Here is a 224,566-nt window from a genome sequence, read left to right as displayed (position 1 = left end):
GAGACAGGGCCCAGGGGCGTCCTCGACCAATCCATGGAACGCACCAGTGTGCCCATCTCGCCGCCCTCCGCGAGGCAGCTCTCCTGAGAGTCGGGGGCGCGAGGTGCGTGGGAGTCAGTCTTGGGCATTCCGGCTCTCGATGCGCGGGGGCAGTTCGGGCTTCTCGTGAGGCGCAGTGGTGCTCGCCCGGGCAGGCCCCACCGACGCCCAAGGCCACCCCCTGTGCTTTGGGGCAACCGGCAAGCCCGGGTCCGTTCTGTCACTCAACACTTTGACTTAACAGGGGCGCTCTTCCGAGGGGGGAACCGTTCGAAGTGTCAAACGTCCCAACGTCCGAACTCCGAGCGCCTGCCTTCCCTCTGGGGCTTCGGCCTGGAGGTGGGGGGCGAACAACCTCGGGCCTCGTCGGAGGAGGAGAGGCGGAGCCCAGCGGTGACGGCTGCCGGGCCCCTTCATCCACTCAACTCACGACGAGGGTGCTGCCTACTTTCCGCGTCCCGGCACCTTGCTGGACAGGTTGGGGAACACCTTGCGCCACTCCGGAATGTCGTCCTGGGGCGCTGGTGCCGTGGGGGCGCTGCTCGGCGCGGGCCGGGCACTTGGGGCGGGCGGCGGCACGGTCTGTCCCTTCGGGGTCGGGGTCCGGCCGCCCTTCCCCCTGACGACCTCCTGAACCTCCTCTACCCCAAAGAGGCGGTGGAGTGTGCCCGCGGAGCGGCCCAGCTCCTCCAGGGTCTCCCTCACGTCTCTCAGCTGGTCGATGCTCGTCTTCAGCCTTCGGTCCAGGTCAGAGGCTAGAGCAACCCCTTCAGCGTTCTTCATGAAATGATCTTCCTCTTGAAAATGCCGCCCATTGCTCCTGCGGCGCGCCTTCTGGCGTGATGCCCTCAACGTGCTTGTAAATCCGGGCGGGTGCAACAGTTCCGTGCGCCGGGGAGCCCCAGAGAAGGGGCATGCCACCACCGTGGCGGCCGGTGCGTTGCCTGCTCCTTTGGGGGTCCAATGGGGGTCCAAGGGGGGCGAGGACCTTCTCGACGATGAAGGGAGGTCCCGCTTCCTTGGTCTTGGCCATGGAGGCCCTGGGAGCGCTATCTTGGCGCCACTGATGTCTCCAGCCGCCCCCCGCGCTCCCGTGCCATTTGGCCAGTACAAGCTCCTCGATCGCCTCGCCGTGGGTGGAATGGCGGAGCTGTTCCTCGCCCAGCAGCCCGGCCCGGATGGCTTCGAGAAGCCCGTCGTCATCAAGCGGATCCGCCCGCACCTGTCCCGGCAGCCGGCCTTCGTGCGCATGTTCCTCAACGAGGCTCGGCTCGCCGCCCAGCTCAACCACCCCAACATCGTGCAGATCCACGACCTGGGGAAGGTGGGGGACAGCTACTACATCGGCATGGAGTACCTCTTCGGCCGGGACATGCGGCGGGTCGTCCCGAAGGCCGAGTCGCTGGGGATTCCCTTCCCCATGGTGTACGCGCTGAAGATCGCCTCGTCCGTGTGCGAGGGGCTCTACTACGCGCACCAGAAGGTGGACCTGTACGGCGCGCCGCTGAACATCGTCCACCGGGACGTGACGCCGGAGAACATCTTCGTGTGCTTCGACGGCACGGTGAAGGTGCTGGACTTCGGCATCGCCAAGGCGGCCAACCGGGCGGAGCAGACGCGCGCCGGAGAGCTGCGCGGCAAGCTCAGCTACCTCAGCCCCGAGCAGTGTCTGGGCAAGCCCCTGGACCACCGCAGTGACATCTTCTCGCTGGGCTCCGTCCTCTACGAGTGGCTCACCGGCTTCAAGCTCTTCACTGGCGAGTCGGATGTGGCCGTCATGCGCAGCATCGTGGATGGCAAGGTGTACGCGCCCTCGTACTTCCGAGCGGACATCCCCGAGCCGGTGGAGGCCATCCTCATGAAGGCCCTGGAGCGCGACCGCGACAAGCGCTACCCCACGGCCTGGCACTTCCAGCAGGACCTGGATCGCTTCCTCAACACGTACGAGTTCACCCCCTCCAACCTCCACCTCTCCAACTTCCTCAAGCAGCTCTTCCTCGACGAGCTGGAAGAGGAGCAGCAGCGCCTGCGGCCCCAGCAGACCCCGTTCTCCGCGCCCGCGCCCACCACGCAGCCGGAGCTGGAGTCCGTCCTCCCCGTGGAGGAGCCCTCGGGTGGCGAGCGCATCGTCGCGGTGCCTGTCACCGCCGCGCAGCTCGAGTCGCTGGAGGCCATGGCCCGTAAGCACGGCGTCCCGGTGGGCAAGATGGTCGGGGAGCTCCTCTCGGTCTGGCTCAAGTACCGCTGACATGCCCCGCCTGAAGCTGACCCTCGAATACGACGGCACCCAGTACGTGGGCTGGCAGGTCCAGCCCAATGGCGTCTCCATCCAGACCCGGCTCGTCCAGGCGCTGGAGCAGCTGCTCGGCGAGCGGGTGGACGTGGAGTCGGCCGGTCGCACGGACGCGGGCGTGCATGCCACCGGGCAGGTGGTGTGCTTCGACACGCAGCGCGTGCTGCCGCTCAAGGCGTACTGGATGGGGCTCAACCGCTTCCTCCCGGAGGACATCGCCGTCGTCCGCGCCGAGGAGGTGCCCCCCGAGTTCGACCCGCGCCGCTGGTCCCACGGCAAGCGCTACCGGTACCGGGTGAGCAACAAGCCCTCGCGCTCGCCCCTGCGCCGCTTCACCCACTGGGAGGTATTTGCCCCCCTGGACGTGGACGCACTGCGGCGTGGCGCCGCGCACCTGCTGGGCCGGCACGACTACTCCTCCTTCCGGGCCTCGGACTGCCAGGCTGCCCATGCGGTGCGCGAGGTGCGCCGGGTGGATGTCCAGGGCATCTCCGGCGACGAGCTCTCTGTCACCGTCGAGGGCACGGCCTTCCTCAAGCACATGGTGCGCAACCTCGTGGGCACCCTGGTGGAGGTGGGCAAGGGGCGCCGTCCCGACACCTGGGTGGCCGAGGTCCTCGCCGCTCGGGACCGCAAGCGCGCCGGCCCCACCGCCCCCGCCCATGGGCTCGTCCTGGAGGAGGTCTTCTATGGAGACGGCCCGCCTCCTCGCACCCCGGGCGGCACGGCGGACGGCGAAGACGCGGAGTGAGGACTCCCAGTGCGTGTTGGGGCCGCGCTTGCGCTAGGCTGCCGTTCCCGTGAGCACCCAGAAGATCTCCGCCCTCGAGCCGCTGCGCGTCCGCGTCCGCCGTATCCAGTTCACCGTGGGGCTCGGCTTCCTCGCGCTGGTGATTGGCACCGTGTTGACCGGGGCCCTCTCCATGCGGCTGAGCGGCCGTGTCGAGGCGCTGCCTTCCTGGGCCATTGATTTCTTCATCGCCCCGGTGCTGCGGAACCTCTGGGCGCTCGGCGTGCTGCCCGTGCTCTGCTACGGCGCCGCTCGCGTCATCGAGCTGCGGCCGTGGGCCACCGCGCTCGGGGCTGCGGCCACGGGCCTGTGCTTCACCCTCGCCATCGAGTTCACGAGCAACGGCATCGATGGGTGGCTGGAGAATGGCGGACTCTCCCTGGTGTTGGAGTGGGGGGTGATCGCCGCGGGCGTGTTCCTCAGCAAGCGGGCCGTGGTCCGGGGCCGGGCCGACGCGGTCAAGCAGGAGAAGCAGGCCCAGCAACAGGCCAGTGCACGCAAGGACGAGTACGCCGAGTTCCTCCAGGAAGCCGAGCGCGAGGGCGAGAAGATTGCTCAGCGCGAGGCCGCGAAGGCGGAGGAGCAGGGCGCTCCCGTGCAGTCTCTTCCTGTGCCGGAGCAGGCCGTGGCGCCGGACGCTCCCACTGGGGAGACGCCCGAGCAGAAGCCCCCGGGTGAGTCGAAGGCTCCCGCTGCCTGAGCGTGCCGCTCTGGTGCGGAGCGGCTGTTGATGCGTCACTCCATGGTGCGGCGCTGGGGGCTACAGCACTCAAGCACGGTCGCCATGGGGGCGGAGCTGAAGTGCCGAGAGGGGCTGGAGAGCAGCACTCAGCGCACCGGCACTTCGCGGATGTCTACCTCGTCCAGGTTCAAGCGCCGTACGGCCTCCACGAAGCGCTCGGTGGCGATGATGACGGTCTCGAAGTCGCTCAGCCGGAACAAGTCCGTGTGCGCAGGCAGTGACACCGCATCGAGAATGGGCTCCTCTGGGAAGGCGAAGTCGTCCCAGCCACATTTGGGACACGGAGGGCGCCGATCAGGTGGTGTGCACTCCAGATGCAGCCGGCCGTGAGGCAGGACTTCCAGTTCCAACAACTCGGGGTGGTTCTTCTGGCGGAAGCGCAGCTCCGTCCGGAATCCGAGCAGGCCGCGCACCCCCTCGGCCTGCAACCTGTCCAGCGCCTCGCGGTGTACCAGCGGCATCTCGACGTAATGGAAGAACAACGGGCTGAAGGTGCCGGTGGCGGTGCCCACCAGCGGGCCGAATTTCGTGCCAGGGAGCAACTGGCCTCCGGGTGGCACGAGGGGCCGCACCAACTCACGTAATCGCACGAACTCGTCGAAGGGTTCCGGCCGGGGCTTCTCGTACTCGCCGCGTTCTGCAAGAGCGGACAGGTCTATGCCTGGATACGCCGTCATCCCTCCAGCCCACGTGGCTTTACATTCAGGGCAGCGAAGCCCGGGCAGGCTGCCCCATTTGTGTCTGGCACTGAGGTTGCCGGTGTACTTGGAGTTTCTGGGTGCTCGGAGCCGATAGAACTTCGTCATCTCGTCACCTGCCCCCACGCGCATACGGAATGATGGGACCCGTCAGTTCGAATTGGAAGACGAGCTCTCCGGCGTGGCGGTAGATTGCTTCAGGTGATGCATTGGGCCGGGCATCCTTGAAATCCCTCCAGGCTTGATTCCACAGGCCCCCCTTGGGCCCTCTGCTGTGAATGCGGATGTGGACATGCTCGGGGATGAGGAGGGTGTATTGATGAATGTCGGGCACTCCGCGCGCCTGGAACCACTCCCTGAGTTCCTGGGCCTGGGGAAAGATGTGGTGCCGTGCCCAACGTCCCGGGGGTAGGGCGAGTTGCGGCGGCTTGGGGTCGAAGTGCCGGTTGAAACGGAAGGTGAGGACGGGCCTGGTGTTTCGCGGCCATCCAATGGGGCGGCTCCTCCATCCACGAGGCGTGGATGAGGCTCCTGGAATGTAGAGCGGCCCCCCGCCCCGGGACGCCAGCAACACCTCCTGGCCGGACACCACCTCGTGACAACGGAAGAAGCCGCACTCCTCTCCTTCTTCCTGGCACAGCAGGACGAGGCTGCGCTCGTCCTCACAGCCTTCCTCCCAGGACGCCACCACCTCAGGCTCGGCTGTTGGGCCATTCTCCTGGACAGCGGGGCTCGAAGTGGCACACGCGGCGAGGACGCCCACCAGCAGCAGGCAGAGTGTTCGTGGTGTTCGCATGGCCCCTGGAGTCTACCAGCGAGTTGCTGGATGGCTCCTGGGAAGGTGGACGACTCAGCCGTGGACCACGCGCTGCACGCCGCGGCGTAGCAGGAGGTCCGGCAGCTTGAAGCGATGATCTCCCTTCAGCACCAGCCGCTCTCCCTCCACCGTGCCTGTACAGGCCAGCGCGCGCTGCAAGGCCTGGAGCCATTCCTGCAACTCAGTCGCGGGCAGGCCCAGCCCCTCCACCACCGTCACTTCCTTGCCTGCGCGGTCTGTCTCGAGCCGCACCACCGTGCGCTCGGGGCCTCCCTGAGGCGGAGTGTCGGGGAAGTCCTCCCGGCGCAGCTGGGGCTTCGTGGAGGGGAGGGTGTCACGCAAGCCCTCGAGCCTGGCGAACGGGTTGTTGAAGCCCTTTGCCTTCGAGTCCTGCTGCTGGCCACTGGAGTGCTTGTCCTTCTGCTTCGTCATAGGCGTCCCCGCGGAGGGCATCACATCCGCGCCGATCGTGCTCCGTCCCCATGGGCTGTTCAACCTTAGGGGGTCCGAGTGTCTAGAGGGCGTATCCAATACGGTTTCGGAGTGTTCTGCGGGTCGCTGCTCCTGTCCTGGGGGTTCTTCCTGCTCTCCTTCTGCCGCAAGGCCCGCTTCTTCCATCCCTCCGGGGTGGTCTATTCGGCCATGGCCTGGCCTGCTTCCTCGCTCTCCTCCGTTGCGAGCGTGGAGGTAGCCGAGCGTCTATCAGGCGCCGCGCTGGTCCGCTTTTCCGGGGGCTTGTTCAAGCAGAAGGGCAAGCGCGTGAAGAGGGACTCGCTCGGGTTGGGCGTGCGCTTCTACGGTCAGCCCGGGCCATGCCAGACCAATGCTCGCGGTGGGCAGGACCTCTTCCTGGTGTCCTTCCATTCCTTCGCGGCGATTGCCCGCGACATCAAGGCGACCGATTGCGGCGACTACCTGGCCAATACCTACTGGTCCATTACTCCTTATGAGGTGGAGGGGCTCGGTCGTGTCTCGCTGCGCATCACCGCATCCGGCTCGGGGGAGGGGACGGCGCGTAACGAGAGGCTCGAGGACGCTGTGCGGGCAGGGGAGGTCAGTCTGCGGCTCGAGATGGCTCCCTGGGGGACGGACGACTACCAGCCGCTCGCCGAGCTCCGCCTCGACAGGCGGATGGACCTGGAGGACGAGCTGCGCCTCACACCGCGCGCTTCGGGGGGCGGGCTGCGTCCGACGGGCTTCCTTCAGGGTCTGCGCGTGGCTCCCTATGCTGCCAGCCATCTGGCCCGGCGGCTTCGCAGGGAGACCCCCAGGCGAGCCAGCACCCCGGACACTTGGATCTCCATCCCCGACCTGAGTGCGAATCGTCGTCGAGACGTGAACGCATCGGCGGACCTCTCCTCTGGGGGCAAGCGCCAAGAGAAGGTGTTGGCCTGAGAGACCGCTTCCAGCTCCCTGCCTGCTTCGTTGCCCGGTGCTTCCCGGGTCCATAGCTTTCCAAGGCGGGCAGGCAGGGCGCCGGAGAGGGTTCCGCCGAGGGGGGCGCGGGAGAGTGCCATGCAGGGTGGCGATGAGACGGGTGACAGACCCATCGGCTGGCCGCCGGCGGCGTCTCGGCCTGATGAGCTTCTGAGGAGTGATGAACGTCGTGTGGAGCCCGGTGATTCGGACCTGGACGACTCCTTCCTACGGGAAGTGGCGCATGTTCCTGTGCCGCTGCGCAGGCCGGTTCCTGGGGAGCGGCTGGGAGGCCAGGACGGCCACCGGTTCAAGCTCCTCGAGGAGCTGGGCGCGGGCGCCATGGGTTGGGTCCTGAGCGCCTGGGACGAGCAGCTCCGGCGAGAGGTGGCCCTCAAGTTCCTCGTGCCGCGTGAGGAGCTGGCGGGCCTGGCGCTGGTGGAAGCCCGGGCCATCGCTCGGCTCGATCACGAGAACATCGTCCGCATCTTCGACGTCGCCGAGTGGGTCGGCCGCCCCGATGAGCCGCGCATGCCCTTCCTGGTGATGGAGCGCTTGGAGGGCGAGTCCCTTGCCCAACTGATGCAGCGGGAGCGGCCCAGTCCCCGGCGCACGCTGGAGATCATGATGTCCGTGGCCGCGGGCCTGGCTCACGCCCACGAGCACCACATCGTCCACCGCGATCTCAAGCCGAGCAACGTCATCATCACCCGCAAAGGAGTGGTGAAGCTGCTCGACTTCGGGCTGGCGTACCTGCTCGAGCCCAACACCGCGCTGGCTCCGCGCCTGCCCATGGCGGGCACGCCTCCCTACATGGCGCCGGAGCAGTGGCGGGGCGAGGCGTTGGACGAGCGCACCGACATCTGGGCCGCGGGTGTGCTGCTCTACGAGATGCTCACCGGAGAGCTGCCGTACGCGAGCGAGAACCTGGAGGCGTTGCGGGTCCGCGTGCTGTCGCCCGAGCCCGTGCCCTTGTTGCGCGAGCGCCACCCGGAGCTGCCCTGGGAGCTGGAGTCGCTGCTGGCCGTGATGCTGGCCAAGGATCCCTCCCGGCGGTTGTTGTCCGCGGCCGAGCTGCAGGAAGAGCTGCGCGAGCTGGAGGAGCACCTGCGCCCGGGGCGCAAGCAGCCGCGGCACGTGGCACCCCAGCGGCGGCATGTGACGCTGGTGGCGTGCAAGCTGGAGGGGCTCGCCAGCCTCGCGGCGGGGATGGATGCCGAGGACTTTGGTGAGTGGGAAGCGGCCTTTCATCGTGGCTTCTCCAAGGTCATCCAGCAGCATGGTGGCTTCGTCACCCTGTGCATGGGCGACGAGGCGTTGGCGTGCTTCGGCTATCCGGTGGCGCGCGAGGGAGACTCGGAGCGCGCCGTGCACGCGGGCATGATGCTGCTGCCCTCCATTCGTGAGGCGCTCGAGGAGCGGCTGCCGCTGCAGGAGCGGCCGGAGTTGACGGTGCAGGTGGGCATCCACACCAGCCTGGTGATGCTGGATGATCTGCCCCAGGAGCTGCGCGGGCGTACGCCCGGCATCCAGGGCGAGGCACCGAAGGTGGCGGCGTGGCTGGCGCTCCAGGCTGGGCCCGACGAGGTGGTGCTCAGCCGTGAGGCCCATGTGCTGGTGCAGCGCGCCTTCGAGACGGAGTCGCTCGGTGCCCGCTCCTACGAGGGGGCGCGCAGCGTCCGGGTATATCGCTTGGTGAGCGCGCGCCAGACGGTGTCCCGGTTCGATCGAACGCTGGCCGTGGGCGGAGGGCTCACGCCGCTGGTGGGGCGAGAGCGGGAGGTGGAGAAGTTGCTCGCGCACTGGGAGCGGGCGTGGGCAGGGGAGGGCGGCTTCGTGTTGCTCTCGGGTGAGGCGGGGGTGGGCAAGTCTCGCCTCATCCAGGAGGTGCGCGGGCGGATCGACCGGGAGCAGGCGCTGACGTTGCGGTTGCAGTGCTGGTCCCAGTTCTCCACCAGCGCCTTCCATCCTCTCATCGAGGCGTTGCAGCGGCTGTGGCTCTCTCCAGAGCTCTCTCCGCAGGAGAACCTGCGCGTGCTGGAGGAGTGGTTGGCTCCCTGGGAGCTGAATCCCGTGCAGGTGCGCCTGCTGAGCTCGCTGCTGTCCCTGCCAGTGGAGGAGAACTCTCCGCACCTGCGGTTCACCCCGGAGCGGCAGATGGAGGAGCTGTTGGGCGCGCTGGGCACGCTGCTGCTGCGGGTGGCCGCGGTGCACCCCGTGCTCCTGGTGGTGGAGGATCTGCATTGGGCGGACCCCTCCACGCTGCGGCTGTTGGGTGCGCTGATGGAGCAGCTGGCCTCGGCGCGCGTCCTCGGCGTCCTCAGTGCCCGCCCCGAGTTCCGATCGCCCTGGCCCGTGCGGCCCGGATTCCACACGATCACGCTGGAGCGGATGCCCGCGGAGTGCACCGCGCGCCTGGTGAGGGAAGTAGCCCGGGGCCGGACGCTGCCCGAGTCGGTGATGGAGCAGCTGGTGGTGCGCACGGACGGCATTCCCCTCTTCGCCGAGGAGATGACGCGCATGCTGCTGGAAGGCGGGGCGGTGGCGTCCATTCCCGTCACCCTCCAGGAGCTGCTGCTGGCTCGATTGGACACGCTCCCGCGCCGTCAGAAGGAGCTGGCGTGGTGGTGCGCTGTGCTGGGCCGTGACTTCACGCGCGAGGTGCTCGTCACCGTGACAGGCCTGGGCGAGGCCGCGCTCCGCAGGGACCTGGCGGGACTGGTGTCGGCGGGGTTGCTGGAGCGCTCCGACGAGCCTTCCGGGCCCAGCTACCATTTCCGGCACGCACTCATCCAGGAGGCGGCGTACCAATCCCAGAGCCGCGGGTTGCGGCGCGAGCACCACCGGCGCATCGCGCTCGCCCTGGTGGCGGACTTCCCTGGCATGGTGGAGCACCGACCCGAGCTGCTCGCCCATCATTATACGGAGGCCGGGGAGCTGAAGCCGGCCATCCGTGCCTGGAAGCAGGCCGGCCTCCGCGCCAGCCTGCGCTACGCCAACCAGGAGGCCGTGAGCCACCTCACCCATGCGCTGAAGCTGCTGCGGAGCCTTCCGGACGCTGCGTCGCTCCTTCTCGATGAGCTGCAACTGCTCCTCGCGCTGGGCCTTCCGCTGGTGCAGGTACAGGGCTACCACTCGCCTGAGGTGGCCCGGCTGTATGAGCGCGTCCGGGAGCTCTTGCGAGAGCTGGGCGAGAGCCCGTCCCTGCTCGAGCTCTCCTATTGGGGCGTCTCCGCCTACTACTTCACCCAGATGAAGTTCCGGGAGGCGCATGAGCTCAACGAGCTGCTGGTGAACCTGGGCCGGCGCTACTCCAACCAGGAGCTGCTGGTGGTGGGGCACCGGTGGATGGCCTTGGACTACTTCACCTGGGGTGACATGCCCACGGCCCTTGCTCACATTGAACAGGCCCTGGCGCATTCCGAAGAGCCCACCCTCGAGCATCATCGAGCCCTCGCCTTGAAGCTGGTGGTGAACCCGCGCGCGACGGCCCTCGCCTTCAGCTCCGTCATCCATTCAGCGCTCGACGAGTTGGACGTGGCCCGGAGCCATGCCCACGAGGCGCTGGAGCTGGCCCGGAACCTGGGCCATCCCCATACGTGTGCCCTCGTGCTCACCTACGCGGCCGTTGGCGCGCAGATCCGCCGCGAGCCCCGGAGCGCCCTGGAGTGGGCCGAGCAGTGCGTCGCGCTGGCGAGCGAGCACCGCTTCCGGCTCTGGTTGTGGTGGTCCACGATTTTGAAGAGCTGGGCCCTGGCCGAGCTGGGGCAGGCCGAGGAGGGACTGGGGCTCATGCGCCGGGCGCTCGAGGAGTGGGAGCGCTCGGGCTTCGTGACCGGCACGCTGCACAACTCCGCCATGCTCGCGGACATCTACCTGACGCTGGGGCGGGCCGAGGAGGGACTGGCCGCCATCGAGCACGCGCTGACGCCCGAGAAGCTCCGCGCGGGGGAGACGAGCTTCGAGGCCTATGCTCACCTGGTGCGCGCCCAGCTCCTGGCCCTGAGGGGCCGAGCGCCGGAGGCCCGGGAGGAGTTCCTCCGCGTCCTGGAGATCGCTCACAAGCAGGGCGCCCGTATCTACGCGCGGCGCGTCCTGACGGAGTGGGGCCGGTGGCTCGAGCGGCCAGAGATGCAGCTCGACGAGTCGCTCCCGTATCCCTGAGAGCCGGTTTCCTCCAGACGGCTCCCATTCGGCTTCAGGTGAAGCGTCGATCTCGCCAGGGAGGCTCTTGGTGAGGACGCGGGCCTCATGGCCCGGTTACTGGTCATGGAGTGAACAGCCGGCGGAGATCGAGGCGGCTCCTGAGCGGGAATCACCTGGTTACAATGCGATATGGCGCTCGGCCGAGCGCCAGATAGGAAGGACGGAGAATGACCTTGGCCATGGCCCTGCCTACGCAAGAGAAGGGCCTCGGCTGGCGGCGCCACAGGACGGCGCTTCTCTTGCTCGTGTTTCTTGTCCCCGTGGCGCTGGCGGCCTGGTGGACCCTGAGGAGGATCGAGCTGCTCCACCGCCAGCACCTCCAGGATGCGCTGACAGCGGTGGTTGCCGTCTCTCACGAAGGGCTCCAGCTCTGGGCCGAGGACAAGAAGGCGGACGTCGCGTCCTGGGCCCAATCCGAGCACCTGCGCCAGGCCGTGGTGGCCCAACTGGAGGTCCCGCGGACAGCCGAGTCCCTGAAGTCCAGCCCGCCCACAGAGCGGATCCGGCGGCTTCTCCTCCCGTTGGTGCGACTCCATGAGTACTCCGGCTACGTCGTGCTTGCGCCGGACGGGACGGCGATCGCCTCGGACCTCGACGCCGCCATCGGGCTGAAGACGATGCTCATGCTCGACCCCGCCTTGGTCGAGGCGGCACTCAGGGGAGAGCCTCAGATCGGCTCCCCCCACCGTTCGATGATTCCCCTCCGCACTGTCACCGGGTCGCGCCAGGAGCAGCCGACCCAGTTCGTCGCGGCCCCCGTCCGCGGGAGCGAGGGCTCGGTCGTCGCGGTCCTGGTGTTCCGGTTGGCCCCCGAGCGGGACCTCACCCGGGTCGTCCAACTGGGCCGCTTCGGTCGAACCGGGGAGACCTACGCCTTCAACCGGCGCGCGCAGATGGTCACCAGCAGCCGCTTCGAGGACGAGATGCGGGCGGTGGGTCTGCTCCGCCCAGGCGAGAACTCCATCCTGAACATCGAGCTGCGCGATCCCGAGACCGACCTCACGGAGGGGGGGGGCCGACCCGGCCCAGGGCTCACCAGCCGCTCACGCTGATGGCCGACAGCGCGCTCTCCGGCGGTACCGGCAGCAACATCACAGGCTACCGCGACTATCGCGGAGTGCGGGTCGTGGGGGCGTGGAGCTGGGACGACAGCCTCGGGATGGGGCTGGCGACAGAGGTCGATACCGCGGAGGCTTTTCAACCCTTGCGCCACACCCAGGTACTGGTTCTCGGGCTGCTCGGGATTGTCGTCGGCGGTGCGCTGGTGCTGGCATGGTTCCTCGACCGTCGGGCCCAGGCGCTTCACGACGCGCTGACGCTGCGCGACGACTTTCTCACGCTGGCCTCTCATGAGCTGAAGACGCCCCTGACAGTGCTCCAGCTGACCACCCAACGCCTGGCGGCGGCTGTCACCAGGTCTGGGCAGAAGCTCTCTCTCGAGAAGCAGGAGGAGCTGATGGCCACCCTCCTTCACCACGTGCGGAGGCTGAACAAGCTGCTGGAGTCCATGTTCGACGTGGCACAGTTCCGGAATGAAGGACTCATGCTCCAGCTCGAGCCTGTCGTCCTCTCCGAGGTGGTGCAATCGGCGCTCCGACAGCTCCGGACGGAGATTGCCGAGAGCGGGTCGGAGATCACGATGACCGCCTCCGAGGATGTCACCGGCCTGTGGGACCGGGCCCGGATCGAGCAGGTGGTGGTGTGCCTGCTCTCCAACGCGCTCAAGTTTGGCGAGGGCAAGCCCGTCGAGGTGGTCCTCAAGCGAGGTGTCGCAACCATCCGGCTGTCCGTCCGGGACCACGGCATCGGGATCAAGCCGGAGGCCCAGGTGCTCATCTTCGAGCGGTTTGGCCACGCCGTGTCCTCGCGGCACTTCGGAGGCCTCGGACTCAGCCTCTTCCGGGTTCGGCGGATCGTCGAGGCCCACGGTGGCCAGCTCCGGGTCGAGAGTGCTCCCGGAGCCGGGGCGAAGTTCATCGTGGAGCTTCCCATCCGCCCACGCCGCGCCGGGGGCAGCACGGGGGGGCGGGCGCTCCATCAGCCGCAGTCACTCAAGGAGCCAGGTGAAGTCATGGAGAGCCGCGCCCCGAGACCGTCATGAGCTGATGTAGGGTAGGCCACCCACTGCCTTGGGCGTGAACATCCATGACCTCCACCACCGTGGCCTCGGCCCCCGCTGAATCCAGCGCGCTCCGCATCGCTGGATACCGGACCTTCCTCATCACGTTCATGTTGGCGATGATGGCCGACAACATCGAGCACGTGATCAGCTACTGGGTGGCGTTCCAGAAGTTCCGCTCGGCGGCGCTGGGTGGGTTCGCGGTGGTGTCCCACTGGCTGCCCTTCTTGGTGTTCTCGGTGCCGGTGGGCGCGCTCAATGACCGGTTCGATTCCCGGCGCCTCATCCAGGCCGGCATGGTGCTCTTCATCATTGCCTCCTTGGGGTGGGGGTACTTCTTCGTCACGGACTCCTTGCAGCTGTGGCACGCGATGGTCCTCCTCACGATCCACGGCTGCGCGGGTGTCCTTTGGGGCACCTCCAGCCAGATGTTGCTCTACGACATCGTGGGCCCGGGCCACCTGCCCAGCGCGGTGCGCCTGAACGCGACGGCCCGTTACCTCGGGGTCCTGGTGGGCCCCGGCGTGGGCAGCATCATCATGCAGACGCTCGGGCCTACCCGGGGCATCTTCGTCAACACGCTGTTCTATCTGCCCCTCGTGTTCTGGCTGGTGAGCGCACCCTTTGGCCGGCACTTTCGCGGGGCGACGGCGGGCGCCAAGCGGGCCGTCCGGGGCATCTCCGACATCGTCCAAACCATCCGCGACGTGCGCGGGATGCCCGTGGTTGGGGGCATGGTGTTGCTGGCGGGGGCGGCCTCCTTCTTCATCGGCAACAGCTACCATGCGCAGATGCCGGGCTTCGCCCATGATCTGGGCCATGGAGACCCTGGCATGGCCTATACGGTCCTGCTGGGAGCGGATGCGGCCGGTGCGCTGCTCGCGGGCATCCTGCTCGAGACGCGCGGGACCTGGCTGCCGACGGCGCCCTCTTCCGCGTTGAAGATTGCCTTCCTGTGGGGATGCTCGCTCTTCACGTTTTCGTTCATGAACTCGTATGCGGCGGCGATCTGCGTGCTGTTCCTGGCCGGGTTCCTCGAGCTCTCCTTCAGCAGCATGACCCAGGCGCTCGTGCAGCTGAACGCGCCGGACACCATCCGGGGCCGTGTCCTGGGGCTCTTCAGCATGTCGGCCTCTGGCCTGCGGGCGTTCAGCGGCGTGACCGTGGGGCTCCTGGGGAGCGTGACCAACACCCACGTGTCGCTCGCTCTGTCCGCCCTGGCCTTCGTGACGGTGGCCGGCCTGCTGCTTCTCCGCCGGCCCCCGCAGGATGCATAGGCGGTGGAGGCGTCATGACGGCTGACGGTCCCGGAACGCTCTGGGGGCCGCGCGGCACTGGCCGCGCACCTTGTCCGGAGTGGTGCCCGTCATCCTCCGGACACTCGCTCCATCTCCCCCGGGGTGGGCGCGTAGGCGCTCCCCTCGCGGGCTGTCGATTCCCGGGACCCGGGATGGGTCGGAGTGGAAAAACAAGAGCCCTGGAATTTCAGCAGAGGTCCGTGCCAGTCCCGCCTCTCGCCCGGAGGTCCCCGGAACGGATTGGGCGCACGAAACGGGTATACTCCAGGGCGCCATCAACCCGCCCGCCAAGATACCCCCGGAAGGGTTCCTCGCCGTGTGACCTCCAGCACCAAGCCTCAATGTCCATGCATCTCTCCATCACCAGCATAGGACTGCTCTCGTCTGTGGGGCACGATGCGACGACAGCCTGTGCCTCCATCCGGGCGGGCATCACCCGCCCCCGGGCGCTGTCCTACTTCCGGGTTCTCGACGAGGAAGCCCAGGACACTGTGCCGCTGATGGGGCATCCGCTGGAAGGTTTCGCCAACGGCTTCATCTGCTTGGCTTCTGGCTACGGGTCGCCCGGGCCTGCCTGGAAGATCTGCGATTCCATGGCGGTCTGCCCGGTCTGGAGGACGCCACCTTCTGGCGACGGACAGGCCTCGTGGTGGCGCTGCCCACCTGGGATGCCCAGAGGTATCAAGAAGTCCCCAGCCCCTGGCGCGGGAACGACATCATGGGAGCGCTCTTCCTGGAGCGGCTGAAGAGTGGGGCGCCCTGGTTCTTCGATCCGCACCACCTCAAGGTGCTCCACCGGGGACACGTGGGCTGCGCGGCGGCACTCGAACTCGCTCGGCAGTGGATTGACGGCGGTCTGGACCGCGTCGTGGTGCTCGCCATCGATTCCTACTTGGACCCCTTCACACTTGAGTGGCTGGAGCAGCGACGCCGGCTGAAGACAAGCGAGCGCCCGGTGGGGCTGATGCCCGGGGAGGCCGGTGCGGCGGTGCTGGTGGAGTCCCGAAGTTCGGCGGTGCGACGTGGAACGCGAGTACAGGCATGGATCCGCGCCGTCACTACGGGACAGGAGCCACGACACCTCTTCCAGGACAAGCCGAACTCGGGCGAGGCGTTGGCCACCGTCACGGCGGCTTGCCTCGACGCTGCGGCCTCGAACACACCCTTCCGTGGGGATGTTGTCGTGGACCTGAATGGTGAAGAATGGCGGGCGCGGGAGTGGGGAAATGCCCGGGTCAGGATTGCGCCGCGACTCGACGGCGCTTTGAAATGGGTCCTTCCCGCCGCTTCGATAGGGGACGTGGGCGCAGCCAGCGGTGCGGTTGGGCTGTGCGTGGCGATCCGCTCGCTGGTGCGCCGCTATGCAACGGGCCGTAGAGTGCTCGTCGTCTCCAGTTCGGAGTGGGGCGACGTGGGCGCCATCCTGGTCGCAGGAGAGGAGTAGTCATGCCAGACGCATCGGAAGAGCAACACCTCAAGGATGTAGCGGCGAAATTCCATGAAGGAACCGCGGACACATCCGTGGGCAAGTGCCTCAACCGCCATGTTTCCGTCTGGAAGGCCCACTCTTGCTCGCACCGCTGGCAGGCATGGCTTCACGCCACCGATGATAAAGCGCTGTACGACTGGCCGAAGTACAAGCGTTTCGCCGACAACAACCAGCAGATTCGCACCGACGCGAAGCCGAACTACACGACCAGCGACAAGTTTGGAAATAAAACGGTCTGGCCTGTCTACCCGGCCTTCTACAAGGAGTTCCTCGACGCGCCCAAGCCATACGAGTGGGACGTCGCGCAGTTCGGCAACTTCCGTCACAGCTGCGTGGTGCCCTATTACCACAACGCGCATCACATCGTGACCAACTCTGAGCTGCGCAACGCCATCAACCGGCTCACAGCGAAGTTCGAAGGGCGGGTGCCCGATGCCAACGCCTTCGTCCGTGGCGGGCTGCTGATGGTCGGCTACAACCTCAACCACAAAATCAACATGATCGTCGTCCCCATGGATAAGGCCATCGCGGACGAGCTTGGCCTGCCGCGTCACCTGAACGAGGTGACGGATCGCTCGCACCCCACCTACTCCCTGCAGATCAAGGACGAGTTGGAGGACATCATGAACGACTATGCCAAGACGCTGGAGGAGGTTGCCAACGCGGGCCTGGACCATGTGATGCCCAACTACTCGCTCTCCAAGGCAAAGCTGGAGGCGCTGTCGAAGAGCATCTACGCGAAGATCACCGCCAACGTTCGGCCCCCCGGATACGATGGCACCCTCAACACCGTGCTCGGCCCCCGCAAGAAGCCAGCAACGCCGCGCGTGCTCGGCAAGCGCAAGGCCACGTAAGGTTCTGGACTTCCGATGAATTACTTCCTGATTGAGACCCTGGGCGACACGAACGACAGCTCGCTCTGCCTGCTCGACAGCGAGCCTGAGGGCATGGGGCTGGAGAGCTACTACCTCGCCATAGGCAAGAGGGCTGCCCCGTTCTTTCCCGCGGATGCAAAGCTACACATGAGCGAGGAGTACCCGGGCCTGGATACCGGCTCGCTGATCGGCAACGTCAAACGCTTCCTCATCGTCGATGGGAAGACCCGGGAGATCTTCGCCCGCCTGTGCGAGGGGTTGGAGATCGAATACCTGCCTTTCACCCTCTACAATCACAAGGGCCGGGTGCACTCGCGCGACTACTGGTTCGTCAACCCCATCGGGACCTTCGACTGCTTGGATTTCGACGCGAGCCAGATCGAGTACCTCGGCCAGGACATCGTCCGGATCCACGAGCGCGTACTCTCACCCCGGAAGCTGAAGGGGGCACCAGATCTGTTCCGCATCGACAGGGACCCGCAGCGGTACGTCATAAGCGAGCGCATGGTGGATGCCCTGGAGGAATCGAACCCCACCAACATCCTGGTCACGGAGATACCGCAGTCTGGCCAGACCTGACCATCCAAGGGGAGAGCCTCCATGACCTCGAAGTTCCTCCCAGTGTTCGCGAAGAACGCCTTGATCGAAGCGCATCAGGGACTTCCCTCCCTGCTCGACGGCTCCGCGACAGAGGGAGACGTCCTTGGGGTATGCCGGTGCTTCCGTCGACGGGGCCTCTGCGAACTGCTGCTCGACGGCGCTCCCAACCGCCTCCACCGCTTCCTGGCCATGAGCGGCCAGACGTACCTGCATTTCCTCCAGCGCGCCACGCCTGCAACAAGGCACACCAGCAAGGCCGCTCCCTTCTTCGATGCGCTAGCGAGCATGGACTTCGACACCGCTCGCTACATGGCCCTGGCCGGCTCCGCGCCCTTCAACCCCAAGCGGGAGTACGAGGAAGACTTTCTCTACGTCCTGCGTCTCATGGACCTTGTTGCGGCAAGGGCGGGGGACCCATGCACTCGGGCTCGCCACGCAGCTCTCGCCGCGGAGACGGACGATGCACGGTGGAACCTCATCGAGGCACTTGAGCAGGGGGACTCGTAGCGGTTCAACGACGCCCTGGCCCGGATGCTCCAGGAGGAAGGGGCCCGGTGGCGCAGGCTCCAGGACAAAGGCGCCGCGCGCGACGAGGAGGCCGCCACCGAGGCGCATGTGTGTGTCGAGGGGCTGGCCCTGGCGTGGTTGGCTGGACAGCGCGGACTGAGGACACTGTCCGACTACCCGGCAGTCCCGTCTCTTGCCCGAGTCCCGTCCACGCGACGTCCGGACGCGGAGCTCTGGAAGGACCCGATGCGCTGGTAGGGGGGCACTTCCCGCAACGCGCCATTCTTCAGGCCAGTCTTGACCTCTCTGCTCCAGCTCAACTCGGGGTCGATGCCAACCTGGAGGAGGAGCGCTCAGGCACTAGCGCCAACAACAAGCGCATTCGGGAGAGCGTGCATAACGCCACCGCCTGCGTCTCCAACCGAACCCCGGGGCCCTCCCTTTGCTGGTCGCGCGAGTTGCCTCATGCTCCGCGAGGATGCGCTCGACGACCTGCTTCACCGAGACGCCGCCGCGCCGCACGATGACTCCCGCCCGTGGTACGAGCACACCGTCGCCATCGACTTCCACCGCCAGCACTCCGGCTTCGAGGGACTAGAACTCGCGTGTTCCCTCTCGTTCCATGGCGACATCGAAGGAATCTGCGAGAGCAGCGCGGGCGCATCGTCCAGCTTCAAGCCGGAGCTGTGATGGACGCGTGCGTAGCGCTCCCGCTTCGCCTCGGCCGCTAGGGGCTTGGCGTGGGAATGAGCGCTTGAGAGCCCCGGTGCTCATGGCACTCGGCGTCCCACCAGGCGCGTGAGGATGTCCTGGAACTCGTCGCGGCCGATGTCGAGGCGCTCGACGACGTACCCGTAGAGCATGGCCGTCGGTACGGAGCGGCCCCCTCGCTCGCGCTCCAGTTCGTGCAGCGTGTGGAGGATGATGCGCTCGGCTCGGGTGAGTCCGTCTCGTACGTCGGGGATGTAATCGTGTGGGTCGCGGCCAGCCACTTGCCTGCTCTCCTGTCCTCCGAGCCTACGTCAGCCCCCAGCCTTGAGCGCCTGCTCCTTTACCGGGCGGGGCTGGCCTGTCTTCCCTTGCTTCCGGGGTGGCCAATTCTCCACACCTCGGGTCAAAATGTGGGCGCACACAGGGAAGAGTGAATGGCGGACAGCCCGATCGACGACAGCATCTGCCCCGAGGAAGGCGCCGTACGCGAGGCCTTGGCGGGACGGTTTCCGGAGGCGGAGGTCGCGCGGGTGCTCGCGCATGCGGAGAAGTGCCCCTCGTGCGGCCTCCTGCTGGTGCGCAGTGGCACGTTCTCCTCCTCGGAGGACGTTCCCACCAACGTGGTGGCCTCGCCGACCCCGCTGGCTGAGAGCCCTCCCGAGGAGGTGCTCCCGCGCGGTGCCACGGTGGGCCGCTACATGGTGCTGGAGAAGCTGGGGTCCGGCGGCATGGGCGTGGTGTACGCCGCGTATGACCCCGAGCTGGATCGCAAGCTCGCCCTCAAGCTGCTCCACCCGGGGTCGGACCAGGTGGAGAAGAGCGGTGGTCAGGCCCGCCTCATGCGCGAGGCTCAGGCGCTGGCGCGTTTGTCTCACCCTCACGTCATCTCCATCTTCGACGTGGGGACCTGGGGCGAGCGCGTCTTCCTCGCCATGGAGCTGGTGGAGGGGCCCTCGCTGCGCGACTGGCTCAAGCAGGGGCCTCGCTCCTTGCGCGAGGTGGTGGAGGTCTTCACTGCCGCCGGACGGGGGCTCGCGGCCGCACACGCCGCGGGGCTGGTGCACCGCGACTTCAAGCCGGACAACGTGCTGCTGGGCAAGGACGGACGGGTGCGCGTGCTGGACTTCGGTCTGGCCCGGCAGACCTCGACCCCCCTGGAGCCCATGTCTCCGCCCGTCGAGATGCCCCTGCCCGAGCGGGGCAGCTCGCCGCTGGACACGCCCCTCACCCGGGTGGGCCTCGTCATCGGCACGCCGGCCTACATGGCGCCGGAGCTCTACAGCGGCGGCGTCCTCGACGCGCGCTCGGACCAGTTCAGCTACTGCGTGTCCCTCTACGAGGCTCTCTACGGGGAGCGGCCCCATGGCAGGACTCCAGGCCCGCCCTCCACCTGGCGCACCCCGGAGCCGCCTCGGGACGGACGAGTGCCCGCCAGCCTGCGGCGCCTCGTGCTGCGAGGGTTGGATCCCAAGCCCGAGCATCGCTTCCCCTCCATGGAGGCGCTCCTCGAGGCGCTCGGCCAGGCGCTGCCCATGCGCCAACGCTACTGGCTGGTGGCCGCCGGCAGTCTCCTCTTGCTCTCGCTGGGCGTGGGGCTGCCCCTTCAGCATCGGGCTCAGGCGGAGCAGCCCTGTCGGGGCGGGGCTCGCCGCTTGGAGGGGCTGTGGGACACCGCTCGCAAGGAGGCGCTCGGCCAGATCTTCCGCGCCACCGGCAGGCCCAACGCAGACGAGTCCTGGACGCGCACGGCACAGGTGCTGGACACCTACTCGCAGGACTGGGTGTCCATGCATGCCGAGGCTTGCGAGGCCACCCGTGTCCGGGGCGAGCAGTCCGACGAGGTGCTCTCTCTGCGCATGGCCTGTCTGGAGCGGCGGCTGCACGCGCTCCAGGCTCTTACTGAGGTGTACTCAATCGCCGACGCAGCCCTGGTGGACCAGGCCGCGAAGGCCGCCCACGCGCTGCCCCCGCTGAATGGGTGCGCCAATGTCGAGGCGCTGCGAGCCACCGTTCTCCCGCCGGAGGACCTGGCCACCCGGGAGAAGGTGGAGCAGCTCCGCTTCCGGTTCGCGGAGGCACGGGCTCTCTTTGACAGCGGCCAGTTCAAGCTCGCCCTGGAGCGCATCCGCACGCTCGCCGACGAGGCCGTGGCCTTGCGCTATCGCCCGCTGCAGGCCGAGGTGCTCGAGCTGCGCGGCGCCCTGGAGGAGAAGGCCGGGGACCTCACGGGCTCCGAGGCCACGCTCCGGCAGGCGGTATGGGCCGCGGAGGCCGGCCGCCATGACGAGGTCATCGCTTCAGCCTCGGCCCGCCTGGTGCGCTCGGGGATGCTCCAGACGGAGTTCGAGCAGGGCCGCGAGTGGGCCGAGCACACCCGCGCGGTGCTCGAGCGCATGGGTGGAGATGACCGCATCGAGGCCTTCGTCACCAACGCACTGGGGGCCATCCTCCTGCGCGAGGACAAGCCGGCGGAGTCCGAGGCGCACTTCCGCCAGGTGGTGGCCCTGCGCCAGAAGGTCTACTCGCCCGAGCACCCGGAGGTGGCGGCGGGCCTCAACAACCTGGGGGCAGTGCTCGTCAAGTCGGGGCGGCTGGACGAGGCGCGCAAGGAACTGGAACGGGCGCGAGACATCTACCAGAAGGCGCTCGGCCCCAATCACCCGGAGACGGGCAATGTGTTGCACAACCTGGGGCAGCTCGCGCTGAAAACCGCGGACGACGCGTCGGCCAGGACCTTCTACGAAGGGGCCCTCGCGGTGCGCGAGCTGGGGCTGGGTCGGGAGCACCCGGATGTGGCCATGACGATGGACTCGTTGGGGTCCACACACTGCAACCTGCGTGAGTACGCGCCGTGCCTCTCTATGTACGAGCGGGCCCTGGCCATCCGGAAGAAGGTCTTCGGGCCCGAGCACCCGGATGTCGCCAACAGCCTGGTGAGTGTGGGGACCGCCCTGAATGGGCTGGGCAGGAACGACGAGGCCCTGAACCACTTTCGGCAGGCGCTGCGCATGGTGGAGACCTTGCCGGAGCACAGCGCACCTGATCTCTTCTATCCCCTCCTGGGAATCGCGGAGACGCTGAAGGAGCAGGGCAAGCGCGCCGAGGCGCTGGCCCACTACCAGCGGGCGCTCGCCCTGGCGGAGAAGGAGCTGGGCAAGGACTCCAGCGAGAGTGGTTCCGCGCTGGAGGGACTGGCGGGCCTGTCCCGGGAGGCGGGGCAACACCGGCAGGCGTTGGAGCAATACCAGCGGGTCCTGGCCGCCTATGAGACCGAGGTTCCGCCGGGTCATCCGGATCTGTTCGAGCCGCTGGCCGGCATCGGCAGGTGCCAGCTGGCGTTGAACGCTCCGGCCCAGGCGGTGGCTCCGCTGGAGCGGGCAGTGGTGCTGGTGGGCTCCCCGCGCATTGCTCCGGAGACGGCGGCGGACGTCCGCTTCCTCCTGGCCCGGGCCCTCTGGGACTCGGGGACGGGCCGCGAGCGCGCGCGGGAGCTGGCCACCCGGGCGCAGGAGGTGCTCCTCCAGGCGCACAAGGCTTCCGAGGCGGCCCAGGTGACGGCCTGGCTGGAGTCCCACGGCGGCCGGTAGAGGAGGGCGGGGGGCTCTCCAGACGCCCGGTACGCCTGGCTGCCCTCCCTACGGGACTGCGGGATTGACAGCGCATCCGTTAAAACGGATATTGCGCCTGTCCGTTACGGCGGACATGGTTCCGCTATCGGAGAACCCACCCGTTATGAGCTCGGCAGCCGAAGTGATCAATCTCGATGAGTTCCGGAAGCGGCGTGAGTCCAGGCCTTCGTCGACTCGGTCGCCCGCCCCCATGAGCCTCTGGACGCCGGTGTGGGTGTGGGTCATGGTCTGGCCCACGTGAAATCGGTCCGGGAAAACACTCCTCCCACGGGGGAGGACACAGAAGAGACGGCCCCCGCCGTGAAGGCTCGGGGTCGGAAGAAGGAGCAGGGGGCCAAGAAGGCAGAGGCTCCCCCGCCCGAGGCCCCGTCCTCCGAGGAGCAGTGGGCCTACGAGGTGGCGCATGCGGATGCGTCGACGGACCTGGCGCCCATCGTCGGCCGGAACCTGCGCCGCCTGCGCACCCAGCGGGGCCTGTCCCTGGAGCGGCTCGCCAAGGCGTCCGGGGTGAGCCGGGCCATGCTCGGGCAGATCGAGCTGGGGCAGAGCGCGCCCACCATCAACGTCATCTGGAAGATTGCTCGGGCGCTGGGCATCCCGTTCTCGGCGCTGATCAGCACCACGGCCCAGAGCGGCACGCGGGTGATGCGGACGAACCAGTCCAAGCGGCTGGCCTCCCATGATGGGAGCTTCAGCTCGCGAGCGCTCTTCCCATTCGACGAGCCCCGGCGCGTGGAGTTCTACGAGCTGCGGCTGGCCGCGCACGCGGAGGAGCGGGCGGATGCGCACCCACCGGGGACGCTGGAGAACCTGGTGGTGACGGCGGGCACGGTGGAGATCGACCGGGGCGACGAGCACCACGTACTGGGCACGGGAGACGCCATCCTGTTCGAGGCGGACGTGGCGCACGTCTACCGCAACCCGGGCAACACGGAAGCGGTGATGTACCTGGTGATGACGTACGCGGAGACGGTCGGCTAGCGGCCCTGAGCTGAGTCCCAAGACACGAAGAGCCGGCGGGCCCCTGGGGCTCTCGCCGGCTCTCGTGCTTCAGGCCCTCGAGGGCCCGGGTGCTACTTCGCGGTGGCCATCATCATGGGCATGCCGTTGCACATCATCATCATCGGCATCCCCATGGCCATCATGGAGTTCATCGCGTCACAGCACTCCTTCATCATCTCCATCTGACCGGCGTCCATGGGCATCATCCGGCACATCATGCCGTCCTTGCCCATCTCACAGGTCATCTTGGCCATCATCGGCATGCGCATCATCATGGGCATCATCATGGGCATGCCGCCCATCATGGGGTTCATGCCCATCATGCCGCCCATCATGGGGTTCATGCCCATCATGGGCATCATGCCGCCCATCATCATGGGGTTCATGCCGCCCATCATCGGCATGGGCATCATGTTGCCGCCCATCATCATGGGGTTCATGCCGCCCATCATCATGGGGTTCATGCCGCCCATCATCATGGGGTTCATTCCGCCCATCATCATGGGGTTCATGCCCATCATGGGGTTCATTCCGGGCTGCATCGGCATGTTCATCTGGGAGGCAGGCGTCATGGTTTGTCCTCGTTCGGGTGTGACTGGGAGTGTTGCTTCGCGGCCGGGACACTAGAGAGAGGGGTCTCCATCGACAACGCGGTGAGGCTTTTTCATCCAGTGAAACGGAGGTGCCGCTCCAAGGGGCGGAGGAAGCGTGTCCGGCAGCGAGCAGTGCCCGGCACGGATGTGCACTCCCGGTCAGGAGCCTCCCCCCGAGAAGGCCGTCCCGGAAGTGCGCTAGAACGTGCTCCATGAGCGCAGATCCGCGAGAGGAGGGGCCGGGCTCCTTCCCACCCACGCGCTGGACCCTCATCCGGTCGGCACGGGCCTCGCCGGAGGCTCGCCGCGCGGCGCTCGAGTCGCTGCTGCGCACCTACTGGCGGCCGCTCTACGTCTTCATGCGCCGCCAGGGGTTGGATGCCGAGCCCGCGAGGGACGCAGTGCAGGACCTGCTCGTGCGGCTGCTGGAGCACGAATTCCTCGAGCGGCTGAGCCCAGAGAAGGGTCGGCTGCGGGGCTACCTGCTGACTGCCGCGCGTAACCACCTCGTTCACCGGCACGAGCGCGAGAGTGCCGCCCGGCGCGGAGGGGGGGCGGTGCCCATGCCGCTGGACTTCGAGCTGGCTGAGCGCATTGCCTCCGAGGACGCACAGGGCCCGGACGAGGCCTTCGAGCGGGAGTGGGCGGCGAGCGTCATGGAGCGGGCCCTGGAGCGGCTGAAGGCGGAGTTCGACAGCGGGGCGCGCAAAGGCCCCTTCGCCCTGGTGCTCCAGTTCTTCCGTCCCGGCGAGCCGCCGAGCTACCGGGAGGCGGCGGAGGCACATGGCATGTCGCTGCCGCAGCTCAAGACGTTCCTCCACCGGGCACGGGTGCGCTACCGCGAGCTGGTGCGCGAGGAGGTGGCGGACACGGTGGGCGGGCCCGAGGAGGCGGAGACCGAGCTGGCCGAGCTGCTCCGGGTGCTGAAGCGATGAGTGCGGAGGCGATGAGTGCCCGCTGCTCGCGCTGCGGGACGCCCGTGTCCGGAGGGCGCCTGTCGGTGTGCCCGGGCTGCCTGCTGGACGAGGGTGTGGAGGATCCAGGGCGTATCGGCTCGCTGGAGCTGGAGGAGGAGATCGGCCGGGGCGGCATGGGCCGTGTCTTCCGTGCGCGCCACGTGCGGTTGGATCGGCCGGTAGCGGTGAAGTTCCTCGTGGGGGAGGTGGCCTCCAGCCCCGAGGCACAGGCTCGCTTCGCCCGGGAGGCGCGGGCGCTGGCGCTGTTGGACCATCCGAACATTGTTAGGGTGCACGACTTCGGCGACGAGGAGGGTGAGCGCTTCCTGGTGATGGAGCTGGTGGAGGGCCGCTCTCTGGCGGAGCTGCTGCCCATGAGTCCAGCGGAGGCGGTGCGCGTGGCCCTCCAGGTATGTGATGCCCTGGCCTACGCGCACGCGCGCGGAGTGGTGCATCGAGACATCAAGCCCGCCAACGTTCTCGTAGCGGACGAGGGCAGGGTGAAGGTGACGGACTTTGGGATTGCCCGAATCGTGCGCCAGGAGGGACCGCGCGACACACTCACCGCCGCCCATGCCGTGGTGGGCACTCCCGAGTACATGGCCCCCGAGGCGCTCGCTGGCGCACCGCCCGACCCGCGCATGGACGTGTACGCGGTGGGCGTGCTGCTGCACGAGCTGGTGACGGGCCGGCCACCGGTGGTGGGGGCGCCCGCGCTGACCGGGGCGCTCGGGGCAGTGGTGCGGCGGGCGGTGGCGCTCGAACCTTCGCGGCGCTACGCCAGTGCGCAGGCACTGGGATTGGATCTGAGGCGGCTCGCGGATGGCTCGGAGGAGGCGGCCCTACCTCCGGACGAGGCCATCTGGCTGCGCGCGGTGGCGGTGCTGCAGGCGGTGGCGGCAGCCCTGGTCCTCTGGGCGCTCGTTGTGTCGGTGACGCCTCGAGTGGTGGCTCCGCATGAGTTGGATCCACTCACCATGCAACCTGCGGCCCGGCTGGCGGATGGCCGGTGGGTGACGCGCGCGCGCTTCGAGACAGGTCCGATATTGGGAGCGGTGGCGGGGCTCGCGGTGGCACTGGCAGCGTATGGGCTGTTGCGCAGGCACTGGCGCCACGAGGGATTGGACGCCCCCGCGCCGGAGGTGCCGCTGCGCGAGGTCCGGAGCTTCCTGGGAGCGGCGAGCGCCTGTTCGGGCCTGTTTGTTCTGAGCGTCGTGCTGAAGTGGGGGGCGGGTATTTCGATGCCCCCCTTCATGCCGCTGGTGGGAGGGCTGCTCGAACTGTCGGCGCTCTACCTGCTGTGTGTCTCCATCCTGGAGGCCTGGCGGCGCCAGCGCCCGCTCTCCCGCGAGCCAGTGCTGTGGGCGGGATTGGTCCTGATGCTCACGCCGCCGATGTGCGAGTTCGGCCTGTATCTGTGGCGCTGGCAGCCCTGAGTGGACCTGGCTGCGCTCCATTGTGCGGAGGGCTGGCTTGATGATGCACAGTGCATGGCGGCGGACGGTGGCGGTGGGGCTCGCGGTGCTGCTGGTGCAGGGATGCGCTGGCGTGCCGCACGAGGTGCGAAGCGGCTTCTCCCTGCCGGACCGCGCGTCATCTCCGGGCGATGCCACGTTCGTTTCTACCCAGTGGCGCACCGATGGCTCAGGTGAGGAGGGGCATGCGGAGGTTGAGGCACGTCAGGCCGAGGTGGCGTGGGCGCTGGCTCGGATGTGGGAAGTGGCCAGCGGGGAGGAGCAGATAGGCACGGTGCTGGTGTTCACCTTCTGGGTGGAGCGCGGTGCCTTCACGCTGCTGTCGCAGAGCCGTGGCGCGGCGAGAGGAGAGACGGGCCAGCCAGTGAGGGCAGAGTCCTTCATGCAAGGACTGCGAAGCCTGCTCACCATGCTCGCTGAGATGCGTACGGGAGCTCTGTCCTTCACGTTGCACCGGGAGCGGAGCCGCTGGAGATCAGACTACGAGGCCGCCTCCATGGAGGAGCCGGCGGAGGCGAGGAAGCATCCGGCGCGGCGCACGGGTGTCAGCGTTGGGACGCTCCTGGCCGTGCAGGCCATGACGAAGCAGGTGGTGCGTGTGCTCCAGGTTCCCGCAGGCGCTTCCGCGCGCATGACGGTGGAGCTTGCGCTGGAGGACGACCGGTTGATGGGCTGGAAGTCGGGGCCCTATCAAGCCGGGTCAGGTGGCAGGGGGCGCCCTGCGGACGCGCGGGCGGAGCAGGTCCTCACCCTGGCGGTGCTGCCCTTCACACGGGGGTTGGGCCCACGCACTGTGCGGCTGGAACTGTCCGGGACTCATGATGGGAAGAGCGCCACCTCGCATTGGAGGGTGGCGCGAGTGGAGACGTTGCGGCCGGAGCCAGCGGACGAGGCGGTGGAGGACGTGCTGCGCGAGTACCGCCTGCTGCACGCGGAAGTCTTCCACCGCTACCGCGAGGAGATGGTGGACTCGGTGCAGCTCGCGGGGGTCTTCACCCTGGAGCAGGTGGCCCTGTGCGTCATCGGGGGGCTGGTGGGCAAGGGCCTGCACCTGGCTTTCGAGGTGTTGGCGCCCACGGTGATGAGGGTGGTGACCCGGGGAGGCGTCGCGGGGATGCGCTGGTTGCGCACGCAACTCGTCCGGGCGGGGCGCAAGGACCAGGAGTTGTTGCGGCGGCTCTTCGCGAAGGTGGAGACGGAGGGCGTCGGCTCCCTCTCCGCAGCCGAGCGCAATGAGCTCACCGAGCTCCTGCGGCGCATGGAGCAGTCGCTCACCGTCAAGGTGGATCCCGATGCCAAGAGAAAACTTCGGGCCAAGGCCAAGAGTGATTTCTATAATGTCCTCCATCCTGATCTGAAACAATTGCTGAGGGACGCTGATGGGAACCAATACGATGTCCATCATCTCGTCCCCCTGGAGTATGCCCACCTCTTTCCCGAATTGGACATCAACGCAGCCGTCAATCTCAAAGCCCTGGGCAAGCCCGCTCACGAGGGTGTCAACAAGATGTGGAATCTCTTTCGAATAAAGGCCGGCGACTCGGCAAATCCCGAGCAGGTGAAGAAGATGGTGGCCATCACCGAGCAGCAGTTCGGGTGCTGGTTCAACAAGGTATATGAACCGGGCCAGTCAGACGCTCTGCTCGAAAAGGCTACGGCGGCGGCACTGAATGATGTTCGTGCTTTGGTCGCGAGGTGATGAGGAGAGACGCTGATGAAAGACCTTTCCATGCCCGGACTCGAGCGGCTGCTGGCGGCCTGCGAGAAGTACCCCGTCCAAGCCAAGACTCGAAAGCCCTGGGGAGGTGCGCCGACCCCGGGCTCGTTCCTGTTGGGCCGGTCCTTCGACCCGATGCTGGCCACCTTCTATTCACGGCTGGGCGGGCTCCTGCTCGATTCAGGTCTCTATGTCAATGCATGCGATGAGCAGGTGAATGGCATTCTCAAGGCGAATGAGCACGTTCAGCGGCACTGGCCCGAGCCGTTCCGGTCCCTCCTCGTTTTCGGAGGCCAGGAGGCGCTGTCCTATACCTACGCCACTGTCCCGAATCTGGCGGATGCGCAGGGATTTCAACCAGTCGTCGAGGTCGACCCCTACGAGGACATCTACGCGGTCCCTGTCGCCTCCAATGTGGACCGCTTCTTCGATGCCTACGCCCGCTACCTGGAGTTCATCTATGAGACTCCCGAGCTCAAGGACTGTCCCGATGCGAGGCCACTCTTCCCCAATGAAGTACCGGAGATCATCGCCACCGACCGGACGTTGATGAACATGCTGGTGGAAGGCCACTTCGACTTCCTAATGTTCCCGCCTGGGACTCAGGCCACATGTGCCAACGAGTACCTGCCGAAGTGGATCGCACAACTCAGGGCCGCGAGCACGTAAATGTGCGGGCGCCCCGCAACCGCGAAAATTCCTTCCGGTACTCCCTGATGGAAGGGGAGGGCGGCGCCAACCCACGAGGGGCACTGGAGCCCCGGGCGGCCGCACTCCCCGAGGGAGACGTGTCATGGATTCGACTGCGCTGGCGACCCCTGTACCCGAGTCGAGCACCTTCATGGTGGCGGCCTACCTGCTCTATCTGCTGGTGAGCATCGGGCTGACGGTGTGGGTGGCGAAGACGCTGCAACGCAACGGAGCGCACTTCCTGCACGACGCTTTCCTGGGCAAGGAGCGTCTGGCGGACTCGGTGAACCACCTGCTGGTGGTGGGCTTCTACCTGATGAACATCGGGTACGTGGCGCTGTCGCTGAAGGAGCACCGGACCATCTGGACGATGCAGGAGGTCATCGAACTGGTCTGCACCAAGGTGGGGTGGGTGATGGTGGTGCTCGGCGCCATGCACTTCTTCAACCTGTACGTCTTCAATCGCATCCGCCGCTCGGGCCAGGTGCGCCACCAGCCGCCGCCCGTGCTGCCGCGCGAGTTCACCCGGGTATCTCCGTCGCAGCAGACCCCTGTCTCCGAGGGAGTGTGAGGAGAGCCATGCGTGCCCTCAGCGTGCTGTATGACGAGACGTGTGGTTTCTGCGTGAGCTGTGCTCGGTGGTTGGGGGAGCAGCGCACGCTGGTGGGGCTCGAATGTCTTCCGGCGGGAAGCGAGGCGGCGGCGAGGCGCTTTCCCGCGCTGCGTCGCTCGGCCACCAAGGAGGAACTGGTCGTGGTGGACGACGAGGGGGGCGTCTACCGGGACACCCATGCGTGGCTGATGGTGCTCTGGGCGCTGGAGGACTACCGGGCCTGGGCCCAGCGCCTGTCCCGACCCGCGTTGATGCCACTCGCGCGCAACGCCTTCGAGCTGCTCTCCAGCAATCGCCGCAAGCTGTCCGGCTGGCTGCACCTGGAGGACGAGGTGGTGCGGCAGAACCTGGAGCGCGAGGCGGGACCTCCTGGTGCCCCGAAGTGCGCTCCGGAGGACGGAGCGTGCCGCCTGCCTCGCCTGGTGCGGTGCGAGTGGTGCGGCCGGCCCATGGCGGAGGGTCGCACCGCCTGTCCCCACTGTCTGGCGGATGTCGTCGGTGGGCTGGAGCCGGGCTGAACGTCAGTCCGAGTTCTCCCACAGGAAGAACACCCGCGGTGGAGTGCGAATCCCGAGCCTCGGGCCCATGGCGGTGAGAGCAAGGCCGGGAGGATGACCCCGGTACCCAGAGGCGAGATGAAGAACACGGGCTGCGTCTACCCGCCAGCACGGGGCGAGAGGCGGGAGAGGTCCGCGGCCGTGTCCACATCCTCACCACCGCCCGGGAGCGGCACCTCCACCACCCGCGAAGGATCCCGGACGATCACCTTGCGTGCTCCCTGGTCCGCTTCGAGGGCCTCCAGCTCGGGAAGGAGCGCGCGGGAGAACAGGGCGGGGACGCCTCGTGCTCCCTCGTAACCCGAGGCCACGATGGGCGCGTGTGTCTTCGCGAAGGTGTCCACCAGCGTCTTCAGGTGCGCGGAGTCGACCTGGAGCTGGTCGCACAGCAGCACCAGCACCGCGTCCACCTCGGGGAGCGCCCTCACGCCCACCCGCAGGGAGCGGCCCATTCCCACTTGCCACTCCGGATTGTCCACCGTCTGCACCGGCAATCCCGCGAGCTCCGCGGCCACTGCCTCGCCATGAGCTCCGAGCACCACCACCACCGGCTCACAGCCTGCGGCCACGGCGGCCTCGGCCGCGCGCCGCACCAGCGTCCGCCCTTCGTGGACGAGCAGCTGCTTGGGGCGCCCCAGCCGCGAAGAACCCCCCGCGGCCAGCACCACTGCGCCCACCCTCACGCGAGCTTCCGCGCCGCCGGCGAGGGCGCGTCCGCGTGGATGGGGGCCTGACGCTCACGCAGCTTGCCGCCGTTGCGCTGGGCCAGCACGGCCCGCAGCTCGGCCACGATGGAGAGCGCGACCTCCTCGGCTCCCTCGGCGCCTACGTCCAGCCCGATGGGGGCGTGCAGCTTGTCGAGCTGCGCGGGAGTCGGGGCAGGAGTCAGCTCCCCCAGCAGCCGATCCGTGCGCGAGCGGGGCCCCAGCACGCCCAGGTATCGCAGCGACGAGGGCACCAGCCGGGCGAGCAGCTCGCGATCCTGCGGCAGGCTGTGCGTCATCACCACCGCGAGCGTACGCGGGGAGAGGGGCACCGTGTCGAGGATGTCTCGGGCCTTCGTCGCCACCACGGCATGGGCCCGGGGAAAGCGTTGCCGCAACTGCTCCGCCGGCTTGTCCGCCACCACCGTGACGTGCCAGCCGAGGCTCGCGGCTTGGACCACCACCGGCGCCACATCGAAGCCGCCGCCGAAGAGCACCACCGGGGGCGGTGGATCCACCACCTCCACCAGCACCTCCGCGCCACCGCACGGGCCGCTCCAGGTACGTCCCGTCTCGAGCGCCTCGCCGGCCGCGGTCCGCACCGCGTCGCGCAGGGGCCCGGACAGGTTGCTGGCCTCTTCTCCGTCCTCGCGCAGCAGCAGCCGTGCGCCCACCTCACTACCCCGGTACACCGTGGCGAGCACCGCGCGCTGGGCGCGCTTCCGAGCCTCCTCGGCGAAGGCGAGCGCATCCACCGGCCCGGGCTCGCAGCGCTCGAGCAGGATGTCCACCACGCCGTTGCACCCGAGCGCGAAGGTCAGGCCGTCCTCGTCCTCGGCATTGTCGATGGTGGAGTCGTAGCGCAGCACATGGGGGCCTGCGGACGTCCAGAAGAAGGCCTTGCGAACGACGTCTCTCTCGAGGCACCCGCCGCTCACGCCACCGGCGAGCCGGCCCTCATCGGCCATCAGCATGCGCGCGCCGGGCCGCCGGTACGCCGAGCCAGACACGGCCACCACCGTTGCCAGCACGAGGGGCCCCCGCGCGCGGGCCCGGGCACGCAGGATGTCTTCCAGCTCCTTCACGGTGCGTCCTCTCCCACCGCTCCTGATCATCGCGGGAGCGAGGGTTGGCACTTTACCACCCGGACTTTCGTGGCGGAGGGACATCTGCGGCGGTGAGCAGCCTGGCGGGCATGGCCTGGGCTCCTGACCTGGCGGTGGGCTCCAGCGGCCTGCCGGGGCCCACCGTTTCAAGCTGGAGGCCCCGGGGCCTCACGTGGCGCCCGGGACCTCCTTCACTTCACTACCGGACCTGGATGGCGTCCGCGACGACCACGAAGCCCTCGGCGGCCCAGCGGCTCAGCTGCACCTTGTTCCAGCCGGCCGGGAAGCTCCACGTGCCGAGCGTGTTCCACGCGCCACCGCCCGTCTGCTGGTTCTTGGTCACCGTGGCGGTGCCGCCGGAGTGGGTGATGACGTAGGGCGCGGCCGCCGAGCGGTTGGTGCCCGCCGTCCACCGGGCGTCGATCGTCTTGGTGGCCGCCGCCGACAGGTAGAACCAGTACGTCGCCGGCTCGGAGACCGCCGCCGTCGAGGCGTACAGGTAGTTGGAGCCGTAGTAGCCCGCCGTTGAGGACGTGGCCGACCAGCTCCCCGTCAGCTCGATGTAGCCCTTGGAGGTATCGTTGGCGGTGTTGTCGTTGTCGATGATCAGGCCCGTCGGGGGCGGGGTGGTGCCGTCACCGCAGAACGACTTCACCTTGCTGATGTACGAGGACCACGGCCAGTTGGGACCCGGGTCGGTGCGGTTGTTGGGCTGCAGCCGGCCGTGCGCCACGATGTGGTAGCTGTCGCGCACGATGCCCTGGCTCTTGGTGATGTCGCACGTCAGCTTCGCCGAGGCGTCGATCTGCCCGGCCGGGAAGGACGTCTGGCTGGCGTAGCCGCCGTGCTCGATGCCCACCGAGAAGTTGTTCACCGACGAGCCGTTGAGGCCGCACATCACGTTGCCGTTGAGGCTGCAGCTATAGCTGGCCGCCACGTGCCAGGCGCGGTTGGCCTCGGTCACCAGCTGGGTGATTTCCGAGCCGCTCTCGTTCACCACGTAGTGCGCGCTGGCACCGGCCGACGAGTTGGTCAGCCAGCTCCAGCAGCCGGAGTAGCCACCCTCGCAGGTGTGGATGACGACCATGGAGATGTCCGTGCCCGCCGGACGCGCGTTGTAGTTGGGCGAGGCGCGCCAGATGGCGGGAGAGTAGTCCGCGCTCATCGTGTGCACGCTGGGCGAGGCGAACTTCGCCTGCACCTGGTTGGCCGGCAGCGACACGGCCAGCTCGCCCGCGGGCGTCTTGGCTACCGCGCCCTTGCGCATCACGTCGTACACGCCCTGGTGGATGTACTGGGCCTGCGCCTCAACGCGATCGATGCCGCTGTACTTCGCGGCGGCCGGGGCCCACGCGCCCACGTCCGCACGGTCCAGCTTCAGCTCGTCCGCGTACGCGGAGAGCAGCGCCGCGGCGGCCCGGATGTTGGCCTCGGGCTGGGTGCGCACTGCCTCCTCGGACACGCCAGCCAGGCGCGCGCCCTCGGAGACCTTCTCGCCGCGCAGGGCCATCAGGCCGTACGCCGCGGGAATGCCCTCGAACTCCACCTCGCCCTGCACATGCTCCCACCGGGTCTCGGTGTAGGAGATGCCCTTGAGCAGGTCCGCCGGGACGCCGAAGTCAGCGCCCGCCTTCGCGAAGGCGGCATCCAGCTGGTACGGGGTGCGATCGGCCTCGGCCTGCTCGGGGGTCCGCGAGTCCTCAACGGCGGCCGGGGTCTCGGTGGGCGCGGGCTCCTGGGGGCCACAGGCTGCCAGGGCGAGCGCGGCGGCCAGGGTGGCCAACGGCTTACGGATGGGGTTCATGCAGCACTCCTTGGGGGGAACGACGAGGGGTGAAGCACGGCGCCACCCCCTGCCAGGGGGGGCCGTGGCGGGCAGAATGCATATTATTGGCCTTCATAGGAAGACCCTTTTTTCATGAAAAATAAGATTTCAAGAGATAGGGTTTGGAAGTGGGCCCCCCTGGGCACCCGGCCGTACAGCCTCGCGGTGCTATTCGAAGAGGGACAGCTCGCTGAGGCTATCGATGTCGTAGTCGGTGGCGTTGGACGAGCCGGCGGTGCGCAGGCGCACCTGGCTCAGCGCAGTGGGGTGGCTCAGCGCCACCTCATAGTACGAGCGCACGCTCAGGCCCTCGCGCAGGTCGGCCAGCAGCACCCAGGTGGTGCCATCGGTGCTTCCCTCGAGGACCAGCTCGGACGTCAACCCCGCGAGGATGGTGAGGTTGCGTACCACGGCCTTGCGCAGCACCTTGGGCTGCGGCAGCTGGATGGCCACCGAGAGGGTGCCATTCGGGAGGGCCACCTTCGAGGAGAGGTCGCCATCCGTCAGCGCGCAGGTGCTGGGCGCCTCGGGGTAGATGCAGCTCGCGCCACGGCTGACCGGGACGCGGCTGCGCTTGGGCAGGGCCACCGGGTCTCCATCATGACGGATGGAGAAGGTGGTCTTGTCGAGCGTGACCTCGCGCCGGATGGAGACAGTGGCCTTGAGGTCCGCTGCGTCCTCGAGGAGGTCGTCATTGAGCGTCGCCGGCGAGCTCACATCGTTGCTCACCCAGACGTAGCCGTCCGACTTCGTGCGCACCGTGACGGAATGGGAGCCGCTGTTGCCCGCCTGCGAGGCCGTGAGGCCCTCATAGGTCACGCGCACGCCATCGGTGTCGGCCGCCACCATGGGCTTGCCGGTCCACTGCTGAAGGGGAGGAACCTGCACGGCCTTTGTCTGGATGATGAAGCTGGCGGCCCCGTAGTTCCCCGTCCCGGTCCCCGGAATCTTCAGCTCGAAGCAGCGCGCCAGATCGCCGGCCCGGGTATCCACTCCCAGCAACTCCTCCTTGAAGGCGCCATCGGTCCCCGTCTTCATCGACTTCCAATCCAGGCCGCCGAAGAGACTGAAGACGCAGCTCGAGTTCGCGCTGCGATTCATCATCAAGACCGTGTTCGCCAGGGGCTGGCCATCCTCCTTGAGCACCTTGCCGCTGAGCTGAATCTCCATCTCGGGGTCTATCTGGCTCTCCGTACAGCCGGAGAACACCACCGCCGCCGCGCACGTCACCGTCATCCAACGAGTCATCGACATGTCGTTCCTCCTGTTCCGGCGAAGGGGCCGGAGCTCACTCATGGCGGAGTTTGTCAGGAGGTGGATCCGATGGATCCACGAGGCGCCATGCCGCGGTGCGGCAGAGCACGGACTCAGGGGCGAGCCGTCAGTCGAGCCCTCGCTCGTTGTCGAAGCGGTTGCGGTCGATGCGCGTGAGGTACGGGTCCACCACGACGCTCACCGGCTTCTCGTCCAGGACGAGGGAGAGGGTGTTGAGGCCGCTGCGGAGCTCATGCCGCTGAATCGCGAGGACTCGCCCCTCACGGAAGAGGCCCACCTCGATGGGCTCGTGCAGCTCGACGGGGTCCTCGTTCCCTCTGCCGTCGGCATGGCTCTTGCCCGCGGCGATGCGCAGCGTCACCTCGTACCGGCCGTCCGCGCGCTGTCGCAGCTCAGCCGCTTCGGCTCGCAGGTCGTAGAGGGTGATGTCCTCGAGCCAATCGTGGAGGAGTGGATGGGTCTCCGTTGGCGAGACGGCACGCAGGTGCGCGAGCAGATCGCGGGTGGTGGCGCTGCCTCCCGGGCCGCCTTCTTCACGCAGGAGCTCGCGCAGAGCACGGTTCACCGTCTCCTCACCGAGGAGATTTCCCAGCGCGGACATCACCACCGCGCCCTTGCCGTAATACAGGTAGGGCTGCTTCCCCACCGTGGCGAGCGGTGCCTCCGCCAGCGTCTCGCCCGAGCGGCCCTCGAGGTAGCGGTCCAACTCGAAGGTGAGCGAGCGGCGCACGTACTCGCGGCCGTACATCGCCTCCAGCACCCTCAGCTCTGAGTACTTCGTCAGGGACTCCACGAGCGTCGAGGCTCCTGGGACGGTGGCGGGAGAGAGCTGATGTCCCCACCACTGGTGGGCGACCTCGTGCACGACCCGCCGCGATACGAGGTCGAGCCGCTGCGGATCCGTCGAGTCGGTGAGGACGCCGCGATCCTCGACGAAGGCGATCATGCCTGGCATCGCGAACGCACCGAAGTCCCAGTAGGTGGGAACTTCGACGATGCGCAGCGCCTCGTGCGGATACGGCCCGAAGTGCTGCTCCATGTAGTCGAGCGTCGCGGCCGCCGCCCGGAGCATTCGCTCGACGTTTGCGCGGTGGGTGGGGTGGTGGAAGACCTCGAGGGTGACGTCACCGTGCTGTAGCCGCTCGACCTGGTACCTCGCCGAGGCGAAGGCGAGGACGTTCGTCACCGGTGTCTCGGACCGGTAGTGGAAGTAGCGCCGGCCGTCCTCCTCCCACTGCCGCACCAACCGTCCGGGTGCCACAGCGAGCTGGTCCCCAGACGTCGAGACCGTTGCATCGAAGCGCACCCACTGGAGCGACTCGGGTTCCTCTCCGTGCGGCGAGTCCTCGAGCGGCGCCTGTTCTGGTAGCCCGCGCTTGCGCCGCTCTCGGGGGTCCTGCAACTCGTAGCTCCGGCGGTAGCCGATGCTCGGGAAGCTGCGAGGGCCGAAGACGTACGAGCCGTTCTCGACCACGGACATGTCGGGGTCTTCGTTGACGAAGCCCGGCTGGGAGAACTCGAGCTGGAAGTGGAGCTCCGTGCGCGCACCCGGGGCGAGTGGCGCGTCCAGGGCGAATGCGTACATGCCGAAGCGCTCGTCATGGGAAGCGAGCTTCGCTCCGGGAATCAAGAGGCTGTCCACCCGAGCCTCTCGCCGCACGGCGACGTGCACCCGGTCGATGGCCACCGCCGTCTCATTCACGAGCTCGTAGTGGCCGGACAGGCGGTAGCGCCGCTCCTCGGGGAACAGAGCGACCTCCAGCTTGATGCCGGAGAGGGCCGGCTGCGGGAGCGCTGAGAGCGGCTGATACGTCTTCTCGTAGTCCGCCTTCCAGTCGAACAGCTCCGTGATGGACTGCCGGGTATTCAGCACGTCGGTGTTGTAGAGGACCCAACCACCGCTGAGGGCGAGCACGGCGAGCAGTCCGCCGCTGAGTGCGCGGTGCGTTCGGGTCCAGCCGTTCAGCAGCGCGCGGAGCCGTTTCCCGGGCGTCGCACCGGTGCCGCGCCTCCACACCACCGAGGCTCCCAGTGCCAGCAGCAGACTGAAGGCGCACCAGTAGAGCATGTGCCAGTGGAACGGCGTGGCCAGGTGGCCGAAGCCATTCATGTCGGAGTGGACCACGGTGGGGGCCGTCAACAGCCAGCCGAGGTGGTGCTCGAGGCCGAGTGCGGCGCCTTTCAGCTTCATGAGCGCCGCGAGCAGTACCCCCCACAGCCCGGCGTATCTACTGGGGCTGAGCGCGTGCAGGAAGAGCGCGACAGCGGCGAACAGGAGGAGCGGTACCCCCTCGAAATAGAAGAGGGAGAGGTAGAGCCCAGGCTCGAATACCCGGTAGCCCCTCGCCACCTGCACGGCGAGGCCCACGACGATGCCGGAGGCGATGAGGCTGAGGATCAGCAGCGCCAGGGCGGTCCACTTGGCCGTCACGAGGGCTGTACTGGAGGCGGGGGTGGCCTCGAGCGTCTCGGCCAGCCGGAAGTGCCGCTCGCGCCAGGCGAGCTCCGTGCTGAAGTAGACCAGTACGATCAGCCCGAGGAGGGACAGGGGCTGGCCAAGCGTCGAGACGATCAGCCCGGTGGTGGGCAGTACGGCCGAGCCGTACTCGCCGCTCGTGACCTGAGAGACCAGCTCGGAGGCCGCGAGCGCCATCCACAGCAGTACGACCAGCACCACCGGGACGCGTCTAAAGAGTGCGCGGAGCTCGAGCCCTGCCGAGGACGCGTAGACGGCGAGCCATGAGCCGAGTGTGCCTGGGACCGTGGCTCGCGGCGTGCGGAGGGGGGCGTTCGTCACGGCTGGAGCGGACTCCGGCGCTCTCGGCTCGGGAGCCTTCCGAGATGCACTGGACCCCTTCAGGACGCGGAAGGAGAAGAGCCCGTAGGCGGCTGCCAGCAGCAGCGCGGCCGTACCGACTGTCGCGAGGCGATTGAGCAGGAACGCTCCGCTCAGGGAGACGAAGCGGGTGTTCTGCTCGACCATCGTCCAGTAGCGGGTCTGCTCGAAGAAGCCCGAGAGGCCGAACGGATCGAGCAGGGCGGCCACTGACAGCCCCTCGCTGCCGCCCGGGGTGGAAGCCGCCATGAGTGGCGAGTTCGTGAGCGCAGCCGTGACCAGGTAGAGGATGTAGACGGCCACCGCGCCGACGTAGCTGGCGAGCGTGCTGCGCGTGGAGGCGGCGATGGCGAACATCAGTGCCGCGGCGAAGAGCATGCTCGGCAGCACGAGCACGACGAGGGCCCAGAGATAGCTACCGAGGTTCACCGGAGCGGCCCGCGCGGCGTCCTGCCAGGGCATGAAGCTGGCGATGAGCATCCCCGCGACGGAGAAGCTGAAGGCGGTGGACGCGGCGAGGAACGAGCCCAGGAACCGCCCGCCCAGGAAGTCGAGCTTGCTGACGGGCGTGCAGTAGAGGAGCTGCTCCATCCGGTGCTCGGCGTCGCGCACGATCGCGCTCGCGGAGAACGGAGCCAGGGCGAAGACAGAGAGCAGAGAGAGAAAGCCCAGCGACTCCGCGACCAGCCAGGGCGAGTGGAACCGCACGCTGGCCGGGCCAAACCCTGTCGCGGTGAGCGCGAAGCCGAAGAAGAAGAAGCCCAGCGCGGCCGCGGCGAAGGTGAGTTGCCGGGTGTGATAGCGCCACTCGAAGGCGATGATGTTTCTCATCACGCCGCACGCTCCTGTTGCGGCTGGCCGGGGAGGGCGGAGAAGTAGACGTCCTCGAGGTCCGGTGTGACGCGCTCGAAGCCCGTGTCGGGGCAGGCGTCCGCCAGGACGTGAATGCGAGTCTTGCCGCCGTACAGGTGCGTCGAGATGACGGTGTGCGCGGCGCGGTGGTCCGCCACCGAGGTCTTCGGGATCGTCTTGCGCCAGACGCGCCCCTCGAGCTGCTCGACGAGCCGCTCGGGTTCGCCCTCGAGCAGGACCTGCCCACCGGCGAGAATGGCCATCTTCGAGCAGAGGTCTCGCACGTCCTCCACGATGTGCGTCGAGAGGATGACGACGACGCTCTCACCGACCTCGCTCAGCAGATTGTGGAAGCGGTTGCGCTCCTCCGGGTCGAGTCCCGCGGTGGGCTCGTCCACGATGAGCAGCCGTGGGCTTCCCAGCAGGGCCTGGGCGATGCCGAAGCGCTGCTTCATTCCACCAGAGAACGTGCTGACGTCCTTCTTGCGGACCTCGTAGAGATTGGTGAGCTGGAGGAGGGCGTCCACCTGCTCGGCCCGCTCGCCCCGATGGGTGAGGCCCTTGAGGACCGCGAGATGGTCCAGGAGCTGTACGGCTGGCACGCCGGGGTAGACGCCGAAGTCCTGCGGCAGGTAGCCGAGCTGGCGGCGCAGGCGCTGCGGTTCCGCGAGGATGTTGCACCCGTCGAAGAGGATCTCCCCCTCGTCTGGCTCCTGGAGGGTGGCCAGGGTGCGCATCAGGGTGGACTTGCCCGCCCCATTCGGACCGAGCAGCCCGAACAGGCCGTTTCCAATGCTCAGGCTCACGCTGTCGAGCGCCTTCACCCCGTTGGCATAGCGTTTCGACAACCGGGAGATGGTCAGCACGTGTTCGCTCCTTCCAGTGGACCTGGCGGTCGCCAGACGAGCGAGTGAGGCGGCGATTGCATGGCGCTCATTTCTCCCGCATCGTCCGGCCACCATGGCCGTGCCTCACGCCACCGTCGCCGAGCGCTCGTGGGACTCCCTGCGCTCGGGTTCCTCGGACTTCCTCTCCCTGCTCGATGCGCACCTGGGCGTGCGCATTCCCGGTTTCCTTCCGCCCGAGGAATGCGCCGCGCTCGCACGTCGCGTGTACGCGGGTCGGCCCTTCTGGATTTCCGACTTCGATGGCGTGCAGTTCTCCCTGGGCCGCGCCTGGTACACCCACCTCGAGCAGGATCGCGAAGAAGAGTACTTCGCCAACGCCCGCACCTCGGACGCGGTGGTGGAGCGGATGCTGCCGGGCCTACAAGGCCGTTTGTGTGAGGCCATCTCGACGCTGGTGGGGGCTCCCGCCGCCAAGCGCGAGGGCTGGTGCGGTCCCGGCGTCCACATCTTCCCGGCTGGCGAGTGGCTGTCCCACAACGGGGGCGACGTCCACTACGACAACGAGGGCCTCTCCGATGAACAGTGCGCCCGCCGCTCGCGTGCGCTCACCCTCGTGCTCATGCTCCAGCCTCCGGAATCCGGTGGGGCGCTTCGCTTGTGGGACGTCACCTTCGCGGGGACTGACGAGGTCTCCGAGCGTGAACGCCAGTCACCGCGCGCCGATGTGGATTACCGGGTGGGGGAGCTGCTCGTGCTCGACAGCTACCGGCTGCATCAGATCCAACCCTTCACCGGCACGCGCGATCGCATCTCGGCCACGGCGCACGCGGCCCTGGATGAATCGGGCTCGCGCTGGGAGGTCTGGTTCTAGGCGGTGAGCTGGCGCAGGTAGTGGAAGTTCTTGCCCGACAGGTCCTCCTTCGTGAGACCGCAGGCGGGGTCATCTCCCGGCAGCAGATACACGACGTCGGACTTCACGTGCAGGAAGTTGAGCAGCGCGGGGCCCTTGAGCAGGTGCTGGAAGGTGCCTCGCGTCCACAGCTTCGCCTCGGGAATGTCGCAGTGCTGGCCCAGCCGCTGGTCGCTCGTGCTTCCGTTCTGCAGCAGCAGCGCCAGGGTGCACGCGAGGTAGCGCGGAGTCCCATCCTCGGGGGCCGGCTGGCTCCGGGCCTCCTTGCCCTGCAGCCCGTCCACCCAGTCCTGGAAGTCCCTCGGCGCGCGTGAGGGGTCATCCCAGTAGTCCCACACGCCCATTTCGAAGCGGTTGACCTGCCGGCGCAGCACGCTGCAGATGCGGCCGTAGAAGTCGTGCATCTGCGCGTAGTTGGTGCGCTCGGGCGAGGAGCGGATGATTTTGTGCAGCTCCCGGTACGTGGGATCGTTCTCGCCCTGGAGCTCCATCACCAACTGCATCGAGAAGACGGAGTAGTTCATGCGCCGCTCCTTTCACCCGCCGGAGTAGGAGTAGCTCGAGGAGCGGCTCCACGAGCTGCGTGAGGAGAACGCCGGTCCGAGGATGGCGCGGCTGTTGCTCGACATCCGCATGGCCACCTTGCCGAAGCCGGAGGGGAAGGGCCGGAAGGCGCCAGTCGCACCGCGAGGGATGGCGGAGAACATCGTCGCCCGCCGTAGCGGCTCGTAGGCGTACCCGCCCGAGACATTGGATGGCAATCGCGCCAGGTCCTTCATGGAGAGGATGCCGGCGGAGGGACGTCCGTACACCATGTTGGGGCGCGTCACGGTGTGCACCCAGGGGTAGGCGATCCAGAAGGTGTCGTGCGACGTCCGCGACCCTCCGTAGTACCAGGAGCGGGCGCTCTTGGTGGTGCCCGCCGTGACCGGGCTCGTGGTCCCCGCGTCGGAGGTGCCCGCGGTGGCCAGGCTTGTGCCCGCGTCGGCCGGGGTGCCTCCGTCGGTGGCGGCCAGGGGCTGGGTCGTGGCCACGGTCGGCGTGGCGGTCTCGGTGGGGCCGGGCTGGAAGTCGCTCGCGGCCACCAGCTTCACGTCCAGGCCCGCGGTACGCCAGGCCACGAAGTCCTCGTTGAGATCGTCCAGCTCCTCCAACGGCGGCTTCCCGCCGGGGACGACGTACAGCACGTGCTTGACGCCCAGCTTGCGCAGCTGCTCAGCGGAAGGCATCCGAGCCATGTACCGGTTGTCGAACTCCTGCTGCCGGTCGGTGTAGGGCGCCAGCCGCTGGCGATCCAGCACGAACACCGGAGGCGCGGGGAGCGTGCGTTTTGGCGTGAGCTGCCGGAACGTGGGCTGGTAGTACGCCACTGCGGCCAGCGTGAGGTGCGCGGGGACCACGCCCACCGGGTGCGGCCAGTTGTCGAAGGTGAAGACGGGCTCGAAGCGCTCGGCCAGGGCCGCGGAGAAGGCGATCGACTCGGGGCCCGGCAAGTCCACCAGCACGGCCGTGGCGAGTGCTGCTTCCGGCTGCCCCGCGAAGAGGCTGGCCAGTGCCTGGCCCTGGTTGAACGCCGTGATCATCTCGGGCGTGTTGATGGGGCTCAGCGCGTTGACCAGCGAGCCGGAGGCGGAGACGGACTGGAAGAGCGTGGCCTGGGAGAAGGGCTTGAGCGCGTCCTGCTTCGGCGTCAGCTCGGTGGCGAGCGCAGTGAGCTCCTGGGGCTTGAGGGGGACGTTGGCCTGGCCCGAGAAGGTGAGCGAGTCGTCCGTGGCGCCGAAGTTCCACCCGCGCTCGCGTTGCATCTGCAGCGCGTCGTGGAACTCCAGGTACTCGTCCTCGCCTGCGGCGGCGAGCGCGATGCCTCCCACGGCCACCGCGCCGCCGAACACCGCGAGCGCCTGGAGGGCCTTGCGCCGGGAGACGGGGTCGCTCATCGCCGAGAGGCCCTCGTTCCACCACTGCGCGCCGATGAGGCCCGGTTGCCGGGTCATCACCTTGCGCTGGAAGGGGTTCGGGTCGGTCTGGCTGCTCATCGTCTCGTCTTCCTTCCCTTCACGGAGTGACCAGCACCGGAGTGCTCAGGGCGCGCGTGTCGGTGGCGCCGTGCTGCACGCGGGTGTAGAGGCCCGCGGCCTCGCCCGCGATCACATAGACGCCGTGGTTGATGGTCTCTCCGCCCGCGGTCTCCTCCGCGGCGAAGTAGCGCTGGGCCACCCAGCGGCCGGGCACCGCGTGCACCAGTGCTGCGTTCCACTCCTGCTGGGGCGTGAAGCGGCCCACCAGCACCTCGTCCCCCTCGGCGCCGTAGTCCGACTTGAGCACCCACGCTTCCCTGTCCCGCGCCAGCTCCTCGATGGGTAGCGTCTCCATCCGCACGGTGTAGGGGATATGAGCGCGGATGGTGGCCCGCGCGCGCGGGGAGAAGCACTCGTGCCGCTCCCACATGAAGGCCATGGTCCGCTTGTTCTGCGTGAGCACGGCGCCGAATGGGTTCACGACCACGCATCGGCCCTCCAGGCAAGCCTGGAGCACCACGGAGAGCGGGCCGGCCAGCGGCACCATGTCCTCGAAGGGCTCCTCGTCGTCCCAGACGGGGAGGCGCTCGCCCCACCAGTCCGTCTTGTAGTGGCGCAACAGCACGTCGCACGGCTCGCCGAAGAGGCGCACCCGACCGTCCGGACTCAAGGTGAGGTTGAAGGGCGAGCCCAGGTGCACCTTCCACCCGCGCGCTTCGAACCACTGGCGGTAGAGCCGCACCAGTCCCAGGTCCTCGGGCATCTCCGTGGGGTAGAGGATGCCCACCGAGAGCTGCTCGGGCGCGGGCACCAGCAGCCGGGCCGCCAGTGACTCCACCATCGAGCACATCCGCTCGCCCAGCGCCGTGTTGGGGTCCACCGTTCCCGGCCACGCGGGCTGCACCAGCGGATTGAGCAGCACGGCCTCCACCTCGCCAGTGGGCGTGTCGCTGTTGAGCTCGCACACCGCGAGCTGCCCGTCCTTGGTGAGAAAGACGTCTGCTCGCGCGAAGCCGTGCCAGAAGGGCTGCGAGGCCTGCCACATGAGCTTCTGGCCGGGCGTGAGGCCGAAGAACTCGTCCAGCACCTCGGGCGAGGCGGCGCACGCCAGCACCAGCTCATGGTAGGCCGCCGCCACGTTCTCGGCTGCACGGTAGAGCGCGGCCTGGCGCTCGCGGGGCATGAGCAGGGGCTCGGCACGGAAGCGCGGCGCGCCCTCCAGCCATGGGTCCGTGACGAGGCCCGTACGCACCAGCTGCTCGGCGAGCGCCTCGTAGGTGAGGGGCAGGGTGCTCATCCCAGACGCGTCACCAGGAAGGCGGCCGCCAGGTAGGAGACGGCCTCCAGCACGCCCATTCCCAGGTTGCGCTCAGCGGCGATGCCCTGATCCAACCGGCCGCCGCGCAGGGTGAATCGCGCGCCCAGCAGCAGCGTCTGCACGAAGAGCTGGCGCACCGGGTAGAGCGCCAGGGCGAACACGAGCGCCAGCGCGTAGCCGCGCAGCGAGGCCGCCCAGCCCACGAAGTTCCCCTCCACCGCGTGGCCGATGATGATGGAGAGCGCCACGGTGATGCCCGCGTAGCTGAGCGCCGCGGCCAGGTTCTCTCCGAGAATCTCCTCGGCGTCGTCGTAGGCGGTGAGGGTGCGGAAGAGCATCACGAACAGGTGCAGGGTGACCTGAGCAATCACCACGAAGACGAGCACTACGCCCAGCGTGCCCAGGTCCGTGCCGGACACGGAGCGCGACAGGAGGATGCCCGTGGCGAGGTAGTGCGCTCCGGCGGCCAGTCCGGCGGCGATGTTGCCGCGCTCGACCTCCGCTGCCAGCCGCGCGCGCAGCAGCACCCGCACGCCCAGGTGCCCGAAGACGACGAGCAGCACCAGCGCCGCGAGTCCGTAGGCGCTCACCCAGAGCACGTCGTGCATCAGACTCTCGCCCTGGACGCACCCGGCCACCACCGAGCCGGAGATCAGGAACAGGCCAAGCACCTGGCCCACCTGGACGAGCGCATGGGCCATGTGGCCCTCCTCCAGGTCCGAGCGAACGGTGTGCGCGGGCGACCACAGCCGCTGTCCGGCGCGCAGGAGCAGCAGGAGCACGACGGTGGTGATCGCACCAAAGGCGGGCAGGTAGAGGGGGCGGAGCTCCATGGGGACCGGGATGCTACCTCGACTCCCCCTGCAAGCACCTGGAACCACGGCCCCTGGCCGGAAGAGGGGCCTTCGAACCGCCGGCGCGTTTATCCCACCTCCCCGGAATTGCCGGAATCATGACGCACCTGCTGTCAGCTACCTCCCAGCGGTGCGGAACAGGGGCGGGGATGGGTTGCCGCGGTGCGGCATTGGACCCAGGTTGCGTGGACCACGGGGGGAGGTTCCACATGCAGCCGTACCGTCGTTTCCACTCGCAGTACCGAGAACGGTTGTCGCTCGCGGACGGGACGTGGGCGGAGCTGCGGATGGTCCGGCGCGAGGATGCGGCGCTGCTGCGAGAGGGCTTCGAGCGGCTCTCCTCGCGCTCGCGCTACCAGCGCTTCTTGTCGGCCAAGCCCCGGCTGACTGCCGAGGAGTTGAGCTACCTGACGAGCGTGGATGGGGAGCGGCACGTGGCCATCGGGGCGGTGACGTGGAGCCCGAGCGGCAAAGAGGTGGGGCTGGGAGTGGCCCGGTTCTTCCGCCAGGCCCACGCGCCCGAGGTCGCCGAGGTGGCCATCACCGTGGTGGACGACGCGCAGGGCAAGGGGCTCGGCCGCATCTTGATGGACAGGCTGGTGGAGGCCGCGCGCGAGCGGGGCGTGGAGCGCTTCGAGTTCCGGGTGCTGGCGGGCAACGTGCCCATGTACAAGCTCGTCCAGGCGCTCGCGCCGTGCGAGCCCGAGCAGGACGAGGAGGCGCTGTGCTTCAGCGTGCCGTTGGCGGCGCCCGTGCGCGGAGGCTCGGAGGTGCTGCGCTCGTTGCTGGCGTTGGCGGCCCAGGGGGCACTCACACTCATTGGGCCCACGTGCCGGTGGCGGGGCGTGTCCCGCGTACCGCCTCCCGAGGTGGCCTACGAGGAGGAGGCTCGCTCTCCTTGAGGCGCGTGGTCCCGCTGTAGCCGCTCGAAGAAGGCGGGCTCGAAGACTCCATCCACGCGCAGCGAGTAGCGGAAGAAGGGGGCGGCCTCGACGCCGTGGTAGTCGAAGTCGTTGAACCAGTATGCGTGGCCGTCCACGTGCGTCTTCTCCTGGCGCTCCTCGTCCCAGAGGTAGAGGCGCTTGTTGCCGCGAGGGCAGACGGTGATGAAGTGGTCGGGGGCCGTCTGGTCCTCGGGCTCGCCGTCGCGGTGGACGGTGCCGTGGTCGTTGGCGTTGAGCCCGAGCAGGGTGCAGCGGCCGAGCTCCCGGAAGGGAAGGGACTTCACGAAGGCCACGGTGCGAGGGAAGTAGAGGCGGGCCTCGCGGGTGAAGTCCTTGCCGGCGCTGGTGCTCTTCTCGCTCCAGTAGCCGCCGGGGATGAGCTCGTAGAAGACCTTCCAGGGGAAGTAGACGCCGTGCTTGAACTCGAGGAAGCGCATCTGCTCGCGGGTGAGCGGGTGGTCGCGCTCCTCGCCGAACTCGTACTCGTGGCGGCGCCGTGGGTCGAACGCACCGGCGTCGTTTCCGAGCGAGACGAAGGTGGCGAACTCCTTCTCGGAGAAGCCGCGGATGACCTGGCCGTAGTCGACGTAGGGGTCGTCCGCGAGCGAGGGCGGGACGATGCCCATGGCCTTGTGGCTGCCGCCGGTGTAGCTGGTGCCCACCTGGGCGAGCGCGTAGCAGATCTCGTCATCCAGCGAGGCGAGCTGCGCCAGCTCGAGGTAGGGCTCGAGGTTGATGAAGGGGCGGTCCCAGATGCCCACGAGTCCGCTGCGTGCTCCAGCCATTGCGTGTCCGTTCGACTCCGGGCCCGCGAAGGGCGGCCCTGTTCCGGGGCGCAGGATACGTCCTGGGGAGCGGGCCGGGAACGCGGGTTCGAGCGGGCCTGCCGCCCGGCGGACGAGCAGGCGCCATTTCTTCGTTCTTCGCATGGGCGCGGTAGGCTGGCCCGGGTCACCTCATGCCCTGGCTCGCCCTTGCTCTCTTCGTCATGATCGCCGTGCTGCTCCGGCAGCCGGTCATCGGTGCGCTGTTCGCACTGGCGGAGGAGTGCAGCTTCCACTGGGGCGCCTATCGCGGCACTCTCGGCCTCACCCGCGCCATCGGGTTGCTGGGGGCCGATGCATTTATGCGGCGCTCGCTGCTGCAACTCCGGGTGCATGCCCATGAGGCACTCGGGGAGACCGCGCGAGCCGTCGAGGGAGCGCGGCGGCTCGCGGACGAGGCCAGGGCCGTAGGGGACTGGAGCCTGGCCAACACGGCCATCAACACCTTCATCAACGCGGGCCTGTATCGGGAGGCGCTGGAGGTCGAGCGCGGGTGGGAGCCCCAGGAGGAACCCATCTCGGAAGAGTGGGGGCCCGACGAGCAGTCGGCCCTGGCGCGGTTCAACCTCTGTGAGGCGCACTACAACCTGGGTGACTGGGAGGCTGCCAGCGAGTGCCTCCGAGCCGTGGAGGAGGCTGCGGTCGACGAGCCCATGCTCCGGCAGGCGATCCCCATGCAACGGGCGTGGATCCAGGCGCACACCGGTCACGAGGCCGACGCGCTCGCGACCCTGGATCAGTTGAACCGCAAGGGTATTCCCCGTGTGTATTGGAGCGAGGTGGCCTTCACCCGGGCTGCGGTGCTGCTGGCAATGCGGCGGTACGACGAGGCAGCGAGTGAGGCGCGGGCGGGGTTGAAGTTCGCGCGCCGGGTGGCGAGCACGAGGAACGGGCTGTTCATGCTTGGGCGCATCGCCCTGGCGGAGGGGCGGTTGGAGGAGGCAGCGCGGCACTTCGAGGCCGGGGCCGCGCACCCGTACAAGGGGCAGGGCGGGGGAGCGCTGCTGGCGTGGGGCGATTGCCTGGAGAAGCTCGGTCGGGGTGAGCGCGCCAGGGAGGCGTGGAGGCTCGTGCTCGAGCGGGATCCCCAGAGCGCCGCGGCTCGGGAGGCGGGTTCGCGGCTGGGGGCCGCAGGATGACACGTATAAAGAGACTCTCAACGGAAGAGCTGATCGAGAGAATCAAAAGCCTTTCCACTGAGAGGTGGTCTGCGATTCATGCGGGCAGGCCGAAAGAGGCAAACCGCATGTTCGAGCTTCTGGTTGCAATCGAGAGGGAGTTGCGAGCCAGAGGTCTCGAAGCGCAACGTCAGTTATTGAAGCTGCTCGATGATCCAGACCCGGGGACCCGGTGCTGGGTTGCTGGCTCGGTGTTGGAGTTTGCACCAAGCGAGGGGGAGCGGGTGCTCACCGAAATCGCTAGAAGCGTTGATGGCCTGGTGGGATTCTCAGCGGAGAGAACGCTACAGGAATGGAAAGCGGGCACCTTCAAGCCCTTATGATGTCTTCCTAGCTCGGGAACTGAGCGTCAACGGCCCGGTTGAGAAATCTTTTGGGGTCCACCCAATCGCTACGGGAACACCAACCCGGGAATGGTGATGCTACGCGAGCCTTCATCCCGCAGCGTCAGCGTCAATTCACCAAGTACCTCGTACCGCAGTACGTCTACCTCCACGATGACCGAACCTTCGCTGCCGGGCGCAATGGGCTTCTCCTGCCGAAGCTTCATCCCCTTCAGCTCCTTGCCATGGGCGTCCACCAGCGAGCCACCAGCCACTATCCAGGGCTCCGGGCTCGAGTTCTTCAGTGACACCTCCGCCGCGATGCTCTTGTCAGAGCGGTAACCGAAGCCCCATTCGTAAGTGAGGACTCCTTCCGATGGAACGAGTTCCTTCTTCTTGAGGTCCCGCGCCTGGATGCCGAAATTGCTGATTATCTTGTTGGCGATCAGGTCCCGGAGTCCACCAGACTGCTTGAGTTTGGCCTGCAGTTGCTCGAATCGGGCCCGCGTCTGCTCGAGCTCATCGCGGAGTCGCTGGTTCGTCGCCAGCTCCTGGGCGAGTTCTTGCTGCAAGGATTCCCGGGGGCGCTGGTCGCGATACACCTCCACCTGGTGTGCCGCCTGTCCCGGGTAGGCGACCAGGGAGAAGGTGACACGCTGCTGGGTGGTTCCGTCTCCAAGGAGGACCGTGAGCCGGAGTCGCTCTCCCAGTACGAGATCCGGTGGAGGCAGGAGGCTGAGGGTGCTACGCCCTCGAGTCACCTCCAGGAAGCGGACCTCGTCTTGCAGGTCCACCTCCGTGCGCGTGTCGAAGACGAAGTTCGTCATGAGCCCCGGGCTGATGCAGATCTCCCGGGCTGTTGCCGCAGGAGCCAACGCGAGCTCGATGCGCTGCAACTCCTTGCACGCCGTGGTGGTGGGCGGCTGCATGAGGGGCGCGCCTTGAAGAGGCACGAGAACCAGGAGGGCGGAAGGGAGCAGCATGGACAGTCGTCTCTGGCACGGGGTTATTCGAAGCGCGGCACCGGCTGAACACTCATGATGTTGGAGACACGGGCCTTCTCGGACGTGCTGCCGGGCTCCATGGCAATTCCGAGTCCCTGCGTCGTCCTCACCTGCAGGCAGACCGGAACGATCTCACCATCAGGTAGGTGAGCCCGGGTGAAACGGCCATAGACATGCTCCTTTCCGAAAAACAGCTCGCCATCGATGCGGATCCGGCGCGGGAGATCCCCCCACTCTGGGAGGATCTCGGCAGTGACAGGTCCCTCCGAAACCAAGGCGTCAGGGTACTGGGTGTCGAAGGGCGGGATGATGATGCGGTCCGGTCTACCCGGGATGATGTTGAATCGCTTGCGGGTCGCCTCCGAGCCGGGCGGGCACTCTGCAGGCTCCGGAGGCTGACGCTGCTGCGGACCACTCACGCAGGCGGAACCGGCTACACAGCCGGCGGCAAGCAGGGCGCGGGTCGTCTTGGACTTCGTCATCGGGGGCTCCTCTCGGTTCGTCGCGGTGGCGACGGGCGCGGGGGTGGATGACTTCTCAGGTGCCGCGCCGTTGCCAACTTCTCCCGTCAACCGTGCTGACGCCATTTCTTGGCGAGGAGCGGCCTGCTGCGGTGGGGACGAGGGCGGAGACCCCGTGCGTTGGTTGAGAGGCAGCACCGTCGAGGGCTGCTGCTGCCACGAGGCGAACAGGGAGAGCACGCCGGGCACCACCAGCACGGCGGCGAGGGCGAGTCCGGCAGCCCACCACATCTTTGGGACCCGGCGTTCGGGCATCGCCGAGGCAGGGGCAGCTCGCTTGTCTCGTCTGGCTCCAGGAAACAGCGGTGTACGCCAGGAACTGTCCGCCTGGGTGCACAGCTCCAGCAGGTCCTCCGCGAGCGCCTTGGCATCCGGGTACCGGGCCTCGGCCTCCTTCTCCAGCATTCCCATGCACAGCTCGCTCAGGGCCAGGGGCACGCGCGGGTTGAGCTCATGCGGGGCCGGCGGTGTCTTCTCGAGGATGGCCCGATTCAGGTCCGGGCCGTTCCGGTCTCCGAAGGGAAGCGTGCGCGTCAACAGAATGTAGATGACGACGCCCAACGCCCACAGGTCGTCTCCCGGAGCGAAGGGGTAGGGTTCTCCCTCCCACTGGCGGGCGAAGCGCAACGCCTCGGGGCTGCGGTACTCAGCGGTGCCCGGTGGCAGTCGCAGGGTCAGACGAGGTGCACCCACCTTGATGCCCGCCGCGCCGAAGTCCACCAGCACGGGTTGTCCGTCCGCCTCGCGAACGACGATGTTGGCTTCCTTGATGTCCCGGTGCACCACGCCCGAGGCATGCACGTCCGCCAGGGTGAGCGCCAAGGGCAACAACACCCGCATCACCAGTTCGAGCGCGGAGGGATTCTCCTGTGTAACCCAGACGTCGAGCGTGCGGCCCTCGACGAGCGCCAGGGCGAGTACCAGGAAGCGCGGCTCTTCCTCTGGCCAGAGGCCATACCCGTGGAAGGTCACGACGTTGGGGTGCCGCACCAGGCGCAGTGCGGCCGCCTCCCGGTCTCCCCGCGGGTCGATGCGCATCAGCTTGATGGCGAAAGGCCGTCCGCACCGTCTCGCCCGGTACACGGTGCCGAAGCTGCCGGTGGCGAGCAGGCCCTCGACGATGAAGCCCGCCACTTCCGTACCCGGAGCGAGGTCCGGCCCGGGATGCTCACTCCATGCCTGCCGACTACTCTCGTGGAGCATCTCGCTACCTCCAAAAATCTCGGAGGTTACCAGGGAGATGACCTCGGGCCCCGGACGCAGCGGGTTGGGTACGGGGTGGAGAACCCAATTCTGAGGCTCGAAGAATTGCCCGCTACTGCTGCGGACCACGGACAGCAACAGGGAGGGGTTCCGTCCAGAGTTGACCAGTCCGTGTTGTGAGGAGTGACCCGCCAGTCTGGAGGCATCCCCCGCTTGGTACCCTCCACACCATAAGAGAGCAGGCGAGCAAGGCCGCACCGTATTGAGGGGAGCGCGCAATGAAGCCGGTAAGTCTGACGAAACTGACAGTTCTGCTGACGGCCATGGCAGTGGCCAGCGTCGGATGCTCCCACACGCAGCAACCAGAGCGAAAAGTCTACGTCATTTCCGAGGACGCGAGTGGAGTTGGCTCCCTGGTTGGGAGCGGGACTGGCGGCGCTGGCGCCGATGCCTACTGCAACGAACTGGAAAAACAGTGTTTCAAGAAGTGCTGGAGGCGGAAGCCTAAGGAGACGAGCATCAAGAAGCACTCTGAAAACCACCACAAACACTGCTCCAGTGAATGTCTCGAGGTGTTCAGGAAGTGCACCAAGGAGCAAGAGGAACTGGAGCGGCAAGAGTCACAGTCCCAGAGAAAGGAGCTTCATTTCCCGACCGTTGATGCTGCACTCGGCTGGCTCCGGGAGCATAAGGCCGAGGTGGCGATTGGAACAGTTGTCATCGTGGGAGGCATGGTTGCCGCCCCTTACGTCATTGCTATTGTGGGTAGCGCGTTGGTCCTGGCCCCGCTGTAAGCAGGCCGAAGGTTTGGTGATGTGATGGCAGATATTCCAGAGTTTGATTTAGAAGAAGTGATCTATTTTCTGAACCCCTTCATCGAGAATCATGCGGAAGGCTCGAAGGAGAGAAGGGCATTCGCTCTTGCTCAGATTGCGTTGCTCTACATTCGCGACCGTGTGAAGAGGGATGAGTTTGATAAATATTACAGATCGTGCTTTGCCATCCCATTCACAGTCGAGGTCGCTCATGAGTTCACGACGCGAGAAGAGGCGGATCAATGGCTTGCCAGCGGGAACGCCAAGGACTCCGAGCGTGTGAAGATCGCAGGCAAGGGCTTCATGGTCGTTGATGTATCAGGGAGGCTGCGCTTCATGATCGCCCCTCTTCCGGAGGAGTTGGAGACGGACGAATGGAAGGATGATTCCGAGTAGGAGATTCAGCACCCCCACTGGGCTTCGCCCAGCGCGCCTCGCGGGGGCCGCGCTTTTGGCAGTACCGGGCCCAAGAAGAGTCTGCGCCGCGAACTACGGCGTTTTTTCGAAGTGGGGGGCGGCCTGGAGACTCCCTCGCTCACTGTGGGGCGCCCTGGGCCACCCAGTCGATGATGAGCTGTTTCTGCGCGGCGGTGAGCGGAGTCCCTTTGGGCATGGGCGCTCCCGAGCAGGCGGGGCTGTTGTTGGTGGCGAGAATCTTGTCGATGAGAAAGCTCTGGTTGCGCAGCGGGCCGCAGGCCATCACCTGCAGACGCGAGGAGCAGCCGCTGCTGGGAACTCCGACGAGCTCTCCGTATGAGCGCCCAGCGGTGAGGTTGACGGGCGTGGACGGGCTGCTGTGGCAGCCCGCGTTCGCGCAGCTCGCGGTGAAGATTGGCTGGACGTCATTGGCCAGTGTGACGCTCTGGGTGGCCACGCCAAAGTAGGCCGGGGCGGAGGACCCGCCTCCTGGCGCTGGGTTGGTGATAACCACGGCGGCCGCGTTCCCCGAGGGCGCTGAGGCCACCAGCGAAGCGGGGATGGAGGCTCGCAGCTCACCTGTGCTGACGAAGGTCACCGTCACCGGGCTCCCGTTGAAGGTGGCACTTGCTCCCGCCACGAAGCCCGTGCCGCTCAGGGTCAGGGTGAAGCCCGCAGTCCCGGCCACCGTGCCACAAGGAGACAGCGAGGACACGGAGGGCAGGGGGTTGGGCGCAACGACGCTGAAATCGAGGCTGTTGCTCGCGCCTCCGCCCGGCGCGGGATTGGCCACCGTCACCGGGAAGCTGCCGGTGGTGCCAAGGTCCGAAGCGGGAATGGCGGCCGTTACCTCCGTCGGGCTCACGTAGGTGGTGCTCCGAGAGTTGCCATTGAAGGACAGCGTGGCTCCGGGCACGAAGCCCGTGCCGGTGGCCCGCAGGGTGAAGGCCACTCCACCGCGCTCTCCTTGTGAGGGAGATAGCGCGGTGAGCGTAGGCACCGGGTTGGCCTCGCGCACCTCCAGCATCAGCGTGTTGCTCGTCTCGCCATTGCTATTCCTCACCTGCACCGGGTAGTCGCCCGCGGGCGTGGCGGGCAGCGACACCGTGAGCTGTGTGGAGGCACAGGACGAGGGGGTATACGAGCTCCCATTGAAGAGGACGGTGGAGCGGCTGGCGGGTGGCGAGCAGACGTAGCCGGAGCCCGTCACGGTAAGTGAGAAGGCGGCACTGGCCACAACGCGCGCTGGGGCGAGCCCGGTGATGGAGGGGGCGCTCGAGTCGATGGCGGTGAGAGTGAGGCCATTGCTCGTGCCTCCGCCAGGAGCCGGGTTGCGCACGGTGATGGCGTAGCCACCGGGCGTGGCGAGGGTGGGAATCCGCCCCGTCAGCGTGGTGGGCCCTCCGTAGGTCGTCGTCACGTCGGACCCGTTGAACACCACCGTGGAGGCGGCGGTGAAGCCCGTGCCGGTGAGTGTCAGGGTAAAGGGAGCGCCGTTGGTGGCCACGCTGGAGGGGTTGAGGTTGCTCAAGGCAGGTGCCGGGTTTGTGACGAGAAACTCTTGCTCGCTGCTATCACCCCCGCCTGGGGGCGGGTTGCTCACCCGGAAGCGATGTGTGCCGCTCTCGGCGGTGATGGCGGCCGGCAGGAGCACCTCCAACTGGGAGGGGCTCACATAGGTGGGGGTGAGGGGCACTCCGTCGAAGGAGACCTGGCTGCTGGAGAGGAAGCCGCCACCGCCCAGCGTTACTCCTACCTCGCCCGTCCCCACCAGGACGGAGGAGGGCGTGAGCGAGTCCAGTTGCGGCCGCGGGTTGTCCGTGCCCCCATCTGTTGTTCCGCCTCCAGAGGGAGCAGGCGCTCCCGAGCAGATCCACCCGGCGACGTCGCGCAGCGCCGCCTCATCGAGGTAGGGCCCACCCTGGGGCATCCGCCCCGGCGAGTCTGGTAGCAGCTTCAAGTAGAAGTGGCTGTACTCGGGGCGGCCGGGCACCACGAGCCGGCGCATCGGCTGCCCGGTAGAGGTCCGATTGACGGTGGCCTGCCACATCTCCTGGGCGTCACGGAATGTCAGGCCCCCGAGGCCCTGCTCATGACAGGCCGTGATGCATCCCGTCGGCTGTTGCGCCGAGAAGTGTGTGGCGAAGACCTCATCCAAGGTGCGTGGGGCGACACCTTCGCACACAGGGCTTGCTGGCTCGGGGAGGACCTCGGCCTCGCGTTGCTCGGTGCAGCCAGCCATCAAGACGAGACACAGAAGGGTCGCTATCGGGGTGCTAGGCGTTGCGCGCATCTCCACTCCTGGGCTGGAGGGAAGACCCGCGAACATCCTTTCTGGCCACGTCCCTTTAGGGTCCGTTCTCAGGGCGCCAGGGTAGGTGGCGGCATGGGCTGATAGCGCAACGAGAGCCGGGCTGGAGTGCCCGCACTGTCGTAATACGAGAGCATTTGCAGCTTGAAGAACTGTCCGGTGCTGCTGCGGACCACGTACAGCAACTCCGCGCGCGGGCTCAGCCGGTGCGTGGAGAGATCGTAGTAGTACCAGCCGCCCTCGACTCCGCTGAACACCGGCTCCGAGGCGTCTTGCTGATAGCCCTCGGTCGGTGCCGACGCGAGGGAGTCCCAGCCCTGGTTCTTGAGCACCGCCACCCGCACCTCTCCCGTGGGGTTTCCGCCTCCACCGTTCATCGTGATGGTGTAGCGCTGGAAGGCCAGGTCCCATCCGTTGCTCTCGAAGGCCTCGTCGGTCTTCATCTCCCGGCCTTCGTCGATGTCGAAGAAGACCAGCGCGGACTTGTTCGTCGCGTCGATCAGCGCGTGGGAGCTCCCGCCCTCCTGGGGCGTCACCTCGACGAGGGGTCCGCTGTTCGTCTCGCCGTCGAACGGGTAGTCCGTGCGCAGGTCCGGGGCGCAGCCCGCCACCGCGAGCCCGAGGAGCAGTACCGTCTTGTGAATCCGCATCTGCATGTCGACCCTCACCCCAGCCCTCTCCCAGAGGGAGAGGGGGCTTTCCTCAGTACTCCCACTGGACTCCGCCCAGCACGCCTCGCGGGGGCCGCGGGTTGAATTGCTGGTCTCCTGCGTTGAGCAGGTTGTAGCTGTTGACGAAGACGTCGAACCCGCCTCGAAGCTTGTAGGTGACCGTGGCCTCGAGATCGAAATACGAAGGCGCCCACACCTCGCGCTCCTCGAGGCCAATGACATTGGCCATGCCGCCATCCGTGCCCAGGTAGTACGGCCGGCCACTCACCCACGAGCCCCGTACGGTGGCCTCCAGGTTCCACGGGCGGTACCTCGTGGACAGCTGTGCGTTGACGCGGTGCCGCGAGCGGGCCTCCAGCGGGCGATTGCGCGTCTGGTCCCTCGCATCCAGCAGCATGTACGCCAGGTCCAGGTACGTGGAGCGCATGGGCAGCCGGAAGCGTCCGTTGACCTCGATGCCCTGCGTGTAGGCCCTGGCCACGTTCTCGTAGCTGAAGGTCACCGGGTTGTCCGGGTCCGGCGTCCCTCCGGCGGTGATGTTGATGAGGTTGTTCAGCCGGGTGTGGAAACCGCTCGCGGAGAACACCCAACCGTCGATGGGGGGGCGCCAGTCCACGCCGACATTCACCGCCGTGGAGCGCTCGGCCGTGAGGTTGCGGTTGCCCGCGACGATGTAGCCGATGCCCTGGTTGGTGAAGCGCAGGTACATCTCCTGGAAGGACGGTGGGCGGAACCCGAGTCCCACCGAGGCGCGCACCGTCAGCGCCGGGATGGGGTCCAGCTTGAGTGCCAGCCGCGGCGAGGGGGCTCCGCCGAACTGCGAGTCCAGGTCGAAGCGGAAACCCGGTGCCACCTTCAGCTTCGGCCCCGAGCCGTCCGAGGACAGCGCCACATCCCACTCGTCCTGGAGGAATGCGCCGCCCCGGATGCGGCCTACCGGGCTCTCCTCGAGCCGTGCCGAGGTGAGCCGCTCGCCGAGCACCTCGAGGCCTCCGGTGAGCGCGTGGTTGCCCAAGCGGTGGTCCGCCTGGAAGACACCCTCGTAGAGCCGGTTGACGTTCTGCGAGTAGTCGTCGAGCGCCCGCGAGCCGCGCTGGTCCTGCAGGAGTTGGTCGCGGAACAGGCCGAAGTGTCCCCGGACGAGCAGCGAGGTCTCGTTGGGGAGCTGTTTCCTGCCGCCGAGCGACACATCGAACTGCTCCTGCCGCTGCCGCCGGTCGAGCACCGCGCCCGAGGGGTTGAGGTCGACCGCGTTCTCGTCTCGAAAGGTGTACTGGCTGCGCAGCCACAGGCGCGAGCGGTCATCCGCTGCGTAGGCGAGGGCCACGTCACCATCGATTCGGCGGATACCCGAGCCGCTCGTTGCCGCATCCGCGGGCGCCCAGTCATAGGGGTTGCGGGTGCGGTAGCCGCCGCCCACGCGCACCTCGAGGGGGCCCTGCTTCGTGCCCGCGTTCGCGCGGAAGTCGCCCTCCAGCAGCGTGCCGAACGTGCCCCGTGCCCCCAGCTCCAGCGGGCGCTGCACGTGCCGGGTGATGAGGTTCACCACGCCGCCAATGGCATCCGCGCCGTAGAGCGCCGCCGCGGGCCCTTTGACAATCTCCACGCGCTCCACGTCGCGCAGGCTGAAACGTCCGAGGTCCAGCGTGGTGCCCACTCGGCCGCTCACGCGCTCGCCGTCGACGAGGATGAGGACGTACTCGGGATCCAGGCCCTGCAGGCGCATGCCCGTACCCCGGAAGGTCTGTACCAGCTCCACGCCCGGGTGCTGTTGCAGGAGCTGGCCCAGGTCCCGGGCGCCCACCGCTTCAATCTGCTTGCGGGTGATGACCTCGGTGGCCACCACCACATCCTCGAGCTTGCGCTCGGAGCGCGAGGAGGTGACGACCGTCTGCTTGCGGCGGTCGACTTCCTCGGGCTCGGGTGGCGCCGGGGGCGGGGCAGGGGCGGGTTCGGAGATGACAGGCCCGGCGGCGTCGGGGCTGGGGGCGCCCACGCCGGGCTGCTGGGGGTCGATCGGCTGGCGCACCAAGAGGGCGGCCACCAGGGGGAGGAGCACGGGCCGACTCTCGGCCGGATGCTCCCGGTCGTCAATGGGCGCGCACCAGGCGGGTAGGCACGTGGAACGTGAAAGGGCCCCGGGTTGATGCCCGAGGCCCTCGATACCCTCACCCCGTCCCTCTCCCAGGGGGAGAGGGGAGGGTTACGCGGCTTTCGCCTGTCCCTTGCTGAAGGTGAGTCCGTCCTTGCCCGCGTCCACCAAAATGTGGTCCCCGGGCAGGAACTCGCCTCCCAACACCTTCAGCGCCAGCGGGTCCATCAGGTACTTCTGGATGGCTCGCTTCAGCGGCCGCGCTCCGTACGTTGGGTCGTAGCCGCGCTCGGACAGGAGATCCTCCGCCTTCTCCGTCAGCTCCATCGTCAGCCGCTTGTCGGCCAGCAGCTTCTGCAGTCTCACCACCTGCAGCTCGACGATCTGCCGGATGTCCTTCTTGCGCAGCGGCTCGAAGATGATGACCTCGTCCACGCGGTTGAGGAACTCCGGCCGGAAGTGCTGGCGCAGAATCCCCAGCACGTCCTCGCGCGTCGCCTCGTCCAGATCCTCCTTGCCCTGCATTCCCTCCTGCATCGCCTGCGAGCCGATGTTGCTCGTCATGATCAGCACCGTGTTCTTGAAGTCCACGGTCCTGCCCTGGCTGTCCGTCAGCCGGCCCTCGTCGAGAATCTGCAGCAGCATGTTGAAGACGTCCGGGTGGGCCTTCTCGATTTCATCGAACAGGACCACCGTGTACGGCCGGCGCCGCACCGCCTCGGTGAGCTGGCCGCCCTCTTCGTAGCCGACGTACCCCGGAGGCGCGCCCACCAGCCGGGCCACGGAGTGCTTCTCCATGTACTCGGACATGTCGATGCGCACCATCGCGCTGTCGTCATCGAAGAGGAACTCCGCCAGCGCCTTGGCCGTCTCCGTCTTTCCCACGCCCGTGGGGCCCAGGAAGATGAACGAGCCGATGGGCCGGTTTGGATCCTGCAACCCCGAGCGCGCCCGGCGCACCGCGTTGCTCACCGCCTCGATGGCGCTGCGCTGACCGATGACCCGCTTGGCCAGCCGGTCCTCCATGTGCACCAGCTTCTGGACCTCGCCCTCCATCAGCTTGGAGACGGGGATGCCCGTCCACTTGCCCACCACGGCGGCGATGTCCTCCGCGTCCACCTCCTCCTTGAGGAACTTGTGGTTCTTCTGCAGCTCGGCCAGCTTCGCGTTCTGCTGGGCGATCTCCTTCTCCAGGCCGGGGATGACGCCGTACTTGATCTCCGCCGCCTTGTTGAAGTCGCCCTGCCGCTCCACCGCCGCCTGATCGTTCTTCGCCTTCTCGAGCTTCTCCTTCTGCTCTCGGATGCCAGCAATGGCCTTCTTCTCCGCGTCCCAGTGTGCCTTCAGTCCAGTGAAGCGCTCGCTGAGCTCGGCCAGCTCCTTCTCGATCTTCCCCAGCCGCTCGATCGAGTGCGGATCCGTCTCCTTGCGCAGGCCCTCGCGCTCGATCTCCAGCTGGTTCATCTTCCGCCGGATGTCGTCGATCTCCGTCGGCATCGAGTCGATCTCGATGCGCAGGCGGCTGCACGCCTCGTCGACGAGGTCGATGGCCTTGTCCGGCAGGAAGCGGTCGGAGATGTAGCGGTTGGACAGGTTGGCCGCGGACACCAGCGCGGAGTCCTGGATGCGCACGCCGTGGTGCACCTCGTAGCGCTCCTTGAGGCCACGCAGGATGCTGATGGTGTCGTGCACGTTGGGCTCGCCCACCATCACCGGCTGGAAGCGCCGCTCCAGGGCCGCGTCCTTTTCAATGTGCTTGCGGTACTCGTCCAGCGTGGTGGCGCCGATGCAGTGCAGCTCGCCGCGCGCCAGCGCCGGCTTGAGCATGTTGCCCGCGTCCATCGAGCCCTCGGCCTTGCCCGCGCCCACCAGGGTGTGCATCTCGTCGATGAAGAGGATGATCTCCCCCGCGGCGTCCGCCACCTCCTTGAGCACCGCCTTGAGGCGCTCCTCGAACTCGCCGCGGAACTTGGCTCCCGCCACCATCGCGCCCAGGTCCAACGTCACCAGGCGCTTGTTCTTCAGCCCCTCGGGCACGTCCCCATCGACGATGCGCCGCGCCAGGCCCTCGACGATGGCCGTCTTGCCCACGCCCGGTTCACCGATGAGCACCGGATTGTTCTTCGTGCGCCGGCTGAGCACCTGGATGCAGCGGCGGATCTCCTCGTCCCGGCCGATGACGGGGTCCAACTTCCCGGCCCGCGCCGCGTCCGTCAGATCGCGCCCGTACTTCTCCAGCGCCTGGTAGGTGGACTCCGCGTCCTGGCTCGTCACCCGGCTGGAGCCGCGCACTTCCTTCAGGCTGGACTGGACGCGATCGCGCGTCACGCCCGAGGACTTCATCACCTCGCCCACCGCACCCTTGTCCTGGGTGAGCGCCAGCAGCAGGTGCTCGCTGGAGATGAAGTCGTCCTTGAGGCTCTTGGCCTCGTCCTCGGCCTTGTCGAAGGTTTTCAGCAGCCTCTGGCTGAGCATCGCGCTCTCGCCGCCCTGCATCCGTGGCAGCTTCTGGAGCGCCTCACCCAACCGGGAGGCGAACAGCTTCACGTCCACGCCGATCTTGCGCAGCAGGGGCTCGACGATGCCGTCCTTCTGTCCGAGCAGCGCGGTGGCGAGATGCTCCGGCTCGTAGCTCGGGTTGTCCGCCCGGCGGGCCAGAGACTGTCCTTCCTGAATGGCTTCCTGGGCCTTGACTGTGTACTTGTCGAGTCTCATGCCCCCCAACGTAAGGGTCGGGGGTGTCTTGGCAAGCACGCGCGGACCGCCCACATTTCACTTGTCGCGTGAGCCTGGATGCTTGGAGCCTCTACGAACTTCCAGGCTGTCCTGGAGTTGCCTTCCTGCCATCAGGCCGGGTATATGCGCGCCACCTTGGGGGGACTCCTCTGGAAGCGCACGGCGGCTATCTCATCAGAACTGAATCCCTAGGGGGCCTGAAGCTCTTGGAGCTGGCCCGGCGGGCGCTCGTCGAGGACGGCGCCCCGGCGGACTCCTGGTTGACGGTCTGCGTCTATCGTCGGCGCAAGGTCATCCGGCTGGCCCTGGACGGACCCCACAGCGCGGGGCGCCGGGGCTCGCACTGGTACAGCGAGCATCAAGCGTTCGCCCGGCTGCTGTCCAAGGAGGCGGGCATTACGGTCCACTCCTACGTGTATGACCCCCAGGAGTATGAGGAGGTCATGGCCTTTGGTGGAGGCCAGAACGTGGGCGGGGAGCGGCTCTCCTATGACGAGGTGGAGCTGCCCGAGTGTCTGGACGGGGAGTTCGACGACGAGGCCTTCGCGCGGATGCAGGAGCGCTGGCCGCTGGGCCACCTGGCATGGGTGTACGGGGTGGAGCGCGAGCTGCTGCTGCAGCTTCACCGCATGCAGGGGACACGGCTGGTGCTCAACGGCTCGGAGCCGGAGTCGGAGCGGCCTCTGGAGCACCTGCTGCGGGGCCACGCGGCGTGAAGCGGAGGGCCCGGCAGCGGGCCTTCAGTCCTCTTCTTCTACCGCCAGCTCGCCGTCCTGGGTGCTGATGGCCTGACGGACACCCTCGCTGCGGAAGTACTGGCCGAGCAGGGCGAAGGTGCCGGCGATGACGGCCGTCATCACCATGGTGAAGGCCGCGGCGAGCCCGGGCAGGGTCGCCTTGAGCTGGGCGGCGGCCTCGGCCTGCTGGAACATGGGCAGGGTGCTCAGGTGCTCGGCCATGACGGGGCCGATGCGGCGGGCCACCACGGCCCACTGCGCCCCATCAATGGTGCGCAGCAGGGCGGCGAGGATGGCGGAGCCGGCGATCACCCGGCGCATCCGTTCCAGGGGCAGCCCTCCGGGCCTGAGGAGCCGGCCGGAGGCCACGAAGGCGAAGGAGCACGCCACCGCGAGCGCTCCCAGCACCACGGAGCGGGAATCCCGCATGGGCTCGAGCGCGGCGATCTGCGCTTCGGAGATGTGCGCGGCGACGATCAGGTCCGGGTCCTTGGAGAAGCGCGTCAGGTTGCTGACTTCGTCGCGCAGCTCCCCCAGGTGGCCCAGCTCCAGGGTCTCCCGGAGGGCCGAGAAGCCCGTGAGGGCGGAGAGCACGAGGCACACCGCCGCCGCGAAGCGGATGCGCCGCGGCAGGAGCGGGGGGGTGGGGGAGACACGAGGATTCACCGCTTGCTTGCCTCCACGAAGCGGATGCGCAGGTCGGCCAGGAGGTTGTCGAAGAGCTGCTGCTCCTCCGGGGTGAGGTTGCCGCGCGTCTTGTCGTGCAGCATCCCCAGCAGATCCAGGCTCTGACGGGCGAGCACCAGATCCTTCTCGGCCTTGCCCGTCTCCGGGTTGGGCGCCTCACCCAGGTGGATGACGGCGCTGGAGGCCAGGCCGATGAGGAAGGTGCTGAAGGTGATGGCGGCCTCGGGCGCCTCACCCCGCATCACGAAAGTCTCTCCGCGCTTCTCCTCGCTCATGGCGTCACTCGTCCGACTCGGAGTCCTCGTCCTCGTCGCCCTCATCCTCGTCCTCGTCGTCGAAGTCCTCTTCGTCCTCGAGCTCGTCGTGCATGACCGTCTCCACGGGCACGCCCTTGTCGGCCACGTCCGGCAGGGACTCGATGTGGCGCTGGTACGCCTTCTCATCCACCGTGCCGGAGCGCAGGTAACGCTCGGCCGTACGCTTGTCGAGCTGCTTGGGGTCTGTCGGGGTGGCCATGGTCAACTCCTCGGAATCTCTTGGAAAAGGGCGCGCCACCTTATAGCAGGGCTACCCTCTGTCAACGCCGCTGAACCCCCACCCATCCGGAGCCGATGAACGCCCTCGTCCGTCCATCCCTTCCCCGAGGCCTCTATGTCCTCTGTGACGACACCCTGCGCCCCGAACTGTCACTGAGGGAGAAGGCGGCCGGTCTGCTCGCTGGAGGGGCGCGGGTGGTGCAACTGCGGATGAAGCGGACTCCGCTCCGGGAGGCGCTGGTGGCGGCGCGCGAGGTGGTGGCGGCCTGTCGGAGGGCGGGGGCGGTGTGTCTGGTGAACGACCGGGTGGACCTGGCCCTGCTGTCGGGCGCGCATGGGGTGCATGTGGGAGAGGAGGACCTGCCCGCCGAGGAGGCGAGGGCGCTGTTGGGCCCGGAGGGGCTGGTGGGGGTGACGGTGCGTGGCTTGGAGGATGCGCGCGCGGCCCTGGCGGCTGGGGCGGACTATGTAGGCCTGGGGCCGGTCTTTGGCACGACGACCAAGCAGGTGCCCGCGCCGGTGCTGGGGTTGGGGGGCTTCGCCGCGGTGGTGCGCGCGAGTCCTCTGCCGGTGGTGGGGATTGGCGGGGTGAAGCTGGAGAACATTGCCGACCTGGCCGCTACGGGAGCACACGGTGGAGCGGTGGCCTCGGACGCCCTGCTCGCCGAGGACATCGCCGAGCGTGTCCGGCGCCTCTCCGCTGCTTTTGACAGGGGCGCCCAGGGGGCTAGCCTCGTGGGCGGAGACGCATGAAACCTCATGGCCATGGCCAGGCACCGCGCCGGCCCAACATCGGCATCACCCCGGACTTCAGCGCCAGTCGGCCGGACTCGCAGTTCTCTTATTACGAGTTGAAGGTGCCCTACGCGGACGCGGTACTGCGCGCGGGGGGCCTGCCCTTCGTGTTGCCGTACTCGGACGAGCTGGCGTGTGTGGAAGCGTACCTGGATCGCATCTCCGGGCTGCTCGTCACGGGCGGGGCCTTCGACATTCCGCCCGAGGCCTACGGCGAGACGGCTCGCGAGGGGATGGGGCCGCTGAAGCTGTCGCGCACGGCCTTCGAGTCGGCGCTGATGCGTGGGGCGTTCAAGCGCAACATGCCGGTGCTGGGCATCTGCGGGGGCATGCAGCTGCTCAACGTGGTGCTGGGCGGCACGCTGCACCAGGACATCGGCCGCGAGGTGAAGGGCGCGCACGAGCATGAGCAGAAGCATGATCGGACGCATCCCCAGCACCCGGTGGAGGTGAAGGATGGGACGCTGTTGGCGGAGGCGCTCGGCAAGGGCCAGCTGATGGTGAACTCCACGCACCACCAGGCGGCGCAGCGGATTGGCGCGCAGGTGGTGGTGAGCGCGGTGTCGCCGGACGGAGTGGTGGAGGCCATCGAGTCCACCCAGTACGGCTTCGCGCTGGGCGTGCAGTGGCACCCGGAGCTGATGCTCAACACGGTGCCGATACACGTAGGCGTGTACCGGCTGTTCATCCAGAAGGCGCGCGAGCACCGGCGGTGAACGGGACGCCGCGCGTGCTGTTGTGCGCGGGCCATGAGCCCACGGGCCGCGCGGGACTGCTGGCGGATGTGACCGCGGTGCGGGCGCTCGGAGGAGCACCGGTGGCCGTTCCGTCCGCGCAGACGGCGCAGGGCCGGGCGACCTTCCTGTACCAGCCCACGCCGGCGCGGGTGCTGAAAGCCCAGGTGAAGGCAGCGCTCGAGCTAGGGCCGCTGCATGCGGTGAAACTGGGACAGGTGCCCGGGCCGGCGCTGCTGGCCGCGCTGCGCGAGGCGCTCGAGGGCGTGGACGCGTGGTGGGTGGTGGACCCGGTGGTGCGGACGTCGCGGGGCGAGCCGCTCTCGAAGCTGACGCGGCGGCACTACCTGGGCCTGGCGGGGCCGAAGGTGGCGCTCACGCCGAACCTGGACGAGGCGGCATGGCTGCTCGGCGGGGGCGAGGTGCGCACGGTGGAGGAGGCGCGCGAGGCCGGGCGGGTGCTAGTGGCTCACGGCTTTGGCGCGGTGCTGGTGAAGGGCGGGCATCGAGAGGCAGGAGCCGTGGACGTGCTGTGCCTGCCGGACCGGGACGTGCTGCTGGAGGGGGAGCGGCTGGAGCGCTCGCCCGAGCGTCGGGGAACGGGGTGCCGGTTGGCCTCTGCCTTCGCGGTGGAGTTGGGACGGGGCAAGACCCCGACAGCCGCCGCGCGCCGGGCGAAGTCCTACGTGACGCGCTACCTGCGCACCGGTCGGGACTGAACCGCCTCACCTTCCAGTGAGCCCGCTGAGGTCATTTCCCCTCTCCCCCTGGGAGAGAGGGACAGGGTGAGGGTACCCGTCTCCGTACTCCAACCCGAGCACCGGAGAGCCCCATCCGATTCCGGACATCCGTGCGAGCACTGTCAGACCGGTATGGGACACAGGAGGTCCCGAGCACGGAGAGGAGACATGGCCATCCAGAATGAGTACCGCCTGCGCGAGCTGCTCCAGATTCCGCCCGAGTCCCGGATACCCGATGACGACAGACCCGAGTATTGGGACGAGACCTTCATGCGCCTGGGGCGCGGTTACGGCTTCGACCCGGATGCGGGCGAGTACCCGGTCAACCATGGGCTCCTGGTGTTGGATCTCGCGAGGCTCGTCTCGCCGCTGCTGGACGGAGCGAGGTTCACGCAGGTGCTGCCTGGAGAGGAGGACGCGGAGGGCGAGGAGCGCGCGCTCTTGCCCGAGGACTCCGACAAGGAAGGGGGCGGAACGGACAGCCGGTACACGATGCGCCTGAGGCACGGAGGGCGGCGCTACAGCGTCACGTTCCACGACTACTCGGGCTTCTTCAACATCAACGCGGTGCTGGCCCTGCTCAACGCGGCGCTGGAGGCGACCGGCACGGACATGCGCTTCTTCGGCTTCGGGGACGTGGTCGTCGTGGGGCCGCTGCGAGGCGTGCAGCAGGCCATGCGCGAGGGCTTCATCCCCGGCTTCGACGGAGCGGGTGTCTTCGAGGACTGGGAGCTGGAGGAGATCGACGCCTGGAGCGAGTCCGGCGACACGCCCGAGTCCCTCGTGAGACAGCTCGAGAAGGGACGCAGGCGCGTGCGGGTGGCCTTCGTCGTCTGACGCCTACTCGACGCGCGCCCGGCTCTCGAAGCGCGTGTACTCGGCGAGGAACACCAGGTCGATGTCCCCGATGGGGCCGTTACGCTGCTTGGCGATGACGAGCTGCACGGGGATGGCCGAGCTGGTGCGGACCTCGCCGCCCTCACCCTCGGTCTGATCCTCGCGGTGGATGAACATCACCACGTCGGCGTCCTGCTCGATGGCGCCCGACTCGCGCAGGTCCGAGAGCATCGGCTTGCCGCCCTTGCGCTCCTCCACCTTACGGCTGAGCTGCGAGAGCGCGATGATGGGCACATTCAGCTCCTTGGCGAGCTGCTTGAGCGCGCGGGAGATCTCGGAGATTTCCAGCTGGCGGCTCTCCACCTTGCCCTTCTGGTGCATGAGCTGGAGGTAGTCGATGACGATCAGCGACAGCCGGGGATCCCTCTGCTTGAGCCGCCGGGCCTTGGCGCGCAGGTCGAACGGGGACAGGCCGCCCGAGTCGTCGATGTAGATGGGGGCGTTGTAGAGCTTGCCCGCCATCTCCTGGAACTTCTCCTCGTCATTCGGGGTGAGCCGGCCGCCGCGCAGCTTCTTCATGTCCACGCGCGCGCTCGAGGCCAGCAGACGCATCAGCAGCTGGTCCGCGGGCATTTCCAGGCTGAAGATGGCCGCCGCCCTGGGCTCATCCGCCAGGCCCACGTGCGTGGCGATGTTCATCGCGAAGGACGTCTTTCCCACGCCGGGGCGCGCCGCGAGGATGATGAGCTCGCCGCCATGCAGGCCCGTGAGCTGGTTGTCCAGGTCGACGTAGCCCGTGGACAGGCCGGTGATGCCTGTCGTCGCGGTCTTCAGCTTGTCCAGGAGGTCCAGCGTGTGCTCCATCAGCTCGCTGACGGGCCGCAGGTCTCCCACGCGCTTCTTTTCAGCCAGGAGGAAGACCTTGCGCTCGGCCTCATCCAGCAGGGCGTCCAGCTCGCCCGTTTCCTGGCTGGCCAGCTCCTGGATCTCCCGCCCCGCGCCCGCCAGCCGCCGCCGGATGGCCTGGTCCTTGACGATCTTCGCGTACTGCACGGCGTTGCCCGGCACGGGCACCACCTGATCCAGGCTCATCAGGTAGGCCGGGCCGCCCACCGCCGCCAGATGCCCGAGCACCTTCAGCTCCTCGGCCAGCGTCAGGTGGTCCACCTGCCGCGAGGAGCCGGACAGCTTGAGCATCGCCTCGAAGATTTGAGCGTGCGCTGGACTGGCGAAATCGTCCGGATGCACCACTTCCGCCAGGCTGTCGAGGAGCGAGTTGTCCGCGAGCACGGCGCCCAGCACCGCGCGCTCGGCGGCGAGGTCTTCGTGAGACCTGCGTCCGCCCGTCCGAATGTCGAGGATGTTGTCCATGGCTCCCGGCCAGTCTACTACAGGGATGTAGCGCAGCAGCCTGATCGCAGCCTCTGACATCTGGGCCTAGGGACCGGCTTCCTCCCGCAAATGAAAAGGCCGCCCGGGGGTTGACTCCCGGACGGCCCCTGACTTCACGAGCTCACAGCACGGGGACGGATACCCTCACCCCGACCCTCTCCCGGGGGGAGAGGGAGGGGAGCGGGGATCAGGCCTCCGGCGCGACCTCGACCTTGATCTTCGCCACCACGTCGCGGTGCAGCCGCAGCTCCACCTCGTACTGACCCGTGGCCTTGATGGGCTCGGGCAGGTGGATGAGACGGCGATCCACCGTCTGACCCTGGGCGGCGAGCGCCTCGGCGATGTCCAGCGCGGTGACCGAGCCGTACAGCTTGTCCTGCTCACCCACCTTGCGGCGGATGACGGCCTTGACCGAGCCGATCTTCTTGGCCTGCTCCTCGGCAGCGCCCTTCAGCTTGGCGTTGCGCGCCGAGATGACCGCGCGCTCGTGCTCGAGCTGACGCACGTTCTGCTCGGTGGCCAGCACCGCCATCTTGCGCGGCAGCAGGTAGTTACGGCCGAAGCCGTCCTTCACCGTCACGAGCTCACCGGACTTGCCCAGGTTCGCGACGTCCTCACGAAGAATGACCTTCATGTGATGTCTCCGTTGGTGCGGGGGGTCCGGCTATCAGCCGACCATCGCGTTGTAGGGAAGCAGCGCCAGACCGCGGGCGCGCTTGATGGCCGTGGCGATCTCGCGCTGGTGCTTGGCGCAGTTGCCGGAGATGCGGCGGGGGATGATCTTGCCGCGCTCCGTGACGAAGTACTTCAGGGTCGACTGATCCTTGAAGTCCACCTTGGCGTTCTTCTCGGCGCAGAAGCGGCAGACCTTCTTGCGGCCAAAGCCACGGCCACCACGCTTCTCGTCATCGCCACCGGCGCCACCGCCCCGGTCACCGCGATCCCTGTCACCACCGCGGTCCCTGTCGCCGCCGCGGGCAGCGTTCCTGTCATTGCCAATCATGAGTGTTCTCTCTTCTCTGGAATGGATCCGTAGAAGACGACCGCGGGGGCACTAGGCCTCCTCGGTGCCCTCCTCCTCGCCCTCGGAAGCCTCCTCGACGACCCCGGCACGCTCACCGGCCGCCGCGGCACCGGGACGCGTCTCCTCGACGTCGCCGGCCAGCTTCAGGTCCTCGAGCACCGGACGGCTCTCGGGATCCACCTCATCCGCCAGCTTCACGGACAGGTAGCGCGTCACCTCATCGAGGATGCGGAGGTTGCGCTCGATCTCGGCCACCAGCCTGGTGGTACCCAGGTAGCTGGCGTGCACGTAGATGGCGCGGGGCTGCTTGGCGATGGGGTACAGCGTCTTCTTCTTGCCCCACACCGTGAAGCGGAGGACCTTGCCTCCCTCACGGCTGACGATTCCACGGACGCGCTCCTTGAGCTTGTCCACGTTGTCGTCGGTGAGGTCAGGCTTGACCAGGAAGATGGTCTCGTACTCACGAAGCCGCGTGGCGGCCTGCGTCTCAGCCATGTTTCTCTCCCCTTGGGGTTGAGTGCCCCCCGGTTGCCCGAGGAGCGGGGAAACGGTCAGCCGGTCCAAGGGGGACCGTCCGCCGGGAACGGGAAAACCACGCGCCCGTCTCCCTCGCGTTTCGTCCCGGAGGCTCGCGCACCCGGGATGATGAAAAAGAACACCGCCGCCCTGCCCGTACTTCCGGCCAGCGGGGAAGGGGCCTTCTACGGGGGGCCAGACCCCGAGTCAAGGCGCCCGCTTGTTGTACCGGTTCATGGCCGTGGCCAGCCCGTCACGGACCCACGTCTCCGAGGCCTCCTCCGCCAGGGCGATCAGCTCGTCGAGCTGCCGGCGCTCCGCGTCGTCGAAATTGGACAGGACGTAGCCGGCCACCCGCTCCTTGGCGTTGGGGCCCTGCGGCTTGCCGATGCCGAAGCGCAGGCGGATGAAGCCGTCCGCCCCCAGGCTGGAGACGGTGCTCTTCAGCCCGTTGTGGCCCCCGCTGCCCCCGCCCACCTTGAGCTGCAGCCGCCCGAAGGGCATGTCCAGCTCGTCGTGGATGACGAGGATGTCCTCCACCGCCACCTTGTAGAAGCGCGCAGCCTCGGCCACCGAGCGGCCGGACAGGTTCATGTACGTCTGCGGCTCCAGGAAGAGGACCTTCTCGCCGCCCAGGGTGCCCTGGCCCACCCGGGCCTGGAACTTCTCCTGGTTGAGCTCGGCGCGGGCACGCGACAGCAGTGCCTCCACCACCATGAATCCAATGTTGTGACGGTGGCGCTCGTACTCGCGCCCGGGATTGCCCAGTCCACAGATGAGCTTCATGGCAGAGACTCCGAAAAACAGACGGGGCCAGCCCCTTCGGACTGACCCCGCGTGTACAGCAGGACGAAGAGACTACTTCTTCGCGCCGGCCGCGGGCTTGGCCGCCGCACCCGCCGCGGGCTTGGCCGCCGCGCCAGCCGCGGGCTTGGCCGCCGCCGCCGCAGGAGCCGCAGCAGCCGCCGCCGCGGGAGCCGCCTCGACCGCACCCTCGGGCGCGGCGATGACGGCGACGGTGTAGTTGACGTTCGACTTCACCACCACGCCCTCGGGCAGCTTCACCTCGTTGATGTGGATCGCCTGGGTAATCTTCAGCGCCGTCACGTCCACCTCGATCTTCTCGGGGATGGCGCGCGGCTTGGCGTAGACCTCGAGCTCACGGCGGAGCTGGGTGAGCAGACCACCCTCGGCCACGCCCTCGGCCTTGCCGGTGAGCACCAGCGGCACGTTCACCTTCACCTGCTCGTCCTCGCGAACGGCGATGAAGTCCACGTGGAGGATGTCGCGGGTGACCGGATCCCGCTGATAGTCCTTGAAGAGGACCTGCTGCTCAGCGCCCACGCCCTTGAGGGTGATGAGGGTGTTGAGCTTGTGCGGGGTGTTGATGGCCTGGCGCACGGCCTTCGGGTCGACGGCGATGCTCAGCGGCGACTTCAGGTGCTTGCCGTAGACAACGGCGGGCACCAGGCCCTGGCTGCGCAGACGGCGAGCGGCGCCCTTGCCGGAGCCCTCACGCGCCTTCACCTCGAGCGTGCTCTTGTCGATGGACATGGATTTCCTCGGTATGGGACTGCGATGTGACCGCGCTGGAGCCCTGGCGCCTCTGGCATCCCGCCCCCGTGGCAGGCCCCGAGACGGCGCCTTCCGAAAACGAAGGGCCAACGTGGTGTGGGTGCGACATGCCAGCGCGGACGGTCAGAGTCAAGCCGCCCGACGGGCAGGGGAGCGCTTCTCCGCCTAGACGAAGAGGGAGCTGAGCGAGTCCGCGCGGTGGATGCGCGCGATGGCCTCACCGAAGAGGCGCTCGGTGGTGATGACCTTCAGCTTGCCGCAGGCCTGGGCGGCGGGAGACAGGGCCACCGTGTCGGTGAAGACGGCCTCCTCCAGCACCGACTCCTGGATGCGCTGGATGGCGGGGCCGGAGAGGATGGGGTGGACGGCATAGGCCACCACCCGGCGAGCGCCCCGCTCCTTGAGGGCGGCGGCCGCCTGGGTGAGCGTCCCGGCGGTGTCCACCATGTCGTCCACCAGCACGGCGTCCTTGCCCTTCACGTCACCGATGAGGTTCATCACCTCGGAGGAGTTGGGCCGCGGCCGGCGCTTGTCGATGATGGCCAGACCGCAGTTGAGCCGCTTGGAGTAGGCGCGCGCCCGCTCCACGCCGCCCGCGTCCGGCGACACGATGACCAGGTCCTGCGTGTCGGGGAACTTCTTGCGCAGGTCATCCAGGAAGACCGGCGAGGCGTAGAGGTGATCCGAGGGGATGTTGAAGAAGCCCTGGATCTGCCCGGCGTGCATGTCCATGGACACCACGCGCGTGGCCCCGGCCACCTCCAGGAGGTCCGCCACCAGCTTGGCGGTGATGGGCGTGCGCGGCGCCACCTTCCGATCCTGCCGAGCGTACCCGTAGTAGGGGATGACGGCGTTGATGGAGCCGGCGCTCGCGCGCTTGAGCGCGTCGCAGATGATGAGCAGCTCCATCAGGTGATCATTCGCCGGCGGGCATGTGGACTGGACGATGAAGACGTCCGAACCGCGGACGTTCTCGCCGATCTCCACGTGGATCTCCCCGTCGGAGAAGCGGCCTACCGAGGCATTCCCCAGGGGACGTTTGAGATAGTCGCAGATGCGATGGGCCAGACCCGGGTTGGAGCTCCCGGTGAACACCTTGAAGTCGCGGGGCTGCTGCATGGGCGCGCTACTAGCGCGGCCCGTGGCGGAAGGGAAGCCCCTTCCATCGGCACCCCCGGACCGGTGCTCAGTCGTGGTCGCCAGCGGCAGCCAGGAAGGGGCTCGACACCCCGCCCCCTGTCTGCTGGTGCCGCTCGTATTCCAGCAGGATGGTCCGCTCCATCTGGTTGCGCGTGTCCGCGTTGAGCGGATGGGCAATGTCCTTGTACGTCCCATCCTTCCTGCGCTTGGCCGGCATGGCGATGAACAGGCCGGAAGCCCCGTGGATGACCTTCAAATCTCGGATCACGAAACAGTGATCCAGGGTGATGGTCACGTAGGCTTTCAGCTTATCCTCGTCAACCGGGTACACCTTGACGTCGGTGATGTTCATGGTCCCCCCACAGACCTGTTGGTACGAGCTAGGGGGGCAGCCTGAGACAGACCGGCCTAGGAAATCAAGCCTGTCGGGGCTTGTTGTGCGTCAACCGATGCCCCGGTGACACATGTGAGCCAGGAAGGCGAGGTGGTACACGTCGATGACGACGTAGAGCGCGGCTCCCGCTTGGATGGCCCGCTGGCTCAGCTGCATGGAGCGGTGCAGGCACAGCAGCGTCAGCCCCAGGCTCACGATGGTGACCTTGATGGCCATGAAGGCCAGGGGCGAGTGCTCGTAGGCCAGGCGCATCAGCGGATTCAGTTCCTCGGCCACTTCGAGCTGTAAAAAGGTGAGGGTGAAGAGCCCATCCAGCAGGTTGAGTATCAACAGAAGTACCGCCGCGGGCGTGATGTGGAAGGAAGCTCCCTCGATACCTGCCCAGCGTGTTGCCTGCGTCGTCGCCGCCACCCGGACCTCCCCGTTGGAATCCGGGCGAGGTTCTTCAAGATGCTTGCCAACGAGCGAGGGCCCGCAGAGGCCCGCGAGGGCTGAGGGGGTGGGGCAGGGGCGGGTTTTGAAAGTTGACGTTCCAGGAGGGGCGTGACAGAGGAGACCCGCGCTCCCGCACACCCCCCCGATCGAGTCCTCCACGTGCAACAATTCCCCAACGACATCGGGTGGATAGAGGTCATCTGTGGATCGATGTTCTCTGGCAAGACGGAGGAGTTGATCCGCCGCATCAAGCGCGCGGTCTACGGCAAGCAGGTCGTCCAGGTGTTCAAGCCCAAACTGGACAACCGCTATGACGAGACCCAGGTGGTCAGCCACTCGCAGCTGAAGTTGACCTCCATCCCGATTGAACGGGCTGAAGAAATTTTCCATCACCTCTCCCCCAAGACGCAGGTGGTGGGCATCGACGAGGTGCAGTTCTTCGGGTCCGAGGTGGTGGCGGTGTGTGAGGCCCTGGCCACTCGGGGCATTCGCGTGATCGTCGCGGGGCTGGACCAGGACTACCAGGGACGCCCCTTCGAGCCGATGCCGCAGCTGCTGGCCATCGCCGAGTACGTGACGAAGCAACTGGCCATCTGCGTGGTGTGTGGGAATCCCGCCAACCGCTCGCAGCGGCTGGTGGATAGTGGCGAGCGGGTGGTGGTGGGCGCCGCCGGGGCGTATGAGGCGCGCTGCCGCAAGTGCCACCGCGCCGAGCCCACCGAGGCCACGCCTCCGCAGACGCTCGATCTGTTCGAACACTGAAGCTCTGACTGAAGCCCCAGAGGTCCGGCCATGCGCGATACGCTCTACGCCAACGTCCCCTTCCAGTTGAGCGAGATGCCTCACCGGTATGGCCCCAACGTGCACCTGGTGGGCAATCCGTTCCTGCTCTCGCAGCTCGCGAAGCTGTGCAGCAAGGGCACCGTGCAGCCGGAGATCAACCGGCTGGTGGCGCTGCTCTACACGGACCTGGTGAAGATGGTCATCAACGCGGAGTTCCCGCGCAAGATGGTGGCCATGCCCACCCGGATGATCGACCACACGCCCCAGGGCATGTACCAGGGCGAGGTGATTGACCCGGCGGTGCGCGCGGTGACGGTGAACATCGCCCGCGCCGGCACGCTGCCCTCGCAGGTGACGTACGACTTGCTCAACACCACGGTGGATCCGGTGCTGGTGCGCCAGGATCACATCATCATGAGCCGGATGATCGACGCCAAGGAGACGGTGGTGGGGTCGAACATCGGCGGGGCGAAGATTGGCGGGGACATCGACGATGCCTTCGTCCTCTTCCCTGACCCGATGGGCGCCACCGGCGGCAGCCTGTGCACCGCGGTGTCCATGTACAAGGACAAGGTCCCCGGCACTCCCCGGAGAATCCTCAGCCTCAACCTGATCGTCACCCCCGAGTTCCTGCGGAGGATTTCCCGCGAGCATCCGGATGTGGTGGTGTATGCGCTGCGCCTGGACCGCGGGCTGTCACCTCCGGAGGTGTTCGGCACGGTGCCCGGCGAGCTGTGGGAGAAGGAGCGGGGGTTGGATGACCGGCAATACATCGTCCCCGGCGGCGGCGGCTTCGGGGAGATCATGAACAACGCGTACGTGTAGAGGTACCACCTTGGCTTTCTACGAGCAGGATGTCGGCGTTCATATCGACGAGCAGAAGCTCCAGGCGCGAGTGCGGGAGCTGGGCGCCCAGATTACCCGCGACTACCAGGGCAAGGATCTGACGCTCGTCTGCGTGCTCAAGGGCTCGGCGTTCTTCGCCATGGACCTGGCGCGCTACGTGGACCTGCCGCTGACGATCGAGTTCCTCGGGGTGTCCTCGTACCAGGGCGGCACCGAGACGACGGGCGAGGTGCGCATCACCACCGACGTGAGCAAGCCCATGGCGGGCAAGCACCTGCTCATCATCGAGGACATCATCGACACCGGGCTCACCATGAGCTTCCTGCTGGAGAACCTGAGGGCCCGGCACCCGGCGTCCCTGAAGGTGTGCTCGCTGCTGGAGAAGCCCGCTCGCGCCCGCACCCAGATTCCCATCGACTACAAGGGCTTCGTCATCGACGACGTCTTCGTGGTGGGCTACGGGCTCGACTACGCCGAGCGCTACCGCAACCTGCCTTTCATCGGCGTGATGAAGGGGAAGTAGTCACGGAGTGCGCTTCACTGGTCACCTCAGTGGTAGACGTCTACCACTGAGGCCCGTTGCGAGCCTCAAGCGCGCTTGGCTCGCGTACCTGCCGAGGCCTTCTTCGCCACTGTCTTCTTGGCGGGAGCCTTCTTCGCAGGGGTCTTCTTCGCGGCGGCTGGTGCGGACTTACGGGCCGGTGCGCTCCGGGCCTTGGCGGGCGCGGCCTTCGCCTTCTCTGCCTTCGGCGCTCCCGCACCACTGTCCATCTGCGCCACCAGCTTCTTGGGCGCCACCGCGCGGTAGCTCTCGTCGAGCCACTTGCGCAGCATGTCGAGCGGAGGCGTGTCGCGCGCACCGAAGTTGGCGGACACCCAGCCGCTCTTGCCCAGGCCGTACCCGGTCGGCTGCGCGAACGGCAGCATCAGCGCCGCGCCGTTCGACTGCGGCAGCTTCATGGACATCGACAGGCCCTCGCTCGTCAGCGTCAGGAAGACGAACGCCTTGCCCTTCACCTTGAGCGTCCGGTGCCCCCACGGGAACTCCTCGGTCACCTCGGGGTAGCCCATGCCCGCCTCGCGCAGGGCCAGCTCGAAGGGCTCGAGTCGCTTCATCTCGGGGGGAACCGGAGTCATCGTCATGGAGTGCGTCTCCTCGTGAGGCCCGCACGTATACCGCAGGCTGGCGTGCCTCTCTTACCGCTTCGGCTTCAGCAGCGTGAGCACCTGGGTGAACGTCCTGTCTCCGTTGGGCGTGGTGGTCAGCACCCCGCTCGCACCCTCGTAGGCACCTGTTCCACCGACGATCGGGATCAGGGACGTGCCCGTCTCGGCTTCCCGGCCCGCGACGGTGATGGTCCCGTCGGCCATCGTCAGCGTCCACTGGCATTCGCTGAACTGGCCGGGCAGCGTCCGGACGCAGTAGCCGCTGTTGCTTCCAATGTTCTCTTTCGCCTCGTTCAGCAGCGGCTGGTCGAACACGAACATGTCGCCCGGCGAGTCCCCCGGCGGACCCAGATCCACCGGCGTGGCGATGCCGCTGCGGGCATCAGCGATGGTGTTCAGGGTCCAGGCTTCCTCCGCGGGGGCGTTGTTGGCACAGCCCAGCACCTGTGCGGTGAGGGCGGTCATGAGCAGGGTCTTGCGCATCGTGTCTCTCCTTGGGGGGCTCATTCTGGAGCCAGCCCCGGCGCGCGCGTAGCACGGCTCGCATGGCGCGTCAGGGCAATTCCCTCAGTGCGCGGCCGAGTACCCAGGGCTAGCGATAGGGGAGGTGCTACTGGGGGCGCTGCTGCGTCTCGCTGTCGCTTGTCTGCACTCCCTGCTGCGGCGCCCCAGACGGCGGCGTGGCCTCGGGGCCCGGCTTTGGCGGTGCCGCCTGCTGGCCCTCGGGGGCCGGAGCGGGGGAGGGCGCCGGGGTGGAGCCGGACTCGGCCAGGTTGCCGTCCACCGCCCTCAGCGCCTTCTCCAGCGCCACGGCCGCCGGGCCTACCGTGGAGAGCATCTGGTTGGCCCGCTGCGTGTTGCGGTTTCGGCTCTCCGCCGCCAGCTTCAGCTGCGTCAGCGCCTCCGTCACGTCCCGCCGCGCCTCCTCCAGCTTCTGTCTCGCCTGGAAGAAGGCCACGTCCGCCTTCATCGTCTCCAGCGTGCGGCGCTGCTCCTCCGTCAGCCCGGAGAGAAGCTCCATGCGCCTCAGGTAGTAGAGGCCCTTGTCCAGCAGGGCCGGGTCGTCCGACTGCACCTTGGGCCGGGCCAGCCCCTCCAGCACCGGGAAGAGGGCCCGGTCCAGCTCGTCCCGCTCGGTGAACCGCTGCTCCATCAGGGATGAGACGTCCCGGCCTTCGAGGGGGAGGGGGGCGTAGGCATCCGCCAGCCGCGCGTCCCCAGGCCGGAAGGGCGCCGCCCCGGTGGGCAGCATCCGCCCCTTCATCACCAACAATTGCCCGTTTTCCTGGGCCAGGGTGAAGGTGCGGGCGTTGAGCTGCGAGAGCAGGAAGGCCACCGCCCCGCCCAGGCCCAGAATCAAGAGGGTAATGAGCAGCCGCGTGAAGGCGCTCGTGGCCCGGCGGCCGAAGCCCGGCCGGTTCTGCTGAGGGTTCATCATGGGATTCATGTCGCTTGCTCCCTGGACGTCCAGGCGGCGAGCCGATTTCCCGGCTCCACTGCTTTCCTTGGGCCAACCGTCTCCGGGGCTATACTCGCTCGGCCCAACTCATGCATCCCACATTCCGCCGCCTGGGGACCAGCGAGCTGTTGCCCCGGTACATCTTCGCGGAGAGCCTCTTCGCACGCCGTCGCGTGTTGGAGGTGGACGCGGTCGCCACCACCGGCGGCGAGAGCGCGCGCTTCCTCCTGGAGCGCGGCGCCCGCACTGTCGTGGCCTGTGACGCGGACCTGGCGGCGGTGGCGGCGGCCCAGAAGGCCCATGGCAGCGCCTCGTTGCGCTACCGCGCCAACATCTACGACGACCTCGAGCCCGGCAGCTTCGACCTGGTGCTGGTGGCGGACCTCGCCCCCTATGTGCGCGCTCCCACGTTGCTGGCCGAGCTGGCCCGACTCGTGGGCCGGCAGGGCTACCTCATTGGCGGTTTGCGCAACACGGCCGGGCTCGCCCTCTGGCAGCTCATGGATGTGGAGGAGGGGGTGCCTCCCACCTACGGGCAGCTGCTCGACGCGCTCTCCCCGCACTTCCCGAATGTGGAGGTGGCCACGCAGTCGCCGGTGCTGGGCTACCAGCTCGCCTTCGAGAAGGGTGATGGTCTCCAGGTGGATGGCTCCCTCATCCGGGGCAGCGAGGCCGCCTACTACGTGGTGATGGCCAGCTCCGAGCCCGCTCGCATCGTGGACCCCACCTGGGTGCAGTTGCCGCCTGAGCCGCTCGCCTTCACCCGCGGCAAGCTGGACGAGGTGGCCCAGCGAGCCAAGGGCTGGGAGGAGCGCACTGGGCGCCTCAAGGAGTCCGTCACCCGGCTGCGCGCGGAGCTGACCGACCGCGAGACCGAGGTGGTCCAGCTCAAACCGGCCTTGGAGCTCGCTCGCGACGAGGTGGCCCGGCTCACCGCGCAGCTGGAGCAGGCGCGCGGTACCCCAGAAACAATCCGCGAGCGTGACGAGCTGTCCTCCCGCCTGCGCCGCACCGAGCTGGAGCTGCAGGTGGCCCTGGAGCGCGTGAATGACGCGGACCGGCGTCTCGCCCAGCAGCGGTTGGAGCTGGAGGCCGCCGAGCGCTCCCGGAAGGAGGCGGATGTCCAGGTCCTGGGCGCTCAAGAGACGCTGCGGCTGGATCGCGCGCGCCGCGAGGAGCTGAACACCACCCTGGAGGAGTCGCGCGAGCGCCTCACCCAGGCCTACACCCAGCTGCGCGAGCTGCAGGACGAGCTGGCCAGTCTGCGCGTCGAGCGCGAGAAGGACAGGCTCTCGGCGGAGCGCGCGCGCGAGCAGTCCGAGGAGCTGCGGCGTCAGGTGGAGGCGGCCCGCGAGCGCGAGCTGCGTCTGGCCGAGCAATATTCGACCTCGCTCGCCGCGGTGGAGCTTCTCAAGTCGGATGTGGCCCGGGCCGAGCAGGCCCGTCAGGCGTCGGAGTCGCTGCTGCACTCGCGCGACGCGGACCTGGCTCGGCTGACGCGTGAGGTGGAGGACGGCTCCCGGCGCGTGTCGGCGGCGGAGGCGGCCCGGCGCGACGCGGAGGTGCGGCTGACGGCTCGCGAGGCCGAGTGGCGCGGGCTGGAGACAGAGCTCACGGCGGCACGCGCGGAGCTGGAGCGGCTCACGGCCGAGGTGGAGATCCGCTCGCGCGCTGAGGAGAACCTCCGGACGGCGGCGGCCCGGCTGGAGCAGGAGCTGCACGAGGCCCGTGGCCAGCTGGAGTCGTTGGAGGAGGAGCGAGTCCGCGCCGCGGCGGAGCTGGAGGAGACCATCGAGGAGGAGCGCCAGCGCGCGGAGACGCGGGTGGCGCAGGAGCGGGCCAGGACGGAGAAGGCCGAGGCCGACGCCGCCCGGGAGAAGGCCGCTCGCGAGGCCCAGACACAGCGTGCCGAGGGGCTCGAGAATCAGGTGCGGGTGGAGGCCGCCGCCCGGGAGGAGGCCGCGAGCGCCCTCGCCGAGCTGGAATCCCAGCGGCAGCAGTGGGCCGACGAGCGCGGGGCCCTCCGGCGGCGCGTGGTGGAAGTCGAGGCGACGCTCACGGAGCTGGAGCGCGTACGGGCCTCGGACGTGGAGTCGATTACCCGGCTCGATGTGGCGCTGAAGGCGACACAGGGCTCCATCACCGCGGAGCAGCTGGCGCGGGCGAAGGCCGACGAGGAGCGCGAGCAGGCCCTGGCCGAGCTCGAGCTGGAGCGGGACTCCAGGGCGCGGCTGGAGGAGGCCGTGGCCCAGGCCGAGGCCCGGCTGGAGGCGGAGCACCAGCGGCTCGAGGAGACGCGCGAGGCACTCCGGCAGCAGCGCGCCCAGGGGGATGAGGAGGGCTCCAGGCTCCAGGCTGGGCTCGAGGAAGAGCGCGAGCAGCGTGCCCGCGTGGAGGCGGCCCTGGCCGAGGTCCAGGCGGGGCTCGAGGCCGAGCGCGAGCGGAGCACCGGGTTCGAGTCCGAGCTGGCGGAAGTCCAGGCGGGGCTCGAGGCCGAGCGCGAGCGGAGCACCGGGCTCGAGTCCGAGCTGGAGGAAGTCCAGGCCGGGCTCGGAGAGGAGCGCCGGCAGCGGCTCGAGGTCGAAGAGGCCCTGGCGAAGGTCCAGGCGGGGTTCGTGGCCGAGCGCCAGCGGAGCATCGGGCTCGAGGCCGAGCTGGCGAAGGCTCGGGCTGGGCTCGAGACCGCGCAGCAGGCGCATGGCGCGTCGGAGGAGTCCACCGCGCGGGTGCTCGCCGACCTCGAGGCGGAGCGGCAGCGGCGGACCGGGGTGGAGGAGTCGCTCGCCACCGTCCGTACCGAGCTGGAGGGAGAGCGCGAGAAGCGGGCGAGGACCGAGGAGTCTCTGGAGGTCGCCTGGTCGCAGCTGGAGGAGGAGCGGCGGCAGCGCTCCGGCGCCGAGGTGTCGCTCGCGTCGGAGCGAGAGAAGGCCGAGGCACTCCTGGCCCAGGTCCGGGCGGAGCTTGAAGCGGAGCGGCAGGTTCGCGCCGAAGCGGAGCAGCAGGCCCGTGCCGAGGCGGAGTCCTGGCAGCGCACCCGCGAGGAGTCCGAGGCGGCCCTCGCGGAGACGCGGCGCGAGCTGGAGTCCGAGCGCTCCGGACGCGAGGCCCTGGCGCAGTCGCTGACCGAGGCTCGCGCGGACCTGGAGTCTGCCCGGGCGGGAGCGGACGAGCGCGAGCGGGCTCGGCTCGAGGCGCTGGAGGAGGCCCGGAAGGAGTCCGCGGCGCTGCGCGCGGAGCTGGAGACGGCCCGACGCGAGGGCTCGGAGCTGGACGCGTCCCTGGCGGAGCAGAAGCGGCTCGTCGAGGAGCTCCGGGCGAACCTGGAGTGGGAGCGCGGCACATCCGCCGAGGTGTCCGCCGCCGCCAAGGAGCGCGAGAAGGCCCTGCAAGAGGCGCTCGCGGAGGCTCGGACGCGCGAGGAGTCCATCGCCACCGAGAGAGACACTCGCAAGCGCGACGCGCTGGAGGTCCGGATGGAGCTGGAGGGCCTCCGGGACGACCTCGCTGCCGCCCGTGCCCAGACGCAGCAGGCTGGGATGGCGCTCCAGCAGGCGCACCAGGGGCTGCGGGACCGGGACATGCACATCGCGCACCTCCAGAAAGAGGTGTCCGAGATACAGGCCCGGCTCGCTGCGGAGCACGAGCAGATGGAGCTGGTCACCGTGCAGCTCGAGTCGGCGCGGCGCATCGCGGGCAAGGCGCCCTCGCTCGAGTCGGCCCTCCAGGAGGAGCGCGCGGCGCTCGGGGGCGCCCGGGACGAGCTGGAGAAGGTGCGCGCGGAGCTGGAGCTCACCCAGGACGCGCTGAAGACCCTTCGTTCCGGACTGGCCCGTTCCCAGGAGGAGAGCCAGGCGGAGCGGGAGCGGGTGGCCGAGGTGCAGCGCTCGGCGGGCGAGCTGGAGACGCGACTGGCGGAAGCCCGAGCCGAGCTGGAGGCCGCGAAGGCGAAGCAGACCGAGCTGGAGGCCGAGGCGGAGGAGGCCGGGCGGCAGGCTCGCGAGCGGGAGGCCGCCATCGAGGCGCAGCAGGCCGAGCTGAAGGCCGAGGTGGAGCGGCAGGCCCGGGAGCAGGAGGCCGCGGCCCATGCGAAACAGGCCGAGCTGGAGACTGCGGCTCAGGCGAAACAGGTCGAGCTGGAGGCGAAGCTGGCCGAGCTGGAGACCCAGGCGGGAGAGGCGGAGCGGCAGGCCCGGGAGCAGGAGGCCGCGGCCCAGGCGCAGCGGGCCGAGCTGGAGACGAAGCTGGCCGAGCTGGAGGCCAAGGCCGAGGAGGCGGAGCGGCGGGCTCGGGAGCGGGACAGCTCCGCGCAGGCCGTGCAGGAGCAGTTCGCGAAGCTCGAGATGGAGAAGGGCACGCTCATCTCCGAGCGCGAGCGGCTCAACTCGGACCTCACGGTGGCCCGTGCGGCGCGTATCCGGCTGGAGGGTCGGGTGACGGCGCTGGAAGCTGCCTCCGCCGAGGCGGTGAAGTTCCTCGACGTCGAGCGCACCGAAAAGGCGAGGGCGGCCGAGTCGCTGACGGCCCGCATCCAGATTCTGGAGACGGAGCGGACCGGGTTGCGGGAGCGCGTCGAGCAGCTCCAGGCTCGCAAGCCGGTGTCAGACTCCGAGGCCATTCTGGAGATGTCCGAGGAGCTGGAGCAGTTGCAGGGCGAGTTCGATGCCCTGAAGGTCACCCTGGCCGAGCGCGACGCGGCGCTGGCCGAGCACAAGCGGCGTCTGGAGGATCAGGAAGCTGAGCTGGCTTCCCTGAAGCGGTTGTCTGCCCGGAAGGGGGCCGACACCGTCCAGGACATCTACGCCCGTGCCAATGCAGAGCTGAACGCGGTGAAGAATGATTTGCTTCGTCGCCCGAAGGGGAGCACACCCGCTTCAGCACCCGCGTCCACCCCGAAACCCGAAGATCCAGGCTGAAGAGACACCACGACCATGAGCACTACGGCAGAGTTCTTCTTCAAGTACCACGGCCTCGGCAACGACTTCATCGTGCTGGACTGTCGGCAGAGTGGGACGGACGTCGACGCGAGGTTCGCGCAGTGGCTCTGCGATCGGCGCAGGGGCATTGGCGCGGACGGAGTGCTCAGCCTGCTGCCCTCGGACGTGGCCATGGCGCGCATGGTGGTGCACAACGCCGATGGCAGCATCGCGGAGATGTGCGGCAACGGCCTGCGCTGCGCGGTGAAGTACCTGGTGGACCACTCCGGCGAGAAGCCCGACCGAATCGAGGTGGAGACGGGAGCCGGGGTGCTCGCGTGTATGCCCGGGTACGGCGTGGACGGCGTGGCCGAGGTAGAGCTCTCCATGGGGCCCGCGCGGCTTGTGGCACCCAACCTGCCCTCGGGTGCTACCGGCCAGCCCTTCCTCGGCGAGCCTGTGCCCGGCCACTCGGAGCTGCGCGGCTATGCCGTCAACATGGGCAACCCCCACCTCGTCCTGCTCGACCAGCCTCTGGAGGACGCCGGTCGCCTGGGCCCGGTGCTGGAGCGGCACCCGGGCTTCCCGGAGCGCACCAACGTCGAGTTCGTCAAGGTGAACGAGGAGGGCCTGGCCGTGGTGGTGTGGGAGCGGGGCTGTGGCCTGACCGAGGCCTGCGGTACCGGGGCCTGTGCGGCGGCCGTGGCGGCGGTGCTTGCGCGGCGCCTCCCGGCGGATGCCTGGCTGCGTGTCACCCTGCCGGGCGGGGACCTGCACATCCGGGTGCCCTCGGACCTGTCGGACATCCGCCTCCGGGGGGCCGTGTCCTTCGTCTTCACGGGCGTTGTCCCGGATCTCCCGGGCCGGTAACCTCGCCCCTCCCCCCCTCCCGTCGAGTCCTCCGCCGTGGCTGGCCCCATCCTCGTCGTCGATGACGACAACTTCTTCCGGCAGCTCGCTTCCGACATGCTCTCCCGGAAGGGCTACCTCGTCGTTCCCGCGGCGAACGCCGCCCAGGCTCTGGAGGCGGTCAACCACGAGACCTTCGACCTGATCGTCACCGACGTGGTCATGCCGGAGATGGACGGCTTCGGTCTCACCGCGAAGCTGCGCGAGCGCGAGCCCGATCAGGAGATCATCCTCGTCACCCAGCGCACGGACGTGAAGGGCTCGGCCATGGCCCTGAGTGCTGGGGTGGCCGTGGTGCTCACCAAGCCCGTCGACGAGTCGGACCTGCTGCTCGCCGTGGAGCGGGCCATGGAGCGCGTCCAGCTGCGCCGTGAGCGCTCCCAGCTCCAGACCGAGAACCTGGAGTTCGCCCGCTACCAGAACCTCCACCAGCGCTGCTTGGAGCTGCTCTCCCAGCCGGACCTCGAGTGGCTCCAGGAGCGCGTGGCCGCCGAGCTCGCCGCCGTCTGCGATGCCCAGAGCGCCGCCCTGTGGGTCGCCGACGACCGGGGGCACCTCATCCTGCGCGCCTACCGGGGACTGCTGGACAAGCAGTTCCTCGCCGAGCGCATGAGCCCGGATGGGCCGCTCGGCAACCGCCTGCGCGAGGGCCTGCCGTGGATCGCCCGCGACGAGCGCTCGCCAGTCCTCTACGTCCCCTTCGTCACCGGCGGGGAGATCATGGGCCTGGCGCAGCTCTCGGACCCGGTTGCCGGCGACTTCCGCACCGAGCACGTGCGCTACGCCAAGATTCTGGGCGACTCGGCCGCGGTAGGCGTCAAGAACGGCCGCCGGATGCTGGCGCTGCAGCGGTTGGGTCTGCGCGACCGGGACACCGCCGCCTACAACCTCAGCTACTTCACCGACTACGCCTCCAAGGAAATCTACAAGGCGCGGCGCTACGGACGGACGTTCTCGCTGCTCACGTTCTCCGTGGACAACCTGCCCCTGGTGCGGATGCGCCTGGGCGTGCCGGACGCGAAGCTCGCGGTGCGCGGCATCATCAAGGCCTTCGGGCGCATCGTCCGGGACTCGGACGTCATCGCCAAGGCGAGCGAGCAGGAGTTCTACCTGCTGCTGCCGGAGACGGACTTCTTTGGGGCGATGATGTTCGTGCGCCGCGCCCTGGACGCGGTGCGTGCGGAGCCGGAGGCGCAGGAAGTGGAGTCGCGCCTGCCGCTGGCGCTGGTGGGCGGTGCGAGCACCTTCCCCAAGGACGGCGAGGACTTCGACGAGCTGGTGCACCGCTGCCGCAGGCGCATGGACGAGCGGCGCTGCTCGCTGCAGCGCAAGCTGATGCTGGACACGTTGCCCTTCTGGGACGAGGTGGACCTGCTGCTCGGCAATGCCTCCAGCCCCAAGCTGCCAGTGGAGGAGAACGCCGAGCCCTCGCGCCGCGGCAAGGTGTCCGATGCCCTCTTCGACGAGCTGCAGGCGGAGATCGCCCGCGAGCTGATGCGCGACCCCAGCTCGCGCGGGCTGCTGTACGTGGGCGGGCCGGAGATCCGCGCGGACCTGCCCATCGCGCAGGGGCTGGAGTCGGCCTCGCCCGAGATGGCCTCGCGCATCTACCTGCTGGGACGGCGAGGGGACCTGGACTCGCACCCGGCACTCACGCCCGTCTTCCTGGAGGGGGACGAGCGCATGGCCCGGCACGAGTTCATCCTCTGGATGTCGGAGACGGCCTCGTACGCGCTCATCCAGCGCCGGGGACTTGGCGCCACCTGGGGCTTTCACTCATCGGATACCGCGGTGGTGGATGGGCTCATCACCCGCTTGCAGGTCGAATACGACTTGCAGCCGTACTGACCCGGTAGGGAGCGACCATGGCCCAGGTTCGAAAGATCCTCATCGCCGATCCCGACCTCGAGTCGGTCCGCCCGCTCTCGCGCTCCTTGCGCACGCGCGGCTACCAGGTGCACTACGCGCCGGATGGCTCGCGCGCCCTGGAGGTGGCGGTGCTGCGCCATCCGGACCTCATCCTCTTCGATGAGGCGTGCCGGATGCTGGATGCGCGCACCTTCATCAACATCCTGCGCACCAACCCGCGCACGGACGACATCCCGGTGGTGGTCTCTACCGGCCAGTTCGAGGCGGACAAGCTGCGCGGCCTGCGCGATGGCTTTCTGCGCAAGCCCTTCAACATCGACGAGGTGCTCTCCCGCATCGAGCACGTCTTCCGCCGCAACGAGGCGGCGAAGGACCTCAAGAGCGAGGTGCAGGAGATTGAAGGCTCGCTCAGCCAGCTGAGCATCCCGGACCTGATGCAGATCCTCGGGATGAACAAGCGCAGCGGGAAGCTGACGCTGGAGCGGGGCAGCGAGCGCGGGGAGATCGTCGTGGTGGACGGCCGCCCGGTGAACGCACGCGTGGGCCGTGCCGAGGGCGAGAAGGCCCTCTTCCGGTTGCTGGTGTGGAGCGAGGGCTCCTTCACCTTCGCCCCGGGAAACACGGGCGGAAAGCCTCGCATCCAGCGCGCCGTGGACGACGCCCTGCTGGAGGCGATGCGCCAGGCGGACGAGGTGAACCGCCTGCTGCCGGGGTTGCCGGCGCGCAATGTCCGATTGGTGCTCGCGCCGGAGGCGGACCTGACGCAGGACCAGCACCCGGTGACGGCGCAGGTGGTGGAGTTGCTGCGTCAGCCGCGCGCGCTCGGCGAGGTGTTGGACCTGGCGCCGGCCACGGACCTGGAGGTGGTGGGCGTGCTGCACACGCTCCTCCAGAAGGGCGTGGCCCGCATGTCCGAGCCCGACCGGGACGAGGGCAGTGGTCCGCTGCTCGGGCCGGCGGAGGTGCACGCGCTGCGCGGGCGGATCCTCCGGGGCCGAGGCCCCGCGCGCGAGGCCACCGCCAAGGTCTTCGTGTGTGGCAGCGGACCAGCGGTGGCGCGGCGGCTGCTGTCCCAGTTGCCCGATATCGCGGCCGTGGCCGCCGAGCCCGCCGCGGTGAAGAGCGGCTTCGGGACGCTGGGCCGGTTGGACCTCAACGAGCTGCTGCACCTGGACTTCTGCGTGCTGCCTCCGGCGGAGGCGGCGAGGCCCTTGTGGCGGCCGTTCAGCTCGGGGGCGGTGGGAGCGCTGCTCTTCGATGCCTCGGAAGCGGCGGTGAAGCTGGCGCACTTCCTGGCATGGGACATCCGCATGCCGGTGGTGCTGGTGGGCCATCCAGTCCCGCCGGAGCTGCACGGGGCTCCCGCGGGCGCGGCGAGCGTGGGCGAGGACCTCACCGAGGCGCTGCGTAGCCTGCTCCTCCTGGCGCTCAACCCGGCGCCGACGCTGCCGGGTGTACCTCAGGCGCAGGTGCCGCGACTCAACGTCACCGCTGGTTAATCCCTTTCAGGTAAGTCCGTGAAGGAGTGTTCGCGGCAATCTCCCCTCCCCCCGGGAGAGGGAACATTCATCCTCTTCGGTCACTTTTTGACGGGGATTAGGAGGCGCTCTCATGAAGAAGCCCGACAGCAAGTGTCCTGGTTGCACCCAGGTCCTCCAGCCCTTCCTCGTGCCAACGCCCTCCGGCACCGAACTCGAGCTGCACCGCTGTACCCACTGCGGCGGTTTCTGGGGGGCAGGGGGCTGCATCCAGGACACCTTCGGCCCTTCGGCTCGGCACCAGCTCATCGGCGGCCTGACAGAGCGCAACTGCGTGGAGTGCCGGATCCTCATGACGCCCGCGCTGCTCCCCTCCGATATCTCCGTTGAGGTGTGCTCGGCGTGCCGAGGCATGTTCCTCGATGCCGGGGAGTTGGCGCGGCTCGGTGTCCGGGAGAACCAACGAGCCCCCGCGCAGTCCAGCCTCCCGAAGCTCGCGGACGCGCCACGCCGCGTTGCTCCGCCGCCGGTCCGTGCCTCGCCTCCGCCTCCTCCTCCGCTCCCCAAGAGTCCGCCCCCCAAGAGGGTGGCTGCCGAGGACCCCGAGCCGCGCGAGGCTCCTGCACCGTCCGAGGAACCCGAGTCGTTCTCCCTGGAGGTCGCGCCGCCCGTCGAGACCGCGGGCACCTTCAAGTGCATCGAGTGCGGCAAGCGCAAGCCGCTGAGAGAGGGGCAGGCGTTGCGGGATGGGCTGGCCTGTCGTGCCTGCATGAAGGCGCGCGTCGAGGGCAGCGACAACGAGGACTTCAGCCTGGGCAACCTCTTCCGCGGGCGGCCCAAGTCCTGAGCGGGCTTGAGGGCAACGCCCGTCTCAAGCCGTCTTGCTCGTGGACTCCTTGCCCGCGTTCTGGGCTGGCATCGAGGCCAGCAGCGAGCGCAGCCGCTGGAACTCGATGGGCTTGTCGATGCAGGGCATGCCCGTGTTGGCCAGGAAGGCGCGCGACTGGTCCGTGAAGGCTCCGCCCGTCATGAAGATGACCCGCCGGGCCTGATCCGGCGCCAGCCGCGACAGCTCCTCGTAGAACCGGGGACCGCTCATCTCCGGCATCATCAGGTCGCACAGGATGGCGTCGAAGCGCCGGCCCGAGGCCACCTGCGCCAGCGCCTCCCGGCCCTGGACGAGCACGAGCACATCACACTGGGACTGGAGCAACCGCTGGAGGGCTCGGCCGACGACCGCCTCGTCATCGAGGATCAGCACGCTCTGCTTCAGCAGCTTCTCCGGCATCGGCTGGGAGGGCTTCTTGGTGTCGCCGTGGGCCGTCTTCAGCCGGAGGTGGAACACGGTGCCCCGTCCCGGCTCGCTCTCCACCGTCATCTCCCCGCCCATCTCGTTGAGGGTGCGGCGGCAGATGGCCAGTCCCAGGCCCGTGCCCACCCCCACCGGCTTGGTGGTGAAGAAGGGCTCGAAGATTCGCTCGCGCAGCTCCGGAGGAATGCCCCGGCCGGTGTCGTGGAGCTCCACGCGGACGTGGCTGCTGCCCTCCTGGCGCGTCACCACGCGGATCTCATTCGTGGTGCTGTCGCCGTCGGGAATGGCATCGGCGGCATTGACGAGCAGATTGAGGAAGACCTGTCCGAGCGGTGCCTCGCTGCCGAGCACCGGGGAGATCGCCCCGTAGTCCTTGATGATGCGGGCGCGGTGGAAGATGTGGTTCCACGCCATCCGCAGCGACGAGTCGAGCACCCGGTGCACGTCCACCGGGCCGTGCTCTTTCTCGACCGGCCGGGAGAAGATCTTGATGTCGCGGACGATCTCCCGGATGCGCTCGGAGCACAGCAGGCAGTCGCGCAGCGCCTGCTCCTGCTCAGAGGAGACGGGTGTCGCTCCCTCCAGCGGGTGCAGCACGAAGTCCAGGTTGGCCATGAGCGAGGCCAAGGGGTTGTTGATCTCATGGGCCACGCTGGCGGCGAGCAGGCCCAGCGAGGCGAGCCGGTCCGACAACAGGAGCTGCTCCTGCATCTTCCGGCGCTCGGTCCGGAGCGCTGCCTCACGCAGCTCGCGGGCCACGGCGGGCCCCAGCCGGCTGAGCCGGTCCTTGAGGAGGAAGTCGTGGACGCCAGCCCTCATCGCCGCCACGGCGGTGTCCTCGCCAATCTGCCCGGAGACGATGATGAAGGGGACATCCAGCCCCCGCTGTTGGACGATCGCGAAGGCGGCCAGCGCATCGAAGCGCGGCAGCGCGTAGTCGGCGATGATGGCATCCCAGGGGCCCGAATCGAGTGCGCTCGCCAGAGCCTCGGCCGTCTCGACGCGCTGGTGCGTGACGTCGTAGCCGCTGCGCCGCAGCTCACGCAACACCATCAGGGCGTCGTCCTCGAAGTCCTCGATGAGCAGCAGGTGCAGCGGGGTTGCCATTACATACTCCGTCGCGGGGTGGGGAGCTCGTTGAGGACGAGCCAGTACATGCCCAGCTGCTTCACCGCCTCGAAGAAGGCGGTGACGTCCACTGGCTTGTGGACGAAGCTGTTGACGCCGAGCTGGTAGCCCTCCACCAAATCGCGCTCTTCCTTGGAGGAGGTGAGGATGACCACGGGCAGTGTCCGGGTCTGCTCATGGGCGCGGATGCGCCGCAGCACTTCCAGGCCATCAATGCGAGGCAGGTGCAGATCCAACAGGATGACCTGGGGCCGGATGTCAGGGTCCCGGTCCGAGTGGCGGCCCTGCCTGAAGAGGTAGTCGAGTGCCTCGGCCCCGTCCCGCACGACCACCACGGGGTTGTGGATGTTGCTCTTGCGGAACGCCCGGAGGGTCATCAGCTCGTCGTCAGCGTTGTCCTCGACGAGCAGGATGACGCGTTGATTCGGATCATACATGGGGGGTGCTCCTCAGGCGCTGCCAGTCGGGCGGGGGAGAGTGGAAGGAAGGGCGGTGGGCTCGTGGAGTGTGAAATAGAAGGTAGCGCCCTGTCCGACCTGGCCCTCGGCCCAGACGCGCCCCCCATGGCGCCGGATGATGCGTTGGACGGTGGCGAGCCCTACGCCATTCCCCTCGAACTCTTGCTGGGTGTGCAGCCGCTGGAAGACGCCAAAGAGCTTCTTCTGGTACGCCATGTCGAAGCCGGCCCCGTTGTCCTTCACGTAGTAGATGCGTCCGGTTCCATTGTCCGGGAGGGTGCCGAACTCGATCTCCGCCACCGACCGCTCGCGGGTGAACTTCCAGGAGTTGCCCATCAGGTTCTCCAGCACCAGGCGCAGGAGCTGGGAGTCCCCGCGGTCCACCAGGGCGTCCTGGAGCTGGAAGCGCGCGGCGCGCTCGGGCTGCCAACGCTGGAGCTGCTCGGAGACGGAGCGCGCGATGCCGGACAGGTTGACGTCTGTCTCCACGAACTCGGTGCGGTTGACGCGCGAGAGCGCGAGGATGCCGTCGATGAGCTCGGCCATGCGCTGCGAGGAGGCGCGGATGCGCTGCAGGTAGTCCAGACCGGTGGCATCCAGCTTGTCGGTGCAGTCCTCGGAGAGGGCGAGGGTGAAGTTGGAGATGCTGCGCAGCGGAGCGCGCAGGTCATGGGCCACCGAGTAGGCGAAGGCCTCCAGCTCGCGGTTGGAGAACTCGAGCTGGGCGGTGCGCTCGGCGATGCGGCGCTCCAGCTCCGCGTTGAGCTGGCGCACCTTCTCCTCGGCCTCGCGGCGCTGGGTGATGTCGGTGATCATCGCCATGGCGCCGATGTACTTGCCGGTCTCGTCGTGGAGGGGCCCGGTGGAGACCAGGGTCCAGATGAACGTCCCGTCCTTGCGCACCAGCCTGAAGTCGTTGAGGACGGCGGAGCGACCCCGGCGCCGATCCTCGACGTACTGATGCATGAGGGGGATGTCCTCCGGGCGGATGATGTCGAAGAGGGTCTTCTCCATCAGCTCCTCCACCGTGTAGCCGAGCATCTGGGCGAAGTAGCGGTTGACGTAGTTGGTGCGGCTGTTCTCGTCGACCGACCAGAGGCCCTCCTGCGCGGACTCCACGAGCTGCTCGAAGCGCTGCTCGGTGCGGCGCTGGCCGGCCTCGGCCTGACGTTGCTCGTGCGTGTCGCGCAGGCTGAGGGTGGCTCCCAGGAAGTTTCCCTGGCTGTCGCGCACCGGCCGGGCGATCGAGTGGACGTGCCGGCCCTCGGGGTGGGTGGCATTGCGCATGAAGAGGTCCTCTTCGGGAGCCTCCTCTCCATGGAGGGCACGGTAGATGGGCAGGCGCTCGGAGGGGCACCGCGTCTGCATGTCCGGGAGGAAGACGCCGTAGCGCTCGCTCCAGGCCTCCGGGGTGGAGTTGGTGAGTCCGATGCCGAGGATCTTCCGAGCCTGGTCGTTGAGGTAGAGCTGGTTGCCCTTGGCGTCGATGATGGCCAGGCCCTCGGCGGCGTTGTCGAGGATGGCGCGCAGCAAGGGATGGTGCTGAGGCTGGAAGAGGGTTTCGGCCAGCTCGTCAGGAGGGATGGTCGAGGTGGGCGTGGCGGTCATGGTGTTGGCCTGCTGCGGCCCCATGATCATAGCGACACCCTAGAGGAAGAGTCATCCGGCACACGGTGGATGAGCCAACCGGTTCGCCGAGTCTCAATTTCGCCATGAAACAACTGGCCAGGAGACCGCGTCTGGCACGATTTGGGGGATTCATCACCCCGCTAGAAGAGTCGTCCGCAGCGGGCCGCACCACGCGTCCGGGAGGCACTGGAAAGGCAGTTGAGGAGTGTGAGCGCACTCCGGGTACGGGGCGCTGGTGGCATTTTTTACCTGGCCCTCGCGCACGGCACGGGCCGGAGCCCCGGTCCTCCGGCTGAATCAGAGGTCTCCGGCGAGCGCGTCGCGCACACCCGGCAACTGGGCGAGCAGCTCCAGCTCGGCCGCCTTGAGGTGGGACACGCGGCGTCCGGAGATCCGCTCGAAGTGCAATTCGAGCCGGTGCTCGCCCTCGGCGTTGACGTGGCGGATGAGGCGGGCGCGCCGCCCCTCCTGCACGCAGGCGAGGATGTCCTGGTGGAGGCTCTTCAGCCGGCGAGACACTTTCAGCGCCATCCGACCCTCGGGGGTGTCGAACGTGTGGAAGTGCCGGTTGCGCGACAGGGGACGCGCTGGGTCATGGAGCCTCTCCACGAGGCGCCGAACGAATGGGTCCATCGACGCCGGAGGATAACATCCGCTACCCTGCATCTCAGCGATGCAATCGAAACTTCCCCGCCTGCTCTACGTCCTGCCGTTGATGTTTCCGCTTGCCTGCAAGGACCCGGATACACTCTCCGTCCAGACCCGGGAGCAAACCTTCCAGGCGAAGATGAACGAGGGCCAGGCCCTGCTGAGCAGCGGCGAGCCCGAACAGGCCGCGAGGGCCTTCGAGGCGGCCTCGGGGCTGATGCCCGACAACCCCGAGCCGTTGCTCCTGATAGCCGAGGCCCGGCGCCGGGAGGGGAACCAGGGGGCGTCCATCCTGGCCCTCAAGAGGGCCATGACCCTCAATCCGGGGCAGGCCCCGGAGATCAAACGGAAGCTCGCCGAGCGCCACGAGGAGGACGGGCGCACGCGCGACGCCATCAACGTGCTCCTGGAGCTGCGCGAGGCCGACGAGCTGAGGGATCTGGACGTCCTCCGGCTGGCCCGCCTGCAGACGCGCGAGGGTCAGCACAAGGCCGCCTTCCAGACACTGGAGCGCATCCAGCGCGACCGCCCGGACGACGTGGACGCCAAGGTGGTGGAGGCGGAGATCCTCCTGGCCAAGGGCGAGGAGGTGCTCGCCGGGAAGCTGATGGACCGGCTCCTGGAGGAGCAGCCGGGGCTCACGGCGGCGCGGCTGCTTCGTGCCAACTTCTTCCTCAGGAATGGCTATGCGGAGTACGCCGAGCAGGACCTGGCGTCGGTCCAGGGCGAGGAGGCCACGAAGCCGGAGTTCGTCACCCTGAAGGTGCGGGTGCTCACGAAGCTCGAGCGTCACGCGGACGCGGAGGCGGTGCTGGCCGCCGCAGTGGCCAAGTATCCGCAGAATGCGGACCTCATCGCCCGGCTCGCCGAGACGAGGTTGACCCAGGGGAACAAGGCCGGGGCCTTGACGGCGGTGGAGCAGGCGCTGAAGGCTCAGCCGGACTCCGCCCGCGCCCTCTACATTCGGGGCCGCGTGCACGAGGCCCAGGGCGACATGAAGCGCGCGAAGGAGGACTACGGCTTTGCCCTCCAGGAGAATGGCCGCCTGGTGCCCGCGCTCTCGCGGATGTGGCGGCTGCAGCGGGAGGCCGGCGAGAAGGAGGTGGCGATGGACCTGCTGGAGCGGCTCCATGGCCAGGGCGAGGCCTCGCTGGAGGAGAAGGTGGCGCTGGCCAGCCTGTACGCGGAGACGCGGCGGCGGCCCGAGCAGGGCCTGAAGCTCATCGCCGAGGCGCTCAAGCAGGACCCGGGTAATTTCGAGTACCAGGACATCCAGAAGGCGCTGAAGAAGGCGCTGCCCAAGAAGAAGCAGTCAGGGCCCATCATCATGCGTGGACGGCGCTGATGAGCGCGGTCATCCACTTCTACAGCGTCACCGACGAGTACGGAGAGTTCTCGAACTTCGCCCCCCATCCCATCAAGCTGGAGGGCAAGGTCTGGCCCACTTCGGAGCACTACTTCCAGGCCCAGAAGTTCGTGGGCACGCCGCATGAGGAGGCCATTCGCAAGGCGAGGACTCCCTTCATCGCGGCGGAGCTGGGGCGAGACCGGAGCAAGAAGCTGCGGCGCGACTGGGAGTCGGTGAAGGTGGCGGTGATGCGCGAGGCGCTGCGCGCGAAGTTCACGCAGCACCCGGAGCTGCGCGAGCTGCTGCTCTCCACGGGCGAGGCGAAGCTGGTGGAGCACACCGAGAACGACGACTACTGGGGAGATGGCGGAGACGGCCGCGGGAAGAACATGCTGGGCCGCCTCCTCATGGAGCTGCGCGAGGCGCTTCGCAAGGAGTAGGGCTGCGCCAGCGGCTACGCGGGTGGGCGCTGTCCCCAGACGCCGAAGATGGTGGGCCCGTAGAACCAGGCGTTCGGATCCCTCAGGCTCGCGGAGTACTGGTCGAACTGCTCGCGCGTGAGCAGCCGCATCTTCTCCGCGTAGGGCCAGTGCTGCTCTCCCGTGAGCCGATGGAACTCGGCGGTGGGCGTCCCCCCGGAGAAGAAGAGCATCTCGCCCTCGGCGTTGACGTTCCGCAGCCCCAGCCGCTGGAAGGTGCGCGGCAGCGTCCGGGCCCAGTCCACGGCCGTGCCGGCGGCGCGCACCATGGCATGCATGATCTCCACCACTTGGAGAAAGGGCCCCGTGTCGTTCTGGAAGAGCGAGAAGGTCTCCAGCTCCTCCAGCAGTAGCCAGCCGCCCGGCTTGAGCGAGGCCACCAGCCGTTCCACCAGCTCCTCCCGTTCGGGCAGCTGCTGGAGCTCCATCCGGGAGTGCACGAGATCGAAGGTCTTCTCGGGAGGCCGCAGCGAGGGGATGGTCTGCTGACGCACCTCGAGGGTCGCTCCGGCCGCGTCAGCCACGTATTGGGTGTCTGGATCCACCGTCAGCACGTGCCCGTGCGGCGCCACCCGGTAGCTCATCCAGCGAGCGATGGAGCCGCTGCCACAGCCCACCTCGAGGCAGCGCCAGCCCTCCTGGATGCCCAGCCCCTCCATGCGCCGGTGCGTGATGTGATCGGCCATGCCCGCGATGGCCAGCAACCGCTGGCGCCCTTGTGCGCTGGAGCCGCCCAGGTCCTGTTTGTAGCCCTGGAGCTTCGCTTCCATCGTCTCGACCTGTGCGGTCATGCGGTCTACCCCCGGAGTAAGGCGGGGCGAGCATAGCGTGTGGCCCGCGGGCTTTGCGCCCTCGTCAGAAGGAGCGGGTCAGAACCACCACGTGCCCGGTGACGGGCTGCCCTGCTTGTTTGCGCAACGTGTCCTCTCGCTCCAACACCGGGTGAAGGGAGGCCGCGCTGGCACAGCTTCGGAGGTAGTCGAGGTGGTGGACGTAGCGTGCCGTCGGCAGGAGCCGGTAGCCCGGCTCGGTCCCCTTCTCCACGGTGAAGGCGAACAGTCCGCCGGGCGCGAGCCGTTGGGCTACGTGTTGGAAGAGTGGCTCCAGCGCGCCGAAGTAGACCAGCACGTCAACAGCGACGATGAGCTCATGGCTCCGCGAGGAGGCGGCGAGCTCCGCGGTGATCTCTCCAGCTCGGAGCTCGTCGTACACGCCCCGGTCGCGCGCCTTGTCCAGCATTCCCGTCGAGAGATCGATTCCCTCCAGCCGCCGGGCGAAGGGCCTCAGGAGGGGACCGGCCAGACCGGTGCCACACCCCAGATCGAGCACGTCGAGCTCCCGCCGTCCGCCGAGTACGGAGCGCACCGCGTCCATGAGCCGCTCGGGCGCGCGGTAGGCGAGGAAGCCGCGCAGGCTGTCGTCGAAGCTCGGGGCGTAGACGTCGAAGAGCGCGGCGACATAGGCGTCGGCCATGCGCTCCGGCGGGTTGCTTCCGGTCTCGGCTGCTTCGAGGTAGGCGATCACCTCGGCCCGTGCCGCCTCGGGGATGCGCAGCTCCTGGCAGCGCCGCTCGTGCAGGTGGCGGCGGAGCGGAACCACCTCGCTGGCTCGCCCGCTCTCCTGGAGGATGGAGATGAGCAGCTTGAGGGAGTCCTTGTCGTCTGGCTGCTGGTCGAGGTGCTCGCGCAGCGCCGCCTCCGCCGCCAGCGGCTCCCTCCGGGACCACAACACGTGGGCCGCGTACGTGGCGGGCACGAGCTCCGCCCCTTCGAATCCACACGCTTCCAGGCGCGCACGCCAATCGATGGGGGTGGGCTTCATGGGATGGGCCAGAGGCTACACCCCCCAATGTCGACATGGCCATTGACGCCGGGCTCGCTCCCTTGGAAGCGTGGCGACATGGACAGCATGGTGCGGGCACACAAGTACGCAGTGGTGACGGGCGCCTCCAGTGGCATTGGCTGGGAGCTGGCGTCGATTCTGGCGCGCGAAGGGTATGGCCTGGTGCTGGTGGCTCGGCGCACCGGGCCCATGCGGGAGCTGGCGGATCAACTCCAGCAGGCCCATGGGGTGCCCTCGGTGGTGGTGGGAGCGGATCTCGCCGCACCCGAGGGCGTACGCACCGTGGTGGACGAGCTGAAGACGCACCAGCTCGACGTCGAGGTGTTGGTGAACAACGCGGGCTTCGGCCTGGCCGGGAGCTTCGAGGCGCTGCCGGCGGAGCAGCAGATGGGGATGGTGGACCTCAACATCCGGGCGCTCACCTCGCTCACCCGCGAGCTGGTTCCGGGGATGGTGGCGCGGCGGCGCGGGTACGTGCTCAACGTGGCCTCACTGGCGGCCTTCACGCCGGGCCCGTTCATGTCCGTGTACTACGCGAGCAAGGCGTACGTGCTGTCCTTCTCCACGGCGCTCCACGCGGAGCTCAAGGGCCAGGGGGTGACGGTGACGGCGCTGTGCCCGGGGTACACCGAGACGGAGTTCGCCGCGCGGGCAGCGGAGCACCAAAAGGCCCGGCTCTTCAGCGGGCCCATGGGGACGGCCAACGCGCGCCAGGTGGCGGAGGCTGGCTACCAGGCGCTGAAGCGCGGCAAGCCGGTGGTGGTGCCTGGGTTCTCCAACCGCTTCTCGGCCTGGTTCATGCCGCTGGCCCCGCTGGCGCTCAGGCTGCGCATCGCCGGGTACATGAACGCGAGCGAGCACTGAGGGTGGGTCCATGGCCAGTGGGGGCCCTCTGCCCCCAGAATGCGCCAGAGAGGAGCTTTCCATGAGTGCGGACAAGCGGTGCCCGTCGTGCCGGGGACGGATGCAGCGGTTCTTCGCTGTCGGGGTCGAGCTGGATCGATGCCGCTCGTGCCGGGGCGTCTGGCTGGATGCGGGCGAGCTGTCCGAGGTGCTGCTGAGGGATGTGTCGCCGCGGCTGGTGGCGGGCCGGAGCGAGCGCCCGTGTGCCTTCTGCTCGCACCCGATGCGCACCGCCGAACTTCCCGGGGGAGTCTCGGTGGAGACCTGCGAGCGCTGCCGGGGCGTCTATATGGACGAGGGCGAGCTGGAGCGCCTCTCCTTCGGGACCGAGGACTCGGCGCCGCTGGCCGCCAATGTCAGCTCCGAGAAGCGGTTCTTCTTCTTCTACTGTGTGAGCTGCGGCGAGCGCTTCCCGCTCGATGAGGCGAGGAATGGGGAGGACGGGCTGCACTGCACGGGTTGTGCACCCTCCGCGCAGCCGCCCCCCGCAGAGGAAGAACAGCCAGTGAAGCAGGTGGGTGGATGGTTGAGCCGGTGGTTTGGTCGAGGGTAGAGGGAGGGGATGAACAAGCGTTACCGCTGCCTCGTATGCCAGCACATCTATGACCCGGCCGAGGGGGATCCAGCCTCCGGCATCGCGCCGGGCACACCCTTCGAGCAGATCCCCGACACCTGGTATTGCCCCGACTGCGGCGCCAGCAAGGCCGACTTCGAGCCAATCGACGAGTAGGACGTGGGAGGGGGCCGGCTCTCAGCTCTTGCGGCGCAGCAGGTAGACGACGCGCTGGGAGCCGGGCTCGACGGGCAGCAGCTCGCCGCTGTGGAAGGGCGCGCCGACCAGCTCCATCATCGCGTCCATGTTGCCGTGCATGAAGTGCGGGTCGATGCCGGACATGGTGCCGAGGGCGGCGTGGAACTCGGGCATGACCTCGAAGGTGACCTCGAGCGTGCCGTCGTCCAGGAAGCGGGTGCGGGCCGCCATGTAGTTGGTCCCCGACTGCAGCCCGCGCGAGATGCGGCCCAGCGAGCGCTCCCAGCCGAGCATCCGGAGCATCGCGAACACGGCCCGGCCCATGGTGGTCTGGCCGTAGCCGTCCACCAGCAGGCGGCCGATCCGGTAGCGGGCCTGCTCATTGGGGATGTCCGGGAAGAGGACCTCCGAGCACACCCCGACGGCCGCGAACCAGGTAGGCACGGAGTAGGCGACCAGGAAGGGATGATCCAGGTCGATGCCGATCTTCTTGAGCCGGGCCCGGGTATGGGAGTCGAGCCGCCCCTTGATGGCGTGCTTGAAGACGGCCTCCACGACCTGGCTGAAGATGACGGGTTCCTTCCGGGTCGCGGCAGCGGACATCATCGAGCATCCCTGGGACGAATGAGTACCCAGCGCAGGGTCGGGTCATCATCCGTGACCAGACCAAGGGCAGGCTACTCCCTTGGTGGTGGCATCTACCACCATCTCCGGAGATTTGGTTCCCGGAGTTGTGTCCCAAGGTAGGACTCTCCCCTCCTTGGAGGATGCTACTGGATCAGGTCCGCCTGCCGGGTGGCGGTGTTCCGGACCAGGCCGAAGTGGCTCTCGGAGAGGGTGTAGCTGGCGTTTTCGGTGGTGAGCTGGCTGGAGTGAACGCCGTTCACGGTGCACACGCCGGTGGCGCAGACGAGCTCATCCGAGTTGCTCTTGAGGGTGTAGATGCGGGTGGCCATGCGCTTGCCGTAGATGCCGGTGAGGAAGGGGCTGTTGACGGACAGGCCCCAGTCGCCGCAGGTGGAGGTGACCACGTTGAAGGGGTAGGTGCCTCAGGTCCACAGGCCGCGGTAGCCGGCGGCCGAAGGCCTCCACCTTGCTCTGCGCGCCGAGGTCGAGGATGGCCTTGATGGCGAGCGTGACGCCCATGGAGTGGCCGATGACGTCGATCTTCCCGGTACACGAGCGGGTGAGGGCCTGGTTGATGGCGTCGCGGACCGGCGTCTCCTCCGAGCCGGAGTGGTCATTACAGGCCGCGCACGTCTTGGAGCCCCAGCTGGGGCGGAAGATGTCCGCGGAGGCGTACCCGCGGGAGATCAGCGTGTTGTAGGTGTTGTTGTAGTCCGAGGGAGAGGCGGTGTTGCCGTGCACGAGCACCACCGCGTCCCGGCACTGCGCGCTGGCAGATGCCGCGGCGAACCCAACGACGAGTACGGACAGAAAACGCACTGCGCTCGACAGCCGCTTCTTCTCCATGGTGCTCCTCCGGTCGGGCCGTCCTCCTGGGGCGGTGGCACCGGGGAGCGTTTATGAATCATGATTCAGGTGTCAGCAGCCAATTCCCGGATTCATGGAAAATGGTGGTTCGGGACGGGGTCCTGGCGAGCCAGGGACTGGGGGTTACTGGGGGACGGTGACGTTGTGCGCGAGCACCATCCGCCACTGTCCATCGCGCTTGATGGCGACATCGGTGAAGGCGCCCACGTCGGTCACCGTGGTGCCGTCCTCCTCAGGACCAGAGTGCGCTGCCGGCCGATGAGGAGCCCGACGTCGCCGTACGTGCGGACATCCAGGTCATCGGACTCGATTGAGTGGACGGTGTCGGGCTAAACAGGATGGCAGTGATGAACCTGGAGGGCATTCTGGCTCGTGTCGAGCTGGTTACCCGAGAGGCGTCGCCTGCGTTGACTTGGCTCAGCCGGGTCGACATGGTGGCGCCATGTCACCGGAGCGCCCGCTGCCCTTATCCCTGGAAGACCCTGCGCCTCTCTTGCAATGGCTGAGTGGAACAGGACCGGAGCCCGAGCAGATTGAGTTGCTGTTCCTTGCTCGCGCGTGGGTACGTTCAGCCATTGTTGTTGCGAGCCCCATTGAGAAAGCCCGCGCAATTCTTCAAAGAGCTCGCGAACTGCATGCGCAGGTGGAGCGTGGTGAAAACCCGGAGGTGATTGCACGTCTCTTCCCGGCCGGCAGCAAAAAGGATCTGAACCGTTTCCTCGATGAGTGGGTCAACAGTTTCGAGGCCATTGAACCGTTCGCGAATGAGATCTCGAAGGCCCTCGTTCCCGAGGAGCAATTGGAGGACACACGGCTCACGCTTCGGTACGTGATCGTGGAACTTCTTCGAAATGTGATCCAGCACAGCCATGCTTCGAGCGGGGGGGTTGTGCTCGTTGACCTCTGGAATGAGGAGAGTGGTCGGCCGATGCTGCAACTCGCCGTAGCTGATGCAGGTATCGGCATTCCGGCTAGTTTGCGTACCTTGCATCCCAATCTGTCGGACCCCGAAGCAGCGCTCGAGAAATCGCTCTGGCCTCACATCTCGGGGACGTTTGAGGAAGGGCTTACGGGCACTCAGCAGAATGCCGGCATGGGCCTCTTCTTCATCGCGGAGATGGCCAAGCTGACGGGCGGGTCTCTCCTCATCGCTACCCGAGGGGCCTCGCTCCTGTTGTCCGGATGGGTCGATGATGAGGGCAACCATAGCTTGCGCTTCATCGAGCCGCGTGGAGTCGGCTTTCCCGGAACGCTCGTTGTATTCGAACTGCCTGTGGGGGGCGTGGTCGACTACCCCGCGCTCATCGAGACCATCAAGGAGCGGGCGAAGCAGCGCACTCCCCAGCGTGCCATTCACCGTTGGATCCGCTTCGACTCCGCACCGCCCGAGGCCACTGTTTTCGAGATTCAGAAGCAGGCGGAGAACACTCCCGCCGCGATCCATCTCGCGCAGAACGAGATCACACCGCGCATCCTTCGTCGCGAGCCCATCGTGCTCGACTTCAGCGGCCTGCGGATCCTCACGCAGAGCTATCTGCACTCCCTGCTCTTCGAGCCCCTGCGGCTCGCATGGGCGCTGCGCACGCCCATTCATGTGAGGAACGTTGAACCAGCCGTGCGCAGCAATCTGGAACTGCTGGAGAACTACGCGCTCGCCGGGTAGGTCTCGCGCCTTACTTGGAGGAGGGCAGGCCCTCGGCGGTGTTCACGACCTTCTCCAGGGCCTTGATGCCCTTGCGCTGGCCCACGGCCACCACGGTGAGGTTCTCCCGAGCGAAGTAGCGCCGGGCCATGTCGCGCACATGGGCAGCGCTGGCGGCGTCCACCAGGTCCGCTCGTCGGCCGAAGGACTCGGGCCGGCGGAACAGCTCCGTCCCTCCGAACCACCCGGCCAGCTCGCCCGGCGAGTCCTGTGAGAACTCCAGCAGCATCCGGTGTCGCCGCTTGGCGCGCGCCAGCTCCTCCTCGCTCACGGGCGTGGTGCTCAGCTCACCCAGCACCCGGAAGACCTCTGCCACCACCAGTGATGCTCGGTCCGGGGCACACGCGGCCTCGATCTCGAAGATGCCCGCGTCGTGGAAGGCCTCCAGCGAGGCGTGCACCGAGTACGCGAGCCCGCGCTTCTCCACGATCTCGAAGGGCAGCCGCGAGGACAGCCCGTCATCCAGGAAGCGCCGCAGCAGTTGCAGGGCGGGCCAGTCGTCGTGGTGCTCGGGCACGGTGCGGAAGCTGATGCGGAACTCCGTCTGGGCCTCGTCGTGGGTGACGACGTGCAGGTGCGGCCCGGCGGGCGGGGGCGGCGGCGGGAGGTCGATGCTCTCGGGGCCCTGGGGCAGCCGGGCGAAGTGGCGCTCCACCAGCGCGAGCACCTCGTCGTGCTTCACCCGGCCCGCGGCCGTCACCACCATGTTGCCGGTGACGTAGTGGCGCGCGAAGTGCTCGCGGATCTGCTCGTGCGTGAGGCGCGAGACGGACTCGCGCGTGCCCGCGATCTTGAAGGCCAGCGGATGCTCGGGGAAGAGCACCCGCTTGGACAGGTTGTCGATGTCGATGTCCCGGCCCTTCTCGTCCACCTCGTCGAGCATCTCCTCGAGGATGATGTTCCGCTCCACCTCCATGTCGGTGAGCTTGGGGCGGGTGAGCATGTCCCCGAGGATTTCGAGGCCCACGCCCAGGTGCGCCGGGTGCAGCGGGGTGTAGTAGTAGCCGTGGTCGCGCGTGGTGACGCCGTTGAGGTTGCCGCCCACCTCCTCCACGGCGGAGTTCATCTTCACGGTGTCCGGCCAGCCCTCGCTGCCGCGGAAGAAGAGGTGCTCCAGGAAGTGGCTGACGCCGTTGTTGGCGGCCGTCTCATGGCGGCTGCCGGTGCGCACGTACACCGCGAGCAGGGCGGTGTGCAGGTGCGGGGTCTCGACGGTGACGACGCGCAGCCCGTTGGGCAGGACGTCGCGGTGGTAGGTGAAGCTCATGCGCGGGGAAGCCTGACGGAGAAGGTGGTGCCCTGGCCGGGCTCGCTCTGGCACCCGAGCGAGCCGCCGTGGGTCTTGAGGATCTGCTGGCAGACGGCGAGGCCCAGCCCCGTTCCGTCTTCCTTGGTGGTGAAGAAAGGTTCGAAGATGCGCGAGCGCACGGCCTCGGTCATTCCGCGCCCCGTGTCCTGGAGAGCGACCTCCACCTCGCGCTCGTGCACGCGCGTGGCGATGGTGAGCCGGCCTCCATCGGGCATGGCCTCGCGGGCGTTGCGCAGCAGGTTGAGGAACACCTGTCGGAGCTGGCCCTCGTCGGCCAGGGCCTGCGGCGGTTGCTCGGTCATTTCGCGCACCACCTCCACGTGGGCGCGCTCCAGCTCCTCGCGTGAGAAGTCGAGCACGCTGGCCAGCACCTCGGTGACGTCGGTGGGCTCGAGGCTGGGCCGGGGCGGGCGAGCCATGCGCAGGTACTGCTCCGTCACCTCGGTGAGCCGGTCCACCTCGCGGGTGACGGCGGCGAGCAGCTCACGCGCCTCGCGGGCGTCCGCCGGGGACTCGAAGCTGGCCTGCTCGAAGGCGTCCTGCATCAGCTCCACGTTGAGGCCGATGGAGGACAGGGGGTTGCGCACCTCATGGGCCACCTGGGCGGAGATGCGGCCCACGGCCGCGAGCTGCTCGGCGCGCATGAGGGCCTCGGCCTGGGCCTTGAGCTGCGCTTCGCGTGCCTGGAGCGAGCGAGCCATGGCGTCGAACTCGCGGGCGAGCACCGCCACCTCGTCGTCACCGCGCACGCCCAGCTGCGCGCTGTAGTCGCCGCGGCCGATGCGCGACACGCCCTCGATGAGGGTACGCACCGGGCGCAGCGTGCGGGCAGACCAGGCGGTGGCTCCCAGGCCTACGCCGATGGCCAGCACGGACAGGGTGATGATGGCCAGGCCGGTGCGCCGCTCGCGGTCCTCGGCCCCGTCCACTCGCTCGCGGATGCGGTTGCTCAGCGCGGCGCGCAGGAAGCGGATGTCTCGGCCGATGGAGGACTCCTGCTGGCGCAGCTCGGAGGTGGCGCGCGACACCGCTTCCGCGGCCGGCTTCTCGTGGGAGAGCACCGTGAAGACGGCCTCCGCCGCCCGCCCATACGTCTGGTAGCGGGTGGAGAGCTCGTCGAAGCGCGACTCCAGGTCCTGGACGAAGTGCATCTCGCCCGTGGGGGCCAGGGCGCGCACCTCCCGGGCCCTCACCTTCGCCGCTTGTAGCCGCTCGGCCATCAGGGACGGGAAGTACAGCCGGGCCAGCCGGATGAGGGCCCGCCGTGTCTCCACGCTGCCCTCCTCGAGCAGCCGCTCGGTGTCCTTCTCCTGGTTGGTGTGGAAGGACTCGAGCGACGCCGCGTCCTGCGACAGCTGCAGGTAGCCCTGGCTCACCAGGCGGATCTCCAACCGGTTGCGGTGCAGCTCGGCCACGCTGAAGAGCGACACCGCGCCGAAGGTGACGAGCACCACCGCGTAGCCGAGGAAGATGCGGGTGGCGAGCGAGAGCTTCATTCAGGGCCAGGGGCCGCGTTGACCACGGCCGGAGCCCATCGCTACGCTCGGGAAGGCCCGAGCGCAAGCCATCTTTGGACCGTGCCGGGGCCGGAGACCGTAAAAGGGGAACACCATGAGGCGGAGTATCAACGGGTGGACCTCGTCCGCCGGTCGGGGCAGGGGTCAGGGCAGGGCTCGTTCGCCAGGTTGGAAAGCCTGGATGGTTGCGCTGGGACTCCTGAGCGCCTGCGGGCCGGAAAAGGCACCCTACATGGCGGAGCTCCGTGACGTGGCGTGCGACGGCACCCCGGTCCTGGACGGCGTCCGATACCTGCGCCTGCGTGTCACCGGGGAGGGGATGGAACCCATCGAGCACTATGCGGCGGTGGACGGGGGCATCACGATGCTGCAGCCCCTTTCCATCCCCTTTGGGAGGGGGCGCATGCTGGAGGTGCGTGGCTACACGGATCTGCCTCGCTCGGGGGGCCGTGTGGTGTCCCTGGGACGCTCACGTCCCTTCGATGTCCCGGTGCAGCTCGGCGCGTCCTCCAGGATTGCCGTCCCCTTCCTCCGGGTGGGGGAGTATGTGCGGCCGGGCTTCAGCGCGGACTCATGCGTGTCGCTCGCCAGTCCTCGCGCGGCGCACACCGCGACGCTGCTGGAGGACGGCCGGGTGCTGCTGGCCGGGGGCTTCCAGACGGGCTCGGGTGGCGCCAATACCACGGTGGCCTCGGCGGAGATTTTCGACCCGGTGACGGGCACGGTGGAGCCACTGCCATCGCTGGAGACGCGGCGGGCGTTCCACACCGCGACGAGGCTGCCGGGCGGCAAGGTGCTGCTGGCGGGTGGCGAGGTGGCGTCGGTGGAGGGCTCGTTGCCCGTGCGGAGCGCCCAGGTGCTGGATGTGGCCCAGGCGACATCCACGGGGGTGGAGCTGAAGGTGGCGCGCAGTCAGCACGCGGCGGCGGTGGACTCGAGCGGGCGGGTGCTGCTCGTCGGCGGAGTGGGGGTGGGCAGCGCGGTGGTGTCGGAGGCCGAGGGCTTCGACTCCGCGACGGGTCAGGTGTTTTCCGTGAGCACGCCGGTGTCCCGGGTGGGGATGGCGGCGATGCCGGTGCAGGACGGCCGGCGCATCGCCGTGGTGGGCGGCTCGGACGGGACGTCGCTGCGGCCCGAGGTGCTGTTCTTCGCGCACGAGGGCGGCTCCTTCGTCCCGGTGGGCGAGGGCGCTCGGCTGCGCGAGCCCCGGCGCGATGGGGCGCTCGTGCCGTTTGGCGGGCCGGAGCAGCTGCTGTACCTGGGCGGCCATGACTCCCCTCGCAACGTGGACGAGGCGCGCTTCCTGGCCTCCTCGGAGCTCGTCTCCTCAGGAGTGCCGCCGCAGGTATCCGCTGGGCCTCAGGTGTTCGCCCGGAGCGGGCTGTGCGCGGTGGCGCTGCCGGACGGTCGCGTGATGACTCTGGGTGGGGTGCGGTACAGCTCGGGTGTGCTCGCGAGCGACTCGCATGTGGAACTGCTCGTCCCTGGGGAGGAGGGCGCCGCGCCGGGCCTGCTCGGGTTGATGCCGCTGGAGCAGCCGCGTCAACAGCACACATGCACGGTGCTGGACAATGGTGCGGTGCTGATTGCGGGTGGCTTGAACGACACGGGGAGCCAGCGGAAGACCCTGGGCGATTTGGTCCTCTACACGCCGGTTCCGCTGGACTGACCGGACCTACGGTGGGGGCCCGGTGGTGACAACCCGGGGCCCCGATACCCTCACCCCGTCCCTCTCCCGAGGGGAGAGGGGATATTGGGGGAGTGCGGCTGGAGAGGCTCAGGCGTTCGGCGCCGTGGGCTTCTCGTCCTGCTGGGCCTCGCTCTTCGCGGCCTGCTCGCCCGTCGCGCTGGCCGGCTCGCTCGCCGCGGTCACGGCCTGCTGCTGCGCGGCCTCGGCGGAGGCTCGGGCCTGCGCGGCCTCCTCTACCTTCCGGTCGCTCGCCGCCATCTCGTCCGGCGTCAGCTCCGTGCGCTCGGCCAGCATGCCCGTCTTCTTCTCCAGGTCCTTGATGGCCCGGCGCAGCAGATCCCGCTCCAGCAGCGTGCGGTTCAGCCGCTTCTCCAGCGCCTTGTACTTGTCCTTCACCAGCTCCAGCTCGTTCTTGCTGGCGGAGAAGATGCGCTGCTGCGAGTCGGCCCGGCCCTTGATGCGCTTCACCTCGCGCTCCAGCTCGGACGCCCGGCCGCGCTCCTTGTTCGCCGTCTGCTCCAGCCGCTCCATCTTCTCGCGGTCGGCATCGTTCAGCTCGCGGTAGCGGCGCGGGGCCTTCTCGGCGGGCTCAGCAGCGGCGGGCACCACGGTGGTGGTCGCGGTCACCACGCGCTCCTCCGGCTGCGCGGGGGCGGACAGCTGCTGCTGCGGCGCCGGCGCGGCAACCGCCGCCGGAGCGGGGGCGGCTCCACGGCGGCCTCCCTTGCCGCCCATCTCCACCTCGGACTTCAGGCGGATGATCTCCGCCTCCGCCTGGGCCAGCTCGCCCCGGACCACCTCCAGCTGCAGGGATGCGCTGCGCTCCACCTCGGCGCGGGCCTTGGACAGATCCTTCTCGCCCTTCTCCGACTCCTTCTGCTCGTAGATCTTCCGCTTGGCCTGCTTGAGCTGCTCCTTCACCTCCTGCAGCTGCGAGCGCTGTTCATCCAGCTCCTTGCGCCTGCGATCCAGCTCGGCCTCCAGGCGCGTGCGCGCCTTGGTGTCGGACTCCAGCTCGCCCTTCGCGGCGTGCGAGGAAGACGAGGAGGGGAGTGCCGCGGCCTGCTTCTGGCCGAAGAACACATAGGCGAGCGTGAGCAGGAAGAGCACCGAGACGACGACGAGGAGAACTTCCAACACGGGGGTGACCTCCGGGGACTATGCAAAAAGCGGCGCAGCCTAGCGTCCGGGGGCGGGACGTCAATAGGTCTCGTTGCCCGCCCTCCAGCCGGTGGACCCGGCCCTGCCACGGCCGTTCCCCCCTGCGGGGAGGGGGTCCGCTGCTCAAGTTAGGAGCCGGGGTGGCGGGGTGCCCGGGGGGCCTGGGTGGTGGTGAGCAGGGCAGGGGGGCTTTCTCCGGACGAGGAAAAACGTAAAGCTGGAGGGCTCGCGCACCATCCTGGAGGAACCACCGCGTCATGGCTCACCTGGAGCTCATTCCCAAGGACAACGTTTCCAGTTTCCGCAAGCTGGCCATTGGCAGCTGGAAGACGGCGTACGACCCGACCGTGTACGGGACGATGACGATGCGCATGGACAAGGCCCTGGCCTACATCGAGGCCTTCCGTCAGAAGACGGGCATCCGGCTCACCGTCACCCACCTGCTGGCCAAGGCCATGGCCGAGGCCCTGCGCCGCTGCCCCGATGCCAACGCCATCCTGCGCTTCAACCGCATCTACCTGCGCAAGCGCATCACCATCTCCACCCTCGTGGTGCAGACGGACGGCGGGAAGGTGGACCTGACCGCGGCGAAGATCGAGGACGCCGAGCAGAAGTCCCTGCGCGAGATCGCCGCCGAGCTGGAGGCCGCGGTGCAGAACGTCCGCCAGCGCAAGGACGAGGCGCTGGAGAAGAGCAAGGGCACCATCCACGCGCTGCCCTACGCCTTCCTCAACTTCTTCACCTGGCTCATCTCCTTCTTCATGTACACGCTGAACTGGGACATGACGTGGGCGGGTATGCCCCGGGACGCGTTCGGCTCGGCCATCATCACCAACGTGGGCTCGCTGGGGCTGGACACCGCGTACGTGCCGCTGGTGCCCTACACGCGCGTGCCCATCTTCATCGCCCCGGGTGCCATCAAGGACGCCCCCGTCGTGGAGGACGGCAAGGTGGTGCCGGGCAAGCTGATGAACGTGAACGCCTCGTTCGATCACCGCTTCATCGACGGCTTCCACGCCAGCATCCTGGCCAAGACGTTCCGCGAGATGCTGGAGAACCCCTTCGAGCACTTCGACAAGCTCGACGACGTGGCCCCCGCGGTGCCGGCGGAGGCCACTCCGCCGGTGTCGGCCGCGGGGTAGTCACCCGGGCTCGCGCTACGCCCAGGCGCTGCGCCAGGCACGCGAGCCCAGGCGGGCCCCCATCTCGCGCAGGCGGCGCACCCGCTCGGGGATGGGCGGGTGCGTGGAGAACAGGCCCATGATGGCGCCGCCGGACAGCGGGTTCACGATGAAGAGGTGCGAGGTGGCCGGCGCCCGGTCGTAGGGCATCAGCTCCGCACCGCGCTCCAGCTTCAGCAGCGCACTCGCCAGGGCATCCGGGTCCCCACACAGCTCCGCCCCCGTCGCATCCGCGCCGTACTCGCGCGAGCGACTCACCGCGAGCTGCAGCAGCGTGGCGGCGATGGGCGCCACCAACAGCACGCCCAGGTTGCCCAGCGCGTGGCCGAGCCCATCCTCCTCGTCATCGCCGCGGCTGAGCATCGAGCCGCCGAACCAGAAGAGCATCTGCGCCGCGTAGCTGATGACGCCCGCAAGGGTGGCCGCCACCGTGCCGATGAGGGTGTCGCGGTTCTTCACGTGCGCCAGCTCGTGCGCCAGCACGCCCTCGAGCTCCCGCTGCTCCAGGAGGTCCACGATGCCGGCCGTCACCGCCACCGCGGCATGCTCCGGGTTGCGGCCCGTGGCGAACGCGTTGGGCGTGCGCGTGGGCAGCAGGTACAGCTTCGGCTTGGGCATGCCCGCACGTGCCGCCAGTCGCTCCACCATCTGGTGCAGCCACGGCGCCTCGGCGTACTCCAGCGGCTGCGCCCCGTGCATCGCCAGGGCGATCCGATCGCTGAACCAGTACGAGACGAAGTTCATCACCACGACGAAGAAGCCCGCGACGACGAGCCCCTGTGGGCCGCCCAGGCGCTCGCCGACGAACAACAGGAGCGCCGTGAGTCCCGCCAGCAGCACCGTCGTCTTCAGCGCGTTGCTCAGCCGGTGACCCCAGCCGCTTCCGCGCACGCCCTCTCGGGGCATCGACGAGCCATACATCCCGCCAGCACTCATGACGTTGCCTTGCCTTTCCTTTCACCTCTCAGGTCCGAATCAACCTAAGCAGGCGGTAAGGCACGTCAAACGCGCGGGGTCCCCCGGCGGAAGCTAGAGGTAGAAGCGGTCCACCACGCCCGCTGTCCTCTGGAGGATGGCGCTCCAACCCACCCAGCCATCGATGGGCCCCTCGCCGGCCAGGTGCTCGGCTCCCAGTGCCCCCAGCGAGCCCGTACACCCCTGCACCGTGCCCAGCCCGGACTCACGCACGTGCTCCAGCAACTGCCGCAGCGTGGGGATGCGGCGTGTCTCGAAGCGGTCCGCCACGTCCTCGCGCGGTGGATCGAAGTCCGGGTCGTCCAGCCGGCCCTCGAGGAATCGCTCCAGCGCCCACCAGAAGAGGTACACCTCCGCGCGTCGGCCCGACGCCACCGCCGCCGCCGCGATGGCCAGCCCCTGGTGCACGCGGTCGTAGTCTCCACTGTGCAGGAAGACGACCACCTTGGGCGCGGGAGTACTCACGCCGCCCTCATACCGTCCACCCTCCCACCCGTCCACCCGCACTCCCCGTCCTGGTTCGTGGAGAAGCCGTGGCTTGCGCCTGCCCGCCCTATCTTGCTAGGGAATCGAGGATAACGGACACTCTCGACGTTCTTGTAAAATTCCAAGCACATGGTTCCTACAGAGGGCAGGCGGGACGTCATGGGTGAGCAGGCGACGGCAAGACGTAAGGACGCCCACCTCGACCTGTGCGCGACCGGAGATGTCGAGCCGGCGGAGAACAGCACGCTGCTGGAGTACGTGCGGCTGGTGCATTGCGCGATGCCGGAGATGGCGGTGGAGGAGGTCGATCTCTCCACGGATTTCCTCGGCAAGAAGCTGCGTTATCCACTGCTGATCACCGGCATGACGGGCGGCACGGAGCGCGCCGGGGTGGTCAACCGGGACCTGGCGCTGCTGGCCGAGCGGCACGGACTGGCCTTTGGCGTGGGCAGTCAACGCGCCATGGCGGAGAACCCCCAGGCGGGGGCGTCCTACCAGGTGCGGCAGGTGGCGCCCACGGTGCCGCTGCTGGGCAACATCGGCCTGTACCAGGCGGTGGAGCTGGGCGTGGACGGGGTGCGGCGGCTGGCGGATGCCATCGGGGCTGACGGCATGGCGCTGCACCTCAACGCCGGCCAGGAGCTCACCCAGCCCGAGGGCGACCGCGACTTCCGCGGTGGCTACCAGGTGGTGGAGGACCTGGTGCGTGCCTTCGGCTCTCGCCTGCTGGTGAAGGAGACGGGGTGCGGCATCGGTCCCGAGGTGGCGCGCCGGCTGGTGGAGCTGGGCGTGCGCAACGTGGATGTCTCGGGGCTGGGTGGCACCTCGTGGGTGCGGGTGGAGCAGCTTCGCGCCACCGGCGTGCAGGCCCAGGTGGGCGCTGAGTTCTCGAGCTGGGGCATTCCCACGGCGGCGGCCATCGCGACTGTGCGCAGGGCGGTGGGTCCGGATGCCCGGCTGGTGGCGTCGGGTGGGCTGCGCACGGGCCTGGATGCGGCGAAGGTGCTCGCCCTGGGCGCGGACGTGGCCGGCATGGCGCTACCGCTCTTCCGCGCACAGCAGGCAGGCGGGCTGGAAGGGGCCGAGCAGGCACTCGCTACCATCCTCTCCGGCTTGAAGCAGGCACTCGTGCTCACCGGCAGCAGGAACTGCGGTGAACTGCGTCAGAAACCCCGGGTCATAATGGGGGAGTTGAAGGACTGGCTCGCGGCACTGTAGGGCTTATTCCCGCGGCTCCGAATGCCTTCCCGTAGTGGAGAAACGAATGTCTGACACGCTGACGTCCAGGTTGTCCGGTTTCCACAAGCTGTCGATGGTCGAGCGCCACGAGAAGCTCTCTCAGATGCTGGGCCTGGACGAGATGGACCTGGCGCAGCTCCAGGGCATCAGTGCGCTGCAGCCGGGCCTGGCGAACCAGATGATCGAGAACGCCGTGGGCACGTTCTCGCTGCCGCTGGGTCTGGGGCTGAACCTGCAGATCAACGGCCGCGACTTCCTGGTGCCGATGGCGGTGGAAGAGCCGTCGGTGGTAGCGGCGGTGTCGTTCGCGTCGAAGATCGTCCGCGAGGCGGGTGGCTTCACCGCCGAGGCCGATGATCCGATCATGATCGGCCAGGTGCAGCTCACCCGCTACGGGGACCCCACCGAGGCGACGAAGAAGATCCTCGCCGCCAAGGAGGCCCTGCTCGCGCTGGCCAATAGCTTCCACCCGTCGATGGTGAAGCGCGGCGGTGGCTGCAAGGACATCGAGATTCGTGTGCTGCCGGCCCCCGAGGGCCCGCGGGGCGAGCCGCTGCTCGTCGTCCACCTGATCATCGACACGCAGGAGGCGATGGGGGCCAACCTCATCAACACCATGGCGGAGGGCGTGGCGCCGCTGCTCGAGCAGCTCACGGGCGGCAAGGTGTTCCTGCGCATCCTCTCCAACCTGGCGGACCGGCGGCTGGCGCGCGCCATGTGCCGGATTCCGGTGGAGATGCTGGCGGACTTCGACCTGCCCGGCGACCTCATCGCCGAGGGCATTTATCAGGCGAGCCGCTTCGCGCTGGCCGATCCATACCGGGCCGCTACGCACAATAAAGGCATCATGAACGGCATCGACTCGGCGGCCATCGCCGCGGGCCAGGACTGGCGCGCCATCGAGGCCGGAGCGCATGCCTTCGCCTGCCGGGATGGGCAGTACCGGCCGCTGTCGACGTGGCACGTGGATGACGGGCACCTGGTGGGTCGCATCGAGCTGCCCATGGCGCTGGGCACGGTGGGTGGCCCCATCAAGGTGCACCCGGGCGTGCAGGTGGCCATGAAGATCCTGAAGGTGTCGACGGCGCGCGAGCTGTCGATGGTGTTCGCCGCGGTGGGTCTGGCGCAGAACTTCGCGGCGGTGCGCGCGCTGGGCTCGGTGGGCATCCAGAAGGGCCACATGGCGATGCACGCGCGGTGCGTGGCGGTGACGGCGGGCGCGCGTGGTGACTGGGTGGAGAAGATCGCCGAGCTGCTGGTGACGGCGGGTCACGTGAAGGTGGAGAAGGCGCGAGAGATCATCGCCTCGCTGTCGGAGTCGGACTTCCGCGCTGCTACTGGCACGGACGGGTGAAATCTTCCTTCTCCCACGGGGAGAGGGCCGGGGTGAGGGTCGGGCGTATCCGTGTACGCCCCCTCTCCCTCTGGGAGAGGGCTGGGGTGAGGGTCTTCCTCGTCTCCCAGCCATGACAGGACATCATGGACACGAACAACAGTTCCTCCCTGAGCGGCTTCGGCGCGGGCAAGGTCATCCTCCTGGGCGAGCACAGCGTGGTGTACGGCTACCCGGCGCTCGCGGGCCCGCTATCGCGCGGCGTGACGGCGCGGGGGGAGGCCTCGAACAAGTGCCAGCTCGTCATTCCCGATGCCCTGACGGCCGAGCAGCGCAAGGTGCTGAAGGCGGCCTTCGCGCGGGCGATGGCGGCGTGCGGCGAGCCCGGGGTGAAGGTGTCGTTCGACACGGATCTGCCGCTGTCCATGGGCCTGGGAAGCTCCGGGGCGCTGTCGGTGGCGTGCTCGCGGGTGCTGCTGCAGGCGGCGGGGCGCAAGGCGTCGGCCTCCGAGGTGGCGGCCGTGGCGTGGGAGATGGAGCAGGAGTTCCACGGGACGCCGTCGGGGGTGGATCACACGACGAGCGCCATGGAGCAGCTCATCCTCTACCGCCGCAAGCCGGGTGCGGAACAGGGCCGGGCCAAGGTGGTGGAGGCCCTCAAGCCGGTGAAGCTGGTGGTGGTGATGGCGGGCGCGCGCAGCCCGACGAAGCTGACGGTGGGCGCGCTGCGTGAGCGCCAGAAGCGGTGGTCCGAGCGCTACCAGCGCATCTTCCGGGAGATTGGCCTGCTGGCCTCCGAGGGTGCCGAGGCGGTGGAGGAGGGAGACCTGGAGGCGCTGGGTGACGTGATGAACGTCAACCACGGCCTGCTCGCGGCGCTGGGCCTGTCCTCGCCGGGCCTGGATGACATGGTGCACCGGCTGCGCAACATGGGCGCGCTGGGCGCCAAGCTCACGGGCGCTGGTGGCGACGGCGGCGCCGTCATCGGGCTCTTCCACGACACGGGGCCGGTGGTGCACGAGCTCACGCGGCTGGGAATCCGGTGCTTCGACAGCCAGCTCGCGGGACCGCACGCAGAGGGCACCCGGGGGGCGGCATGAAGGCCACCGTCCGGGCACACCCCAACCTCGCGTTGGTGAAGTACTGGGGGAAGCGGGATGACGCGCTCATCCTCCCCCACCAGTCGAGCCTCTCGATGACGCTGTCGCCGCTGTCGGTGCGGACGACGGTGGCCTTTGGAGCGGGCTCGGCGGACGAGGTGGAGCTCAACGGCTACGTGGCCAAGGGCAGCGAGCGCGACCGCGTGCTGCGCGTGCTGGACGCGGTGCGCGCCGAGGCGAAGGACGCGAAGCTCGGCCCCGCGAAGATGGTGTCGCGCGGGGACTTCCCGGCGTCGGCGGGCCTGGCGAGCAGCGCGGCGGGCTTCGCGGCGCTGGCGGTGGCGGCGCGTGCGGCGGCGGGCCTTCCGGCGGACCCGAGGGCGGCGAGCCTGTTGTCCCGACTGGGCAGCGGCTCGGCCTGCCGCAGCGTGCAGGGCGGCTTCTGCGAGTGGATGCGGGGCGAGCGCCCGGATGGCATGGACAGCTACGCGGTGCAGCGCTTCGACGAGAAGCACTGGCCGGAGCTGCGCATGGTGGTGGCCATCGTCAGCCGCGACGAGAAGGAAGTGAAGTCGCGCGACGGCATGAAGAACGCCGTGGAGACGAGCCCGTACTACCCGGCGTGGGTGAAGGATGCCGAGGCCGAGGTGGTGCGCGCCCGCGAGTTCCTCGCCAAGAAGGACCTGCAGGCGCTGGGCGAGATGTGCGAGCGCAACGCGTGGAGGATGCACGCCACGTCGCTCGCGGCGGATCCCCCGCTCTGCTACCTGATGCCGAAGACGCTGGAGCTGATCCACTCGCTGCGAGAGCAGCGGAAGAAGGGCGTGCCGGTGTGGTTCACGCTGGATGCGGGGCCCAACCCCTGCATCCTGACGGACGCGGCGCACGAGCTGGCGGCCGAGGCGGCGGCGATGGCGTGTGGGGCCACCGAGGTGGTGCGGTGCGTGCCGGGCGGTGATGCACAACTCCTGGGGGAGCACCTCTTCTGATGGAGCGCGCTCTCTCGGCCCCGGGGAAGCTGTTCGTATCCGGCGAGTACGCCGTGCTGTGGGGCGGCGTGTCGCGTGTGGCGGCGGTGGGTCCGCGGACGGCGGCGCTGGTGCGTCGGCGCGCGGACAGCCTGGTGCACGTGTGCGTGGAGGAGGGGACGCTGTCGGGGCGGACGACGCCTCGGGGCGTGAAGTGGGAGCGCGAGGTTCCGCCGGGCTTCTCCTTCGTGGCGCGCACGCTGGACGAGGCGCTGCGGCTGTACGGGCGCGAGTCGGTGGGCTTCGACCTGGCGGTGTCTCCGTCGGCGGTGGGGCCCAACGGGCGCAAGCTGGGCATGGGTGGCAGCGCGTGTGCCACGGTGCTGGCGGCGGACGCGGTGCGATTCGTGCTCGAGGAGAAGTTCGACGCGCTGAAGGTGGCGCTCGTCTCTCACGCGGCGGCGCAGGGTGGGAAGGGCAGCGGCGGCGACGTGGCCGCGAGCTACGCGGGTGGCGTGGTGCGCTACCGGCGCTATGAGGTGTCGGGCCTCATCGAGGCCTCGAGCGCCGGGGGTTACCGAGCAGCGCTAGATGCAGCCCCCACGGTGGATGTGTGGCGCCTGCCGGTGCCCAAGGTGTCCCTGGGGTATGCCTTCACGGGAGAGAGTGCCTCGACGCGGGTGCTCATCTCGCAGGTGGAGGCGAAGATGGGCGAGGCGGGGCGTCGGGCCTTCGTGGAGCGCTCGGACGCGCTGGGGCACGAGATTGAAGTGGGCCTCGGGGGCGGGGACTTCCGCGCCTTCTCCGAGGCTGTGCGCGAGCAGCACGCGCTGCTCCAAGAGCTGGGCCCGCTGGAGACCGAGCCGATGCACCGGGTGTTGGCGATGGCCTCGGCCTATGGGTGCGTGGGCAAGCAGTCCGGTGCCGGAGGCGGGGACGGGTGCATCCTGTTCGCCCCGGACGCGGAGAAGCGGGCCGCGCTGCTGGAGGGCATCCGCGCTCGGGGCTTCCATACGTTGGAACTCGACGTGGAGCCCGGTGTGCGTGGCGAGGCCCAGCCGGACGCGCGGCTGCGCTCCTGGCTCGACGCTTCGCGGTGAACCTCAGTCCCGGCGGCTAACCGCGACTCGCCTCGTGAACCCCTTCGTGGCTCGGGCGCAGCTTGAGTTGCCCGGCCCGCTTGGCCGGAAGCAGCGACAGGGCCGCCACGACGATCCCCACGGCGATGTTGTGCGCGGTGGGGACGATCTCGTCGCTGTAGCCGAGCGCGAACGGTGAGGCGAGCAGCCACAGGCCGAGCGCGGTGTCGACGAAGCGGAAGGCCGGGATGGAGTCGGCCACCAGCACGAAGAGGAAGAGGCAGAGGCCCACGGTGACAGTGTTGGCCCGCGCGTGTGGCGAGTCGAAGCCGAGGATGAGCGGCCCGATGATGAGCCAGACGGACAACAGGAGGTTCGGCCAGCGAGCCCTCATGAGGGCCTCCTTGCGTTGGGAGTCTGCCTGACAAGGTGGGGCGTGCTCCGTAGTGCCCGCAAGGCAGGTCATACGCTCTGTCGGCTGTTCCCCGGCCACGCACTCTGCCTCCTGACGTGGGAGGGATGTCGGAGAATGATGGGATGCACCTCATGAGGAATACGCCCCACTGTCTGTTGCTGCTCGTGTCGCTCGCCGCCCTCCTGGGCACCCCGGGAGGGGCCATGGCGGGTTCCACGAATCCCCGTCCACCTACGAAGGAGGAGCGGGCCCGCTATCCGTGGCTCTCCGCTGAGCGCTCCATCCGCCCGCTCGCCGAGGCCGTTGCTCCTCCGTCTGGCTACACGCGGGTGGCGGTCGAGGAGGGCTCCTTCGGGGCGTGGTTGCGCGGCCTTCCCCTGCGTCCCGCGGGCACGCCGGTCCAGGACTTCGGCGGGGGCGAGATCCTCGCCGGGGACCATGCGGCCCTCGCGGCGGTGGCCGAGCTGGATGTGGGCTCGGCCAACCTCCAGCAGTGCGCGGACTCCATCATCCGCCTCCATGCCGAGTGGCAGTGGTCGCGGGGTCAGAAGGAGCGCATCGCCTACCGCTTCACCAGCGGGCACCTGGCCGCCTGGTCGCGTTACGCGGCTGGAGAGCGTGCCCGTGTGTCTGGCTCCAAGGTGTCATGGGTGAAGAGCGGGCCGGTGGATGGCTCGCGAGCCTCGTTCCGCTCGTACCTGGACCTGGTCTTCACCTATGCGGGCACGTTGTCCCTGGCCACCGAGAAGCAACGTCCCAAGCGCGAGGATGCGCGGCCTGGCGACTTCTTCGTGCTGGGGGGCAGCCCGGGGCATGCGGTGCTGGTGCTGGACGTGGCGCGCAATGCCAAGGGCGAGCGGGTGGCGCTGCTCGGCCAGGGCTTCATCCCGGCGCAGGACTTCCATGTGCTCTCTCCGGGTGAGGACGGCCCCTGGTTCTCGCTGGAGGGCGACGAGGTGGCGACTCCCTTCTGGAAGCCCTTCCCATGGTCCGCTCTTCGACGGTTCTAGGTTCCCTCGCCTTCTCGCATGCTCCACGGGCGAGTAACCTTCAGGGTCTGATGGTACGGTGACCTGCAGTATAGCTTGAGAGTGTCATGACCACGGAGCCGAAGGCACGGCGCGCTTCCACTCCTTGGCGGCCCGTGGCCATCTATGCCGTGGTCGCCGGGCTGTGGATCATGTTCTCCGACGTGCTCCTCGCCGGTGTGGTGGAGGGGCTGGGCGCCTTCGTCCAGGTGCAGATCATCAAGGGGTGGCTGTTCGTCGCCGCCACCTCGGCTCTGCTGTACGCCCTCATCCGTAAGGACACCGCGGCCCTGCGCCAGTCCGAGGCGCGTCACCGGACAAGCCTGGAGAGCATGGCCGATGCCCTCATTCTCATCGACTCCCAAGGGCGGATCGTGGAGGCGAACAGGGCCGTGCTGACGCTGTTCGGCCTGGCGGCGGGCGAGGTGCCGACGGAGATCCAGCGGTTCATCGAGGTGCTCGACATCCGTCGTCCGGACGGAAGCCGGGTGACCTGGAACGAGATGCCCAGCCGGCGGGCCTTGAACGGCGAGACGGTGCGCGAGGATGAGTTCCTGGTCCAGCGCCTCAACGGCGAGACGCTCCACGTCAGCGTGACGGCTTCCCCGGTCATCACGGAAGCGGGGATGGTGCCGGAGCTGGCGGTGGTGGTGCTGCGCGACCTGACCGAGCTCAAGCGCCTGGAGCGGATGCGCGACGAGTTCCTCTCCACCGCCGCCCACGAGCTGCGCACGCCCATCACCACCATCAAGGGCTATGCCCAGCTCCTGGATCGCTGGACTCCAGGTGGGCACGAGCCTCGGGAGGGCAAGGCCTTCCGGATCCTCAATCGCCAGAGCGATCGGCTCACCCAGTTGGTGCAGGAGTTGCTCGATGTGTCCCGGCTCCAGCTTGGCCGGCTCGCGCTGCGGCGACAGCGTTTCGAGCTGGGCGAGCTGGTGGCGGACGTGCTCGAGCGCATGCAGGGCGTGTCCTCCTTGCATCGGCTCGTGCTGCACCAAGAGGGCCGCGTGTTCGTGGATGCGGACCGGGACCGGATTGATCAGGTGCTGGTCAACCTGTTCGACAACGCCATCAAGTACTCGCCCAAGGGAGGAGACATCGAGGTCTGGGTGTCGATCGAGGCCGGTACAGGGGTGGTGTCGATCCGGGATCCAGGGATGGGCATCCCCAAGGAGCGGCAGGGTCAGCTCTTCGAGCGCTTCTACCGCGCCCATGCCGGGCTCGAGTCGGACCGTGGAGGCATGGGCATCGGCCTGCACCTGTGCGAGCAGATCGTCCAGCGGCACGGCGGCCGCATCTGGTTCGAGAGCGAGGCGGGGAAGGGCTCGACCTTCTCGTTCAGCCTGGCGCTGGCCGAGGCCGCGCAAGAGCAAGAGCAGGTGGCGCGGGTGTGAGCCCAGGCGGGTGAAGGCTCAGAACATGTGGCCGAAGTTCAGGTAGATGCGGTGGCGGCCTGACTCCGGGGACATGGCCCAGTCGAAGCGCACCACCGCGGCGCGCCGAGCCAGCCGGAGACCGGCGCCCACGCCCGGGTGCCACTTCCACCATGGACCGTTGTCCACGCCCGGGTGCCACACGCGTCCCAGGTCTACGAAGCCCACTGCACCGGCGATCACCGGCGCGCCGAACAGGTTGAAGTCGAAGGCCCGGAAGCGCAGCTCCGTGTTCGTGAACGCCTTGATGTTGCCGGCGAACCGGTTGCGCTCGATGCCACGCACGCTGCTCATCCCGCCGATGCCTTCAGACGTGCTCACTCCGCCCGTGTTCACCCACTCGAAGAAGGGCACCTGGCCGAACAGCATGTCCAGGGTCAGCCGCTGCGCCAGGATGAAGCGCGGGCCCAGCTGCCAGTAGCGCCGCTCGCTCAGCGTCACGCCCGCGTACTGGTAGCGGCTGCCGGTGGCACTGCCCGACACGCGCAGGGCAATCTCCTCCGCGCCACCTCGCACCGGATCCGACTCGTTGTCGCGCGTGTCCCAGATGACGCCCGCGGTGATCTGCCCCGTGGGCCCTCCCTCGATGCCCACCGGCTTGAGGTCTTCCAGCACCGAGGCGTCGAAGGGATCCACCTCCGTGTACCGCCACGAGTAGCCCACGTAGGACTGGAAGGGGTGGTTCTCTCCCCAGGGACGGCCGCGCAGACGCACCCACGCGCCCGGCGCGTTCTTCGTGTAGTTGTAGCGCTCCTGGGTCTCGTCTCCATTGAAGTCCTGTGCGGACACGTTGCCCGCCCCGTAGAAGGGGCTGCGCAGCTCGCGCCGGTACTCCAGACGGAACTCCAGGCGCATGGGGCCGATGAGCTGCGGCCCGTCGTAGCGCAGGTAGTGGTTCTGCTGGCCGCGGCTGGTGAACAGCGCCTGGAGGGAGATGGCGTGTTGGTACGGCTTGTGTCCGGGCGCATACAAGTAGGCGCCGGCCACGCCGCCATAGGTGAAGCCCTGGTCCGAGTTGTAGCTCACCAGGGGCAGCACGATCGCGTCGATGCCCTTCTCCTTCTTCGGCGGTTGCTCGGCGGGAGCGGAGGCCGTGGTGGTGGGAAGGGCAGTCGATGGGGCAGCAGTGGCGGTGGCCAGCGTTGTCAGCAGCAGCGCGGTCGTGAGCATCGCAGCCCAAGGTGACATGTGCATGATGGGCTGGACCATCTGAACGTTCGGGGCCCATGCCCGTCTGGCTGCCCTCCAGCGGACCGTCTCGGAATGCACGGCTGGTGCCTGCCCGGGTGCGCATCATCTGAGCGCATCCAGGTGATGGGGGGAGGGGAGAAGAGCCGTGAGCGAAGTCATCAACCCGCAGTTGCAGGCGTGGGCCAGGGACTACGTGTGGCGTGTGGGGTCGAAGGTTGGCCCACTGTCGGATTCACGCCAGCGCAAGTTGCTCGCCGTCCATCTGGACGGAGTACCCAAGTCACAACTGGACGAGGCCGTCCGCACGGGGTGGATGCCCTTCTTGTCTCGGTTGGTGACCTCGGGCGCCTACGCTCTCGACGATGCGTTCTGGGGCTCGCCTGCCTCCACGCCCTTCTTCCAGGCGGGCTTCCTCTACGGTCTGCGCCATCCCAACCTGCCGGCCTATAGCTGGTTCGATCGGGAGCTCGGTCGCAAGGTGCAGATGAACACCCCCACGGACACGCTCGCCGTGGAGTCGCGCTTGGGCTGCCGCTCCGGCACGAGTCTGCTGTCCGGGGGCGGGCACACGTACTTCTCGCTCTTCCAGGCTGAGGCCAACAACCGCCTCTGCATGAGCACGCTGGCCAGCTACAAGGTGATGGCGCGCAGCTTCAAGTACGAGATGGAAGGTATCCTCACCGCGCGCACCCAGACGCCCCTCTCGTACGTGCGCTCGCTCGGGCGCGACGCGTGGAACTCTTTCACTGAGATCTACCGCTGGGGCCGAGCGCTCCAGGACTGGCGCCATGAGGGCGGCTTCCTCATGAGCCGCGTTCTGCTGCAGCGGCTCGGGTGGAGCTTCGCCCACACCAAGGCCCTGGTGGACATGGTGCGCGGCGTGCCCGCCGTCTACCTTGTTTACGGCAACTATGACGAGGTGGCCCACCGTCGCGGTCCTTGCTCGACGCAGGCGCTCTCGGAGTTGCAGCGCGTGGACGCCTACCTCGCCGAGCTCTACGCCGTCGCCCAGGCGGTGCAGCCCGGCTACGATCTCATCTTCTTCACGGACCACGGTCACGTGGACAGCCACCCCATCGAGCAGCGCGGGGGACAGCGCCTGGAGGACATCCTCCTGCGTGGCGCGCCGGTGCCGCTCCCCGAGGACATCACGCGGGCTCTCCTCGATGGCCGTCCGCAGCCGGTGGACACAGGGCTCCATGCTCCATCGGAGCCGGTGGTCGTCGAGTCCGGCAACTTCTCCCACGTCTACCTGACGCGCGAGCGCGAGCCGCTCGAGGCCGTGCAACTGGTGGCGCGCTACCCGGAGGTACTCGCCCGGGCCATGGGCCATCCGGACATTGGCATCGTGGCGCTGCGCCGGGGCGACTCGGCGGTGGCCATCATCGGTGGTGGTGTGTACGGGCCCGAGGAGATCGACAGCGCGCCGCTGGATGGGGAGTTCTCGCGCCGGGCGGTGGCGGACTTCCTGCGCGAGCTGCCCCTCATGCCCACCGCGGGAGACCTGGTGCTCTATGGCCAGGCGGTGTCGCGGGGCGGCACGGTGGGCTTCGCCTGGGAGTTTGGCTCGCACGGCGGCCTCACGCGCACGGAGACGAACAGCCTCATCTGCTGGCCGACCCATCTCCCGGTGGACCTGTCTGGGCTGAGCCACGTCACGCAGCTGCATGAGCGGCTGTCCGAGCTGTACCGCGACGGGGCTCGGCCCGTGGAGCGCCCAGAGGAGAGGTGGGCGGAGGCGACATGAAGCCGCCAGCGGGCCGAACGGTTCTCAAGGCACTGTTGGTGCTCCTGGGGGTGGTGCTGTCCGTTGCCCTCGTCTCCAGTGCCTTCTTCCGGTGGAACCTGAGTGGGGAAGGGCCCCTGCTCATCCCACGCTTCCCGCTGGGGCAGTTCGTGAAGGACCTGCCCCGCCACCTGGTCTGGCTCATCCCCTTCATGCTGCTGTCCGCAGCCATCCTCCCGCTGCGCTCCGCGCAGTGGCAGACGACGCTGAGCAAGCCAGTGCCCTTCCGCGAGCGCTACCACCTGGTGGCCATTGGCGCCTTCACGCACAACGCGCTGCCCGGGAAGCTGGGGGACTTCATCCGCTCTTTCCTGCTGTCGCGCACCCAGCAGATTCCGTTCCTTCAGTCCCTGGGCTCGGTGGTGGTGTGCAAGCTGCTGGAGTTCGCCGCGCTGATGGGACTGGTGGCCGTGTCCTTCCTGGGCCCCTTTGGCGAGAAGATGTCCCAGTTCGCAGGTCCCCTCCGGGTGGCCGTGGGACTGTGCGTGGGACTGGTCATACTGGTGGTGTTGCTGGCCCACTACGCGCTGCCGCTCGCCCGCATGTTGGAGCGCAAGCGGAAGCTGCCGCGGGTACGGCACCTGCTCGGGCACGTGTCCGAGGGCTTGGGCACGGCGCGCAGCTTCCGAGGCATGGCCAAGGCGCTGCTCTTCTCCATTGGGCCGGTGCTGGCGCCCGCGCTGGCCTATGGGCTGGCCTTGCGGGGCATCGGCGTGCGCGGGGGGCTCTTCGCCGGCACCGTCGTCCTGGGGGCCATCGCGCTCGGCCAGTCGCTGCCTGGGGTGCCGGTGGGCATGGGCATCTACTACTTCGTCACCAGCTGGGCGGCGCGGAGCCTGGGAGCCACTCCCGAGGACGCGGCGGCCTTCTCCGCGCTCACCCATCTGGGCACGGTGCTGAGCCAGGTGTCGGTGGGAGCCCTGTCCGTGCGCCTCCGCGGCATTCGGCTGAAGGACCTCCGCAGGGGAGGCAGCCTGGCGCGCGATGCCGCGAACCACATGGCCCATGAGGCCGTGGGGCCGGTGCACGTCCCGAGCTGACGAGGCAGGGTACTGAAAATGAAAAAGGCCCCGGCTTTTCAGCCGGAGCCTTTCTCAATGCCCAGGAGAGGACTCGAACCTCCATGCCCTTGCAGGCGCTAGACCCTGAATCTAGTGTGTCTACCAATTCCACCACCTGGGCAGGCGGTGCGTCTCGCTCGGCGGTGCGTTGCGTCGCGTCGACGGGTGCGGTGTATAGATGCCTGACCCGTCTCCGTCAAGCAGTTGTTTCAACCTCACTTCTTCAGCGGCCATTTCCCTTCGGACTCGAGCCGACGCCTGACGGCGGGGTTCTCATCCATGAAGGCCGTGAGGGACTCCTCTGTAATCTCCACGAGGAGGTCCTCATTCCCCACCTCGCTCTGGCAGGACAGGCGGGAGTACGGGCGCACGTCGAACCCCATGTCCAACCGGTCCATCTCCTGGTCCGTCTGTTCGGAGAGCGACTCGATGCCCTTGCGCACCCAGATGTGGCAGGTGGAGCAGGCGCAGACCCCGCCGCAGGAGTGACCCACCTGGGCCCCGCACTTCTCGGCGGCGTCCAGCAGGGTGGTCCCCGTCGTCACCTCCACGGTGACGTCATCCAGGGGGCTCTTGAAGTGGACCTTGGGCACGTCAGAACTCCTCGACCGAATGGCCCGCGACGACCTTCGTCAGGGCCTGGTTCATCACCCGCTCGACGAAGGGCTTGCACACCTCGTCCAGGGCATGGATGGACTCCTTGAGCGCGTGGTGGTCGTTCCCCTGAGCCACCTCGCGCACCTTCGCCATGGCCGCCTCGATGGTGGCTCGCTCTCCGTCAGCCAGCAGCGCCGCGTGCTCTCCCAGCTGGCGCTCGGCCTCCGTGAGGACGCGCTCGGCCTCCACCCGCTGCTCGCGCAGCTGGCGCACCTGCACGTCGTCCTCGGCGTGGTCGATGGAGTCGAGCAGCATGTTCTCGATCTCCTCGTCCGTGAGGCCATGGCTGGGCTTCACGGTGATGGACTGGGTGGCGCCGGTGCTCTGCTCCTTCGCCGTGACGGCGAGGATGCCGTCCGCGTCCACCTGGAAGCGCACCTCCACGCGCGCCACTCCGGCGGGCATGGGGGGAATGCCACTCAGGGTGAAGCGGGCGAGGCTGCGGCAGTCTTCCACCAGCTCGCGCTCACCCTGGAGCACGTGCACGTCCAGACCCGTCTGCCCGTCCTTGAAGGTGGTGAAGACCTGGGCCGCGGCGGTGGGGATGGTGGAGTTGCGCGGAATCAGCTTCTCCACCAGGCCGCCCATCGTCTCCAGACCGAGCGACAGGGGGTTCACGTCCAGCAGGAGCACGTCGTCCTGCCGGTTCACGTTGGTGAGCAGGTCCGCCAGCACGGCCGCCCCGAGGGCCACCACCTGGTCCGGGTTGATGTCGCCGAGCGGCTCGCGACCGAACAGCTCGGCCACGAAGCGACGCACGGCGGGCACCCGGGTGGCGCCGCCCACGAGGATGACGCCGTCCAGCTCCGAGGCCGCCACGCCCGCGTCCTTGAGGGCCCGGCGGCACACCACGCCCGTCTTCTGGATGTACGGGCGGATCCACTCCTCGAAGTCCGAGCGCTTCAGCGTCTGCCGGTGCGAGCCCACGGTGAGCTCTACCTCGGGCGCGTCGGTGAGGGCTTCCTTGGCCTTGCGCGAGGCCGCCAGCACCTCGGCCACCAGGGTGGGGGCAGGGGAGGTCTGGCCCATGGCCTCCAGCACGCGCTGGGCAATGGCCCGGTCGAAGTCGTCGCCGCCGAGCGCCGAATCACCGCCGGTGGACTTCACCTCGAAGATGCCCTCCACCAGCTTGAGGATGGAGATGTCGAAGGTGCCGCCGCCGAGGTCGTAGACCGCGTAGGTGCCCTGGCTGCCCTTGTCGAGGCCGTAGGCGAGCGCCGCGGCGGTGGGCTCGTTGAGCAGGCGCAGCACCTCGAGGCCCGCGAGCCGCCCCGCGTCCTTGGTGGCCTGGCGCTGGGCGTCGTCGAAGTAGGCGGGCACGGTGATGACGGCCTGCTCCACGCGACCGGAGAAGTGGCTCTCCGCCCGGCGCTTGAGGGCGCGCAGGATTTCTCCAGACACCTCGATGGGCGTCACCGGCTGGCCGCCGGCCACCTCGAAGCGCACCACCTTGGCGCCGCTGGCGAACTTGTAGGCGCCCAGCTTGCGCGTCTCCGCGTCCTCTGGGCTGCGGCCCATGAAGCGCTTCACGGAGATGATGGTGTCGGTGGGGTGCTCGGCCGCGAGCTCCTTCGCCCGCGTGCCCACCACCACGCCCCCGTCCTTCCCGTAGTGCACCACCGAGGGCAGGAGGTTGGACTCCCCCTCGTCTGCCGCCAGGCAGCGGGGCTTGCCCTGGATGACGCTCGCCACCAGCGAGTTCGTGGTTCCCAGGTCGATCCCCACCGCGTAGCCCTTGGGCTTGAGGGGATCGTGAATCTGCAGGTAGCCGTTCTTGCTCACGACAGCATCTCCTCCTCGAACGTCTCCACCTGCTCGAGGAAGCGCGTGAAGTACCTCACCCGTCCCAGCGCGTGCGACGCCTTTTTCACCGATGACTCGACTGGCGTCCCCTTTTCCAGGGTGCGCAGCGTGTCCACGGCCTCCTGGAGGGCAGCCTTGCGACGGGCCTCCACGTCCGCGGCCATCTTCTGCGCCCGGTCCAGGTTCTTCGCCTCCATGGCCTCGTCGAGCGCCTCGCGCAGCTCCATGACCTCCTCGAGGAACTCGAGGGGCATGTCCTTCTGCGCTCCGGCGTCCTCTCGCTCCAGGTCCACCCCGTGCAGCTTCAACAGGTAGAAGGCCCGCTTCGTCGCGTCCTTGAGCGTCTTGTAGGCCTCGTTGAGCGCCGTCGTCTGCTCCAGGGACAGCCGGCGCTCGCGCGCCTCCGCCTGGGCGAAGCGATCCGGGTGGAGCTGCAACGACAGCTCCCGGTACTGCTTCTCCAGGGCTGCCAGGTCCACGTCGTACGCCCGGGGCAGACCGAAGACGTCGAAGTGGGTGGCTCCCGGAGGCCTCGCGGCGATCTTCCCGCAGGCCGGGCAGAACGAGCGCCCCTGCGTGTCCTTCTCACAGTTCCAGCACTTCACTTCGGCGTCCTCTTTCCGGGGCAAAACGAAAGGGCCCGGCTTTCCTCGGCCGAGCCCCCGGTGACGATTCTCGAAGACCCTCACCCTGTCCCTCTCCCAGAGGGACAGGGGAGGGAGGTCAGACGGAGAAGCTCTCGCCGCAGCCGCACGAGCCCTTCACGTTCGGATTGTTCAGCTTGAACCCCGAGGCCATCAGCGTCGACTCGTACACGATCTCCGTGCCGAGCAGATACAGGTAGCTCTTCGGATCCACGAACACCCGCACCCCGTCCCGCTCGAAGATCTTGTCCTTCTCGCGCGGCTTCTCCGCCCACTCCATCACGTACGCCAGCCCCGAGCACCCGCCGCCGCGCACCGCGATGCGCAGCCCCGCCTCCGGCGTCTGCCGCTCCTCCAGCAGCTTCTTGAGCTGCCCCACCGCGCTCTCGTGCAGCGTGATGCCTCGCGCCGGCTTCGCGGCCGTGGCAGCAGGCGCCGCCTGCGTCTGGCTCGTCTGGGTAGTCGCCTGCTCGTTCATCACGTGCCTCCTCCTTCTTCAGCCAACCCTGCTCACGCCTTCTGCTGCCGCGCCTCGCGCTTCTTCTTGAAGTCGTCGATGGCCGCCTTGATGGCGTCCTCGGCCAGCACCGAGCAGTGAATCTTCACCGGCGGCAGCGCCAGCTCGCGAGCCACGTCCTTGTTGGAGATGGTCATCGCCTGGTCCACCGTCTTGCCCTTCACCCACTCGGTCACCAGCGAGCTGGACGCGATGGCCGAGCCGCACCCGAACGTCTTGAACTTGGCGTCCTCGATGATGCCCTCGTCGGTGATCTTCAGCTGCAGGCGCATGACGTCGCCGCACGCCGGAGCTCCCACCAGACCCGTGCCCACGTTGGGGTCGGCCTTGTCGAGCGTGCCAACGTTGCGGGGGTTCTCGTAGTGGTCGATGACCTTGTCGCTGTAAGCCATGGGTGTTCCCCTACCTATATGAAGCCTTGTCACCGGGCCTGTTACCCGGCAACCGTGCCGGGGCTGGGGGCCCGCCTGCCCTCCGAGCGGGGGAGGGCTCAGAACGGGGCTAGTGCGCCGTCCACTCGATGCTCTTCAGGTCGATGCCTTCCTTCGCCATCTCGTACAGCGGGCTCATTTCGCGCAGACGGTTCACCTTGTCCACCATGAGCTTGATGACGTAGTCGACCTCTTCCTCGGTGTTGAAGCGACCGAGGCCGAAGCGGATGGAGCTGTGCGCCAGTTCCTCCTCCACACCGCACGCGCGCAGCACGTACGAGGGCTCCAGCGACGCCGAGGTGCACGCCGAGCCCGAGGACACCGCGACGTCCTTGATGGCCATCATCAGCGCCTCGCCCTCGACGTAGGCGAAGGAGATGTTGAGGTTGCCCGGCAGCCGGTGCTCCTGCGAGCCGTTCACCGTTACCATGTCCAGCTGGTCCGTAATGCCCTTGCGCAGCTTCTCGCGCAGGCGGAGCAGGCGTGCGGACTCGTCGGCCATCTCCTGGCGGGCAATCTCCGCAGCCTTGCCAAAGCCCACGATGGCCGCCACGTTCAGCGTGCCCGAGCGCATGCCGCGCTCATGACCGCCGCCGTCGATGATGGGAGCGATGCGCACGCGCGGCTTGCGGCGCACGTAGAGCGCGCCCACGCCCTTGGGGCCGTACATCTTGTGCGAGGTGACGGACGCCAGGTCGACGTTCATCTCCTCCACGTTGAACGGCACCTTGCCGATGCCCTGCACCGCGTCGCAGTGGAAGAGGATGCCCTTCTGGCGGCACAGCTTGCCGATCTCCGCCACCGGCTGCACGGTGCCGATCTCGTTGTTGGCGAACATGATCGACACCAGGATGGTCTTGTCGGTCATGGCCGCCTCGAGCTTCTTCAGATCGATCCGGCCGTCCTTCTCCACATCCAGGTAGGTGACGCGCGCGCCACCGGTGGGCAGCTCCGCCCACTGGCGATACACCGGATCGTTGTCGAGCTCGTGCTTGATGGACAGCTCGGCGAGGTTGTCGCGCGACACGAGGCCACCGGTGAGCTGGGCCAGCCGCATCAGCTTCAGCTCGTCCAGCCGCTCCTGGCGCACGCGCTCCAGGCGCTTGCACGTGTCGAGCACCGCCTTGTGCTCGGTCTTCAGGGTGATGATGTGGTCGCCCTTGTCCTTGTAGAACTCGACCACGCCCTTGATGGCGAGGTTGTCGGACTCGGTGGCGCCCGAGGTGAAGACGATCTCCTTGTCGGACGCGCCGATGAGCGCCGCTACCTGCTTGCGCGCTTGCTCCACCGCCGCCTCGGCCTTCCAGCCAAAGGCGTGATTGCGCGACGCGGCGTTGCCGAAGTCCTCGCGCAGGTACGGCATCATCGCCTCCAGCACCCGCGGATCCAGCGGGGTGGTGGCGTGGTTGTCCATGTAGATGGGCAGCTTCAGCATCTCGGTAAACCTTCCGGGCGACTGTCCGTCCGCTTGCCGCGGGGGCCGGATAACCCCGCGTGCTCCCTAGGTGTACCTACATGGACACACCTAATGTGGACTGGACCGGTCAAATATAAAAGAGGGACCCCCCCGGTCAAGACGACATAAGGAGCGGGCGTCCCGGCCTCTATCAACCACGAATCGGACCGATTCAGTCCTCTATCGCTGGGAGTGGGCCGGACCGGGGCGCTCCATTTCGGAGCAGGTGCGCCAGGGCGGAGCACCCCAAGTGTTCAAGTGCGCGAAATCAGGGCAGTGGGGGGGTTGGCCGACAGACTGCAATTCCGGGAGTCTGAGATTTCCGGAGGGCGCACCGATGAGCACGAATGAGAAGCGGGCCGTGAAGCTGAACGCCGTGGGGGCCATGGAGCTGTCGGTGGGCGGGCGGGGAGAGCTGGCGCGGAGCGGAGGGGGCGAGCCGCCGCAGGGGGAGGAGCCTCGCCGGTACTCGCAGAGTGGGTGGAGGGCGGGCAAGCCGGAGGAGGACCCGGAGAAGATGAAGAAGTGGGGCCTGGTGACGGCGAGGCCGAGCGAGTTCCTCATCCACATGCGCCGGGGCCGGGTGCGGGAGGTGAGCGGGCAGGGCGCCTCGTGCTTCAAGATGCCGGGCGACGCGGTGGCGATTGTCCCCACGAGCGTGCAGCGGCTGCAGTTCACCGCGGACCAGGTGACGAGCGAGAAGGTCGGCGTGCAGGTGACGGGCCTGGCGGTGTACCGGATCGTGGATCCGCTGGTGGCCTTCCGGATGCTGAACTTCTCCTTCCCGGAGCGGGCGCAGCAGAAGTTGGCGGAGCTGCTGCGGGAGATGTTCGTGGGCGCGGTGCGGCGGTTGGTGGCGAACCTGTCGGTGGAGGAGTGCCTCTCCAAGCGCAAGGAGGGCATCGCCCTGGAGCTGATGAGGGAGATCGCTCCGGTGGTGTCGGGGAAGGGGCGGCCGGAGGACCAGACGGACTCGGGGTGGGGCGTGGTCCTGGACACGATTGAGATCCAGGACGTGCGGGTGCTGTCGGAGACGGTATTCGCGAACATGCAGGCGCGCTTCCGTGAGGAGCAGGAGCGGGTGGCGCGCGAGGCGGAGCTGGCCAAGGAGCGCTTCATCCAGAGGGAGGAGGCGGAGGCGGAGCGGCAGACCGCGCTGACGCGGCTGGCGACGGAGGAGGAGGTCCGGCACAAGCGGCAGGAGGCGGAGGAGCAGGCGAAGCTGGAGGCGCTGGCGGTCGAGTCGCGAGTGGAGGAGGCGCGGGTCGCGAAGGAGCGGAGCACGCGGCATGCGCAGGTGACGCTGGAGCGCGAGACGGCGCTGGCGAAGCTGAACGCCGAGCTGGAGGTGAAGGAGCAGAAGGCGAAGGCGGAGGAGGCGCAGAAGCTGGCGGGGCTGGAGGCGGAGCGGCGGATGTCGGAGGCGAAGCTGGCGCAGGAGCGGGCGCTGGCGACGTCGAAGGCGCAGGCGGAGCTGGAGAGGCTGAAGCTGGAGCAGCAGGCGCAGGCGGCGAAGCTGACGAACGAGCGGGCGCTGGCGGCGGCGAAGGCGCAGGCGGAGCTGGAGAAGCTGAAGCTGGAGCAGGAGGCGGAGGCGGCGCGGCTGACGCACGAGCGGCAGATGGCGGCGGTGAGGGCGGAGGCGGAGCTGGAGCGGATGCACCAGGAGCAGCAGGCGCAGACGGCGCGGCACGGGGCGATGATGGCGGTGCTGCAGCAGGAGACGGAGCGGGCGAGGGCGCAGGCGAAGGTGGCGGAGGCGCGGTGCGCGATCGCCGAGGCGGAGCTGGCGATGGCGGAGATGGAGGCGCGCAAGGCACGGATCACGCAGGATCCGGAGCTGGCGAAGGTGCGAGCGCTGAAGGAGATCGAGAACACGCTGTCGCCGGAGGCGATCCAGCTGGTGTTGGCGCAGCAGTTGCCGCAGGTGGCGGCGGCGTTCCAGCAGAAGATGGGAGAGGTGCACGTAACGGCGGTGGATGGAGCCAACCCGTTCGGCTACATCGCGGCGGCGGTAGAGGGCGTCATGGGCCTGGCGCGCTCGGCGGGGCTGCAAGTGCCCGCGGCGAAGAAGGACCAGGCGGTGTAACACCAACCCAGAACCCACTCCCTCTCCCTTCGGGAGAGGGTCGGGGTGAGGGTATCAGGACCCCAGGTTGAGCCCGCGTGAATCCCCTCTCCCTTTGGGAGAGGGTCAGGGTGAGGGTCTTCCGACCAAAGGGTCACACCTGGGTCAGAATCTCCGCCCCATCGCGAGTCACATAGATGGTGTGCTCGAACTGAGCTGACCGTTTCCCATCGGCGGTGACGACGGTCCACCCGTCATCCCAGTCCTGGTGGCGGATGGAGCCCATGGTGAGCATGGGCTCGATGGTGAAGAACATGCCCTCTTCGATGATGTCGGTCGCGTGGTAGTCGAAGGTATGGGAGACCTGGGGCTCGAGGTGGAAGATCTCCCCGATGCCGTGGCCGCAGTACGACTGCACGACGCCATACCCATAGCGCTTCGCATGCGCCTCGATGGCCCGGCCGATGACGTTGATGGGCAGGCCGGGCTTGACCGCTTCGATGCCCAGCATCATGCACTCGCGAGTCACCCGGAGCAGCTGCTCGGAGGCGGAGTCGATCTTCCCCACGGGGAAGGTGGCCGAGCAGTCGCCGTGCATCCCATCGAGGTAGATGGTGATGTCGAGGTTGACGATGTCCCCGTCCTCCAAGGGGCGGCTATCGGGGATGCCGTGGAGGATGACCTCGTTGACGGAGGTGCACAGGGACTTGGGGAAGCCGTGGTAGTTCAGCGTGCTGGGGTAGCCGCCGCGGCGGATGTACTCCTCGTGCGCGATGGCATCGAGCGCATCCGTGGTGACGCCCGGCTTCACGGCGGCGCCGGAGAGCTGCAGGACCTCGGCGGCGGCGCGGCAGGCCTTGCGCATGCGCTCCAGCCGGGTAGCCGGATCTCCCATCACGCCAGGGCCGGGGCGGCCGGTCTCCGCGTAGTCGGGCCGGAGGATATGGGGGGGAACGGGACGGCGGGGACTCACGGCGCCGGGCCGCACACGCCGGGAGGCGGGGGTGGGCGCGCGGGCTTGGGAGTCCTCGCCGCGGTGGCACTTCTTGTACTTGTTTCCGCTCCCGCACCAGCAGGGCTCGTTGGGACCAGGCAGCTTCGCGGGGGGCGCGAGGGGCGTGCTGGATGTGCTCATGACCGGACTTCTCCTTCGGGAATCTCAGGCGCGCCCATGGAGGGACACAGCGCCGGGGAGTCTAGAACCATGGAGAACCCTGGTCTCATGCGTTTTGCGTATCGCCTGCCCGCGGCGCCCGCCGGGTGCCCAGGCCGGGGTCCTCGACCCCCATCCCAGGCTGTCAGCGGCGCTCGTTCTCCTCGAGCGGGCCCTCGCCGTCGTCGATGACACCGGGTTGGTCGCCGATGCCGGCATCACCCGACTGCCCTGAGCCGCCCAGGCCCTCCTCGAAGCCCTCGATGGCTTCCTGGGTTGTCTCGCGTGCTTCCTCGGCGGCCTTGCGCGTCTCCTGGGCGGCCTCATCTACCGCCTGTCCGGCCTTTCGGGCCTCCTCTCGAACCTCTCCCGGCCGGCGCTCCTCACAGCCCACGATCAGGCCGAGCGCCCCGAGCAACCCCGCCAGGGCGAGGCCCTTCCGTCCCTGCCACACCATCACCTGCCTCCTTCACATGAAGTCGTTTCACTCCGGAACCCGCTCAGCGGATGCGGGTGAGCAGCCTGCCACCGAGCGCGACGGTCACGGCGTCCTCCACCAGCCCCGCCACCACGTTGGGGACACCCCACTGCCGTGTCGCCAACTGCCGCAGCTTGTAGAAGGCGAAGGTCGAGGCCACTGCCGCCGCCGCGCCGAGCAGGGCACGGCCCATGGACAGCCGCTGGTGCGGAGCGGCCACGGCGGCACCAGCCAGCGCACCGGAGATGGCTCGTCCCGCCAGAGCTGGTGGCGAGATGCGCGCGGGAATCCACGGCGTCTTGTCGGCGGCCAGCTCTCCGACGGCGAGCGCGGTCAGCACCTGCGACGTCCGCTTCGACACGAGCGCATGCGCACGGCCCTTGGGCGCATCGACGGGTTGTTGCCGGAGCTGGTAGCTGAGGAGGGCAGGGGCGCTGAAGGTCCGCATCCCGGCGAGCACTCCGAATCCCACGGTGTTCAGCAGCGCGTCCCGTCTCATGGTTTCCGTCTCCCGCTCGACGCCGCCGAGCCGGCGGCCCAAGCCTCTCTGCGAGTAGAACTGCACCGGCGTCCCATCCACCTTCAGGTGTGCGTGCACCAGCTCCTCGGCATCGGGGCGCCGCTCCAGGTTGCCGGTGCGCAGCAGCTCTCTCAGCCGGGCGTGGGCCAGGTGGTGCCAGGCCCGCTGGTAGCGCCTCCCCACCAGCTCGAAGCCGACGTGGCTCCACCAGTTGGGGAACTGGCCCTCCTTCCAGAGGGCCTTGATGTGGAAGCGCAGCTCGCCCGTGCGGTGGTCCTTGCTGAGGAGGAACCACTCCCGCCCGGCCTCAATGTGTCCCTGGACGGTGTCGATGCGGAAACCGAACACGGTCCGCTCCGCGTCCGTTTCGGAGCGGACGGCGCCGATGCGCACCGGACAGAGGTAGCGCAGGCCCAGCGTCTTCAGCTCGAGCAGGATCGGGCGACCGAGCAGTGGCACGGCGGCGTCGAAGTGGCCGTACACGATGCGAGGATCGGAATAACCCAGGTAGGTGACGGCATGTTTCAGCTTGTCGAACGCGTCATCCCGGGTCGGTGGTTCCGGCCGATCGCGGGCGATGACGGCCTGTGACTCCACCAGGCTCCATCCCTTGTCGGGCGTCATCTCCTCCTCGGCCGCCTCGAAGTTGAGGGGGATGGTGGAGGCCCGCTCGAGCCGCTCCACCACCTCGTCCGCCGACCAGCCCCGCAGCCAGCGCCACTCGACGTCCGTCATGACTCGTCTCCACGGGCAAGGAAGGTGGGGCCCCGGACGTCATCCGCGCTCTCATGTGCCTCTTCCATCACGGTGGTCTCCGCGTGGAGGAAGCCAATGACGCCCTCGCCCACGGTGAGGGCGACGGCGTTCACGAAATCGGTCCAGGTGTTGGTCTGCATCGCCTCGCCGCCGGTGCGGAACCCCAGGTACTTTACACGCGAGCCGGAGCGGGCCCGGCTGCGGATGTGGAAGATGACGTCGCCCCGCTCATTGCGGTAGGCGCCAAAGGTGATGCGTCCCGCTTCGGGATGCCCGGGCCGGGTGGCCAGGGTGAGGCTCTGGCGATCTCGGTGGATGATGCGTACGCGGAAGGTCCCCGCACCGCGGATGTGCACTTGCAGCTCGTCGCCCGGTTCGAGCGGCTCGTCCCGTTCCCTCTCTGGCTCGAAGACGACCAGCTCCTCCGGGGCGAACTCCGCGAAGCGGAGGGCCACCAGCTCCATCAACTCCGAGGGCGAGCACCCGCAGCGGTCGATGACGGCCCAGTAGTCGCGCTGCAGCAGCGGGCCGCAGCCCTCGGTGGCGGAGAGCAGACCGTCCCACAAGCCGCCGCCTGCTTCCATGTCTGCCTCCCCCATCTCGCCACCTCCGCCGGTCGGCCTAAATATGGTGCATGGCGCAATGGTGGGCGCACGGGGCCTGGCGCTGGGCCCCCCATTCGAGGACAGGAGGCGGGTATGCAGCAGGACATCAATCCGGCGAGTGAGAGGTCGCTGAAGGACTACCGGGCCGCGACAGTCATGCGGGCCGAGCACACCGAGGGCTCGTTTACCCGGCTGCTGGAGCAGCAGGCGGCGAAGATTTCTTCGGATGTCTTCCTCTTCGCCAGTCTGTGCTCGATGGCCTTCGCCCTGGGCGCGGAGCTGATGAACCGCACCCGCGCCAGCCGCTTCGTGGGCATGTGGGTGGGGCCCCTGCTCATCATGGGCGTCTACAACAAGATGGTGAAGACGTTCGGCGCGCGCTGAGCGGGGAGGAAGTCACTACGGATCATTTCTCCGGTCCGGAGGCAGTCCACTGGGCAGTCCCGACCCCTCCTCCGAGGCCCCGGGCTTCGAGCAACTGCACACCTCGCAGCCGCGGTCCCTATCGAACGAGCACTCCTGGGGCGTCAAGCACCAGAGGCCCCTGGACTCGGGGCAGAGGGTGCTCTCCTTGCGGGCCTTCTTCGAGCCGTGGCTACAGCCCCCCAGGGCGAGCAGCAGGAGGGCGGCTGCGCAGCTCGCGCGGAGGCTCCAGTTCATTCTCATTGCGATGACTCCTTGTCCTCGCCGCGTCTACACGCGGAGGGCGGGAGGAGTCTGCCGGAGATTCGCCGCCTCCGGAATCCGCCGGATCTCGGCGCGCGAATCGGTGCATGCTCCGGCGCGGGACATCTCTGGAGACATACATGCGCTACTTCGAGGACTTCCAGGTGGGCCAGGTGCTCGAGCTCGGGTCGTACGAGGTGACGCGCGAGGAAATCCTCGCGTTCGCCCGGCAGTACGATCCCCAGCCTTTCCACCTGGATGAGGAGGCTGGCCGCCGCTCCATCTACGGCAGCATCATCGCGAGCGGCTGGCAGACGGCCGCCATCTGCCACCGGATGCTGGTGCGCTCGGTGCTGGAGGACTCCGCCAGTATGGGCTCGCCGGGCGTGGACGAGCTGCGCTGGCTGCGCCCGGTGCGGCCCGGGGACACGCTCTCACCTCGCATCGAGGTGCTCGAGGTCACGCCCTCGCGCAGCAAGCCGGATCGCGGCACCATCCGGACCCGCATGGAGGTTCGCAACCAGCAGGGCGAGGTGGTGATGACGGAGAGTGCCGCCGTGCTCTTCCGCCGCCGCCCCGCGCCGGCCTAGTGGAGTTTCCACGAAGTCTTTGGACATAGTCCGAACCCGTGGATGTCCCCTCTCCCTTTGGGAGAGGGCTAGGGTGAGGGTCTTCCCCTTTGGACCGTGGACCACATGGGAGTTCAAGTCACAGGGCGGCGAGCAGGCCGTTGCATGCCAGATGCGAGTTGGGGCGAGGAAACACGAGGGTGACGACCCTCACCCCCCGCCCTCTCCCAGAGGGAGAGGGAGCATGCGCAACACGACCAGGTCCACGAACTTCGTAGACACTCCACTAGAACCTGGGCACCAGGACGGACTCGCTTACGAGCGAGTCCACCAGCGAGGCGCGCCGCAACTCCTCCACCCCGGCGAAGGCCTCCTCTGCCGGTGTGAAGTCGCGCAGGGCGTCCAGCACGGGCGCCAGCCACGCCTCCACCGCGAGCCTTCTGCCGGTGCGCAGGTTGGCCACGTACCAGGCTGCTTCGGGTGCGCCCTCGAGTGAGGCGGGGAGCCGTACCACCGCGCAGTCCGGATCCATCCGGACGCGCGAGGGGCGTGGAGGCTCCGGCGGCGGCGCGTCTTCGGAGGCCTCCACCTGGGGAGGCGGCGCGGGCATGGGCTCCCTCGGTGGCGGATGATGGAGGTAAGCGCCAGCGACGCGCCCTGGGCTCAACGGCACCTGCCGCTGGAGCTGGCTGCTGAGGGTCTCGAGCACCTCGGGGAGCCGCGTGCGTGACACCGTGCCTGGTGCCTCGAAGCGCCGGGTCCGTGCGAGATCGAAGTCCGCGGGTGGATCGCCCCACTCCAAAGACCAGCCCCTGTAGTCTTTTGGCGTGCGTCCCGCTCCTGCCTGGAACGGGTGAACGCCCGCCACCCAATCGAAGAGCGGCTCTGCCTCGAGTCTCCGGAGCGTCAGCTCCAGCACTTCCTCATCCATGCGAGGCGCTCCCACCCACCACTCCGCGACGACTCGCACGCCCGCTTTGCTCAGGCTGCGGAGGCAGGTGCGCAGCTCGCTCAAGCGATGCCCATATCCATCCAGGTCCACCAGTCGCTCGTATCCGATGGAGCAGAACCCCACGATCGCCACCCGGCAGCCGCTCTCCACGAGCGCTTCCTGTTGGTACAGCGACGAGAACCTGACATGGCCCGCCCAGGGGGCGCCGCCCGTGAACGCCCGCACGTCCGCCGCGAAGGCATCCCCGAGGATCTGTCCCGAGGCGCGTCCAGGTGCACCGCGCGGGTAGGGGCCTTCACGCTCCATCGACATCCAGTCGAAGCCTGCGTACTCCTCGGGTGGCTTCGGGGGCGAGTGCACCTCCAGGCCCATCCAGGCGGGAATCCAGACGAGGGACTCCGGTCCGGGCTCGGCCTCCAGCGGCACCACTCGCCAGCGGAGGGGCACGACGTCCTCGGGGAACGTGGCCCGGTGGAACACGGTCATTCGGCCCAGCACCTTGCGGTGCGCCGTCGCGAAGGGACCGGCGAGCTCCAGGGCCACCGTCGCCGGGCATGCCCGTGCGAGCCACACCGCCGCAGGCAGTTGTGAGGCGCCTTCCAGCCACAGGCGCACCTGCGCTGCTTGGGCGATGCGCTCGGAGGCGAAGGCCAGCTCGTCGGTATAGGGCGCGGGGCGTCCCACGACGCGCAAGACGTCCGCGCTTCGCTCCGTGGTGCCGTCTTCGAGCTCCAGTCCATCGAGCTCGAGCCGGACTCCGGACTGCGAGCTGGACAGGGCGGTCAGCACTGCGCCCCGGGCTCTCAGCCTCGCGAGTCCTTCCCCACCGCTGCGCTCCTGGAGGGACTGTGCGGCCCGAAGCAGGAGCAGCTCCCGCATCTTCTGTGCCGTGGCGGGGCCTCCTTCCCGCGCTCCGGCTTCCCGCGCGATGGCCTCCGGTGAGAGGACGCGGCGGAAGAAGTCGCGCGCCACGTCCACCACCTGCCAGCCCTCGGGCACGTCCGGTGCGAGCGTCAGGTCCCGGTGCGGCGGCAGGATGAGCAACCTCATGAGCGGCTCTCCGGCTTCACGTTTTTGGACACCTGTGCTCCTCCTCCTACCCAGTCTACGCGATGGCAGCAGCCGTACCGGAAGTGTCAGTCCCGAGTGCTAACCATGGAGAATGACGAACTCCCTCGCCACGCTCTCCCGATCGTTGGCGCAGCTCGGGCAGCTCAGCGCGTCGCTCTCGGAGGTGTTGCCCCGTCTGCGCACGGCCGGACGGGTTGGGCTCCACGCGAGCGGATTGATGTCCGCCTGGGCCAGCGCGCTGCCCGTCGATGATGTGGACCTCGCCTTCTTCAAGAAGAGCTTCACGGGCGCCATGGACCTGCACGGGCGAGTGCTGTCGGATCCCGACAAGCGCGAGGCCCTGGCCCGCGCCGAGCGGGAGGACCTCCTCATGCTGCCGGTGTTCCTCGCGACCATGCTCTCTGACATCGGGCGCGTGCGCTCCAAGCAGCGCAATGGGGTGCTGGGCCTGCAAGTGGAGCCGGGCGATCCCTTCCCCTATCCGGACTACTACCTCACCGACTTCCACAACCAGGCCAACGGGGGCCTGTCCCTGCGTGCGGCGCTGACGTACGAGTGGCAGCTCCGCATCCTCTTCATGGGTGCCAATCGGCTCATGCGCCAGGGGGTCATCGACCAGATTCCCGAGGGGGGTCACCTGGACATCCTCGACGTGGCCTGCGGACCGGCGACGTGGCTGGGTCAGGCCTGGCTGCAGAACCGGCGGCATCGCTACACGGGGATTGATCTCTCCCCGTCCTATCTGGAGGCGGCCCGGCTGTTGCGCCGCAAGGCCACGCTCCTGCAGATGAACGCCGAGCAGCTGCTGCCGGAGTGGACGGACTGCTTCGACCTGGTGACCTGCATCTGGCTGTTCCACGAGCTGCCGCTGCCGGCCATCGAGCGTGTCACCGCGGAGATGGCGCGAGTACTCGAGCCGGGAGGGACGCTGCTCTTCCTGGATTCCATCCAGGAGGGGGACGGTTCTGCGGAGGAGTTGGGCCCCTTCGAGCACTTCGAGGCCTATTTCAACGAGCCCTACTTCCGGGACTACACGCGGCTGGACCTGCCGGAGCTTTTCGCGCGGCACGGGCTGCGGACGGTGAAGCAGGAGCGCTGGTTCCTGTCGAAGCTCCTGGTGCTGCGGAAGGAGGAGTAGGGCAGGCAGGCGAGCGCGCGGGGCGGTTCTCCGCTAGGTTCGGGGGGTGAAGAGGATCTCATACCGGAAGCTGGGGCTGCTCGGCGCGCTGTACTTCGCGCAGGGGCTGCCCTACGGCTTTCAGGCCAAGGCGTTGCCCATCTATCTGCGCGCGAGTGGCGTGGATGTGATGACCATCTCCGTCCTCGAGGTGCTGGCGCTCCCGTGGTTGCTCAAAGCGCTGTGGGCTCCGGTGGTGGACCGCTACGGCTCGGAGCGCCTGGGCCGGCGCAAGTCGTGGATTATCCCCATGCAGGTGGGCCTGGTGCTCACCTGTGCGGTGGCGGCCTTCGTCCCCATCCAGGGCCATTTGCCGTTGCTGCTCGGCCTCGTCTTCCTGATGAACCTCTTCGCGGCCACGCAGGACATCGCGGTGGACGGCTTCGCGGTGGACTTGCTGGAGCCGCACGAGCTGGGTGGAGGCAACTCAGCGCAGGTGATGGGCTACAAGTTCGGAATGCTCACCGCGGGAGGGCTGCTCGTGTGGATGATCGAGCTCATCCACTGGCAGGGCCTCTTCCTGGCGATGGGGGCGCTGTCGCTGCTGGTGCTCGGGGTGGTGCTCCTGACCCGGGAGCCTCGGCGCGTGGAGGAGGGCACGAATGGCAAGCGGCTCTCCTGGGCCGAGCTGCGAGAGCAATTCCGCGCCGCGCTGCTCCTGCCCGGCACGGGCTGGATGCTGTTCTTCATCGGCACCTACAAGCTGGGCGAGACGATGGTGGATGTGCTCTTCAAGCTCTTCCTCATCGACGCGCACTTCTCGGCCTCGCAGATTGGCCAATGGGTGGGGACGTGGGGGACCGTGGCGTCCCTGCTCGGCTCCGCCGCGGGAGGAGTGCTCGCCACCCGGATGCCGCTGCTGGGGGCGCTCGCGCTCGCCTCGTGCCTGCGTGTGTTCCCGCTCGGGTGGGAGTGGTGGCTGGCGCTTCATGGGCCCACGGAGGCGGGCGTCATCACCGCCACCATCGCGGAGCACTTCTTCGGGGGAGTGCTCACCACCACCGTGTTCGCGTTCATGATGTCGCGGGTGGATCGGCGCATCGGGGCCACGCACTACACGCTGCTGGCGAGCGTGGAGGTGTTTGGCAAGGCGCCGAGTGGGCCCCTCGCCGGCTTCCTGTACTCCAAGCTGGGCTGGAGCTACGCGGAGGTGTTCCTGCTCGGCGCGGTGCTCTCGGTGGCCTTCGTGGGGCTCCTCCTGCCCTTGAGGCGCAGGGCGTCAGCGCCCCTGTCCACCGCCCCCACCGTGTAGGACAGGGATTCCCTGGGAAGCCGCCCGTTTGCCAAGGGGAGGGGCGAAGAGGTGCTGGCGCGCGCCCGAGGAGAGCAACCTCAGGTGTAACCACCACCCCCTCGCGCGTATATAGGGGGGGCTCGCGAGGCGACAGGAGCGACATGGACGCGAAGAAGAAGGTGGGAGTCATTGCGGCGGTATTCGGACTGGCCGTGGCTGTCGTGCCCTGGCTCCTCCCCACGGGCCCGAGCTCGGGGCTGGACGCGGCGCGCTTCCTCGAGGCTGGCAGCTTCGCGCTCGGTGCGGCCGCGGTGTTCGCCGGTGGCTTGCTCACGGCGATGACTCCCTGCGTCTATCCGCTCATCCCCATCACCGTGTCCGTCTTCGGAGCGCGCAAGACCGAGGGCCGGGGCAAGGCGCTCGTGCTGACCAGCTCCTACATCGTCGGGATGGGGGTGGTGTTCAGCGGGCTGGGCGTGCTGGCGGCGAAGACGGGACAGGCCTTCGGCTCGATGCTGGGCAGTCCGGTGGTGGTGACGGGCCTGGCGCTGTTCCTCCTGCTGCTGGCCACGTCCATGTTCGGCGCCTTCGAGCTGGCGTTGCCCAGTGGGCTGCAGCAGCGGCTCAACTCGGTGGGCGGCTCGGGTGTCACGGGCGCCTTCCTCATGGGCAGCGTGTCCGGCTTCCTCGCGGCCCCCTGCACCGGGCCGGTGCTGACGGGCCTGCTGGCCTTCGTGGCCAAGTCGCAGAGCACGGCGCTCGGGGCGACGCTGCTCTTCATCTACGCGCTCGGCATTGGCGTGCCCTTCTTCCTCATCGGCGTCTTCACCGTGCGCCTGCCCAAGAGCGGGGTGTGGATGGAGTGGGTGAAGAGCGTGCTGGGCATCGTGCTGGTGGCGCTCGCCATCTCGTACATCCGGGACGGCTTCCCCGCGGTGGGCGGGGTGGTGAAGGGCCTGGCCGAGCAGCTGGGTCGGACGCCGGGCACGGTCATCGCCTCGGTGCTGGCGGTGCTGGGCGTGCTGGTGGGCGCCATTCACCTGTCCTTCAAGGAGGGGGCGCGGGACTTCGCCCTCAAGGGCGTCGGTGTGGCGCTGGTGGTGGTGGCCCTGGTGCTGCGCGGTGGCGCCATGGATGCGAAGTCGGCGGGGGCCCTGTGGGTGTCGCTCGGGATGATGGAGCCGCTCAAGGCGCCCACCTTCGAGTGGCACGCGGTGCTGCCGGCCAAGGGCAACGGCTTCTCGACCGAGTCCTTCGAGCAGGTGCTGGCTCGTGCGAAGAGCGAGGGCCGGCCGGTGATGATCGACTTCTTCGCGGAGTGGTGCGCGGCCTGCAAGGAGCTGGATCGCGAGACCTACCCGGCGCTCGAGGTGATCAGCGAGTCGGGGCGCTTCATCAACGTGAAGGTGGACGCGACGAACAGCGATGACGCGCTGGACACGCTGATGGAGCGCTTCGGGGTGGAGGGGCTGCCCACGGTGGCCTTCATCTCGTCCAACGGCGAGATGCTGCGCGCCCCGAGGGTGACGGGCTTCCTCGAGCCGCGCTCTTTCGTCGTGGAGATGAAGAAGGTCAACTAGCGGCCGGGCCCGCGGCGCTACGCGTCGCGGTGGACGGTGTCGGGCGAGAAGGCGGGGAGGCAGATGGCCATGTACTCGGCGCCATCGGCCTCGGGGGTGCTGTAGCGGACCCACTCGCCGGGCTCGGTGATGACGGCCTGGCCCGCGCGCACGTCCAACTGGCCGCCCTTGTACTCCACCCGCAGCGAGCCCCTGAGGACGACGGTGATCTCGCGGAACTCGGGCGTCTGACCGGGCTCCAGCCACCCGCCGGGGCTGCGCATGTGGGCGACGCTGACGTCGGCCTGCCTCGAGTTCACCCGCCCCACGTACTCGTCGATGAGCTTGGGCTTGTTGCCCGCGGCCTCGATGCGCGTGGGGGCGGGAATGAGGGTCGGCATGTCTCTCTCCAGGGTAGGGGGATGGTGCGCCGGCAAGCTACCAGCGCCCGGCCCTCTCCGGGGGAAGTCCCGTGGAGAGAGGGATGCTCCTAGCGAATCGAGTCGCCGGCCACCGCGGTGCTCCCGCCGCTCAGGTACTCGAGCGCCTTGTCCAGCACCTCGTCCCTGCCGGACTGGATGCCCGCGAGCGTCGGCCTCACATAGAGCTGGGGCCGCAGACCCACCCGCTGCAACTGGCGCCCGTCCACGTGCCGCACGTCGTGGCCGGTGAAGATCATCGAGATGCCGCCGGGCAGCACCAGGTCCGTGATGTCGCCGTTGGCGCCCGCGCTGGGGCTGCCGATGAACGTGGTGCCGTTGGCGGCCTCGAAGAACAGGCCCGAGTGCTCGGACTGGCTGATGGCGCGCTCGTCGATGAGCATCACCGTCCGGCCGCGATACAGGGGCACATCAGCCTTGGGCAGCTCCTGGATGAACTTGTACCGGCCGACCGTCTCGTCGCCGGAGACGACGTTGCGCTCGAACACCGCCGCCTGGCGCGCCTTGCGCGTGTTGAGGTACGGCGCGATGGACCAGGCCGTCCCGTTCGGGTAGCCGCGCATGTCGAAGACGATGGCCTTCGTGCCCTTCAGCTTCTCGAACATGGCCGCCACCTCGGCCGTCTGCAGGAGCGTCAGGTCCACGTAGCCGATGTTGCCCGCCAGCACGCGGTACGGCTCGCCCTGCTTGGGCTTCTGCAGCGACTGGATGCTCCGGGTGAAGCGCACCTGCTTGATCTTCCCACCGGCGTCACGCACCCCCAGCGTCCCCTGGGAGCCCTCGGGCCCCGCGAGCGCCTTGGCCAGCAGCCGGTGCCGCAGGTGCACCGGGTGTGAGGCCGTGACATAGGGCTCCAGTCCCTTCATCCGCTCCGCCAGCGGCTTGCCGTCGATCGTCTCGATGACCATGCCTCGCGCCAGGCCCGGAGCGGCCTCCGCGTTCCGCACGCTCATCACCACCGCCGAGCCGTCGAGCTCCATCGCCTCGAAGGGCGCGCTCACCCCGGTGATGCCTCGCTTCTCCAGCTCCGGGTGGCCGCGCAGGTTGGTGTGTCCGTCCTGCACGAGCGTGCTCAGCTCCGCCACCGCGAGCGCGTACTCCGCCGCGTCCTTCGCCTTCTCGAACTTCGGCAGGAACGTGGTCAGCGCGCTGTCCCAGTCCCGGCTGAGCAGGTGCTTGTACGGATAGAAGAGGTGGATGACGTTCCAGAGCCGGAAGAGCGCCAGCAGGCGGTGCTCGCGGTTCGGGTAGAGCATGTCCTCGTACTTGCGGTCAGCCTGCCACCGGGCGGGGGGCAGCTCGGTCTCGCGCGCCGCCTTGCCCTTCTTCGCCGGCTTCTTCGCCAGCTCGAGCGCCTTCTGCAGCGTCTCGTCCTTGTCCGAGCGCGCGCGCTTGGGCAGCACGGCGTCCGCGCGCATGGGAATGCCCAGCTCGCTGAGCCGCACCGAGGCCGTCAGCCCGGCGCCGAGCTCCACCTGCGTCTGGTCCACCACCGCGCCGTCGTCCAGCCGTCCCTCGGTGACGAGCTGCGCCAGTCCCTGGGCCTTCATCGCGAGGGCGCGGGGATCCAGGTATGACTTGTCATCCAGCAGGAAGATGACCGGGCGCGCCTTGCCATCGCCCTTGGGGGAGAGCTCCTCGCCCGCCGTGGTGAGGAACGAGGTGCCGTAGCCGCCGCTCGTCCCACCGAGCGACTGGGGACGGAAGCCCGAGTGGTACACCCTCCGCTCACCGGGGACCTGGAGCTCCTCGCTGAGGAGGTACGGCAGGAGCCTGCCGAGCGCCGTGGACATGGACCAGGCGACGTTGGGCTCCAGCCCGCGGGCGCGCAGGTCCACGATGATGGCCTTGGCCTTGGAGATGTCTGGGCGCAGCTCTTCGGGCCTGGCACGCAGGGTGCCCATGGCCGCGGCATCCTTCACGGCGCGCAGGTCCAGCACGAGCACGTCCTTGGACTCCCAGGTGCGCAGCTCACGGACCGCGACCGCGGGTCCCTTCTGCGAGCCCTCCTGCTGCTCGTCGGGGCGGAGGATGCGCGTGGCGGGATCCCTCAGCTCGTCCAGCATGTCCTGGACGGCGGCGGCGTAGGCCGCACGATCCTTCGCGGCCTCCACCTTGGGAATGGCGGCCACGAGCGCGGCGTCCCAGTCGAGGTTCTTGTAGGCGAGCGCGGGGTGGCGGTAGCGCACCTGGCCCCACAGACGGGCCAGACTCTCCAAGCGCTCTTCCCGGGAGGGGAAGGCTTTGGGGGTGGGCTCTGCCGCCGACGCGGTGGATGCGGCGAGGCCGAGGGCCAGAGCGAGACACGTGAGAACGGTGCGCAGCATGTACCTTCCTGGGGGAAGAAGAGCGTCCGGGGGACCCAACGGTATCGCACCACCCTCGTTCCCTCGAAGTGGGGAGTGCAGTTCCTGGGGCGAGAGCCCCGCTGAGAGCCCCTGGTTGCCCGCACCGGGAGTGTGGACCAGGGAGGGGGGTGTGAACCAGTTCACTGCAATGGAGTGAGCGAACTCACAGCGCCGGAGGGCCGGCCATGAGAAGGTGCTTTCAGAAACAGGGGCGGTTCCGTCGAGCGAGGGGGCTTGCACTGCGGAGCCGGATACACCCCAAGAGGCGCCTATCAGTACAAAGGGGGGAGGCGCCTCTGGATTCCCGCGAGGTCCGGGGGGGCACGCGGGATTCTACGTGGCCCGCTTCTTGATGCCGGGGGGCATCGGGGAGCGGGCCGCGGTCTTTTTAGGGTCCAGTGTGAGAGCCGGTCCAAAACCTGTCACGGGACGGTGACGCAGCCGAGCCCATACCCAAGCGCGGGAGATACCCGGCGAATAGACTTGGGGGTTACAGGGGGCTTGCACGGTTGCAGCCCGGGAAGGCATCTCCATGAGCCAGGCCATTCGGCAAGAGGGACTCGGTCCCTCGGACGGGCCAGACGTATCCGTATCCGGGAGCGCGGCGACCTTCGTGCATCCCAGCCCGTCGGCCCCTGGCTTACCGGACGCGTCGGGTATCGGCTCCGCCACCACTCTGCACGCAGCCTCGAATGCTTCCGGTCCGAGTGTGTCCGAGGCTACCTCAGAGGTGACGTTGCCGCAGGTGGACCCATCCCACTACGCCATCTCCGGCGAGCTGGCCCACGGTGGCATCGGCCGCATCCTCCGCGCGAGGGACCTGCGGCTGGACCGGCCCGTGGCCATCAAGGAGATGCTCCTACCGGCTCGCGAGGCCGAGTCTCGCTTCGTGGCCGAGGCGCTCGTCACCGCGCGTCTGCAGCACCCCTCCATTGTTCCGGTGTACGAGGCGGGGCGCTGGCCGGGAGGTGAGCCCTTCTACTCCATGAAGCTGGTGGCGGGTCGCTCGCTGGCGGACGTCATCGCCGAGCGAAAAACGCTCGAGGAGCGGCTGGCGCTGCTTCCGCACGTGCTGGCGGTGGCCGAGGCCATGGCCTACGCGCACTCCGAGCGCATCATCCACCGCGACCTCAAGCCGGCCAACGTGCTGGTGGGGAACTATGGCGAGACGGTCGTCATCGACTGGGGCCTGGCCAAGGATCTCTCACGCGATCAGGGCTCCGAGTCCGTGGAGGCCAGCGGCACGGCCTCGGATTCTTCGGATTCTGAGGACGGGGTCCATACCCGGGTAGGCACGGTGATGGGGACGCCGGCGTACATGCCGCCGGAGCAGGCCGCGGGCCATCCCGTGGACGAGCGCGCCGACGTCTACGCGCTGGGTGCCATCCTCTACCACCTGCTGGCGGGGGTGCAGCCGTATGACGGGGGCTCCTCGGGGCAGGTGTTGCAGCGGGTGGTGCAGGGCCCGCCGCCGCCGCTCTCCCAGCGCCAGAAGTGCATCCCGGTGGACCTGTTGGCCATCGTGACCAAGGCCATGGCACGCGAGCCCGCCGATCGCTACGCCTGCGCGCGCGAGCTGGTGGAGGACCTGCGGCGCTTCCAGACGGGGCAGATCGTCGGGGCGTACGAGTACTCGCGGATGGAGCTGCTGCGCCGCTTCGTCCGGCGCTACCGGGCCGTTGTGGCGGTGCTGGGCGTGGCGGTGGCGCTGCTGGCAGCGGTGGGCTGGGTGAGCCTCTGCCGCGTCCTGGATGCGCGTGACCGGGCCGAGAGCAAGCAGGCCGAGGCCGAACTGGCGCGCAGCGAGGCGGAAGGGGCTCGGCAACAAGCGATGGCGAAGGCCGACGAGCTCATGCTGGTGCAGGCCAGCAACGCCGTGGAGACGGATCCAATCGGCACCATCCGCTGGCTGCGGCGCCTGTCTCCTGGGTTCACTCGCTGGCCGGAGGTGCGCATGCTCGCGGCGGACGCCCGCGCCCACGGTTTCGCCACCGTGCTGAGTGGCCACAAGGAGCTCGTCAACGCGCTGCTCTTCTCGCCCGATGGCCGGCGCCTCGTGAGCAGCAGCGACGACCATTCCCTGCGTCTATGGAGCCTGGAGCAGGGCACCAGCCAGGTCCTCGCCGGTCACACCGATGAGGCCTGGAAGCTCGTGCTCTTCCCCGACGAGCGGAGCTTCGTCTCCAGCAGCAAGGACGGGACGCTTCGCCGCTGGGACCTGGAGACCGGCGAGGGCCAGGTCTTCACCACGCTCGCCGGGCCCGTGTCGGGGCTCATCACCTCCGCGGATGGCCGCTACCTCCTCGCCAACAGCCGTGTGGACGACCAGCTCTTCGTCTGGGACCGGGACGGCGGTGAACCCCGAATCCTGCGCACGGGGTTTGGAGGCGCCGAGGCACTGGTGGCCTCACCTGATGGTGGATACGTGCTCGTCTGCACCTTCTCCTCCCATCGAGCGGTGCTTGGAGACCTGTCGCGTGGCACGTTCCGGCCCTTGGTGGAGGGGGCGCAAGTGAAGGGGATGGCGTTCTCCCCGAGCGGCGAGCTGGTCGTCGTGGCGGGGAGTGATGGCACCCTGCACGCCTTCGAGACGCGGAGCGGCAGGAGCAGGAGTCTCGGTGGAAACGTTGGCAAGGTCTCGGCGCTCGCCTTCTCGCCGGATGGCGGCAGTCTGGCGGTCGCGAACCTGGACGGGAAGGTATGGCTCCTGGACGTCGCCTCTGGTCGGTCCAGGGCGGTGGATGTCCCGGAGGCGAAGATGCTCCAGGGCCTCAAGTTCTCTCCGGATGGCCGGTATCTCGTCGCCCACGGCAGCGGGACCGTTGCGCACCTGTGGAATGTCTCGACCGGTGAGTCCCGCAGCCTGCACACGGCTCCGGAGGTGATCTACACCACGCAGTTCTCTCCGGATGGCCGACACCTCGCCACCGGTAGCACCGATGGCACCCTGCGTCTGTTCGACGTGGACATGGCGAGTCACCGCCTCCTCGCGAAGACTCCGGCTCCCCTCCTGTCTCTGAGTCGCTCGTTCGATGGCCAGCGGTTGCTCACCCTGGACAAGAGCGGGACGTTGCGCATGGTGGACTCCGTCGCCGGGGCGGTTCTGTTGGAAGAGAGCGGAGGTGCCCAGGTCCCGCCCGTGTCCTCGCAGGATGGCAAGTGGTTCGTGTCCGCGGGCAGTGACCACCGGCTCCAACTCCGAGATGGCACCACCGGGCGTGTGGTGCGCCACCTCGAGGGCCATGCCCAGGTCGTCACCGCGCTCGCTGTTTCTGGCGATGGGCAGTGGCTGGCCTCGGCGGACAAGGGCGGCGAAGTGCGGCTGTGGTCGATGGCCTCCGGTGAGGGGCGGGTAGTCGGCGGCCGCCATGAGCAGAAGGTGCTGCAACTCGCCTTCTCGCCGGATGCTCGACGGCTGGCCTCGGGGGGGCAGGACAAGACGGTGATGCTGTGGGACGTGGCCTCGGGAGAGGGTCGGAGCCTGGGCAGCCACGACGACGACGTCAGCGCCCTGGCCTTCTCACCGGACGGCCGCCGACTGGTCTCTGGAGGGATGGATCACACCCTTCGCATCTGGAGTTTTCTGGAGAAAGACAAGGACCAGCGTCTGGATTCGAGCGGGGCGGGAGTCCAGGAGGTCCTCTTCTCGCCGGACGGCAGGTGGCTGGTCAGCAGGAGCAAGAGTGATCCCCGCCTGCGGCTGTGGGACGGGAAGACCGGAGCGTTCCAGCACGTACTCCGGGGCCATGCCGCCGATGCCCTCGATCTTGCCTTCTCGCCCGACGGCACGCGGCTGGCCTCGGTGAGCTACGACGGGACCGTGCGGCTCTGGGACGTGGAGAAGAACAAGCACCGGGTGCTCCAGGGGCACACCGGCGCCGTCACGGGCGTGGAGTTCCTTCCGGATGGCCGGTCACTCATCTCCATCGGCGAGGACGGCGCCGTGCGGTCGTGGCCAGACGAACTGCCCTGGGCGCAGCAATCGCTGCGCACCTGGATGGCGACGGTGAAGGGCTCCGAACCGTAGTCTCGGGCACTGAAAAAAGGCCCGGGAATCCCGGCTATCCCTTGACTTCACGCTGCGCGCGCCAATCAAGTGGCGCGTGGCGAAGGTCGTAATGGGGACACCTCGCCCTCGCTCCGCCCCCCGAAGACGAGACACGAGATGAACCGCAACAAGCTGTTGTCGTGCGCCGCGCTGGTGCTGGCCTCGCTGGCACCGGCAGGGCAGGCCACCGCCGCCACTCAGCAGGCCCAGGCCAGCTCGGCCATCATGGTTCAGGGCTTCCACTGGAACTCGGCCAACTACGCCAATCCCAACTGGTACAACGTCCTGCAAGGCAAGGCGAGCGACCTGGGGGCCATGGGCTTCACCCACGTCTGGCTCCCGCCGCCCACTGACGCAGGCTCCACGCAGGGCTATCTGCCGCGCCAGCTCAACGTCCTCGACTCTCGCTACGGCAGCGAGACCGACCTGAAGAACGCGATCACCGCCTTCTCCAACGCTGGCATCAAGTCGGTGGCGGACGTGGTCATCAACCACCGCGTGGGAACGGCCGGTTGGTATGACTTCACCAACCCCGCCTGGGGCACCTACGCCGTCGCCGCCGGTGACGAGTGCAACTGCTCCACGGGCGCCGCCGACTCCGGAGATGGCTACAGCGCCGCCCGCGACATCGATCACAGCAACACCACCGTCCAGGGCGACATCAAGAACTGGCTGAACAACCGGCTCAAGGGCGTGGGCTTCAGCGGCATCCGCTATGACTATTCCAAGGGCTACGGTGCCAGCTACGCCAAGGTCTACCACGACGCCATGGCGCCGGACTTCTGCGTGGGGGAGATCTGGACCGATCTCAACTACAGCAACGTGGATGCGCATCGGCAGCTGCTGATGAACTGGGTGGACGGCACGCAGGGGACGTGCGGCGCGTTCGACTTCACCACCAAGGGCCTGCTCAACCAGGCGCTGGCCTACAACGAGTACGGGCGGCTCAAGGACTCCACGGGCAAGCCGGCCGGTGGCATCGGCTGGTGGGCGCAGAAGATGGTGACGTTCGTGGACAACCACGACACCGGCCCGAGCGAGTCCTGTGGCAACGGGCAGAACCACTGGCCGGTGCCTTGTGACAAGGTGCTGCAGGGCTATGCCTACGTGCTGACGCACCCGGGCATCCCCTCGGTGTACTACTCGCACATCTACGACTGGGGCCTCCGGACGCAGCTCAAGGCGCTGATGGACGTGCGCAAGGCGCAGGGCCTCACCTCGACGTCCACGGTGGCCATCCAGCGCGCCGAGAACGGCCTGTACGCGGCCATCATCAACGGCAACACGGCGATGAAGATCGGCGCCACGGAATGGAACCCGGGCACCGAGTGGACGCTGGCCACGTCCGGGACGGGCTACGCGGTGTGGACGAAGGGCTCCACGGGTGGTGGCGGGGGCACGTGCACCACGGTGCCGGTGACCTTCACCATCGCCAACGCCAACACCACTCTCGGGCAGGACCTCTACGTGGTGGGCAACCAGACGCAGCTCGGCACCTGGACGCCGGCCAGTGGCTTCAAGCTGACCATCCAGGGCTCGGGCGCCAACGTCCCCTGGAGCGGCACGGTGCAGCTCCCCCCCGCCACGGCCATCCAGTACAAGTTCGTCAAGTACAACGCCAACACGGCAACGGCGGCGTGGGAGAGCAACGCGGCCACCACCAGCGGCAACCGCGAGGCCACCACGGCGGCCTGCGAGAGCTCCACCACGCTCAACGGCGGCAACTTCCGCTTCTGAGCTGGCCGGCCCTCCGGTCGCGCGCTTCACCAACTGGTCCGACCATCGGACCAGTTGCTCGCCTTCGGGCCCGGAGGGTCTCCTTGCGGTGGGCCTCCGGGCCTACTCCGTCCAGGAGATGCGGAACGTGGCCTCGCCGGTGGCGGTGCTGGCGGCGAGCGTCACCGAGAGTCCCTGGGCGCCAGCCTTCTCCAGGGCCTCGCTGAGCAGACCCCGGAAGTACCCGGTGCGCAGGGCGTAGTTGAACCACAGCTCGTAGGTGCTCGGCCCCACCTTGCGCAGGCGCGTCTCGGTGTAGTTGTTCGCGCTGCGGAAGTTGCGGCTCATTCGCTCCAGGGTGCGGTGCGGCCCGAGCACCTTCGTTATCGAGAACACCGCCTTGCCCATCATCGTCTCCCGGTAGGAGCGCATGAAGGCTCGGCCCAGCTCGAAGCCCGCCTCGTCCTGGGACAGGCCCGGCCAGAGCTGGCCGGTGATGAAGTCGATGAGCGCGGTGTACGTCTCCACCGGGTACGCGGGCAGCAGCGGCTTGCTCGGGTCGACTCCCAGCGCCGTCAGCCCGGAGCGGTGCTCGGGCGCAAGCGGTTGCCCCAGCACTCGGAGATTGCTCTGGACCGTGTAGTCGAAGATGAGCTTCTGCATCGCGGCGTCCAACCTATCACCGCGCGTGTGCCCGGTGACTCCCCACGTCTTCTCATGACGAGACCGCTCCGCGCATGGCGCACCGCGGCGTCGCTCAGTCGTCGTCGGAGAGGCGGCCGCGGGCGGTGAGCACCCGGTCGATCATCAGCTCGTGGAGCGCGTAGAGGGGGCGGGCCATCTCCTCGCCTTCGAGGACGGAGATGGCTCCGGCGATGGCCTCCACGGTGGACATGCCATACGGGTGGGGCGAGCGGCGCAGGCGCCGGGCGTCCGGTGGGGGAGGAGGCAAGGCGAGCCCCGGCAGACGGCGCAGCTCGGGGAGGCGCTGGTACATGCGCCGGGCCTGGGCCCAGTTGCCATCCAGCACCACCAGGTGCTCGGGCGGAGGCGTGCCGGGCGGGGGCGGCTGGGCATCCGGGAAGAGCAGCCAGGTGCTCGGAGCGGCGAGCACCGAGACGTCGAAGGGCTGCTGGCCCGGGGCTCCATAGGTGAGGATGCGGCAGTTGGTGAGGGCGAGCCCCGCCAGCCGCGCCGTGTTGGTGGACTTGTTCGCTTCCTTGTTGTGGCGGATGACGAGGAAGCGGGTGCGCGTCTCCAGCCGAGGCACCTCGGCACACAGACACAGGGCGGTGGGCAGGTAGCAGCCGGGACAGCGTCCGGCGAGATCCGCCGGGGTGCGAGACCTCATTTGCCCTGACGATAGCGCTGCATCAGCTCGCGCGCCTCGCGCAGCTTGCTCTCGACGAAGCGGTCCTCGGCGTCCATCTCCTCGTCCGTGTCCAGGCCGAGCTGGAAGAGGGCCGAGAGGCTGGCCGGGTTGACGTCGAGCCACTCGGCGGTGCGGTCGAGCACGTTGCGGCGGCGGTCGGCGAAGGTCTCGGGGCTCTCGTCGGGCAGGCAGCGGCAGATGCGGGCCGAGTCGTTGCCCACGTCCACATAGAGGCCGAGCACCTCGGTATCCAGCTCGGCGGCGATGGCCGAGGCGGCCTCGGTGACGTGCGAGGCGAGGGCGTGCGCGGCGGAGCGCTCGGTCATGGAGCGCACCAGGTAGACGCGCCAACCGGCCTCTCCGAGTGTGCCGGCGGCCTCGAGGGGGGCGAGCTCGGCGGGAGGAGCGGAGATGCGCGTGAGGACGCGGCGCACGGGTGCCTCGATGTGCTCGAGCTGAGCGCTCGAGGTCGGGCAGAAGAAGACGACGCGGTACTCGCGGCTATCGACAGAGGGTTCCATGAGGGGACTGCTCCCGCGGGCACGGACGGGGCCAACCAAAGAGGACCACTCCCCTGGCCTGAAGCGCAAGCGGGTATTTGAGGGTGTGCGAGGGGACTGCTACACGGGAGGCATGTCCATCACGCTCTATATCAAGAACGGTTGAACGGGTTGTAAGTCAGCGCGGGAGTTTCTCGCGCAAAAGGACGTGCAGGCGGAAGTCCGGGAGCTGGTGAAGAAGCCGCTGAGCGAGGCCGAGGTCCGGGCGCTGGCGGCGAGGATGGGAGGAGTCCGGGAGCTGATAGCCCCCAAGAGGAAGGGGGAGCTGGGCTCGCTAGGGGAGGAGGAGCTGGTCAAGCACCTGGCGGCGAACCCCAACCACGTGCGTAGGCCGCTGATCGACACGGGGAGTCAACTGCTAGGAGGCTTCACCGCGGAGGTCCGGGCAGCCCTGGAGAAGCACCTGAAGAAGTAGAAGAAGTACCCCTCACTGCGAGTCCCCGGCCCCCATGGGTCACATCGTACCCGTGGGAGCCGGAGCGGGCTGAGCGGGGGCACGGGGCTCGGCGGCGACCCAGGCGCCGGAGAGGAGGACAACCAGTCCACCCAAGAGACCCAGGGGCCCGAGGGCCTCGCCGAAGACGAGCACTCCAAGGAGCGCGGCGGTGAGGGGCTCCAGGTAGGTGAGGGCGCCAGCGGTGGCGGTGGGGACGTGGCGGAGTCCGGAATAGAACAGGCTGTTGGCGACGATGCCGCACAGGACGGTGCCGGCAGCCACCTGGAGGAGGCTGGAGTCGAGGGCGGGGGGGAGGGCGTCGCGTCCGAAGAGGAGCAGCAGGAGGAGGTCGGAGGGGATGGCGTGAAGGGAGTTGATGGCCAGGGGTGAGAAGGCGCGGGCGGCCTCCTTGGAGGCGAGGACGTTGGCCATGAAGAAGAGGGCGCTGGCGCCACCGAGGAGCGCGGTCCACGGGTCGGCGAATCCCCCCTGAGGCGTGCCGAGGATGAGGGCGAGGCCTGCGAGGGTAAGGGGGGCGCCGAGGAGAGCGCGGGCGGAGCGGCGCTCGCGGAGGACCCAGGGGGCGGCGAGGGCGATGAGGAGGGGGGCCAGGTAGTGGGTGAGGACGGCGACGGTGACGGGCCCGCGCTGGACGGCGGCGAAGTAGAGGGCGGCGTTGGCGGCGTCGCAGACTCCGAGGACACCGAGCGCGAGGGTGGCGCGGCGGTCGCGGAAGGGCTCGCGGCGCAGGACGAAGGGGGCGGGCAGGGCCATGACGGCCATCATGAGCAGGGCGCTCTGCGGACCGGTGAGCCCCGCGGGCCGCAGGACGAGAGGCCAGCATCCCCAGAGGGTGGTCCCCAGGGCGACCATGACGAAGTACTTCACGAAGTCTCCAGACGGGTGGGGGCGCGCGGGCCCCCGGGCGGGCGCGGAGAGTAGCCGAGGCACCTGGTAGGCGCGTGGGCCGCGTGGACACTTCCTCCTGCCCGGATGCCCAGGGGGCGAGCGGAGCGGCTCAGCCGATGCGGCCGATCTCCGCGCCGCGCTCGTAGACGGTGATGGGGCCGTCCTCGGAGACGTTGATGGCCACGCCGCGGAAGCTGGCGCGCCAGGCGGCGAGGGTGCGGGCTCCAGGCATGCTGGGCTCGCGCACGCCGAGGCGGGCGATCTCCTTGGGGCTGGAGACCATGCAGGCGATGTCGAGCACGCTGCCGTCCTGGTCGAGCACGACGGCACCATCGGTGGCGGCGGCGGCGGTGATGACCTGGCGCTGGGCCCAGACGGAGATGTTCTGGCCGCGGAGGCTGCGGCGCAGGTGGCTGTTGGCGGCCAGGGGGTGGCCGTGGTCGGGGATGAGGTCGGTGAGCTCGTTGCGCGAGTCGAGCAGACAGAAGAGGGCGCCGGTGCGCTCGTAGGACAGATCGATGGCGGCACTGAGCACGCCGATGACGACGTCCTCGCGGAAGCGGGAGGAGATGCGCTCGTGGAGGCCGTCGTAGTCGAGGACGCGCCATTGGCCGTGGGTCTTCTGGAAGACGGAGCCCTTGCCGCTGAGGATGAAGAGGTCGCTCTGGGGCGAGGTCACCAGCGCGACGTCATGGGCGGCATGGGCGAGGACGGCCTGGACGGGGACGAGCGTCTCGTGGGGGGCGTAACGCAGGGCGGCGTCGTTGCGGTCCACCTCGGCGAGCGAGATGAAGCCGATGATGGTGCCGGACTGCATGCTGGCGAGCAGGGCGACGCGGCGGCCGTCGACGACGGTGCGGATCCACTTCTCCCGGAGGAGGGCGTTCTCGATGGAGAGGCCGCCGGGGAGGGGGATGAACTTGTTCTGGAGCTTCTGGACGAGCCGGTTGGCCTTGCGCGCGATGATGAGGCAGTGGCGGACGTTGCGGCCCTCGTAGGTGAGGGCCATGGAGTCCTCCATGGCGCGGACCCAGTTGGACATCTTATGGGGCCGGGAGTTGAGGTAGCGGGCGACGGCGCGGCGCAGACGGGTCTGCTCGAGCGCGGCCCAGTGCTCGTCGAGGGACCTGGCGGAGGTGACGTGGGTCAGGTCGTCATTGAAGACGCGGCAGAAGGTGCGGGCGAAGTGGCTGTCGCTGACGCGGACGGGGCGGCGCAGGTCGATGAGGAGGCCGGCCTGGGGCGTGGGTTGATCGAAGTAGAGGAGCGCGGCAAGGCGGCGCTCGTCGAGCGGGAGCACCTTGGGCTTGAGCGCGGCGGAGGGCCGAGCTCTTCCACATGCGCGGCAAGCTCGTCCGCCGAGAGCGAAGACGTGGTGCTGCCGGGGAAGATGTCCTTGAAGGAGGTGGCCAGCGAGGCGAGAGCATCGATGACGACCAGGGGCCTGCGCGTTCGCATCGGGGACTCATTCTAGGCAGGTCGGCCGAAGTTCCCTCACAAAAGGACAGGGGGCCTCAACCGGCGACGACGGCGATGGCGGGCTGCTCGACCGCCGGTCCGACGAGCGACTGCCTCTCCCAGGCCCTGCTCCGCCACCGGAACCAGAAGACGATGCCTCGCGTCCATTCATCCGCCGCCACGGCGAGCCAGACGCCGGCCAGCCCCAGGTTCAGCTTGAAGACGAAGAGGTAGCCCAGGGACAGGCTCAGGCAGGCCATCGAGAGGAAGCCCATGTAGACGGTGAAGGTGGCATCTCCGGTGGCCCGCAGGGCATTGACCAGGACGAGGTTGAAGGACCGCCCGGTCTCGAGGATGAGGCTCAGGACGATGACCTGGGAGGTCAGTCGGATGATGTCGCCGTTGTCCGTGAACAGCCCGACCAGGGGCTTGCGGAGCAGGATGGCAACTACGTCCACCAGGACGGTGATGGCCACGCTCCACTTCAAGCTCCGCAGGGCCTGCTGGTACGCGTCCTCCCGGCGGTTGGCCCCCACCAGCCGCCCGATGAGGATGGACGTCCCGATGCCGATGGCGAGGCTGAACAGGAAGACATACTGGGAGATGGCCATCGCGTACTGCCGGGAGGCCAGGGCCGCGGAGCCGAGGAAGGTGGCGTAGTACAGGAACACCGTCTGGCAGGCGTGGTAGGTGACCTGCTCGACGGCGGAAGGGACGCCCACCTTGAGGATCTTCCGGATGTAGTCCCGCGAGAACGTCACGTAATCCCGAGGCACCATCCGGACGTTCATCACGCGGTACAGCATCCAGATGAAGACGACGAGCGCGACGGATCGGCTCATCACGGTGGAGATGGCCGCACCGGCCACGCCCAGCTCCGGCAGGCCGCCATGGCCGAAGATGAGCAGGTAGTTGCCGAGCACGTGGACCACGTTCATGCCCAGCGAGACGTACATGGACTCCTTGGTGAAGCCATACGTGCGGATCAGGCTGGAGAAGACGTTGATGAGCGCCTGGATGAAGAGGAATCCGCCCGCGATGCCCATGTACGTCCGTGCATGAGCCAGCACCGGGCCCTGCAGGTTCATGTGCGTCAGGATGGCGTCGCCGAACAGCAGCAGGCCCGCGCTGACCACGATGCCGAGCAGGAGGTTCAACGTGATGGAGAGGGCGGAGATCCGGGCGGCCTCCTGCGCTCGCCGGGCGCCGATGTACTGGGCCACGACGATGGAGGCGCCGTTGCTGATGACCTCCATGAGCAGGATGCAGATGAAGATGTACTGATTGACGACGCCCACCGCGGAGACGGCATCGTCGGAGACGCCGCTGAGCATCAGCGTGTCCGCCGTGCCCATCATCATGAACAGCAAGAACTCCAGGAAGATGGGCCACGTCAGCCGTAACAGCCCCAGACCAGGTTGTTCCGACGTCGTTCCAGGGGGCACGGCTATTTCGTTCGTCACGCGCGGGCGTTTCTCATGACTCCGCCTCGCCGTCGAGCGCTCAGTGGGCGCCTGCCTGCCTGGTTGCTCCGGGACACACGGTCATCACCTCGCGGACCGCATTGTCTCAAGGGGCGAGCACCAGCCCATCCGCCACGCCACGCTCCATCGCGGCGCGGATGCTGGCTTCCGCCACACCCGTGGCCGCCGCCACGTCCTCCGGTGCCAGCCCTTCCACCGCCATCTTCAGGGCCAGCAGCGCCGCGTCGTCGGCGGCCATGTACAGGGTTGTCAGCGTCGTCGGGTGGCGCCACAGCAGCGCCATTTCCTCACCCGGTAGCGGCTCGCCGTGCGCACCGTCCCGGACGAAGGCGCACAGCCGCCAGGGGTGCTGCAGCACCGTCAACGTGGGGTTGGGCGACAGTCGCTCCATTGTCTCGGGGACCCGCTCCTCCGAGGCGTACACCGCGAAGTCCGTCCACTCGAAGCGAGCCAACGCTGGCACCCACGCGGTCAGCCCCCGTTCCTCCCGGGCCCTGTCCGCGAGGAAGTCCGGGAAGTGCTCTCCCAGCCGGTTGAGCTCATGGTGCCGCGCCGGTCCGGTGGCGAAGTAATCCCGTATCAGCTCCTCCCAGGTCGCTTCTCCTACGCACCGTCGCACCAGCGGAAAGAGCTTCTCCACCCCATCCACCACGTGGTGACGGACGAAGCGCCCATACAGCGCCACCCGCTCACGCGGGGCCTCCCACCCGGGGTGTGCCGCATACAACCGCTCCATCCCCTCCGCCCCAGGCTCCGAGAGGTATGCCCTCATGGACTCGAAGAAATGCTGGAGGCCCGGCATCACCGTACCCCCAGCTCTCCGAGCACCCCACGTGCCCGATCCGCCTCGTCCAGCACCGCCTCCATCGACGGGATGTCCTGGTCCCATTCGATGAGCGTCGACACCGGCCCGGTGCGCTCCAGGAGATACCGGTAGAGCGCCCACACCTCATCGCGGACGGTGGCTCCGTGGCTGTCGATGACGATGTCCGGCAGCTCCGTGTGCCCCGCCAGGTGGACCTGCACCACCCGCTCCAGGGGCAGCGCATCCAGGAAGGCCCTCGGGTCGTACCCGTGGTTGCGCGCATTCACGTACACGTTGTTCACGTCGAGCAATAGGCCGCAGTCCGCCTCCTCGACTACCGCCCGGAGGAAGGCGGCCTCGGACAGGGTGCTGCCGGGCATGCGTGCGTAATAGGTGATGTTCTCCAACACGAAGGGCCGTCCCACCCTCGCCACCACCTCGCGCACCCGGGGCACCACGTGCTCCACTGCCTCCTCGGAGAAGGGCAGAGGCAGCAGATCGTGCAGGTACACCCCACCCAGCCTCGCGAAGCACAGGTGGTCCGAGAAGAAGGGCGCGTCCACCCGCTCCACCAGCGCCGCCAGCCGGCTCACGTATTCCTCGTCCAGGGGCTCGGGCCCGCCAATGTCGAGCCCCACCCCGTGGGGAATCACAGGCCAGCGCTCGGCGCAGGCGTCCAGCGCCCGCTGCGCACGGCCGCCCAGGGTGAGGAAGTTCTCGGAGACGAGCTCCACCCAATCCAGCACTCGGGGAGTGCGAGGGAGGTGCTCATAGAAGTCCCGCCGGAGTCCGATTCCGGCTCCCAGCGGCTTCAATTCCTGACGCCATGCAGGACCCATGGGCTACCTGCCACCCGCGCAGCCGCTCTCGCCGCAGCCTCCCTGGGAGCCCTTCTCCGGAGTCGCGGCTTTCTGATCGCCGCTGCAGGAGCCTTCACCGCATGAGGCCTCGCTGCCCTTCTGGGTGGCCTTGCCGCTGCACGAGGCCTCGCCACCCCTGGCGCTACAAGAACCCTGCGCGCCCTTTTCTGTGCCAGGCGCCGCGGAACCACTGGAGGTCGCACATCCCGCCGCGAGCGAGCCGAGAGACAGAGTGCCGACGACTGCTGCCAGAGTCTTGATGTTCATCTGCTATTTCCTTTTCAGGCGAAGCCAATGAAGGGGTGGAATGGGGCAGGGGCGGATGTGACGAACACTCCATCAATTGGATGCAAGCCTTGCGTCTGGCGGAATTGGGCTGGATGAACGCAGATTCTTCCTGGCGCCGGGCTCCAGCGTGAGGTCCCAGTTGCAGAGCTGGTCTTCGCAGGGGCCGATGCCCTCTATGCCCGCTTCATCGAGTCCACTCAGGAGGGCGCAGGCTACCGCTCCGCCTGGGAGTGGCCCGACCCCTCCGATGTCCCCCTTGAAGCCCCAAGGCCCTGCTACGGCGGACCCTTCTTGGTCGGCTTGGTACCGAATGTCTCCTCGAAGGCTTCGCCTTCGGAGTCCGTGCCCACAGGAGACATGGGGGCAGCGAAGTTGCTGCCGTGCACGTCCGACAGGATCGAGATCGCCTCGTGCAAATCTTCCCTCGAAGGCGTTGGACTCGAAGACATGTTCTGCAGGGCCGAGATGAACCGCTGCCCTCGCGGCGAGCCCGGGGGCTGTACGCTCGGCACCGGGGCACTGGAAGCAGAGGAGCTGGATGCCGAGCTGCTGGGAGCCGGAGCGCTGGCCGTCGAACTGCTGGATCTGCTCGAGCCTGGCCCATTCGCCCAGAGCTTGAGCGTGTTGCCCGTGTTCCGAGCAATCAACCTTTGCTGAGCGGGCGTCGGCTTCTGGGCATCCGGCTGCTCGAACGTCGCATGCGTTTGGGGAGCGGAGGCCTGCTGGGGCGTGAGGTTCCCCGTCTGGGCCAGGCGCATCTTGGCGGCGACAGAGGCCTGGTCCCGGCCTCCCGAGCGAGCCGCCTCCAGTGCGGCCAGGTTGTGAAAGGTGGGGTTGGTCCCCTGCATCGGGTGGATGGGCGTGCTCCTGCTTGCCATGACCGAGTACTTCGAGCTCTGCCCCGCCCCCTGCAAGGCCACCGTCGTCTTGCTGAGCAGGGAAGGCCCGCTCCTGGCCCCCTCGTTCGGGACCCTCACTGTCGTCTGGCTGCTGCCGAACTTCTGGACGGAGTGAGAGGGCTGCTTTCCAGTCGTAGGAGCGGGAGCCGGTGCAGAAGCTGAAGCAGAAGCCGGAGCGGGAGCGGAAGTGCGCATCTGCGCCACGCCATGACCCATCTCCAGGTTGAGCATCGATTTGAGTGGGTTGTTCTGTGAGTAGGGCTCGGTAAAGGTGCTTGGATCCTTTGCCTGTTTCGCCAGCTTACGCTGGATGTGTTTCTGGGAGGCAGCCTGGTAGAACTTGCTGGCCACTTGGGCCTGAGTCCCGAGCTGCTCCTCTTCGGAGGGGGTGCTGCTCTCCACCTGGCTGGATGCCTGTGTTACCTGCTTTTTGTACTTCGTCACGATGGCGTCACGCCCCGGCTTCGTGGTGGGGTCATCCGTACTCGATGAGGCGCTCGCGGATGTGGTGGTCGTGGGAGAGGGGGCATGCCTCTTCCTGCTCTCCTTCCTGCCCGAGCCGCTGGACGAAGAGGACGCACTGGAAGAGGAGGTGGTGGTTGTTGTCCTCGGGGACGATGTTGAAACAGTGGGCGCCGGTGAAAAGGTAGAAGATCTGGAGGAGTTTGGGCGGGAGGGAGACGACCGCAGGGGGAGGTTCGCTGAATGGTGCGACAGGTGCGAGCCGGGCACAGTGGAGGAGGAACCGGCCCGGTTGTTGTTGACTGGGCTGATGGTCCCGGATGATGACGTGCGCTGCGTGTTTTGCATGGTGGCCAGCCGTGGCGAGCGGCGCAACTCGGGCTGGATCGGGTCGTATCTCGTAGAACTCTTCGATTTGGGAGCCTTTGGCATTTTGCACCCGCGGTGGTGATTGACACCGGTTTTGATTTTGGGTGGAAGGATTGGTTTCCCGGTGAATAGCTACCTGCTGGGGGGGACCGTCCCTGGCGTAGCCTTGGTGGAGGCGGTAGTCTGGGCGGGGCTAATGCGGAACCGCTGGTTGTCCTGGCCGGTGCACTTCCACTGGACGAGCTGGGCGCCGGAGGAGTTGCCGCCCTGTGGCGCCGCCAGGCATTTGCCGCTGAGTTGATTGCGGATCTCTCGGTGGCCATCGGTGCCCCGGTCACTCACATGGAACACCTGACAGCTCGCACCACTGCACTCCCGTTGGACGAGGGGGGCTCCTTCCTCGCGGCTCCCATCCTTGACATCCACGCATTGGCCGCTCTGCTGGGAGATGATGTTGAAGCGCCGGTCCTCGGGCTTCCCGACCGGCTTCAGCCAGAAACCCTGGGCGGATTGGAGCTGGAAGGGAGACAGGACGACCGCATCCTGGCTCTTGGAGCCGCCAACGGTCAGTACATGAGGGCTGTCCTTGAGCGTGATGGCGAGAGGCGGTTCCTCGGCTCGCGCCGTGGTGCCCAGGCCCAAGGTCGTCGTGGCAATCATGAACATGGACATCATTCGCGTCATCGTGGATTCCTTCGTGGGGATGATGGGAAATGCTGTAAGGGAATGGAGCTCGAACGTCGGTTCTGTGACGCTCAGGAGTCTCCGCCGCCTGACTGATTGGATTTGGGCGCACGGATCTGGCCGATGAGCACCGTGGTGGCACCTTTCACGATGCGCCCGCCGTGCTGCGTGGGGTCTCCCATCCGGGCCGCCGGTTTGCCCCCGATGAGGACTGTCGTCTCTCCTTCCTGGATCGTGTCTGTCGGCCCGATGCAGGCGAGCGGGTCTCCCTTCCGTGCGGCGGGCAGGCCTCCGATGAGCACGGTGAGCTCTCCTGCCAGGACGGGGCCTCCGACGTGTGGAAGCGGCCCGATCTTCGGACAGGTATGATTATCGTCGAATCGCGCGGCTGGAAGCATGGCTAGGGTTTCCTCGGGTGTGCTCCGCTGCCGGACATCGCCCGGAGTTCCATTCCCGGACTGTTGAGGTTCACCAGCTTGCCGTTGATGACGACGCCGCCCTGATCAATGGTGATGAACTGGGAGCTGAGCAGTCCACCCGGCCCCTTCAGGGTGAGCCCACTCGTGGCCTCGATGATGATCCTGTCTGCCTTCAGGTGGATCTCCCTGCCTGCTTCCAGGGCGTGATTCCCGCCCACCGTCACCTGCGAATCCCCGCCGACAGTGAGCGATTGCCCGCCCTGGTTGACGGACACGATCTGGTCGCCCTGCTTGATCTCCAGTGTGTCGTCGTTCTCCACCTCGCGCACGCTGTCGTGCTCCACCGTGACCTTCATGTCCCGGCGGGCATGCAGGGAGAGCTCCTCCGCGCCCTTCTTGTCCTCGAAACGCAGCTCATTGGGCTCGCCCTCGCCGGAAGGCCTGCCGCGCACCGTGCTCCGGGTTTGCTCGGCGGACAGGGAAAACGGCACCTGCTGCTCCCGGTTATGGACCGAGCCGGTGATGACGGGCCGATCCGGATCCCCATCCATGAACGTGACGAGCACCTCCTGTCCAATGTGGGGGAGGAAGAAGTTGCCCCAACCGTTACCAGCCCGGCCATGGGCCACCCGTATCCAACACGAGTTGCGGTGCTCGCGGTCCCAGGGGAAGCACACCTTCACCCGGCCATAGCGGTCCGTGCAGATCTCCTCGTTGCCCGGATCTCCCACGACCCGGGCGCTCTGGACGCCGTTGACCAGGGGCCGCGGTGTGACCACGGGCGGGCAGAAGGGCGTGGAGGCGGGGAAGGCCTCGAAGGTGTTGGTGTACTGCTCCACCGTGGCCTCGTGGGACACCGAGCGCAGGACGTAGTCCCCGTTGATGTCTTCCCGGGGGTGCTCGGCCAGGGTGAAGCGGTGGCCGGAGGTGAACCCGCGCACCCGGCTCTGGCCCCGCAGCGTGTGGGCCCGCACCTCATGGGATTCCATGCGCATCTGGTCGCGCTGTGCGCCCACCGCATTCTGGTTGAAGCGTCCGGGGAATTCGTACCGCGCGAGTCTCGCCCCCGAGGGGCCGGTCACCTTCGGGGGCAGGGGGCGCGAGGGGATCTCGAAATCGTAGTCCCCCATGGAAATGGCCTCCGGCACCATCTGCTGCTCCACCTCGCAGCTGGTGATGGAATCGTCCGCCCTCACCGAGGGCAGGTGTCCCTCCACCTTCGCTACGCCCGGGCCGGGGCAGGGTACATGGGCGTCCGGGTCATCGGCCAGTACCAGCCTGTGCTGCGCCTCCGAGTGCTCGAAGAAGTAGAAGATGCCTTCGTCCTCCATGAGCCGCGAGACGAAGTCGAAGGTGGACTCCTGATGCTGCACGCAGTACTCGCGCTTCGCATAGGACTCCTGGAGCTCCATCCGCACGTCGATGTCGTGCTCGGAGAAGAGCTGCTCGAGAATCTCCGGCACCGTCATCTCCTGGAAGATGCGGCTGTCGAGGGTGAGGGTGAGCAGCCAGAGCCGGGGGCGCAGCTCGGCCGTGTAGCAGGTGAAGTCCGCGAAGGTGCCAGCCTGGACGAAGCGGGTCACCACCCCGTGGAGGTAGCGCTCGGTGTCTCCGGGCCGCAGTACCAGGGAGATGGTGGCGTCCTGGCCCACCACCTGGAAGAAGTCCACGTCCGGCCGCTCGGAGCGCAGCTCCAGGGTGAAGTGGAAGGGCTGGGAGAGGGCCTCCTCGCCTTGGAAGCCTTGCAACCACAGCACGTCCTTGCCCAGTGGCGTGGTGACGGAGAGATAGACATTGTCCTGGGTGAAATCCGTTCTCATGTTTCAACTTCCTCCTCGGTCCGCGTGCGCATGTGGCGTGGCGAGAGCGCCACCGTCTGGGGTCCTCGGTGTCCGGGCCTGGCGCGCAGCCACGTTGTCCACCCCAGACGCGGGCCACCGTGGGTGCGCAGGGGCTGTTCCTGGATGTCCTCGGGGCGTGGCTTCAAGACGAGCCCCACGTCCGGAATCGGGCCCAGCGCGAAACGGGTGAGCGAGCGCAGCTTGCTCAGCCCCGGGCTTCCGGGCAGCAGGTCCAGGTAGCGGCGCCAGGAGAGGGGCCCGAGCTCCAACTCCAGGCCCGCCTGTGAATGCCAGGCACGCGTGCCGAGCACCGCTCCCTGTCCGAGCCGCTGGTTTTGCCCGAGGGCGCCCAGGCGCGTTGTCTGCTCCTCACCCAGCTCCAGCCAGGCGCCCCGAGGCAGCCGTGGGCGTACTTCCACGCCAAGCCAGTCCGTGAGCATCGCCTCCAGGGCTCCCGAGGACATGGGCCGGCGTATCAGCAGCCCCGCGTAGCGCAGCAGCACCCGGTCCTCTACCTCCAACCGGTTGCGCAGGCGCGGGGTGCCCAGCCCCAGCAGGGCATACAGGTAGCGGGTCACCGCGTACTGCTCGGGCGGGCCCTCCTCCAGCCACACCCGGCGGAGCTGGCGCCCCCGGTAGAACAGCGACAGCAACCGGTGGTGGAAGATGTCCAGGAAGTCGCGCGTGGCCTTGCCTCCCGAGCCTGAGCGCACGCGGTTCACGAGCTGCTGGGAGTAGGGGCTCGGCAAGGGCCCCAGCGCCCCGCCCAGCGCGAAGAAGGCCGCCGTCAACTCGGGCATGCCTTGGCCTGCTTCCCCCTCCTTTGCTTCGGGCCGCTTCACCTCGACGAGGTCGCTGGCTGGGAAGGCCATGCTCATCGCGGCGCGCAGGCGCACGGGCTCTGGCTGGGGCGGCGGGTCTCGGCCCTCGCGTTCCCGATGTTCGAGCAGCTTCAGCAGGCGCATGGCCTGGAAGAAGTCGAAGCGGTAGCCGGACGCGAAGAGCTCGTCTTCTACAGAAGGGGCTGATCGCCAGCCATGGGCGGCCATGTCTTCCACACTCCCTCTCGCTGCTCGCGTTTCGCCACGAGCCGCGTGAATGACTCCACGGATGCATACAGACCGAAGAAGTGACTGAGCACCGCCCCCAGGAGCAGGGCACTGCCTCCCAGGTAGCGCGACTTGTCGAAGGTGAGGGTGAGCTCCAGTCCCCGGCAGAGGCCTCGCCAGTCCGGACTTCCGCGCAGGCGTGCCACTGCCGGGCGGCAGGCCAGGCCCGTCAGTCCCTGGAGTTGCTTCTCACTGAGCTCGCCATCGGAGAAGTCATGCAGCCGCAGCAACTCCCGGAGCGCCTCCAGGGCTTGTGGCCCCTCGGTGAGCGAGAGGTGGTTGAGCGACAGCACCGAGACGAGCTGCCAGAGAGAGGCGCCCCGCGTGGGAGGCTGGCGCGGGGCCGTGGGGCGGCGCAGCAGCTTGAGGGTGCCCGCCGGAGCGCGCTCCTCCACCTGGAGCTTCGTTCCCGCCTCGAGCCGCAAGGGCAGTGCTCCATTGGTGCACAGCGTGTGCGCGTGGAGCGTCTGGTCCGCGGGCAGCTTCGGATTGAAGTCCAGGTCCACGAAGGACAGCAGCACCCGCGAGTTCCGCTCGTCACCGTCCAAGGCGGGCTGGCGCCGCGCATACCAGAAGGCCCGTGGCTCGTGCTCCTCCCGGTGGCGCCAGGCGAAGAGGGGCTCCACCACCCGCGAATGATCCTCCGCCTGGGCCGAGGCGCTGACGGAGAGGATGGAGTGCAGCTCCACCTCCTGCTGGCGGCGATGGTCGGGAATCAGCGGGTACTCGGTGCGGCGCTGATCCAACCGCAGGGGCTCGGCCAGCTTGGGGAAGAGGTTGATGATGGGGGTGCAGCCCAGCCGGAGTGTCTCTGTCGTGAGCGGGAGGCTCATCGCGGAGTCCGAGCCCAGCAGGACGAGCACCTCGAGCTCCCGCTCGGAGGCCTGGACACACTCCCGGCTCAGCTCCACGTCGCAGAAGAGGAACTTCTCCGGGAAGGCGAAGTACTCCTGCAGCAGGCGATAGCCACGAGGGGTATGGGGTGGGGCCGGCAGCACTGCCTCCTCCGGGCCGAACCCCAGCAGCCGCAGACTGTCCGCGGGCTGGAGGCGGAGCCCAGACGGCGAGCCCTCGGGTGCGAGCGCCACTCCCCGGACCTGGCTGGTGAGCAGATCATAGAGGCGGTAGGACACCTCGGGCGGTCCGTCGAGGAAGAAGCGCAGGCGTTCGATCTTCAGATCCGACCATCGGACGCCCTTGAGCGTCCGCAGCCGCAGCCGGAGCACGGACGCCACGTCGCGCCGCTGGCGCAGCCAGGGGTAGTCGTTGGGGGAGCGCATGCTGGCTTCGGCGACCTCCAGCGGCCAGAGCGTCACCGGGTAGCAGGTGCGGAAGCGTACGGTCTGCCCCGAGCGCAGCGGCGCCAGCAGCGGGGTGTCGCGCTCGACGCGGCTGCCCGCCAGGGGCAGGCCCGCCCCGGGGTCCACCTCGAAGTGGGCGATGGCGAGCGAGGGCAGTGGCTCCAGCAGGTGGGGCGCGAGTTGGCTGAGCAGGCTGGTGCTGAGCTCGGGCAGATCGCTGTCGAAGGCGTGCTGGATGCGTGCGGTGAGGAAGGCGAACGACTCGATGAGCCGCTCCACGTGGGGGTCGCCCGACTCGGTGGGCCCGAACTGAAGCTGTTCGGCCACGTCGGGGTGGCGGCGTGCGAACTCCTTGCCGGCGCCGCGCAGCCAGGCCAATTCCTGGCGGTACACGCGGAGCAGCTCGTCCTGGCTAGCGCCCATGACTCACCTCCAGCAGGCTCCCGTCGCGATCCAGCCGCAGCGGGAGGAAGAAGGGCTCGGCCTGGGGCGCCTGAACCAGGTGGCCAGTGAGGACCACCCTGGGCGCGCCCGGCACCTGGGGTGGGGGTTGCACGGTGACCTGGAGCAGGCGAAGGCGTGGCTCGAAGGCCTTCACCGCCTGGGTGACGAGCCGCTCCAGGCGCCGGGCGTCCGCCGGCGACTCCAGGCTCAAGCTCCCCAGGTCCGGCAACCCGTAGTCCAGGGCCGAGCGCTCCTCGGGTGCCAGGGACTCGGCCTGCGCCAGGGTGAGCGTGCAACGGGTGCTCAGCACGCGGGCCACCTCGAGCCGCACCGAGGCGCGCAGCTCCTCTTCGTCCAGGGCCTCGGGTGGGCCGGCATCCTCCCCTCGGTCCAACAGCAGTCTGCTCAACAGCGGGGCGAGGACCCCGCGACTCCTCGGTGCGGCTCTCATGGGTGTTTCTCCCTGGCTCACTTGGGTTGGTTCTTCGCCAGGTCCCAGCCCGCCGTCTTGCTGCCGTTGCGCTCGTTCGACCAGGTGATGGCCGAGTAGTTGAGCGCGATCGTCTCGACGGCCGTGTCTTCCACCCCACCGGTCACGGACACCGAGCTGATGATGACGTTCTCCATCGTGTAGACGAAGAGCTTCACGGCGTCCCCCTTCTGCTCGGAGGTGTTGTTCTTGCCCGCGGGCTGCACGTAGATGGTGACGGTGGCCTTCTTGAGCTCCACTCCCTGGCTGCAGTACTGGTTGAGCTTGGGAGTCGTCTGGTCCACCCACTTCTTGATGATGAAGTCCTCGTGCTGGGTACGCCCGTGCACGCGGTTGACGTTGGAGGCCTGGCTGCTGGACAGCGGCTTGGTGACGGTGTGGCTGAAGGCAATCACTTCGATCTCATCCTTGCCCTGCCCGGAGGTGGACTCTCCCTTGAGCGCGGCGTCCTCGAACTTGAGATAGATGTTGGCTGGCATGTCTTTCTAGGACCTCTGGGTATGGAATGGGGTGGGGAGGATTCAGGGCGCGGACGGGGCGGGCAGGTCCGCCACCAGGCGGATGGAGGCCGTCAGTTCATTGAGCTGGAAGTGCGGGCGGAGGAACACCACGGCCCGGTAGGCGCCGGGACGGCCTGGCACCTCGGTGACCTCGATTCGCGCCTCGCGCAGCGGCTGGCGGGCCTTGGTGGCGAAGGACGCCTCGTCGTTGAGCTGCACGTATCTGTTGATCCACCGGTTGAGGAAGTCGGAGACCTCCTCGCGCGAGGCGAAACCGCCAATCTTGTCGCGCATCATGCCCTTGAGGTAGTGGGCGAAGCGCGAGGTGGCCAGAATGTAGGGGAGCTGTGCGGACAGCTCGGCGTTGGCGTTGGCCTCGGGCGTGTCGAAGCGCCGGGGTTTGTTGGCCGTCTGCGAGCCGAAGAAGGCCGCCTTGTTGGTGCCCTTTTCGTAGCAGAGGGCGATGAAGCCCAGGTCGTTCAATTCCTTCTCACGCCGGTCGGTGATGGCCACCTCGGTGGGGCACTTCTGGGCGAGCTCTCCCTCTCCGGTGTGGAAGGAGTGGATGGGCAGCTCCTGGACGATGCCGCCACCCTCCACCCCGCGGATGTTGGCGCACCACTGATAGAGGGCGAAGGCGTTGGTGATGCGCTGGCCCATCGCGTAGGCGGCGTTGCCCCAGAGGTACTTGCGGTGGTCTCTGCCGTCCACGTTCTCCTTGTAGTCACCCAGGCCATCCACCGGTGCCGTGTCCGGGCCGTAGGGCAGCCGCATCAGGACGTGCGGCAACACCAGCGCCACGTAGCGTGAGTCCTCCGACTGCCGGAAGCTGCGCCAGTTGGCGAGGTCCGTGCTCTCGAACTGGCGCGCCAGGTCGCGCGGGGCGCCGATGTCCGCGAAACTGTCCAGGTCGAACAACGAGGGGCTGGCCGCGGAGATGAAGGGCGCATGGGCGGCGGCGGCCACCTGGGAGATGAACTTCAGCAGGTCTGTGTCCATCGGGGTGCGGCCGAACTCGTAATCGCCCAGGAGCACTCCGTAGGGCTGCCCTCCGAAGGTGCCGTACTCCTCCTCGTAGACCTTCTTGAAGAGCGCGCTCTGGTCGAAATCAGGCGCCCGCGCCCCGTCGTCCAGCAACTCCTGCTTGCTGGCGTGCATCACCCGCAGCTTCAGGTTCGTTCCCGTCTCGCTCTCGCGCACCAGCATGTGCAGCCCCCGCCAGGAAGCCTCCAGCTTCTGGAAGTCCTTGTGGTGCAGCACCTCGTCGAGCTGGCCGCCGATCTTCTTCTCGATGTCGGAGATTTGCTCCCCGATGAGCTTCATCAAGTCCGGCTTGTCGGAGACCGCGAGGTTTGGAGCCTGCTCCACGAACTCGCCCATCAGCTCTCGGGCGCGAGCCATCTGGCCCTCGTCTCGTGCCAACCTGCCTTGTTGGATGAGGGTTGCCAGCAGTCCCTGCTCCGCCTGAGTTGCTTCATCCGCCATGTGCTTCTCTCCTGTCTGTGAATGGGTGTTTCCGGGGTCGTTACTGCTTCTGCTCTGCCTTCAGCTCGGACTCGAGGCGCTCGAGCTCGTCCTTCTTCGCCAACAAGGACTGGAGCCGCTCCATCAGCGCGTCATTGCCGTCCAGCTTGGCCATGAGGTCCACCAGCCGCTGGCGACGCTCCAGGAGCTGGCGAAGGGGCTCGATCTGTTCGATGAGCTGCTTCGGATGGAACGAGTCGATGCTTGTGAACTTCAGCTCCACTTCCATGCGGCTGTCGTTGCCGTTGAGCTTGTCCGCAACCTTCAGCACCAGCTTGGGTCCGAGCGCCTCCATCACCTTGTCGAAGTTGTCTTTGTCGATCTCCGTGAACTTGCGATCCCTCAACCGCGGGAGTTCCTCGCGCTGGCCGGCGAGATCCGCCAGGATTCCAACCACCAGCGGCAGTTCCTTCTCTTCCACGGCGTCGCCGACCTGCACGTCGTAGGTGATCTGCACGCGGGGGGGGCGGACCCGGCCCAGCTTGTGCTGAATGCTCTCGTTGAAAGGCATTGTCTTTTCTCCTTTGGGTGTGTGGGATTGTGTTGCTTGTGCTTGTTGCGCAATGTCTGGATAGAGTGGGCCGCGTGACTTTGTGAGCGGGTGCAGCTCACCTTTCCTGGTTCATGCCGAGCAGCGTGTGGATGGCCTGCACGTTGGAGTCGTCGGGCACGAGCTCGCGCAGGAGCTCATGGAGCGGCATCCGTCCCCAGGCCAGGGCGCGCTTGACCAGATAGGGCACGGGGCTGTGCGGCTCGGTGCGTAGCAGGTAGTCGGCGGCGAGTCCGAGGAGTTGATAGGCCTCGGTACGGCCTTGGATGATGTCAGTCAGCTGTTCTGGTTCCGAAAGCTCAGAAAGGGCTTCCAGTTCATCGGTGGTCCGTTCGTCCGGCGTGTCCACGGGCTCTGGCTCGGCCTCCGGTTCCTCCTCGGGTTGCTCCGTGGACGAACCGCCTCTCAACAGGGTGAGCAGTGTCTGGATGTCGCCCAAGAGGGCGCGGCTGCGACGGAGCGCCACGGAGGAGTCTCCCAGTTGCGCATCGAGCACGTGTTCCAGCGCGGAGGCGGACGCGAGCGCTTCGGTGAGCTGTTTCGAGAGCGCGGCGAGGGTGGGCGCGGACATTTGGGCCGCGGCCGCGATGAATCGCTCCCGCGTCACCGGGGGCGGGGTGGTACCTCCTGGTGTCTCATCCTCCTCGGTGTCGGTTCGCGCCCGGGTGCCCGCCTGTCTCTCCCGGAGGAGGAGCTGCTGCCAGTCGGCATAGACATACGTCACGGCACCGGGAACAGGTGGTCTGACGAGGGGCACCCTTCCGAGAGCGAGGACGAGCCTGTCATCGAGCCACTTCAGGGGCGCGAGCCGGGCCTCCGCGTCGTCGCCGTCGAGGATTGGCCACAGGGTGTCCCAGAAGCGCTCCAATAGGGCGGTGGAGAGCCGCAGCCCCCACGGCAGGCCGGCGAAGCCCCGCTGCATCAGCCAGGCCTCGGTGAGCCAGACGGAGAGCTGAAGGTCCTTGGACTCGCGCGTCAGGGCCTGCTGGCAGAGCTCGCCCACCAGCGCCCAGTCGGCCCGCTTGAGCGGGGCCTGCCACACGCCCTGGGGCAGCGAGGCGTCATCCTCGCGGCGTGCCTCGCGGATCTGTTGGTAGAGGGGCTCGTAGCGCAGGCTCCGGCCCGAGGGAGCCTCGGGGGAGATGGGTTGAAGGAGCGGCTCGAGGTCTGGCGGGGAGACGGGAGTTGCGTCCGCCATGGCTAGTTCCTCCGGTAGGTGCTGGCACCGGTGGGAGGAGGGGGAGGGGCATCATCCCAGGCCGTTCGAGGTGGGGGCGCGTCATCCCAGGTGGCGCTCCGGACTGGCTGTCGCACCTGGACGGGCTTCGGAGCGGGAGCGGGCTTCGAGGCCTGGATGGGCTTCGGGGCAGGAGTGGGCTTCGAGGTCTGAGCGGGCTTCGGAGCGGGAGCGGGCTCCGCGGGCTGGGCCGCCGCGGGTGGCGGTTGCGGGGCTGTCCTCTCCTCCCCAGGGGAACGTGAGAGCGCCCACAGCAGTCCCGGGATGAGCACCGCAAGCGCTGCGCAGAGGAGGAGCGTTCCCTGGAGCATCTTCACCACGCGCTGGTTGCCACGTGTGAGCTCGGCATCCGGACCTGCCAGCCCGCTCTCCGGGAAGACCTTGCGCTCCAGCAGGTGGGTGATGAAGAGCGGAGAGCGCTGCGTGGGGGTCCGTCTCCCGGGGACGCCCGGGGTGGCCTCCGCTTCCGGATCTCCACAGAAGTAGATGCCCCGCAGCATCGAGGGCTGCGTGTAGGGGGTGGATTGGAAGAGGACATCGAGCAGCCGCCGCAGCGGCGCGGCCATGGCGCGCAGCTCGGACGGGAGGAGGAAGCCGGTCTCCCGGTCGGAGGGATCGCCCCACCCGTCCGCGAGCAACTCCAGCTGCATCCGAGACAACTCCTGGTGGATGCTCTCGCAGGCCTCGTCCACCCAGGCCGGGGCGTAGGGCTCCTCGTGAGAGTAGGGACTGGACCAGCCGAGCATCTCGTCCCGCATGCGCGGCGGCAGGGTGCGGCAGAACGCGGCGAAGCCGGGGAGGTGGTCCGCCTGCGTGATGATGACGGAGATGGGGACGCGCACGCCCAGCTCGGCGCGCAGGGATTGCAGCCGCTCGAAGATTCCCTGGGCCTTGCGATCGAGCTTGACGTCATCCAGGGCCGTGGGTCCGGTGAGCTCGGTGGCGGGTACGGTCAGCATCAGCCCGTCGATGGGCCGCTGGCCGCGGATGCCCTTGAGGTGCTGGAGGAGAGCCTGCCATTCATCCGTTGGCACCTCGGTCATTCCGGGCATGTCCAGCACGAGGCCCTGATCGAAGAGCCAGACGCCCCAGCCCTCCGCCTCCATCTCCCTGCGAGTGGGAGAGCCATAGGGGCGGCGCAGGTTGGTGCCCGCCATGAGGGACGTCCGTCCCGAGCTCGGCTCACCCACCAGCATGATCCAGGGCACCTGGTAGCGCCTGTCTCGCTGGCGGCCGGTGGCGCCCAATCGGTGCAGGGCGGTGTCGAGGGGAGAGGGGGTGGCGTTCATCGGTGTGCCTCCGAAGGGACAGAAGTGGCTGCGGCGACGGAGGACGAGGGGACTGTTCCAGCGCGCTGCGAGGAGTGGTGGATGGAGAGGGCTCCGCTGGTGGCGAAGGTGAGGGTGAGCGCGGCGGCGATGGCGGCAACCCAGGGGCCGCGGCGCTCGGGACGCCGATCCGTCCGCTCATCCCGGGTGTGCTCGTAGGCCTGGCCCACCAGCCTGCGTGAGGACGCGTCCGGCTCGGGCGGCCGCTGGAAGGCCAGGGTGAAGAGCTGGCGCTGCATGTCCTGCAGGGCGGCCTCGGCTCCCAGTCCCCGGTAACGGCCCTGGAAGCCGAGCGCGAGCGCCATCATGTACACGGCCGCCAATTCCTCACGTGCTGGATCCCGCTCACTCAGCAGGCGTGCGACCTCCGTGAAGAAGCGATCCCCGGCGTCGTGGCTTCCAAAGAGCGCGTCTTCCAGCAGGTTCTCCCGCCACGCCTCTTGGCCGTACCAGGGGGTATGGACGAGCACCTCATCGGCGAAGGTGGCCATCACGTAGCGGCATTCCTCGAGGTGGCGCTCGAGAAGCGAGCCACGGGGCGCTCCTTCGGGGCGGGTCTGCTCTTGCACGCGATCGAGCAGTCGCCGCCGGAGCTCCTCGACGGTGGGGCCTGGCGTGAACCTGCTGTTGAAGCGGGTTGCGGTGGAGTGGAGTTGAACCTGCTGGCGCAACTGGAGGATCTCGGCGAACAGGAGTCGTGCCCTGTCGAGCAGGAGCGAGCTGGTGGAGGAGAGAGAGGGGCTGTCTGGCTTTCGCATGGGCAATCAGTTCTCCTTGCGGACGAGCAGGGTGATGTCGGAGGCGGCCTGGACCTCGCCCGGCTCGAGGGTGTTCTCGAGCAGCAGCCGTTCATCGAGACGGATGAAGGGGGTGTTGGACTCCAGGGAGAACAGGAGGGTGTGGGGTTGGGGGACCAGCCCCGGACGGCCGTCGATGAGCTCGCGGCGGGCGCCGAGCGTGCGCGTCTCGCGCATCAGTCGGTGGCGAGCATCGGAGCCGATACGGCAACTGGCCATCCACCCGAGCACCTGCTGGCGGGTGGCGCCGGGCCGGCCGCGCACCTCGAGCAGCAGCTCGCGACCCATCCAGCTTGGGAGGAAGCGCGTGGAGAATCCGCCCGCCTCGGGTTGGAGCGGGATGCGGCTATAGGTCTCGGAGACGCCCCGTTCCAGGGTGCTCTCGAGGAAGGAGAAGACTGCCTCGAAGGAGCGCCGCAGATCCTGGTGCTCATAGGCGGAGAAGGCGGGAGGGATGCGCTCCTCGCCCAGGGTGGCAAGGTGGCCGGCCAGCTCGCACAGCGCGTGATAGAGGATGAAGGGGTGGGGCCCGCCCGAGCGGAGCACAGCCTCGAAGGACGGGAGCCCTGCCACGAGCGAGCGCAGCTGTTGCCGGCTCTCGGCGACCTGCTGGGGCTCGGCGGCCCGAGCGCGGATCGACTCCATCAGCGTGGCGGCCTTCTGCCGGATGCGCAGGGAGAGCCGGTCGCACCGCTCTCCGAGCGCCGAGTCGAAGGGCACCGCCAGCAGCGGCGGCAGGTAGTCCTCTACGAAGAAGGACTCGCAGTCGCGGCGGACCTCCACCAAGGGGAGCGCGCAGTATCCGGCGGGGGGAAGGCCCGCGAACAGCTCGAGCCGTGGCTGGAGCTGGGGAATGCACAGGGGCATGACCCCGGTGCTCTCGTCGACGAGCGGCTCGCTCTCGATGGGGATGTAGCGGCTGGGGTAGGTGCCACCGCGCTGCTCGGATGCGACGGCGATGTACAGCCGTACCTGGTGCTGCCAGTCCACCCCCTTCAGTCCCGTGAGCGCGAGCTGCAACTCACGGCCCTGGCCCGCGCGGTGGGAGACGATGAGCCCATCGGGCAGAATCGCCTCCAGCTCCAGTAGCCTGAGCGTGCCCGCGAGGAGGAGTGAGTGGTCGTACTGGAGGTGGCTCACGCCCCAGTGGAAGGGCATGGCCAGCGCGAGGTGGCGGTGGAGCAGCGCTTCGTGGCGGCGGTCCTGTTGTTGAAAGTGCTGAGGGGCGAGCAACATTCCCTCGTGCCATTGGACGGCAGCGGGAAGCGCGTAAACGCGGGTCATGGATTCATTCCTCGGGCCGAAAGAACTCGGCCGCTGGGGGCTCTCACGTGGAGTGGCCCGCAACCGGAGCGGTAGACGCGGAGGTGTGAATCTGTGATGACCGGTGCGGGGCCGTATGTCGGCACACTCGCGGAATCGAGGTCGCAGCCCTCGTTCACCCGTCAGGACTGCACCGGCTCCTTCTTTCGCTGGCCGAGGGCATGTGTCCGCACGGCAGCCGAGTGCGCAGCGCCAGCCTCAGCCGTACGACGTGGGTTCAGACTCCGGACGTTCTGCCCGCAACGTCCGCCCAGCTCAGCTCGAAGCGGGCGAGGTACTTCCGCAGCCGGTCCGCGTCGTTGACGCTTTTCTTCTGTGCTCGCGACTGCGCGAAGAGGGCCCGCCCCGCGTCGGACAGCGAGCGCGCCTGACGGCACACGGCGAGCACCTCCGCGAGCTGCGCCCGATCGAACCGATCCAGCGCCTCGGCCCGCTCCTCCCCGAGCATCTCCACCACGAGCTCCACCGCCGCCGCTGCGTGCTGCTTCGGCCCGCTCTTCGCCCACGCAGCGCGCAGCCGTTCGAGCTCCTCGTCCACGCCTTCTCGAGTGATGCGTCCACCGGGCGCGAGTGTCGCCATCCGCAGCACCGCCGCGTTGAGATCTCGGAAGTTGCCGCTCCAGCGCGCCTCGGGCGAGGTGGCGAAGCGCAGGAAGTGCTCCTGTGCTTCCTTGTTCATCGTCACCCGCGTCTCGAGTGCCCGTGAGGCCTGGTCCAGCTCGTAAAGGAGGTTGGGGAGGATGTCCTCGGGCCGCTCGCACAGGGGCGGCAGCCGGAAGGTCCACAGGTTGATGCGCGCCAGCAGGTCCTCGCGGAAGCGCCCGCGCTCCACTTCGGCCTGGAGGTCCCGGTTGGTGCCCGCGATGAGCTGGAAGTCGCTCTCCGCCTCCTTGTCCGAGCCCACCGGCAGGAAGCGCTTGTCCTCGAGCGCCCGCAGCAGCATGGCCTGCTCGTCGGCGCCCAGCTCGCCAATCTCATCCAGGAAGAGCACGCCGCCGTTCGCCTGGCGCAGCAGCCCCGGCCGGTCTCCCACTGCCCCAGTGAAGGCGCCCTTCACGTGGCCGAAGAGCGCGGACATGGCTCCATCTCCGCGCAGCGTGGCGCAGTTGATGTCCACCAATGGACCGCCCACGTGCCGCCGCGTCTTCTTGAGCTGGTAGATGCGTTTGGCGAGCTGCGACTTGCCCGCCCCCGTGGGCCCGGTGAGCAGGAGCGGGGCACGCGAGCTCGTGGCCACCTGCTCTATCCGCTCGATGAGCCGGTTGAAGGCCGCGTTGTTTGTGTCGATGCCCGCCTTCAAGAAGGACAGGCCCTCTCGCTGTTCCTGCTCGAAGCGCCTCGCGAGCGTGTCGTACTTCGACAGGTCCAGGTCGATGATGGCATGGAGGCCCGGTCCTCCCCGGTCCCGTCCTCCCTGGGGCGGAGATGTCTGCACCAGCCGCCCGGGGATGTGCCGGCTCTCCACCAGGAGGAACATGGAGATCTGGGCGATATGCGTCCCGGTGGTGATGTGGACGAGGTAGTCCTCCTGCTCGGGATGGAAGGGGTAGGCCTTCGCGTAGTCGAGCAGTGCGCCGTACGTCTCCTCCAGGTCCCACGGGTTGCGGATGTTCAGCTCCGTCAGGCGCACCTGCGTCTCCGGTGACACCTGGGCAAGGTCCTCCATCACCGTTTGGACGAGCTCGGCATGTCCCGGCAGCGAGAGCAGTTCCAACCGGTGCACGACCAGGTCCTCCTGCTGACACAACCCCACAGTGGGGCGCCACTTGTCCCACCGCTTGGGCCCCCGCCCCGTGTCCAGCGATGTGCCCAGCATCCCGAGCACCACCGTCTCGCGCGTCCGCGTCTTCGCCATACAGATAGGACTTTATCCCAAAGGATAGGAAACAGGCGAGGGGAGTAATGCCCTCCCTCGGAAAGAGGTTGGCACGCGCCCTGCTCTACCTCCTCGCGTGCCCGGGACGGACTCCCGGGCGAACGGACTGAAGGAGACGGTCATGCAGACGCAGCGCAGCTACGAGGTTCTGTCGAACGAGGCGGGTGGTGTTCCCATCAAGGCGTGGACGGTGGGCGTGCCGTTCGAGGACGAGGCGAAGAAGCAGCTGCGCGCGATGGCGTCCCTGCCGTTCGTCCACAAGTGGGTCGCCGTGATGCCGGACGTGCACCGCGGGTTCGGCGCGACGGTGGGGAGCGTGGTGGCGACGGCGGGCGCGGTGATTCCGGCCGCGGTGGGCGTGGACATCGGCTGCGGGATGATCGCCGTGCGCACGACGCTGCGCGCGGAGCAGCTCCCGGACTCGCTCGGGAAGGTGCGCTCGGCCATCGAGAAGGCGGTGCCGCACGGCCGTACCGACAACGGCGGCCGGAACGATCGTGGCGCGTGGCAGGACTCGCCCGCCATGCACCGTGAGGCCTGGGCCCGCCTGAAGCCCGGCTACGACACCATCCTGGCGAAGCACCCGCGCCTGGGCCGTGGCCCGGACCTGGGGCACCTCGGCACGCTGGGGACGGGGAACCACTTCATCGAGGTGTGCCTGGATGAGGCCGGCCAGGTGTGGCTGATGCTGCACAGCGGTTCGCGCGGGGTGGGGAACCGGATCGGGAGCCACTTCATCGAGCTGGCGAAGGAGGACATGCGCCGCTTCTTCATCCACTTGCCGGAGGCGGACCTGGCGTACCTGCCCGAGGGGACGGAGTACTTCGAGGACTACCTGCACGCGGTGAGCTGGGCGCAGGAGTACGCGGCGACGAACCGGGAGCTGATGCTGCGCTCGGTGGTGGAGGCGCTGAAGGCGAGCGGTGAGCTGCCGGAGTTCGAGCTGACCGAGGCGGCGGTGAACTGCCACCACAACTACGTGTCGCGCGAGCACCACTACGGGAAGAACGTATTCGTGACGCGCAAGGGGGCGGTGCGGGCGCGCGAGGGGGACCTCGGGATCATCCCCGGCAGCATGGGGGCGCGCTCGTACATCGTGCGAGGGAAGGGGAACGCGGAGTCCTTCCACTCGTGCAGCCACGGTGCGGGCCGGGTGATGTCGCGTGAGGCGGCGAAGCGGCGCTTCACGCTGGAGGACCACGCGAAGGCGACGGCGGGCATCGAGTGCCGCAAGGACGCGGAGGTCATCGACGAGACGCCCGGTGCGTACAAGCCGATCGACGCGGTGATGACGGCGCAGGCGGACCTGGTGGATGTGGTCCACACGTTGCGTCAGGTGGTGTGCGTGAAGGGCTGAAGGCCGTGCACGAGAGGAGCGCCTGACTCGGGAGGGACACATGAGGGGATAGAGACATCGAGATGCCCGCTCTCTCCGAGACTTCGGTCGCTAGGATGAGGGAGCGGGCATCGCTACGTGCGGGCAGTCCCTGTCGCGCAGTATCCTCCGTGCTTCTCTCCCTCCACCTCCTCTCCCTCTCCCCTCGGGAGAGGGTCGGGGTGAGGGTATCGGGGCCATGGGTTGGCAAAGTGTCTGTGGGAGTTCTGAAATGATTCGCATCGATGGTTCGAAGGGAGAGGGAGGGGGACAGGTGCTGCGCACGTCGCTGGCGCTGTCGCTGGTGACGGGGACGCCCTTCCAGATGGTGAATATCCGAGCGGGACGCTCGAAGCCGGGGCTGCTGCGCCAGCACCTGACGGCGGTGAAGGCGGCGGCGGCGGTGGGGGACGCGGACCTGGAGGGGGCGGAGCTGCACTCGAAGGAGCTGACGTTCCGGCCGAGGAGCCTGAAGTCGGGGGACTACCACTTCGCGGTGGGGACGGCGGGGAGCGCCACGCTGGTGCTGCAGACGGTGCTGCCGGCGCTGCTGGGGGCGAGCGGGACGTCGACGCTGGTGCTCGAGGGAGGGACGCACAACCCGGCGGCGCCGCCGTTCGACTTCCTGACGAAGGCGTACCTGCCGCTGGTGCGGCGGATGGGACCGGGCGTGGAGGCCACGCTGGAGAAGCACGGGTTCTTCCCGGCGGGAGGAGGAAAGTTCGAGGTGATGGTGCAGCCCGCGCCGCTGAAGCCCTTGCACCTGATGGAGCGGGGGAACGTGGTACGGCGGCAGGCGACGGCGGTGATCGCGCAGGTGCCGTACGACGTGGCGAAGCGGGAACTGGAGACGGTGGGGCGGAAGCTCGGATTGCTCGAGGACGAGCGGCGGGTGGAGGAGCTGAAGAGCTCGGCGGGGCCGGGGAACGTGGTGTGCCTGGAGGTCGAGAGCGAGCACGTCACCGAGGTGTTCACCGGGTTCGGGGAGCGGGGCGTGCGAGCAGAGGACATCGCCGGGTCCGTGGCGGAGGAGGCACAGGTCTACCTGGAGGCCGGTGTGCCCGTGGGGCACCACCTGTGTGATCAGCTCATGCTGTTGCTCGCGCTGGCCCGTGGGGGCTCGTTCCGGACCCTGCCGCTCGATGGGCATGCCCAGACGCAGATCGAGACGTTCGCGCACTTCCTGGATGTGAAGGTGTCCGTCGAGGAAGTGTCACCGCAGGTGAGAGAGATTGCGGTGCAGTGAAGTCTTCTTCGAGGAGAGGCGAGCCACGCCTGTTAGCTGAGCAGGTGTGGAGCTACTCGTCCTCCCTTTCGGTCTTCGCTGCTGCATCCTGGGCTTTCTCCTGCTCGGCAGCCCTCTTCATCTCTTCCCACTTCGCCAGGGCGGATGCCACATGGTGGAGTGTGTGGCGCTTCAGCCTCTTGTGATGCACCGCGAAGTAGTACTCCCCGGCGATTGACGCGAAGTCGAAGGGAGTCGCTGGATGGTCCTTCAGCCACGCTTCTGCTTCTGCACGGGTCTCAAAGGATGGCGCTGTGGGAGGTATTCCTCTTGCGGCAAGTTCTCCGATATATTGCTCGATGATGTAGTCGCGGTACATGAAGCGAGTGTTGTCTTCGCGAGAATAAACGGCCTGATAGTACTCGTCGCCAATGAGTATGTTCGCCGGACTGGGTGGTTCCGCGGGGCCCTTCAGCCATGCCTCCGCCTCATCGCGCGTCGTGAAATGAGCGATGGCGAGCGGAGCATAGTCCAGGCGATTGTTGATGTAGTCCTCGCAAGCATCGAGTTGCCCGGTGTCGGCGATGAAGTTGACCAGATGGACGAGGACGCTCGCGGATTGATGCTGTTCGGGATCCGTCGTCTCGGCATAAGCCTTCAGGAGAAGTTCCACGCTCCTTTGCGAGGTCGCCGCATCTTGATGCGCCGCGAGGGCATTGCTCATGTAGGGACGTGATGTGGGGGGGAGTCCCTTGAGGTAGTCTTCAAACAGATAGACTTGGCCGGTTGCGTAGATGAAGTCCCTGTACACGTTCATCTGTGCCCAGAGCCGCTGTTCTTCTTTTCTGTTTTCGAAGCCTGCATTGCGCCATCGGGATGCGGCGAATTGCCCAGCGCCTATGAGAGAATCATAGATGCTCAACGGGTGGCCTCCGCGATGGTGGGGGCGGGGAATCCGGAGGGGAGCTCCGCGAAAAACACGAGCGGAATCAGGATGAGAGCACCTCCGCTCGAAGCGGCGACTACGGCAACGAAGGCGACTCCTGTGATGATGATGACGGAGCCTGCGAGAAGCTCGTCACGGTGGGTTTTTATCCAATCAACTGCGGGCTCAATCGCATGGAACTCCGCAGCATATTCTTCAGCCCAGCTGCCCCTCCCTTTGTTGCACAGAACTGCTTGGTCCATGCAATACCTCGGACACCACCATGTCCTGGCCTTGCGCCATGGTTGTGTTTTGACATCGTCATATTTCACGTTGCCGACCTGGACCGGCCTGCTACTCGCGAGGCAGTCCTGTTCGCACTGAGCCCGCCGGCCTTCGCAGTACTCCTTCAACCCATTCGAGGAGGCGCGCACGATTCCTCGGTTTGAGTTCATCGCGCTCAGGGTGGATTGGAGCTTCATCAAGTCGAAGTCCTTGAGCGGTTTCCAGTCGTGCGCGATCTGCCCATCCGGCATCTCCTGGACGATGAGTGCGTACCTGGCCAGATCGTGCTGGCCCGTGGGGCCCTGGGCCGCCACGAGGGGCTGGGTCACGCTACAGGAAACAAGGAGGATACCGAGGCTCAAGGCCAAGAGCTTCTGAGCGAACGTTCTGGTGTGCATGTAGGGCACTCGTCATGGTGCTCCAGGCGTTCCTCTGGCACCCGGCGAAGGGAGAGCATAGAGGGGCAGCCCCGTCCAACCACTCATGAAGGCACTCCTGGGCTCTGAAGAGGGGGGGGCCTCCGCAGAGGGGATTGCCTCCGCCCCCTCGGAGAGGGGATTCTCCCAGCCATGGAACCCAGGCAAATCAAGAGAATTGGTATGGTGGGGGGCGGTGCAATGGGGTGTGGCATCGCGCTCGAGTTCGCCACCGCCGGCCGGCAGGTGACGCTCTACAACACGCGCCCCGAGAGCAGCGCCCAGGCCCAGGTGCGCATCGAGCGCGATGCGGCACTCATGGTGGAGACGGGGCTCCTCTCCTCGGCGCAGGCCGCCGCCGCGCTCGGGCGCATCCGGCGCACCACCGTCCTCGCTGAGGCCGTCGCGGACCAGGACTTCGTCGTCGAGTCCGTCCCCGAGGACCTTGCCGTCAAGCAGCAGGTCTTCCGGGAGATGGACGGGCTCGCGTCGCCGGGCACCATCCTCGCCACCAACACCACGGCCCTCAGCGTCACCGCGATCGCCCGGGACTGTTCCCGGCCCGAGCGCGTCCTCTCCGCTCACTACTACCTGCCCGCGCACCTCATCCCCCTCGTGGATGTCGTCCCCGGCGAGAAGACGTCCCCGGACGTCGTCGAGGCCACCCGGCTCCTGCTCGAAGAGGTGGGCAAGGCCCCGGTGGTATTCCAAAGGGATGTGCCGGGCACCGTGGGCCCCCGCCTGCAGCAGGCGTTGATCGCCGAGGCCCTCCGCCTCGTCCAGGAGGGCGTGGCCACCCCGGAGATGGTGGACCGGGCCATCACCTACGGCATGGGGCGGCGCCTCGGCGTCACCGGCGTCTTCGACCGGTTGGATCTCGTCGGGCTGGATCTCCTGGCGGCCATCATGCGTGGCTCCGGCCGGCCGGTGCCCCCAGTCATCGCGCAGAAGGTCGAGCGGGGGGAGCTCGGGCTCAAGTCGGGGCAGGGGTTCTATTCGTGGACGCCCGAGGCCACCACCGCCTTCGAGGAGCGTGTGGCTCGCCACCTCATCTCTCAACTCCGTGAGGAGCGAGCCGCGGGCCGGCTACGCACTCCGTGTCAGGAGACGGAGCCGTGACTCCCGACACCGTGCTCCTGGACCTGGCGGTGCTCGCCGACTTCTTCGGCGACTCGGTGCGCGAGTACGAGTCGTGTACCCCCGAGCTCCCGCCTCGCTGCTGGGCCATCCTGCTCGGGCGCTTCGTCGAGGATGCGATGGTCGTGGAGCGCGTCCGCTTCGCGCTCAACATCCGCGAGTCCGACGGCACAGTGCTCCAGGAGTTCCAGTCCACCATCATTCCCCTCTTCGGCGCCTGCTACTCCAACGGCCGCCGCGGCTTCTGGTGCGAGCCCAAAGAGCTTCTGCTCATCACCCAGGAGGCCGAGGCCGAGGGGCTGGAGGTGCTCGGCTCCATCCACCTGCACCCGGATTGGCACCGCATCGGCCCGCCTCATGAGCGCGGGCTCCGCGTCAGCCAGGAGCCCACCCCCATGGACCGGCACCTCTTCTGTGGCTCCGGCTGGCCGCTCAACATGATCCTCTACCTGGAGCGGCGCGAGGGGCGGCTCTATCACTCGCTTGGGGCCTGGGCTCCTCCACCCGAGTCCGGCGCCAGTTGCCGTCCCCTGGCCATCCGATTCTTTGTCCACGGGCGCTGAGCTTCCGCGAACGGAACGAGAAGGTCCGCTCCTTCGTGGGGCGGGCCCCCCGTGAGCGCCGTGGTCCGGGCATGCTTTAAATAGGGCCGTGGCCGACTTCACCGAAGAGCAGATGGATGCAGCGCTCCACCGCGCCAGCCAGGAGCTGTCCTTCCCCTCCTACTACGAGGCCTGTGTCCGGCCCCTCCTGCGCAACCCCGAGGGCCATTGGCCTCGGTGCTGTGCCGGTGGCTGCGAGCCTTGTGCTCAGACCTTGATTCGGGTTGCGCTCCGCACGCTGGAGATTCTGGGCACTCCTCGGGTCACTCCCATTCCGGAGTGGTGAGCACGGGGGCGCTGTGATGCCGCGGTAGACCCTCACCCCAGCCCTCTCCCAGAGGGAGAGGGGGCATACACGGATCCAACCTGGGGTTCGTGGCACCCTCACCCCGTCCTTCTCCCGGGGGGAGAGGGGAGATTGTTGGCAGGGGAGGGGATGGGGGCTGCTTCGTTCTACCGCTTCAGAACAGGCGCACTCCCAGACCCAGGCGCACCCCGTAGCCCAGCCGCGTCTGCGTCACTCCCCGCAACTCCTTGAACACGTCTACCCCCAGCTCTCCTACCGCTGACAGCGACAGGTCCTCGCCCAGGTAGATCTCCGCTCCTCCTCCCGCCATCGGCTTCACCCGCCACGTCCCTCCTGGGCTCAGCCCCAGGTCGTACGGCACTTCCACCAGCCCCACCGCCGTCACCGTCTCCGCTACCTTCCAGCTCAGCACCACCGCCGGGTTCACCCTCAGGAACCACCCCTCCATGTTCTGCTCGTCGAAGTACTGGCTCCCTGTGTTCCCCGTCACCCCCAGCCCCAGCTCCGGCGCCAACGCCCACGCTCCGCTCGTCCACACCTGCCGCCTCGCCACTCCCTCCGCTGTTACCGCCAGCCGCAGATAGTCGAACCGCGCTCGGCCCCCGACCTCCCAGCCTCCCGTCCCCTGCCGGTACGCCGCCCCTACCTCCGGCACTCCCACCCACCCGGACACCGCCGTCGCCCCGTCTGGCAGCGCCGCCGGCGCCACCACCGCTCCGAAGTTCTCCCGCTTCTCCTCCAGCCTCACCGCTTCCGCCGTTGCTCCCTCAGGGGCCGGGGCCGTCGTCTCCTGCGCCGCCGCCATCAGCGGCGTGAGCACACACACCAGCATCAGTCGCGTCATAGGTCGCCCACTCTGGCGCCTCGCCCCCCGGCCCGTCGAGCGTTTCCTCGTCCCTCCCCCTGCCGCTTACCCAACAATTTCAAGCCTTTGGCCTTCGCTCTCGTGTTCCTCTCGGATATGACAGGGTGTACTCTCATTTCGTGGTAGTCTCTTTTCTCTGAATATCGTAGTTTTTTACTCGAAGTGGATACCCGGTCTCTCCCAGGAGCGCCGCTCCAGGAGTTCCTCATGGCCGACAGCCCGCACCGCGCCACCGTCCTCGAGCCCGCCCCTTCGTCCGTCTCCGCCGACGTCAGCCCCAGGCGTCGTTCCAACCGTTTCCGCCCTCGCGTCCTGCTCGTCGAGCCCGACAGGGATATGCGCGCCGCCCTCGCCCTGGGCCTGGTCAGCGCCGGCTTCGAGGTGCTCGCCGCCCCGGCCCTCGAGGACATCCTCGGGGAGCTGGGTGAGGGCCGCCCGTTGCCGCACCTCGTCGTCGCCCCCGCCGAGTCCAGTGCGGAGGGCATGGACGGCTTCACCTTCTGCGAGCGGCTGCGCGCCGATGCCCGCACCGAGCACCTCCCGGTGTACCTCCTCTCGCACCGCGAAGAGCCCCACCACCGCCAGCGCACCGAGGCCGTGCGCGCCGACGACTACCTCCTGCGGCCCGTCTCCCCGCAGGTCCTGGTGTCGCTCGCCCGCCTGAAGGCTGGCCGTAGCGCCTTCGCCCCCGCCTACGAGGCCCATACCGTCCGCATGCCCCTGGCCCAGGTGCTCCTCGCCCTCCTGTGTGGCTCGCGCTCCGGCCGCATCGAGCTGCGCGATAACGAGGGCTGGCTCTCCTTCCACCAGGGCCATGTGGTGGATGCCTCCTTCGAGGGTGAGCGGGGTCTGATCGCCATCCGCCGGATGCTCTTCTTCGGCTCGGGCGCCTACGCCGTCTCCTTCGCGGAGGTGCTCGCCGAGGGGAAGCTCCTGCTCAACCTGAAGATCTACGCCTCGCTGCTGCTGCCGGCCGCCGAGCGCTTCGCGGCTCTGTGCGGCCTGGGCATTCCCCTGTCTGCCCGGCTCGTCGTGGACTTCAAGCGGCTGGCGGACGTGCTCAAGTCCCTGCCCGATGACGTAGGCCAGGTCATCCGCCTCTTCGACGGTCAGCGCACCGTGCACATCGCCCTGCTGGAGTGCGGCCTGCCGGAGGTCACCACCCTGGAGGTGGTGACGCTCCTGTACGCCCAGGGGGTGTTGGTGCCGGCCAACCTCATCGCCGAGCGCGAGTCGGTGCCCCAGTCCGTTCCGCCCTTCTTCGAGCCGGTGCTGTCCCCCGAGGAAGAGGAGCCCTTCTCCGAGGCTTTCGAGACCTCGGGCCCCTCTCGGGCGGCCTGAGCCCGCTCTGGACCGGTCCCACGCCGGAGGTTAGAAGAGCCGCCATGTCCGGTCACAACCGATGGTCGAAGCTCAAGCGGTACAAGGCCGTGATGGGCGCGAGCAAGGGCAAGCTCTACAGCAAGCTCATCAAGGAGCTCACCGTCGCAGCGCGGCTGGGCGGTGGCAACCCGGACGGCAATGCCCGGTTGCGCGTGGCCATCCTCGCGGCCCGCGAGGCCAACATGCCCAACGACAACATCCAGCGCGCCATCAAGAAGGGCACGGGTGAGCTGGAGGGCGAGAGCTACGAGGAGATGGTCTACGAGGGCTATGGCCCCGGGGGCGTGGCCGTGCTCGTGGAGTGCCTCACCGACAACCGCAACCGCACCGCCAGCGACATGCGCTCCATGTTCTCCAAGGAGGGCGGCAATCTGGGGGCCGAAGGTTCGGTGAACTGGATGTTCCACAAGAAGGGCCTCATCACCGTGAAGCCCGGCCCCTCCGAGGACGAGGTGATGGAGAAGGCCATCGAAGCTGGCGCCGAGGACGTCCTCAACCAGGGCCCCGATGGTTTCGAGGTGCGCACCGCTCCGGCGGACCTGCACTCCGTGGCCGCCAGCCTGGAGCAGTCCGGTCTGAAGCTGGGCGAGCAGAAGTGGACGTACGTCCCGCAGAACACCGTCCGCATCGAGGGCGACAACGCGAAGAAGATGCTCAAGCTGATGGAGCTGCTCGAGGACAACGACGACGTGCAGCACGTGCACGCCAACTTCGAGATGGACGACGCCCTCATGGAGTCGCTCTCCGCGTAGTGGGGCAGACGGGCACATCGACAGGGGGGCGGCCCGCGCGTTATAGGGCTGGCTGAACCCCTGTTCCGTTGTCCTCGGAGAGGAATTTGCGCGTTCTAGGCATCGACCCCGGCAGCCGCTTCATGGGGTATGGCGTGGTGGAGGAGCGGCGCGGCCGGCTGGTCCACGTGGGCCATGGCGTCATCAAGGTGGACCCTGACGCCCCCCTGGAGCTGCGCCTCAAGGAGCTGCACGGCTCGCTGCTGACGGCGGTGAAGCTCTACAAGCCCCAGGCGGTGGCGGTGGAGGGCGTCTTCACCTTCCGCAACGCGCGCAGTGCGCTCATCCTCGGACATGCCCGCGGGGTGGCACTGCTGGCCGCCGCTCAGGCGGGGCTCTCCGTGCACGAGTACCCACCCGCCCGGGTGAAGCGCGCGGTGGGCGCCGGTGGTGCCGCGGACAAGGACGCGGTGGCGCGCATGGTATGTACCTTCCTCAACGTCGAAGTGTTGGATCGCGCCGATGCCAGTGATGCACTGGCGGTGGCGATCTGCCACCTCAACCATGGCCGGTCCGCCGTGCCGGTGTCGGGCGGCAAGCCCTCGAAGACGCGCCGCAAGTCGGCGCAGGCGCAGCTCGCGGACAAGCTGACGCCGTCATACCGGAGGCCGGAGGCGAGATGATCGCGGCACTGCGTGGCAACGTTCTGGAGAAGAGCCTCGAGGAGGCCACCATCGACGTGGGCGGGGTGGGCTACCGCGTGTTCTTCTCCTCGCTCACGTTGGGGCGGCTGCCCGCGGAGGGTCAGCCTGTACAGGTGCGTGTACGCACCGTGGTGCGCGAGGACGCCTTCGAGTTGTTCGGCTTCCTCAGCCGGGCCGAGGAGGAGCTGTTCCTCCTGCTCAACTCGGTGTCCCACGTGGGGCCGAGGCTCGCGCTGGCGGTGCTCTCCGGCATGGAGGTGCCGGAGCTGGTGGCCGCGCTGGGCCGGGGCGAGGTGGCGCGCCTCACCAAGATTCACGGGGTGGGGAAGAAGACCGCCGAGCGGCTCGTGCTGGAGCTCAAGGACAAGGTGAAGACGCTCCACCTGGAGCAGGTGGCCGCCCAGGCGAAGCCCGCCGTCCCCGAGTCCGGGCACATGGCGGACCTGGTCTCCGCGCTCATCAACCTCGGTTACAAGCAGCCCCAGGCGGAGAAGGCCGCGGAGTCCGCCAGCGAGCGGCTCGGTGGTGAGGTCGACTTCCAGGCCCTCTTCCGCGAGGCCCTCAAGGCGCTCCGCACCAGCGCCTGACGCGCAGCTGGGTTGCGCATGCTCCCTCTCCCTCTGGGAGAGGGCGGGGGGGGAGGGTAGTCCCCGCGTGCAGACCCTCACCCTGACCCTCTCCCAGAGGGAGAGGGGATAGGCGGGCGGCCTACCGGTTGGTGCCTCCCTCCTCACCCACCATCATGGTCGTCACCTGGTCGGAGGGCTTGGGCTTGTCCGGCTTGCTCGCCTGCTTGTCGTCGGGCTTCTTGCGCTTGGGCAGCTCGAATTTGATGAAGGGCAGGCCCTTCCGCGTCTTCGTCACGACATCCTCCACGTGTGTCCATCTTCAAGGTGTGCACGGCCCGGACCACCTATGTGTCCATTCCCGGGAGGAGTGCCTTGAGGATCGGCATCTTTGGCGCAGCGGTAGATGTGCAATGCAAGGCAGTAGCCCGCGAGGCCGCGGCGCTCGGCGCGGACACGCTGTTCATCGAGCCCGATGCGTTCGACCGGGGCTTGCCCCTGTCCATGCTCGATGGCCGGACCTTCTACCTGGGGGAGCAGGTGGACGACGTCCAGGGGTTCTACCTCCGCTACATCCCCGCTCCCTACGCTCCTTCCATGGAGCGCGATGGCGAGCTCGTCCTCTACGAGGACTGGTTCACCACCTATATGCACACGCGCGAGCGCGCTTCGTACTTCGTGGCGTGGTTGCTCCAGCTCGCCCACCGGGGCGCCACGCTGGTCAACGGCCCGCATGCTGCGAGCGTCATGCAATACAAGCCCTTCCAGCTCCATGCGCTGCGGAGCCTCGGGGCCCAGGTGCCGCGCACGCTCATCTCCAACGATCCGGCCGCCATCCGCGCCTTCCACGCCGAGGTGAAGGACGTCATCTACAAACCCATCATGGGCGGGGCCATCACCCGGGTGCTGGATGCCGAGGCGCTCGAGCGGCTGGAGGACGTCACCGCCTCGCCCGTCATCTTCCAGGAGCGCGCACCGGGGGAGGATCTGCGCATCATGCTGGTGGGCGACGAGATCGTCTCCGCGGTGTCCATCGAGACGCCCGAGCAGCACCTCGACTTCCGGGCGGACCCCGTCTACAGCGGGGGGGAGGCCTCCTACCGCGAGGTGGCGCTCCCCGAGCCCGTGCGGCGCTTCTGCCGGGAGGCGGCGCGTGCGTGCGGCCTCACCTTCGCGGGCATCGACATCAAGCGCCAGGGCGACGCGTGGGTGTTCCTGGAGCTCAACAGCTCACCCATCTACCTGGACGTCGAGTTGAAGCTGGGGCACCCCATCAGCCGCGCCATCGCCCGGCGCGTGGTAGAGGGGGCGCGCGGTCAGAAGTAGGTGACGGCGACCTGGGGCTCCGGCTCCACGTCCGGAACTCCTTCGCGCTTGCGCTGGCAGGCCGCGCAGCACTCGGCCCACGGGACGAGCTGCAGGCGCTCGAGGAGGATGGCATTGCCACAGTCCTCGCACTGGCCGTACTTCGTGGGGTCCGTGGCAAGCTTCTGCAGGGCCCGCTGCACTCGCGGGAGCAGCACGGGGTCTCGCTCCTCGCCCGACTCCGCCGCGTCCTGGAGCTGCTGCTGCTGCTCCTCGTCAATCGTCGACAACACCCACTCGGGCGGTTGCTGGCCCGACAGGACGTAGTGCAGCACATGGAGCTGATGCTCGGCCTCGCGGCGCTGGGCCTCTCGGCGCATGGTCACCAGCGCTGGGTTCTCCATCAGGCGCGCCAGGCGCCTCTGGACGTCCCGCCGCATCCCTGCGTCCCGGGTGATGAGGTCGATGTAGGCCTCGGGGGTGACACCCTGGGGCTGGCAGACCTGCTGGAGCACGCGCTCGAAGACGGGCTCGATACCCACCGTGGCGGCGGTGGGAATCCATCCAGTGGACGATGCCAGCGCATCGAGTGTGGAGAGGACCGTCTTGTGGATGTCCGGCCACGGGGCCGGGGGGCCTTCTTTGGAACCGATCGTCATGCCTGGGGGCATCTAATCACACGGGGCCGGGGGGGGCACACCGGCCTGGCCGTTCAGTGGGCGGGCTCCGGGGAGAGCGCCCGGGTCCGGATGTCCTTCCAGACGGGGATGAAGTCATAGGTGGGGTAGAACTCGGTGTGGAACGCACCCCATGCGGCCCGTTCGATGGCCAGGTTGACCGAGCGCAGCTTGTCGGGCGGGACGCGCAGCGTCACCACCTGGCCGATGCCCATCATGACGTACCACGACACCACCTGGCAGCCCTCGGGAGGGAACTGGCGGTGGAAGCCGGTGCGGTCGAGGTGGGCGTTGATCTCCTCGAGCGTCTTCGACTGGTCGTGGCGCAGGAAGATGGTGAGCAAGAAGGCGTCGGAGCCGGCTGCGGCCGCCGGGGCAACGGGCGGCGGGGCGGGCGTGGCGGAGGGCCCAGGTGGGGTGGGGTGGCTCGGCCGGAGCATGGCGCAGCCGGAGGCCAGCAGAACGAGCGCGGCGGCGAGCGGGGCGCGGGAATGGGACATGGCGGCGACCGTATCAAGCGGGGGATGCTCACTCCGCTTGAATCCGGGCCATGTCCGGGGCCAGATACAGGGCAGGGTGTACTGCCAGGAGGGCACAGGATGTCCGGTGCTTCGCGGTGGTGGGAGAGCGCGAGAGAGTGGGTCGGGAAGTTGCCCTCGGGGCTGTCCGGCCAGGTGACGGTGGACGTGGCCCGGAAGCGGTTGAGGCTGTCCCATGCCCGGGTGGAGGCCCTCGCGCGCAGGGCGCTGCGGGACGTGAAGGCGCTCACGGTGGGCGACTGGGTCCACCAGCCACAGGTCTATGACGTGCGGCTGGAGGTCTCCGGCTGGAAGCTGCGCGTGGACGTGGCCCTGGAGCGGCTGGAGCTCGCCTCGGGTCGCTACCACCTGACGCTGCGCACTCCGGGCCGCGTGGACCTGGAGGAGTCTCGGGCCGCCTCGGTGCTGGTGCAGGGCGTGTTGCGCCTGGGCGGGGGCAAAGCCGCGCTGCGCACCGTGCTGGATCAGGTGATGCCAGAGGGGCTGAGCTGGGACGGGCAGCGCTTCCTGGTGTCCGGAGTGCTTCCGAAGGAGGGGGCGGTGTCAGCGAGGCTCTTCGAGTCCTCTTCGCTGGCGGTGAACGCCGAGCACGACCCCGAAGGCGTGTGGCTGTCGGCCGAGGCCTGGCCGGGCCTGATGGACCTGATGCAGGCCGCGCTCAGCGTGGACCTGCCGCGCAAGCCGCCGGGGACCTGAGCGGCCCCGTGTCTCGGGAGCGGGGTGAGTTTCCCCGCCCCTTGCCGGACGGGGGCTCAGAAGCCCACGACGGTGATGCAGTCGTCCAGGCACTGCTTGATGGTCTCAGAGCAGGTCCGGCTCTTCACGCACTGGGAGCACTCCTGCGCCTGGGCCGAGAAGTCCTTGTCCTTCTTGACCTTCTCCTCGCACGAGTCCGTGCACTTCGCCACGTCGAGGCCGGAGGACACGCACTCCTGCTTCTTCTCACAAGCGACGCGACAGTCGCTCTTGCAGCCCACCAGGGACATCGCGAGGCCCAAGGCCGCCACTGCCATCACAATCCGGTTCTTCATCGACTCCTCCGATGCGGCGCATCATGCACGGAGATGGGCGCCGTGCGAAGAATCGGGAGCTCGCACCTCAGGGCCCCTTTGCTTTGCGCGGACGTTGGGGTCCTTCTCCTCGGCGAGGCGCTTCTCCAGCTCGGTCTGGGCTTTGGCCATCGCGGCGCGGGTGCGCTCGCTCACGCGCGGGCCGAGGTCAATCACCTGCTCGTCCGCGCTGGTGACGCCGAGGGACGAGGCCTCCTCCGGGTTGAACTGCGCGAGGGTTTCCAGCAGCACCTGGGCATGGGCATTGCTGCGCGCCACCCATCCCGTGTTCCCCTTCTCGGTGGAAGGACGGCGCCTCCCGTGTCCTTCGGCCCTCCGGGCCGCTGGGCTACAGTCCGCGGGCACACGCCATGACGACCGCCCTGATTCTCTCTGCCCTGCTGGCAACCGTTCCAGCGTCCTCTTATTCCGCTGCCGCGGTTCCAGGCCCTCAGGCGCTCACGACACTCTGGGAGCAGGTTCACTCGAAGGAACTCCCCCTGCCACCGTTGGTGCGCCACTCCCACGTGGAGAAGCACCTGAAGCGCCTGCATGAGAAGGCCCCCGACCTCTTCCAGCTCGAGGTGGTGGGCCACTCGGTGGAGGGGCGCGCCCTCTACCATGTCTCCCTGGGCACCGGGGCTCGGCACGTCCTGCTCTGGTCCCAGATGCACGGCGACGAGCCGACCGCCACCACGGCCCTGATCGACTTCCTCGAGTACATCCGGACGCATCGCGAGGAGCCCTGGGTCTCGCGAATCCTCTCCGAGCTCACCCTCCATGCCGTGCCGCTGCTCAACCCAGACGGCGCCGAGCGCTACCAGCGCCGCAACGCCCAGGGCATCGACATCAACCGGGATGCGCTCGCACTGCAGACCCCCGAGGCGCGGACCCTCAAGGCGCTCCGGGACAGGCTCCAGCCCTTCATCGGCTTCAACCTGCACAACCAGAGCTGGCGCTATGCGGTGGGGAGCACGGGGCGCCCGGCCTCCATCTCGCTGCTCGCGGCGGCCTTCGACGAGCCCCGGAGTGATAACCCGGGGCGGGTGCTGGCCAAGAAGGTCTGCGCGGTGATTCGCGATGCGCTGGAGCCGCTCGCGCCCGGACAGGTGGGCCGCTACGACGACTCCTTCGAGGTGCGCGCCTTCGGCGACAACATGACGCGCTGGGGCACGCCCTCCGTCCTCATCGAGACGGGCCCCTGGCCCTCGCGGACGCCGGACGCGCCTCTGGTCCAGCTCAACTTCGTCGCGCTCGCCACGGCCCTGGATGCACTCGCGAGCGGGAAGGCCGCGCAGGCGGACGTGGCGCGCTATGAGTCCATTCCGGAGAACGACAGCACGGGCCTCGTCTACCTGATGCTCAAGGGCGTGGGCCTGTTCGGCGCCGATGGTAAGCCCTTCACTGCGGACGTGGGCATCTCCGTCACCCGAGCGGTGCGCGATACCGGCAAGGGGCTCGCGATCGTCCACGTGGGCAAGGTGAACGAGCTGGGCGATCTGCGCGTCCTGGGAGCCTTGGAGACCGTGGACGGAGGCGGGCTGTTCGCCGTGCCGCTGTCCGGGCCAGCCGCCAAGGAGGGCGACACCCTCCACCTGGCGCAGCCCAAGCAGCATGCCATCCAGATGGACCAGCCCGCGGAGCTGATGCTCCTCAAGCCCCTGGAGAAGGCGTCCACCTATCGCATCGAGCGCATCATCCGTTTCGAGCGCTGAGCTGGGGACACGGCGTGCGCTCTGTCCTCCGCGCACGCCGTGGGTGCTACGAGAGACGCCTTACGGGTGCGTCTGGATGTAGATGTGCGAGGTGCACGGGTGGTCGCCGGACACCACGTCGGCGAAGTCGATCGGGTTGCCGCCCGAGTCCACCGGATAACCCGGGGTGGGAGCAGGCGCGCCCGAGGTCCACCGCGTGGCGCCACCCGTGGCCCAGTACACCGGGTAGCCGGCGCTGGGGGCAGGGGTCGAGGTGAGGGTCAGGTTGCCGGCGCAGTACGCGGGCGCACCCGGCGGGAACTCCACGGACAGATCCAGGGGGATGCCCGACCGCAGGTTGTAGTGCACGACGAACGAGGCGGTGGAGCGCACGTCCGCGTTCTTCGACCACATCGTCCCGCTCGAGGTCATCTGCGCGAAGCCCAGCTCGATTCCAGGCTCGGGGCTCGTGCCCGGCGGCGGGTTGTAGCAATCGAGGGGGATGTTGACGAACTCGATGATGGTGCAGGCCGGGCTGACGTGCTCGATGTCGGCGTTCCAGGTGCCCAGACCATCCGCGGGATCGATGGTGCTCTGACGGATGCCCGTGATGCGGAACGACGTGCCCGTGGAGTTGAACACGGGGCTCGCGCTCTGCTCGTTCCACAGGCCCGTGGTGGGGGAGAACCGCCACATGACGGTCCGGCAGGTCCCATTGAGCACGCAGGCCGGCATGGTGCCTCCGATGGAGGCGGGCACGGGCAGCTTCACGTCCATCGTTGCCCCGGTGCCCAGCGCGAGCGTGTTGCCCTGGCTGTCCACGGCCGACAGTGTCACCGCGCCCACGGTCTCGAGCGCCACCGTCTGGCCGAGTGCGTTGCGCGCGGTGAAGTCACCGGGCATCGTGGCCGGGCCGTGAGGCACGATGGAGAACGTCACTTTTCCCGAGGTGGGGAGGGCGCCCGTCGCGGTGCGGAGGGTGTTCGCGAGCAGCTCCACGCGGATGCCGGAGAGCGGATCCTGGATGACGGTGTTGACCGTGGAGTTGATCTGCTGGGTGTAAGCCTTCCCGAGGACGTGCACCAGGTTGAGCTCACCCGCCATCTTGAGCTCGTTCACCGGCCCGTAGCCGTCCTTGCGGATGTCGAGCCGGTAGCCCGTAGTCGACGCCGCCACCGAGAAGGAATACGTCCCGTTGCTGCTGGTGATGCGGTTGATGCCATTGATCGTCACGCGCGCGTTCGCGACCGGCTGGTTGTTGGCGTCCCGGACCGTGCCCGAGAAGACCGCCGACAGCGCGGCGGAGCTGGCCTGGAGGTCCTCGGTGGGAAGGGGAGCGGGGCTGCCCTCGCCACAGGCGAGGCCGAGCAGAACCGGCATCAGCAGAAATGCAGAGCGTCTCATCATCGTGTTCTCCGGGGGAGTAGATGAGAGGCCGCGACTGCACGGCTCGTACCAGCACGAGGCGAAGCCGTCTTCGGGTCGTGCCAAGAGTGAGCGGTAGCGCCCCGTTCTCGGGCATGTCGACAGCGGAGCAACGAGGCCGGCCCACATTCGTGGTCTGCACGGCTACCGGTTTGAAGGCGCTGGGGACTCCCGGCTCGCCCGGGCGAATTGACGCTGTTCCGGGTGGAAGCTAGACCTGCTAGGGCTCGCCTGCTCGGGTGCGTGGAGAGATGATGGAGACGATGGACTCACGGGATGTCGTGCCGGACAGTGTGCGGTTGCCGCTGCGTTTTGATGTTCGGCGCCTGCGGGAGGACCTGGCGCGCATTGCCCCGGAGGAATGGGTGGCCCACTTCAACACGCGCACCTACGAGGGCGAGTGGAGCGGTGTGGCGTTGCGTGCGGTGGGAGGTGTCGCTGGGCGGTTGTACCCGGACCCCGCCGCGAGCGAGCCCTTCGCGGATACACCCCTGCTGGAGCGCTGCCCCGAAGTCCGGGAAGTGCTGTCCGCCTTCGCCTGCCGGATCGAGTCGGTTCGGTTCCTCAAGCTGGCCGCCGGAGCCCGCATCCGCGAGCACCGTGACTACCGGCTCGGTTACGAGGACGGCGAGGTTCGGCTTCACGTTCCCGTGGTGACCCATGAGAGCGTGGGGTTCTTCGTGTCTGGCCAGCGCGTCCTCATGCGAGAGGGCGAGTGCTGGTACGTGAACGTGAACCAGCCGCACCGTGTGGACAACACCGGGGAGGTGGATCGTATCCACCTGGTGCTGGACTGCGTGCTCGATGACTGGTTGAGGGAGCTGTTCGCACGCGCGATGCGAGAGGCCGCCGATGCCGCGTGAGGCGTTCGAGCGCTTTCGTGCCATCGTCCTGCGCGAGCCGGAGCTGCAGGTGCGGCTCCGGGACATCCGAGACTCGGAGACCTTCTTGGAACTCGTCGTGAAGTTGGGTGAGGAGCGGGGCTGTCACTTCACCTCCGAGGAGGTGCGTGCCGTCTGGCAGGAGGCGCGTCGCGCCTGGTTCGAGCGGTGGCTATGACGCTGGATGAGACGCTGTTGGCTGAGTGGATTCCCCTCCGCGTCCACGCGCGGGAGGGCCGGTTCGTCGTGGAGTGGTGCTACCTGGGCGGCCAGCGCTTCACGGATCCCTTCTTCGACAACACGATTCAACGGCGGCTTTGCTACCCCTTCAACTGGTTGTTCCGGCACGAGACGTCCCTCGAGGAGTTGCTCGTGTTGGAGGCCCGGCGCCCCGGGCTGCGCCCCACGGGGCTCATCTTCCACATGTCGCGCTGCGGCTCGACGCTGCTGGCACAGACGCTGGCGGCCTTGCCTCGCAACGTCGTGCTCTCCGAGCCGGCGCCTGTCGACACGGTGATGCGCGCCCGTGTGGGGGCGCAGGCGCTCACCGATGAACAGCGCATCGCATGGTTGCGCGGGATGGTGGGGGCGCTCGGGCAGAAGCGCCATGCGTCCGAGCAGCACCTGTTCATCAAGTTCGATGCGTGGGCCTTGCGGCAGTGGCCGCTGATCGAACGCGCCTTCCCGGGCGTGCCATGGCTCTTCCTCTACCGCGACCCCGTGGAGGTGATGGCCTCGCATCTGCGCCACATCGGTGCCCATTTGATACCTGGGGTGCTCGAGCCCGAGTTGCTGGGGTTGAGCCCGGAGCAACTCCCGGGCCTGCCTCTCGAGGAGTATGGCGCTCGCGTCCTGGCCTCGATTTGTGAGGCTGCCTTGGGCGCCTGGGAGTCCAGGAAGGGACCCGCGCGGCTCGTGGAGTACCGCGAGCTTCCGGCATTGATTCCCTCCCTGTTCTCGGAGCTCTTCGGTCTGGAGCTCTCGGCGGAGGAACTCGCGTCGGTGCGTGAGGCCATGGGGCGGGACGCCAAGAACCCCGTCCTTCCGTTCGAGAACGATTCCGCCATGAAGCAGCGGGCGCTGACGGGTCCCGCTCGTGAGGCTGTGGAGCGATGGGTGGGGCCGCTGTACTCGCGGCTGGAGGCGGCTCGGCGCGACACGCGCCGGGTGGGTTGAGCCACGTTCAGCAGCCCGGGACCCGAGGCTCGCCAACCTCCAACGAGCGGCGACGCTGCCCTGGACGGACGGGGGGCGTTGCGCCGTCCAAGAGGCTTCCGAGCCCTGCCTGGCGTGCCAATCAGGGGAGCGCCGTACGTGCGTTGGCGTTGGGGTAGGAAGTTGGCCTTCCTCGTTACGCTGTTGTTGTCTTGCGAGATGAACATCGCCGCAGAACCCGGCATTGCACGGGAACCTCATATGGAACAAGAAATCGCAGCCCTCAAGAAGCAGGTGCAGCGGCAGGGCGTCCTCCTGCGGTGGTCTCTCGGTGGTTGGGCCCTGGGCGCATCTCTTCTGCTGATGGGTTCCGGGAAAGCGACTGAGGGACAAACCTCCCCTCAGGAATTGAAGCTGCGCCGCCTCGCCCTGGTGGATGCGAAGGGCGTCGAACGAGTCGTTCTCGAGGCCGACCGGACCGAGGTCCGCATGGACGGTCAGGTCATCAAGACCAAGACGGCTCGGCATGGACTCACCATCCACAAGTCCAATGGGGACGAGGTGGGGGGCATCGGCATTCTGGATAATGGGTACACGGCCATGGTCCTGGATGGCTACTCAGCTCATGGCGTCAGAGAGCGAGTGGGCTTCAGAGTGAGCCCGGATGGGAGCAGCAGCTTCTACGTGAACGATGCCAAGGGGCAGGCGCGCGCGTTCCTGGAGGTGGACGACAAGTCGAACACCCGCTTCAAGCTCCAGGATGACCAAGAGCACCCGCAGGTCGATGTTCTCGTTCAACCCGACGGAAAGGTTGAGTGGAAGGGAGTGAGCGCACAGGGGAAGCAGGTCGCGCCTCCTCCCAAGGGGAATTAGTACTCCAACGCGAAAGTCCGGCGGATGCGGTCGCTCGCGCGGCATCTTGATCCGCCCGAGCTGCAGCAGAGCTTCCTGGAGAGTGTGCCAGACCACGCCCGCCTCCTCACCCTGGCCGAAGGCTCCCAGGGTGAGGCATCATCCTGACGCCCAGCGGAGGCGGTGCCGATGCGTGTGGGAATTCAAGGATGGGGTTCTGAAGGGGACCTGCGCCCACTGATTGCCCTGGCGGCTCGGCTGCGCCGCGGGGGGCACGAGGTCCGGCTGGTGCTGTCGCTCATCGACGAGATGGACTACGGCCCACTGTGCCAGCGGCTCGGCGTGCCGCTACAGGTCGTCCCCGAGCGGATGCAGTACTCGCTGCGCGGCATCTGCCAGGCGTCACGGAGCGCGGACCCCTCGAAGGTGTCGCGCGAGTTGCTGGACCAGGCCTTCTTCCCCCACCTCGAGGAGATGTACGCGGCCGCGCAGGCCCTCTGTGCGAAGAGTGACGTGGTCATCGGGCTCTTCTCGTCCTGGTATGTCAAGGCAGCGTGCCTCGCGAGCGGCACGCCCTTCGTCGCGGTGCACTATTACCCCGGGCTCGTCCCGTCGCGGGAAGTGCCGCCCATTGGCTTTCCCTCGTGGCGGTGGCTCAACCGGGTGAGCTGGGCCCTGTTTGGTGCACTCATTGACCTGGGATTCCGCGCGTCGGCCGCACGGTTCTTCGCCAGCAAGGGGCTCCCCCCAGTCCGCCACGCGCTGCCCGATGTCTTGCTCTCCGAGCGGCTCAACCTGCTGGCCACGAGTCCGACCCTGTTTCCGCCAGCGCCGGATTGGGGCGCGCTCCACAGCGTGTGCGGCGAGTTCGTGCTGTCCGATGACGACGTCCCGTGGCAGCCGTCCCCCTCCCTGCGCCAGTTCCTCGAGTCGGGCGAGAAGCCGGTGCTGGCCTCGCTGGGGACGATGGAGCACCTCGCGCCCGAGCGTGCGAAGGACCTCCTCCTGGGTGCCGTGCGGCAGGCCAAGGTGCGCGCCGTCATTCAGACGAAGTCCCAAGGGGTCGAGGAAGGCCAGGACGGAGAGGTCTACTTTCTGCGCTGGGCACCTCACCGGCAGCTCGTGCCGCTCTGCCGCGCGATGGTGCTCCATGGGGGGGCCGGCACCACGCATGCAGCTCTGCGTGGCGGTGTTCCAGCGGTCACTGTCCCCTTCATCTTTGAGCAGCGGTTGTGGGGGAATCTGCTGCACCGAGCGGGTTCAGCCACAGCGCCCCTGTCGTTCTGGAAAGCGACTCCCGAGAAGCTCGCCGAGCGGATCCGCGAGGCGGCCACCTCCGAGGTGATGAGGCAACGCGCGTCCGCTCTCGCTAGCGCGTCGGCTGCCGAGGATGGGACGGGCACCGCCACGCGGCTCCTCGAGAGACTGGAGCTGCGTTGAGGGCTTGGCCAGTGATTCCAATCCGGCAACTGCATGGGGATGGGAGTTCACCTCCTGCGCTGACCGCGCATCCAACAGAGTCACCGCCTCGTCGCTCAGGTGTCAAACACCTCGTACTGGCTCGCTGCGCAGCTCCTCGACTCCAGTCTTGGGAGCGGAAGGAGGCGAAAGAATTCCTGCATGATTCCCCGCTTCGCCGGCTCTGTATCGCGGTGGTGGGCCCGTACAGCGCCTGGGCGCGCCCGAGCTGGGGGCGCGTTGTCTGCATGGTGCTGTCCATCCTTTCCCTGGTAGGGAAGGGGGCACTGCTCGGCCTCCTCAGCCTGATCGCGCTTGTCAAAGCCGGGCCCCTGTTCGGCGACAACAAGATTTCCCACAATGATGTGGAAGCCGCCTTCAAGGCTCGCACGAGTCAGGCACACGCGGGAGATGGGTTGTGACGCGGGCTCAGGCCGCTCGGCGGGCCGCAGTGGTCGGGCGGATGTCTCCGTAATTCGGCGCCGGCAGAGTAATCGTCGGCGACAGGCCCGGCGCCACCAGTGCGCTCGTCAGCAATGACGACGGGTGGAAGTTCACGAACGCCCCCTCCACCCGCGACGGGCCCGCGAAGAGCTTCTCCACCACCATCGACGAGTACTGCTCCAGCGAGCTCTCGCGGGTGTTGCCGTTGAGCACCACCTCCCAGCCCATCTGCTCGGCGAAGGCTCGCACTCCCGGAATGCTCGACTGCAGCGGCGTGTAGCTCTCCGTCGCCACGCCGTTCTCGCTCACCACGAACACTTCCCTGTCCGTTGCCACCGCCAGCGACATGTTCCCCATCGTGTGCCCCGGCGTCGACAGGATCGCCGCGCCTCGGCCCAGCCACGTGTCCCCGTCCAGCAGCACCACGCGCTCCTCTGGCACTCCGTCCGTTCCGCCCGGCACGTACCAGACCTTCTCCAGCGGATGCAGGTTCTTCACCGACTCCCACTCGGCCCGCTGGATCAGCAGCTTCGCCCTCGGGAAGTACGCCGGCTCCCCATCCCCGCCCAGCCACCGCCGCACGTCCTGCACGTGCAGGTGATCGAACGCGATGTAGTCCACGTCCGCTGGCTTCAGCCCCAGCGCCGTCAGGTGGCTCTGCACCGTTCCGAGCCGCCGCGCCATCACCTTGTCCGAGATGAAGTCGCCGTACTTCTTACGCAGCGACTTGAAGAAGGGCGTCGCCTGGCCGCGCTCGTAGTCGCTCGGGTTGAAGAGCAGGGTGCGCGTCACTCCGTCCTCCAGGTACTGCACCACCTGCATCCGGTTCGTCATCATCACGTAGGGCGCCGGAGACAGCGCCCCTCCGCTGAAGGCGAACTGCGACGGGTAGGGGAACGTGACCAGGTCGCACGTGGCCACGGCCGCCACCGCGCCACCGGCCGTGAAGGACTCACGCGCCTCCTGTGCGGCCCGGCGGAGCTTCTGCAGGCGAAGTCCGGATACCGGCTCGGCGCGGGCCTCGTTGAGGAAGGGGAGGGGACGGAAGGACGTGTTCATGGGTTCACCGTGAGCTCGAAGACGGTCTTCACCGACTGGTGGCTGGCACGTGCCAGGTTCGCCTCGATGGCCTCCTGGTAACGCGCGAGTGGGAAGGTATGTGTCACCAGCATGCTCGGATCCGGGCCCTCCCGGCGGGCGAGCAGCTCCAGCACCAGGTCGAAGGTGTGCTGGCGAACGCCCCGGAAGCTCTCTGGCCCGTACACGTAGGAGCCGAGCAGCGTCAGCTCGTTGCGCCCCACCGTTGTCCAGTCCACACGCTCGAGAATCCCCGCCGCCCCCCCCACCAGCACCACCTTCGCCAGCGAGCGCATGTAGCGCGGTGAGTCCTGTACCGAGCCCGCGCTCTCGATGCAGTCGAACGTCACCTCGTAGCCCTCCATGCGCGCCGGCGGGCCCAGGATGGGGCGGAAAGCGATTGAAGGGCTCGCTCTGGGGGCTCATCTTGAAGAAGAGCGTCCCCATGTCCGAGCCGCACAGCCCCGTCAGCAACGGCCGCAGCCGCACCCAGTCCGGCCCGGGCAGGGTAGGGGAGGCCAACTCACGCAGGGAGAGACTGCTCCCGCGCCCGTAGTGCAGCTTCGGGTACATCCCCCCCATCCCCTTGGCGAGGACGTACTTGGGGATGGAGAGGTCGAAAACGAGTCCCTTCACGGGGGCAAGCTCCCTGGGCAGGCGGGCTGGCGGCGGGCGGCCGGAATCTAGCGCCGCGAGAGGAGCCGCGACACGGGGGCCATTCTGGTAGGGTGACGGCAGAGGAACGAGGGGTATGGCGAAGGCGAAGCGGAAATCCGACGACACGCTCAATGAGGAGGCGCTCAACGACGAGGTTCGGGTCGAGGCCTCTCTGCGGCCGCGCTCTTTCGACGAGTACGTGGGGCAGAGCGCCGTCGTCGAGAAGCTCAAGGTGTACGTCCAGGCAGCCAGGAGCCGGGGCGAGGCGCTCGATCACTGTCTCTTCTCCGGCCCTCCGGGTCTGGGCAAGACGTCGCTGGCCTACATCATGGCCAACGAGCTGGGCGTGGGCATTCACGTCACCAGTGGTCCCGCGCTCGAGCGCAAGGGCGACCTGGCTGGCCTGCTCACCAACCTCAACGAGCGCGACATCCTCTTCATCGACGAGGTCCACCGCCTCAACGCCGCCATCGAGGAGTACCTCTACCCGGCCATGGAGGACTTCCGGCTCGACATCACCATCGACACGGGCCCCGCTGCCCGGGCGATGAAGATTGATCTGCCGCCCTTCACCCTCATTGGCGCCACCACCCGCACCGGCCTCCTCACGTCGCCGCTGCGCGATCGCTTCCAGATTCAGGAGCGGCTCGAGTACTACGAGCCCAAGCACCTGGAGCTGATCCTCAACCGCTCGGCGCGCATCCTCGGGGTGAAGCTGGACCGCGAGGGCTCCAAGGAGATCTCCACCCGCGCCCGCGGCACGCCCCGCATCGCCAACCGGCTGCTGCGCCGGCTGCGCGACTTCGCCCAGGTGGAGGGCGATGGCACCATCACCCAGGAGCTGGCCGCCCAGGCCCTCACCCGGCTCGGCGTGGATGCCTCCGGGTTGGACGCGATGGACCGCAAAATCCTGCTCACCATCCTCGAGAAGTTTGGTGGGGGCCCGGTGGGCGTGGAGACCATCGCCGCCGCCGTGGGCGAGCAGCGCGATACCATCGAGGACGTCTACGAGCCCTTCCTCCTCCAGGAAGGCTTCCTCCAGCGCACGCCGCGCGGCCGCACGGCCACGCACCATGCGTACAGCTATTTCAACAAGAAGGCGCCCACCTCGGGTGGGCAGGGGTCCCTCTGGTGAGCACCACCGCCACCGCCGTCCCGGCTCCTCCCATGTCCCGCGTTCCCCGTGACTTCTACGAGGAGCTCGTCCGCACCTCTCAGGGCACCCGCGCCGGCTTCCTCACCGAGCGTGAGCGCTGGCTGCGCGCCCTGCCCGTGGAGGCCCGCGAGGAGCTCCTCTTCGAGTTCGAGATGCTCCTGCGCGCCGTGGAGCGCTACGTCCAACTCCACGACAATGGCGTCATCGACGCCCAGGACAAGCCGCTCGTCACCCGCGACTTCCGCGAGGAGCTCAAGGACGTCCGCGCCACCCTCAGCCAGGCCATCCGCCTCGCCCGGCACCTGCTGGATCCCGACTCGAACCAGAAGCTCCAGTTCCGTCGCTACGTCGAGACGCAGCTCGCCGACGACAACACGCGCCGCTCTCGCATCGAGGGCGAGCTGGACCAGGAGACGCCCCAGGAGAGCCTCTTCGTCCTGCGCCAGTCCTTCGAGTCGCTGCGCAACCTCATCGACCACCTGTTGCAGCTTCCGGTGTGCGGGCTGAGCCTCTTCAACGACGTGGGCAACCTCGTCCTGCGGGAGATCGTCCTCAACCGCTACTTCCGGCCCTTCCGGCTCAACGAGTTCCGCCTGGAGTACGACCGGCTGCGCTCGGTGCGCCTGCTGACGCTGCTCTCCACGGTGCCCGTGGAGACCCGGCCCCTCTTCACCACCACCTACCTGAGCCTGTTCCGCTTGCTGCACTGTCTGGCCTACGTCAGCCAGGATGCGCAGGGCCCCATCCCCCGCCGCGTGCGTGTGGTGCTCGCCCTGGTGCGCAGCGAGGCCCTCAGCCTCGTGGGCTACCTGAAGAACGAGTTGGCTCCCAAGGCTGGTCCCAAGCCCCTTCAGGCCGCGTGCCTGCGCGCCGCCCGCGACATCGCCCGCGAGACGGAGCGCATCGCCCGCGACATCCTCGTCGAGCTGGACCGGGACCGCGCCGCCGCCGCCCGTGCCTCCTACGCTTTCACCCAGCTCTTCCAGACCCAGGTGGTGGCCCTCACCGAGGCACTCTCTCCTGGCTCCGCCACGGGCGAGGCTCCCTTCGAGCAGCTTGCCTCCCCGATGGAAGCTGCCGAGCGCCTGCGCAAGGACCTCTGGGTTTTCTCTCAGCTGTGCCGCGCCGCCGAAGGACACCTGCGTAACGACGACGTCGTCTCCGCGGAGTCCGTCATCTCCAGCATCGTGGCCTTCCTCGGCTACTTCCAGGACGGCAGCTACCAGCTCCTGCGCTACGTGGACTACGAGGCCTTCGACCGCTTCAGCGCGCTCCTCACCGAGCTCCCCTGGCCGCCCGAGGGTCCCGCTGTCCGCACTCGCCTCATCGAGGACCTGCGTGCCTTCTCCATGGTGCTGGAGAACACCTTCGCCGCCGTCAGCCGCCGCGCCCAGCTCCGGGGTTTCAACTTCGATCGGGCCGAGGCCGAGCTGCTCCGCGATCGCTTCCTCGCCGCCACCCGGTGACACAGTTGTCGTGAATCCGTCACCGTAAGTACTCCTTGTGTCACGGATTCGTTCGCCAACCGTTTGATTCCAGGCATCCGCTTGCGTTATTTGGTCGCGCAATGACGCGCCCTGACGGAGCGCGGCGTGTCGAAGTTCTGACACGTTTGTCACGGTGACGGGGTAGGTGCACAGCGAGTCGAGGGGGGGAGGGTGGCCGGCGGTTTCGGGCCCCCAGGCGAACCAGACAAAAACTCCAGTGGATTCATACACTTGGGGCTCCGAGGGGACCTCACCGGTCTTCCTCCCAGGTGGCAACCCACTGGCGTGTGGTTTGCATCGATACGCGGCGCGTCAGATGAGCATTGAACATTGACGGGCCTGTCCCTGGAGGAGCCTCCAGGGGTGGGGCAGAGCAGCACCCGCATCGATTCAGAGGCGACACCGATCATGCCTTACACCTCGTACAACCAGCGCACCCTCTCGCACCCCGTTCGTTGCCAGGGCGTGGGGCTCCATTCCGGCGCGCCGGTGAACCTCGCGTTGCTGCCGGCGCCGGTGAACCACGGCATCGTCTTCGTTCGCACGGACACGCCGCGTCCGGTCGCCATCCCCGCCCTCACTGAGTACGTGGTGGACACGTCGCTGGCCACCACCCTGGGCAAGGACGGCGTGAAGGTGAGCACGGTGGAGCACCTGATGTCGGCGCTGGCCGGCATGGGGCTGGACAACGTGCGCGTGGAGCTGGACGGGCCCGAGGTGCCCATCATGGACGGCAGCGCCGCCCCCTTCGCTTCCCTCATCGCCGAGGCCGGTGTGCGTGAGCAGGAGGAGCCCCGCCGTCTGCTCGTCATCAAGAAGACGATCTCCGTGGTGGATGGGGACAAGGAGGCGAGCTTCTCTCCCGCCAACCGCTTCCGCATCTCCTGCACCGTTGATTTCAAGCACCCGCTCATCACCGAGCAGTCCTTCGATCTGGAGTTCTCTGATCGGTGCTTCGCCCGTGAGATCTCCCGCGCGCGCACCTTCGGCTTCCTCCGGGATGTGGAGATGCTCAAGAAGATGGGCCTGGCCCGGGGCGGCTCGCTGGAGAACGCCATCGTGGTGGACGAGTTCTCCATCCTCAACCCGGACGGCCTGCGCTTCCCGGACGAGTTCGTGCGCCACAAGATTCTCGACGCCGTGGGAGACATCTCCCTGTTCGGCCACCCGGTGGTGGGCCACCTCAAGGCCTTCAAGACGGGGCACGCGCTCAACCAGAAGCTCGTGAAGGCAGTGCTGGCGGATCCTTCCAGCTACGAGATCGTCCCGGCCCGCAAGCATCTGGAGTTGCCCGAGCTGCGCCTGCCGGAGATCGGCCTCGAGCCGCTGGTGGCCTGACAACACGCAGGCCCCGGAGGGCATGAGAAATTTCTTTGCGAGTCCGGGGTTTTCTCGACTAAGGACCCGTACCCATGCTCATGCGCTCAACTTCTTCCACCATTCTGGCCGCGCTTCTCGCGGCCTCTCTCTTCTCCGGTTGCAACAAGGAGAAGGCTCCGGCGACTGCCCCCACGACGACGACCACCACCTCGGCGGAGCCCACGCCGGACACGGTCGTGGCCACCTTCGGTGACGGCCAGAAGATCACCTTCGGTGAGCTCAACGATCGCATCAAGGAGCCGCTGGCCAACCTCGAGAAGCAGAAGTACCAGCTGCGCAAGCAGGGCATTGAGGGCTTCGTGGTGGAGAAGCTCGTGCAGGCCGAGGCCAAGAAGCGCAACCTCACCGAGGAGCAGCTGATCAAGGCCGAGGTCGACGACAAGATCCCGCAGCCGCCCGAGGAAGAGCTCAAGAAGATGTACGAGGAGGCCAAGGATCGGCTGCCCCCTGGCACCACGTATGAGCAGGTCAAGCCGCAGATCGTCGACTTCCTCAGCGGCTCCAAGAAGCAGGAGCGCGCGCGCGAGTTCTTCAACGAGCTGAAGAAGACGGCCAACGTGCAGATCACCCTGCCCGAGCCGCCCAAGCCGCCGGTGGAGCGCAAGCAGGTGGCCGCCACGGGCGCCGCGAAGGGCCCGGACAGCGCGCCCATCACCATCGTGGAGTTCAGCGACTTCCAGTGCCCGTTCTGCAGCCGCGCCAACGAGACGGTGGATCAGGTGCTGAAGGCCTATCCGGACAAGATCCGCCTGGTGTTCCGCCACTTCCCGCTGGAGTTCCACCAGCAGGCGCCCAAGGCCTCCGAGGCCTCGCTGTGCGCCCAGGACCAGGGCAAGTTCTGGGAGATGCACGACAAGCTCTTCGCCAACCAGAAGGCGCTCGAGGTGCCGGCGCTCAAGGGCTACGCCAAGGAGCTGGGCCTGGACACCGGCAAGTTCGACAAGTGCCTGGACTCCGGTGAGAAGGGCTCCATCGTCCAGACCGACCTGGCCGACGGCAAGAAGGCGGGCGTCAACGGCACCCCGGCCTTCTTCATCAACGGCATCCTGATCTCCGGCGCCCAGCCCTTCGACGAGTTCAAGAGCGTCATCGACGCCGAGCTCCAGCCGAAGAAGTAGAGGAGCCATTCCGCGTGGCGTCTCGCCCCAAGGCAACGCCTCGTGTGGGGTTGAGCGGTGAGCCGGGTGTGCTCGAGCTGGAGCGCCCCCTCGCCGCCAACCTCTCCCCCGGCCGTCCCCTCGCGGCGCACTTCCATTCGCCCGAGGGGATGGTGCTGTTGCGGGAGCCCGCTGCGCTCACCGGCTTCTTCGCCGGCAGCCTCAGCTCCCTGTCCGTGGAGGAAGTGCTCGGCCACGTCCTGTCGGGCATCCGCAGCGGTCAGCTCATCTTCCAGCACGGCCTGGTCCATCGCACCGTCAGCTTCCGAGACGGGCAGCCTGTCTTCGCCGTCTCCAGCGTGCACCATGAGCGGCTCGGCGCCGTGGTGGTTCAGCTAGGGCTCGTCACTCCCGAGCAGTTGCACCAGGCCCTCGGCAAGGTGACGCCCACCCTGCGCATCGGCGCGGTGCTCACCCGCGAGGGTTTCCTCTCCGAGGCCAACCTCTACAGCGCCATGACGTACCTGGTGCGCGAGGTGGTGCTCAACCTCTTCGAGATGGCCGAGGGCAGCTTCCTCTTCCTCGAGGGGCGTCCGCCCGAGGGCGACGCGGTGAAGCTCCAGGAGCGCACCCGGGACCTCGTCCTGCAAGGCATGAAGCGCGGCGAGGTGGTGGCTCGGCTGCGCAAGCACTTCCCGGACGACACGCCCGTGGTGGCTGGCCCCGAGGCTCCACCGCTCGGTGAGGAGGCCCTCTTCGCCACGGCCGCGAACGGCACCACGCTGGGCGCGCTGCGCTCCGTCTGGGAGGGAAGCCTCTTCTCCTTCCTCACCTGGGTGGAGGAGCGCACGCGGGATGGGGCCCTCCTCGTCCAGCAGAAGAGCACCACGCCGCCCCTGCCCCGGCGCGCCTCCGGCACCTTCATGGCGGTGCCTCCTCCTCCCGTGGCTCCCATGGTGCCGCTGGGTCCCGAGGAGCGCTTCAACGCGCTGCTGGCTCAAATCCACACCGCGCTGCGCCTCGCGGGCGCCAACCCGGACCTGATGCGCGGCTTCCTCGAGTCGCCTCAGCAGGGCCTGGAGTCGGCCTACGAGGGGGTGACGCTCGGCCCCGATGGCCGGGTGGATGTGGCGCGCATCCGCCAGAACGTCTCCAGTGGTGGCGAGGCGCTGGCTCGCGCCATGACACTCGAGGCGCTCGACGCCTTCGTTTCCTACGCGCTCTTCTCCGCGCGCAACGTGCTGCCGGGCGAGATGTCCGAGCGGCTCTACCGCGGCTACCGAGAACTCCAGGAGGGACTCTCGTGACGGACGCTTCTCTCGCGCGGGCCCGGCTCGCGCTCGCCGCGGATCTCCCGTTGGAAGACGGTCTGCGCCTCTACCAGCAGGTGGCTCCCCACGTGGGCTACGCGAAGGTGGGCCTGTCGCTCTTCGTCGAGCATGGCCCTGCCGCCGTGGCCGCCTTCCAGCGTCTGGGCGCCAAGGTGTTCCTCGACCTGAAGCTGCACGACATCCCCAACACCGTGGAGCTGGCGGCCGCTCGCGCCGGGGCCCTGGGCGTGTCCCTGCTCACCGTGCACGCCGCTGGGGGCGAGGCCATGTTGAAGGCCGCCGTGAAGGGCGCTCGTGAGGGCGCCCGGTCCAAGGGGCACGAGGCTCCCCGGGTGCTCGCGGTGACGGTGCTCACCTCCATGTCCGCGGAGGATGTGGCCTCGGTGGGGCTCTCCGGCGCTCCGGAGGCGGCGGCGCTGCGGCTGGCGAAGCTGGCCGTGGGGGCGGGTGTGGACGGGCTGGTGTGCTCGCCCCGCGAGGCCGAGGCCTTTCGCCGCGAGCTTGGCCCTGCTCCCTTCCTGTGCACTCCCGGCATCCGTCCCGCGGGCGCTGCCAAGGGGGATCAGAGCCGTGCGGAGACGCCTGCCTTCGCGGTGCGTGCGGGCGCGGACCTGCTGGTGGTGGGTCGTCCCATCCACACCGCTGCTGATCCGCTGAGCGCTGCACGTTCCATCGCCGAGGAAGTTTCCACCGCCTGACAGCGGACGGTGCGGTCTCGCCATTCCCCCCTGGCCGCCCTTGACTGCCGTCCCCAGGTTGTCCCCGCAAGGCCATCCGGCCGGGGAGAACACATGGACGCAAGGCGGTTGTTGGGGTGGGGCTTGCTCGCGCTGTGCACGGCGTGCAGCGGGGCCAGGCAGGCGGTGCGTGAGCCTTCCGGGTCGGGGACGGGTGGTTCCGGAGTGGCGGCCCGCGAACAGTCCATGGACTCCGAGGATCTGGCCTCTCGACGCTACGTGGACCACGCGATGGGCTTCGAGCTCATCCAGCCCGGCGGCGACTGGCAGTTGGATCAGACGGACGAGCAGACCCCCGAGGGGCTCACCATTCCCGTCGTCCTGCGCCACCCCAGCAGCGGCGCCCAGGTGGTCTTGCAGGTGGCGCCCGCGGTGGCCTCGCCCGCTCAGTTCGCCGAGCGGTTGACGGTGGGCCTGCGCAGCCAGCCCGGCTTCGTCACCAGCGAGCCCGAGCCGTTGCCCATGTCCGACAGCGCCGTGGGCTTCTACTTCAGCGTGGGCAACAACGTGCGTGGCCGGGTGGTGGTGCGCGACGGCAGCGCCGGCCACGTCTTCATGATGCTCGCCACCTGGCCGGCCAGTGCGCCGGACGAGGTGCCGCAGGCGGTGAACGCCCTCTTCGAGAGCGTTCGCCCGCTGCCTGTCGTGCCCGAGCAGACCTGAGAGGGCTCAGCCCTTGGCCTTGCCGCCGCGCGCCGGCTTGGAGGAGGGGGCCTCGGTGGCCTCGCTCCCCTCGAGCTGGTTGGCGCGGCGCCGCACGTACTCCACCAGCGTGCGCACGCCCACGCCCGTGCCGCCCTTGCCCAGGTAGCCGCGCTCCTTGGGGCTGGTGGACGGGCCGGCGATATCCAGGTGCACCCACGGCGTGTCGCCGACGAACTCCTTGAGGAAGAGGGCCGCGTTGATGGCGCCGCCCCACCGCTCGCCGGAGTTCTTCATGTCCGCCACATCCGAGCGCAGCACGTCCTTCTGCAGCTCGCTCACCGGCAGGCGCCACATCTCCTCGCCCGCAGCGCGCGCCGCATCCAGCACGTCGTTCACCGCGCCGTCGTGCTCGCCGAAGGCGCCCACGATGTAGTTGCCCAGGGCGACGACACACGCGCCGGTGAGCGTGGCCAGGTCGATGAGCACCGCCGGCTTGTGCTCCGTGGCCCACGTCATCACGTCACCGAGCACCAGGCGGCCCTCGGCGTCCGTGTTGGTGATCTCCACCGTCTTGCCCAGGCGCGACACGAGGATGTCGCTGGGCCGGTACGAGGTGCCCGAGGGCATGTTCTCGCAGGCGCCGATGAAGGCGTGCACGGGGAAGGGCGGCTTGAGGGTGGCGATCACCTTCATGGCGCCGAGCACCGCCGCCGAGCCGGCCATGTCCGTCTTCATGTCCACCATGGAGTCCGTGGGCTTGAGCGACAGGCCGCCCGAGTCGAAGGTGATGGCCTTGCCCACCAGCGCCACCGGGGCGTTCTTCGCGTGCTTCGCGTTCTTCGGCGTGTACTCGACGTGGATGAGCTTGGGCTCGTTGTGGCTGCCCTGCGCCACGCCGAGGAACATCCCCATCTTCAGCTTCTCAATCTCCTTGCGGCTGCCGACGGAGATCTTGATGCCCGCCTCGCGCGCCATCTCCTGCGCGGCCCGGGCGAGCGCCTCGGGGTTGACGACGTTGGGGGGCTCGTTGACCAGGTCTCTCGCCCAGTTGGTGGCCTCCGCCACGCGCTGGGCGAGCGCCACCGCCTGATCGTGCTCCTTCGTCTTGTCCACGCCGCCGGGCAGGGCCAGCCGCACCGTGGTCAGCTTGGGGGCGTTCTTCTCCTCCTTGGCCGAGGACTTGTAACGCTCGAAGCGATAGGCGCCCAGCTCCAGGCCCTCCACCACGGCGCGCAGGGCGGCAAGGGTGTCCTGCGTCTCGGGCACGGAGAACACGAGCGTGCGCACCTTGAGGCGCTGGGCCGTCTTCGCGGCGCGGCCGGCCGCCAGGCGCAGCACCTCGGGGGTGTACTTGTTGCGAGAGCCCAGGCCCAGCAGCAGCACGCGCTCCGCCTCGAGCTTGCCGTGCGCATGCATGACGAAGCTCTGCTCGCCCTTGCCCTTGAAGCCCTCCTGGGTGGCGGCGGTGAGGAGCCGGCCCTCCAGCGCCTTGTCGGAACCGGCCAGCGGCGCGGGCGGCTTGTCCCCGGTCTCGCCTTCGAAGAGGGGAATCACGAGCAGCTCGCCGCTCGCGCGGGCGGCCTCGCCGGAGATGAAGCTGAAGTTCATGAGGGACACGGGCTCCTGAGAAATAGGGGGTCGCGACTGTAGCGCCGAGAATGTTTCAGGCAAGAACGGTCGAGCGATCCGTCATTGCATGGACGTCTCCATGTGGCTACGTCCGTGGCATATGCCCTCGTTGCTGCTGCATCTCACGGCGATTGAACGACTGGCCGCCAACCCAGGCGAGCTGCCCGAGGACTTCGCGCGGGCGCTGTCCGAGGACCTGGCCTATGCGCGCTTCGGCGCGGCGCTGCCGGATCTCCCCCTGTGTGAAGGCGTCCGAGGCGGGCTGCGCGCCTGCTACTCCGGGCAGGACTGGCCTCACTTCGCGCGGCTGTACCATGAGAAGGCGCCCGTGGGCATGGGCCTGAAGATGGCCGAGCTGGTGGCCGCCGGAGCGCTGGTGGGCACCGAGGCCGGGCTGGCGCTGCTGGCTGGCTACTTCACCCACCTCTCCCTGGACAGGGCGCTTCATCCACGAGTGGACAGCCTGGTGATTCGCCATCGGCGCCGGGGCGAGCACGCGCTCGTGGCCCACCGGCAGATTGAATGGACGCAGACACTCTTCTACCTGCGAGAGCTGCACGGGGTGGACCTGGTGGGCAGCCCGCGCCTGCGCTCGAAGTTCGAGGTCACCAAGAGCGCTGGCTTTCCGGTGAAGGGCATCGGCCGCGGCATCTACGAGCTGGTGCGGCTGGCCTCGCAGGAGACGCTGCAGGAAGCGCCCACCAAACAACAGGTGGACGGGTGGGCCCGGGGCCTCTACCTGGCGGGGCTCTACCTTTCCAGCCCCCTGGGTCGGATGCGGGCGCTGCCTGCCTGGTCGCAGCTCAGCTTCCAGGAGCTGTACCGCAACGACACCTTCGACTTCGCCGCCGAGGTGGAACTCGCAGTGGATCAGGCTCGCGCGGTGTTGCGCCGTCTGCTGGCGTACATGGCGCGCGGCATTTTCACTCCGCGTGCCCGTGCGCGTTTCCTCGAGGAGTTCCCCGAGGGCACCATTGGTGCATGCGCCGCGTAGGCGCGCTCTGCACGAAGAGCAACCGGCCGATCGAGCACCGAGGGTCAAGGGGAATGCCGCTATCCGATCAGCAAGGCGGCCCCTATCCTCTTCGTGGGTATGACGCTTCTCCTCCTGATATCCGCCGGTGTCCTCGCGGGCCTCACCGGCGCGCTGCTGGGTGTAGGTGGAGGGGTCATTCTCGTCCCCACCCTGGTCCTGGGCTTCAAGGTGCCGCTGGAGGATGCCGTCCCCGCGAGCCTCATGTGTGTGGTGGCCAGCTCCTGCGGCGCGGCGGCCAGCTACGTGGAGCGCCGACTCAGTGACATTCGCCTCGGGCTGACGCTGGAGCTGGCCACGGTGATGGGGGCCATCGTCGGTGGGTTGGTGGCGGCCCTGCTGGCTCCCGCGTGGGTGGCCCTGGTGTTCGGGCTCTTCACCCTCTACGTGTCGGCGCAGATGCTCCTGGCACGTGCGCCGCCGGAGCAGGGTATCGAGGAGTACGTGCCCACCAACTTCCCGCTGGGCATCTCCGGCTCCTTCGTAGCCGGGGGCCTGTCAGCGCTGCTGGGGGTGGGAGGCGGTCCTCTCAAGGTGCCCCTGATGAGCTACGGCATGGGGGTGCCCTTCAAGGTGGCCAGCGCCACCAGCAACCTCATGATCGGCGTGACGGGGGCGGCGAGCGTGGCCGCCTACGCCTGGCGCGGGCACGTGAAGCTCGCGCTGGTGGCGCCGCTGGTGGTGGGGGTGCTGGCGGGTGCCTCGGTGGGATGCAGGCTGATGCCTCGCGTCCCCACGTCGGTGTTGCGGAGGTTGTTCGCTCTGGTGCTGCTGCTGGTGGCAGTCCAGATGCTGTGGAAGGGAGGGGAGGGACTGTGGCCGAGCCTGCCGAGATGACGAGTGCACCCCCCGTGGTGACGGGGGCAATTCCCGTGAAGGTGCAGAACACCGTCCAGGTGGAGTTGCCGCGTGTGGCCCATTCCGGACAGAGGGAGACGGCACCTCCCCAGCCTCAATCAGCCTCTGCTGCCCCCGTTATTCCCGGGCGGGCGAGCACCTCAGCCCAAGTTGCGCGCGCGGAGGCGGGGGAGCAGTGGATCTCCCGGCTCCTCCGGGGTGGCGCCATGTGCAGCGGAGGGCTCTTCCTCGCCTCGCTAGCGCTGGAGTCCCTGCCTCAGTCCGAGACCGTGCACGTGGCCATCGACGTGCTGCGCAAGGGCGCGGCCTCGGCCTTGTTGGTGACGCCCGTGGTGCGGCTAGTAGTGGCCGGCACCACCCTGGGCATCCGCGGCGAGTGGAAGTACGCGCTCTATGCGGCTGGCGTACTGGGACTGCTCGCGCTGGCCGTAGGCGCGGGACTCCACGCCTGAGTCACACCCCGCGCGCGTCGAAGTGGGCCAACACCTTCCGGGCCTTGGCCACGTCGTCGGCGCGTCCCTGCTCCTCGAAGAGCGGAATCACCGCCTCGAGCTCGGCGCGCGCGGTCTTCCAGTCCTGCACGAAGGTGCACGCGATGCTCAGGTCCCACCGGGCCCGCGCCTCGTAGGCATGGTCATGCAGCTGCTCGTACAGCTCCGCCGCCTCCTTCAGGTGCGGACGCGCGGCATCGTGGTTGCCCAGCAGGCCCTCTGCCTCGCCCAGCAGCAACCGGCACAGCGCCAGCGGCTCGGGATCGCCTTCCTTCTCCAACAGGGGCAGTGCCTCCGAGAAGCGCTTGCGCGCCGCCTCGTACTCGCCCGCCTCCATGCGGATGTCGCCGATGTCCAACAGGAGCTGGGCGATGCGCGGCCCGTTCTTCGCCTGCCGGTACAGCAGCAGCGCCTCCTGGTACTTCTCCTCGGCGCCCTTGGCCTGGCCCAGCGAGCGCAGCGACTCGCCGATGGCTGCCCGGCACAGCGCCTCGTTCTCCTGATCCTTCAGCTCGTTGAAGAGGGCCGTGGCTCCGGCGATGTGCTCGATGGCACGCCGGTGATCCTCGAAGTTGGCGCTCACCACCCCCAGGCCGAAGAGCACCTGCGCCTGGCCGTGCTTGTCTCCGGCCGTCTGGAAGTGGCCCAGTGCCTCCTCGTAGTGGCGGCGGCTCTCCGCATGGTCCTCGAGCATGCCGTGCAGCTCGGCCAGGTACACCAGCCCCTTGCCGATCTCCGCCGGGTCGCCGGTGATGCGCGTCGTGGCGAGCGCGTTGCGCTGGTTCTGCAGGGCTTCTTGGATGTGGGCGCGTTCGGTGTCGGTCAGGCTCATGATCGGGGCTCAGTGCTCCTCGCCCTTGTTGCGTCGGCGCGGCTGCTTGTCCAGCGAATCCGCACGGAGCGACTCGCGGTGCTCGCCATTGCGGTGCTCGCCGCCGTTGCCGCGGCCGGCCTCGTGCACCAGCAGGGGCGAGAAGAAGCAGTCCTTCTTGGTGTATTCGTCGAAGGAGAAGGCGAAGCGGTAGCTGGCCGCCGCGCGCTGGTTGCAGTCGGTGCGCTCGCAGAAGCGGCAGGAGATGCCGCTGGGCACCGCGTCCTTGCGCAGATCCGTGGTGGGCAGTCCGTACGCCAGGTACTTCGCGTTCTCCGCGTGCGTCCCCAGGCCGATGGAGTAGGCCGTGCCGCGCACGATGGAGCCCTCGGTCGGCTGCAGCTGCACCTTCGCGAAGCAGAAGTACGAGGTGCCGTCCGGCATCATCGAGTACTGCCGGGTGATTTGAGACGGGTTGAGGAAGGCCAGGTGCACGGCCCACTTGCCGCACGAGCCACCGCCCGTGGCGAACTTGATGCCCGTGCCGCTGTAGCGCTTGGAGATGTTGCCGGCGATGTCCGAGCGCAGGAAGTGGAAGGGCAGGCCCTTGCGCTTGGGATCCGACAGGTTGCACAGCCGGTGGGCCACCGTCTCGTACGTGGTGCCGAAGAGGTTGGAGAGCAGCTCCACGTCGTAGCGCGTACGCTCCACCTCCTTGAAGAAGTCCCCGTACGGCAGCATCAGCGCGCCGGCGAAGTAGTTGGCCAGGTTCACCTTGATGAGCCGCAGCGTCTCCGCGTGCCGCGTGCGCGCCGCCCCGACGATGCGCTCCACCAGCTTCTCCCGGTCCAGCGCCATCAGGCCGATGGACGCGGCGAGCTGGAACTTGAGCGGCTGCTCGGTCAGGTCCGGCGAGAGGATCAGCTCCTGGGTCTCCGGATCGAACCGGCGCACCACCGAGGAGCCGCTGACCGCGGACTCGAAGCGCACGCGGTAGCCAAAGCGCTCCTCCAGCAGCGGCACCAGTTGCTGGCTGGTGAGCAGCCGCCCCAGCTTGAAGTCGCGCCGCAGCGCTTCGGCCTGCTCCTCCAACTCGGGGAAGTAGTTGTGATGCGTCTGGAGGAAGTCGCTCACCTCATCGAAGGGTGAGTAGTCGAAGCGCAGGCCTGGCCCGGACGCGCTGCCCGGCACCGCCTGCGTGCGCGCCTGCTCCTCGGCGTTGAGCTGCGCCAGCACGTTCTCCAACTGCGTGCGCGTGTTCTTGTAGAGGTTGAAGAGCGCCGCCACCGTGCCCGCGAGCTTCGGCTCCGCCGACAGGCTCTGCAGGGACTCCGGATCGATATCGAGGCTCTTGAGCAGCGGCTCGTCCAGCAGCTTCGCGAGCGCCTCGTCCACCCGGCCCTCGCCCAGCGTGGACATGAACTGCTCGGGGTCCTGATCGAAATACCGCAGGGCCTTCCACAGCAGCGGGAAGGGCATCACCCGCTTGCCCTTCTCGATCAGGTTCAGGTACGCCGGGGAGACCCCCAGGTCCTTGGCCGCGTCTGTCTGCTTGATGTTCCGTGCGAGCCTCAGACTGCGCAGCTTCAGGCCCACGTTCGCGTTGAGTGCGTTCTCGTTCATCTGCGCGTCCTGGAGGGGTGGTGTCACTCCAGTACCGGGTCCCTCCGACACGCCCACTGTGCGGAGGCTTTTACCGATTTGCAATAAACGTTTTCGGATGCAACCACCCCTGTCTGGCAGGGAACCCCGAGCGGCCCTGGGGGGCATCCCAACGTGTTCATCAGTGGGTAAGTGGTTGATTTTACAACGCTTGGTAGGTCGCTCTGCGACCTGTCCCACGGTACATGCCGCTGGCTGTCAAAGTTTTACCCTTGCGGTTTACTGATACCGGGGGAGCCCAAGAGGTTGGGGGTATGGCGGGAGACCCAAGGGCTGGTCGGCTGCCCGGGTGGCATGGGAGAGGTGGGCCATGCCTCCGTCCAGGCCGGGTCTCTTCCTCGTGGCAACCGCCGCCCTGTGGTGGGCGCTGTGCTCCTGTCAGCCGGTTCGTGCGCGCACGCTGGCTCCTCGCGAGGAGTCGGGTGCCCTGCGCTACCACGTCACCTACGTGCGCGAGCCCCAACACGCGCTGGAGGTGGGCCTCGTCCGCGTGGGGGAGGGGGCTCCGCTCGAGTTCCTCTTCAGCCAGCCCGGAGGTGTCGAGCAGGTGCGCGTCTTCGGCCGGGATGGTTCGGAGCGCGAACTGCCGGTGCCCGCAGATGGTCACGTGCTCGTTCCTCCGGGCACACGCTCGTTGCATTACCGCTACCCGTTGGAGGCGCGCTCGCGCGGGAGACACGCGGGCTTCTTCACTGGCATGGGCGAGGGCGACTCCTGGCATGTCGCGGGCCGGGCCTGGCTGTTGCGCCCGCGCACGGTGAGCCCGGTCTCGAGCGCGGAGCTCGTGGTGGAGGGCGTGGACGCGCTGCTGCCCTGGGAGCCGGATGAGCGCGGTGTCTATCGGCTGACGGGGGAGGATCTGGTGAACTCAGGCTTCCACGGCTTCGGCGGACGGCGGTGCACGGTGCGTCTGCCGGGCGCGGTGGTGGAGGTGGCGGTGATCGGCCGCCTGTCGCGCATGGACGACTCGGCCCTCTGTGCGTGGCTCCACCAGGCCGCCAGCGAGGTGCTGACGGTGCGGCGCTCCTTCCCGTACCCGCGCGTCACCGTGCGCCTCGTCGCGGTGCCAGGACGCGAGGACCCCGTTCCCTTCGGCATGGTGCTGTGGAGCACTCCACCGAGCATCTCGCTGCTGGTGGGCCAGGATGCAGAGCCAGCTTCCTTCACTCGGGACTGGGTGGCCGTGCACGAGATCCTCCACCTGGCGCATCCGGTCATCCTCCCGCGTGTCGCATGGCTGTCCGAGGGCCTGGCCACCTACTACACGGAGCTGGCACGGGCGCGCTCGGGCAGGCAGACCCCGGAGCGTGCGTGGATGGAGCTGCTGGCCGGCTTCGAGCGAGGACGCCGCGCCGTGGGCTCACGGACGATGGAGGACGTTGTCACTCGGGGTGACTCCTACATGGGCACGTATTGGACGGGTGCGCTCGTCGCCCTGCACCTGGACGTTGAGCTGCGCCGCGTCCCTGGCAACACGCGCGGTCTCGACGAGGTGCTCGAGCGGCTTGCTGCGTCTGGCTCCATTGCAACTTTCGATGGATTCGGTGCTGCGGTGGACTCGGTTGCCGGCCGGCCGCTCTTCCACGAGGTGCTGTCTCGCCACCTGACCCGGCCAGCTTTTGCCGAGTTGGAGCCTCTGTTAGAAGCGCTGGGCGTGGAGCGCGCGCCGGACGGAGTCGAGCTGGGAAGCACACGGGACAGCCCGCTTCGGGACGCCCTGATGGTCCCTCGGTGAGGTCCCTGTAACCGGAAAATCCGTCAGGCGTAGGACAGGGCGCGAGCTCCTCGCAGACGATCAACCCACGCAGTGAAAGGAACCACCATGAACATCAAGACCATGGCTGCCATCGTCGGTACCCTCTCCCTCGGCACGCTGGCGACCGGCTGTGCGACCGCGAAGCCCGCGGCCGCCGCCACCGAGGAGAAGGGCAGCGAGAACTCCTGCAAGGGCGACGCGGCCGCCACCAAGGAGAAGGGCGGCGAGGCTCAGTGCGGTGGCCAGAAGGCCGGCACCACCGAGGAGAAGGGTGGCGAGCACAAGTGCGGCGCCAGCGGCTGTGGCGGCGCCAAGCCGCAGTAATGAATAGCCCCTGAGGTCTCAGGGGTTGTCTTCCGGGCGGCTGGGGAGCCTCTTCCCGCCGCCCGTGTCTTTTTCCTGAGGAGCTGCCGGTGAGCTATGCGCGCAGACATGGGCTGAAGCCGCTCGGGGCGGGCATCGGGTTGCGGCGCGAGTTCTACGCGCGGCTGCCGGAGACCTCCCGCGCCCTGGACTGGGTGGAGATCATCCCCGAGAACTTCCTCACCCTGGGGGGCCGTTCGCAGCGCGCGTTGGATGCGTGTGTGGAGCGCTGGCCGGCGCTGCCGCACGGGGTGGCGTTGAACATCGGCGGGCCGGAGCCGCTCGACGAGGACTACCTCTCGCGGCTGAAGGCGCTGGTGGAGCGGGTGGACGCGCCCTTCTTCTCAGACCACCTCTGCTACTCGCGGCTGCGAGGCGCGTACCTGCATGATCTGCTGCCGCTGCCCTTCTCGGAGGAGGCGGTGGAGCACGTGGTGCCGCGGGTGCGCGAGGTGAAGGAGCGGGTGGGCCGGCCCTTCTTGCTGGAGAACCCGAGCTATTACGCGCGCATGCCGGGGGGCACCCTGGATGAGGCGGCCTTCCTGCGGCACGTGGCCGAGGAGGCGGACTGCGGCCTGCTGCTGGACGTGAACAACGTGTACGTGAACGCGCAGAACCACGGGTATGACCCGAGGGCCTTCGTGGACGCGCTGCCGCTGGAGCGGGTGGTTCAAATCCACCTGGCGGGCCACGAGCAGCAGCCGGACGTGATCATCGACACGCACGGGGCGCCGGTCTGCGACGAGGTGTGGTCGCTGTACCGCTATGTGCTGGAGCGCACGGGGCCGGTGTCGACGCTGATGGAGTGGGACCAGGACATTCCCTCGCTGGAGGCGGTGCTGGACGAGGCGGACCGAGCGCGGGCGATGCTGGCGGAGGTTGAGCTGGCCCGGGCGGTGGCGCGATGAAACCGGGACTGCGCGGCTTCTTCGACTCGATGGAGCAGTACCTCACGCGGCCGGGCCCGGACGCGCTGGATCGGCTCTACGCGGCGCACCCGGGCTGGGACGCGCCGCGCTCGCGGGTGTCGCTCTACGGGGCGATGGTGCGCCACCACGTGACGTCCACGCTGGGGAAGCTCTACCCGCTCACGCGCGCGGGCGTGGACGAGGCGCGATGGGCGGAGCTGGTGCGGGCGTACGAGGCCTCGAGTCCCTCGCGGCCCTACGAGATGAACCGCCTGGGCGAGGGCTTCCCGGGGTTCCTCGCGGACGAGGCGGTGAGGCGCGGGCTGCCGGACTTCCTGCCGGCGCTGGCGCGCTTCGAGTGGACGGACTTCGCGGTGTACGCGTCGATGGAGCCGGTGCCGGCGCGGGTGGAGCGGCTGACGGTGAACCCCACGCTGGCGGTGCTGGAGCACCCCTTCCAGCTCTGCGCGTACGTGCGGCAGCAGAAGCGGGGACCGCCGGAGCGGGGGCAGGAAATGGCGCTGCTGTGGCGCCACCCGGAGCGTCTGGTGACGATGTTCCTGGCCGCGAACGACCGCTCGCTGCTGACGTTGAAGATGGCGGTGGAGGGACTGACGCCGCCCCAGGTCGCGGAGGCGACGGGTGTGGCCGAGGCCGACATCCGCGCCGCGGTGGCGTCCTGTGTGGAGGACGGCCTCGTCCTGTCGCCTTGAGGCTTCACCGGGCGGAGACCACCGCCCGGTGAGGGCGGCTCCGGCGTGGACCGGAGCCGCCGGAGCGGGTGCCGCTACTGGAGGATGACCTGGCAGGTGTTGCCGCTCGTGCTGGCCTTGCACCTCAGACCATCGCAGCACGCGACGGTCCCGCCGCACGAGGCATTGGGGCCGGCGCACGGCGGGGTGCAGGTGCAGTTGTTGCCCTGGCAATCGCCGCCGGTGGTGTTGTCCAGGCAGCGCAGGCCGTCGCAGCAGGAGGCGGCGGTCGAGCACGGCTGGTTGGTCTCCGAGCACTGCGGGATGGCCTTGCACACGCAGGCGCCGCTCACGTCACAGGGGATGGGCGGATCCCGGTTGAGCTGCACGCACTGCAGGCCGTTGCAGCAGGTGGAGCCGCCCGAGCCGCATCCCTCGCTCTCCGTGGAGCACCCGTTGCTCACCAGGTACTGGGCCCACTGGGCGATGTGGTTGGAGGTGTCGAGCGCCTGGAAGGGCAGCGCGAAGGCCGGGTAGGAGGGGTCCCCTCCCGCGCTCACCTTGTCCGGGTCCACCGCCGCCATCCACAGCAGGGTGCTCCAGGAGTTCTCGCTCGAGGAGGACGTGGTGGGCTGGCGCAGGCCGTACTTGCGCGAGGAGGAGAACGTCACCCACATGAGCTTGCTGTTCTCGCCGTTGTTGCCGCGCGTCACGAAGGGGCTCCACTTCGGATAGCTGTTGGTCAGCTTCGTCTCGCTCTTGTCCATCACGCCGCCCCGGTTGGCATTGGTCAACTCCACCGGCGTCGCGTTGGCCTGCAGCTTCGCGGCCCACAGCATGGCGGACGGATCCGTGTCGGTGTTGCAGTTCGTGCCCGAATTGCCGGAGGGGCAGGTGGACTCGTTGAACACGAGGAACGAGTTGTCGGGCGCGATGGCCGGGTAGTAGCGGTTCACGCCAGTCTTGGACGGCACCACCGTCACCGGATCGTTCCAGCCGTCCGTCTTCGCCGTCACCATCTTGATGGCGCCCATGGCGCTGCGCTGGTTCGTTCCGGCGATGCCCATGGACATGTAGGCGATCTTCTGGCCATCCGCGCTCCAGTCGGGGTGGTTGGCGGGGTTGGTCTTCGTGCCGGTGTTGGGGATGTCCCCTTCGATGGCCGCGGTGTCGCCGTTGAAGATCCTCAGGTTGTAGCTGGTGGCGTTGTCGTCGGCGTAGGTGCCGACGAACTTCGTGCCCTCCGGGTTCCAGGACTCGAAGTTGCTCAGCTTGGTGCCACTCTGGGCCAGGTTGACCTTGTCCGTGGCGGAGTTGAAGGTGGACAGGTCCACCAGGGCCAGCCGGCCGTCGTTCTGGCCATTGACCTCGGCCACCAGCTTCTTGCCGTTGCGGCTCAGCGCATGGCAGCCCACGCAGTTCACGCCGGTGTTGATGTTGCTGGCCCTGAGCACGGAGGTGGCGCTCTGGGCGCCGGTACCGGCGAAGTCATAGCGCATCACGCCGGTGCCACCGGACGTCGTCCAGTAGTAGAGGGCGCCCTTGATCTCTGCGCGGGCGAACTGGATGGAGATGGGATCGGAGACGCCCACCTTGCCGGTGCCCGTGTCGTCCGTGGCGCGCAGGATGAGCCGCACCGGCAGGCCGCCGCGGTTGCTCTCGGCCAGGAAGCTCCACACCTTCGCCTCGGGCGTGTAGATGCAGCCGCGCTGACCCGACGGCACCGTGCCCGCGGCCGGAGTGAAGCCGCTCGGCAGGTAGCAGCGCAGGTAGACGCGCACGTTGGTGATGGTGTTGGAGAACTGGAGCTCGAACAGCGTGTTGGTGCTGGGCCCCGACAGGAAGTGGATCTCCAGCTGTCCCAGGTTGGGCGGCACCATGACGCCGTGGTTGGGGTAGACGAGCTGCGGCTTGAGCGCGGCATCCACCGCACCATTGAACCGCGTGTCCGGGTCGGCGGGCACGGTGGGGGTGCCGCTGGGGCCCGAGGAGTCCGGCACCTTCTGATCCAGCTTCACCGTGAGCTCGGTGGAGCCGGACGTGGTGCCAATCCGGGCGCGCACGGGGCTGACGCCGCCGACGGTGGCGCTCGAGGTGAAGTTCGCCCCGACGAAGGCGCCCAGGCGCGTGTCGTCGATGCTGAAGGTGGCCTGGCTCGTCACGTCCTCGGTGAACCCGTTCGCGTAGGTACCGGTGACGGTGAAGCGCTGGGACACACCCGTGCTGCCCGTGACGGTGAGGATCGGTTTGTTGGGGTTGAGGGTCAGCGTGCTCAGCGTGGAGCCGCCACTGCCGCCACCATCGGGATCGCCGCCTCCGTCCGTTCCGCCACCGCCACCGTCGCCGCCGCCGTCCTGCCCGCCATTCAGCCCGCCGTCCGCGGTGTTACCGCCGTCGGGACCGCCGGAGGGGGGTTCGCCGCAGTCACAAGCGGATAGCGCCGTCACTACGAGCAGGGTGCCGAGGAGCCAGGTTTTCTTACTCATGGCCCGCTAGCGTATCGATATTTCTGACGTCTGGCTTGAGGTTCATGAATGCTGCCCGCAGGGCATCCATTCACACCACAAGCGTGAAGCTCAGCCGCAACTCAGATGCAGGCGTCACGGGGTTTTCCAATTCCTAAGAACGGCAAACTTCTCAGGGCGCGGCGGGAACCTGGCACCGCTCGTCCCGGCAGGTGAGGCCCGGGGCGCAATGCTCATCCGAGGTGCACTCCGCACACCGGCCCTCCGTGCTGCACCGCTCACCCTGCTCGCAGTCGGAGATGGTGCAATCGTCGTCGCCCCCACCGGGGAGCTGGATCTTCACTTCCTTGGACTCGCTCTCCTTCACGCACGCTTCCGTCTTCTTCACCGGGAAGCCAGCGGCGGAGGTCTCCAACGCGTAGCAGCCCTCTGGAAGGGGACCCACCCGCAGGGTTCCATCGTCCTGGAGCTGGAGCTGCTGGAAGGGCGTGCCCATCACGGACACCCGCCCATCCTCCACGCTCTGGCGCGCGGGTGCCCTCACGTGCAGGTTCAGGAAGCCGGCCGCGCGTGGCATCACGTCCTGCAGGCGCGCCGAGCCGCCACCGGGCACCATCACCGGCAGCCGCACCGCCTTGTTCGCGGAGGCCACGATGAAGAGCTCCACCGGGCCGGCCGGCACGCCTTCCAGCACGAAGGTGCCGTCCCCAGCCACGGTGCTTCGCACGTCCGGGTTGCCCACCAGCGAGACCAGGGCCACCGACGGGTCTGCCTCGGTGAGCCGGCCCCGGATGACGCCCGTCCGGAAGGGGGTGTTGTCGAATCCCCCGCATGCGCTCGCGACGACGGCGAAGGCGAGGGCCATCGTCAGGTTGTAGGCAGTCTGGCGCATCAGAAGCGATACCCCACGCCGGCCCATCCACCGGAGAACCCCACGGCCTGCCCCTGCCCATCCACCACCACGTACGTCACCATCAGCTGCGTCTGCGCGCTCAGTTCCAGCCGCTCGCTCAGTCGCCATGCCACGCCTCCCATCACTCCGGGGCTGAAGGTGAAGTATTGCTGCGCTCCGGTGAATGCCTCTGTCTGAAAGGACCGCTGGAGGAACAGAGCGGCCACACGGGGGCCCGCATAGAGCGAGAACCGCTCCCATTTCCACGTGTAGGGCACCGCGGCACCCAGCGAGAGCGAGGTGTAGGTGAAGGGCACGGAGGTGCCGGGCGCCAGGTGGAGGCTCTGCTGGCCCCGGCCGCCACTCAGGTCGAAGACGAGGCTCAGGTCCGGCAGCGGGCGCTCCTCCAGCCGCAGCACCACCGCCAGCTCCGGCGAGGCGGGCAGCAGCTCGTTGCGGCTGCGCGCATCGACGAAGGAGAACATGCCGCCCATCAGCGTGAGCGAGCGCCGCGGGAAGGTCTCCGACAACAGGCGCTCCAGCGGCAGCCGCTCGCCCTCGGCGATGTCCACCACCTCTCGCACCAGGACGTCACTCCCCTTGGTGAGCTCCACGGTGCGCTTGCCCGGCGGCACCGCGGCTCCTCCGGGCAGCTCCGTGCGCGTCTCCCCATCCACCTTCAGCGTGAAGCCGTCCAGCCGGGGGTTGTACGAGAACAGCTCCGGGCGGCCCGTCCGGTTGATATGGCCGGAGAGCACCACCGGGTCCGCGCCCACCTCGAGGATCTCCGCCGAGGGCCGCTGCCGTCCCTCGGTGAAGGCGTAGGTGTGGCGACGCGCATGATCATGGGCCTCGGTGGCGGTGACGGCGCCGTCGAAGTTGCGGTCCGCCGCGCCATTGAGCCCGTCGATGAGGAAGTGGGTGTAGATGTCGTTCTTCAGCCCCTCGTCCTCGCGAGCCGTCTCGCCCCAGTCGCAGGCGGCGAACACCATGGAGGTGCGGCTCGACTCCTCGATGGGGCGCGCGTAGAAGCCCGCCTTGATGCCGGCCAGCTCGGCCTCCAGCTCCCGGGGCAGCAGCGACTTGCCGCTGCCGCTGTGGCAGGTGGCCAGCACCATGAGACGGCGACGCGAGGGGAACTGGTCGAACTCGGACTTCAGCTCGTCCATGGGCAGCGCTGTTTGCGGGATGGCTCGGTACTCGGCGTCCGTGGTGACCAGATAGCGCTTGAGCTCGCCCTTGCCGTCGCGGGCCAGCGTGCCGTGCGCGGAGAAGTACACCACCACCACGTCATCCGGCCGGGTGGCCTCCCGTCGCAGCTCGCGGAGCGCGGCGAGGATGGAGGCCCGGGTCGTCTGCTCGGGGCGGGAGAGGACGCGGACGTGGTCGAAGTGGCCGCGCTTTGGATCCCTCAGCGCCGCGGCCAGGTCCTCCGCGTCCTTGGAGGAGTAGCGCAGATCTCTCCACTGCTCGTCCTGGAACTGCGACACGCCCACCAACAGGGCCAGGCGTCGGGGTGCGTAGGCATTGGACAGAGCGCCCTCGTCCACCTTCACGGACACGAGTCCGCCCTTGCTGCCTTTGTCGAGTGAGCTCGGACTCGCGCAGGCTGCGAGCACCGTCAGGAGCGTGAAGAGGAGGTGCTTCACCGTGGGCTGGGATTCTGCCTCTGATCGCCGCGGACGTGGAGATCGAACCGGTTGATGGCCAGCACCGAACTCTCTTCCATGTCGCCACGAGTGAGTGCTTCGCGCACCTCGTCGGGGGGAGGGACCTGGCCCGAGGGGAAGCCCACCAGCCACAAGGAGAGGGGACCAGACTCGCCCTCCAGGCTGATGCCCACCAGGCCCTGCGGGCCTTCCAGCTCATGGGTGCCGGCGTGCAAGGGGAATCGGCCGAGCAGCTCGGGCGCCGCGTCCGCGCGCTGCTGGAAGAGGAGGGCTTCGCCGGCCTCGGTGGCGTGGTAGCGCAGCACCAGCACGTCCTGCTCCGAGGCGCTGGCGCCCGAATCCAACCGGCGCAGGGTGCCATTCGGCTCGCGGGCCACCACGGAGCTCTCCAGCGCGAGGCGGCCCACCCCCTTCACTCCGTCCCAGGAGCCCTTCTCTCCGCCAGGTGGGTGCACGGGGGCGCGGGTGAGGACGACGAGCCCCGCAAGGCCCGCCGCCAGCGCCAGGGCCGCCGCCACCCCGCGCCAGGGCCGGGCGGGAGCGCGCAGGCCTCGGCGGACGCGGGCGAAACCCACCTCGTCCAGCCGGGGCTCCTCCTGCCGGGCGGGCGCGAGGTGGAGCAGCAGGTTGTCCACCTGCCCATCGAGCAGCCCAGGGCCAGGTGTCTTCGCGAGGAAGTCCATGCACGCCTCGCAGGGCTGCGCCAGGTGCTCGCGGAAGTACGCCACCGCCTCCGGCTCACCGGCGCTCAGGGCATGCAGGGCATCGGTATCCAGGTGTCTCATGAGAGCTACTCCCACCGTCCGGCGAGCACTCGCCGGAGCAGCTCCTGCTTGATTCGGGCCCGGAACCGCTCCAGGCGCATCGTTACGGCGCTCTTGCCCACCCCGAGCTTCTCGGCGATCTCCCGGGCGGACAACTGGCCCTCGACATAGAAGAGGTACACCGTCTTCTTCTCCTCGCCCTCGGGCAGCTCGGCGATGAGCTGGCGCACCACGGCCATGTCCCGCTCGAGCTGGAGGGCCTCGGGCACCACGGAGACGGTCTCCGGCGGCGGGTCGGAGAGCTCCTCGTCCATGCGGCGGGTCTGACCCTTGCGCTCCAAACGGGTCCGAGCCCGGTTGCGGGCGATGGACAGGAGCCAGGCCTCGAAGGCCGCCGGCTCCTTGAGCCGGGGGAGCGCCTTGAAGGCGCGCACGTAGGTCTCCTGAATCACGTCTTCCACCTCGTCCGCGTCCAATGTGGCGAAACCGGATGTCAACCGGGCCACCAGGGGCCGGGTCCGCCGGTACAGCTCGCTGAAGGCAGGCGTCTCCCCCCGTGCAGCCCGCAGCACCCACTCCGTCAGCTCCCGAGAGGAACCCACCCGGCTCATGGACCCTCCCCGGTCTGGAGCGGCCACACGCTGGCCGGTGGACGGACACCGCGCTTCCCCCTTCCCCTGGGGGGGGCGTGGGGCAGAATGGCCGCGCGGTTGTTCACTTTCATGAGGACACGACCATGCGCGTCATCAACTTCAATCCCGGCCCCGCTGGGCTGCCCCTGCCCGCCCTCGAGCGGGCGCGGGAGGAGCTTCTGGATTTCCAGGGTTCCGGCATGTCCATCATGGAGCACAGCCACCGGGGCAAGGAGTACGAGTCCGTCCACAACGAGGCCATCTCCCTGCTCACCGAGCTGCTTGGCATCCCGGACACCCACCAGGTGCTCTTTCTCACGGGCGGAGCCTCGCAGCAGTTCGCCCAGGTGCCGATGAACTTTTTGCCCCCGGGTGCCAGCGCGGACTACCTGATGACGGGGGTGTGGAGCGAGAAGGCCTACGACGAGGCCGTGCTGGTGGGCCAGGCCCGCATCGCCGCCACCACGGTGCTGCCGGACAAGCGCTACGTGCGGGTGCCGCGGCAGGACGAGCTGCAGCTGGACCCGAAGGCGGCCTACGTCCACATCACGAGCAACAACACCATCTACGGCACGCAGTGGCACCGCTGGCCCGAGGTGGGGGACGTCCCGCTGGTAGCGGACATGAGCTCGGACTTCCTGTGGAAGCCGACGGACGTGAGCCGCTTCGCCTTCCTCTACGCGGGGGCGCAGAAGAACCTCGGCCCCTCGGGCGTGCTGATTGCGGTGGCGCGCAAGGACTTCATCGCCCGCGGCCGCAAGGACATCCCGAAGATCTTCCGCTACTCGACCCACGCGGAAAACAACTCGCTCTACAACACGCCGCCGACCTTGGCCATCTACCTGTGCCGCAACGTGCTGGCCTGGGCCAGGCAGGTAGGGGGCCTGGGACAACTGGAGAGGTGGAATCGGGAGAAGGGCGAGCTGCTCTACGGGGCGCTCGACAAGCACGCGGGCTTCTACCATGCGCCCGTGGAGCGGGAGTCGCGCTCGTACATGAACGTGGTCTTCAAGCTGCCCACGCCGGAGCTGGACGACCAATTCGTGGCCCAGGCGAAGAAGGCCGGGATGGTGGGCCTCAAGGGTTACCGCACGATGGGAGGCATCCGGGCGTCCATCTACAACGCGGTGACGGTGGACAACGTGCGGGTGCTGGTCTCCTTCATGGAGGAGTTCGTCCGCAAGAACGGCTAGGGTGCGCGTCTCCACGCTGTCAGGAGGGGTCATGAAGAACACCACGCTGTTCGCCGTCGTGATGGCCGTTGTGCTCGCGCTGCCCGCTGCTGCCAAGGAAGTCGCGGGCGTGCAGTTTCCCGAGACGCTCAAGGTCGAGGGGAAGGATCTGAAGCTGAATGGCGCGGGTCTGCGCAAGAAGCTGGTCTTCAATGTGTACGCGGCCGGCCTGTACGTGGAGAGCCCGTCTCAGAGCCCGCAGCAGGTCATCGAGACGGACCAGGTGAAGCGGGTGCGCATGTCCATGCTGCGCGACCTGGACAAGAAGTCGGTCGTCGAGGCGATTGTCGACGGCTTCAAGAAGAACTCGAAGGACAAGCTGCCGGCGCTGCAGCAGCGGCTGGACACGTTCACCTCGGCGATCCCGGACGTGAAGAAGGGTGACGAGCTGCTGCTGACGTACGTGCCCGGCAAGGGGACGACGATCGAGAGCAAGGGCGGGCAGAAGATCTCGGTGGAGGGCAAGGACTTCTCGGACGCGCTGTTCTCCGTGTGGCTGGGGAAGAGCCCGGTGGATGAGAGCCTCCGGGACGGGATGCTGGGCAAGGAGTAGCCGCCAGCGGAAAGTCCGTGTCATCCAGACGTTGCAGCGGGCCGTGCGCCGGGTAGGGTGCGGCCCGCTTCGATTTTCCACCTGGAGAAACACTGGATGAGAAAGGCACTGTTTGCCGCCTGCTGTCTCGTGGTGACCGCCTGCAAGACGGCGGAGCCCGCTCCCACGCCCCCGGCCCCGCCGCCCCCCCAGGAGCAGCCCGCGCCCGAGCCGAAGCCGCTGCCGCCCGGGCTGGACGGCTCGGCGATCAACCAGCAGGCGAACCCGTGCGACGACTTCTACGAGTACGCATGCGGCAACTGGGTGAAGAACACGGAGATCCCCGCGGATCGCCCGCGCTGGTCACGTGGCTTTGACGCCATCGCGGCGCGCAACGAGGAGGTGCTCCGGGAGGTTCTCGAGGCCGCGTCCACGGGCAAGGTCGTCGAGGGGACGCCCTACGCGCAGAAGGTGGGGGACTACTACGGCGCCTGCATGGACGAGGCGCAGCTGGACGCCTCGCTGCCCGCGCTGAAGGCGGAGCTGGCGAAGCTGACGGTGGCGAAGAACGCGAAGGAGCTGGCGCGGGTGGTGGGCACGATGCACGCGCGCAGCGTGTTCCCGCTCTTCCGGCTGGGCTCCAACAACGACTTCAAGGACGCCAGCCAGATGATTGGCGAGGTGGACCAGGGAGGGCTCGGGCTGCCGGACCGGGACTACTACCTGAAGGAAGACGAGAAATCGAAGAGCCTGCGCACTGCCTACCAGGAGCACCTGAAGAACATCTTCGTGCTGCTGGGCGAGACGCCCGAGCAGGCGGCGAAGAGCGCGGCGTCGGTGGTGGAGGTGGAGACGGCGCTGGCGAAGGCCTCCCTGACGCGGGTGGAGCGGCGCGAGCCGAAGAACCTCTATCACCGGCTGGAGCGCAAGGGCCTGAAGGCGGAGGCGCCGGGCTTCCAGTGGGACGTGTACTTCACGGCGGCGGGCGCCAAGGACCTGCAGGCGCTCAACGTCACCCACCCGCCCTTCTTCAAGGAGGTGGAGCGGCTGGCGAAGTCGACGAAGCCGGAGACGTGGAAGCCGTACCTGACGTGGCAGTACGTGGGGAGCGTTATTCCGACGCTGCCCAAGAGCTTCCAGGAGGAGCGCTTCCGTTTCACCTCGGAGAACCTGACGGGCGCGAAGGCGGATGTGACGCGCTGGAAGAAGTGCGTGCGCTTCACCAATGGCGCGCTGGGTGAGGCGCTGGCGCAGCCCTTCATCGCGAAGACGTTCGGCGTGGAGGGCAAGACGACCACGCAGCAGATGGTGGTGGAGATCGAGAAGGCCTTCGAGCGCAACCTGGACACGCTGGCGTGGATGGACGCGCCCACGCGCGAGCAGGCGCTGGTGAAGGCGCGGAAGATCGTCAACAAGATTGGCTACCCGGACAAGTGGCGCAACTACGACGCGCTGAGGGTGGAGCGCGGCTCGTTCCTGGGCTCGTGGGTGAACGCGGCGGCGTTCGAGCAGGCGCGGCAGCTGGCGAAGATTGGCAAGCCGGTGGACAAGGACGAGTGGCTGATGTCGCCGCCGACGGTGAACGCCTACTACAACCCGCCGTTCAACGAGATCGTCTTCCCGGCGGGCATCCTGCAGCCTCCGTTCTTCAACCGCGAGGCGACGGCGGCGGTGAACTTCGGCGCCATGGGAATGGTGGTGGGGCATGAGATCACCCACGGCTTCGACGACGAGGGCCGCCAGTACGACGCGGAGGGCAACCTGCGGGACTGGTGGACGCCGGAGTCGGACACGGCGTTCCGCGGGCGGGTGGCGTGCGTGAAGGAGCAGTACGACGGCTACACGGCCATCGACGAGCTGAAGGTGAACGGGGCGCTGACGCTCGGTGAGAACGTGGCGGATCTGGGCGGCCTGAAGCTGGCGCACTCGGCGATGGAGGCGTGGCTGGCGAAGGATGCGGAGGCGGCGAAGCAGGTGGGCGGCTACCGCTACTCGCCGAGCCAGCAGTTCTTCCTGGGCTATGCGCAGTCGTGGTGCTCGAAGTACCGGGATCCGTTCGCGCGGCAGATGGCGGTGACGGATCCGCACTCGCCGCCGTACTGGCGAGTGAACGGGCCGGTGGTGAACCTGCCGGAGTTCCAGAAGGCCTTCCAGTGCCAGGAGGGTGCGAAGATGGTGCGCCCGACCGCCCAGCGCTGCGAGGTCTGGTAGCGCTCAGAAGAAGCTGAGCTGCGTGCCCGGCTTCATGGGGCGGCGGAAGGTGGTCTCCTCTTCCTTCTCCGCCTCATTCCTGGGCCACGCGGTATTCAGCTCCAGGCGGCGCACGGTGGTCTCGAAGAGCTTGCGGATGGTGTCCGCGTAGAGCCCCTCGCCGCGCATGCGGACCCGGAAGCGTGAGTCGTTCAGCTCGCCCCCTCGCGTCTCGCGGATGCGGTGCAGCACCCGCTCGGCGCGCAGGGGGAGCTTCTCGCGCAGGCGCTCCTCGAAGACGGCCGACACGGGGCCCGGCAGCCGCAGCAGCGTGTAGAAGGCGCGCGTGGCTCCGGCCTGGCGTGCCGCGGTGAGGACTCGCACCATGTCCTCGTCGTTGAGTCCGGGGATGACGGGCGCCACCGCCACTCCCACCGTGATGCCCGCCGCCGCCAGCCTTTCGATCGTCTGCAGGCGCCTGCGGGGCGTGGCCACGTACGGCTCCATGGCGCGAGCCACCTGCTCATCGTGGAAGGGCAGGGTGATGCACACCGATACCCGGGCCTCCTGCGCCAGCGTCTTCAGCACGTCCAGGTCTCGCTCGATGAGCGGCCCCTTGGTGATGATGCCCACCGGGTTGCGGTACTCGGCGCAGACCTCCAGACAGGAGCGGGTGAGTCGCATCGAGGCCTCCAGCGGCTGGTAGCAGTCGGTGACGCCGCTGAAGGCGACTGTCTCTCCCTTCCAGCTCTTGCGCTCGAAGGCCGCGCGTAGCAGCTCCGGGGCTTGCGGCTTCACCACCAGCTTCGTCTCGAAGTCCGTGCCGGCGCCGAAGCCGAGGTACTCGTGGTAGGGCCGGGCGTAGCAGTACGCGCACGCGTGGAGACAGCCCCGGTACGGATTGACGCTCCAGGTGAAGCCGACGTCCGGGCTGTCATTGCGGCCCAGCACCTCGCGGCTGTGGTCCTCCAGCACCTCCAGCTTCGCGGGAGGAATCTCCTCCAGGTACTCCACCGCAGTGGTGTCCCAGGGGTTGGTCGGGTTCGAGATGGGACGAGGCTTCACACTCCCAGGGTGAAGCTGAAAGGACGTTCAGTCAAGGATCAGTTGGACAGGTGGCTCTAGACCTGGACGGTCAGGTGAGCGAGCGGGCGAGCCTGCTCGCCTGCCTCGTACCGCGGGGGTGCCTACTGT

Annotated in this window: 215 protein-coding genes and 1 tRNA gene (1 of these 216 cut by a window edge); 103 read left to right on the top strand and 113 right to left on the bottom strand. The window is 68.1% G+C overall.

The genetic code is table 11. From position 1 onward, the window contains the following. Together OV287_RS37565 and OV287_RS37560 are read right to left on the bottom strand one after the other, a co-directional pair. Positions 1-128, bottom strand: partial view of an ATP-binding protein gene (locus OV287_RS37565; RefSeq protein WP_267538851.1) — the 5' portion only. Its footprint begins 3,685 nt before the window's first position; the window shows 128 of its 3,813 coding nt (coding positions 1-128); it begins with the start codon at positions 126-128; its stop codon lies beyond the left edge, outside the window. Between the two features lie 355 nt (positions 129-483). Then, complete coding sequence (locus tag OV287_RS37560) at positions 484-822, bottom strand: hypothetical protein (protein ID WP_267538850.1); 339 nt, start codon at positions 820-822, stop codon at positions 484-486. A 283-nt stretch (positions 823-1,105) separates the two neighbouring features. Here OV287_RS37560 and OV287_RS37555 point away from each other — a divergent pair, with 283 nt between their 5' ends. From OV287_RS37555 to OV287_RS37545, 3 genes are read left to right on the top strand one after another with little or no spacing between them, the layout of a single operon-like run. Next, positions 1,106-2,287, top strand: coding sequence for a serine/threonine protein kinase (locus OV287_RS37555; RefSeq protein ID WP_267542486.1), 1,182 nt, complete (start codon positions 1,106-1,108; stop codon positions 2,285-2,287). Between the two features lies 1 nt (position 2,288). Next, positions 2,289-3,083: a tRNA pseudouridine(38-40) synthase TruA gene (truA, locus tag OV287_RS37550; RefSeq protein WP_267538849.1), complete on the top strand. Its 795-nt coding sequence runs from the start codon at positions 2,289-2,291 to the stop codon at positions 3,081-3,083. Positions 3,084-3,132: 49 nt separating this feature from the next. Next, complete coding sequence (locus tag OV287_RS37545) at positions 3,133-3,822, top strand: hypothetical protein (RefSeq protein WP_267538848.1); 690 nt, start codon at positions 3,133-3,135, stop codon at positions 3,820-3,822. Positions 3,823-3,950: 128 nt separating this feature from the next. On the opposite strand, the gene sitI6 is transcribed toward OV287_RS37545, so the two are convergent. From sitI6 to OV287_RS37530, 3 genes are read right to left on the bottom strand one after another with little or no spacing between them, the layout of a single operon-like run. Further along, positions 3,951-4,670 (bottom strand): SitI6 family double-CXXCG motif immunity protein, encoded by a 720-nt coding sequence (gene sitI6, locus OV287_RS37540; RefSeq protein ID WP_267538847.1) that lies wholly within the window; start codon positions 4,668-4,670, stop codon positions 3,951-3,953. Positions 4,671-4,674: 4 nt separating this feature from the next. Further along, complete coding sequence (gene sitA6, locus OV287_RS37535; RefSeq protein WP_267538846.1) at positions 4,675-5,358, bottom strand: SitA6 family polymorphic toxin lipoprotein; 684 nt, start codon at positions 5,356-5,358, stop codon at positions 4,675-4,677. Between the two features lie 54 nt (positions 5,359-5,412). Then, positions 5,413-5,811: a translation initiation factor gene (locus tag OV287_RS37530; RefSeq protein WP_267538845.1), complete on the bottom strand. Its 399-nt coding sequence runs from the start codon at positions 5,809-5,811 to the stop codon at positions 5,413-5,415. A 78-nt stretch (positions 5,812-5,889) separates the two neighbouring features. Between OV287_RS37530 and OV287_RS37525 the strand changes: the two genes are divergently transcribed. The 11 genes from OV287_RS37525 (at position 5,890) to OV287_RS37475 (ending at position 18,579) form a co-directional block, all read left to right on the top strand. Beyond that, positions 5,890-6,774: a hypothetical protein gene (locus OV287_RS37525; protein WP_267538844.1), complete on the top strand. Its 885-nt coding sequence runs from the start codon at positions 5,890-5,892 to the stop codon at positions 6,772-6,774. Positions 6,775-6,987: 213 nt separating this feature from the next. Beyond that, positions 6,988-10,959 carry a protein kinase domain-containing protein gene (locus OV287_RS37520; protein ID WP_267538843.1) on the top strand — a complete coding sequence of 1,324 codons (3,972 nt, stop codon included), beginning with the start codon at positions 6,988-6,990 and terminating at the stop codon, positions 10,957-10,959. Positions 10,960-11,168: 209 nt separating this feature from the next. Continuing rightward, positions 11,169-12,053, top strand: a complete 885-nt coding sequence (locus tag OV287_RS37515) for a hypothetical protein (RefSeq protein WP_267538842.1) — start codon at positions 11,169-11,171, stop codon at positions 12,051-12,053. Next, a complete protein-coding gene (locus tag OV287_RS37510) occupies positions 12,053-13,102 on the top strand; it encodes a sensor histidine kinase (protein WP_267538841.1) in 1,050 nt (349 codons plus the stop codon). The genes OV287_RS37515 and OV287_RS37510 overlap by 1 nt, the downstream gene beginning before the upstream one ends. A 44-nt stretch (positions 13,103-13,146) precedes the next feature. Then, on the top strand, positions 13,147-14,397 hold the full coding sequence (locus tag OV287_RS37505; RefSeq protein ID WP_267538840.1) for an MFS transporter: 1,251 nt from the start codon (positions 13,147-13,149) through the stop codon (positions 14,395-14,397). A gap of 739 nt (positions 14,398-15,136) precedes the next feature. Beyond that, the gene (locus OV287_RS37500; RefSeq protein ID WP_267538839.1) at positions 15,137-15,862 is read left to right on the top strand and encodes a hypothetical protein; all 726 of its coding nucleotides are present in this window, start codon (positions 15,137-15,139) and stop codon (positions 15,860-15,862) included. Positions 15,863-15,864: 2 nt separating this feature from the next. Next, entirely contained in the window at positions 15,865-16,761 is an 897-nt protein-coding gene (locus OV287_RS37495; protein ID WP_267538838.1) for an AHH domain-containing protein, read from the top strand. Between the two features lie 15 nt (positions 16,762-16,776). Then, entirely contained in the window at positions 16,777-17,361 is a 585-nt protein-coding gene (locus tag OV287_RS37490) for an imm11 family protein (RefSeq protein ID WP_267538837.1), read from the top strand. 21 nt (positions 17,362-17,382) lie between these two features. Then, positions 17,383-17,889 (top strand): hypothetical protein, encoded by a 507-nt coding sequence (locus tag OV287_RS37485; protein ID WP_267538836.1) that lies wholly within the window; start codon positions 17,383-17,385, stop codon positions 17,887-17,889. A 24-nt stretch (positions 17,890-17,913) separates the two neighbouring features. Beyond that, positions 17,914-18,147 carry a hypothetical protein gene (locus OV287_RS37480; protein WP_267538835.1) on the top strand — a complete coding sequence of 78 codons (234 nt, stop codon included), beginning with the start codon at positions 17,914-17,916 and terminating at the stop codon, positions 18,145-18,147. A 207-nt stretch (positions 18,148-18,354) separates the two neighbouring features. Beyond that, a complete protein-coding gene (locus tag OV287_RS37475; RefSeq protein WP_267538834.1) occupies positions 18,355-18,579 on the top strand; it encodes a hypothetical protein in 225 nt (74 codons plus the stop codon). Positions 18,580-18,659: 80 nt separating this feature from the next. On the opposite strand, the gene OV287_RS37470 is transcribed toward OV287_RS37475, so the two are convergent. Further along, positions 18,660-18,881, bottom strand: a complete 222-nt coding sequence (locus tag OV287_RS37470; RefSeq protein ID WP_267538833.1) for a hypothetical protein — start codon at positions 18,879-18,881, stop codon at positions 18,660-18,662. Positions 18,882-19,034: 153 nt separating this feature from the next. On the opposite strand from OV287_RS37470, the gene OV287_RS37465 reads away from it, so the two are divergent. Further along, on the top strand, positions 19,035-22,187 hold the full coding sequence (locus OV287_RS37465; RefSeq protein ID WP_267538832.1) for a serine/threonine-protein kinase: 3,153 nt from the start codon (positions 19,035-19,037) through the stop codon (positions 22,185-22,187). A 342-nt stretch (positions 22,188-22,529) separates the two neighbouring features. Beyond that, on the top strand, positions 22,530-23,210 hold the full coding sequence (locus OV287_RS37460; RefSeq protein ID WP_308809766.1) for a helix-turn-helix domain-containing protein: 681 nt from the start codon (positions 22,530-22,532) through the stop codon (positions 23,208-23,210). A 92-nt stretch (positions 23,211-23,302) separates the two neighbouring features. Here the strand turns inward: OV287_RS37460 and OV287_RS37455 are convergent, their stop codons facing one another. After that, positions 23,303-23,803, bottom strand: coding sequence for a hypothetical protein (locus tag OV287_RS37455; RefSeq protein WP_267538831.1), 501 nt, complete (start codon positions 23,801-23,803; stop codon positions 23,303-23,305). 233 nt (positions 23,804-24,036) lie between these two features. On the opposite strand from OV287_RS37455, the gene OV287_RS37450 reads away from it, so the two are divergent. From OV287_RS37450 to OV287_RS37425, 6 genes are all read left to right on the top strand, one after another. Beyond that, entirely contained in the window at positions 24,037-24,759 is a 723-nt protein-coding gene (locus OV287_RS37450; RefSeq protein ID WP_267538830.1) for an RNA polymerase sigma factor, read from the top strand. 11 nt (positions 24,760-24,770) lie between these two features. Further along, positions 24,771-26,216, top strand: coding sequence for a serine/threonine-protein kinase (locus OV287_RS37445; protein ID WP_267538829.1), 1,446 nt, complete (start codon positions 24,771-24,773; stop codon positions 26,214-26,216). A gap of 40 nt (positions 26,217-26,256) precedes the next feature. After that, on the top strand, positions 26,257-27,954 hold the full coding sequence (locus OV287_RS37440) for a hypothetical protein (protein WP_267538828.1): 1,698 nt from the start codon (positions 26,257-26,259) through the stop codon (positions 27,952-27,954). A 15-nt stretch (positions 27,955-27,969) separates the two neighbouring features. Beyond that, complete coding sequence (locus OV287_RS37435; protein ID WP_267538827.1) at positions 27,970-28,641, top strand: hypothetical protein; 672 nt, start codon at positions 27,970-27,972, stop codon at positions 28,639-28,641. Positions 28,642-28,765: 124 nt separating this feature from the next. Beyond that, positions 28,766-29,233: a hypothetical protein gene (locus OV287_RS37430; RefSeq protein ID WP_267538826.1), complete on the top strand. Its 468-nt coding sequence runs from the start codon at positions 28,766-28,768 to the stop codon at positions 29,231-29,233. Between the two features lie 8 nt (positions 29,234-29,241). Further along, positions 29,242-29,793, top strand: coding sequence for a thiol-disulfide oxidoreductase DCC family protein (locus OV287_RS37425; RefSeq protein ID WP_267538825.1), 552 nt, complete (start codon positions 29,242-29,244; stop codon positions 29,791-29,793). Positions 29,794-29,930: 137 nt separating this feature from the next. Here the strand turns inward: OV287_RS37425 and OV287_RS37420 are convergent, their stop codons facing one another. The 6 genes from OV287_RS37420 to OV287_RS37395 all read right to left on the bottom strand — a co-directional run bounded on the left by OV287_RS37420 (position 29,931) and on the right by OV287_RS37395 (position 39,296). Beyond that, the gene (locus tag OV287_RS37420) at positions 29,931-30,515 is read right to left on the bottom strand and encodes a nucleotidyltransferase family protein (RefSeq protein WP_267538824.1); all 585 of its coding nucleotides are present in this window, start codon (positions 30,513-30,515) and stop codon (positions 29,931-29,933) included. Next, positions 30,512-31,621 (bottom strand): XdhC family protein, encoded by a 1,110-nt coding sequence (locus OV287_RS37415; protein WP_267538823.1) that lies wholly within the window; start codon positions 31,619-31,621, stop codon positions 30,512-30,514. The genes OV287_RS37420 and OV287_RS37415 overlap by 4 nt, the downstream gene beginning before the upstream one ends. Positions 31,622-31,841: 220 nt before the next feature. Then, on the bottom strand, positions 31,842-33,446 hold the full coding sequence (locus OV287_RS37410; protein ID WP_267538822.1) for a golvesin C-terminal-like domain-containing protein: 1,605 nt from the start codon (positions 33,444-33,446) through the stop codon (positions 31,842-31,844). Between the two features lie 189 nt (positions 33,447-33,635). Further along, entirely contained in the window at positions 33,636-34,721 is a 1,086-nt protein-coding gene (locus tag OV287_RS37405) for a hypothetical protein (protein WP_267538821.1), read from the bottom strand. A gap of 127 nt (positions 34,722-34,848) precedes the next feature. Next, positions 34,849-38,409 (bottom strand): M1 family aminopeptidase, encoded by a 3,561-nt coding sequence (locus tag OV287_RS37400; protein WP_267538820.1) that lies wholly within the window; start codon positions 38,407-38,409, stop codon positions 34,849-34,851. Next, complete coding sequence (locus OV287_RS37395; protein ID WP_267538819.1) at positions 38,409-39,296, bottom strand: ABC transporter ATP-binding protein; 888 nt, start codon at positions 39,294-39,296, stop codon at positions 38,409-38,411. The genes OV287_RS37400 and OV287_RS37395 overlap by 1 nt, the downstream gene beginning before the upstream one ends. Positions 39,297-39,390: 94 nt before the next feature. Here OV287_RS37395 and OV287_RS37390 point away from each other — a divergent pair, with 94 nt between their 5' ends. Next, positions 39,391-40,149 (top strand): 2OG-Fe(II)-dependent halogenase WelO5 family protein, encoded by a 759-nt coding sequence (locus tag OV287_RS37390; RefSeq protein WP_267538818.1) that lies wholly within the window; start codon positions 39,391-39,393, stop codon positions 40,147-40,149. On the opposite strand, the gene OV287_RS37385 is transcribed toward OV287_RS37390, so the two are convergent. Genes OV287_RS37385 through OV287_RS37370 form a run of 4 tightly spaced genes read right to left on the bottom strand, consistent with a single transcriptional unit; the run spans position 40,146 to position 44,357 of the window. Next, entirely contained in the window at positions 40,146-40,712 is a 567-nt protein-coding gene (locus OV287_RS37385; protein ID WP_267538817.1) for a hypothetical protein, read from the bottom strand. The two genes, OV287_RS37390 and OV287_RS37385, sit on opposite strands and share 4 nt — an antisense overlap. A 12-nt stretch (positions 40,713-40,724) precedes the next feature. Next, positions 40,725-42,224 (bottom strand): hypothetical protein, encoded by a 1,500-nt coding sequence (locus OV287_RS37380; protein ID WP_267538816.1) that lies wholly within the window; start codon positions 42,222-42,224, stop codon positions 40,725-40,727. Between the two features lie 19 nt (positions 42,225-42,243). Next, positions 42,244-43,503, bottom strand: coding sequence for a glutathionylspermidine synthase family protein (locus OV287_RS37375; RefSeq protein ID WP_267538815.1), 1,260 nt, complete (start codon positions 43,501-43,503; stop codon positions 42,244-42,246). Then, a complete protein-coding gene (locus OV287_RS37370; protein ID WP_267538814.1) occupies positions 43,500-44,357 on the bottom strand; it encodes a DUF350 domain-containing protein in 858 nt (285 codons plus the stop codon). Before OV287_RS37370 ends, OV287_RS37375 begins: the two co-directional genes overlap by 4 nt. A 230-nt stretch (positions 44,358-44,587) precedes the next feature. Here OV287_RS37370 and OV287_RS37365 point away from each other — a divergent pair, with 230 nt between their 5' ends. Continuing rightward, the gene (locus OV287_RS37365; RefSeq protein WP_267538813.1) at positions 44,588-45,280 is read left to right on the top strand and encodes a GNAT family N-acetyltransferase; all 693 of its coding nucleotides are present in this window, start codon (positions 44,588-44,590) and stop codon (positions 45,278-45,280) included. Here the strand turns inward: OV287_RS37365 and OV287_RS37360 are convergent. Then, positions 45,253-46,107 carry a hypothetical protein gene (locus tag OV287_RS37360; RefSeq protein WP_267538812.1) on the bottom strand — a complete coding sequence of 285 codons (855 nt, stop codon included), beginning with the start codon at positions 46,105-46,107 and terminating at the stop codon, positions 45,253-45,255. The genes OV287_RS37365 and OV287_RS37360 overlap by 28 nt on opposite strands. Before the next feature lie 173 nt (positions 46,108-46,280). Between OV287_RS37360 and OV287_RS37355 the strand changes: the two genes are divergently transcribed. Both OV287_RS37355 and OV287_RS37350 read left to right on the top strand, forming a co-directional pair. Then, the gene (locus OV287_RS37355; protein WP_267538811.1) at positions 46,281-47,285 is read left to right on the top strand and encodes a tetratricopeptide repeat protein; all 1,005 of its coding nucleotides are present in this window, start codon (positions 46,281-46,283) and stop codon (positions 47,283-47,285) included. Continuing rightward, complete coding sequence (locus OV287_RS37350; protein ID WP_267538810.1) at positions 47,282-47,647, top strand: DUF2019 domain-containing protein; 366 nt, start codon at positions 47,282-47,284, stop codon at positions 47,645-47,647. The genes OV287_RS37355 and OV287_RS37350 overlap by 4 nt, the downstream gene beginning before the upstream one ends. Positions 47,648-47,715: 68 nt before the next feature. On the opposite strand, the gene OV287_RS37345 is transcribed toward OV287_RS37350, so the two are convergent. Both OV287_RS37345 and OV287_RS37340 read right to left on the bottom strand, forming a co-directional pair. Then, complete coding sequence (locus OV287_RS37345) at positions 47,716-48,630, bottom strand: DUF2381 family protein (RefSeq protein ID WP_267538809.1); 915 nt, start codon at positions 48,628-48,630, stop codon at positions 47,716-47,718. A gap of 23 nt (positions 48,631-48,653) precedes the next feature. Further along, positions 48,654-50,375 carry a serine/threonine protein kinase gene (locus OV287_RS37340; RefSeq protein ID WP_267538808.1) on the bottom strand — a complete coding sequence of 574 codons (1,722 nt, stop codon included), beginning with the start codon at positions 50,373-50,375 and terminating at the stop codon, positions 48,654-48,656. Positions 50,376-50,653: 278 nt separating this feature from the next. Here OV287_RS37340 and OV287_RS37335 point away from each other — a divergent pair, with 278 nt between their 5' ends. Both OV287_RS37335 and OV287_RS37330 read left to right on the top strand, forming a co-directional pair. Continuing rightward, positions 50,654-51,169: a hypothetical protein gene (locus OV287_RS37335; protein WP_267538807.1), complete on the top strand. Its 516-nt coding sequence runs from the start codon at positions 50,654-50,656 to the stop codon at positions 51,167-51,169. Between the two features lie 24 nt (positions 51,170-51,193). Further along, entirely contained in the window at positions 51,194-51,586 is a 393-nt protein-coding gene (locus OV287_RS37330) for a hypothetical protein (RefSeq protein ID WP_267538806.1), read from the top strand. 139 nt (positions 51,587-51,725) lie between these two features. Here OV287_RS37330 and OV287_RS37325 read toward each other — a convergent pair whose 3' ends face one another. The 4 genes from OV287_RS37325 to clpB form a co-directional block, all read right to left on the bottom strand. Beyond that, positions 51,726-53,900 carry a choice-of-anchor Z repeating domain-containing protein gene (locus OV287_RS37325; protein ID WP_267538805.1) on the bottom strand — a complete coding sequence of 725 codons (2,175 nt, stop codon included), beginning with the start codon at positions 53,898-53,900 and terminating at the stop codon, positions 51,726-51,728. A 68-nt stretch (positions 53,901-53,968) separates the two neighbouring features. Next, on the bottom strand, positions 53,969-54,574 hold the full coding sequence (locus OV287_RS37320; protein WP_267538804.1) for an HmuY family protein: 606 nt from the start codon (positions 54,572-54,574) through the stop codon (positions 53,969-53,971). 46 nt (positions 54,575-54,620) lie between these two features. After that, positions 54,621-56,648, bottom strand: coding sequence for a TonB-dependent receptor plug domain-containing protein (locus OV287_RS37315; RefSeq protein ID WP_267538803.1), 2,028 nt, complete (start codon positions 56,646-56,648; stop codon positions 54,621-54,623). A 144-nt stretch (positions 56,649-56,792) separates the two neighbouring features. Further along, positions 56,793-59,396: an ATP-dependent chaperone ClpB gene (clpB, locus tag OV287_RS37310; protein WP_267538802.1), complete on the bottom strand. Its 2,604-nt coding sequence runs from the start codon at positions 59,394-59,396 to the stop codon at positions 56,793-56,795. 227 nt (positions 59,397-59,623) lie between these two features. Here clpB and OV287_RS37305 point away from each other — a divergent pair, with 227 nt between their 5' ends. Further along, positions 59,624-60,133: a hypothetical protein gene (locus OV287_RS37305; protein WP_267538801.1), complete on the top strand. Its 510-nt coding sequence runs from the start codon at positions 59,624-59,626 to the stop codon at positions 60,131-60,133. Between the two features lie 24 nt (positions 60,134-60,157). On the opposite strand, the gene OV287_RS37300 is transcribed toward OV287_RS37305, so the two are convergent. From OV287_RS37300 to OV287_RS37290, 3 genes are read right to left on the bottom strand one after another with little or no spacing between them, the layout of a single operon-like run. Then, entirely contained in the window at positions 60,158-60,820 is a 663-nt protein-coding gene (locus tag OV287_RS37300) for a hypothetical protein (protein ID WP_267538800.1), read from the bottom strand. Beyond that, positions 60,817-61,116 (bottom strand): DUF1844 domain-containing protein, encoded by a 300-nt coding sequence (locus OV287_RS37295; protein WP_267538799.1) that lies wholly within the window; start codon positions 61,114-61,116, stop codon positions 60,817-60,819. The genes OV287_RS37300 and OV287_RS37295 overlap by 4 nt, the downstream gene beginning before the upstream one ends. A 4-nt stretch (positions 61,117-61,120) precedes the next feature. Continuing rightward, positions 61,121-61,357, bottom strand: a complete 237-nt coding sequence (locus tag OV287_RS37290) for a hypothetical protein (RefSeq protein ID WP_267538798.1) — start codon at positions 61,355-61,357, stop codon at positions 61,121-61,123. A 95-nt stretch (positions 61,358-61,452) separates the two neighbouring features. Here OV287_RS37290 and thiE point away from each other — a divergent pair, with 95 nt between their 5' ends. From thiE to OV287_RS37270, 4 genes are all read left to right on the top strand, one after another. Beyond that, positions 61,453-62,130: a thiamine phosphate synthase gene (gene thiE / locus OV287_RS37285; RefSeq protein WP_267538797.1), complete on the top strand. Its 678-nt coding sequence runs from the start codon at positions 61,453-61,455 to the stop codon at positions 62,128-62,130. Continuing rightward, positions 62,127-62,888, top strand: a complete 762-nt coding sequence (locus tag OV287_RS37280; RefSeq protein ID WP_267538796.1) for a gamma-glutamyl-gamma-aminobutyrate hydrolase family protein — start codon at positions 62,127-62,129, stop codon at positions 62,886-62,888. Before thiE ends, OV287_RS37280 begins: the two co-directional genes overlap by 4 nt. Next, on the top strand, positions 62,885-63,625 hold the full coding sequence (thiD, locus tag OV287_RS37275) for a bifunctional hydroxymethylpyrimidine kinase/phosphomethylpyrimidine kinase (protein ID WP_267538795.1): 741 nt from the start codon (positions 62,885-62,887) through the stop codon (positions 63,623-63,625). The genes OV287_RS37280 and thiD overlap by 4 nt, the downstream gene beginning before the upstream one ends. Before the next feature lie 189 nt (positions 63,626-63,814). Continuing rightward, entirely contained in the window at positions 63,815-64,483 is a 669-nt protein-coding gene (locus OV287_RS37270; RefSeq protein ID WP_267538794.1) for a hypothetical protein, read from the top strand. Between the two features lie 3 nt (positions 64,484-64,486). Here OV287_RS37270 and dnaB read toward each other — a convergent pair whose 3' ends face one another. From dnaB to OV287_RS37225, 9 genes are all read right to left on the bottom strand, one after another. Then, positions 64,487-65,854 (bottom strand): replicative DNA helicase, encoded by a 1,368-nt coding sequence (gene dnaB / locus OV287_RS37265; RefSeq protein WP_267538793.1) that lies wholly within the window; start codon positions 65,852-65,854, stop codon positions 64,487-64,489. A gap of 208 nt (positions 65,855-66,062) precedes the next feature. Further along, entirely contained in the window at positions 66,063-66,509 is a 447-nt protein-coding gene (rplI, locus tag OV287_RS37260; protein WP_267538792.1) for a 50S ribosomal protein L9, read from the bottom strand. Between the two features lie 33 nt (positions 66,510-66,542). Beyond that, entirely contained in the window at positions 66,543-66,878 is a 336-nt protein-coding gene (gene rpsR / locus OV287_RS37255) for a 30S ribosomal protein S18 (protein WP_267538791.1), read from the bottom strand. A gap of 51 nt (positions 66,879-66,929) precedes the next feature. After that, on the bottom strand, positions 66,930-67,394 hold the full coding sequence (rpsF, locus tag OV287_RS37250; protein WP_267538790.1) for a 30S ribosomal protein S6: 465 nt from the start codon (positions 67,392-67,394) through the stop codon (positions 66,930-66,932). A 228-nt stretch (positions 67,395-67,622) separates the two neighbouring features. Further along, positions 67,623-68,201: an aminoacyl-tRNA hydrolase gene (pth, locus tag OV287_RS37245; RefSeq protein ID WP_267538789.1), complete on the bottom strand. Its 579-nt coding sequence runs from the start codon at positions 68,199-68,201 to the stop codon at positions 67,623-67,625. A gap of 72 nt (positions 68,202-68,273) precedes the next feature. Next, positions 68,274-68,969, bottom strand: a complete 696-nt coding sequence (locus OV287_RS37240; protein WP_267538788.1) for a 50S ribosomal protein L25/general stress protein Ctc — start codon at positions 68,967-68,969, stop codon at positions 68,274-68,276. A gap of 186 nt (positions 68,970-69,155) precedes the next feature. Further along, positions 69,156-70,109 carry a ribose-phosphate pyrophosphokinase gene (locus tag OV287_RS37235; protein ID WP_267538787.1) on the bottom strand — a complete coding sequence of 318 codons (954 nt, stop codon included), beginning with the start codon at positions 70,107-70,109 and terminating at the stop codon, positions 69,156-69,158. Between the two features lie 67 nt (positions 70,110-70,176). After that, positions 70,177-70,482, bottom strand: coding sequence for a septation regulator SpoVG (gene spoVG / locus OV287_RS37230; RefSeq protein ID WP_267538786.1), 306 nt, complete (start codon positions 70,480-70,482; stop codon positions 70,177-70,179). Positions 70,483-70,572: 90 nt separating this feature from the next. Then, on the bottom strand, positions 70,573-70,935 hold the full coding sequence (locus OV287_RS37225) for a DUF5658 family protein (protein ID WP_267538785.1): 363 nt from the start codon (positions 70,933-70,935) through the stop codon (positions 70,573-70,575). A gap of 183 nt (positions 70,936-71,118) precedes the next feature. On the opposite strand from OV287_RS37225, the gene OV287_RS37220 reads away from it, so the two are divergent. From OV287_RS37220 to hpt, 3 genes are read left to right on the top strand one after another with little or no spacing between them, the layout of a single operon-like run. Beyond that, positions 71,119-71,721: a thymidine kinase gene (locus OV287_RS37220; protein WP_267538784.1), complete on the top strand. Its 603-nt coding sequence runs from the start codon at positions 71,119-71,121 to the stop codon at positions 71,719-71,721. Positions 71,722-71,751: 30 nt separating this feature from the next. Then, positions 71,752-72,567: a uracil phosphoribosyltransferase gene (locus tag OV287_RS37215; protein ID WP_267538783.1), complete on the top strand. Its 816-nt coding sequence runs from the start codon at positions 71,752-71,754 to the stop codon at positions 72,565-72,567. A gap of 10 nt (positions 72,568-72,577) precedes the next feature. Continuing rightward, positions 72,578-73,111, top strand: a complete 534-nt coding sequence (gene hpt / locus OV287_RS37210) for a hypoxanthine phosphoribosyltransferase (RefSeq protein WP_267538782.1) — start codon at positions 72,578-72,580, stop codon at positions 73,109-73,111. Positions 73,112-73,176: 65 nt separating this feature from the next. Here hpt and OV287_RS37205 read toward each other — a convergent pair whose 3' ends face one another. The 3 genes from OV287_RS37205 to OV287_RS37195 form a co-directional block, all read right to left on the bottom strand. Further along, the gene (locus OV287_RS37205; RefSeq protein WP_267538781.1) at positions 73,177-73,731 is read right to left on the bottom strand and encodes an MmcQ/YjbR family DNA-binding protein; all 555 of its coding nucleotides are present in this window, start codon (positions 73,729-73,731) and stop codon (positions 73,177-73,179) included. A gap of 54 nt (positions 73,732-73,785) precedes the next feature. Beyond that, positions 73,786-74,238 carry a dirigent protein gene (locus OV287_RS37200; RefSeq protein ID WP_267538780.1) on the bottom strand — a complete coding sequence of 151 codons (453 nt, stop codon included), beginning with the start codon at positions 74,236-74,238 and terminating at the stop codon, positions 73,786-73,788. A 127-nt stretch (positions 74,239-74,365) separates the two neighbouring features. Next, a complete protein-coding gene (locus OV287_RS37195) occupies positions 74,366-75,202 on the bottom strand; it encodes an IF-2 protein (protein ID WP_267538779.1) in 837 nt (278 codons plus the stop codon). A 101-nt stretch (positions 75,203-75,303) separates the two neighbouring features. On the opposite strand from OV287_RS37195, the gene OV287_RS37190 reads away from it, so the two are divergent. The 5 genes from OV287_RS37190 (at position 75,304) to OV287_RS37170 (ending at position 85,230) form a co-directional block, all read left to right on the top strand. Next, a complete protein-coding gene (locus tag OV287_RS37190; protein ID WP_267538778.1) occupies positions 75,304-80,127 on the top strand; it encodes a coiled-coil domain-containing protein in 4,824 nt (1,607 codons plus the stop codon). Positions 80,128-80,142: 15 nt separating this feature from the next. Next, the gene (dapF, locus tag OV287_RS37185) at positions 80,143-80,997 is read left to right on the top strand and encodes a diaminopimelate epimerase (RefSeq protein WP_267538777.1); all 855 of its coding nucleotides are present in this window, start codon (positions 80,143-80,145) and stop codon (positions 80,995-80,997) included. Between the two features lie 36 nt (positions 80,998-81,033). Next, positions 81,034-82,884, top strand: a complete 1,851-nt coding sequence (locus tag OV287_RS37180; protein ID WP_267538776.1) for a GGDEF domain-containing response regulator — start codon at positions 81,034-81,036, stop codon at positions 82,882-82,884. Positions 82,885-82,901: 17 nt separating this feature from the next. Beyond that, the gene (locus OV287_RS37175) at positions 82,902-84,404 is read left to right on the top strand and encodes a DUF4388 domain-containing protein (RefSeq protein WP_267538775.1); all 1,503 of its coding nucleotides are present in this window, start codon (positions 82,902-82,904) and stop codon (positions 84,402-84,404) included. Between the two features lie 112 nt (positions 84,405-84,516). Next, positions 84,517-85,230 (top strand): TFIIB-type zinc ribbon-containing protein, encoded by a 714-nt coding sequence (locus OV287_RS37170; RefSeq protein WP_267538774.1) that lies wholly within the window; start codon positions 84,517-84,519, stop codon positions 85,228-85,230. A gap of 24 nt (positions 85,231-85,254) precedes the next feature. Here OV287_RS37170 and OV287_RS37165 read toward each other — a convergent pair whose 3' ends face one another. The 4 genes from OV287_RS37165 to OV287_RS37150 all read right to left on the bottom strand — a co-directional run bounded on the left by OV287_RS37165 (position 85,255) and on the right by OV287_RS37150 (position 89,543). Next, positions 85,255-86,802, bottom strand: coding sequence for a response regulator (locus OV287_RS37165; protein ID WP_267538773.1), 1,548 nt, complete (start codon positions 86,800-86,802; stop codon positions 85,255-85,257). Further along, positions 86,802-87,260, bottom strand: a complete 459-nt coding sequence (locus OV287_RS37160; RefSeq protein WP_267538772.1) for a response regulator — start codon at positions 87,258-87,260, stop codon at positions 86,802-86,804. Before OV287_RS37160 ends, OV287_RS37165 begins: the two co-directional genes overlap by 1 nt. Before the next feature lie 12 nt (positions 87,261-87,272). Next, the gene (locus OV287_RS37155; protein ID WP_267538771.1) at positions 87,273-88,889 is read right to left on the bottom strand and encodes a sensor histidine kinase; all 1,617 of its coding nucleotides are present in this window, start codon (positions 88,887-88,889) and stop codon (positions 87,273-87,275) included. Between the two features lie 318 nt (positions 88,890-89,207). Further along, positions 89,208-89,543: a hypothetical protein gene (locus OV287_RS37150; protein WP_267538770.1), complete on the bottom strand. Its 336-nt coding sequence runs from the start codon at positions 89,541-89,543 to the stop codon at positions 89,208-89,210. Positions 89,544-89,583: 40 nt separating this feature from the next. Between OV287_RS37150 and OV287_RS37145 the strand changes: the two genes are divergently transcribed. Beyond that, positions 89,584-90,903 (top strand): tetratricopeptide repeat protein, encoded by a 1,320-nt coding sequence (locus tag OV287_RS37145; protein WP_267538769.1) that lies wholly within the window; start codon positions 89,584-89,586, stop codon positions 90,901-90,903. Then, on the top strand, positions 90,903-91,346 hold the full coding sequence (gene ybiA, locus OV287_RS37140; protein ID WP_267538768.1) for a riboflavin biosynthesis intermediates N-glycosidase: 444 nt from the start codon (positions 90,903-90,905) through the stop codon (positions 91,344-91,346). The genes OV287_RS37145 and ybiA overlap by 1 nt, the downstream gene beginning before the upstream one ends. 14 nt (positions 91,347-91,360) lie before the next feature. Here the strand turns inward: ybiA and OV287_RS37135 are convergent, their stop codons facing one another. Both OV287_RS37135 and OV287_RS37130 read right to left on the bottom strand, forming a co-directional pair. Continuing rightward, positions 91,361-92,176 carry a class I SAM-dependent methyltransferase gene (locus OV287_RS37135; protein WP_267538767.1) on the bottom strand — a complete coding sequence of 272 codons (816 nt, stop codon included), beginning with the start codon at positions 92,174-92,176 and terminating at the stop codon, positions 91,361-91,363. Positions 92,177-92,240: 64 nt separating this feature from the next. After that, positions 92,241-93,206, bottom strand: coding sequence for a class I SAM-dependent DNA methyltransferase (locus OV287_RS37130; protein ID WP_267538766.1), 966 nt, complete (start codon positions 93,204-93,206; stop codon positions 92,241-92,243). Between the two features lie 78 nt (positions 93,207-93,284). On the opposite strand from OV287_RS37130, the gene OV287_RS37125 reads away from it, so the two are divergent. The 3 genes from OV287_RS37125 to rd all read left to right on the top strand — a co-directional run bounded on the left by OV287_RS37125 (position 93,285) and on the right by rd (position 94,860). Further along, on the top strand, positions 93,285-94,091 hold the full coding sequence (locus OV287_RS37125) for an SDR family NAD(P)-dependent oxidoreductase (RefSeq protein ID WP_267538765.1): 807 nt from the start codon (positions 93,285-93,287) through the stop codon (positions 94,089-94,091). A 61-nt stretch (positions 94,092-94,152) separates the two neighbouring features. After that, complete coding sequence (locus OV287_RS37120; RefSeq protein WP_267538764.1) at positions 94,153-94,683, top strand: TFIIB-type zinc ribbon-containing protein; 531 nt, start codon at positions 94,153-94,155, stop codon at positions 94,681-94,683. A gap of 9 nt (positions 94,684-94,692) precedes the next feature. Continuing rightward, positions 94,693-94,860, top strand: a complete 168-nt coding sequence (rd, locus tag OV287_RS37115) for a rubredoxin (protein ID WP_267538763.1) — start codon at positions 94,693-94,695, stop codon at positions 94,858-94,860. A gap of 21 nt (positions 94,861-94,881) precedes the next feature. Here rd and OV287_RS37110 read toward each other — a convergent pair whose 3' ends face one another. The 3 genes from OV287_RS37110 to OV287_RS37100 all read right to left on the bottom strand — a co-directional run bounded on the left by OV287_RS37110 (position 94,882) and on the right by OV287_RS37100 (position 96,354). After that, positions 94,882-95,487, bottom strand: coding sequence for a DUF2378 family protein (locus tag OV287_RS37110; RefSeq protein WP_267538762.1), 606 nt, complete (start codon positions 95,485-95,487; stop codon positions 94,882-94,884). A 164-nt stretch (positions 95,488-95,651) separates the two neighbouring features. Then, positions 95,652-95,837 carry a hypothetical protein gene (locus tag OV287_RS37105; protein ID WP_267538761.1) on the bottom strand — a complete coding sequence of 62 codons (186 nt, stop codon included), beginning with the start codon at positions 95,835-95,837 and terminating at the stop codon, positions 95,652-95,654. Then, positions 95,797-96,354 carry an esterase/lipase family protein gene (locus OV287_RS37100; RefSeq protein ID WP_267538760.1) on the bottom strand — a complete coding sequence of 186 codons (558 nt, stop codon included), beginning with the start codon at positions 96,352-96,354 and terminating at the stop codon, positions 95,797-95,799. The genes OV287_RS37105 and OV287_RS37100 overlap by 41 nt, the downstream gene beginning before the upstream one ends. A 463-nt stretch (positions 96,355-96,817) precedes the next feature. Here OV287_RS37100 and OV287_RS37095 point away from each other — a divergent pair, with 463 nt between their 5' ends. Then, positions 96,818-98,038, top strand: coding sequence for an ATP-binding protein (locus OV287_RS37095; RefSeq protein ID WP_267538759.1), 1,221 nt, complete (start codon positions 96,818-96,820; stop codon positions 98,036-98,038). Positions 98,039-98,048: 10 nt separating this feature from the next. Here the strand turns inward: OV287_RS37095 and OV287_RS37090 are convergent, their stop codons facing one another. Next, the gene (locus tag OV287_RS37090; protein WP_267538758.1) at positions 98,049-99,344 is read right to left on the bottom strand and encodes a M16 family metallopeptidase; all 1,296 of its coding nucleotides are present in this window, start codon (positions 99,342-99,344) and stop codon (positions 98,049-98,051) included. Then, positions 99,341-100,882, bottom strand: a complete 1,542-nt coding sequence (locus tag OV287_RS37085) for a sensor histidine kinase (protein ID WP_267538757.1) — start codon at positions 100,880-100,882, stop codon at positions 99,341-99,343. Before OV287_RS37085 ends, OV287_RS37090 begins: the two co-directional genes overlap by 4 nt. Positions 100,883-101,135: 253 nt before the next feature. On the opposite strand from OV287_RS37085, the gene OV287_RS37080 reads away from it, so the two are divergent. Beyond that, positions 101,136-102,572 carry a Kelch repeat-containing protein gene (locus OV287_RS37080; protein WP_267538756.1) on the top strand — a complete coding sequence of 479 codons (1,437 nt, stop codon included), beginning with the start codon at positions 101,136-101,138 and terminating at the stop codon, positions 102,570-102,572. Between the two features lie 108 nt (positions 102,573-102,680). On the opposite strand, the gene OV287_RS37075 is transcribed toward OV287_RS37080, so the two are convergent. Then, positions 102,681-103,733: a coiled-coil domain-containing protein gene (locus tag OV287_RS37075; RefSeq protein ID WP_373371861.1), complete on the bottom strand. Its 1,053-nt coding sequence runs from the start codon at positions 103,731-103,733 to the stop codon at positions 102,681-102,683. A gap of 278 nt (positions 103,734-104,011) precedes the next feature. Between OV287_RS37075 and OV287_RS37070 the strand changes: the two genes are divergently transcribed. Then, the gene (locus OV287_RS37070) at positions 104,012-104,896 is read left to right on the top strand and encodes a 2-oxo acid dehydrogenase subunit E2 (protein ID WP_267538755.1); all 885 of its coding nucleotides are present in this window, start codon (positions 104,012-104,014) and stop codon (positions 104,894-104,896) included. A gap of 15 nt (positions 104,897-104,911) precedes the next feature. On the opposite strand, the gene OV287_RS37065 is transcribed toward OV287_RS37070, so the two are convergent. Both OV287_RS37065 and OV287_RS37060 read right to left on the bottom strand, forming a co-directional pair. Further along, on the bottom strand, positions 104,912-105,871 hold the full coding sequence (locus tag OV287_RS37065) for a zinc metalloprotease HtpX (RefSeq protein WP_373371860.1): 960 nt from the start codon (positions 105,869-105,871) through the stop codon (positions 104,912-104,914). 93 nt (positions 105,872-105,964) lie between these two features. Next, complete coding sequence (locus OV287_RS37060; protein ID WP_267538754.1) at positions 105,965-106,375, bottom strand: hypothetical protein; 411 nt, start codon at positions 106,373-106,375, stop codon at positions 105,965-105,967. 180 nt (positions 106,376-106,555) lie between these two features. Between OV287_RS37060 and fni the strand changes: the two genes are divergently transcribed. From fni to OV287_RS37035, 5 genes are all read left to right on the top strand, one after another. Then, the gene (gene fni / locus OV287_RS37055; RefSeq protein WP_267538753.1) at positions 106,556-107,614 is read left to right on the top strand and encodes a type 2 isopentenyl-diphosphate Delta-isomerase; all 1,059 of its coding nucleotides are present in this window, start codon (positions 106,556-106,558) and stop codon (positions 107,612-107,614) included. Positions 107,615-107,660: 46 nt separating this feature from the next. Beyond that, on the top strand, positions 107,661-108,989 hold the full coding sequence (locus tag OV287_RS37050; RefSeq protein WP_267538752.1) for a hydroxymethylglutaryl-CoA reductase, degradative: 1,329 nt from the start codon (positions 107,661-107,663) through the stop codon (positions 108,987-108,989). Positions 108,990-109,114: 125 nt separating this feature from the next. Next, positions 109,115-110,068: a mevalonate kinase gene (mvk, locus tag OV287_RS37045; protein ID WP_267538751.1), complete on the top strand. Its 954-nt coding sequence runs from the start codon at positions 109,115-109,117 to the stop codon at positions 110,066-110,068. Next, a complete protein-coding gene (mvaD, locus tag OV287_RS37040; RefSeq protein WP_267538750.1) occupies positions 110,065-111,057 on the top strand; it encodes a diphosphomevalonate decarboxylase in 993 nt (330 codons plus the stop codon). The genes mvk and mvaD overlap by 4 nt, the downstream gene beginning before the upstream one ends. Continuing rightward, a complete protein-coding gene (locus OV287_RS37035; RefSeq protein WP_267538749.1) occupies positions 111,057-112,136 on the top strand; it encodes a mevalonate kinase family protein in 1,080 nt (359 codons plus the stop codon). The genes mvaD and OV287_RS37035 overlap by 1 nt, the downstream gene beginning before the upstream one ends. Positions 112,137-112,152: 16 nt before the next feature. On the opposite strand, the gene OV287_RS37030 is transcribed toward OV287_RS37035, so the two are convergent. After that, entirely contained in the window at positions 112,153-112,509 is a 357-nt protein-coding gene (locus OV287_RS37030; protein ID WP_267538748.1) for an SPW repeat protein, read from the bottom strand. A gap of 152 nt (positions 112,510-112,661) precedes the next feature. On the opposite strand from OV287_RS37030, the gene OV287_RS37025 reads away from it, so the two are divergent. Both OV287_RS37025 and OV287_RS37020 read left to right on the top strand, forming a co-directional pair. Beyond that, positions 112,662-113,540 carry a DUF4846 domain-containing protein gene (locus OV287_RS37025; RefSeq protein WP_373371859.1) on the top strand — a complete coding sequence of 293 codons (879 nt, stop codon included), beginning with the start codon at positions 112,662-112,664 and terminating at the stop codon, positions 113,538-113,540. 86 nt (positions 113,541-113,626) lie between these two features. Then, positions 113,627-114,955, top strand: coding sequence for a sensor histidine kinase (locus OV287_RS37020; protein ID WP_267538747.1), 1,329 nt, complete (start codon positions 113,627-113,629; stop codon positions 114,953-114,955). 18 nt (positions 114,956-114,973) lie between these two features. On the opposite strand, the gene omp85 is transcribed toward OV287_RS37020, so the two are convergent. Then, a complete protein-coding gene (gene omp85, locus OV287_RS37015) occupies positions 114,974-116,164 on the bottom strand; it encodes an Omp85 family outer membrane protein (protein WP_267538746.1) in 1,191 nt (396 codons plus the stop codon). A gap of 166 nt (positions 116,165-116,330) precedes the next feature. On the opposite strand from omp85, the gene OV287_RS37010 reads away from it, so the two are divergent. Next, positions 116,331-117,932: an alkaline phosphatase family protein gene (locus tag OV287_RS37010; protein WP_267538745.1), complete on the top strand. Its 1,602-nt coding sequence runs from the start codon at positions 116,331-116,333 to the stop codon at positions 117,930-117,932. Continuing rightward, the gene (locus tag OV287_RS37005; protein ID WP_267538744.1) at positions 117,929-119,011 is read left to right on the top strand and encodes a lysylphosphatidylglycerol synthase transmembrane domain-containing protein; all 1,083 of its coding nucleotides are present in this window, start codon (positions 117,929-117,931) and stop codon (positions 119,009-119,011) included. Before OV287_RS37010 ends, OV287_RS37005 begins: the two co-directional genes overlap by 4 nt. A gap of 58 nt (positions 119,012-119,069) precedes the next feature. Here the strand turns inward: OV287_RS37005 and OV287_RS37000 are convergent. From OV287_RS37000 to OV287_RS36970, 7 genes are all read right to left on the bottom strand, one after another. Beyond that, positions 119,070-119,153 (bottom strand) — tRNA-Leu (locus OV287_RS37000). A gap of 94 nt (positions 119,154-119,247) precedes the next feature. Continuing rightward, positions 119,248-119,625 carry a 2Fe-2S iron-sulfur cluster-binding protein gene (locus OV287_RS36995; RefSeq protein WP_267538743.1) on the bottom strand — a complete coding sequence of 126 codons (378 nt, stop codon included), beginning with the start codon at positions 119,623-119,625 and terminating at the stop codon, positions 119,248-119,250. 1 nt (position 119,626) lies between these two features. Beyond that, positions 119,627-121,471 carry a Fe-S protein assembly chaperone HscA gene (gene hscA / locus OV287_RS36990; RefSeq protein WP_267538742.1) on the bottom strand — a complete coding sequence of 615 codons (1,845 nt, stop codon included), beginning with the start codon at positions 121,469-121,471 and terminating at the stop codon, positions 119,627-119,629. Next, positions 121,468-122,034: a Fe-S protein assembly co-chaperone HscB gene (gene hscB / locus OV287_RS36985; protein ID WP_267542481.1), complete on the bottom strand. Its 567-nt coding sequence runs from the start codon at positions 122,032-122,034 to the stop codon at positions 121,468-121,470. The genes hscA and hscB overlap by 4 nt, the downstream gene beginning before the upstream one ends. Before the next feature lie 181 nt (positions 122,035-122,215). Next, positions 122,216-122,614: a HesB/IscA family protein gene (locus OV287_RS36980; RefSeq protein WP_267538741.1), complete on the bottom strand. Its 399-nt coding sequence runs from the start codon at positions 122,612-122,614 to the stop codon at positions 122,216-122,218. 32 nt (positions 122,615-122,646) lie between these two features. Further along, the gene (gene iscU / locus OV287_RS36975; protein ID WP_267538740.1) at positions 122,647-123,045 is read right to left on the bottom strand and encodes a Fe-S cluster assembly scaffold IscU; all 399 of its coding nucleotides are present in this window, start codon (positions 123,043-123,045) and stop codon (positions 122,647-122,649) included. A gap of 109 nt (positions 123,046-123,154) precedes the next feature. Then, positions 123,155-124,516, bottom strand: coding sequence for an IscS subfamily cysteine desulfurase (locus OV287_RS36970; protein ID WP_267542480.1), 1,362 nt, complete (start codon positions 124,514-124,516; stop codon positions 123,155-123,157). Positions 124,517-124,877: 361 nt separating this feature from the next. Between OV287_RS36970 and OV287_RS36965 the strand changes: the two genes are divergently transcribed. After that, the gene (locus tag OV287_RS36965; protein ID WP_267538739.1) at positions 124,878-126,629 is read left to right on the top strand and encodes an SPFH domain-containing protein; all 1,752 of its coding nucleotides are present in this window, start codon (positions 124,878-124,880) and stop codon (positions 126,627-126,629) included. A gap of 133 nt (positions 126,630-126,762) precedes the next feature. Here OV287_RS36965 and map read toward each other — a convergent pair whose 3' ends face one another. The 4 genes from map to OV287_RS36945 form a co-directional block, all read right to left on the bottom strand. After that, complete coding sequence (gene map, locus OV287_RS36960) at positions 126,763-127,743, bottom strand: type I methionyl aminopeptidase (RefSeq protein ID WP_267538738.1); 981 nt, start codon at positions 127,741-127,743, stop codon at positions 126,763-126,765. Between the two features lie 163 nt (positions 127,744-127,906). Next, entirely contained in the window at positions 127,907-128,218 is a 312-nt protein-coding gene (locus OV287_RS36955; RefSeq protein ID WP_267538737.1) for a hypothetical protein, read from the bottom strand. A gap of 43 nt (positions 128,219-128,261) precedes the next feature. Continuing rightward, a complete protein-coding gene (locus OV287_RS36950) occupies positions 128,262-129,494 on the bottom strand; it encodes a DUF1990 family protein (RefSeq protein ID WP_267538736.1) in 1,233 nt (410 codons plus the stop codon). Further along, positions 129,491-130,099: a DUF1990 family protein gene (locus OV287_RS36945; RefSeq protein WP_267538735.1), complete on the bottom strand. Its 609-nt coding sequence runs from the start codon at positions 130,097-130,099 to the stop codon at positions 129,491-129,493. Before OV287_RS36945 ends, OV287_RS36950 begins: the two co-directional genes overlap by 4 nt. A gap of 114 nt (positions 130,100-130,213) precedes the next feature. On the opposite strand from OV287_RS36945, the gene OV287_RS36940 reads away from it, so the two are divergent. Next, entirely contained in the window at positions 130,214-130,504 is a 291-nt protein-coding gene (locus OV287_RS36940) for a hypothetical protein (protein ID WP_267538734.1), read from the top strand. Positions 130,505-130,519: 15 nt separating this feature from the next. Here the strand turns inward: OV287_RS36940 and OV287_RS36935 are convergent, their stop codons facing one another. After that, positions 130,520-130,780 carry a hypothetical protein gene (locus OV287_RS36935; RefSeq protein ID WP_267538733.1) on the bottom strand — a complete coding sequence of 87 codons (261 nt, stop codon included), beginning with the start codon at positions 130,778-130,780 and terminating at the stop codon, positions 130,520-130,522. Positions 130,781-130,926: 146 nt separating this feature from the next. On the opposite strand from OV287_RS36935, the gene OV287_RS36930 reads away from it, so the two are divergent. Beyond that, positions 130,927-131,376 (top strand): MaoC family dehydratase, encoded by a 450-nt coding sequence (locus OV287_RS36930; protein WP_267538732.1) that lies wholly within the window; start codon positions 130,927-130,929, stop codon positions 131,374-131,376. A 265-nt stretch (positions 131,377-131,641) separates the two neighbouring features. On the opposite strand, the gene OV287_RS36925 is transcribed toward OV287_RS36930, so the two are convergent. After that, a complete protein-coding gene (locus tag OV287_RS36925) occupies positions 131,642-133,357 on the bottom strand; it encodes a hypothetical protein (protein ID WP_267538731.1) in 1,716 nt (571 codons plus the stop codon). Positions 133,358-133,469: 112 nt separating this feature from the next. Between OV287_RS36925 and OV287_RS36920 the strand changes: the two genes are divergently transcribed. The 3 genes from OV287_RS36920 (at position 133,470) to OV287_RS36910 (ending at position 137,369) form a co-directional block, all read left to right on the top strand. Then, positions 133,470-134,516 carry a class I SAM-dependent methyltransferase gene (locus OV287_RS36920; protein ID WP_267538730.1) on the top strand — a complete coding sequence of 349 codons (1,047 nt, stop codon included), beginning with the start codon at positions 133,470-133,472 and terminating at the stop codon, positions 134,514-134,516. Between the two features lie 46 nt (positions 134,517-134,562). Further along, complete coding sequence (locus OV287_RS36915; RefSeq protein WP_267538729.1) at positions 134,563-135,807, top strand: MFS transporter; 1,245 nt, start codon at positions 134,563-134,565, stop codon at positions 135,805-135,807. Positions 135,808-135,950: 143 nt separating this feature from the next. Then, positions 135,951-137,369 carry a protein-disulfide reductase DsbD family protein gene (locus OV287_RS36910; RefSeq protein ID WP_267538728.1) on the top strand — a complete coding sequence of 473 codons (1,419 nt, stop codon included), beginning with the start codon at positions 135,951-135,953 and terminating at the stop codon, positions 137,367-137,369. Between the two features lie 17 nt (positions 137,370-137,386). Here OV287_RS36910 and OV287_RS36905 read toward each other — a convergent pair whose 3' ends face one another. Continuing rightward, positions 137,387-137,749, bottom strand: a complete 363-nt coding sequence (locus OV287_RS36905; RefSeq protein WP_267538727.1) for a cupin domain-containing protein — start codon at positions 137,747-137,749, stop codon at positions 137,387-137,389. 89 nt (positions 137,750-137,838) lie between these two features. Beyond that, positions 137,839-140,115, bottom strand: a complete 2,277-nt coding sequence (locus OV287_RS36900) for a S41 family peptidase (RefSeq protein ID WP_267538726.1) — start codon at positions 140,113-140,115, stop codon at positions 137,839-137,841. Between the two features lie 766 nt (positions 140,116-140,881). On the opposite strand from OV287_RS36900, the gene OV287_RS36895 reads away from it, so the two are divergent. Together OV287_RS36895 and OV287_RS36890 are read left to right on the top strand one after the other, a co-directional pair. Continuing rightward, on the top strand, positions 140,882-144,163 hold the full coding sequence (locus tag OV287_RS36895) for a WD40 repeat domain-containing serine/threonine protein kinase (RefSeq protein ID WP_267538725.1): 3,282 nt from the start codon (positions 140,882-140,884) through the stop codon (positions 144,161-144,163). A gap of 138 nt (positions 144,164-144,301) precedes the next feature. Then, a complete protein-coding gene (locus OV287_RS36890; RefSeq protein ID WP_267538724.1) occupies positions 144,302-145,921 on the top strand; it encodes a carbohydrate-binding module family 20 domain-containing protein in 1,620 nt (539 codons plus the stop codon). Positions 145,922-146,023: 102 nt separating this feature from the next. On the opposite strand, the gene OV287_RS36885 is transcribed toward OV287_RS36890, so the two are convergent. The 3 genes from OV287_RS36885 to OV287_RS36875 all read right to left on the bottom strand — a co-directional run bounded on the left by OV287_RS36885 (position 146,024) and on the right by OV287_RS36875 (position 147,793). After that, a complete protein-coding gene (locus tag OV287_RS36885) occupies positions 146,024-146,563 on the bottom strand; it encodes a DUF2378 family protein (RefSeq protein ID WP_267538723.1) in 540 nt (179 codons plus the stop codon). Between the two features lie 94 nt (positions 146,564-146,657). Then, entirely contained in the window at positions 146,658-147,251 is a 594-nt protein-coding gene (locus OV287_RS36880; protein WP_267538722.1) for a tRNA-uridine aminocarboxypropyltransferase, read from the bottom strand. Then, positions 147,248-147,793, bottom strand: coding sequence for a hypothetical protein (locus OV287_RS36875; RefSeq protein ID WP_267538721.1), 546 nt, complete (start codon positions 147,791-147,793; stop codon positions 147,248-147,250). Before OV287_RS36875 ends, OV287_RS36880 begins: the two co-directional genes overlap by 4 nt. A gap of 187 nt (positions 147,794-147,980) precedes the next feature. On the opposite strand from OV287_RS36875, the gene OV287_RS36870 reads away from it, so the two are divergent. Next, positions 147,981-148,247: an arsenate reductase family protein gene (locus OV287_RS36870; RefSeq protein ID WP_267538720.1), complete on the top strand. Its 267-nt coding sequence runs from the start codon at positions 147,981-147,983 to the stop codon at positions 148,245-148,247. A gap of 39 nt (positions 148,248-148,286) precedes the next feature. Here the strand turns inward: OV287_RS36870 and OV287_RS36865 are convergent, their stop codons facing one another. From OV287_RS36865 to OV287_RS36840, 6 genes are all read right to left on the bottom strand, one after another. Beyond that, a complete protein-coding gene (locus tag OV287_RS36865) occupies positions 148,287-149,156 on the bottom strand; it encodes a DMT family transporter (RefSeq protein ID WP_267538719.1) in 870 nt (289 codons plus the stop codon). 130 nt (positions 149,157-149,286) lie between these two features. Beyond that, the gene (locus tag OV287_RS36860; protein ID WP_267538718.1) at positions 149,287-150,477 is read right to left on the bottom strand and encodes a hypothetical protein; all 1,191 of its coding nucleotides are present in this window, start codon (positions 150,475-150,477) and stop codon (positions 149,287-149,289) included. Between the two features lie 214 nt (positions 150,478-150,691). Beyond that, entirely contained in the window at positions 150,692-152,098 is a 1,407-nt protein-coding gene (locus OV287_RS36855) for an MATE family efflux transporter (RefSeq protein WP_267538717.1), read from the bottom strand. A 106-nt stretch (positions 152,099-152,204) separates the two neighbouring features. Continuing rightward, entirely contained in the window at positions 152,205-152,924 is a 720-nt protein-coding gene (locus OV287_RS36850; protein WP_267538716.1) for an HvfC/BufC N-terminal domain-containing protein, read from the bottom strand. Beyond that, positions 152,921-153,763 carry an MNIO family bufferin maturase gene (bufB, locus tag OV287_RS36845; protein ID WP_267538715.1) on the bottom strand — a complete coding sequence of 281 codons (843 nt, stop codon included), beginning with the start codon at positions 153,761-153,763 and terminating at the stop codon, positions 152,921-152,923. The genes OV287_RS36850 and bufB (OV287_RS36845) overlap by 4 nt, the downstream gene beginning before the upstream one ends. A 584-nt stretch (positions 153,764-154,347) precedes the next feature. Further along, entirely contained in the window at positions 154,348-155,415 is a 1,068-nt protein-coding gene (locus tag OV287_RS36840) for a hypothetical protein (protein WP_267538714.1), read from the bottom strand. Here OV287_RS36840 and OV287_RS36835 point away from each other — a divergent pair. After that, positions 155,402-155,884, top strand: a complete 483-nt coding sequence (locus OV287_RS36835) for a hypothetical protein (RefSeq protein WP_267538713.1) — start codon at positions 155,402-155,404, stop codon at positions 155,882-155,884. The genes OV287_RS36840 and OV287_RS36835 overlap by 14 nt on opposite strands. A 50-nt stretch (positions 155,885-155,934) precedes the next feature. On the opposite strand, the gene OV287_RS36830 is transcribed toward OV287_RS36835, so the two are convergent. From OV287_RS36830 to rtcR, 14 genes are all read right to left on the bottom strand, one after another. After that, the gene (locus tag OV287_RS36830) at positions 155,935-156,486 is read right to left on the bottom strand and encodes an RICIN domain-containing protein (protein WP_267538712.1); all 552 of its coding nucleotides are present in this window, start codon (positions 156,484-156,486) and stop codon (positions 155,935-155,937) included. A 71-nt stretch (positions 156,487-156,557) separates the two neighbouring features. After that, positions 156,558-156,884 (bottom strand): PAAR domain-containing protein, encoded by a 327-nt coding sequence (locus OV287_RS36825; RefSeq protein ID WP_267538711.1) that lies wholly within the window; start codon positions 156,882-156,884, stop codon positions 156,558-156,560. Positions 156,885-156,886: 2 nt separating this feature from the next. Then, positions 156,887-158,725, bottom strand: coding sequence for a type VI secretion system Vgr family protein (locus OV287_RS36820; protein WP_267538710.1), 1,839 nt, complete (start codon positions 158,723-158,725; stop codon positions 156,887-156,889). Continuing rightward, the gene (gene tssG / locus OV287_RS36815; protein WP_267538709.1) at positions 158,722-159,795 is read right to left on the bottom strand and encodes a type VI secretion system baseplate subunit TssG; all 1,074 of its coding nucleotides are present in this window, start codon (positions 159,793-159,795) and stop codon (positions 158,722-158,724) included. Before tssG ends, OV287_RS36820 begins: the two co-directional genes overlap by 4 nt. Next, positions 159,759-161,579, bottom strand: coding sequence for a type VI secretion system baseplate subunit TssF (tssF, locus tag OV287_RS36810; RefSeq protein WP_267538708.1), 1,821 nt, complete (start codon positions 161,577-161,579; stop codon positions 159,759-159,761). Before tssF ends, tssG begins: the two co-directional genes overlap by 37 nt. Further along, the gene (tssE, locus tag OV287_RS36805) at positions 161,569-162,051 is read right to left on the bottom strand and encodes a type VI secretion system baseplate subunit TssE (protein WP_267538707.1); all 483 of its coding nucleotides are present in this window, start codon (positions 162,049-162,051) and stop codon (positions 161,569-161,571) included. The genes tssF and tssE overlap by 11 nt, the downstream gene beginning before the upstream one ends. A gap of 17 nt (positions 162,052-162,068) precedes the next feature. Beyond that, a complete protein-coding gene (locus tag OV287_RS36800; protein WP_267538706.1) occupies positions 162,069-162,569 on the bottom strand; it encodes an Hcp family type VI secretion system effector in 501 nt (166 codons plus the stop codon). Positions 162,570-162,611: 42 nt separating this feature from the next. Beyond that, the gene (gene tssC / locus OV287_RS36795; protein WP_267538705.1) at positions 162,612-164,075 is read right to left on the bottom strand and encodes a type VI secretion system contractile sheath large subunit; all 1,464 of its coding nucleotides are present in this window, start codon (positions 164,073-164,075) and stop codon (positions 162,612-162,614) included. A 40-nt stretch (positions 164,076-164,115) separates the two neighbouring features. Further along, positions 164,116-164,625, bottom strand: coding sequence for a type VI secretion system contractile sheath small subunit (gene tssB, locus OV287_RS36790; protein ID WP_267538704.1), 510 nt, complete (start codon positions 164,623-164,625; stop codon positions 164,116-164,118). A 97-nt stretch (positions 164,626-164,722) separates the two neighbouring features. Further along, positions 164,723-165,862, bottom strand: a complete 1,140-nt coding sequence (tssA, locus tag OV287_RS36785; RefSeq protein ID WP_267538703.1) for a type VI secretion system protein TssA — start codon at positions 165,860-165,862, stop codon at positions 164,723-164,725. Between the two features lie 2 nt (positions 165,863-165,864). Next, positions 165,865-167,190: a type VI secretion system protein gene (locus OV287_RS36780; protein ID WP_267538702.1), complete on the bottom strand. Its 1,326-nt coding sequence runs from the start codon at positions 167,188-167,190 to the stop codon at positions 165,865-165,867. Beyond that, entirely contained in the window at positions 167,187-167,987 is an 801-nt protein-coding gene (locus OV287_RS36775; RefSeq protein WP_267538701.1) for a DotU family type IV/VI secretion system protein, read from the bottom strand. Before OV287_RS36775 ends, OV287_RS36780 begins: the two co-directional genes overlap by 4 nt. Positions 167,988-167,993: 6 nt before the next feature. Beyond that, entirely contained in the window at positions 167,994-169,310 is a 1,317-nt protein-coding gene (gene tssK / locus OV287_RS36770; RefSeq protein WP_267538700.1) for a type VI secretion system baseplate subunit TssK, read from the bottom strand. A gap of 256 nt (positions 169,311-169,566) precedes the next feature. Beyond that, positions 169,567-171,204, bottom strand: a complete 1,638-nt coding sequence (gene rtcR, locus OV287_RS36765) for an RNA repair transcriptional activator RtcR (RefSeq protein WP_267538699.1) — start codon at positions 171,202-171,204, stop codon at positions 169,567-169,569. A gap of 142 nt (positions 171,205-171,346) precedes the next feature. Here rtcR and OV287_RS36760 point away from each other — a divergent pair, with 142 nt between their 5' ends. Next, positions 171,347-172,582, top strand: a complete 1,236-nt coding sequence (locus OV287_RS36760; protein WP_267538698.1) for an RtcB family protein — start codon at positions 171,347-171,349, stop codon at positions 172,580-172,582. 250 nt (positions 172,583-172,832) lie between these two features. After that, positions 172,833-173,846: an RNA 3'-terminal phosphate cyclase gene (gene rtcA, locus OV287_RS36755; protein ID WP_267538697.1), complete on the top strand. Its 1,014-nt coding sequence runs from the start codon at positions 172,833-172,835 to the stop codon at positions 173,844-173,846. A gap of 52 nt (positions 173,847-173,898) precedes the next feature. On the opposite strand, the gene OV287_RS36750 is transcribed toward rtcA, so the two are convergent. Both OV287_RS36750 and OV287_RS36745 read right to left on the bottom strand, forming a co-directional pair. Beyond that, complete coding sequence (locus tag OV287_RS36750; RefSeq protein ID WP_267538696.1) at positions 173,899-174,747, bottom strand: hypothetical protein; 849 nt, start codon at positions 174,745-174,747, stop codon at positions 173,899-173,901. Next, positions 174,744-175,433 carry a hypothetical protein gene (locus OV287_RS36745; RefSeq protein WP_267538695.1) on the bottom strand — a complete coding sequence of 230 codons (690 nt, stop codon included), beginning with the start codon at positions 175,431-175,433 and terminating at the stop codon, positions 174,744-174,746. The genes OV287_RS36750 and OV287_RS36745 overlap by 4 nt, the downstream gene beginning before the upstream one ends. 201 nt (positions 175,434-175,634) lie before the next feature. Between OV287_RS36745 and OV287_RS36740 the strand changes: the two genes are divergently transcribed. The 3 genes from OV287_RS36740 to OV287_RS36730 all read left to right on the top strand — a co-directional run bounded on the left by OV287_RS36740 (position 175,635) and on the right by OV287_RS36730 (position 177,476). After that, complete coding sequence (locus tag OV287_RS36740) at positions 175,635-176,570, top strand: 3-hydroxyacyl-CoA dehydrogenase family protein (RefSeq protein ID WP_267538694.1); 936 nt, start codon at positions 175,635-175,637, stop codon at positions 176,568-176,570. Then, entirely contained in the window at positions 176,567-177,151 is a 585-nt protein-coding gene (locus OV287_RS36735; RefSeq protein WP_267538693.1) for an MPN domain-containing protein, read from the top strand. The genes OV287_RS36740 and OV287_RS36735 overlap by 4 nt, the downstream gene beginning before the upstream one ends. A gap of 112 nt (positions 177,152-177,263) precedes the next feature. Then, complete coding sequence (locus OV287_RS36730; RefSeq protein ID WP_267542479.1) at positions 177,264-177,476, top strand: hypothetical protein; 213 nt, start codon at positions 177,264-177,266, stop codon at positions 177,474-177,476. 175 nt (positions 177,477-177,651) lie between these two features. On the opposite strand, the gene OV287_RS36725 is transcribed toward OV287_RS36730, so the two are convergent. Continuing rightward, positions 177,652-178,341 carry a hypothetical protein gene (locus OV287_RS36725; protein ID WP_267538692.1) on the bottom strand — a complete coding sequence of 230 codons (690 nt, stop codon included), beginning with the start codon at positions 178,339-178,341 and terminating at the stop codon, positions 177,652-177,654. Between the two features lie 228 nt (positions 178,342-178,569). On the opposite strand from OV287_RS36725, the gene OV287_RS36720 reads away from it, so the two are divergent. From OV287_RS36720 to ruvA, 4 genes are all read left to right on the top strand, one after another. Further along, positions 178,570-179,703 (top strand): response regulator, encoded by a 1,134-nt coding sequence (locus tag OV287_RS36720; protein ID WP_267538691.1) that lies wholly within the window; start codon positions 178,570-178,572, stop codon positions 179,701-179,703. A 44-nt stretch (positions 179,704-179,747) separates the two neighbouring features. Then, entirely contained in the window at positions 179,748-180,497 is a 750-nt protein-coding gene (locus OV287_RS36715; RefSeq protein ID WP_267538690.1) for a YebC/PmpR family DNA-binding transcriptional regulator, read from the top strand. Positions 180,498-180,583: 86 nt separating this feature from the next. Further along, the gene (gene ruvC / locus OV287_RS36710) at positions 180,584-181,159 is read left to right on the top strand and encodes a crossover junction endodeoxyribonuclease RuvC (protein WP_267538689.1); all 576 of its coding nucleotides are present in this window, start codon (positions 180,584-180,586) and stop codon (positions 181,157-181,159) included. After that, entirely contained in the window at positions 181,156-181,767 is a 612-nt protein-coding gene (gene ruvA, locus OV287_RS36705; protein ID WP_267538688.1) for a Holliday junction branch migration protein RuvA, read from the top strand. Before ruvC ends, ruvA begins: the two co-directional genes overlap by 4 nt. Positions 181,768-181,888: 121 nt before the next feature. On the opposite strand, the gene OV287_RS36700 is transcribed toward ruvA, so the two are convergent. Continuing rightward, entirely contained in the window at positions 181,889-182,044 is a 156-nt protein-coding gene (locus OV287_RS36700; protein WP_267538687.1) for a hypothetical protein, read from the bottom strand. 14 nt (positions 182,045-182,058) lie between these two features. Here OV287_RS36700 and OV287_RS36695 point away from each other — a divergent pair, with 14 nt between their 5' ends. Next, positions 182,059-183,072: an ATP-grasp domain-containing protein gene (locus OV287_RS36695; RefSeq protein WP_267538686.1), complete on the top strand. Its 1,014-nt coding sequence runs from the start codon at positions 182,059-182,061 to the stop codon at positions 183,070-183,072. Here OV287_RS36695 and OV287_RS36690 read toward each other — a convergent pair. Continuing rightward, positions 183,063-183,710 (bottom strand): TraR/DksA family transcriptional regulator, encoded by a 648-nt coding sequence (locus tag OV287_RS36690; RefSeq protein ID WP_267538685.1) that lies wholly within the window; start codon positions 183,708-183,710, stop codon positions 183,063-183,065. The genes OV287_RS36695 and OV287_RS36690 overlap by 10 nt on opposite strands. A gap of 53 nt (positions 183,711-183,763) precedes the next feature. Next, positions 183,764-184,228, bottom strand: coding sequence for a hypothetical protein (locus OV287_RS36685; protein ID WP_267538684.1), 465 nt, complete (start codon positions 184,226-184,228; stop codon positions 183,764-183,766). 99 nt (positions 184,229-184,327) lie between these two features. Here OV287_RS36685 and OV287_RS36680 point away from each other — a divergent pair, with 99 nt between their 5' ends. Further along, a complete protein-coding gene (locus OV287_RS36680) occupies positions 184,328-184,963 on the top strand; it encodes an Hsp20/alpha crystallin family protein (protein WP_267538683.1) in 636 nt (211 codons plus the stop codon). Positions 184,964-185,019: 56 nt separating this feature from the next. On the opposite strand, the gene OV287_RS36675 is transcribed toward OV287_RS36680, so the two are convergent. Beyond that, the gene (locus OV287_RS36675) at positions 185,020-185,298 is read right to left on the bottom strand and encodes a hypothetical protein (RefSeq protein ID WP_267538682.1); all 279 of its coding nucleotides are present in this window, start codon (positions 185,296-185,298) and stop codon (positions 185,020-185,022) included. A gap of 21 nt (positions 185,299-185,319) precedes the next feature. Further along, on the bottom strand, positions 185,320-185,595 hold the full coding sequence (locus OV287_RS36670) for a hypothetical protein (RefSeq protein ID WP_267538681.1): 276 nt from the start codon (positions 185,593-185,595) through the stop codon (positions 185,320-185,322). Between the two features lie 92 nt (positions 185,596-185,687). Here OV287_RS36670 and OV287_RS36665 point away from each other — a divergent pair, with 92 nt between their 5' ends. Next, positions 185,688-187,031: a M14 family metallopeptidase gene (locus OV287_RS36665; RefSeq protein WP_267538680.1), complete on the top strand. Its 1,344-nt coding sequence runs from the start codon at positions 185,688-185,690 to the stop codon at positions 187,029-187,031. 60 nt (positions 187,032-187,091) lie between these two features. Here the strand turns inward: OV287_RS36665 and OV287_RS36660 are convergent, their stop codons facing one another. After that, positions 187,092-188,417: a carboxypeptidase-like regulatory domain-containing protein gene (locus OV287_RS36660; protein ID WP_267538679.1), complete on the bottom strand. Its 1,326-nt coding sequence runs from the start codon at positions 188,415-188,417 to the stop codon at positions 187,092-187,094. Between the two features lie 269 nt (positions 188,418-188,686). On the opposite strand from OV287_RS36660, the gene OV287_RS36655 reads away from it, so the two are divergent. From OV287_RS36655 to OV287_RS36630, 6 genes are all read left to right on the top strand, one after another. Then, positions 188,687-189,298, top strand: a complete 612-nt coding sequence (locus OV287_RS36655) for an aspartyl/asparaginyl beta-hydroxylase domain-containing protein (RefSeq protein WP_267538678.1) — start codon at positions 188,687-188,689, stop codon at positions 189,296-189,298. Beyond that, positions 189,288-189,494, top strand: coding sequence for a Nif11-like leader peptide family natural product precursor (locus tag OV287_RS36650; RefSeq protein WP_267538677.1), 207 nt, complete (start codon positions 189,288-189,290; stop codon positions 189,492-189,494). The genes OV287_RS36655 and OV287_RS36650 overlap by 11 nt, the downstream gene beginning before the upstream one ends. Next, positions 189,491-190,492, top strand: a complete 1,002-nt coding sequence (locus tag OV287_RS36645) for a sulfotransferase family protein (RefSeq protein ID WP_267538676.1) — start codon at positions 189,491-189,493, stop codon at positions 190,490-190,492. The genes OV287_RS36650 and OV287_RS36645 overlap by 4 nt, the downstream gene beginning before the upstream one ends. A 162-nt stretch (positions 190,493-190,654) precedes the next feature. Next, positions 190,655-191,344 carry a hypothetical protein gene (locus tag OV287_RS36640; RefSeq protein WP_267542618.1) on the top strand — a complete coding sequence of 230 codons (690 nt, stop codon included), beginning with the start codon at positions 190,655-190,657 and terminating at the stop codon, positions 191,342-191,344. Between the two features lie 168 nt (positions 191,345-191,512). Next, positions 191,513-192,763 (top strand): glycosyltransferase, encoded by a 1,251-nt coding sequence (locus OV287_RS36635; protein WP_267538675.1) that lies wholly within the window; start codon positions 191,513-191,515, stop codon positions 192,761-192,763. Between the two features lie 266 nt (positions 192,764-193,029). After that, positions 193,030-193,203 carry a hypothetical protein gene (locus OV287_RS36630; protein WP_267538674.1) on the top strand — a complete coding sequence of 58 codons (174 nt, stop codon included), beginning with the start codon at positions 193,030-193,032 and terminating at the stop codon, positions 193,201-193,203. Between the two features lie 7 nt (positions 193,204-193,210). On the opposite strand, the gene OV287_RS36625 is transcribed toward OV287_RS36630, so the two are convergent. Together OV287_RS36625 and OV287_RS36620 are read right to left on the bottom strand one after the other, a co-directional pair. Beyond that, complete coding sequence (locus tag OV287_RS36625; RefSeq protein WP_267538673.1) at positions 193,211-194,284, bottom strand: MBL fold metallo-hydrolase; 1,074 nt, start codon at positions 194,282-194,284, stop codon at positions 193,211-193,213. After that, positions 194,281-194,667, bottom strand: coding sequence for a hypothetical protein (locus OV287_RS36620; protein WP_267538672.1), 387 nt, complete (start codon positions 194,665-194,667; stop codon positions 194,281-194,283). Before OV287_RS36620 ends, OV287_RS36625 begins: the two co-directional genes overlap by 4 nt. A gap of 386 nt (positions 194,668-195,053) precedes the next feature. Here OV287_RS36620 and ruvB point away from each other — a divergent pair, with 386 nt between their 5' ends. The 7 genes from ruvB (at position 195,054) to OV287_RS36585 (ending at position 202,810) form a co-directional block, all read left to right on the top strand. Further along, positions 195,054-196,094, top strand: a complete 1,041-nt coding sequence (ruvB, locus tag OV287_RS36615) for a Holliday junction branch migration DNA helicase RuvB (RefSeq protein WP_267538671.1) — start codon at positions 195,054-195,056, stop codon at positions 196,092-196,094. 32 nt (positions 196,095-196,126) lie between these two features. Next, positions 196,127-197,581, top strand: a complete 1,455-nt coding sequence (locus OV287_RS36610; protein ID WP_267542478.1) for a hypothetical protein — start codon at positions 196,127-196,129, stop codon at positions 197,579-197,581. 429 nt (positions 197,582-198,010) lie between these two features. Next, on the top strand, positions 198,011-198,940 hold the full coding sequence (gene lpxC, locus OV287_RS36605; RefSeq protein WP_267538670.1) for a UDP-3-O-acyl-N-acetylglucosamine deacetylase: 930 nt from the start codon (positions 198,011-198,013) through the stop codon (positions 198,938-198,940). 80 nt (positions 198,941-199,020) lie between these two features. Continuing rightward, the gene (locus OV287_RS36600) at positions 199,021-200,100 is read left to right on the top strand and encodes a thioredoxin domain-containing protein (protein ID WP_373371927.1); all 1,080 of its coding nucleotides are present in this window, start codon (positions 199,021-199,023) and stop codon (positions 200,098-200,100) included. Between the two features lie 14 nt (positions 200,101-200,114). Then, entirely contained in the window at positions 200,115-201,386 is a 1,272-nt protein-coding gene (locus tag OV287_RS36595; RefSeq protein ID WP_267538668.1) for a DUF4388 domain-containing protein, read from the top strand. Continuing rightward, entirely contained in the window at positions 201,383-202,108 is a 726-nt protein-coding gene (gene pyrF / locus OV287_RS36590; RefSeq protein WP_267538667.1) for an orotidine-5'-phosphate decarboxylase, read from the top strand. Before OV287_RS36595 ends, pyrF begins: the two co-directional genes overlap by 4 nt. Before the next feature lie 93 nt (positions 202,109-202,201). Beyond that, complete coding sequence (locus OV287_RS36585; protein ID WP_267538666.1) at positions 202,202-202,810, top strand: hypothetical protein; 609 nt, start codon at positions 202,202-202,204, stop codon at positions 202,808-202,810. Between the two features lie 6 nt (positions 202,811-202,816). Here the strand turns inward: OV287_RS36585 and OV287_RS36580 are convergent, their stop codons facing one another. After that, complete coding sequence (locus OV287_RS36580) at positions 202,817-204,400, bottom strand: leucyl aminopeptidase (protein WP_267538665.1); 1,584 nt, start codon at positions 204,398-204,400, stop codon at positions 202,817-202,819. Positions 204,401-204,500: 100 nt separating this feature from the next. Here OV287_RS36580 and OV287_RS36575 point away from each other — a divergent pair, with 100 nt between their 5' ends. From OV287_RS36575 to OV287_RS36565, 3 genes are all read left to right on the top strand, one after another. Continuing rightward, the gene (locus OV287_RS36575) at positions 204,501-205,415 is read left to right on the top strand and encodes a zinc dependent phospholipase C family protein (RefSeq protein WP_267538664.1); all 915 of its coding nucleotides are present in this window, start codon (positions 204,501-204,503) and stop codon (positions 205,413-205,415) included. A 99-nt stretch (positions 205,416-205,514) separates the two neighbouring features. Next, on the top strand, positions 205,515-206,291 hold the full coding sequence (locus tag OV287_RS36570) for a sulfite exporter TauE/SafE family protein (protein ID WP_267538663.1): 777 nt from the start codon (positions 205,515-205,517) through the stop codon (positions 206,289-206,291). Next, the gene (locus tag OV287_RS36565; RefSeq protein ID WP_267538662.1) at positions 206,288-206,764 is read left to right on the top strand and encodes a hypothetical protein; all 477 of its coding nucleotides are present in this window, start codon (positions 206,288-206,290) and stop codon (positions 206,762-206,764) included. The genes OV287_RS36570 and OV287_RS36565 overlap by 4 nt, the downstream gene beginning before the upstream one ends. A gap of 1 nt (position 206,765) precedes the next feature. On the opposite strand, the gene OV287_RS36560 is transcribed toward OV287_RS36565, so the two are convergent. Beyond that, complete coding sequence (locus OV287_RS36560; RefSeq protein WP_267538661.1) at positions 206,766-207,635, bottom strand: tetratricopeptide repeat protein; 870 nt, start codon at positions 207,633-207,635, stop codon at positions 206,766-206,768. Positions 207,636-207,644: 9 nt separating this feature from the next. Further along, positions 207,645-209,237, bottom strand: coding sequence for a helix-turn-helix domain-containing protein (locus OV287_RS36555; RefSeq protein WP_267538660.1), 1,593 nt, complete (start codon positions 209,235-209,237; stop codon positions 207,645-207,647). A gap of 349 nt (positions 209,238-209,586) precedes the next feature. Between OV287_RS36555 and OV287_RS36550 the strand changes: the two genes are divergently transcribed. The 4 genes from OV287_RS36550 (at position 209,587) to OV287_RS36535 (ending at position 213,016) form a co-directional block, all read left to right on the top strand. Beyond that, complete coding sequence (locus OV287_RS36550; protein ID WP_267538659.1) at positions 209,587-211,011, top strand: M61 metallopeptidase family protein; 1,425 nt, start codon at positions 209,587-209,589, stop codon at positions 211,009-211,011. A gap of 87 nt (positions 211,012-211,098) precedes the next feature. Further along, complete coding sequence (locus OV287_RS36545) at positions 211,099-211,356, top strand: hypothetical protein (RefSeq protein ID WP_267538658.1); 258 nt, start codon at positions 211,099-211,101, stop codon at positions 211,354-211,356. 83 nt (positions 211,357-211,439) lie between these two features. Then, positions 211,440-212,303, top strand: coding sequence for an MNIO family bufferin maturase (gene bufB / locus OV287_RS36540; RefSeq protein ID WP_267542477.1), 864 nt, complete (start codon positions 211,440-211,442; stop codon positions 212,301-212,303). Further along, complete coding sequence (locus tag OV287_RS36535; RefSeq protein ID WP_267538657.1) at positions 212,300-213,016, top strand: HvfC/BufC N-terminal domain-containing protein; 717 nt, start codon at positions 212,300-212,302, stop codon at positions 213,014-213,016. The genes bufB (OV287_RS36540) and OV287_RS36535 overlap by 4 nt, the downstream gene beginning before the upstream one ends. A 74-nt stretch (positions 213,017-213,090) precedes the next feature. Here the strand turns inward: OV287_RS36535 and OV287_RS36530 are convergent, their stop codons facing one another. From OV287_RS36530 to OV287_RS36510, 5 genes are all read right to left on the bottom strand, one after another. Beyond that, positions 213,091-215,481 carry a TolB family protein gene (locus OV287_RS36530; protein ID WP_267538656.1) on the bottom strand — a complete coding sequence of 797 codons (2,391 nt, stop codon included), beginning with the start codon at positions 215,479-215,481 and terminating at the stop codon, positions 213,091-213,093. A 151-nt stretch (positions 215,482-215,632) separates the two neighbouring features. Then, a complete protein-coding gene (locus OV287_RS36525) occupies positions 215,633-216,352 on the bottom strand; it encodes a carboxypeptidase regulatory-like domain-containing protein (protein WP_267538655.1) in 720 nt (239 codons plus the stop codon). Further along, complete coding sequence (locus OV287_RS36520; protein WP_267538654.1) at positions 216,352-218,001, bottom strand: caspase family protein; 1,650 nt, start codon at positions 217,999-218,001, stop codon at positions 216,352-216,354. Before OV287_RS36520 ends, OV287_RS36525 begins: the two co-directional genes overlap by 1 nt. Beyond that, entirely contained in the window at positions 217,998-218,807 is an 810-nt protein-coding gene (locus tag OV287_RS36515) for a hypothetical protein (protein ID WP_267538653.1), read from the bottom strand. The genes OV287_RS36520 and OV287_RS36515 overlap by 4 nt, the downstream gene beginning before the upstream one ends. Before the next feature lie 5 nt (positions 218,808-218,812). Next, positions 218,813-219,397, bottom strand: a complete 585-nt coding sequence (locus tag OV287_RS36510; protein WP_267538652.1) for an RNA polymerase sigma factor — start codon at positions 219,395-219,397, stop codon at positions 218,813-218,815. A gap of 125 nt (positions 219,398-219,522) precedes the next feature. On the opposite strand from OV287_RS36510, the gene serC reads away from it, so the two are divergent. The 3 genes from serC (at position 219,523) to OV287_RS36495 (ending at position 223,393) form a co-directional block, all read left to right on the top strand. Then, positions 219,523-220,611: a 3-phosphoserine/phosphohydroxythreonine transaminase gene (serC, locus tag OV287_RS36505; protein WP_267538651.1), complete on the top strand. Its 1,089-nt coding sequence runs from the start codon at positions 219,523-219,525 to the stop codon at positions 220,609-220,611. Between the two features lie 31 nt (positions 220,612-220,642). Further along, positions 220,643-221,203 carry a chalcone isomerase family protein gene (locus OV287_RS36500; protein ID WP_267538650.1) on the top strand — a complete coding sequence of 187 codons (561 nt, stop codon included), beginning with the start codon at positions 220,643-220,645 and terminating at the stop codon, positions 221,201-221,203. 96 nt (positions 221,204-221,299) lie between these two features. Beyond that, entirely contained in the window at positions 221,300-223,393 is a 2,094-nt protein-coding gene (locus OV287_RS36495; RefSeq protein WP_267538649.1) for a M13 family metallopeptidase, read from the top strand. Positions 223,394-223,396: 3 nt separating this feature from the next. On the opposite strand, the gene OV287_RS36490 is transcribed toward OV287_RS36495, so the two are convergent. After that, entirely contained in the window at positions 223,397-224,437 is a 1,041-nt protein-coding gene (locus OV287_RS36490) for a PA0069 family radical SAM protein (protein ID WP_267538648.1), read from the bottom strand. Between the last annotated feature and the right edge of the window lie 129 nt (positions 224,438-224,566).

Source organism: Archangium lansingense, from assembly GCF_026626635.1.
Classification (GTDB): Bacteria; Myxococcota; Myxococcia; order Myxococcales; family Myxococcaceae; genus Archangium; species Archangium lansingense.
This window is presented reverse-complemented; position numbering and strand designations above follow the sequence as displayed.

Bases quoted from the DNA above. Each gene is read 5' to 3' on its own strand.
- OV287_RS37205 (WP_267538781.1), bottom strand. From the start codon at position 73,731: ATGACGATGACTCCGGTTCCCCCCGAGATGAAGCGACTCGAGCCCTTC.
- spoVG (WP_267538786.1), bottom strand. From the start codon at position 70,482: ATGAACATCACCGACGTCAAGGTGTACCCGGTTGACGAGGATAAGCTG.
- ruvB (WP_267538671.1), top strand. From the start codon at position 195,054: ATGGCGAAGGCGAAGCGGAAATCCGACGACACGCTCAATGAGGAGGCG.
- OV287_RS36525 (WP_267538655.1), bottom strand. From the start codon at position 216,352: ATGCGCCAGACTGCCTACAACCTGACGATGGCCCTCGCCTTCGCCGTC.
- OV287_RS36920 (WP_267538730.1), top strand. From the start codon at position 133,470: ATGACGAACTCCCTCGCCACGCTCTCCCGATCGTTGGCGCAGCTCGGG.
- OV287_RS36655 (WP_267538678.1), top strand. From the start codon at position 188,687: ATGATGGAGACGATGGACTCACGGGATGTCGTGCCGGACAGTGTGCGG.
- OV287_RS36620 (WP_267538672.1), bottom strand. From the start codon at position 194,667: ATGGAGGGCTACGAGGTGACGTTCGACTGCATCGAGAGCGCGGGCTCG.
- OV287_RS37090 (WP_267538758.1), bottom strand. From the start codon at position 99,344: ATGAGCTTCACCTACCACCGCGACGTCCTGCCCAACGGGCTGCGCGTC.
- OV287_RS36530 (WP_267538656.1), bottom strand. From the start codon at position 215,481: ATGAGTAAGAAAACCTGGCTCCTCGGCACCCTGCTCGTAGTGACGGCG.
- OV287_RS37560 (WP_267538850.1), bottom strand. From the start codon at position 822: ATGAAGAACGCTGAAGGGGTTGCTCTAGCCTCTGACCTGGACCGAAGG.
- OV287_RS37130 (WP_267538766.1), bottom strand. From the start codon at position 93,206: ATGAAGCCCACCCCCATCGATTGGCGTGCGCGCCTGGAAGCGTGTGGA.
- OV287_RS37495 (WP_267538838.1), top strand. From the start codon at position 15,865: ATGCCAGACGCATCGGAAGAGCAACACCTCAAGGATGTAGCGGCGAAA.
- OV287_RS37070 (WP_267538755.1), top strand. From the start codon at position 104,012: ATGGCTCACCTGGAGCTCATTCCCAAGGACAACGTTTCCAGTTTCCGC.
- OV287_RS37270 (WP_267538794.1), top strand. From the start codon at position 63,815: ATGGCCATCCAGAATGAGTACCGCCTGCGCGAGCTGCTCCAGATTCCG.
- OV287_RS37050 (WP_267538752.1), top strand. From the start codon at position 107,661: ATGTCTGACACGCTGACGTCCAGGTTGTCCGGTTTCCACAAGCTGTCG.
- OV287_RS36680 (WP_267538683.1), top strand. From the start codon at position 184,328: ATGTCCGGTGCTTCGCGGTGGTGGGAGAGCGCGAGAGAGTGGGTCGGG.
- rtcA (WP_267538697.1), top strand. From the start codon at position 172,833: ATGATTCGCATCGATGGTTCGAAGGGAGAGGGAGGGGGACAGGTGCTG.
- OV287_RS36780 (WP_267538702.1), bottom strand. From the start codon at position 167,190: ATGAACGCCACCCCCTCTCCCCTCGACACCGCCCTGCACCGATTGGGC.
- OV287_RS36885 (WP_267538723.1), bottom strand. From the start codon at position 146,563: ATGCAGAAGCTCATCTTCGACTACACGGTCCAGAGCAATCTCCGAGTG.
- OV287_RS36950 (WP_267538736.1), bottom strand. From the start codon at position 129,494: ATGACGGACGTCGAGTGGCGCTGGCTGCGGGGCTGGTCGGCGGACGAG.
- OV287_RS37295 (WP_267538799.1), bottom strand. From the start codon at position 61,116: ATGAGCGAGGAGAAGCGCGGAGAGACTTTCGTGATGCGGGGTGAGGCG.
- OV287_RS37400 (WP_267538820.1), bottom strand. From the start codon at position 38,409: ATGAGAAACATCATCGCCTTCGAGTGGCGCTATCACACCCGGCAACTC.
- OV287_RS37020 (WP_267538747.1), top strand. From the start codon at position 113,627: ATGACCACGGAGCCGAAGGCACGGCGCGCTTCCACTCCTTGGCGGCCC.
- OV287_RS37080 (WP_267538756.1), top strand. From the start codon at position 101,136: ATGGCGGAGCTCCGTGACGTGGCGTGCGACGGCACCCCGGTCCTGGAC.
- OV287_RS36560 (WP_267538661.1), bottom strand. From the start codon at position 207,635: ATGAGCCTGACCGACACCGAACGCGCCCACATCCAAGAAGCCCTGCAG.
- OV287_RS37120 (WP_267538764.1), top strand. From the start codon at position 94,153: ATGAGTGCGGACAAGCGGTGCCCGTCGTGCCGGGGACGGATGCAGCGG.
- OV287_RS36940 (WP_267538734.1), top strand. From the start codon at position 130,214: ATGCAGCAGGACATCAATCCGGCGAGTGAGAGGTCGCTGAAGGACTAC.
- mvaD (WP_267538750.1), top strand. From the start codon at position 110,065: ATGAAGGCCACCGTCCGGGCACACCCCAACCTCGCGTTGGTGAAGTAC.
- tssF (WP_267538708.1), bottom strand. From the start codon at position 161,579: ATGGGCGCTAGCCAGGACGAGCTGCTCCGCGTGTACCGCCAGGAATTG.
- OV287_RS36570 (WP_267538663.1), top strand. From the start codon at position 205,515: ATGACGCTTCTCCTCCTGATATCCGCCGGTGTCCTCGCGGGCCTCACC.
- tssK (WP_267538700.1), bottom strand. From the start codon at position 169,310: ATGACCCGCGTTTACGCGCTTCCCGCTGCCGTCCAATGGCACGAGGGA.
- OV287_RS37440 (WP_267538828.1), top strand. From the start codon at position 26,257: ATGATGCACAGTGCATGGCGGCGGACGGTGGCGGTGGGGCTCGCGGTG.
- lpxC (WP_267538670.1), top strand. From the start codon at position 198,011: ATGCCTTACACCTCGTACAACCAGCGCACCCTCTCGCACCCCGTTCGT.
- OV287_RS36965 (WP_267538739.1), top strand. From the start codon at position 124,878: ATGAGCACGAATGAGAAGCGGGCCGTGAAGCTGAACGCCGTGGGGGCC.
- OV287_RS36635 (WP_267538675.1), top strand. From the start codon at position 191,513: ATGCGTGTGGGAATTCAAGGATGGGGTTCTGAAGGGGACCTGCGCCCA.
- OV287_RS36625 (WP_267538673.1), bottom strand. From the start codon at position 194,284: ATGAACACGTCCTTCCGTCCCCTCCCCTTCCTCAACGAGGCCCGCGCC.
- OV287_RS37385 (WP_267538817.1), bottom strand. From the start codon at position 40,712: ATGAACTACTCCGTCTTCTCGATGCAGTTGGTGATGGAGCTCCAGGGC.
- tssG (WP_267538709.1), bottom strand. From the start codon at position 159,795: ATGGCCGCCCATGGCTGGCGATCAGCCCCTTCTGTAGAAGACGAGCTC.
- OV287_RS37485 (WP_267538836.1), top strand. From the start codon at position 17,383: ATGACCTCGAAGTTCCTCCCAGTGTTCGCGAAGAACGCCTTGATCGAA.
- OV287_RS37435 (WP_267538827.1), top strand. From the start codon at position 27,970: ATGAAAGACCTTTCCATGCCCGGACTCGAGCGGCTGCTGGCGGCCTGC.
- tssE (WP_267538707.1), bottom strand. From the start codon at position 162,051: ATGAGAGCCGCACCGAGGAGTCGCGGGGTCCTCGCCCCGCTGTTGAGC.
- OV287_RS37465 (WP_267538832.1), top strand. From the start codon at position 19,035: ATGGCGGACAGCCCGATCGACGACAGCATCTGCCCCGAGGAAGGCGCC.
- clpB (WP_267538802.1), bottom strand. From the start codon at position 59,396: ATGAGACTCGACAAGTACACAGTCAAGGCCCAGGAAGCCATTCAGGAA.
- OV287_RS37110 (WP_267538762.1), bottom strand. From the start codon at position 95,487: ATGATGTCCGCTGCCGCGACCCGGAAGGAACCCGTCATCTTCAGCCAG.
- OV287_RS36730 (WP_267542479.1), top strand. From the start codon at position 177,264: ATGGATGCAGCGCTCCACCGCGCCAGCCAGGAGCTGTCCTTCCCCTCC.
- OV287_RS36685 (WP_267538684.1), bottom strand. From the start codon at position 184,228: ATGTCCCATTCCCGCGCCCCGCTCGCCGCCGCGCTCGTTCTGCTGGCC.
- OV287_RS36725 (WP_267538692.1), bottom strand. From the start codon at position 178,341: ATGACGCGACTGATGCTGGTGTGTGTGCTCACGCCGCTGATGGCGGCG.
- OV287_RS36875 (WP_267538721.1), bottom strand. From the start codon at position 147,793: ATGGAACCCTCTGTCGATAGCCGCGAGTACCGCGTCGTCTTCTTCTGC.
- OV287_RS37155 (WP_267538771.1), bottom strand. From the start codon at position 88,889: ATGACCGCCACGCCCACCTCGACCATCCCTCCTGACGAGCTGGCCGAA.
- OV287_RS36715 (WP_267538690.1), top strand. From the start codon at position 179,748: ATGTCCGGTCACAACCGATGGTCGAAGCTCAAGCGGTACAAGGCCGTG.
- OV287_RS37555 (WP_267542486.1), top strand. From the start codon at position 1,106: ATGTCTCCAGCCGCCCCCCGCGCTCCCGTGCCATTTGGCCAGTACAAG.
- OV287_RS37490 (WP_267538837.1), top strand. From the start codon at position 16,777: ATGAATTACTTCCTGATTGAGACCCTGGGCGACACGAACGACAGCTCG.
- OV287_RS37370 (WP_267538814.1), bottom strand. From the start codon at position 44,357: ATGGAGCTCCGCCCCCTCTACCTGCCCGCCTTTGGTGCGATCACCACC.
- OV287_RS37430 (WP_267538826.1), top strand. From the start codon at position 28,766: ATGGATTCGACTGCGCTGGCGACCCCTGTACCCGAGTCGAGCACCTTC.
- OV287_RS36555 (WP_267538660.1), bottom strand. From the start codon at position 209,237: ATGAACGAGAACGCACTCAACGCGAACGTGGGCCTGAAGCTGCGCAGT.
- OV287_RS36720 (WP_267538691.1), top strand. From the start codon at position 178,570: ATGGCCGACAGCCCGCACCGCGCCACCGTCCTCGAGCCCGCCCCTTCG.
- OV287_RS37065 (WP_373371860.1), bottom strand. From the start codon at position 105,871: ATGAGTGCTGGCGGGATGTATGGCTCGTCGATGCCCCGAGAGGGCGTG.
- OV287_RS36980 (WP_267538741.1), bottom strand. From the start codon at position 122,614: ATGAACGAGCAGGCGACTACCCAGACGAGCCAGACGCAGGCGGCGCCT.
- sitI6 (WP_267538847.1), bottom strand. From the start codon at position 4,670: ATGACGAAGTTCTATCGGCTCCGAGCACCCAGAAACTCCAAGTACACC.
- dapF (WP_267538777.1), top strand. From the start codon at position 80,143: ATGAGCACTACGGCAGAGTTCTTCTTCAAGTACCACGGCCTCGGCAAC.
- OV287_RS36935 (WP_267538733.1), bottom strand. From the start codon at position 130,780: ATGAACTGGAGCCTCCGCGCGAGCTGCGCAGCCGCCCTCCTGCTGCTC.
- OV287_RS36565 (WP_267538662.1), top strand. From the start codon at position 206,288: ATGACGAGTGCACCCCCCGTGGTGACGGGGGCAATTCCCGTGAAGGTG.
- tssC (WP_267538705.1), bottom strand. From the start codon at position 164,075: ATGGCGGATGAAGCAACTCAGGCGGAGCAGGGACTGCTGGCAACCCTC.
- rpsF (WP_267538790.1), bottom strand. From the start codon at position 67,394: ATGGCTGAGACGCAGGCCGCCACGCGGCTTCGTGAGTACGAGACCATC.
- OV287_RS36955 (WP_267538737.1), bottom strand. From the start codon at position 128,218: ATGGTGTGGCAGGGACGGAAGGGCCTCGCCCTGGCGGGGTTGCTCGGG.
- OV287_RS37340 (WP_267538808.1), bottom strand. From the start codon at position 50,375: ATGCTCCACGAGAGTAGTCGGCAGGCATGGAGTGAGCATCCCGGGCCG.
- OV287_RS36515 (WP_267538653.1), bottom strand. From the start codon at position 218,807: ATGAGACACCTGGATACCGATGCCCTGCATGCCCTGAGCGCCGGTGAG.
- OV287_RS36760 (WP_267538698.1), top strand. From the start codon at position 171,347: ATGCAGACGCAGCGCAGCTACGAGGTTCTGTCGAACGAGGCGGGTGGT.
- OV287_RS37405 (WP_267538821.1), bottom strand. From the start codon at position 34,721: ATGTCGATGACTCGTTGGATGACGGTGACGTGCGCGGCGGCGGTGGTG.
- OV287_RS36905 (WP_267538727.1), bottom strand. From the start codon at position 137,749: ATGCCGACCCTCATTCCCGCCCCCACGCGCATCGAGGCCGCGGGCAAC.
- OV287_RS37355 (WP_267538811.1), top strand. From the start codon at position 46,281: ATGCCCTGGCTCGCCCTTGCTCTCTTCGTCATGATCGCCGTGCTGCTC.
- OV287_RS36820 (WP_267538710.1), bottom strand. From the start codon at position 158,725: ATGAGAACGGATTTCACCCAGGACAATGTCTATCTCTCCGTCACCACG.
- OV287_RS36945 (WP_267538735.1), bottom strand. From the start codon at position 130,099: ATGGAAGCAGGCGGCGGCTTGTGGGACGGTCTGCTCTCCGCCACCGAG.
- OV287_RS37235 (WP_267538787.1), bottom strand. From the start codon at position 70,109: ATGCAGCAGCCCCGCGACTTCAAGGTGTTCACCGGGAGCTCCAACCCG.
- OV287_RS37175 (WP_267538775.1), top strand. From the start codon at position 82,902: ATGGCCCAGGTTCGAAAGATCCTCATCGCCGATCCCGACCTCGAGTCG.
- OV287_RS37195 (WP_267538779.1), bottom strand. From the start codon at position 75,202: ATGAATCCCATGATGAACCCTCAGCAGAACCGGCCGGGCTTCGGCCGC.
- OV287_RS37360 (WP_267538812.1), bottom strand. From the start codon at position 46,107: ATGGCTGGAGCACGCAGCGGACTCGTGGGCATCTGGGACCGCCCCTTC.
- OV287_RS37290 (WP_267538798.1), bottom strand. From the start codon at position 61,357: ATGGCCACCCCGACAGACCCCAAGCAGCTCGACAAGCGTACGGCCGAG.
- OV287_RS36660 (WP_267538679.1), bottom strand. From the start codon at position 188,417: ATGATGAGACGCTCTGCATTTCTGCTGATGCCGGTTCTGCTCGGCCTC.
- OV287_RS37165 (WP_267538773.1), bottom strand. From the start codon at position 86,802: ATGGCAACCCCGCTGCACCTGCTGCTCATCGAGGACTTCGAGGACGAC.
- OV287_RS37445 (WP_267538829.1), top strand. From the start codon at position 24,771: ATGAGTGCCCGCTGCTCGCGCTGCGGGACGCCCGTGTCCGGAGGGCGC.
- OV287_RS37105 (WP_267538761.1), bottom strand. From the start codon at position 95,837: ATGGCCACCCGCATCTACACCCTCAAGAGCAACTCGGATGAGCTCGTC.
- OV287_RS37145 (WP_267538769.1), top strand. From the start codon at position 89,584: ATGCAATCGAAACTTCCCCGCCTGCTCTACGTCCTGCCGTTGATGTTT.
- mvk (WP_267538751.1), top strand. From the start codon at position 109,115: ATGGACACGAACAACAGTTCCTCCCTGAGCGGCTTCGGCGCGGGCAAG.
- OV287_RS37005 (WP_267538744.1), top strand. From the start codon at position 117,929: ATGAAGCCGCCAGCGGGCCGAACGGTTCTCAAGGCACTGTTGGTGCTC.
- OV287_RS37095 (WP_267538759.1), top strand. From the start codon at position 96,818: ATGTCACCGGAGCGCCCGCTGCCCTTATCCCTGGAAGACCCTGCGCCT.
- OV287_RS37365 (WP_267538813.1), top strand. From the start codon at position 44,588: ATGCAGCCGTACCGTCGTTTCCACTCGCAGTACCGAGAACGGTTGTCG.
- OV287_RS37085 (WP_267538757.1), bottom strand. From the start codon at position 100,882: ATGAAGCTCTCGCTCGCCACCCGCATCTTCCTCGGCTACGCGGTGGTG.
- OV287_RS37390 (WP_267538818.1), top strand. From the start codon at position 39,391: ATGGCCGTGCCTCACGCCACCGTCGCCGAGCGCTCGTGGGACTCCCTG.
- OV287_RS36900 (WP_267538726.1), bottom strand. From the start codon at position 140,115: ATGCTGCGCACCGTTCTCACGTGTCTCGCTCTGGCCCTCGGCCTCGCC.
- OV287_RS37450 (WP_267538830.1), top strand. From the start codon at position 24,037: ATGAGCGCAGATCCGCGAGAGGAGGGGCCGGGCTCCTTCCCACCCACG.
- OV287_RS37035 (WP_267538749.1), top strand. From the start codon at position 111,057: ATGGAGCGCGCTCTCTCGGCCCCGGGGAAGCTGTTCGTATCCGGCGAG.
- pth (WP_267538789.1), bottom strand. From the start codon at position 68,201: ATGAAGCTCATCTGTGGACTGGGCAATCCCGGGCGCGAGTACGAGCGC.
- truA (WP_267538849.1), top strand. From the start codon at position 2,289: ATGCCCCGCCTGAAGCTGACCCTCGAATACGACGGCACCCAGTACGTG.
- serC (WP_267538651.1), top strand. From the start codon at position 219,523: ATGCGCGTCATCAACTTCAATCCCGGCCCCGCTGGGCTGCCCCTGCCC.
- omp85 (WP_267538746.1), bottom strand. From the start codon at position 116,164: ATGCTCACGACCGCGCTGCTGCTGACAACGCTGGCCACCGCCACTGCT.
- bufB (WP_267538715.1), bottom strand. From the start codon at position 153,763: ATGGGTCCTGCATGGCGTCAGGAATTGAAGCCGCTGGGAGCCGGAATC.
- OV287_RS36510 (WP_267538652.1), bottom strand. From the start codon at position 219,397: ATGAGCCGGGTGGGTTCCTCTCGGGAGCTGACGGAGTGGGTGCTGCGG.
- rd (WP_267538763.1), top strand. From the start codon at position 94,693: ATGAACAAGCGTTACCGCTGCCTCGTATGCCAGCACATCTATGACCCG.
- ybiA (WP_267538768.1), top strand. From the start codon at position 90,903: ATGAGCGCGGTCATCCACTTCTACAGCGTCACCGACGAGTACGGAGAG.
- OV287_RS37425 (WP_267538825.1), top strand. From the start codon at position 29,242: ATGCGTGCCCTCAGCGTGCTGTATGACGAGACGTGTGGTTTCTGCGTG.
- OV287_RS36630 (WP_267538674.1), top strand. From the start codon at position 193,030: ATGGTGCTGTCCATCCTTTCCCTGGTAGGGAAGGGGGCACTGCTCGGC.
- OV287_RS37410 (WP_267538822.1), bottom strand. From the start codon at position 33,446: ATGAACCCCATCCGTAAGCCGTTGGCCACCCTGGCCGCCGCGCTCGCC.
- OV287_RS36925 (WP_267538731.1), bottom strand. From the start codon at position 133,357: ATGAGGTTGCTCATCCTGCCGCCGCACCGGGACCTGACGCTCGCACCG.
- OV287_RS37125 (WP_267538765.1), top strand. From the start codon at position 93,285: ATGGACAGCATGGTGCGGGCACACAAGTACGCAGTGGTGACGGGCGCC.
- OV287_RS37480 (WP_267538835.1), top strand. From the start codon at position 17,914: ATGCTCCAGGAGGAAGGGGCCCGGTGGCGCAGGCTCCAGGACAAAGGC.
- OV287_RS37025 (WP_373371859.1), top strand. From the start codon at position 112,662: ATGAGGAATACGCCCCACTGTCTGTTGCTGCTCGTGTCGCTCGCCGCC.
- OV287_RS36495 (WP_267538649.1), top strand. From the start codon at position 221,300: ATGAGAAAGGCACTGTTTGCCGCCTGCTGTCTCGTGGTGACCGCCTGC.
- OV287_RS36825 (WP_267538711.1), bottom strand. From the start codon at position 156,884: ATGCTTCCAGCCGCGCGATTCGACGATAATCATACCTGTCCGAAGATC.
- OV287_RS37200 (WP_267538780.1), bottom strand. From the start codon at position 74,238: ATGCGCAAGACCCTGCTCATGACCGCCCTCACCGCACAGGTGCTGGGC.
- OV287_RS37160 (WP_267538772.1), bottom strand. From the start codon at position 87,260: ATGTATGATCCGAATCAACGCGTCATCCTGCTCGTCGAGGACAACGCT.
- OV287_RS37320 (WP_267538804.1), bottom strand. From the start codon at position 54,574: ATGCAGATGCGGATTCACAAGACGGTACTGCTCCTCGGGCTCGCGGTG.
- rplI (WP_267538792.1), bottom strand. From the start codon at position 66,509: ATGAAGGTCATTCTTCGTGAGGACGTCGCGAACCTGGGCAAGTCCGGT.
- OV287_RS37375 (WP_267538815.1), bottom strand. From the start codon at position 43,503: ATGAGCACCCTGCCCCTCACCTACGAGGCGCTCGCCGAGCAGCTGGTG.
- OV287_RS37500 (WP_267538839.1), top strand. From the start codon at position 15,137: ATGGGAGCGCTCTTCCTGGAGCGGCTGAAGAGTGGGGCGCCCTGGTTC.
- OV287_RS36745 (WP_267538695.1), bottom strand. From the start codon at position 175,433: ATGCACACCAGAACGTTCGCTCAGAAGCTCTTGGCCTTGAGCCTCGGT.
- map (WP_267538738.1), bottom strand. From the start codon at position 127,743: ATGAGCACATCCAGCACGCCCCTCGCGCCCCCCGCGAAGCTGCCTGGT.
- OV287_RS36880 (WP_267538722.1), bottom strand. From the start codon at position 147,251: ATGAGGTCTCGCACCCCGGCGGATCTCGCCGGACGCTGTCCCGGCTGC.
- OV287_RS37325 (WP_267538805.1), bottom strand. From the start codon at position 53,900: ATGCGCGCAACGCCTAGCACCCCGATAGCGACCCTTCTGTGTCTCGTC.
- OV287_RS36500 (WP_267538650.1), top strand. From the start codon at position 220,643: ATGAAGAACACCACGCTGTTCGCCGTCGTGATGGCCGTTGTGCTCGCG.
- OV287_RS37380 (WP_267538816.1), bottom strand. From the start codon at position 42,224: ATGAGCAGCCAGACCGACCCGAACCCCTTCCAGCGCAAGGTGATGACC.
- OV287_RS37510 (WP_267538841.1), top strand. From the start codon at position 12,053: ATGGCCGACAGCGCGCTCTCCGGCGGTACCGGCAGCAACATCACAGGC.
- OV287_RS36690 (WP_267538685.1), bottom strand. From the start codon at position 183,710: ATGACGATCGGTTCCAAAGAAGGCCCCCCGGCCCCGTGGCCGGACATC.
- OV287_RS36930 (WP_267538732.1), top strand. From the start codon at position 130,927: ATGCGCTACTTCGAGGACTTCCAGGTGGGCCAGGTGCTCGAGCTCGGG.
- OV287_RS37135 (WP_267538767.1), bottom strand. From the start codon at position 92,176: ATGACCGCACAGGTCGAGACGATGGAAGCGAAGCTCCAGGGCTACAAA.
- thiE (WP_267538797.1), top strand. From the start codon at position 61,453: ATGAACGCCCTCGTCCGTCCATCCCTTCCCCGAGGCCTCTATGTCCTC.
- OV287_RS37280 (WP_267538796.1), top strand. From the start codon at position 62,127: ATGAAACCTCATGGCCATGGCCAGGCACCGCGCCGGCCCAACATCGGC.
- fni (WP_267538753.1), top strand. From the start codon at position 106,556: ATGGGTGAGCAGGCGACGGCAAGACGTAAGGACGCCCACCTCGACCTG.
- OV287_RS36545 (WP_267538658.1), top strand. From the start codon at position 211,099: ATGAACATCAAGACCATGGCTGCCATCGTCGGTACCCTCTCCCTCGGC.
- ruvA (WP_267538688.1), top strand. From the start codon at position 181,156: ATGATCGCGGCACTGCGTGGCAACGTTCTGGAGAAGAGCCTCGAGGAG.
- OV287_RS37515 (WP_267538842.1), top strand. From the start codon at position 11,169: ATGACCTTGGCCATGGCCCTGCCTACGCAAGAGAAGGGCCTCGGCTGG.
- OV287_RS36550 (WP_267538659.1), top strand. From the start codon at position 209,587: ATGCCTCCGTCCAGGCCGGGTCTCTTCCTCGTGGCAACCGCCGCCCTG.
- OV287_RS36580 (WP_267538665.1), bottom strand. From the start codon at position 204,400: ATGAACTTCAGCTTCATCTCCGGCGAGGCCGCCCGCGCGAGCGGCGAG.
- OV287_RS36600 (WP_373371927.1), top strand. From the start codon at position 199,021: ATGCGCTCAACTTCTTCCACCATTCTGGCCGCGCTTCTCGCGGCCTCT.
- OV287_RS36740 (WP_267538694.1), top strand. From the start codon at position 175,635: ATGGTGGGGGGCGGTGCAATGGGGTGTGGCATCGCGCTCGAGTTCGCC.
- rpsR (WP_267538791.1), bottom strand. From the start codon at position 66,878: ATGATTGGCAATGACAGGAACGCTGCCCGCGGCGGCGACAGGGACCGC.
- OV287_RS37475 (WP_267538834.1), top strand. From the start codon at position 18,355: ATGCTCCGCGAGGATGCGCTCGACGACCTGCTTCACCGAGACGCCGCC.
- OV287_RS36610 (WP_267542478.1), top strand. From the start codon at position 196,127: ATGTCCCGCGTTCCCCGTGACTTCTACGAGGAGCTCGTCCGCACCTCT.
- OV287_RS36650 (WP_267538677.1), top strand. From the start codon at position 189,288: ATGCCGCGTGAGGCGTTCGAGCGCTTTCGTGCCATCGTCCTGCGCGAG.
- OV287_RS37330 (WP_267538806.1), top strand. From the start codon at position 51,194: ATGGCAGATATTCCAGAGTTTGATTTAGAAGAAGTGATCTATTTTCTG.
- OV287_RS37350 (WP_267538810.1), top strand. From the start codon at position 47,282: ATGACACGTATAAAGAGACTCTCAACGGAAGAGCTGATCGAGAGAATC.
- OV287_RS36775 (WP_267538701.1), bottom strand. From the start codon at position 167,987: ATGCGAAAGCCAGACAGCCCCTCTCTCTCCTCCACCAGCTCGCTCCTG.
- OV287_RS37530 (WP_267538845.1), bottom strand. From the start codon at position 5,811: ATGACGAAGCAGAAGGACAAGCACTCCAGTGGCCAGCAGCAGGACTCG.
- OV287_RS36800 (WP_267538706.1), bottom strand. From the start codon at position 162,569: ATGCCAGCCAACATCTATCTCAAGTTCGAGGACGCCGCGCTCAAGGGA.
- OV287_RS36645 (WP_267538676.1), top strand. From the start codon at position 189,491: ATGACGCTGGATGAGACGCTGTTGGCTGAGTGGATTCCCCTCCGCGTC.
- OV287_RS37190 (WP_267538778.1), top strand. From the start codon at position 75,304: ATGCATCCCACATTCCGCCGCCTGGGGACCAGCGAGCTGTTGCCCCGG.
- OV287_RS37030 (WP_267538748.1), bottom strand. From the start codon at position 112,509: ATGAGGGCTCGCTGGCCGAACCTCCTGTTGTCCGTCTGGCTCATCATC.
- OV287_RS37345 (WP_267538809.1), bottom strand. From the start codon at position 48,630: ATGCTGCTCCCTTCCGCCCTCCTGGTTCTCGTGCCTCTTCAAGGCGCG.
- OV287_RS36830 (WP_267538712.1), bottom strand. From the start codon at position 156,486: ATGACGCGAATGATGTCCATGTTCATGATTGCCACGACGACCTTGGGC.
- sitA6 (WP_267538846.1), bottom strand. From the start codon at position 5,358: ATGCGAACACCACGAACACTCTGCCTGCTGCTGGTGGGCGTCCTCGCC.
- OV287_RS37100 (WP_267538760.1), bottom strand. From the start codon at position 96,354: ATGGAGAAGAAGCGGCTGTCGAGCGCAGTGCGTTTTCTGTCCGTACTC.
- rtcR (WP_267538699.1), bottom strand. From the start codon at position 171,204: ATGGCGAAGACGCGGACGCGCGAGACGGTGGTGCTCGGGATGCTGGGC.
- OV287_RS37505 (WP_267538840.1), top strand. From the start codon at position 13,147: ATGACCTCCACCACCGTGGCCTCGGCCCCCGCTGAATCCAGCGCGCTC.
- OV287_RS36890 (WP_267538724.1), top strand. From the start codon at position 144,302: ATGAACCGCAACAAGCTGTTGTCGTGCGCCGCGCTGGTGCTGGCCTCG.
- OV287_RS37150 (WP_267538770.1), bottom strand. From the start codon at position 89,543: ATGGACCCATTCGTTCGGCGCCTCGTGGAGAGGCTCCATGACCCAGCG.
- OV287_RS36675 (WP_267538682.1), bottom strand. From the start codon at position 185,298: ATGAAGAACCGGATTGTGATGGCAGTGGCGGCCTTGGGCCTCGCGATG.
- OV287_RS36575 (WP_267538664.1), top strand. From the start codon at position 204,501: ATGTGGCTACGTCCGTGGCATATGCCCTCGTTGCTGCTGCATCTCACG.
- tssB (WP_267538704.1), bottom strand. From the start codon at position 164,625: ATGCCTTTCAACGAGAGCATTCAGCACAAGCTGGGCCGGGTCCGCCCC.
- OV287_RS36665 (WP_267538680.1), top strand. From the start codon at position 185,688: ATGACGACCGCCCTGATTCTCTCTGCCCTGCTGGCAACCGTTCCAGCG.
- OV287_RS37335 (WP_267538807.1), top strand. From the start codon at position 50,654: ATGAAGCCGGTAAGTCTGACGAAACTGACAGTTCTGCTGACGGCCATG.
- OV287_RS37240 (WP_267538788.1), bottom strand. From the start codon at position 68,969: ATGTCCATCGACAAGAGCACGCTCGAGGTGAAGGCGCGTGAGGGCTCC.
- OV287_RS37215 (WP_267538783.1), top strand. From the start codon at position 71,752: ATGCGCGATACGCTCTACGCCAACGTCCCCTTCCAGTTGAGCGAGATG.
- OV287_RS36585 (WP_267538666.1), top strand. From the start codon at position 202,202: ATGGACGCAAGGCGGTTGTTGGGGTGGGGCTTGCTCGCGCTGTGCACG.
- OV287_RS36535 (WP_267538657.1), top strand. From the start codon at position 212,300: ATGAAACCGGGACTGCGCGGCTTCTTCGACTCGATGGAGCAGTACCTC.
- dnaB (WP_267538793.1), bottom strand. From the start codon at position 65,854: ATGGACAACATCCTCGACATTCGGACGGGCGGACGCAGGTCTCACGAA.
- OV287_RS37455 (WP_267538831.1), bottom strand. From the start codon at position 23,803: ATGACGCCTGCCTCCCAGATGAACATGCCGATGCAGCCCGGAATGAAC.
- tssA (WP_267538703.1), bottom strand. From the start codon at position 165,862: ATGGCGGACGCAACTCCCGTCTCCCCGCCAGACCTCGAGCCGCTCCTT.
- iscU (WP_267538740.1), bottom strand. From the start codon at position 123,045: ATGGCTTACAGCGACAAGGTCATCGACCACTACGAGAACCCCCGCAAC.
- OV287_RS36910 (WP_267538728.1), top strand. From the start codon at position 135,951: ATGGACGCGAAGAAGAAGGTGGGAGTCATTGCGGCGGTATTCGGACTG.
- OV287_RS37170 (WP_267538774.1), top strand. From the start codon at position 84,517: ATGAAGAAGCCCGACAGCAAGTGTCCTGGTTGCACCCAGGTCCTCCAG.